Raw genomic sequence first — 215905 nt, forward strand, 5'->3', positions numbered from 1 at the left:
GTGACTGAGCTGCTTTCTTGGCTTTGACTCTGGCAATAGCGGCGGCTACTGCGGCCTGACGAGGATCAACAACGTCGGTTGTTTCTTCAGTTGATAGTGCCTGCTGCTTCTCTGCCTGCCGTGCTCTGGCCTGTGCTTTTCGGGCTTCACGGGCGGCAATAACTGCACTGTTATCCGGCAGTTGTCCTGCGGGAATATTGATAACAGAATCTGTGCCATCAGATTGACGGGCCAAACGACTGATAGCACCGTTAACCGTTTGTTGTTCAGCATCGGTCAATTTGACAGCGGCTTGTTTGTGCCGCAATTCTCTGGCCAGCTTCTCTCGCGCCAGGCGGGCTTGTTTCGCTTCAAATCGTGCCTTAGCTTCGGCTGCACGAGCACTCTCCTGATCGAGGGCGCGTATTTCTGCTTTTTCTTGCCGGTAATATTGCACCAGAGGAATATTACTGGGGCAAACATAGGCGCAGGCACCGCATTCTATACAATCGAACAAATTATGATTGCGGGCCTTTTCGTGTTCTTCGCCACGGCTAAACCAGTAGAGTTGTTGAGGCAATAACCCGGCAGGGCAGGCGTCAACACATAAACCGCAACGGATACAGGATTGCTCTGGTTCAGATAGGCCCATTTCCGTTTCAGCGGGCGCTAAAATGCAGTTACTGATTTTAACGATGGGGACATCCAAACTGGGCAAAGTAAAGCCCATCAACGGCCCCCCCATAATCACCATTGGCGGGTTCTGAGGCCGGAAACCGGCCAATTTAAGTAAATACAGTACCGGTGTACCGATTCTGGCCCAAAAGTTTCCAGGCGATGATAGGGCATCACCGGTTAATGTCACCACCCGCTCAATCAGTGGCTCGTCGTCGATAACTGCCCGTTTGATAGCCACGACAGTACCGACGTTTTGCATTAATACACCAATGGACGACGAATGCTTGCCAAAGGGGACTTCTTTGCCCGTCAGAATCTTGGTTAATTGCTTAGCTCCCCCTGATGGGTACTTGGTGGGTACAACACGTAAGTGAATGTCATCTTGCCCACGTAATGCCCGTTGCAGTGCCGCAATCGCTTCTGGCTTATTATCTTCTATCCCAATCAACACCTGCTGAGGTTGCAGCAAATGCCGTAAAATATGGATGCCCGTTATGACTTCGTCAGCATGCTCTTGCATCAAACGGTCATCAGCCGTGATATAGGGTTCGCATTCCGCAGCGTTGATGATTAACGTGATAATCCCATTCCCCCCCCCTTGCAGCTTACTGGCCGTTGGGAAACCAGCGCCCCCTAAACCGGCAATACCCGCTTGATGAATGCGGTCAAGTATGGCCATTTTATCGCGCTGCTGATAGTCATCCCATGGCTGCTGTTCACGCCAGCGGTCCTCACCATCAGGAGTAATATAGACGCAAAGTTCAGCTAAGCCAGATGGATGGGCGGTGGTATGTGGAGCAATCGCTGTGATCGTGCCTGAGGTAGGGGCATGAACTGGAACTGTACGTCCACGGCCGACAGTCAGTGATTGCCCCCTCAATACTTGCTCACCCGCCCGTACCCGCAGTTCGCCCTCCGGCCCCAAGTGCTGTTGCAAAGGGATAATTAATTGATCTGGCAAAGGCGCGATACGCATGGGTACCGTGCTTGATTGCAATTTCATTTCTGGAGGGTGGATACCGCCATCGAAATCCCAGATTTTGTCATGTTGGCGGGCAGTAAACAGCTTAAACATGTTGCTCCACGTCTATCATTTTTACCGGAATCATTTGTGAGGCGATCAACTGATTGGGCAGATTTTTGACCGGAATGGTGTTCAAATCCCATTTCCAGTTGGTGGTGGTGGTAGCAACCGGGATCATTTCAATACAATCTGTTGGGCAGGGGGCGACACACAGGTCGCAACCGGTGCAGAGATCAGATAATACGGTATGCATAGCCCGTGTCGCCCCGATAATGGCATCAACCGGACAGGCCTGAATACATTTAGTACAACCGATGCAGTTTGCTTCATCGATAAACGCCACTTTACGTTGTGGATGAGCAGCGCTTTCATCACCATCCAACGGCTGTGGCTCGACCGCCAATAGTTCGGCCAGTTTCAACATCACCTGCTCGCCACCCGGCGCGCACTTGTTGATTTTTTCACCGCCAGTAGAAACTGCCTCGGCATAGGGCCGGCAACCAGGGTAGCCGCATTGCCCACATTGGCTCTGTGGCAAAATGGCATCCACTTGCTCGACGACAGGGTCTTCATCAACTTGGAAGCGACGAGCAGCGAAGCCGAGCACCACGCCGGAGACTAGCGCCAGTGTACTGAGTGCACCGATGGCGATCCATAAAGACATCATTAGAACTTCACCAAACCGGTAAAGCCCATAAAGGCCAGAGACATCAGCCCTGCAGTGATCAACGCGATAGAGGACCCACGGAAGGGCGCAGGGACATCCGCCACGGCCAGGCGCTCGCGAATAGCGGCAAATAACACCATTACCAAAGAGAAACCCGCAGCAGCACTAAAACCATAGACTGCGGATTGCATGAAATTATGTGACTGATTCACATTGAGTAGAGCAACCCCTAAAACAGCACAGTTAGTGGTGATCAATGGGAGAAAGATGCCCAGCAAGCGATAAAGCGTCGGGCTGGTTTTGCGAACCACCAATTCGGTGAATTGCACCACGACAGCGATAACTAAAATAAAGGCCAGTGTTCGCAAATAAACCAGACCAAGTGGTAGCAAAATAAAGCTATTGACCATCCAGGCGCAAACCGATGCCAACGTCAGCACGAAAGTGGTCGCCAGACCCATACCAATGGCGGTTTCCAGTTTTTTAGAGACGCCCATAAACGGGCACAGGCCAAGAAACTTGACCAGAACAAAGTTATTTACCAAAACTGTGCCGACAAAGAGGAGCAGGTATTCAGTCATTGCATTGTGGGACCTAAAAAATAAAAGCCGCCTATTATCCAAAATTGACGGCCCGACGACAACAGATGAAATGCAGGGTTATTGCGATTTTCCCCTTATTTGGGGGGGAAATCGTGCGCAATCACTTCAGCGTTCGGTAAAAGTGTATTTTACGCGCTGTGAACGTTTGATGTAAGGAACAAAAATAGCCGCGGCTAACAGCGGCCACCCCAGCGTTTTTAACGCAATTTCATCAGGGATTGGTGAGAAAGCAAATGCCTTCAACGCCAGTAACACCGTAAGCAGTAACCACAGAATGAACAACTTAGGAAAACGGCGCGAACGGCTACAAAATAGCCAAACAATCCACAGCGTGTAAAGCCACATGACCAGCGTTGTTACTACGGAAAAGTACCATTGCAGCGTAAAAGCTTGCGTGTTAGTCACCAAATATTCTCTGGATGCCGGTGTCGTAATCGCCATGGCGTACAGGACCAGCATCAGGCTGGCGCTGAGCAGTGTCACGATCAAATAGGCCAGTGGGGCTAACAACCAGCCGCCAATGCGTTGATATTCTTGCGGTTGAGACATAATAAACCTTTTAATCTGCTAATCAGAGGTATTCAGTAATAAGATATTATAACCTCTTTATATTCTCCTGGCTTAGTGCTCTTCGTCATTTATATCGACATAGCCATAGGTAAAACGTTGGCACGACCATGGTGTTGCCAGTGCCAATACGGACAAATCGAGTAAAGCAGAGAGGGTAGCGCTAGAGAATAAACTCAAGCGGTTGACAGCCCGATGACTCGCTCTTAAACGGTAATCTTTAAATATTTCTTTTTTATTAAGGTGTTTTTAAATTTAATGAAAGGAGGGCAGAATAATAAATATTACAAATCCTTAGTGATTAAACAATATTTATATTTTATACGGTAATATACGCATTAAATTGCTCTGATTAATATTCGGAAAATTACTTTCACAGTAACCGGATACCTCAATAACAGAGTGCCCCAATAATAAAACGTCCCAATAGCAGGTAGTCTATTTCATGGAAAATCATGTTTATTCAGCGTTGATATGTGCGTCCAGATTGATTCGTCTGGCCGGATTAAATCCAATGGATATTGAAAAATTTAGTCAGAAGGCCGCCATCGATATCTCAGTAAAAACAACGTTAGTGTCTCTACGGTATTATATCGTTCAATTTTCACAAACGGCTTCTGTCCGTTTTAAAATACGTAAGCAAGCATTGGAGAAAATAAGGCCGGAGCAGTTACCGTTGGCATTTCGTGACCGTCAGGGGAATTTCATCTTGCTGGCACGGATGAATGAACAACAAGTGTTATTACAATATGCAGATAGTGAAAAGCCACAAGTTGTAAGTTATCAATTTCTTAGTGAGGTGTGGGGTGGGTTGGTCTTATGCTGTAGCCATTCACGCTTTGATATTCGCTGGTTTATCCCGCCACTACGTCGCCATCGTAAGCCGTTAATGCAAGTCCTACTGTTATCATTGTTGCTTCAATTCCTGGCCTTGATCTCCCCTCTCTTTTTTCAAGTTATCATGGACAAAGTCCTCGTTCATCATGCATTAACCACACTGGAAGTGTTAATCATCATCTTAGTTATTGTTGGGGTGTATGAAGTTATATTAAAAGGCTTGCGAGAATATATCTTCATGCATACGACAACGCGAGTAGATATATTATTAGGCGGGAAGTTATTTCAACATTTAATCAGGTTGCCGTTAAGTTACTTTAAACAACGCCATGTCGGTAATATTGTTGCCAGAGTCCGTGAATTAGATAATGTCCGTGATTTCATCACGGGGTCAGCCTTGACATTATGTGTTGATGTGGTTTTTACCCTCGTGTTGTTTATTGTTATGTGGTGTATATCCCCGTTATTAACCTTAATAATACTGAGTACGTTGCCTTTTTATTTATTATTAGCCGGGATGACAACTCGGCCGCTACAAAAAAAAGTGGAGGCTCTCTGTAGTTTTGCCGCACAAAACGGCGCGTTTTTGACTGAAACGGTATCTGGGGTGGAAACCGTAAAAAGTTTGGCGCTAGAGCCACGGATGCGCCAGCGTTGGGAAAGACAAACCCGTGATTTTGCTCAGGCTAATTTTCAGGTGCAAAATTTACAAAATCTCAGTAGCCAAGCGTCTCAACTCTTGCAGAAGGTGGCTGGTGCATTAGTGATCGTGATGGGCGCGTATCAAGTTATGTCTGTACAGCTCAGTATTGGTCAGTTGATTGCATTTAATATGTTGGCACTACAGGCATTAATGCCGATGAGTAAACTGGTTGATTTATGGCAGCAGAGTATCCGTGCTCAGGTTGGGCTGAAATTAATATCAGACATTCTAAGCTTACCGGTTGAACCCGCGGCAGATCCGGCGGCCTCGTATCCTGCGATTAACGGCAATATACGGCTAAAAAATGTGGTATTCCGTTATCGTCCTGATCTTGAGCCTGTCTTACATGATTTAACCTTATCTATCCACGCGGGTGAACATATCGGGTTGGTGGGGCCGTCTGGCTCGGGGAAAAGTACCGTAGCCCGGTTATTACAACGGCTCTATAACACCGAACAAGGGACCATTACGATAGATGGTTGCCCGATCAACCATTTATCACCAGCATATTTACGTCAGCAAGTGGGAGTGGTGATGCAGGAAAGCTACCTGTTTAACTGCACCGTGCGAGAAAATATTGCCCATTCACGACCAACAGCCACATTGGCTGAGGTGGTCAATGCCGCCAGTTTAGCTGGCGCTAATGCCTTTATTTTGGCGTTGCCTTTAGGGTATGACACGGTCTTGTCTGAAGGGGGGGCCTCTTTGTCTGGCGGGCAACGTCAACGTATTGCCATTGCTCGTACTTTGCTCGCCAACCCCCGTATCTTAATTTTTGATGAAGCGACCAGCGCACTGGATGATGAGTCTCAGACGGAGATTCAGAAAAACATGGCCCGCATTATCGCCAATCGCACGGTCATTACGATTGCCCACCGCCTATCGACCGTTCGCCACTGCCACCGTATTGCTGTGATAACACAAGGCCGCGTCACCGAACTTGCCAGCCATGATGAATTACTGCAATTAAACGGCAGTTACGCTCGGCTTTGGCAACAACAAGTTCACTTTCACCAAAACAAGCCCACTTTAACCACGGGGAAATAAAATAAATATTATGTCTGCGTTTATTCAGTATATAAAAAACCGCTGGCAGCGTTGTTTTACCACTGCGCGTACCCGTGATGAATATGATTTTCTACCTGCTTATCTGGAGATTGTCGAGCGCCCGATCGCCCCATTAGCTCGTCGTACAGCGTGGTTACTCATACTGACATTATTGCTGGTATTGCTATGGGCGATTATTGGAAAGCTTGATATCCATGCCTCAGCCAGCGGCAAAGTGATTGTCGCGGAGCACTCCAAAATTATCCAACCAGCGGAGCCTGGTGTGGTGACGGAAATTAATGTTCGAGAAGGGGATATGGTTGATGCAGGGCAGGCGCTTATTGCGTTAAACCCTATTGGCATTGATGCCGAAGTACGCAATATCAATCAACAACTACAATATCGTCAGTTGGAGGCCGCCCGGTTAGCTGCTCTCCTGACTGATGATCCGCTAAAAAATTTCAAACCGCCTTATGACAGCCCAGAATCTCTGGTGGTGGCATCCAGTGCATTATTGGCAAAAGAATATGCCGAGGTAACAGCTGAATTATCACGTCAGGATAGCGAACTGGCGGTGAATCAGGCACATCTTCAGGCCGGAATTGAGCACAACTCTCATCAAAAAGCATTACTGAAAAATATTCATCAGCGGTTACACGCGTCGCGGACGTTGGCTAAATCTAAGTCAATTGCCGAGGTCGAACTTCTGGTACAGGAGCGGGAATGGTTAACCGCAACGGCTGAAGCCAACCGTTTGCAGAGTGAACAAGTTATTTTACGGGCTAAGGCATACAGTTTGGCGCAAACCCGTATGCATTATCTGGCAAAGACAGACCGTGATAATCGGGAACGATTGAATAAAACCCACGAAGTTATTCATCAGCTTCAGCAAGAGCAAATCAAAATGATGGATAAACAACGCCAGCAAACCCTAAGAGCACCGGTGGCTGGTGTTATTCAGCAATTAGCCGTTCATACATTAGGGGGGGTGGTCACCACCGCGCAGCCTTTGATGGTACTGGTTCCAGAAGATTATCAGTTGGAGCTTGATGTCATGATCCTCAATAAAGATGTGGGGTTCGTCCTGCCAGGTCAGGCGGTGGAAATCAAAGTTGACAGCTTCCCTTATACCCGCTTCGGCACGTTATCCGGGGAAGTAAAACATATTTCCCGTGATGCGATGGAAGATCAACAGCGGGGGCTGGTATTTCCAGCGCGTATCCGCTTACTCAGCGATACCCTGACGGTGGAGGGTAAACCGGTACGGTTGTCTGCGGGGATGGCCATCAATGCGGAAATTAAAACAGGTCGCCGTCGGGTCATTGATTATCTGCTGAGTCCATTGCAGCAATATCAATCTGAAGCTATGAGGGAGCGCTAACATGATGGAGTCTTATTCAACTCTGACCGCCGAGGCCGCCAAGATTATTCAGCCGTTGGCGGCGTTGGCGTGTGCTGCTACCTGCTTTGATTTAACCATCGAAGCTTCGCAATTGACGCACCAATTAGGCTTAGCTCCCGATGAGATAGATAGCATTGCCTTGTGCCGCTGTGCTGCTTGGATCGGGCTGCGAGCGAGGCAAGTTAATCAGCCTTTTGAACGTGTGGGAAAGCTGGCATTACCCGTTTTATTCAGTGATGGTGCTCAGTGGTATGTTTTGCTGTCTCTGACCGCACTGGAGGCTACGGTCTATTTTGCTGGCAGCGACCAGACACAGAAAATAAGTCCAGAAGCACTTGCTAAATTGTGGCGCAATGAGGTGATTTTGCTGGCGAAGGCTGAATCGATAACGGCCAAAAAGCAGTTTTTCGGTTTTAGCTGGTTTATTCCGGTGGTGATGAAGTACCGGCATCAGCTACGTAACATTATTCTTGTCTCATTACTGCTACAAGCCATTTTGCTCGTCACACCAATGCTGTTTGAAACCGTTATCGATAAAGTGTTGGTGAGCCGCGGGGTAGATAGTTTGGTGGTTCTAGGCGGGGCCATGATAGCACTGGCGATTGCTGAACCGGGGTATACCTTATTACGTGGCTGGCTGTTTGCACACTTGTCCAGCAGGGTGGGGGCTGAACTCAATACGCAGTTATATCGGCATCTTCTGGGGCTGCCACTGGGGTATTTTACCGGTCAACAGACAGGGCAGACTATCGCCAAGATGCGAGAAATGGAGCAAATTCGCAGCTTCCTTACTGGCTCAGCCCTGACTATGGTGTTAGATCTGTTTTTTGTCATCACCTTTATTGCCGTGATGTTTCGCTACAGTGGCCAATTGACAGGGATTGTATTGATTTCTCTGCTCTGTTATCTGCTCTTTTGGTCAGCGGTTGGGGGGCTGTTACGTAAGCGGGTGGGGCAGCAATATGAAACCAGTGCGCAGGCAACCTCGTTCCTGACTGAGGCGATAAGCGGCGTAGAAACCATCAAAACTTCGGCAACCGAAAGTCAGTTTAATCGGCGTTGGCGTCAAGTATTGGCACGCTATGTACGGGCTTCTTTTGGTTGTTCGCAGGCAGGAAACTTGGCTGGCCAAGGGATTTCGCTTATTAATAAAATAACGTCAGCCATTCTGTTGTGGTTTGGTGTAACTCTCGTATTGGCTGGAAAGCTCAGCCCTGGTGAATTGGTGGCGTTTAATATGTTTGCCGGCTACGTTACCCAACCGATCTTGCGATTGGCTCAGGCATGGCAAGACTTCCAACATACACAGATTGCGCTGGAACGGATTGGTACCATTCTGGATACCCCCCTTGAACCCGGTAGTGCCGGGCTGGTTTCAAACTGTAAACGGGGAGGGAGCTTAAGTTTTAAGCAGGTACGCTTCCGTTATCGGCCTGATACCGCAGAGGTTTTTCAAAATCTGAATCTGGAGATCGCGGGTGGGGAGTTTATTGGTATTACAGGGCCATCAGGGTGCGGGAAATCGACACTGACCAAGCTAGTGCAGCGCTTATATACACCACAACATGGGCAGATTATGGTTGATGGACAGGATTTAGCGATTACCGACCCTACCATGCTACGTCGTCGAATGAGTGTGGTATTGCAGGAAAGCGTACTGTTTTCGGGCAGCATTCGGGACAATATTTGTCAGTGTCGGCCCAATGCTGATGAGGCGCATGTGATACATATCGCACGGTTGGCTGGAGCGCATGATTTTATTATCGCGTTGCAGCAAGGTTATCAAACTCAGGTGGGCGAAAAGGGGGGGCTGCTTTCTGGCGGGCAACGTCAGCGCATTGCACTGGCAAGGGCGCTGATGGCTGATCCCAAAATTCTTATCCTTGATGAAGCAACCAGTGCGTTGGATTATGAATCGGAGGCGGCGATCATGCGCCAATTACCTGAAATTACCCGTAACCGCACGGTTATCTGCATTGCACACCGTTTGAATACACTACGTCAGTGCCACCGCATTTTGTTACTAAAAGATGGGCAAGTCGCGGAGCAAGGTAGTCATGAGGTCTTGATCGCGAGTGGTGGGAATTACGCGCGCCTGTGGCAACAGCAGACAGAGTAGTAAGGGTAAAGAGTAGTAAGACTCACCGGTATTGAAGGGGGTAACATAGTTATTAAAGTATTGTTATTAACGTATTGTCATCAACCTCAGGGGCCAACAGGCCTCTGAGGGGGTCTCTATAATACTGAAATTTTTTAATACTAAGAATTGTGCCCAGCGACATTAGCGATTGAGCTGGTAGTACACTTCGTTCCAGCGGATTTCATTTTTAAACATCGGTAACGTCGTGTCATTGTCGATCAACAAGAATTCAATACCGTGCATTTCAGCATATAAACGCAGTTCATCCACGCTCACCGCTTGTGAGAACACGGTATGATGTGCGCCGCCTGCAATGATCCAAGCTTCGGCTGCGGTTGCCAGTGAAGGCTGTGCCTGCCAGATGGCCCGGGCAACCGGTAATTTTGGTAATGGGTGAGGTTGTTCAACGGTATCAACCACATTAACCAGCAAGCGGAAACGGTTCCCCATATCGATCAAACTGGCATTCAGGGCCGGGCCTGCGGGGGTAGAGAAAATCAAACGGGCAGGGTCAGCTTTCCCTCCAATGCCAAGGTGTTGCACATCCAGCAGGGGCTTCTCTTCTTTGGCGATCGACGGGCAAACTTCCAGCATGTGGGAGCCAACAACTAAGTCATTGCCTGGCTGGAAGTTATAAGTGTAATCCTCCATAAAGGAAGTACCGCCTTTCAGGCCGGTTCCCATCACTTTTAAGATGCGCAGTAATGCGGCGGTTTTCCAGTCGCCTTCGCCGCCAAAACCGTAACCCTGTTGCATGAGTCGCTGGACTGCCAGGCCAGGTAACTGCTTCAAACCATAAAGGTTTTCAAAGTTAGTGGTGAAAGCTTTAAAGCCACCTTGCTCCAGAAAACGCTTCATACCTAGCTCAATACGTGCTGCATCCAGTAAGTTTTCGCGCTTATCACCATTGAGTTTCACCGCATCGGTAAAGCGATAGGTGGCCTCATACTCTTCAACCAGCGTATTGATATCACCTTTACTGACGGCGTCGACCACGGCGACTAAATCCCCAATGCCATAAGCATTAACGGAATAGCCAAATTGGATCTGGGCAGCGATTTTATCCCCTTCAGTTACAGCGACTTCACGCATGTTATCGCCAAAGCGCGCCACTTTCAGTTGCTGGCTTTCTTGTTTTGCGGCAGCGACTCGCATCCACTGGCCAATGCGCTGGTGGGCTTCTTTATCCTGCCAGTGGCCAGTTATCACGCTGTGTTGCTGGCGCATACGCGCACCAATGAAACCAAATTCGCGGCCGCCGTGTGCAGTCTGGTTTAGGTTCATAAAGTCCATATCCATCGTTTCCCACGGGATTTGGGCATTAAACTGGGTATGGAACTGTAACAGCGGTTTATTCAGAATACTCAGACCGCCAATCCACATTTTGGCCGGAGAGAAGGTGTGCAGCCAGGTCATGATACCGATACAGGCAGTGTCGTAGTTAGCTTCACGACATAATGCGGTGATTTCATCCGGTGTTGTAACCAACGGTTTTAATACCAGTTTTACGGGTAAACCGGCTTCGCTGTTCAGGCTATTGACCACCTGATGCGCATTGTCCATGACTTGTTGCAGGGTTTTAGGGCCATACAGATTCTGGCTACCAATGACAAACCACACTTCTGATTGCTTGAATACGTCCATCTGCCACTCCATTTAATAAACGATTATTCTATATAAAACATTCAGTTATCGTGAATGTTGTTAAGGTAGACTGCTTGTCAATATCAGTGAATTGCCTTGGTAACTGGCGCATAATGCGGCTCTGCCGTATGACACCACTGTTGATAGCGTTGATAAAGTTGTTGGTAACGCACGACCTGGACGGGATCCGGAATCAGAGTGCGCTCAATATTGCATGCCATGTGGCGTTGGGCGGTGGGAACATCATTGTGTGCCCCTGCGGCAACGGCTGCAAAAATTGCCGCCCCCAGCGCACAACATTGGTCAGATGCCACAATCTGCAGTGGACGATTCATGACATCAGCACAAACCTGCATGATCACCGGTGACTTACGTGCAATCCCTCCCAATGCCAGCACGTTCTCAACCGGGATATCTTGCTGTTCAAAACATTCCATAATGGCGCGGGCACCAAAGGCGGTCGCAGCGATAAAGCCACCAAACAGGGTTGGTGCATCGGTACCCAGATTTAGATCGGTAATCACCCCTTTTAAGCGCTGATTAGCATTCGGGGTTCGGCGGCCGTTAAACCAATCCAATACCACGGGCAGATGATCGAGAGACGGATTTTGTGCCCATGCGCTGGTCAATGAGGCGAGTAGGTTGGATTCGATCTGTTTTAGCTGCGGCTGCCATTCGGGTTGGATCAATGCCGCTTGATGCAATGGCCAACTCAATAAGTTGCTGAACCATGCATACATATCACCGAATGCAGATTGGCCCGCTTCCATTCCAATCCAACCCGGCAATACACTGCCCTCGACCTGACCACAGATACCCGCGATAGCCCGATCACCCACCCGTTGGTCATCGGCAATCAAGATATCGCAAGTGGACGTGCCAATGACTTTGACCAATGTATAAGGTTGAGCACCAGCTCCCACCGCACCCATATGACAATCAAATGCTCCGCCAGAAAGGATCACCGTCGCTGGCAAGCCCAGACGCTCAGCCCACTCGGCGGTGATCTGGCCTACCGGGCGTTCGGCGGTGTAGGTATCAGTAAACATTGGGTAATTGAGATCATTAACCAGGCTGGTATCCAATGCCGCGAGGAACGCTCGTGGGGGTAATCCGCCCCATGATGGGTGCCATAAACTTTTATGTCCGGCGCTGCAACGGCCACGCTGGATATCCTGTGGTGCGGTGGTACCAGACAAGAGGGCCGGTATCCAGTCACACAGTTCAATCCATGACACTGCCGCCTCACGAACAGCAACATCAGCACGGGTGATATGTAGAATTTTTGCCCAGAACCACTCAGAGGAGTAAACCCCACCGATATAGCGTGAATAGTCCACAAATTCACCGCTACGGCATAAACGGTTAATTTCTTCGGCTTCCTCAATTGCAGTGTGGTCTTTCCACAATACAAACATGGCATTGGGGTTATCTGCAAAATCCGGGCGCAGAGCTAATACCTGACCTTGCTCATCAATCGGCGCTGGCGTCGATCCAGTAGAGTCGACACCAATACCCACAATATGTTGACGTTGTTCTTCTGACAGGCGATTGACCATCTGCCGGATGGCCTGTTCCATCGCTTCAATATAATCGAGAGGATGGTGGCGGAACTGGTTTTGTGCGGCCTGACAATAAAGGCCTTTCTCCCAACGTGGGTAGTAAACCACTTCAGTATCGATCTCAGTGCCATGTTGACAATCTACCGCCAATACACGGACGGAATCGCTGCCGAAATCCAACCCGAGAGCTATAGCACCGTCTGCCGATATCACGTTGCCTGTCATGGTGGTTGCTCCTAATCATGCAAAAAAAACAGGAATTCATTGGCAATAACCATAAGAGTGAGCCGAGGGGAAACGTGAGGAGCCAATAGCTGGAAGTATGCACTTTTCTGCTTGTTGGTATGTTTTTGTGATGTCAGTCAAAAGTTAGAGCGAGGTTAAATTTGCTGAATATATGGATAAACAAACTGTAATCTCTGGATGTGATAGCGCTCTACATTCTGAAGTCTAATTAACGCTAAAACTGTCTTCGTCTTACACGATGTGGTGTGGTGATACGGCTTTAAATAAAGCACCCGGCCACACTGAACTGAAAAAACTCTACTGATAACGTTTCCACTCATTTATTTCAATATGAGTGACTAGCGATTAAATAAACAAGAATCATAAAAACAGTCTGGAGAATACTATGCATAAATTAACTAAGGCGCTGGCAGTAGTCGGGTTAGCGGCGGTTATGTCACATTCAGCTATTGCCGAAAGTATGAAACTGGGGTTTCTGGTTAAGCAACCTGAAGAACCTTGGTTCCAGACTGAATGGAAGTTCGCTGATAAAGCGGGTAAGGATTTAGGTTTTGAAGTGATCAAAATTGCCGTACCCGATGGAGAGAAAACCCTGAACGCCATCGACAGCCTGGCGGCCAGTGGCGCCCAAGGTTTCGTTATTTGTACACCAGATCCAAAGCTGGGGCCTGCCATTGAAGCAAAGGCGCGCAGTTATAACCTGAAAGTGATTGCCGTTGATGACCAATTTGTGAATGCCAAAGGCAAACCGATGGAGAGTGTTCCACTGGTGATGATGGCAGCCACTAAAATTGGCGAACGTCAGGGGCAGGAGTTGTGGAAAGAGATGAACAAACGGGGTTGGCAACCCGCTGAAACAGCAGTAATGGCAATCACTTCTGATGAATTGGATACCGCACGTCGTCGTACCGGCGGCTCAATGGCGGCGTTGCAAGCTTCCGGCTTCCCGGAAAAACAAATCTATAAAGTTCCGACTAAATCTAATGATATCCCCGGCGCATTTGATGCCGCTAACTCCATGCTAGTACAGCACCCAGAAGTGAAAAATTGGCTGATTGTCGGCATGAACGATAACACCGTATTGGGTGGCGTGCGTGCAACCGAAGGCCAAGGTTTTAAAGCACCGAATGTTATTGGCATTGGTATCAACGGTGTTGATGCAGTGAGTGAGTTGTCCAAAGGCCAGGCGACGGGTTTCTATGGTTCTTTATTACCTAGCCCAGATATCCATGGTTATAAAAGTATTCAGATGCTGCATGACTGGGTCACTAAAGATGTAGAACCCGCAAAATTTACTGAAGTCACTGATGTGGTGTTGATCACTCGGGATAACTTCAAAGCCGAGTTAGAGAAGAAAGGCTTATTGTAATCCCGATACACGCTATGGCGCACTGGGGGCAGGCTACGGCTTGCCCCAATACCCTACGGGTGGTTCGGTGCAACCCAAACTTTATAAGGAAGCCATCATGTCAGCACCCCATTCTGCGTTACAAGCCGAGTTGGAAGCCGCACAGTCACCTTATCTGGCTTTTCGTGGCATAGGAAAAAGTTTCCCCGGTGTTCTGGCGCTGGATGATATCAGTTTCACCTGTCAGGCGGGCCAGATCCATGCGCTGATGGGCGAGAATGGCGCGGGGAAATCAACCCTGTTAAAGATCCTCAGTGGTAACTACATCCCGACACAGGGTGAAATCCATATTAGAGGGAAAGCCGTTAACTTTACCAATACTACGGATGCGTTGGATGCTGGCGTGGCGATCATTTATCAGGAACTGCATTTGGTGCCTGAAATGACAGTGGCAGAAAACATCTATCTGGGCCAATTACCCACCAAGATGGGTATGGTTGATCGAAAATTACTGCGCTATGAATCTCGCATACAGCTATCACATCTGGGGTTGAACATTGATCCCGATACCCCACTGAAATATCTCTCCATCGGCCAATGGCAGATGGTAGAGATTGCCAAAGCATTAGCCCGCAATGCAAAAATAATTGCCTTTGATGAACCCACCAGTTCGCTCTCTGCCCGAGAAATTGAGCAACTGTTCCGCGTGATCCGCGAGTTGCGGGCCGAAGGGCGGGTCATCTTGTATGTCTCCCACCGTATGGAAGAAATCTTTGCCCTGAGTGATGCTATTACGGTGTTTAAAGATGGCCGCTATGTTCGTACGTTTGATGATATGACCCAAGTGAATAATGCGTCACTGGTGCAAGCTATGGTAGGGCGTAATTTAGGGGATATCTATGGCTATCAGCCCCGTGAGATAGGTTCTGAACGCTTAACGCTACAAGCGGTGAAGGCCATCGGTGTGGCCTCGCCGATCAGCTTGACTGTACACCAAGGGGAAATTGTGGGGCTGTTTGGGTTAGTGGGGGCCGGGCGTAGTGAACTGCTCAAGGGGCTGTTTGGTGACACCAAACTGACCAGTGGGAAACTCTTGCTTGATGGCCAACCGCTGACTATCCGTTCACCGATTGACGCTATTTCTGCTGGGATCATGTTGTGTCCAGAAGATCGAAAAGCGGATGGCATCATTCCTGTTCACTCGGTACAGGACAATATCAATATCAGTGCCCGCCGCAAAACATTAACCGCAGGCTGTCTGATTAACAACCGCTGGGAAGCGGAGAATGCGTTGCTGCGTATTCAGTCTCTGAATATTAAAACGCCAGGCCCCCAACAACTCATTATGAATCTATCCGGGGGGAATCAGCAGAAAGCCATTTTAGGACGCTGGTTGTCCGAGGACATGAAAGTGATCCTGTTGGATGAACCGACCCGTGGTATTGACGTCGGGGCTAAACATGAAATCTATAACGTGATTTATCAACTGGCGAAACAGGGCATTGCGGTGCTGTTTGCTTCCAGTGATTTGCCGGAAGTGCTTGGGCTGGCAGATCGTATTGTGGTGATGCGTGAGGGCGCTATCTCTGGTGAGCTAGACCATGGATATGCCACTGAAGAGCAAGCCTTAAGTCTGGCAATGTTACGCACCCCGAATATTGCCATCAATACCGCGTCTGCGGTTGCCTGACTGTGAAGGAGTTAACCATGTCTAGCGTTACTTTGAGTTCTGATAAAAAGAACCCGGCATCAACTGAATTAAAAGGTGGGAGCCCACAACCTCAGCAACCACAGAATGCGCCGACTAAAAGTGGCTTAGGATTATCCCGTATCTGGGACAGTTACGGCATGCTGGTGGTTTTCGCCGTGGTCTTTATTGGTTGCGTGATTTTTGTGCCTAATTTTGGCTCCTTTATCAATATGAAAGGGTTGGGGCTGGCTATCTCAATGTCTGGGATGGTGGCGTGCGGTATGCTTTTTTGTTTGGCATCCGGCGATTTTGACCTCTCCGTCGCCTCAGTAATTGCCTGTGCCGGTGTTACCACTGCGGTGGTGATCAATATGACAGAGAGCCTATGGATAGGGGTGGGCGCAGGTTTGTTATTAGGTGCGGCATGTGGGCTAATTAATGGTTTTGTGATTGCCCGGCTAAAAATCAATGCGCTGATCACCACATTAGCGACGATGCAAATTGTCCGTGGCCTGGCATATATCATCTCCGATGGTAAAGCTGTGGGTATCGAAGATGAGCGTTTCTTTGCTTTGGGTTATACCAACTGGTTTGGTCTGCCTGCACCTATTTGGATCACCGTTGCCTGCTTGGTGTTGTTTGGTTTCTTACTGAATAAAACCACGTTTGGTCGTAACACGTTGGCGATTGGGGGGAATGAAGATGCTGCGCGTCTGGCCGGTGTACCGGTAGTACGAACCAAAATCATTATTTTTGTGCTGTCAGGTTTGGTGTCTGCTGCCGCAGGGATTATTTTGGCCTCACGGATGACCAGTGGCCAGCCAATGACCTCGATTGGTTATGAACTCATTGTTATCTCTGCCTGCGTATTAGGCGGGGTATCACTAAAAGGTGGCATCGGTAAAATCTCTTACGTCATTGCGGGGATCTTGATTCTGGGAACAGTAGAAAATGCCATGAACCTGTTAAATATTTCCCCGTTTTCACAATATGTGGTTCGCGGTTTGATCCTGCTGGCGGCGGTTATCTTTGACCGTTACAAACAGTTGGCTAAACGGACGATATAAGATTACGGTGACTGAAACGTCCATAAAATCTATGTGGTTCACAATTTTGGCATCACGATCGGGCAGCATGACATCTGCCCGATAAACTGAAAGAGGTTAATGGATAACGCAGTGAGTGGCTTTTACTCACCCAAGCCCCTGACGTGAGCCTGATTATATAAAACTGACTGTATAAAACTGATTATATGAAACCGAGGAGCCAAGATGTACCAACGTATGGTTCAGGAACCGCAACCCAATCCTTTGCTGCCAGGCTACACGTTCAATGCCTATCTGGTAGCAGGATTAACCCCGATTCTGGCTGACGGCCCACTCGATTTCTTCATTGATCGGCCTGGCGGTATGAAAGGATATATTCTGAATTTGACCATTAAGGGGCAGGGGAAGATTTTCGATGGTGAAAATACCATCTACAGTAATCCTGGTGATTTACTGTTGTTTCCACCTAAGTCGCCTCACCATTATGGCCGTTCACCGAATAGTGATTGCTGGTATCACCGCTGGGTCTATTTCCGGCCACGGGCTTATTGGGCCGATTGGTTGGAATGGCACAGCAAAACCCATGAAGTAGGGCGTTTATCTTTACCTAACAATAATTTACTGCTGGAGTTTGACCGTTTGTTTGCCAATATTGAGCAGACACAAAAATCGGGGCGGCGCTTTGGTGAAGAGTTGGGTATGAATTTGCTCGAGCGGTTACTGCTACGGGCAATGGAAGAAGATCCACTCAGTCCACAACGTATTATGGACTCACGTATTATTGAGGCTTGTCAGTTTATTACCGGAAATCTGGCGGGGGAGTTACGTATTGATGAAGTTGCCCGCCATGTTTGCCTATCACCATCACGTTTAGCTCATTTATTCCGTGAACAGGTTGGCATTAATATATTACGTTGGCGCGAGGATCAGCGGGTGATCCGGGCGAAATTATTACTGCAAACGACCCAAGAGCCCATTGCGACCATTGGCCGGGTGGTAGGCTATGATGACCAACTCTATTTTTCCCGTGTTTTCCGCAAACGAGTGGGCGTCAGCCCCAGCGATTTCAGGCGGCGCAGTATCGAAACTAACTATCCACAACGTAGTTTTTGTCCAGCGGACTGGCAGGATAATCAGGGGGCATTGGTGCGGGTTTAATCCCGCCCGTTACGGTTAAGCAGAAATTACTCCTTGTCCCTGGATTCATCATAGTGTCAAATCGATTAATCGTGTGATATCTAATTGCGATATCAAATAGCGGGTATTCTGGGTAAGAGGAAAGGTAATGGCTGAAAAGATAAAAGTAGGTTTACTGGGCTACGGTTATGCCAGTAAAACGTTTCATGCGCCGTTAATTATGGGCACGCCGGGCTTAGAGCTGGCCGGGGTATCCAGCAGTGATGCCAGTAAAGTGCATGCCGATTGGCCTGCAATACCGGTAGTATCTGACCCACAGGTGTTATTCAATGATCCTTCTATCGATCTCATTGTTATTCCCACTCCCAATGATACCCACTTTCCATTAGCTCAAAGCGCCCTGGCTGCCGGTAAACATGTGGTGGTTGATAAACCCTTTACCGTGACGCTGTCACAAGCAAACGCGTTAAAAGAGCAAGCTGATGATGCAGATTTACTGTTATCGGTATTCCACAATCGCCGTTGGGACAGTGACTTTCTGACGTTAAAAACATTATTGGCCGAAGGCTCGCTGGGGAACGTTGTCTATTTCGAATCTCACTTTGATCGCTATCGCCCGGAAATCCGCCAACGCTGGCGCGAACAAGCCGGTGCAGGAGGAGGGATCTGGTATGATTTAGGGCCACATTTACTGGATCAGGCGTTGCAACTGTTTGGTTTGCCAGAAACGTTGAATGTCGATCTGGGCATGTTGCGCCCAGGGTCTCAATCTGTTGACTATTTCCACGCGGTTCTCAGCTATCCAGGGCAACGCGTTGTACTGCATAGCACGGTATTGGCTGCGGCAGAAACGGCGCGTTATATTGTTCACGGTACGCAGGGCAGCTATATCAAGTTTGGTGTGGATCCACAGGAAGACCGCTTGAAAGCAGGTGAGCGTTTACCACAGGCTGACTGGGGCTACGATATGCGTGATGGTATTGTGACACTGTCACATAATAATGTGCTTACCGAGAAACCGCTACTGACGCTACCAGGTAATTATCCTGCGTACTATGCTGGTATCCGTGATGCTATTTGGGGTACTGCGCCTAACCCGGTCCCTGCCACTGAAGCGATTAAAGTCATGGAGTTGATTGAGCTGGGTATTGCTTCAGATCAACAGAAAAAAGCACTGCCGATAATTGCTAAAAATTGATATTTATCCCGCTCTAATGGGGCGTAGCAAGGGTAAAGATATCTCTCTGGGAACAATTTACGTGGCCCAGAGTTTTCTATTAGTTTAAAGAAAAGCCATTGGTTTAAAGAAAAACCATTGGTTTAAAGTAGAGCTATTGGTCTAAATAAGTACTTTTGATTAAAAAATACTATTGATTGGGTAAATATATTGGGTTGAAGGAATACAGTGGATGTCATGGTTACAACGCTTACAGATAGATAAGTTTTTGTTAGTGCTGATACTGGTGGTGATTATCGCCTCTATCTTCCCTTGTGAAGGGGAAGCCAAAGTGTGGTTTGAAAGGCTGACGACCGCCGCCATTGCTTTGTTGTTCTTTATGCACGGTGCCAAGTTATCGCGTGCGGCGATAATGACAGGGATGGGGCATTGGAAGCTGCATTTGGTGGTTTTTCTCAGTACTTTTGCACTATTTCCCCTATTAGGATTGGGAATGAATGTACTGGTGCCCAATGTGTTAACACCTACGCTATATTTAGGGTTTCTCTATCTTTGTGCATTACCTGCAACGGTCCAGTCGGCGATTGCGTATACCTCGGTCGCCGGGGGGAATGTTGCGGCGGCTATCTGTAGCGCATCGGCATCCAGTATTCTTGGGGTTTTCCTGTCACCCATTTTAGTCGGCATGTTGATGCAGACACAGGGCGGTGATACCGATACCTTACATGCTATCGGCTCCATCATTATGCAATTGATGGTACCGTTTGTTGTGGGGCATCTATCGCGGCCACTGATTGCTAAATGGGTTGAACAGCACAAAAAACTGGTCAATATCACTGACCGGTCATCTATTTTGTTGGTGGTTTATGTAGCGTTCAGCGAAGCGGTCGTTCAGGGGATTTGGAGTCAAATAGACGGCTGGTCACTTTTGGCCATATCAGTCTGTTCAATGGTATTACTGACGGTGGTATTGGTGGTTAATACTCTGGCCGCCCGTTGGCTGGGCTTTAATACCGCTGATGAGATTACCATCGTGTTCTGTGGTTCGAAGAAAAGTTTGGCGAACGGTATTCCGATGGCTAACGTGTTGTTTCCTGCCTCGGTAGTAGGCGTAATGGTATTGCCACTAATGATATTCCATCAGATTCAATTGATGGTCTGTGCGGTACTGGCACAACACTACGCGAAGCGAATGGCGAAAGAAAAAGCTGAAAATGTACTGGAAGTGATGCCGACAGTAAATGACAGCAAAACTCAGTGAGTCGATGCTAGTGGTAGACTGCTGTTATTTTGATAAATAAAGTTTTTTGATAACAGTAGCCTGGTGGTAAAAAGGGCTTAGTGATGAAAATAGAAAGCGCCGATACTACTCTAGGGTATGGGCGCTTCTTTGTTTATCGTACCTCAGGAAATAGGGAATACTTTATCCCGCAGTGCCTGCTTTTCTTGTTCGCTGATAAACGCCATTGCCAGGCCATTCGCTTGTACCTGACGGATTTCTTGCGGCGTTAGCCCAGCAGCCGGTGCAGCGACAAGGTATTCATTGGCAATTTCAATGCCCTGAACCGCCGGGTCATCAGTGTTAATTGATGCCACGATGCCATGGCGTAGGAAGGTTGCTAATGGATGGGTTGCCAGAGAGGCTACAGTGCTGGTTTGGATATTGGAGGTCAGGCAGGATTCAATACCGATTTTGTGTTCTGCCAGATAGTCCATCAACTTACGGTCTTCGACGGCTTTAACGCCATGGCCAATACGTTCAGCCCCCAGTTCACGAATAGCTTGCCAGATACTCTCCGGACCGGCCGCTTCACCCGCATGGACGGTGATTCGTAAGCCCGCATCCCGTGCACGATTAAAATGGCGGCGGAACAGAGCACCGGGGAAACCTAACTCGTCACCGGCCAAATCCAGCGCGGTTATCCCCTCACGATGGGCCAGCAAGCCATCAAGTTCTTGCAAGCACGCTTGTTCACCGAAGGTACGGCTGAGAATACCTATCAAACGGATATCAATGTTAAAATCGCGACAACCAGACGCAATGCCATCAATAACCGCCTCGACAACACCAGCAACCGGTAGTTGGTGTTTCATCGCCATATAAAACGGGGAGAAGCGTAATTCAGCATAATGTAAACCGGCATGTACTGCGTCTTCGACATTCTCATAAGCCACTCGGCGACAGGCATCCAGTGATCCGAGAACCGCAACCCCCCAATCCAACTTTTGCAGGAAACTGACCAAATCTGGCTCAGTCTTGGTGATTTGTACGTGTGGTCTCAGCGTATCAAGCTCATTGGCCGGTAAATGAAAATTAAACTGTCGACCCAAGTCCAAAATGGTTTGCGCCCGAATATTGCCATCAAGGTGGCGATGAATGTCGGTCAGAGGAAGGCGAGGATCAATCATGCTGTGCGCTCACTTTTTATCAAAGATAGATTTCGGTAGGTAAAGTGCAGAACATTATAAAAACAAACGAATGAAAATATCCACAGCGTTACATAAAAAGTGATAAGAATTTTTGAAGTTTGAGTTATCAATATATAGCATATAGAGAACTGAATTTTTTTTAATATTACACGCTGTTTTTTAGTAGAATTAAGTATTAACATTCCACCGTATTTGATAAAAGACAAATCTCAAAGAAGTAATTTAGCCATTGAATCAATAAGAAGAGCTGACCTCGCCTTGAATTACTTGGAGCGAATGGAGAAAAAAAATGCTGTTCTTACGGAGATAGCACAGCATAAGTTTTCCTATTAAACCCAACTTGGGGTTCTACGCTGGAATCCCAGATTGCTAGATAATTTTCAATTACGGATTTATTTTCTTCGACTCTGTTTTATTGCTGCGCTGAAGCTATTTTGTCAGTATATTTATTAATCACTGTTATATTCCTTATTCAATGCGAAATTTATTACCGATTAATTGACCGTGCAATCCGAGCATAGGTATGTCTCACACCGCGAATCACTATGCTATAAGCAAGAATATTCTCCGGTAATGCTATCCCCATGTAACCAGTATCACCAATATGATGTAGATCTGCTCCTGCCATTTTACTCATCAGTGCTATCTGGCGAATTGTATGGGTGTCTGCACCTTCCTGAGAGGTACCTATGGCCGTCATTGCCAGTACGCCATGACCATGAGCGGTATCAATAAGCGATGCTACGCGCTGCTGGCTCATTCCGGGGACCGTTCCCGGTGCCGGAAGTAAAACAATATCGGCCCCCTGTGAGGCGAACCAGATAATATCCTCTTCGCTGACAATGCTACTACCGCTTTCTTGTACGACTCCCGCTCCGTGCATTTTCCCGGCGATGATGACAGCTTTGTCTTTAACTGCATCACGAATGTCCCTGACAGCCATTCCCAAAGCGTGATTACTGACGCCATTATTGGGATTGCCGGTAAGCACCAGGATTTTCGCTCCCATAGCAACCAGCTTACGGGCGTTTTCTGCGGTTGCTGCGCGCCCTGGTTTCATTCTCCAGACATCGTCATGAGCGACAGTAAACTCAGGATCAACTGCCTCCAGATTCACACCAATAACGCGTCCTGTCAGGCGTTGTAGCTCATGCAGTATGTGCTGCGGCGCAATATCTGCTGGCAGTCCCTGAATCTGAGGGTTTTCGCAATCAAACATATTAATCAGTAAGATATCAGCCCCGTGTGATGCGGCAAGTTCTGCATTGGTAACATTGTTCAGTAATGGTTGAGTAATCGCGATGGTTTCACTCACCATTACCCGACCTTCACTGGCGCGGATGGCATACAGAAGTTCTGTATTATTCATCGAAACAAAATCGGAAGCACAGCAATCTAGTAAACGTTTTTTTGTCATAACAGCATTACCTTATTGATTAACTAATTCACGAATTTCACCCGCGATAATTTTCAGCCTGCGTACCTAAATTTACCTCAAAAGTAGCAGGACAGGATAAGAAACAACGGATAACAAACCAATGATGTACCTTTAGTGAACCTTACATGAATAACCTCTGTTATCTGTAGTCTCATCTGTTTATTTTGTGATCTGAGTTACTTTAAAGGTTTTGCCCTGTCATTTTGATGATGACAATCACTGTTCCCTGGATAACAATTGGTTCACTCACTCTGAACCAGACAGGACAATCACGAAGCCTGATGAATACATCTCCAGCAAATGAATTTCACCTTGATAAATCCAGCAGACTGCCGCTCTATTTGCAACTGGTTAATTCCATAAAATCTGCAATTACTGAGGGCCGTTTACATGCAGGCGATGTTCTGCCACCAGAGCGGGAACTGGCAGAGATACTGGATATTGCGCGGGGAACGGTTCGTAAAGCCTTACTACAGCTACTTGAAGGAGGCGTTCTTGTACGTAATCAGGGAGTTGGTACATTTATTGCGCCGCATGTACGCCAGTCGTTGCCGCTACTGGAGAGTTTTAGTGAAATGGCTACGGCCAGCGGAGGTACGGCGCAAAGTGAACTGTTGGGGTATCTGCGGCGCCCATCCGTGCCGGAAGAACGTAGTGTCTTGCAAATGACACAGGATAATGGCGAAGTCGTGGAACTGACTAGACTCAGAAAGGTTAATGGTATTACTGTTTCCCTCCAGATTGCGATTTTACCGGCGCATTTTCTGGATAACATCAGTGAACTCGATGAGTCTTTGTATTGGCATCTGGAAAAAAAGGGAGCACAGGTATTGCGGGCAACCCAGCACTTCAGCGCAGCAGTTACGGACAGTAAACTGGCACATCACTTGGGTACCGATGAGTATGAGCCCGTTTTACTGGTGACCCGAACAGGCTTTACTCATAACGATCGGCCTGTTGAATATACCCGAACCTGGTATCTTAACGATTACTGTGATTTTACGATTGAGCTACACCGTAAAAATCTATAAATACAAAAAGCAGATTTGAACGCTATTTGCAGCGGCCTCGAAGATGCGAAGCCCATAGATGGGCGGAGTAACGAACATAGCCAACAACGCACATGCAGTGCGAAGCATCACGGGTATATAGGCATGAAGAAGGAGGGGAGTACCTTATATTTGCGGTCATTGGTAATGAATAGAGACATTTTCTATTTTAAATAAAGAAGGTGGTTCGCATTAAAAACGGAGCCAATCGGCCCCGTTTTTATCAAACAAACATAATTAATAGTTTATTGTGCAGGAGCAGGCTCTGCGGGTACGACTAAGTCAAATTCTGGTGCTTCTTGTGACTCAGCGCCGCTATCAATATCTTCTTCCTCTTCTCCCTGTGCACCAAACAGGTTAAACAGGCCAGCAAATTCTTCTGGTGACATTTTCTGACCATTCAGTTCGATTTGGTTATCAGCAAACTGGAGTTTACTGCTGATTACATCATCTTTAGTGGTGGTCAGCCTAAACATCTGGCCCATGGTGGCGAGACTCTGGACTTGTTGCTGTGCTGAGCTTTTCGCTTCTTCCTCGCTGTAACCTTGCAAGCGGGCGGCCTGAGTGACCAACTCTGTAGCCATCGCCATTGGAATACTCAGGTTTGCGTCCACTTTTTTCACAGCGGGTGCTACCAGCGGTTTTTCTGTTGATTTAGTTTGTGTTGGATCGGTCAGTTCAACATTCAGGGCAAAAGTACTTTCCCCTTTAGTATTTTTCCAACTCAGTGGGGCAATGCTCACCGCTGGGTTACCTTTCAGCAGGGCCGGGAGGTTTGCCATCACAACCTCTCTCATTTGCTGCTGAGAGGCAAGTTGGTCAACACTTTCGGCTAGCTGTACTCGCTGATTATAAGCGCTAATGAACTGCTTCAGGCCCTCACCGTTGAAACGATCAAAAGCAATAGTCAATTGCCCTGAACCAAAGTTATTATCCTGAATTTTTAAGGCATCAAGGGTATAGGTCAGCTTGCCATTTAAATCTGTATTAGTTTCACTTAATTGGGTTTTCAGATTAAAGCCAAGCAATGTCGCCATATTTTTGTCTTCATGGCTGATATCTATTTGCTTAATACCAATCTGTTGGTCGCCAATGCTGATATCAAATTTACCTGCTTTACTGTCACTTTTTAGCGTTAGCCCTTGCACACTGATTTGTTCTGTTTGATCCAAATAATTTTTGTTGGAATAAATAAGGCTATCGCTGCTGCCGCTCATACTTACATTGTGCATATCACGAGAGACATCTGCATTTATAGTGGCACCTGAGAACTTCACATTAGTGCTATTTTGTTTATAGTTGATCGGAATAAAAGTAATAGCCGAAGATGTATCGCCACCGTAAGAAATGCGTGAATCAGCGATAAAAGGTGACTGGCCGTTGGTCACATCAAACAGTTTTTTCAACACTGGCGTGTTAGCCAACTCAGTACGCACTGACGCCATACTAGGGATCAGGTTTAATTTCTTCAACTGAGCTAATGGGAACGGGCCATGATCGATGACTTCAATAAAGGCGATTTCATCACCATCGGTTAATACTTTTTCGCCAGGAACAGTGTTATCTGATTGTAAAATATAACGGACTTTACTGGAGAACAGACCGCGTTGGTAATCTTTATAAGCAAATTTAACACCCACGTTTGGAAACGATGTCTTGATCTGTCCGTTGGCATTATCAACCAGTTCGCCCATGCGTTGTTCAATCAGTTTACCGGTATACCAAGAGGCTCCAGTCCATGCTGCGCCGAGTACGACAATGACGCTGACAGCCACTAACGATTTTTTCATTGTTTTGTTCATCCTTTTCCAATGTACCAAATTCACTATATTGAACGCGGTAATAATGTGTGATTTAAGAAGCCCCACCTATAGAAGGAAATCCCCAAAAAAAGAAGATATATCTCCCAAATAATATAGGCCTAAAGTACCTATACACAAATATTATTGCGACCGTAACAATGACTTAATCGCTACGGAGCTTTCAATTCATGGTGAGAAGCTATTTATTGACAACAAATTCATTAAGTTAGTTCACTACGCGTTATAAACACGAGCAATAGCCCCCACTCCTTGCACCGTTACAGGTGATTCCTTAGCCGAGATGAAGCAAGACTCACCGGGTTGCAGCGTAATTTCCTGTTCTTGCTTTTTCAGCACCGCACAGCCTTCAACACAAAAAATAATTGCCGCACTGTGTTGCGCCAGAACTTGTGGCTTAGCCACCAATGTATGCAGTGAGAAAGCGAAGTCCTCGACGGGTATAGGGAATATCAGTTCGTTACCCTGTTGCTGTGGTGTTGTAAGCAGGGTATTAGCCGGTTTAGGGATAAACTGCAGATTGGATATTAACTCTGGAATATCAATAAACTTCGGCGTTAGCCCGGCCCGTAACACATTATCCGAGTTTGCCATGACCTCTAATGCAACCCCATTGAGGTAAGCGTGTGGTGTTTCGGCATAAAGGAACATGGCCTCACCCGGTTGCAATGTCACGACATTAAGCAGTAGCGGAGAGAACAACCCGCTGTCATCGGGATAAAAACACGAAATACTGCGGATAGTGTCCCAAGGCTCCCCAAGTTGGCTATTCAATGCAGCTTTCAGAATACCGAGTGCCCGTATTTTTGTCTCACCGCTCATACTGAGTAAGCTGGCAAATAAGCTGGCTAAATGCTCAGTATCTGGTTGGCGTAAAAATGCGGCAATATCCGGATGTGCCGCTGATAGCGGTTGCAACAGCGTCTGGATATCTTCTAGTGTGCGAAAACCATTCATTGCCTGAAAAGGGGTGAGGGCATAAACCAGTTCAGGCTTATGGTTCGCATCTTTATAATTGCGTTCAGCTGCATCCAGTGGGATACCTGCCTGATTTTCTTTAGCAAAACCGACCTCTGCTGCCGCTTTGCTCGGGTGAACCTGAATCGATAGAGGTTGAGCTGCACAAAGTACTTTGAACAGGAATGGCAGTTCACCAAAGCGTTTGAAAATATCACTCCCCAGCGTGTTATTTGGATCTTGATCAATCACATCACGTAATGAATGCCACTGGCCGTTTGCGTCAAGAACCTGGGAACTGCTTTTCGGGTGTGCCCCCATCCACAGCTCAGCCATTGGCACCCCTTGTGGGTTAGGTATGCCATAAAGCTGGGTCAGGGCATCAGTACTGCCCCAAGCATAGTTTTGAACTGCATTATTCATTTTTAGCATGTTTATGATCTGCCGTTTGCAAAAGACTAAAATAAGGCTGCACGTTGGCCAGCGGTTTTCTATGGCTCATGGTCAGTGATTAACCAGTTTTGGAGAGCAAGCCCTGAAAAATAAGCCATTAGTAGACAATGAGGCTAAACGTGTTGCAAGTGGTAATGCGATTACCAACAAAGTAGCCATCACGAAATTCCAGAAATGCGAATCAATCGCATAAACGCAATAATATCTGTGTCATTATAACCGCTATGTCGTAAGCCTATGCTAGCTCAACATCAACCTTTTGTTCTAAATGCTAAGGAGGCAGTAATGGCAACTACCCGCAGTGAAAAGGATTCTATGGGGCCTATTGATGTACCTGCAAACCAATTATGGGGGGCGCAAACTCAACGTTCATTGGTGCACTTTCGAATTTCACAAGAAAAAATGCCAACAGAGCTAATTCATGCATTGGCTCTGACCAAACGGGCGGCGGCTCAAGTGAATATGGATCTGGGCTTGCTACCTGCCGAATGTGCAAAAGCTATTATGCGGGCCGCAGATGAAGTTCTGGATGACGCTCATTCAACCGAGTTCCCTCTCTCCATCTGGCAAACCGGGTCGGGTACTCAGACTAATATGAATATGAATGAGGTACTGGCAAACCGTGCGAGTGAGTTGCTAGGGGGGGCGCGAGGGAATAACCGTTTGGTTCATCCCAACGATGATGTTAATAAAAGCCAAAGTTCAAATGATGTCTTCCCAACGGCGATGCATGTCGCTGCAGTGATGGGGGTGTGTGAACATCTTCTTCCTGAACTGAAGGTGTTGCAGAAAACCTTGGCCGACAAAGCAGAAGCTTATCACGATATTGTAAAAATTGGTCGTACACATTTACAAGATGCAACTCCTTTAACTTTGGGGCAGGAAATTTCCGGGTGGGCGGCAATGTTATCTCACAGCATGCAGCATATTGAGGCGACCCTTCCGCACCTTTGTGAATTGGCTCTTGGGGGAACGGCGGTAGGTACTGGTCTTAATACGCATCCTGAATATGCTGTACGGGTAGCTAATGAAATAGCAGCACTGACTCGCCAACCTTTTATCACTGCCCTGAATAAATTTGAATCATTGGGGACCTGCGATGCATTGGTTCATGGCCATGGTGCGCTAAAAGGTTTAGCGGCATCTCTGATGAAAATTGCCAATGATGTCCGTTGGTTATCATCAGGCCCACGCTGTGGTATTGGCGAAATATCTATTCCGGAAAATGAGCCAGGTAGTTCTATCATGCCGGGCAAAGTGAATCCAACACAGTGTGAAGCGATGACCATGCTATGTGCTCAAGTTATGGGCAATGATGTGGCTGTCAATATCGGTGGGGCGTCCGGTAACTTTGAATTAAACGTATTCCGCCCATTGGTCATCCATAATTTCCTGCAATCTGTTCGTTTGTTGGCTGATGGTATGCGTGGCTTTAATGAGCACTGTGCTTTGGGGATTGAGCCTAATCGCGACCGTATTACGCAATTGCTCAATAAATCGCTAATGTTAGTCACTGCGCTCAATACCCATATTGGCTACGATAAAGCGGCTGAAATCGCCAAAAAGGCACATAAAGAGGGGCTAACACTGAAAGCAGCAGCTATGGCATTGGGGTATCTTACCGATGCTGAATTTGATGAATGGGTGCGACCAGAAGATATGGTCGGCAATATGAAGAAATAGCGGATAGGTATCGGAATATTGACGCCGGGTTGGATTACCGGCGTTTACGGAGGCTAAGCCGCAATAAATGGCATTTTTTACTGCTCCAGTTCGACATAAAGATGCAGACGCGGGACTAACAAACGTAGCGGTTTCGCATCAGGCTTATATTTATGCTTGATATGTTTCACATCATAATCGGTTAACTTGCCTAATTTCGGTAGTTCAACCCCTGACTGAGGCTGACAGAACGCAATCAGGGGCATAGGGCAGGGGTGTTGTACCTGCTTTTGTTGTTCTTGATACCATACTCTTGCGATAGGCTGCACTTTTACTGGCCTTTTAATTTTAAGCCGTGTCTTTTCGGGTAAACGCTGCACATCATTTATTTCCAAGCTAATGAGTTCCATCCATTGCTCACGCGTAAATGGAGGAACGGCTCGGCCAGCATTCAGGCTTTTTTCTAGCTGTAGCAATATATCTTCGCGAGTCACATTTTTAATAATGTGTTTATTGGCCCACCCAAAGCGCACTGAACTGGGGTTGATTAATGGGGTGATGGTGCGATAGGTATTTAGGGTTATCAGTCCATGTAAGTGAGTATGAACAAATTCAAAGCGTTGTTCACTGGGTAAACCTGATTCTACGGTAATGATATGTTCTAGCTCTGCTTTTAACTGATTGATTTTTTGTATTACATCTTGGCATTCAATTAGTTCTGTACCCGTCACGGAGAAGCAGATCACGCCAGGTAAGCGTAGTGCTGCTTTGCTGCTAACATGCTGTCCTTGGTGATGAAGAAATAATCGTTGGAAATGTTGTAACCCCAACTTTTTGGCTTGTTCCCCCTCGGTTGTATTGACGGTAATTTGCTCAATGGGTTGATGCTCAGTACCTTTTTCTATTTCAGGGAGAGAAAATACCCTGGCCGCAAGTAGAGGTAAATCGTCCAATTGCTGGTGGAGTTGATGAAGTGTTATTTCTAACTCAGCAAAGCGAGCATTCATTCGTTCTATCAAATCATACTTGTTCATATTATTTTCTAAAGAAGGCAATATTAGTTACAACATACATTATCTTGTTATCCTAAAAATAGCTACATGCGGCTACATTTATACCATTGAATTCAGAAATACATATAGAATCGAAAAGAACGCCTTATATGTGAGAATTAGTTATTATACCCACATACTTACCAATCTCATTTTTCTATCGAAAAATGAGATTGGTATTTCAACTCTTGGCTGTTTCTACCAACTTTCGTAATCGTTGAGCGATAAACGACGCGATAACTAAAAGGGCGGCAATAAACACAACAACGCCAGTCCAGCCTAAATGTAACCAAAAAACTCCACCTAGCGTACCGGCTACGCTGGAACCAGCATAGTAACAAAACAGATAAAGTGACGAAGCCTGCGCCTTGGCACGACGAGCTCTGCAACCAATCCAACTACTGGCAACAGAGTGAGCGGCAAAGAATCCTGCTGCAACCAGCATCATACCAATAAAAATTATGATCACTGACGGAAAACAGGTGATAATAATACCAACCAACATCATACCGATAGATCCCAATAAAATTGAGCCCCGCCCGTAGCGATTGCTGAGTGAACCCGCTTTTGGTGAACTATAAGAACCGGTCAAATAAACAATGGACAATAGCCCTACGATGGCAGGGCTGAGATAATAAGGCCCGTCCAGTAAACGATAGCCGATGTAATTAAATAAGGTGACAAACCCCCCCATAATGAGAAAACCTTCAGCAAATAGTAGGGGTAAGCCGGGGTCACGCCAGTGTAATTTAAAATTGATTAACAATGTCTTGGGGCGCAATGAACTTGCACGAAAGTGTTTAGAGGCTGGGAGGACAAACCAAAACAAGCAAGCCGCCGCTAGAGCAAATAATCCGAGTACTATCAGTGATACGCGCCAGGAAAAGAAATCACTTAATACCCCAGCCACCAAACGGCCACTCATACCACCAATAGAACTACCACTAATATATAGCCCCATTGATAGCGCAATAAAATTGGGATGGATCTCTTCACTCAGATAGGTCATTGCCACCGCGGCAACTCCGCTTAAGGATAAACCTGTCAACGCACGCATCAGCAAGATCCCATGCCAACTGGTCATAAAAGAGCAGATTATTGTGCAAGTCGCGGCCAGTAGCAACGCCACGACCATGACCGATTTGCGGCCTATCGCATCAGAAAGTGGGCCGGTAAACATCAAACCCAAAGCCAGCATCCCGGTGGCTATCGAAAGTGACAAACTACTGGACGCAGGAGATATACTAAAGTCCTGCGACAACATGGGCAAAATAGGTTGTACGCAGTAAAGCAGGGCGAAAGTTGCTAGCCCCGCCGAAAATAAAGCCAGCGCGACACGGATGAACTCTGGCGTACCTTGTTGTATATAAGGGCGCCTATTTAGGCGGGTTAGTTTAGGGTTCGTAGTGAGAACAGTGCCGTCATCATTTTTTGTAGATGCCGGCGCTACGGTTTTTGCAATGCGCGATGAAGTGGTCACGGTATTTCCTTATTAATACATATACCCTTCATACTTCAAGTTGCATGTGCTTGGCTGCGTTCAATCACCCAAATCACTTACTATACATAGCTCATCAGGATTATCTCGCTTGCCGCCTTCCTGCAACTCGAATTATTTTGGGTATAGCCTTATTAATACATAGCCAAATTAGTTCACGGTTAAATTAATACACAAGCAAGTAAACTCACAGACAAATTAATACACAATAAATTATTGTCTACTGAACGTTAATATCATAGAAATAGTTTGTTTTTTTGTCTAATATATTAATCATTGCAAATAAGACGTTTAAAATATCAATGAGTATTGAACTAAGACATTTGCGTTATTTTATTGCTGTCGCGGAAGAGCTGCACTTTGGTCGGGCAGCTGAACGCTTGCATATTTCTCAGCCGCCACTGAGCCAGCAAATCCAAATCCTTGAAGAGCAAATAGGGGCCCGCTTATTGGCACGAAATAAGCGAAATATCAGTCTCACTCAAGCTGGAAAGCTATTTTTAAAAGAGTCCTACCAAATTTTGGCACAGGTTAACTCTGCGGCTGAGAAAGCAGCCTGTCTACATCGCGGGGAATCAGGAGTACTGACGATCGGCTTCATTTCATCGGCACCGTTTATCAGTGTCGTTTCTAAGAACTTACGTACTTTTCGGCAAATATACCCACAAGTACATATAAGAATGCAGGAGGTGAGTACCAAACAGCAGATTGAAGCGTTACTTAATGGGCGGTTAGATCTAGGTATCATGCGTAATACTCCTCTGCCTGATGCATTACAATATCGATTGCTGTTACGTGAACCTCTGGTCGCAGTCGTCCATGAAGATCATCCATTAGCCTCCCTACCAAATGGCAGTGTCAAATTCAGCTCACTGAACGAACAACCTTTTGTATTCTTTTCTCGCGAAGTGGGGACCGCGCTTTACGACGAATTCTTTACCTTATTAACCCGCGCGGGGATCACACCTTACATTACGCAGGAGGTCGGAGAGGCGATGACCATAATAGGCTTGGTGTCATCCGGTCTTGGAGTTTCAATCCTGCCAGCCTCATTTAGGCGAGTAAAAGTTGATGGTGTCAAATACTTATCACTAGACGAAGCAGATGCGACGACAGAAATGTGGTTGGTTAATCATAAGCATCGTCCGGTGCCCCCCCCAGCAGACGCATTGCTCCGTTTGATGATGGCTGATATCCAAGCGGCTCCGTATAAATAGTCACTATATTAAGGAAAAAAGAAAACACATGATTATGTGCAGCAAATCACATAACTAATCAAATAGTTGACGTCATATGCTAAAAGCCCCAACATAACGATAATCTTTATTTAGAAGCGCGAAAAATACTCTTTTACATAAGAGCTAAAACGTCATTTAGGCAAAAAAGGAGCTGGTTTAGTGATAATGGATGGACAGCCTGGGCATATTGATCAGATCAAACAAACCAATGCAGGGGCCGTTTATCGGCTAATTGATCTTTTTGGGCCGATATCCCGTATTGAACTCTCCAAGCGGGCCCAATTAGCGCCCGCCAGCATCACTAAAATTGTGCGAGAATTGGTCGAAGTTCATCTGGTAAAAGAGACTGAATATCAAGATGTAGGAAGCCGCGGTAGACCTGCTATTGGGTTAGTCTTGGATACCGAGGCTTGGCACTATGTTTCTGGGCGTATCAGCCGTGGAACGATAACACTGGCACTGCGCGACCTTAGCAGCAAACTGGTAGTTGAAGAACAAATTCCGCTGCCAGACAGCCACCCTGAGCCACTGCTTAATCGTATTCTTAACGAAGTTGACCAATTTTTCATTCGCCATCAGAAAAAGCTCGAACGGCTCACCGCAATTGCTATTACGATGCCAGGCATCATTGATGCACCTGCTGGAATTGTGCATAAAATGCCATTTTATGCTATTAACGAAATGTCACTTGGCCCAGCGTTAGAGCAACGTACCGGTTTACCTGTCTATCTACAACATGATATTTGCGCATGGACCATGGCTGAATCGCTATATGGCGCTTCACGCGGTTGCCAAAATATCATTCAAGTCGTTATTGACCATAATGTCGGGGCCGGTGTTATCACCTCTGGGCGGGTATTACATGCAGGGAGCCGCAGTGTCGTTAATATTGGCCATACTCAAGTTGACCCCTATGGTAAACGCTGCTATTGCGGCAATCATGGCTGTTTGGAAACTGTTGCCAGTATCGATAATATGTTGGCAATTGCTCAACAACGATTAAACAGTTCAATGAGTTCGCTGTTGCACCATACACCTCTCAGTGTAGAGTCGCTTTGTGATGCAGCGTTAGCCGGTGACCAATTAGCCAAAGATATTATTCTGGGTGTAGGTCATAGTGTCGGGCGAATTATTGCCGTTATGGTCAATTTATTTAATCCAGAGAAAATTCTCGTCGGGTCTCCATTGAATAAAGCTTCATCTATTCTGCACCCGGCAATTGCCTCTTGTATTCGTCAACAAGCATTACCCGCTTATAGCGAAAATATTCTTGTTGAATCAACCGATTTTTTTAATCAAGGTACAATGCCTGGCGCAGCATTAGTCAAAGAAGCATTATACAACGGTTCATTATTAGTGAAGTTACTGCAAGGGTAGTGTATTAAATCTAATAATTAAGAGTTAATTATTCGTGGGTACCTCCGGTCTATTCCGCCTATTATTTGCTATTCTCTGTTAAAAGCCTCTCTCAGTTCGGCAAAACATTGCGCTAACGCAAGCTGTCTGTTGCTGTCATCGCCTAGACTTTTATTCATGTTGCCAATTCCGCCAACTTCGGTGGAAAAACTTGAATTAAAGTGGCCAGATTGCGGAGAGTTGTTATGTTAACGCGTTTATTTGTGACAGGTACCGACACTGCTGTTGGTAAAACCATCGTGTCACGGGCTTTACTTCAAGCCTTAAGCCAAAATGGCAGAACAGCAGCAGGCTATAAACCTGTTGCAACAGAAAGCAAAGAGACCCCTGAAGGGTTGCGTAATCAAGATGCGTTGATCTTGCAGGCGTCATCATCCATTGAGTTAAATTATCAGGAGATAAATCCATATCCATTACAAGGTGATGTTATCCATGCCTGTACAGATACCCTGATTAATTATGAAAAAATGACCGAAGGATTGCAGTGTTTATCGGCTAAAGCAGATACCGTAATCGTTGAAGGCTGCGGTGGGTGGAAGGTGATGATGAATGACCAACGCTTTTACTCTGACTGGGTGGTACAAGAGCAATTACCCGTTATTTTAGTCGTCGGAATTAAATTAGGCTGTATCAATCATGCCTTATTAACAGCGCAGGCAATTATCAATGATGGGTTACCCTTATTAGGTTGGATAGCCAATCGCATTAACCCTGGCTTAGCCCATTATGCTGAAACAATCACAATGCTACGGGAGCGGTTACCCGCTCCACAATTAGGGCAATTGCCTTATCTGCCTCGCCCGGAAGAAAAGCCATTAGCGAAATATTTAGATCTTACAGCCATTTCAGGATAAACCTATTATACCTGCCATACTTCAAGCTACATGTGTATTGGCTACTTTCGTTAGCCCCGCGGGGATGACGATATTAACCGTACTATTTAGTGCGAACGATATACCGATATCGGGTGTAACCAGCGGGCTATTGTTGTTGCAATAACACAAGATAATAATAGCCCGGGCAATAAGGTGTACTCGCCGGTCATTTCACAAACCATTAAAGCAGCCATAATGGGCGCATGAGTCGTTGCTGCCAGTAATGTTGCCATGCCGGTCAGTGCCATTAATAACCCAATGTTGTCTCCCAGCACGGGCCACAAAGCAAATATCTGTCCGCATAACATGCCGAGTGCAGCACCGACAAACAATGTGGGCGTAAATACCCCTCCTGGAGCACCGGATCCACTACTGGCAAGCACGGCCAATAACTTACAGACCAATATGCCACCTATCAGTAACACCCCAGGCGGCGTGGTGAGTAGAGATTGCACTACGCTGTAGCCATTGCCCCAGACCTCTGGAAATATCAGTGATAGTAAACCAACAATTACCCCCCCCAGCGCCAGTTGCAGAGGTGGCGATAAATTCAGGGAGCGGAAAGCATGACTGCTAGCCGCCATAGATTTTAAAAATAAAGGTCCGCTGAAGCCCGCCATTAATCCTAGAAGAGCCATCAGGAAATATTGTACTGGCCAGGGAGAAGGGAGTGCCTGCACTTGATAAAGGGGTTCCTGACCCCCTTGTAACAAGTTGGTCGTCAATAGCGCACTGACCGCAGCGATCACTACCGGGCCGAGCGAGGCCAACATCAGTGTTCCAAACAGAATTTCTGCAATAAACAGGCTGCCTGCCAACGGAGCATGATAAGCACTTGCCATTCCCGCAGCGGCCCCACAAGCGACCCACAACTTCCACTCTTTGGGATTTGCATAGCGTTGAGCGAAAATCGAAGCGAACAGGGCGGCCAACAACACCATCGCCCCTTCACGACCAATAGCACTACCGCTGGATACGACTAATAAAGAGGCGAGGGACTTCACCAGACTGGCTGAAACATCTAATCGGCCATCACCGATTTCAATGGCTTCCATATAATCAGTGGGCGCACTGGGCTTACGGTGTTGATAACGTTGGTATGCCCATAACAGAGAACCCGCGGCCAATCCCCCCAGAGCCGGGGTTAATGCGCGCCGCCACCCAGTGATAGAGGCAGCAGCAGCGACCAGGCTACCATCTGTTCGTGAGAAGAGCAGCCACTCCAAGCCCAGCATCGCCTGATGAAACAGCCAAACAATGAGCGCAGATACCATGCCAAGCATGATAGAGATCAACAATCGGCGCAGCATCACGCGGTAGTAATAGAGATGGATTGGCCGTTTCATGCAAGACAACTGACTGACATGTTGAAGTAAACTCTGTTCTTTTATATAAGGACATTGTTACTTGCTATCAAATGAATGGCTAGTAAATATTGTTCAATATAAAAGGCGTACCACGATGTTACGCCTTAGCAAGGAGAGGAATGGGTTACTCGCTATCGGTGATGCGGGTATAAACAATTTTCTGTGAATCATTCTCACAATGCCCAACCACTTGACCACCGACTTGTTGGACCTGATCGTTAGGAACGATTTCCAGCTTAAAACTGGATTCCGGCACGCCATTGCTAATAATCTTTTGTGCAATTTCTGCCTTTACACTTTCGCAAGAAGCCAGCGCAGCTAGAGGTGCCAGAGAGAATAATAACGTACTAATAATAAGTATTTTTTTCATCATAAATCCTTGTGGGGATGAACAGTTTACCCGATCTATTCTTTCCTAAATAGTTTTTAAATAATAGCCAAGGCTCACTGAACTTCAAGTAAACCTTAACCATATTAAGTCATTTACAGATTAATCTGACAGCCAGATATCCTGCTTTTTATTCACGGGATGATGTGGTGAACGTTAAAAAGTTAAAGTTTTTTATAAATTATATAGACTCACTAGTTCCGATGAGCTTACTTATTTTAAGATCAAGACCAGTATTACGGATTAATTTTACGGCCAGATAAACGATCCAAACAACGCTGAGTATTAGGTTCCCAATAGGCGTTTAGATTATCGCTACGCTCGCAGTTATCTTTTGCATCGACTGCCCGATCATTTTTATCAAAGTCTTTTTCGACCCGATTATTCATCTTGTTACGCAAGCGATTTGTTTCATCCCACTGTTGCTGGCTTTGGCGCGCTTGCTCTTTTGACATGGGATCATTGTTGCCACCGACAGAAACACAAGTACTGCCCTGGGTACAACTTGCAGATTGTGCCAAAGCGGGTGTTTGCCATACTAATGGCAATATCAGCAGGGTTGCTGGCAAAAAAGCACGCATCAGGCGAGGCAGGTTGTTAATTTTCATCATTTAAGTCCTTTTTACTGGTCGGTAGTAATCATCATGTAATTTATTGGCACGCTATCAGCGAATAAAAATCATATCATTTCACCCGATATATACACTATGCCAGCAGCAACCTTGTTTAAAGTATGTAAAGTAACTCGATGTTACGGCTAAATCAGTGCAGGGCGACGAGTGCCACCCAATAAGCCTGTGTTAGGAACCGCGATGAATATTCAGCCCAGCAAAAGACTGACTTACCGGCATCATTTCCAGTGAGTTAATATTGACGCGAGCAGGGAGCATTGCAACCCAATAAACAGCTTCAGCGATATCTTCTGGCATCAGGGGATCTGCACCATCGTAGGTTTTATTGACCTTTTCTCCATCACCCTTAAAACGAACCGCTGAAAACTCAGTACCGCCGACCAAGCCGGGCTCAATATCGGTAACCCGGATATGAGTGCCATGTAGGTCGGCACGTAAACCCAAACTAAATTGTTTAACAAAAGCTTTCGTCGCGCCGTACACATTACCACCGGCGTATGGCCAATTAGCAGCAGTAGAACCAATATTAATAATGTGCCCCATATTACGTTCAACCATCGCAGGTAATAGGGCACGAGTCATATTTACCAACCCTTTAGTATTGGTATCAATCATTGTGTCCCAATCATCAACGTTGGCTTTATATGCAGGCTCTAACCCTAATGCTAGCCCGGCGTTGTTTACCAATAAATCGATATTCTTCAGTTCAGCGGGCAATTCATCAATGACTTGTTGAATAGCTACGCGGTTGCGCACGTCCAGACGTACGATGTGCAGTTGTGCACCCAGTTCGGCTTTTAGCGCTTCCAGACGTTCCTGACGGCGACCGGTAGCAATGACCTGATGACCGTGGCTAATAAACTTACGGGCAATAGCCTCACCAAAACCTGATGTCGCACCAGTGACGAATATGATCATATAGATTCCTTAATTTGTTGTTACCAATAATCTAATTGATATCATTAACATATTCTGAGTCAGAGTGGAATCCATCACTTAGGTATCTGATTGCTGTCAGGGTATCTACTATCTTACTGGCGCTTTTCGCGCGCGGCACGGCGGTAGAGAGTACTACGTGCTATGCCCAAAGCCTTGGCAGTTTTACTGATGTTACCGTTAAAATATTGCAGTGTTTTTTCAATCAACTGCTTGTCATGCTGTTGCAACGCAGGGTACGGCTCACTATTACCATATCGGTAGTTATTGGGCAGTGTGTTGCAATCAAGTACCTCATCATCATCCGCTAGTGCGAGCAAAACCTTCAACAAGCTTCGCAGTTGGCGCACATTACCCGGCCAAGGATGCTTCGCCAACGTATCAAGCAGTGCTGGCGTAAAGCAAATACCTCGTTGTTCACCGCCCAACTCCCGCCATAGCTGTAAAATAAAGGCGGGCAGTGCTGGCCACTCACGCAGTGGAGGGATGGTTAGAGAGAACTCTTGTAAACGATAGAGGAGGTCTTCACGAAATCCTCCTTCCGCGACCAACTGGGGAAGATTCCGATGTGTAGCGCAGATCACCGCAAAATTGACAGGCCAACTACGACTAGAACCCAACGGTGTCACCTCTTTTTCTTGCAATACCCGGAGTAAACGGGTTTGTAGCGATAGTGGCATATCACCTATTTCATCCAGAAACAGTACGCCACCGTCTGCCTCCCGAATTTTACCGATATAGCCGTTTTTGCTGGCTCCCGTAAATGCACCAGGTTGATATCCGAAAAGTTCTGACTCAATCAGAGACTCTGGAATGGCCGCGCAGTTGATAACGACAAATTTGCCTTGCCGCCACCGGCTCTGCTGATATAAAGCCCGGCTAACATACTCTTTACCACTGCCAGTCTCACCATTTATACATAGCGAGACGCCAGCATTGAGCAATCGCACCATTTTCTTATCGTCACCACACAGTGAGAAAGATAAGTCAGGCGAGGTTACCGATGTTGTGGGAAAGTGTATTACTGGGAAGTGGCTTCGTGCTGGCGCCCGTAGGCGAAAGAAATAACGTTGTTGGTTGTAAGCCATTAAAGGGTGCGGTACATGGTTGGCAACCTGCTTACTTTGCGGAAAAAGTTGCTGGAAGGTTAGGGTGCCAAACTGGTCGGCAGCCAGCTCCAACTCATGCATCGCCCGACGGTTAGCTGCCATTAGAACGTTATCAGAGAATACCAGCAGTAGCTCTTCAATATTATCAATACCTTGTATTTCCGGATGCAGGCTCATCAGCCACTGATCTGGATGCAGACTCTGTTTCACCCACAAATGTTCAATTTGTTTCGCCGCGTCTTTTATCCATGCCAGGGTGTAGGGATGAGGGTAATATGTCGGACCCGATATATCCAGCACACCGGCAATCTGTCCGTTAGGCGCTTGTAGTGGCATAGCCGCGCAGTAAAGTCCCTGATTGCTGATGAGGTAATGCTGATGCCCGTAGATTTCGCAGCTATCATCAATTGCCAGAGCAGTACCGATGGCATTCGTTCCTCGGCTACATTCACTCCATAGATTACCGGGCGTCAGGGCAAACCGTTGTGCTTTGTGCAGAGCCTGTATATCGCCGAAGGTATTTAATACCAACCCACTAGCATCAGCGAGGACCACTACCGATTGCTTATCGGCAATTTTCTTCACCAGCGCTTTCACTGTTGGTTGGGCAAATTGCTGTAATAAGGCGTTACTGACCAGCAAGTCGGCCAGTTCTCCCTGCCGAATACGGGGAAAATCGTCGGATATGCGATCTAAACCGTAGAGTTGGCTGCGCAGCCAAGAGTCACGGAGTCGTTGGTTGCACGCGATAGTGGGCGTGCTGACGGTTGATAAATTTTCCTGCATTGATAATCTCACACCAGAGCCATGCATGTTGCATTATTGTGTCTTTTTGGTGTTTTTAATGTTGCGATTTGCAACACAAATATCAAAATTTCCTTTTTCCCTCCTAATAAACAAAACTCAAACCTCATAATCAATTGATAATTAATGTCATTAATATACCAATTGCAAAATAATAAGTTGGCACGATAGCTGCTTTAAATGGAAAGAGAAAAAGTAACACCGATACATATCGATAACAAAATAGTAGCGGTGGTGCCAACTTCTGATAATAAACACCCTACATAAGGAGCTTGCAATGCGTTATGCACATCCAGGAACACCAGAGGCTTTAGTCTCTTTCAAAGCAATCTATGGCAACTATATTGGTGGTGAATTTATTGAACCGCTCGGTGGTCAGTACTTTATGAATACTTCACCAGTGAATGGCAGTGATATTGCGCAGTTCCCACGTTCCGACGCCCGAGACATTGACGCAGCGCTGGATGCTGCCCATCAAGCCGCTGACGCTTGGGGGAAAACCAGTGTTCAACATCGTTCCAACCTCCTGCTACAGATGGCCGATCGTATCGAAGCCAATCTTGAATACCTTGCCGTGGCAGAGAGTTGGGATAACGGAAAGCCGATTCGCGAAACACTGAACGCCGATCTACCACTTGCGGTGGATCATTTCCGTTATTTTGCCGGGTGCCTGCGGGCACAGGAAGGCGGTGTGGCCGAAATTGATGAGAAGACCGTTGCCTACCATTTTCATGAACCGCTAGGTGTGGTCGGGCAAATTATCCCATGGAACTTCCCGCTGCTAATGGCCGCGTGGAAACTTGCACCCGCACTGGCTGCGGGTAACTGTGTGGTGCTGAAACCGGCAGAACAGACACCACTGGGAATAACACTGTTACTGGAACTAGTCGGTGATATTTTCCCAGCAGGTGTGATCAATGTGGTTCAGGGCTACGGGCGTGAAGCAGGAGAAGCGTTGGCACGTAGTAAACGTATTGCCAAAATTGCTTTTACTGGATCCACGCCAGTTGGTCGCCACATCATGGCTTGTGCTGCGGAGAACATCATTCCCTGTACAGTCGAACTGGGTGGCAAGTCACCGAACATCTATTTCGCCGATGTGATGGAAGCAGAACCAGAGTTTATTGATAAAGCGGTTGAAGGACTAGTATTGGGCTTCTTCAATCAAGGAGAAGTGTGTACCTGTCCTTCTCGTGCGCTGATCCATGAATCCATTTACGCGCCATTTATGGCGCGAGTAATGACAAAAGTCGCCAATATTCGCCGTGGCGACCCACTAGACACCGAAACCATGATTGGTGCTCAAGCTTCTCGTCAACAGTTTGACAAAATCCTTTCCTATATTGACATCGCTCGTAAAGAAGGGGGGGAAATCCTCACAGGAGGCGCGCGAGCAACCATCACACCTGCTTTGGATTCTGGTTTCTACATCCAGCCAACGTTGATTAAAGGTGATAATCTGATGCGCTGCTTCCAAGAGGAAATTTTTGGGCCAGTAATCGGTGTAACCACGTTTAAAGACGAAGCTGAAGCACTGGCTATTGCGAATCAGACGCAATTTGGCCTTGGTGCAGGTATCTGGACGCGTGATGCCCATCTGGCTTATCGCATGGGCCGAGGTATTAAAGCGGGTCGCGTCTGGACGAACTGCTACCATGTCTATCCTGCACATGCTGCGTTTGGCGGCTATAAACAGTCGGGCGTAGGACGTGAAACACATAAAATGGCATTAAACCAGTATCAACAAACAAAGAACCTGTTGGTCAGCTATGACACTGCGCCTTTAGGGTTGTTTTGAGTCTATTAATGAGCGTCTCAGCCTACAGGGTACCAATACTCCAGCGTCATACCGTAGCTAATGAAGAGTAACGCTTCAAAGACCGGTTATTAGTGACCGGTCTTTGAAGGAGAAAAGGGAAGGGTAATGGCGGCATACTCATCCTTTATTTGTAAAAATGGTTTATCCAAAAAACTTCCCAATCAATGATCTATACTAGCTACTCCCCCATGATCGTAATAACTCTTTTCAGCCTCAGTTAGTTAAAAATATCAAACTACGCTCTCTGATGAGAGAGACGTAAAATCATTCGCATGATTAGAAATAAAAATCATATATCCGTCTTAATATTACCACGTCACAATTCCACACATATTAAGCGGGATTATTCGTAATTCCATACCAAATGAATTATATGTAAATTAAATTAAGTGAAATTAATAAAAACACAACATTTGGCAATAAAAGACCAATTAGCACTCCCATTCTAAAGGAGAAAAATTTCCTCCTAAACCATAAAAAGAACATATATAAGAAAATATTTTTCTCACATTAAAGATATATATTGGTTTCGTTTGTAGGGGAGGGTCTATGCGTAATGTGATAATATCAATGCTATTTATATTGGTTTCTTTAACCTGGGGAACAACATGGTTAGCAATGAGGATTGCTGTTGAAACAATTCCACCTATATTTGCCACGGGGATGCGTTTTATATTTGCATCGCCTTTTTTAATCTGCATTGCATTGCTAACCAAAACACCACTTTTATTTCCAACTGGGCAACGATTTTTTCAATTTATAATCTGTATATTTTATTTCTCCATCCCTTTTACGTTAATGATTTATGGTGAGACTTATGTTAGTTCAGGTCTTGCCTCAATTATTTTTTCCAATATGCCAGTGGCCGTATTAATCGCATCGGTTATCATTTTAAATGAAAAGACTAATTTAATGCAAATCACGGGGTTAACTATTGCAATGGTTTCTCTGGCAAGTATTCTCCTTGAGGAGTCAAAAACAGGTGTTGGGAGTCATTGGCAAGGGATTCTAGCTCTTGTTTCCGCCGTGATTATACATGCGATTGTATATACGCAATGCAAGAAAAGGTGCTGCACAGTCTCTGTTATCACATTTAATGCACTTCCTTGTTTTTTGGCGGGTTTAATTCTTGCATTTGCAGGGTATTTTTTTGAGAAGCCACAACTTGCGAATTTCTCAATTAACTCAATATTATCAACTTTTTACCTTGGCGCTTTTGCTGGAGTATTTGGCATTTTGTGCTATTTCTTGCTCCAACAAAAGGCTAATGCTTTTCAGGCCTCTCTTGTATTTTTAATATTCCCTCTGATTGCCGTAAGTTTGGAGAGCTATATCTATGGATATGCAATTTCATTTTACTCAATGCTGTTGATAATACCTTTAGCTTTTGGAATACTCATTATTCTTATCTCTAAGAACTATTATGCAGTAAAGAATCAGGGTAGCGTTACACCGGTAGATGTAGAAAGGTAACAAAATAAAGGGGCGATTTATACGACATATAACTTGCCCCCTCGGCCAGCATTTAGGGGGCAAGTTATATAAGTAAAGGAGCCATTAAATATTTTTTAAGGGCACTTCATCAATACGTCACTATCTTCTTTGTCATCATGTACAGTAGCACTTAATGAATAGTCAGATGCTTCAGAACTATTATTTTTAATTTCCCAAATCCAACTAAGCGCTCCTGGAGTATAATAATCCTCATACCTAAGAGGTCTATCAATATCGCTTCTCTTTACCTCTTTCCATCCATCTCTTATACTGCATAGTAAAATTAACGTCATATCTGCATTTGCATTGGTAGAACGTAATACAGCATATAATTCCCCTCCTCTCGACTTACCCTCTTTATTTCCTCTAATACATACTTCTCCTTTTCCTTGGATAGTACCAGTATATGTTTCGATATTAGGTATACGAAGAGAAGGTATTGAATTTAGTGTATTATCATAATCAGCCGCCAACGCTAATCCAGAGAAAAATGTTAATGTCAGTAATGACAGAAATTTTTTTTTCATAAAACTCTACCTATATAAATACCATCATTCTCATTTTTATTATCTACACTATCTTTATTGTTTTTTTTGTGATTAATATCAAGTTTTATAAAACTTATCATCGGGGGATTAGTTGTGGAAATCATGGCGCTATCGCATTAACGTAGGTGAGTCAGCAAAAGTTGAAGCGCAGTCAACAGAGAAAACAGGATCAGTTGTGGGCAGAGGTGGGCCAGTGTTTATAGGGCATAGTGAAGATGATGTGCAGCCATTCACAGTCGGGGAGAATATGCTATTGCTCGGAGACCTTCATTTTGGGCGGAAGTATTTAGTGTGAGAACAGCGGGCACAGAAGTAAACGGTGAAGTATTCATCCAGCCTGTGTCATCGCAGGTGTTTTTGCCACGTCTGAGGTACCAACATGGCCATCCGCTCAGCATAATCACTTACAGACTGCGATTGGGATGATAGAACAAAACACCGGCGTTGTCGCATCAGCCCAATAGCCCAATCATGACCACAAAACCCCAGATTCTGCCTATTCTTATCTTGGTGCGCATAATGTATATTATGTTAAATAGAATTTGGGGTCTGTTGCTTCCACTTGCAGTATGGATCTCCTTCCCTCATTTGAGCCCGGTGACGCTGCTATGTGAAATCGATAGGAGTATCAATCGTCATTTCCATGCAATTAGAACTACAGATAATGAAAGTTAGGAATGAAGCAATATCGGAGCCCAAGTTTGGGCTCCTTCCTTACATAAATCATGATATTTGGATATTGGCGACTGTAAACGAAATTGTGTAATTTCCCTGGTGTGGCATTTAATATAACGTAAGGTTCCGATTTATATTGGTCTTTGCCATTACCGGATACCTTTTGACTTCAAACATTCATTTCATGGGTGCAACTGAGACAGCCCTTCAATCGCACTTTCTAGATAACGACGCGGGCATCCTAAATTTATTCGAATAAAGCCAGCCCCCATCTGCCCGAAACTTTCGCCCATGGACGCGGCGATCTTCGCCTTGTCGAGTAAAACTTGCTTCAGCGTTGTATCATCCAGCCCCAAGTCACGGCAATCCAGCCAGGCGAGATAAGTGCCCTCTGCCTTAACCATGTGACACCAAGGAGCTGCATAAGCTAGTGCCTGTTCGAGCCAGCGCCGGTTCTCGGCTAAATAGGCCTGTAAGGCATCCATCCAAGGGGCACCATATTTATATGCTGCCGTGGCTGCAGTCATAGATAAGGCATTGAAAACATCTAAGCCATGTGCATTAAGCCGATTGATAAATGCATGACGAATATCTGAGTTAGGAATGAGAAAGTTTGAAATTCTCAATGAAGATAACCCAAATGTCTTACTTGCCGACGTTGCCGCGATAACATGCTCATGCCACTCAGGGCCTAAATGTAATACCGATGTGAATGTCTCTCCTGGTAACGTTAAGTCAGCCCAAATCTCATCTGAAATCACGATGACATTGTACTTTTTGCACAGTGCCAATAGCTGGGTAAGCTCTTCTGACCTCCAGCATCTACCTGTAGGATTGTGCGGGTTACACAGCAGTAATAACCGGGGTTTCTCACGTTGAAGCAGTTGTTCTAAATGGTTATAGTCAATTTTATAACCCTCTACCCTCTCCAATAGCGGGTTCTCTAAAACCACCCTATTATTCATCGTGATAATCTTGGCAAATGAACCATAATACGGTCCCTGAATAACAACCCCATCACCGGGTTCACTCAACATTTGAATCAGTAAAGCCAGACCGGGGACGACGCCCTCAACGGAGGTAAACCAGTCTCGATTGAGTGCTAACTGATGCCGGTTGGCAAACCAATTAATCGCGGCTTGATAGTAATCATCATTTCTTTCGCTATAGCCGAATACACCATGATCGACACGGGTGTGTAGCGCTTGCAGCACTTCATCGGGGCACCTAAAATCAAAATCAGATACCCACATAGGCAATAAATCTGATTGGTCTAATTGCAGATATTGATTTAAAAAGTCCCACTTAACCGAACTGGTATTATGACGATCAATCACCTCGCTAAAATTAGGCTGTTTCATGTTGCACCTCCTGACGCTTGCCTGCATTCTCAGGCTTTACTTTTGCTATACCGAAACCGGTAAAACCATAAAGAAGGGCAAAGAATACAGCGGCATAACACTGAACAGCCCACGGTAACAGATCCAGAGTACTGACTCCCAGCGTTGTGGCCATGTAAATTCCTGCGGCGGTCCATGGAATTAAAGGCTCAATAACAGTACCGGCATCTTCTACCGTCCTTGATAGATTTTTATTATCCAAACCCATTCGGCCATAAGCGTCTTTGAACAACTCAGCAGGGATCAGCAGCGCTAACTTTCCGTCACTGGTGGCACCCGTCACCAAAATTGTTGTTGCGACCGTTGCAGCAATAAGTTGCCCGACAGTCCGTACAACTTTCAGTAAGCGGTTGATAATGATCGTAAGAGCGCCCGTCAGAGTCAATGCACCCGCAAATGAGAATGCACAGAAGACTAAGAGGATAGTACTCATCATTGAGAACATGCCGCCACGGTTCAACAGACGAGGAACGTCACTGACAATGCCGGATACGTTATGCCCCTGATCTGCAAACATCGATAGATTAAAACCATCCATCAAGGACTCTAATCCTTGCTGTAAGGTAAATCCTTGTAGGACAACTGCAATCACAATCGCCAGTGCACAGCCCGCCAGCATCACCGGAATGACTGGCCACTTTATTATTGCGCCCCACAAGACCAAGACCGGAGGCAAAATCAGTAACACGTTAAAGTGATATAACCCCTCAAGCGCCTGAATAATTTCCGTTACTTTTTCAGGTGTCGCAGCACTGCCGATTGAGCTGGAATGACCGGCAATCAGATAGACGATGGCAGCCAAAACAAAACTTGGGAGCGTGGTATACATCAAATGCTTGATATGAACATAAAGGTCGGTATCCGCAACAATTGCCGCGAAGTTTGTTGAGTCAGAAAGTGGTGAAATTTTATCGCCAAAATAGGCCCCAGAAACTACCGCACCCGCTGCTGCAGCTAACGGCACATCAAGACCTGCAGCGACGCCCATAAGAGCGACGCCAACAGTGCCGGCAGATCCCCAAGACGTACCGGTACAGACCGAAATGACACTGGTAATAAAGAAAGCAGAGATCAGGATGTATTGTGGACTAATCAGCTTTAGCCCCCAGTAAACCATATAAGGAATGGTCCCGCTGACCATCCAGGTACCAATAAGCCCTCCAACACAAACCAAAATCAAGATCACAGGCATCGCCTTGGCGAGCTTTGCCACAATGGAATCAATAATGTCATTCCAGCGATATCCCTGCCAATAAGCTAAGGCAGCGGTGATACAAGCGGATAAAAGTAGCAAGGGCTCAATACGTAACCCAAACTGACCATATCCAACCACTAACAGAGTTAGCATTGACACGATCGGCAATAACGCCAGTCCCAAGCTTAGCTCTTTTTTGTTGTCCATTTATAACTCCGGTTGCGAATGGGCTGTGACAACAGAATAATTAATATATTGAACCGAGGATGTGAGCGCGGATGGCTGTTCATGTAAGCGGTTTCATGAGAAATGAAAGTGTGACAAAAGTCACGTTTCAAACTATTGATTACCCTATTTATCCCCTATTCTTCCCTATCTGTGCAACTGAATCCCTGATAACCAGATCAGCGGAGAACATATTGATTTGGGGCGAGACTTCCCCCTCAGCATGTAACAGCAAGGCGATGTTTGCAGCCCTTCTGGCCATTCGCTCAATTGGGTAATGGACGGTGGTTAATGATGGATAGAGATAGCGGGCCAAAACGACATCATCAAAACCAACAATTGAAAGTTGTTCCGGCAGGCTGATGTTTCTTTGATGTAATGACCGCATCATCCCGGCAGCCATCACATCGTTAAATGTTACCACTGCGGTAAAATTCTGATCGCTGGCTAATAGCTTTTCCGCTGCTAACTCGCCCCCCTCCTCATCAAACGGAACGCTAATAATCCAATCAGCAGGCACCGTGATCCCCGCGCTCGCCATAGCAGCTAGGTATCCTTCCAAACGCTGTTTTTTGTCATCAATCAATAAATTTGCGGTGACACATGCAATTCTAGTATGACCATTCTGAAGCAGATAATGGGTGGAGGCTTCTGCGGCACGGGTATTGTCTAACCAGACACACCGGTTAGCAATAGCGGGTAAATAACGATTAATGAGTACCAACCCAGGAGTGTGGGCAGCATAGCGTAAGATCTCAGCCTCACTCATTCGTGTGATATGAGCGACGATGGCTTCACATCCTTGATTGATCAAAAACTCTAGCCCGGCTTTTTCAAGTTCTTCCTGGTGGCCCCCACTACAGACCATCAACTTGGCTCCTTTTTTACGAGCAACCTCTTCAACCCCTCGGGCTAAACGAGAGAAGAATGGATCAGCCAGATTACCGGTCAGCAAGCCCAGCATGTTTCCACTTCTTTTAGCCAACGCAAGAGCTGCCGCATTTCGCTGGTAGTTGTACTCACGCATTGCCTTCTCTACACGTTCACGGGTACCGGGCTCTACATAGGCCGTATTATTAAGAACACGACTAACCGTTGCTACCGAAACCCCAGCCCTCAGCGCAACATCTTTCATTGTGGCCACGAGTCACTCCCCATTTAGGCACTCTCTTTAGCTGTTTTATAACCACCGAACATCGATAGCAACTCATGTCACCACAACACCATTGAATGTATGTGTACAGCACTGGCATGTAATCGGAATATCTTCTGCACTCAGTGATGGATTCACCTTTTGCAATATACCTGCGTCATCAACATATAAGCCATGATAAAAACGGGTATCGCCACAACGGACATAGTCGCGCTGTTCATGTGAGTGCAATGCGACCATCCAAAAAATCGGCTCAGGTTTATCAAGGCGTTTCACCGCATGACTGTATACCTCATCCCATTGCTGGCCCACTTTAGTCAGCAGAAACATAAACAGCGGGGAATAATCCAAGCCTCGTTTCTGCTTACCATGCATTGATGCACGCTGTGGCATGTTCTCATCTGTTGCTTTCTGTTTATACCGTTCCCAACGATATTCTGCGCCTGGGTTGTTTGAGCGGTGACGTGTGGTGGTGTTAACTCTTCGATATAGCTTTTTAGCGGTATTTTCCTGATGTATGCGCATCAATGGTAATCCATTACTTTTAGCTGATTAGACATAAAATAAAACCTTTGGCGCTGGTGATAACCCGCCTCCTCAGTCTCAATAATGATTAAATAACACCGCTGACTCACTGGTTTGGCTCATCAGCGGTGAGAGATAACAACTTACTCTGACATCACAAACGGTGATGTATATTTGTCGACATTCGCTTTTGTGATCAACATACAGTCAAAAAGTTGTTTTTCACCCCGAGCGCCCGTTTTACCGGTTTTGAGGAAATTATCCGCCTGTTCAATGGCTTTTGCTGAAAAAACAGCGACCGGTTGCAACACAGTATAAGCCAACGTACCGGCTTTCACGGCATCCACCGCATCTGGTGAACCATCAAACGCCCCTACTTTCACTTGGTCGATTTTGCCAGCTTCCTTCAACGCGGCAATGGCCCCGAGCGCCATTTCATCATTCCCGCTGATAACCCCTTTTATGTCCGGGTTTGCCTGAAGCATTGACTGCATTTTGTTGTATCCCTGAGTACGATCCCAGTTGGCCACTTCTTTACCGACCAGTTTAAGGTCTGGGTACTGAGACAGTACGCTACTGTAGCCATTAGCCCGGGTGGCGGCGTTGTTATCTGACGGCGCACCAACCAGTTCAACATATTTACCGGAGTCACCTACTGTTTTAACCCACTGTATGGCACCCAGCGCAGCACCCTGCGCATTATTTGAAACCAGTTGTGCTTTGGCAAGACCGCTTTGGTTAAGCTCAGCATTGATTATAAATACCGGTATATTGGCGGCGATGGCTTTTTTTACCGAACCTATTGAGCCGTCAGCATTGGCCGGGTCAAGAATAATCGCTTTTGATTTATTGGTTATCGCCGTATCAATGAGCTGGCTTTCGGTATTGGTATCACCTTTATGGGCACTCACGGTAGCGCTGTACCCCATTTTCTCTGCCGTGGCTTTCGCCACCTGCCCCTCGGTGAACCAATACGGGTTAGAGGGATCGTTGATGATGATCGTCATTAACCCATTATTGGCCCACGATGCGGTGGAGAAAACAGTGGCAAACGTCATGGCGACAAGGAGAAAGAAATGCTTGCTGTTAAACATAATAAATACTCCATTTATGCAGGATTTAGGGCTTGTAGATGGACGCTGATTGTTGATGACATCGACGTAGGTGGCATCGATAAGATCACACACCGACTGCAAATGACATCAATAGCAGGGACTGCCCACTCTCCCCACCTGCGCTTATAGGTTTACTTGTTTCATTTACCTCGTCGGCCGTACTGCAAGGTATTGAGCAATACCGCCATAACAATCACCGCGCCAGTAAACACGGTTTGCCAATAGGCGGATACGCCAATAATCACCAAGCCATCGGAAAGAAAACCAATAACAAAAGCCCCAAGCAGTGTGCCACGAACGTTGCCACGCCCTCCGGTCAGCGCCGCACCGCCAATCACCACCGCCGCAATGGCGGTCAGCTCATACGTGGTACCCGCAGTCGGGCCGGCGGAGGTTAACTGCGAAGAGAGCACCAATCCAGCCAGTGCAGCGCAAACCCCGGAAAGAACATAAACGCTGATTTTGACGAATTTAACCGGAACACCCGAGAGATCCGCGGCACGTTCATTGCCTCCCGAGGCATACAACCAGCGACCAAATGCGGTACGCATCAGTAAAAATCCACAGGCCAGTGCCACGACGCCCAGAGCCAGCACGCCAATCGGAATATTAAAGAGGCGATTAAATCCCAACCAGTCAAAACCGGTATTACCTAGCTCGGGGCTACCCGCGAGTTTGTTGTAGGTTAAGCCATTGGTCATCAGCAGTGCCGCGCCACGTGCTACATAGAGTGAACCGAGTGTTGCCACAAAAGCAGGTACCCGAAAAATGGCGATCAAGATGCCATTGATAAGCCCAACCAATGCGCCCAGCGCCAGAGTCATAATTACTACCGCCCAGACTGGCAAATAGAGCACCACGCCGAGTGACTCAATGCTTATGCCTTGCATTAAAAAACCCGCGAATACACCAGACAGACCCAACGTCGAACCAACAGAGAGATCAATTCCACCATTAAGAATAACCAGTAGCATTCCAATCGCCGGGAGGCCAAATATCGCCACATGTGAGGCCATCGTCAGGAAATTTGCGCCAGAAAAGTAGTTGGGTGAGAGGAATGAAAACACGGCAATAATGACCAATAATGCAAAGAAGGCGCGCCCTTCCAGTAATAAGCGCGACAGCTTCAGATGGCGCGGCTTACCCACGCTTTTGGCCGGTGTAGGGTTCGCCGCATGCAGCATTTGGGTTCTCTCGTTCATATTTTTCGGCTCCATGTAGGGTGATGTCAGGCAATCACGGACTCGCCAGAAGCGGCCATGATGCGTTCTTTAGAAACCGCAGAATCAAAGATGGCGGTAATATGCCCTTTACTCATCACCACAATGCGGTGCGCTATACTCAGGCACTCTCCTACTTCGGAGGTGGAGTAAATAACGGCCAGTCCTTTACGGGCGCTCTCAGCAAGTAAACGGAAAACCTCCGCTTTGGCACCAATATCAATGCCACGGCTGGGTTCATCCAATAAAATGACTGTTGGCCGGGTCGCCAGTATCTTGCCGATCACGACCTTTTGCTGATTCCCGCCAGATAGTGACCCAATAGTCGCCTCACCTCCTGTCGTTTTCACCGTCACATTGCGGATGGAATCGGCCACCAACTCCTGTTCACGGCGGGGAGAAAGCACCAAGCGACGAACAAAATCGCGAATACTGGCCAGGGTGAGGTTTTCACCCACTGACATCGTCTGCACCAAGCCGTCACGCTGACGATCTTCGGGTACCAACGCCAGACCGCTTTCAATACGGTCAGCAATGCTGAGGGGGGAAATATCTTGGTTGTTGAGCAGAATAGTGCCCTGTTCAGCGCTAAGCCGCCCGGCGATGCACTCCATCAGTTCGGTACGGCCCGCGCCCATCAACCCGTAAATGCAAATGATCTCCCCGGCCCGCACACTTAATGAAAGGTTATCCACGGCCATATAACCGCTCGGGCCGGGAACACTGAGCTGATCAACCGCCAGAGCGACGTCACCAAACTCGTAGCCCTGCGGCGGTGAGCCTAAGTCAAAATGATCGCCCACCATATTGTGAACAATCCACTCCAAATCGATATCACTACGCTGGCCACTGGCGGTCACCACCCCATCGCGCAATACCACAGCGTGATCGGTGATTTCCAGTGCTTCCTCCAAATGATGTGAGATATAGACAATCGAAACGCCACGGTGGGTAAGGTCACGGATAATGCTGAACAATACGCCGACTTCCGAGGCACTGAGTGCTGATGTCGGTTCATCCATAATCAAAATACGCGCCTTAACAGATAGTGCACGGGCAATCTCCACAATCTGCTGCTGACCTAAGCGCAAATCCTCTACCAGAGTCAATGGGTCTATATCTTCCTCCAGTTCACGCATTAGGTCCCGGGTAATGCGCTCTTCATTGGCAAAATCCACCCCTGACGCAGTCATCATTTCTCGGCCAATAAAGATGTTGTCGCGCACATTCATGTTAGGTGCGAGATTCAGCTCCTGATGAATAATGGCAATCCCATGCTGGCGCGCTTGGGCTGTTGAGGAGAAGTTTTTCACTTCACCACTGAGCAAAATATCACCTGAGGAGGGAGTGACTACCCCCGAGAGAATTTTCATTAACGTCGATTTTCCAGCGCCATTCTCCCCAAATAGCGTCGTCACCTTACCCCGACGAATATCGAAGTTCACACTTTGTAGCGCATGGGTCGAACCGTAGATTTTGCTGATATTCCGCGCCGCTAATACAACGTCTGGATCATCATGCTGTTCGTTATCTATTTCCTGGGTCATTGAATATCGATCCTTACCGGTGTGACCAACCAATTATCTGGATTGAGTAAGCTAAATACACCAACGACCTTCACGGTTTTACCGGTAAGCGCCACAGTATCCAGCGGTTCCAGCACCGATGATTTCATCGCATTATTAATTGCCGACCCTGCATTCTGGTACTCAATTTGATTCTTAAAGTCACCAAACTGTATTTTGCCTGTCGCATCACGCAAAGCGGTGCCCGTGATCGCAGGTCCAGTTTGTATGCGCACCTGAGAGCCACCTGGTAACCCATTGATTTTTAAATCATAAACCCCCATATTTCCATCGCCGACTACGCCGGTGAAATAGACAGCGAATACCGCCAACGGTGAACCAACACCATATTTTTCCACTGCTTGTTGTGAGTTGGTTCGCAGTAAATCAGCCAGCATGGGGGCATCTACCGCTTGGGCTACGATACTTTTTTGAATCTCAGGAAAGATATTCACACCATAGCTTTCTGCAGAAAAACCCTGCTCCCGAACATCCTCAGTGGAACCGATTTTCACCACTTTAGTATTCAGGGCAATACCACTCAGAATCACTAATACAGCCGCACAGGAGAACATAATGCGTTTTTTAGTACGGCTGGCGAACTGTGAAGAAAGTTCAGACACATTGCTCATACTCTTGCCTCATATGGCCTATCGCTACTCGACATCTAACCTCTCGTCTCCTCACTAAATGGTGAGGATCTCGCGACGACAGTAATCGCAGTCATCGTCTGGTTTATCAACCGCCAAATCACATATGTTCACGCACATATCATTTGAACGAATGGCAATGTTTGGAAAATAGATTTTAACGAACAAAAGTTCAATGTAATTTATTGTGAACATAGACTTGAAACCAATAAATGTTCCATAAATGCGAAAAATGTCACGTTTTTGTTAAAAAACACCTGTCAGGTATTTCCACACGTCTAATGCACTGTGTTACCCGAACTATCCGAATGACAATCATCAGTAACAAATGTTTTTTATTTGATCATATGGATGGATTTATTTAATAAAAGCAGATAGGTCGAGGTGTGGAAGGTTGATATATGTGATGGCGGTCAAGGAAGTGTGATTTTCATACATAATGTGTATGTTTTTATGCCAATTCAAGGTGAGAATAATGTTGGTTTAATGTTAATTTATATTCCTGTAGTAAACTCCAAGGTATCATAATGGACTCACTCGTCACACCTTGTTGAATTTCTAGTTATTTATATACCCGTCATACTTCAAGTTGCATGTGTGTTGGCTGCTTTCGTCCCCCCCAGTCACTTACTGATGTAAGCTCCTGGAGATTCGCTCAGTTGCCGCCTGCCTGTAATTCGAATTATTTTGGGTATATGTCTCTACAATAAGTAATTATTAATTACTAAATTAAACTTAAGAATAGCAAATGACATGGAGCGAACACTATCGCTTCACATATAAGGAAAAATATATGATTAAGTTTATATGGACACCTATAAAATTATTTGGTTTTTATACAACTTCATTAAAAAAATTATTTATAACAACATCTGCTTTACCATTACTTATGTCCAGCATGGCATTGGCACAACCGGATATAGTAAGACTTGCTAATCTAAAATTCGCGCATTATGGTGCCATTTCATACATGAAAGAAATAGCGCCAAAATATAACATAAAGATAGAAGAGCGAATGTTTGCAAAAGGGATAGATATTGCGCCCGCAATCGTCGCGGGACAAATTGATATAGCGGCCAGTGCAGTTGATGCGGCAATAGCTGCCCGTGCTCAAAGTATCCCCATCTATGTTATTGCAGGATTTGCCAAAGGCGGTGCACGAATTGTTATTGGAAATAATAGCAGTATTAAATCCATTGCTGATCTTAAAGGTAAAAAAGTGGGTGTTGCCCGTGGTGGTGCTCAAGAACTTCTTCTTCTGGCAGAACTGGATAAATATGGACTGACATGGTCTGATCGGCCAGGAAAAGATGTTCAGATTATTTATATGGCTTATGCTGACCTTAACCAGGCTCTCCAGTCTGGTAACCTTGATGCGATTAGCCAATCTGAACCTCATGCCAGTCAGGCAATTAATATGGGTTATGGTGTCGAGTTATTGAAGCCCTATGATACCCCCGTAGGAGTGCCAATTCGTGCATTGATAATGACGGCAGCCATGTATAAAGAGAAGCCAGAAGTGGCTGCTCGCGTACTTAAACTGTTTGTTGACGCGACCAATACCTTTATTCAACAGCCTGAAATAGCGGAACAATATGTCCGTAAAGAGATGTTCAAGAATCAAATCACCTCGCAAGATTATCAAGATGCTATTGGTAATTCCCCATTCAGTTACGACATCACAGTGGAACATGTTCAGGTGACGACTGATTTGATGCAGAAATATGGTATAGGCCGAATGAATACCCCCCCTATTGCCGCTGATTGGGTAAAGACTGATCTTCTTGAGGCCGCGAAGAAAAGTATTGGGGTTGATGAGTCATAACTGATGAAAAATATTAAGGTTTATCAAAATTTCAAGTGGGTCATTATGCCAGCCATTGTACTGTTAATGTGGCAAATGCTCGCAATGTCGGGCTGGATACAACCCACAATACTTCCATCACCGGTAGCCGTTGTGGCACGCTGGTTCGATTATTTTTTACCCTATGAAGCTTATAATCCAGAAACATCAAGCTGGCTGGTGTGGAGCCTTTCAGGGGAGTTATTACATGATGCTTGGGCGAGTATCTACCGAGTGATTATCGGTTTTCTGATAGGTGCCCTGCTTGCTCTACCATTAGGATTATGGGTGGGTTCTAGTCAGCTTGGCAATGACCTAATGAATCCGTTAATTCAGTTTCTTCGCCCTATTCCGCCGATTGCATATATTCCATTAGCGATGTTGTGGTTTGGCCTGGGTAATCCTCCGGCATTCTTTTTGATAAGTATCGGGGCTTTTTTCCCAATACTGATTAATACTATCGCAGGTGTCCGTAATGTAGATAGCATATATATTCTGGCTGCACGTAATCTAGGCGCGGGGCAAACTGCGATGTTTCGCCGAATTATTCTTCCTGCGGCCACCCCTTATATTCTTACAGGAATGCGAATTGGCATAGGAACCGCGTTTATTTGTGTAATTGTGGCAGAAATGATCGCCGTCAATAGCGGTGTTGGCTACCGAATTCTGGAAGCGCGCGAATATATGTGGTCCGATAAAGTAATAGCAGGCATGTTCACAATTGGTTTTCTTGGCCTGATCATTGATTTATGTATGGATCGCCTGAACCGGCGTCTTTTACGCTGGCACAGAGGAATAGGCAACTGAGATACCAATATGAAAACATCAGATAATATTATTGAACAAGCAGAGATGTGTGAAATTAGTATTATTAATGTTGATAAGACATTTGGCTCTGGGGAGAGTATTGTCATCGCACTGAAAGAAATAAATCTTCAGATTTCACATGGTGAATTCGTCTGTTTGCTCGGGCCATCAGGATGTGGGAAATCGACACTACTCAATGCTATCGCGGGGTTTTCCCTGCCGACTCATGGGGAGATTGTCGTTAAAGGTGACGTAGTTAAAGAACCCGGTACCGATAGAGGAATGGTTTTTCAAGAATATGCGCTGTTTCCATGGATGAACGTGGAGAAAAATATAGCTTTCGGCATGGATATTAAAGGAGAGTCAAAAGAAAAATGCCAATCCGTCGTTGAAGATTTACTGAATACGCTAGGTTTAAGTGAGTTTCGCACACGGTTCCCAAAAGATTTGTCGGGGGGGATGCGACAGCGTGTTGCAATAGCGCGCATTTTAGCTCTCGATCCCCCAATCATGCTGATGGACGAACCTTTTGGTGCGCTGGACGCATTAACACGACGTTCATTGCAAGATGAGCTGTTACGAATATGGGAGAAAAGCCGCAAAACCATCATCTTTGTCACTCACTCGATTGAAGAAGCGATCTATCTTGGTACAAGAGTCGTGGTACTCACCTACCGTCCTGGGACCTTGAAGCAAGATATCGCTATTGAAATACCTCGCCCGCGTGATACCAGCGGTGCTGAATTCAACAGAATAAAGCGTGAGTTAGGGGCATTAGTGATGGAGGAACAACAGCGATTCTCCGATGCAGAACGCAGAGGTGGTTAGCAAACCCACCGCGAAGTTTACATTTACCGCACGCAAGCAGCGTGCCGTTACATCTATTAATATCAATCTTTATTAAAAACAATCATAGTCGGCGGTTGTATGCGTCTCCTTTTTCATCGAAACTCACGCTGACGATAAGCACCCAAGAATATAATTTCAAGAATTGTGCCCCCGGAAGAGATATATTAGGCTGCATACTGTTCGAAAATAGACTCTTTAGCTGGAATGCGTTGAGATAATCACTGGGGCCAAATGAAAATATTCATTCTGATAGTCGTTACGTTATTTCTGGTAGCCTGCACCTCTACAGGGCATATCGGTGTCAGTGGCGGTTCAAGTGGCATATCTGGTGTCAGGATAGGCACTGGCATTCGCTGATTAAAATTCAGGGCATAGCGTCATGCCCCGTGATTTCATTTACTTTTTTAAGCTAAAAACGTTAACGAAACGGTGGCTCATTAAAGGTACGTAATTTACGGGAGTGTAATTGGTCACCTTCCGCCCGTAGCAAATCGATTGCCCGAATACCAATCTGCAAATGCTCAGAAATAGCCCCTTCATAAAAATGGTTGGCCTGCCCCGGCAGTTTAATTTCGCCATGTAATGGCTTGTCGGAAACACAAAGTAAGGTCCCGTATGGCACCCGGAAGCGATAGCCTTGAGCGGCGATAGTGGCGCTTTCCATATCAACGGCCACCGCGCGACTTAAGCTAAAACGTAGCGATGAGGCGGAGAAACGTAATTCCCAGTTACGATCATCAGAGGTGACGACAGTCCCGGTACGCAGACGTTGTTTTACCTCGACGCCTGGCATACCACTAACGGCTTTGGTCGCATCGTACAATGCGCGTTGTATCTCGGCAATGCTAGGGATCGGAATATCGGGCGGTAATACCGCATCCAGAACATGGTCATCACGCAAATACGCATGTGCCAGTACATAATCACCAATGGATTGGCTTTCTCGCAGGCCACCACAATGACCAATCATCAGCCAGACATGTGGCCTCAACACCGCCAAGTGGTCACAAATTGTTTTGGCATTGGAGGGGCCGACACCAATATTAACCAATGTGATGCCCTGCCCATTTTTGGCTATCAGGTGATATGCCGGCATCTGATGTTTTTTCCAAGCCAGGTCAGAAAGGGTTTTTTCCGGATCTGCATTCTCTGCCGTGATGTAACTACCACCTGCGCAGGAGAGTGCTTTATAGGGGCTGTTTGGATCCAAAATTTGCTCACCCGCCCAACGGACAAATTCATCAACATAACGGCTGTAATTGGTAAAAAGAATATACGGCTGAATGTCTTCGGCTGGCGTACCGGTATAGTGTTTTAACCGTGCGAGGGAAAAATCAGTGCGCAGCGCATCAAAGTGAGACAACGGTAGATCACTTACTGCGGTGCCAAGTGATGCCGTGCCAAACGCTATCGTTTCAATTCCGTCGGTGATGCCATCACCGATTTTAGCCAGATCGGTCGTTGGGAAATGCTGAGCAAGGCCTGCGGTCATTGACCGATCGAGGATCAAGTCTGAACCATCGATAACAAACGGATAAGGCATCTCTTGTTGTGACGCTGTCACTTCAAATACCGCACCATACTCATTCTCAAGCAGCGTCATTTGCTCGGTTAGATATTCCCTGAACAGCGCGGGTCGAGTAATTGTGGTGCTGTATTGCCCTGCCCGAGAAAAGCGCCCATATGCACGCGTGCGGTGGTGATCGCTAAATTTACCGTCCCATCTGACACTAAGCTGTGGATAGCTAAATAACCCCTTGCCTCTTTCCACTGTATTCGGCAAAGAACCATCACGAATAAATGCGCTGATCGCATTACGTAAAGCGGCCAACGCCGCATCATAGAGCATTTCCAGCTTATCAATGGCCTCAACAATTGCGATAGAGCCTGTATTTTGTAATTTATTCAAAGTGCCTCCTTAAATACAAGAGCAGCGATTATTGACCAATACAGTGCTATTTATTGCGCAGCAAATCTAGCCTTTTCCTGAAAACAGGAGGACCTTTTACCGCTTATTCAAACGTTTGATTCCTCTTCATCAACACTAAAATAGTCGCGGTCGCAGATAACACATTATTTTCTGCTTTGAGCATCACTAAAAGGTCTTTTTTGCGTGGCAAAATCATTTTTACGCAGTGGAAGTTTGGACGATATTCTGGCGTTAGGTGAGAACGGGCAACCGATTTATACCTCGGCACTTCAGATCAGAGAATCTTTTCGCCTTAAAAAACAGCAACATATTGTTGATTGCTTGGCGATCCCCCAGATCAACGAACAAGGTAATCGCATTGACTGGTACGCCCCCTTCGAAGGGAAAGTCACTTCATGGATTTCTGCCTCTAATACAGAGCGCAAAGCAGCGATTAAACAATTAGCCGTCTGTCTGGCAAGCGCCAACGATATCAGCTTGCGAGCCAAAAAATCAGAAAAAGCCGCACAGCGGTTATTTGGTACATTACTCGCGAAAGCACTGCAGTTCCCTGATAAAAACCATGTTTATCTGGTCTCTGGAAAGCCAGTCATTACGTTCTGGGGGTTTGTCAGCCAAGATAAAAAAATGCGTAGCGATCCTCTCGATTGCTTACGGCTATCCACTGATGCCGTTGAATCGGCTATCAAAGTTGAACCCACAGTCAAAGTTGAGTCTGATGTCATACAGTCTGACATAAGGGCCAAACCGGTTGTCACACCAGCAGCGATTGAGTTACCACCACAACCCGAAGTTATCCCCACGCCACAATCCGTGGCAGAACAGGAAGTCACAGTCGGATCTGAACCGATAAAAACGCAGGTTCGCTGGTTACGTATCGGTGGGATGCTCTCTGTCGCCGCATTGATTGGGGCACTCGTCGCACAGCTCAGTGGCAACCTACCCGGCAGTACTGCGCCTACGGCTGAGCACATCACGGAGAAACCCGAGCTACCAGCATCACATAAGACCCAAGCGACAGCGGATGCCCTCTCGCCAGTAGAGCCAATAACACCATCGGTTCCCCCGCCTATCATGCAGCCGCAATTACCGTTGGATCACGCCCCGGTCCCGCCCGACGCCAATGTAGCTGTTGCAGAGTCGATAGTTGCAGAGTCGATAGTTGCAAAGTCGATAGCGGCAGAGCCTGTGACTCTCCCAGTGACACGGTCTAACAATAATGCGCTGATTTTACCGGCGAATGCGGTGAAAATTGGCTCCACAGCCTTTCTCAACGGCAATTGGCGTGCCATCCCTGAGACTAAAATCTCACTCACGGGTAAACCACCGAGCCTTAGATATCAAATTAAACAAGGTAAGGGCAGCGTAAAAATTACCCATGGGGATAATGTAACTTGCCGTGCCAATGTCACCGCCGGGCTGATGAAATCAGGCAATTTGGTGATCAACAGCCGCTATCGAGCACAGTGCAATGATGGTTCAAAATATCAAATACCTGAAATTGTCTGTAAACAAGGCACCACAGATATTGCTGATTGCAAAGGCCGCTATGATGCCAATACGACCCTTTCAATGACGATGACGCGTGAGAGTAAATAATATTATGTTAGCGACGATCACTGATTATAAACAGAAAATTACGCTCATTCAGGATAGTGGGATCCAGTTCCTGGATTTTGCTTTAAAGCCAGAATCAGACACTGAGCTACCCAATAAATTTGTCCGTAAAAGTGCCAATGGCCCGTTGTTACGCCTGAATTACAATGAACACAATGGGAAATATTCACTGATGCTCCCAGGTGCAGCACCTGAGATTGTGAAACCCGAATTTAGTATTCCGCTAGAACAATCACTGAAGTTATTGAACAAGATTTGGCTGCCATTGCCTTTCTTGCGATTCAACCCACCCCGCACGTTTATTCGTGGGCCCGATAATTGGGCCAGAGTACAAATATTAACGCTGGATACCCCGGATCAAGACGGTAATACATTACGTGTCACACTGGCTTTTGATACCAAAGTGTATCCTGAGAGCCACGATAACGACTATTTGGCCCCCAATGAAAACGATATCAAAACCGGCCTGAGTTTCACACTGGCTTACCATAATGAAGATTTGGTCGAGTTTCTGGATTTGACGTGGGTCGATGGTTGGCTGCGGGAAGTGTTTACCCAACAAGCTGCCGAGCAAGAAGAACGGACCGCCAGGCATATTAGTGCCTCGCTCAGAGAGTTTGAGTATCAAGCACATTATCTGAATTTGCTGGCGTTACTTGGCAATCAGCTCTGTATACCGGAAATTAAAATCACCACGCATACGCTACAAGAACCTACGGTTAACGTGGATTTAATCCTTGATGTGGGTAACTCACATACCTGCGGCATTTTGGTTGAAGATCATGCCGATGAAAGTTATGGGCTAAGCCAGACTTATGAGCTGCAATTGCGCGACCTGAGTGAACCTCACTACCTGTATAACGAGTTATTTGAAAGCCGGGTGGAGTTCGCGCAAGCAAAATTTGGTAAACAGAGTTTTTCAGTTGAAAGTGGTCGTGAAGATGCATTTATCTGGCCTTCGATTACCCGTGTTGGTCGCGAAGCCTGCCGTATGGCATTACAGCGCTCGGGCATCGAAGGTTCGACCGGTATTTCCAGCCCACGACGTTATTTGTGGGATGAAGAGAGTTATGCTGCTGGCTGGCGATTTAGCGGCACACAGACCGCACCCCATGAAGAATTGGCAACCGCTCTCCCCTTGACCCTTTTATTGAATGATGATGGCGAGCCGCTGTATCGTTTACCTGCTGAAGAACGGCTACCGGTTTTTTCTCCCCACTATAGCCGCAGTTCATTAATGGCCTTTATGTTGTCTGAGCTATTAGCGCAAGCACTGATGCAAATCAACAGTGTGGCCCAGCGGTTGAAAATGACGCATGCAACAGCTCCCCGTCAATTGCGTTCGATTATCCTGACGCTGCCCTCCGCGATGCCCAAACCTGAACGTGAAATTTTTCGGCAAAGGATGAATGAGGCCATTGCCCTAGTTTGGAAATCTATGGGCTGGCATCCTGCTGATGACGATTTTGTAACGCCAGCCGATCACGTAAAAAGCAAAGTGCCCGTACCGGATGTCCAAATGGAATGGGATGAAGCCACCTGTGGGCAGATGGTTTATCTGTATAACGAAACACAAGTGAACTTTGGTGGCCGCACCGCCGCCTTCTTTGCCAGTATGGCGCGTCCTGATAAACAACTCGACGCTGGCGAAACGGCAGATAAAACCTTACGGATCGCCTCAATTGATATTGGAGGCGGCACCACTGATTTGGCCATCACTCAATACTGGCTGGATGACGGCATTGGCAATAATGTCAAAATCAGCCCGCGTTTATTGTTCCGTGAAGGGTTTAAAATCGCGGGTGACGATATCTTACTTGATATCATTCAACTCTATATTTTACCCGCGCTACAGGCAACGCTGAAAAAGATGGCGGTGGTTAACAGCGATAGCGTCATGGATAAACTGTTCGGTAACGATGGTCGCATGGATGGTCAATCCGTCCTGCGACAACAAACAACCTTACAAATTTTCATGCCAGTTGGTCGCGCCATACTCGAAGCATATGAAAATTTCGATCCCTTGGATACCCGGGCTGAGATTGAAGCCAGTTTTGGGGAATTACTGCTGCAGTCCTCACAACCACAACCATCATCACAACCATCATCACAACTACAGCAGCCGACACTGAAAGTACTGGAATATATCAACAGTGAAATTCAACGCGAGCTACCCACCGATGCTGGTGGGTTTGATATCTTGCAGGTGCCACTGGTCTTAAAATTAAGTCAATTACACGGTGAATTCTTATCTAACCGGATGAGCATCACGCAAAACCTGCGGTCATTATCGGAAGTGGTGTCTCTCTATGCTTGTGATGTCCTATTACTGACTGGGCGTCCTTCACGTTTCCCTGGGATTCAAGCGTTATTCCGCCATCTGCAACCGTTGCCGAATAATCGTATTTTGTCTCTGGATGGATACCATACCAATGATTGGTATCCTTTTAACAAACTGGGCCGGATTGATAACCCTAAATCGACTGCTGCAGTCGGCGCTATGCTCTGTCTGTTAGCACTGAATCTGCGACTGGCGGGCTTCTACTTTAAAGCGGGCGATTTCCAGCCTTACTCGACGATCCGCTATCTTGGCATGTTAAACAGTAGTAATACATTGACCACCGAAAATGTTTACTACCGTGATATCGATCTGGACAGTGCCGACTATAAACTACCCTCTGATATCCATTTCCAGCTCCGGGGTTCTCTCTCTCTTGGATTTCGTCAGTTGGATAATGACCGTTGGCCTGCCTCACCGCTCTACACGTTATCGATTGTCGAACAAGAACTGGCCCGCAAAATTGCCGGTAATAGCGTCTTGAGCGTCAAACTGAGACTGGCGAAAGGCGACAAACAATCAGGTTTGGAACGTTTTGAGCTCGCCGAGGCGAAGCTGCAAGACGGTAGCCGTGTGCCCTTACATCATCTGCGACTAAAATTGAACACATTAGCCAGCAATGGCTCAGGATCCCCCCATTATTGGATCGATAGCGGAAGCGTATTTAGAAAATGAAATCATTAACCCCGCAGCTATTTAATGGCCAACAGCTTCATGACCAGTTACGGCAGGTAACACAAGGTATCGACCAGGCCATTGATTGGGTTAAGAGTACCCGCCAACATGCTGTTCGTCTGGATAGAGAAGCCGAACAGCTAACCATTAAATTACGCCGTACTCGCAATAAAGCGCACAATTTATCTGAGGCAGCGCTAGCCGCGATGACTATTGGTTTTGTAGGGCAATCACATGCGGGGAAACGGCATCTTATTTCCGCACTGGTGGCCAATGAGCATGACCGATTGGAAGCCACTCTCGGGGGAAAAACGCTCGATTTTTGGCAACAAATTTGGCCGGAGTATCAAGCGACTGGCCTGGTTACCCGCTTTAGTTATCAGACCGTCGGTCATCAAACGATTGGTCATGAAAGCAGAACAGAAAATGAAGCTTATCCGGTTCGGATTTCCTTGCTCAGCGAAGTTGATATCGCCAAAATCATCGCCCGTGCTTTCTTGCTGGACTGCCCTCAGGAAAACCCAGCTTATTCCCTAGATGAGCAACAAATTACCGAACATCTGCGGCAATTGATGATGCATCGGCAGCCAATCATTAACGCTGGGCTCAATAGCGATGATGTGATTGCACTTTGGGACTCCCTTGCCCACCACGATACGCTACGCCAGAAAACATTGGCGACGCACTTTTGGCCTACCGCGATTGAACTGGCACCGTATCTGAGTATTGATGATCGGGCCAGGTTATTCTCGTTACTGTGGGGTGAACACGGCCCACTTACTGACGCTTACCGCCATTTTTCCTATACCTTGCAACACCTTATCGGTGCTCCTCAACTATTAGCACCATTAAGTGTATTGGTTGACGATACCCTGCTACCTGCCACCAATGGTGTTATGAATATTGCTACGCTTGGTGACTTGAATACACCCGCAGATAACTATGTCCAGGTGCTTCCCTTGATAAACGGCAATACCGCGGAACCGGTGACAGTGTCACAAGCAGAGCTGACGTTATTAGCGGTGGAACTGAGGATCCCGTTCGATAAACCCGCACATGAAAGTACATTTGAATCCATTGAATTGCTGAATTTCCCTGATGCTAATGGTCCGCTGACCATCTCGACATTAATGGAAACCGCGACTTATCCGCTGGCCTCGCTGCTGTCACAGGCTAAAAATGCCTATTTACTCGAACGTTATACCGACCAACAGCAAATCAATCTGTTATTGGTGTGCACCGCCACAGATCAGCGTTCAGAGGTAAAAAGTACCGGTAAGGCATTGGATTATTGGGTTAAACAGACTCAGGGAGTGTCTGTTAAGGTACGCTCACGCCGTAATCCGGGTTTAATCTGGGCCTTAACGCCCCATGATCAGCGCATCACCGCGAATCTACGTCTCACCACCACAACAGACGCCCAACCGCATGACTCGAATATCAAAAATTACGATGAAGCGGTGCAACGCTATGTTGGTAATCCCGGTGACAGTTGGGGAACCCTGCTGGCATTGGATGCACGAGGGGTTGAACGGATGGTCACGTACCTATCGAAAGAGGTCCTTCGGGATATCAAATCAGAACGTCTAACCGAACAACTTCACGAGTTACAACGGGAACTGACCAATAACCTGTTTGCGAGTTGGTATCAACCTTCTGCTACAGACGAACAGCAGCAAAAACAACGTATTGTAGAAATATTACTTAAAACGTTGCAAACCCGTACTGGGGTACATGGCGAATTGTTGGAGCAATTACTCCCTTCCCGCGATGAACTGCACCGCCTTTATTTACAACAGCACCTTTATCTATCACCGCGCCTTTATCAACAAGAGAAAAAAGGTGTTGCTGATCTTTCTACACCACTCGACAACACTGAACCTTTCAGTATTGGTATCGATATCGATCTGTTTAGCGACTTTCCCACTCCTACTGAGTCATCGCTGACACCACAGGCCAGACCTGATAACGATGAAGCAGAGTATGCCGCTCATGTGCAATATTATTGGATAAATCATCTACGCCGACTGCCTGATAATACTGCGCTGCTTGAGTTACTGGGGGTTACTAAACCCACGATAGAACTGCTGGTTGCGGAATTAATTACTGCCAGTATCCGGCTGGATATTACCGGGGATTTACTACAGGCACTGGCTGATAACGAACCGGTGGTTCTGCATCGTGTAGCCAAAGCGGACCGCCAGGTTTCTCGTGCGCTCACTGTACTCGGTGATTTCATTGCCTGGTTAGGGTTTTTGCAGATCAATGAAGATAAGCGCCCAGATAGCCGCATTAATCGAGGCTATAAAATTTTTGCTCAGCCACCTAGATCAGTATCAACTTTAGGGATCTCTCGCCGGTTAACGCAACTGGCATTAACCCCAACTAACAGTACCGCATTTTATATCTATGATTGGTTAGTGGGTTTGGGTGAAATGATTATTCAAAACGTGGGATATTCAGCCAGTAATGAGATAAGCCCGGCACAGCGCCAACAACTGGCGGCTATATTATCGGTGATAAAACCCGAAAATGATTAAACAGACGGTTGACAACGTTAAATAAAGGGAAACTCGCCACAAAAATGCGCGACTCCTCGGCGGAGAAGCGCATTTTTTAAACGGTAAAACTCAAGTGATATCAGTAATTAAAATTGTTTTGTTGGCTGTCGTTATACTGGCTCGCGTTGCGTTTGCCAATGGATAACCTCATAACGCCCGCAAAACAATAATCCCTGGAGTCTTCTTCACATACTCAATGAAAGATGAATCGACGACTTTTTCATTCACTTTCAGCGAAGATGCATTACGTAATACCGGCCCATTTTTTGTCATAATAAAAATACCCGTATGAGTGACGTCCAGCCCCGCAATATTGGTATAAATACCGATATAATCACCGGTCCTCAGTTTATCAATAACAGAATCATTGATAAATTCAGCCGGAATATAGCTAACATCGCGTTTGAACACACCCAGTGTTGGGATAAACTCCCCACCATCACTTTTCTGATTGAGATATTTTGTAACAGTTAACGTATGAGTACTGATTTCAGCGGTAATATCCTTGGCATTTAAAGGGGGACGAGATGACCAATCGGTAAAGAAATGTTTCCGATGTTGGTAACTAATATCACCATCAATATACCTAACCCCTACTAATTGTTTGATAAAGTCATTTTTACTTTTAGATTTACGTAGAGATTCCACATAATCCAGATAGGTAAAGCAGTCTAACCCTCTAAAATCTATTACTAATTTTTCTGGTTCCGTTGATGAGCCAATCAACATATTAGCTTTGTAAGGTGTGCCTAAAAATTCGGCTGAAACCTTCGCGATGATTTCACCTGTATTAGCTTGATCGGCTGTTTTTACTTGCGTTTCTATAATGCTATTGATTCGATTTGATGTGTAAACATCAATATCGACGGGGTCATGCGTATTTTTTTTAGCACCGCACCCAGCTAAAACAGCCATTAGAATTAAGGGTAAAGATTTATTCATAAAATCCCTCTATGCTTTGTTAACCTGTTATTTCCATATAATATTTCCATCGTTACTCTACTATTTAAATTTTAAACTAAGCATCAACGATAATACATTAAATGACTTGCCACTACGGACAAGTGGCCGCCTTTTTCTCCTATCCAGTCCCATAAAAAATCATAACGTAAGGTTTTGCTATCACCTATCACTGCAACGTAAGAGTAAGAGTAAGAGTAAGAGTAAGAGGTATGCCCTCTCAGACAACTCTGTGACCAATCTTGCGTTTTTTGCACTATGTTCGTTTTAGCCTCTTGTGCCTTTTTGAAAATCGTGTTTATCTCTTAAAGCTTATTACATTTTGATGAGAGTACACCGTGAACTATTCCACTGCCAATTTCGCCCTACTAAACACCGCACATGTTGCGGCAGTCGTCGTGCGCGTGGTGGTGGTCGGCAGCGCGCCGTAACGGGTACCGAATCCAGAAAGATTCTAAAACCCCGCCGGCGCCAGCCGAGCGGGGTTTCTTTTTATCGCCCCTCTCAGTTACCGCACCGGCCCTGATGAAGGATATAACTATGCGTTATACAGGCGCCCAATTGATAGTTCGGTTACTAGAACAGCAAGGCATTACTCTGGTATGCGGTATTCCCGGCGGTGCAGCCCTACCGTTGTATGATGCCCTAGGACAAAGCCGTATTATTCGTCATGTATTGGCACGACATGAGCAAGGTGCGGGTTTTATGGCTCAGGGAATGGCCCGAGCGACAGGAGAAACGGCGGTTTGTTTGGCATCCAGTGGGCCAGGCGCAACCAATTTAGTGACCGCGATTGCCGATGCCAAACTTGATTCAATCCCATTAGTTTGTATCACTGGCCAAGTCCCATCTTCTATGATCGGTACCGATGCGTTTCAAGAAGTTGATACTTACGGTATCTCAATACCCATTACCAAACACAACTACCTTGTCCGCGATATCAGCGAGTTGGCGCAAGTGATTCCACAAGCGTTTCGAATTGCTCAATCAGGGCGGCCCGGCCCGGTATGGATCGATATTCCCAAGGATGTACAAACTGCGGAAATTGACTTGGCTACCCTGCCACCACCGGGAATTGCCGATACTCCTGGCCCAGTAGACCTCTCTGCTATCGCGCAAGTCGCCAAGATGATTAACCAATCTGTACGGCCAGTGCTCTATTTAGGCGGGGGGATTGTCAGTTCAGGGGCGCATCAGCAAGCAATACAATTGGCGGAGCTGGCGGGTCTGCCGACGACAATGACATTAATGGCATTAGGCACAATGCCCGTCAATCACCCATTATCACTGGGCATGTTGGGTATGCATGCGGCTCGCTCGACCAACCTAATTATGCAACAATCGGATTTATTGATTGTTCTCGGCGCACGGTTTGATGACCGGGCCATCGGAAAGGCGGAACAATTCTGCCCCCATGCCAAGATTATTCATATTGATATTGACCCGGCAGAACTGGGGAAAATCCGTTGCCCACATCTGGCAATGAATGCCGATATTGGGCAAGTATTAACTCATTTATTGCCAATGATCGACGCCCAGCCACGCAGCGATTGGCGTTCAACCGTTACCGATATGCAGCACGAATTCCCATTCAATCAGCCCAATAGTGGAAATCCACTGTGCCATTATGGTTTGATTCGTGCCGCAGCCGAAGCACTGGATGACGATACCATTATTACCACCGATGTCGGTCAGCATCAGATGTGGGTGGCACAGGCTTATCCACTGCATCGGCCACGCCAATGGCTAACCTCCGGCGGGCTTGGAACCATGGGCTTTGGCTTACCCGCGGCTATCGGTGCCGCTCTGGCAAAACCAGAAAATAAAGTGGTCTGCTTCTCCGGTGACGGTAGCCTAATGATGAATATTCAGGAGATGGCGACAGCGGCTGAAGAACAACTGAATATAAAAATTATTTTGATGAATAACCAATCGCTGGGATTAGTCCATCAACAGCAGGATCTTTTCTTTGGCAAACGTATTTTTGCTGCTGATTACGCTTATCGCACTAACTTCATTCATATCGCCGAGGGGTTTGGTTTCTCTACCTGCGACCTCAATACTGCCAGCGATCCTCATACCGCACTGCATGAAGCCTTAAATCGCCCCGGCCCGGTGCTTATACACGCACTTATCAATGTGGATGAGAAAGTTTACCCAATGGTGCCCCCCGGCGCGGCAAATACCGATATGATTGGAGGTGAATAATATGATAAATCAACAAACATCTACTCAACAAGCATCCGCTCAACCAATCCCCATCCGGGTCATACTGTTACTAACGGTACGTAACCATCCGGGGGTGATGTCACATATCTGTGGCTTATTTGCCCGCCGGGCCTTTAACGTTGAAGGAATTCTGTGTATGCCGCTGCCGAGTGGTGAAGAGAGCCGTATTTGGCTACAGGTTTTGGATGATCAACGCCTGCTACAGATGATAAGCCAGCTAGAGAAGCTGGTGGATGTACTTCAAGTGCGCCGTTTCGGGCCGGAAATGCCGATTTTTGATCAAGTAGAAGACTTGGTTGCCAATCAAAAGTGACATTGTCACTCGTTAAACCCTATCGTTGCTGCCGACGGGGTTTAACGGGCTTATTCGAGTAAGGATTTATGCAAATAATAACGCCTGCAATTCGGCTAATGAACTCACTTGATAGCGCGGCGCAATATTGTCATCCCCGGCAGCACCCTGTGTATTTAACCAACACGTATCGATGCCCGCATTAATTCCACCCTGAATATCAGAGTGTAAATTATCGCCTACCATTAAAATATGTTCTTTCGGCGGGTTATCCATTAAATTAAACGCATACTCAAAAATGGCAACATCAGGCTTAGCGACACCCACTTGTTCAGAGATAATCAAGGGTGAAAAAATATCTTTAAAACCCGTCCGCTCTAAGCGGATGGTCTGCAACTCAGTGAAACCATTAGTAATAATGCCCATGTTCACTTTACCGCTTAAGGTATCAATCAGTTCGCGAGCGCCCGGTAATAATGAACAAATATCGGCCATCGCCAGTAAGAACTCACTGTTCAAGCGTGTTGCGGTGACGCCCAATTTTTCGGCCCACATTTCAAACCGTGTATTCTGCAACTGGGTAGCGGATATTTTACCGTCTTGATAATCGACCCACAGTGGTTTGTTAACTAATTGGTAATGGTCAAAATCTTGCGCAGAAAATTCAACATTAAAGCGCGAAAACATCAGCTTTAACCCTTGATAAGCGTCAAAGTGAAATAGTGTTTCATCCGCATCGAACAATATCCATTGGTATTTCATTACTATTATCTCTCTGACATCATTAAGCGCGTTATGGTAGCGATTATTGTGACTGAGCTCAAGTTACACTGCCTATGTTTATCCGGCCAATAATGCAGCCGAGATATCACGATTAATTGAAATAACCGCATCGCCAGTAATCAGCGGTACGTCAAAAACAGCCAATATTTTGCGATTAATCTCAATCAGTATATCGTCCAGTCTGATTTCCATATCCAGCGCGATATCGGTTAATTTATCGCGCTCCCATGCATTGCGTGAAATCAGTAATCGTAGGAGCGTCACGGTTCCTTCCTGCATATCAGCCGTTATTGCCGCCATTGATTGTGGATCAATCTCTTCGTTATCCTCTGTCGCCACCACTTTGGTTAGGAATAAATTCTCTAGCAGCGCCACCAATTCCTGACTTTCATTTTTCAGTAGCACAATACGATCAACACTATTTAGCACCACTGAACCTGGTGGAGGCAAACTTAAGGTCATCGGTGTGGCGCGGCTATCGAGATCGGTATAAACCAGTTTGCTGTCCAGTGCAAAACGCTTATATATCTGCTCAAGAAATTTCACATCTTGCGGGGTAATCATCCCGTCGATCTGAATAAGGTGCGCCAGGAAACGGGCGATAGCACGGCGATGTTCAACCGATAGCGGCTCAAGGTTATTTTTCAATTCCAACAGCGTATTATTCTTCCTGACTCCCGGTTTAAGATAGGCTTTCAGACGCATACGTTGGCCAGGGCTAAGGTAGCTCCAGGCATCAATATGCCGCGTCAAAATCATTGACTCCGGTTCCCCAACTCGACCATCAACCATCACCGCAGCACAAGCCAACTCGACAGCTAGCATAGTGATACGGTAGACGGCAAAGGTAGCCGACTCCGCCGCCACTGACTCAATAGGAAACAGGACAACCGTATCTTGCAAGGTCGGCGTACGATTGTCTGCTAGAACATCAGGTTCTATACCTACCTGCAAGGATGCCAACGCATGAGTCAACGCAATAACCACATTGCGGGATAAACGCTCTGGCGGGTTTGATAAGCAGGCATGACTGAGTTGGGCAAAAATTTCATCCAATGTTATCAACAGTAAACCATAGCCTACTCGGCTTTTAATACTTTCCAACTCTGCTTTCAATACGTCAGGCCACAACGGCATAGGGAGAAGTAACAGCCCTTCTAATGCTGTTTTTTTCTTAGGATTCAAGCTTACAAAGCGGTTATAAGCATCAAGATCGTTCTGACATGCCTCAATTAATGGCCGCAGTTTATCTCTATTGGCTTTACATACCGCCACATTCGGTAACTCGCCCATCTGCTGGATGAATTCTTGCCCCATTAATCCAGCGGAGGCAGGACGATAGAAAATATGTAGTTTGGTTTTATTGACGGGCAAGATAAAGCCATCACCGTATTTATCCCGATAGCGCTGTTGGAAAAGTTGGGAGAAGGCATCAGGACAATGCATCAAGGATCTGTTTTGGTTAATGGCTGGATCCGCCCCCCCCCACGCACAGGCCCACTCTGCAGGTAATGGCCGTTGGTCCACAGCCAATTGCCCTAAGCCAACCAACAAAGCAAGTGGCAGTTCGGTTGAGGCATTTCGGCTTAATGGCGGTGGCAATAAATAGAGCGTCTCCTCTATATCTACCCTGGCGATATAAACTAATAAATTCTGAGCATAATGATTAAAAGTGTTATTTTTCCCATAAATGTTTAGCAAGCGATTAATTTCCGCTTCAATAATGGGCAGCTCTCGTTTTGCGATTGGATCAATACTCGCATCAATCAGTACGCGGTGCTCTAATCCATAAAAAAATAAGAAAACATAACTAATATGAGCAATAGGAGATTTACGACCTTCCGATAGCCATTGTAAATACGCTTTTCTCGCCTCTGGGGAACATGTCGAGTAATCGGGGGCGTTATCGATCAGCGCTAATGAAATGTCTACCTCTTCTTCGGCGACCTGCATTGATGGATTGATAAAGGCCGGCTCTGCTCCGGTGCGATTGCTTTTATGCTTATTACCAATGTAGATCATGCCATCGGCTAAGGTTATCCCGGCAACCACGGCTAGTTCGCCGGGGCGAAGCCAGGACGCACGGGCCAGAGAGCCTCTTGATATTTCTGACTGTTTTGTACTAGCAGATTGTTTTGTACTAACGGGTTGATTAAGGTGTTCGGTAAGCTCATCATCAATGACCGTTTCAGGATGAAGGACCGAAGAGTCTAGCTGATAGCCGCCCATATCGGGTATCGCTGAGGCTTTCGGTATGTCTGAATTGATGGACTGTCCAGAACTAATCTTAGCCCAACTGATATTTTTCCAGACATAAAACAGACATAAAATAGCAACACTCAGTGCAACCCATGCTTCTCTTGGAATATCTGTCATCAGCCCTAAAGCGACTATCAGTAGGATAACCCAGCCGGTACCGGTAGATTTTCTCTTCGCCACGATGGTTTATATGCCCTTATCTTAAAATAGTAATTTTTACTCTGCCTTTACTGGCAATTTTTAATAAATACTTTTTTAAACAAAACTACTTTTTAAAACAGACTGTCGTAACACAACAGAAAAAACCATTAATTGCACTTAAGTGCATAAAATAGGTTAAATAATAAGTCAGTTTTACTTATCCAATGTAAAAATAATCCAATGTAAAAAGTGGATATATTTCTTTCGCATAACACCACGTCAGTAGCTGCGCTCAATATATCGATTATGCCAGTTGATTATGCATTCAGCTAGCAAAGACTCGGTATTCAGTTAGCTAAAATGATGCAGTCTACTGGATGTATTCTTCTATACCCAGAGTCATTGGAGTATGGGGGACAGATAAAGACAAAATGGATGGTATTGGCTTGGTGCAATGCGTCAAATATAAACAGGATTTGCCAGATATAAGCAGGATTACCGAGACGGGATATAAGCAAAAATCCCGGCCATTGCTGCGCCGGGATGTTCCAGTGAGATAACAGGCGGCTTATTTAAGTGCCATCGCATCCCGCATGGTGAAGAACAAATCAGTTTGGTCAGTTAAACCTACGACGTTAGCCGCGTGGGGACCATAAGCCGCTATCCGCAATTGTGACCCGGTATGGCCTTGAGAATCGTCTTCAGAGTTACCATAGCTGATCGCCATGATCGCGCCATCTTTGGTAGTTAATGCCTGAGTCAGACCCGGCGCCTTAGCTTCAGGCTCGATAATCTGGCTGGAGTGAGCATGATCAGCCGTCACAATCACCAAGGTATTGCCATCAGCACGGGCAAACTCCAGCGCTTTTTGTACCGCTTCATCCAGATCAACCGTTTCACCAAACTGACCACATGGGTTAGCGGAGTGATCCTGTTTATCAATCGAAGCCCCTTCAACTTGCAAGAAGAAGCCATTCTCATTAGTTTTCAGCAGGTCAATTGCTTTTTCCGTCATGACAGCCAATGTTGGAATATCGCGGGTCCGCTCAGCATTGTTTTCACACACCACTGGCGGTTTATCCAGATTGCCATGATAGGAGGCTTTCGGCCCCTGCCAACGCACGGGCATATTACCTGGCGAGAACAAGCCCAATAGAGGTTTCTGTTGATTAGCTTGTTTTATTGCATTCAGGTCATCAAGGTTCTCAACAATGACGTAGCCGCGGGCTAGCGCCTGATCACGTAACGACTGGTCTTTCCACTCACCGGCTTTAGCGACCTGGCTGAATGATGTCGCACCACCGCCAAGCGTGACATCAGCACGCCCATCAATCATCTGCTCAGTAATAGAGCCACGGCCCCCTTTTTCCAATGCGTTAGTACTGCATTTCTCACTGGTTTCTTCCGGACCATAGCACTTACGACCGGTAACGTGGGCAAACTGCGCGGCAGGAGTGGCATCTTGTAGTTCAGCGGTAGAGACATTACCGGTCGCTTTGCCTGCTTTTTTGGCCAGCTCCAGCAACGTGACATGGTCTTTACCAAAAACATCAACTCCCAACGCCCCATTATACGTTTTTACGCCAGATGACCAGGCCGTTGCAGATGCAGCAGAGTCAGTCACATAGTTTGGTTTTTGTGTTTTTTTATCAAGTGCATAGTGCGTGTATTGCCCAGTCAGCGGCAGCGCATCAATTCCTTTAAAGAAACCACCGGCCCCCATCGCATAGTTACGGGCAGACGTGATTTCGGAATCTCCCATCCCATCACCAATCAATAAAATGACATTTTTTACTGTTTTATTGGACAGCGAGTCACGCAGAGCCTGGGTTTGGTCCTCACTCAAACGACGTGCGCCGCCAAATTGAGTAACATCACCATGTGCTGCACGGTCATATAAGCCAGTAGCAGCCGCAATAGCATTAGGCGTCAATAGCGTGCTGGACAGTAACAGGGTCGATAATGCTATGCCGGATAAAGTAGGTACACGATTCATCGATATAATTCCTTGTTGTAAAAAAGTCATACAATTTGTATTTATTGGTTACAACGGATACTAGAACAGCCGGATGACGCTTTTATGACAGATATCACTAATTATCATTCAAACGTTTTCGTGCCCTATCCATGCGCCCGTCCAGAGAGCATTTAATTCTTCGCCCACCATCAAGTTCAGCTAAATTCTCTTGGTTATTTCATTCAGTGGAATAATGCTGCTGCTCCGGATAAGTGACCTAATGATGCTATATTTCATGCAATAATAATGTGGGAAAAATTTAACCAGTGAATAGCTACTATGGAGAGTTATGAAAACGTTCTTTATTGATCGGATGGCGACCCCACAGGGTGAATTATTGCTTATTGCAGACGAAGAAAACCAGTTACGTGCCATTGATTGGACTGACCATCATGACCGTCTGATGAAATTACTACGTAACCATTACGGTGCGGATACTTTCACTTTGGTTGAGAAACGCAACCCAGGTGGATTGAGCGAGAGTATGCAGCGCTATTTTGCAGGTGAATTAAGCATTATTGATACCCTTCCCGTCAAAACAGCGGGTACTGATTTTCAGCGTCAAGTTTGGCAAGAACTACGCAAAATACCTTGTGGGGAAACTATTTCTTATGGGGAACTGGCAAAACGCATTAATCGCCCCACGGCTTCTCGGGCAGTCGGCATGGCCAATGGGCTGAATCCCATTTCTATTGTTGTTCCCTGCCATCGGGTGATTGGATCACAAGGGGCATTGACTGGTTATGCGGGCGGGGTGGACCGAAAGCGTTGGTTATTAATACATGAGGGTTATCTTTTAGGTTGCTAATCATTGTTGCTCTTATCAGAAGCACTAAAAGATGTTAAAATTGACGCATATCAATATTAATGGGAATACCCTATGATCCCTGAAAAACGCGTTATCCGACGAATCCAGTCTGGTGGGTGTGCAATTCACTGTCAAGACTGCAGCATCAGTCAGCTCTGTATTCCGTTTACCTTAAATGAGCATGAGCTTGATCAGCTCGACAATATCATTGAAAGGAAAAAACCTATTCAAAAAGGACAGGCGCTGTTTAAAGCAGGTGATGAACTTAAGTCCCTGTATGCTATCCGTTCTGGGACCATTAAAAGCTACACAATTACCGAAGAAGGCGATGAACAAATTACCGGTTTCCATCTGGCGGGTGATTTAGTCGGTTTCGATGCGATCAGTAATCTGCAACACCCAAGTTTTGCCCAAGCGTTGGAAACATCAATGGTGTGTGAAATCCCATTTGATACCTTGGATGATCTCTCTGGTAAAATGCCTAATCTGCGCCAACAGATAATGCGTTTGATGAGCGGTGAAATCAAAGGCGATCAAGATATGATCCTGCTGCTCTCTAAAAAGAATGCGGAAGAGCGTCTGGCTGCATTTATCTACAATCTATCTTATCGTTTTGCTCAGCGCGGTTTCTCACCTCGTGAATTTCGCTTGACTATGACCCGTGGTGATATTGGTAACTATTTAGGCCTTACAGTGGAAACGATTAGCCGCTTACTGGGGCGTTTCCAGAAAAGTGATATTCTCAGCGTGAAAGGAAAATACATCACGATTGAAAATAACGAAGCACTGGCTCAGTTGGCAGGTAACCCAAAACCTCGTCTATAGTTAGATTGTTAGAGACCAGATCAATAAAATGCCTACTTATTGGTCTGGTTATCCCTCTCCCACCTATCCTGTTTCTCTATCATGGTTTACTCTTTAACTAACAGACTGTTAATTCACGGTTGTAAGGAGACGCTATGGGAAAGTATCAGAATATTCTGGTTGCTATAGACCCCAATCAGGATGATCAACCCGCATTGAGACGTGCGGTTTACCTTGTGCAACGTAATGGTGGCACAATCAAAGCATTTTTAGCTATTTATGATCTGTCATATGACATGACAACCTTGCTATCACCGGATGAACGCACAGCGATGCGTAAAGGGGTTATCAGCCAGCGTTCAGCTTGGATCAGCGAACAGTGCCGTTTTTATATCGACTCGGGTATCCCAATTGATATCAAAGTGGTGTGGCATAACCGGCCATACGAAGCCATTATTCAGGAAGTTCTGAATGCGAAGCACGATTTGCTGCTAAAAATGGCACATCAACACGATCGCCTAGAATCAATTATCTTTACGCCAACTGATTGGCATTTATTACGTAAATGTCCATGCCCGGTGTGGATGGTAAAAGATCAGCCATGGCCAGAGGTAGGTACCGCGCTGGTGGCGGTGAATCTCTCAAGTGAAGATCCACTACATGATCCGCTCAATTTACGCTTAGTCAAAGAAACCCTCGAGTTGGCAGAACATGTCAACCAAACGCCCGTTCATCTGATTAGCGCCTACCCAGTGACCCCAATAAATATCACCATTGAACTACCTGATTTTGACCCGAGTGTCTATAACGATGCTATTCGCGGTCAACATTTGGTGGCGATGAAAGCATTGCGCCAGCAGTTTAGTATTGATGAAAAATTCACTCATGTGGAAAAAGGCTTACCTGAAGAGGTGATCCCTGATTTAGCTGAACACCTGAATGCTGGGGTGGTGGTTTTGGGGACATTGGGCCGTACCGGTTTGTCTGCGGCCTTTATCGGTAATACGACCGAACATGTGATCGATAATTTGAAATGTGATTTGCTGGCAATTAAGCCAGAAGGATTTACCTGCCCGATAGAAGGCAATGAAGATCAGGAGGATGCTAAGTAATCCCCCTTTCAAAAGCCACCCTATGTTAAATCTCAAAATCAGGGCCACCAAAGTGGCCCTGAGCAATCCGATGGAGACTAATCAACACGCTTTAATTATTCAGCGCACGTAAAATAGCTTCTACGCTGTCTTTAGCATCACCGAACAGCATCTGAGTATTTTCCTTAAAGAACAATGGGTTCTGTACACCCGCATAACCAGTATTCATTGAACGTTTAAAGGCTATGACACTGTGTGCTTTCCACACTTCAAGTACTGGCATACCCGCAATCGGGCTACGTGGATCTTCGAGAGCCGCAGGGTTAACGGTATCGTTGGCACCAATCACCAGAACAACATCCGTACTTGAGAAATCATCGTTGATTTCATCCATTTCCAGTACCACGTCATAAGGCACTTTAGCTTCAGCCAATAATACGTTCATGTGACCAGGTAAACGCCCGGCAACCGGATGGATACCAAAACGTACTTTGATCCCACGAGCTTGCAGTTTTGCGGTAATTTCAGCAACTGGATACTGTGCCTGCGCTACCGCCATCCCATAACCTGGAGTAATAATAACTGAACTGGCATTTCTCAGTTGCTCCGCCACGTCTTCTGCTGTGGCTTCACGATATTCACCCATTTCTTCAGCATCACCGGTAGAAGAACCATCAGTACCGAAGCCACCGGCAATGACACTGATAAATGAACGGTTCATCGCTTTACACATGATGTAAGACAGAATCGCACCAGAAGAACCAACCAATGCACCCGTCACAATCAACAGGTCATTACTCAGCATAAAGCCTGCTGCTGCTGCTGCCCAACCAGAGTAAGAGTTCAGCATTGAAACAACAACGGGCATGTCTGCACCGCCAATTGAAGCCACCAGATGCCAGCCAAAGCCCAGCGCAATTATGGTCATCAATAGCAGCGCAACCACTTGCAGGCTAATGCTATCCGTTCTGACGAACGTAACCATCAAGAGGAAGGAAACAACCAGCGCTACTAAATTCAGCTTATGGCGTTGCGGTAACATCAATGGCTTGGATGAGATAACCCCACGTAATTTACCGAAGGCGACGATAGAACCGGTAAATGTCACCGCACCGATAAAGATGCCGAGGAAGACTTCGGTCAGATGAATGTTCTCCATCACCGCATCCATCATCGAACCATGACTCAGATAGCTGTTAAAACCAACCAGAACTGCGGCCAAACCAACGAAGCTATGCAGAATCGCTACCAACTCTGGCATTTCAGTCATTTCGACTTTCTTCGCCAGATAGATACCAATCGCACCACCGATGACCATAGCAATGATTATCCAGGCAACATTACCTGAATCAGGCCCCAGGATGGTTGCGATTAACGCGATGGCCATCCCGGCGACACCGAAAGAATTGCCTTGTCTGGATGTTTCATGGCGCGACAGCCCAGCCAAACTGAAGATAAATAAGATCGCAGCAACTATGTACGCAGCTGTAACGAGACCACTAGACATCAGTTACCCCTTTGTTTTTATATGACATTTTTATACCAGCTAATTTCTATATAGCTTAGTTTTTACGGAACATTTTCAGCATACGCTGGGTGACAGTGAAGCCACCAAAAATGTTGATGCTAGCAATCAGCACAGCAATAAAGGAGAAGAAAGTTACCCAGCCACCGTCACCAATCTGCAACAACGCACCAACCACAATAATGCCCGAAATCGCGTTAGTCACTGACATCAGCGGCGTATGCAGCGCATGGCTGACATTCCACACCACGTAGTAACCAACCACACACGCCAGTGCAAAGACCGTAAAGTGAGATAAAAATTCTGGTGGGGCCACATTCGCCAACCAACCAAACAACACAATAGCAACCGCCATAATGATGTATTTGGTCCACGGCGATGAGGGTTTAGTTTCTTCCTTCATTATTGGGGCCGCTTTGGCAGCCTGCGGCTGAGCTGAAACCTGAATAGGTGGTGCAGGCCAGGTTACTTCGCCGGTTTTAACCACGGTAACACCGCGAATCACAGTATCTTCGAAATCAATATCGATCTCGCCGTTTTTCTCTTTGCAAAGTAACTTCAATAAGTTAACGAGGTTAGTACCATAGAGCTGTGAAGACTGCGTTGGTAAGCGGCTTGGTAGATCTGTATAGCCAATGATTTTTACGCCATTTTCCGTGATGGTTACTTTATCAGCCACCGTCAACTCACAGTTACCGCCCGTCTGAGCCGCCAGATCGACAATCACACTACCCGATTTCATCGACGCAACCATCTCTTTGGTGATCAGGCGCGGTGCAGGTCTACCAGGGATCAGCGCGGTAGTGACAATAATGTCCACTTCTGCGGCTTGCGCGGCAAACAGTTCCATCTCTGCTTTGATAAAGGCCTCGGACATCACTTTGGCGTAACCATCGCCACTGCCCGCTTCCTCTTCAAAATCCAACTCAAGGAATTCAGCGCCCATACTCTGGACTTGTTCTTTTACTTCAGGACGGGTGTCAAAAGCACGCACGATAGCCCCGAGGCTCCCCGCCGCACCAATAGCAGCTAAACCAGCTACTCCGGCACCGATGATCATCACCTTCGCAGGTGGAACTTTACCCGCAGCGGTTATCTGCCCGGTGAAGAAACGGCCAAACTCATGAGCCGCCTCAACAATGGCACGGTAACCGGCAATATTTGCCATAGAGCTAAGGGCATCCATGGATTGCGCGCGGGAGATACGCGGCACTGAATCCATCGCTAATACAGTGACTTGACGCTCTGCCAGTTTTTGCAGCAACTCAGGGTTCTGAGCTGGCCAAATAAAACTGACCAACGTGCTCCCCTCACGCATCAGCGCAATTTCATCTTCGAAGGGAGCATTCACCTTCAGGATAAGATCGGATTGCCACACATTAGTGGTATCCGTAATGATGGCACCCGCTTCTTGGTACGCCGCATCGTCAAAGCTGGCTAAATGCCCCGCTCCACTTTCAATTGCCACCGTGAAGCCTAATTTCAGCAATTGTTCCACCGTTTTCGGCGTTGCTGCAACCCTGGCTTCATTGGCCAACCGCTCTCTTGGTACACCAATACGCATAATGTTCCCTTTTTACCTGTTTTTGATGATGAGTATTGTCATCCTGCCTATCGTTCGGTTCTGTTTGCTCACCAACAAAACCTGCTGAGTTACGCTCCCTATAACCTACTGAAAATATGACTTATGATCCATATCTGTGTGAGCTTCTGGTGCAGTTTTTGCAGTAAAACTGGCAGGCGGAAAGAACTCTGTATAATTAACTATAAAAATAATATTTACTAGCGGCTTGTCCTGCAACTTTGCACCAAAATAACCCGTTCTGTGAAAGTAAGACAATCCAGTGATAGCACGGCGTGGCGTTACAAAAATGTAAATAAACAGCACTTATGAGGTTAAAGCCACTAATCGTAAAGCTTATCCGTATTCTTCAGATAAAGAACAATCCGGCTAAACCTCTCGATTGATATGCCAGGCCGTATAAATTGCTGAGACACTTGCCATTATTACATGCAATAATCATCTGCTATTCTGTTACACATCAATTGTTCCGCACGTATCAACGTTAATGCGCAAGGCGAAAGGATTTTTTATGAAGCTGAAATACACGATCATCGCATCGGCATTGCTATCACTCACTGCGCTCTCTGCTGCACATGCGGCAAAAGAACTCGCACCAGAGCAAGCAGCAGCCATTAAGCCGTTTGATCGCATTACTATTACAGGCAGATTTAATGCAATCAATGAAGCAGCTGATGCGGTATCCCGCCGTGCTGATAAATTGGGTGCCAATTCCTTCTACATCCAGGATATTAACAGCAGCAATAATGGTGGTAATTGGCGTGTAACGGCCGATCTTTACCATAATGATGCCGAGGAAGTGAGCAAAGAAACTCAGTATCGCGTCTTTAATGGTGTTAGAGAATTACCAAAAACAGAAGCTTATACCCTTCAGCCTTATGATACCGTTTCTGTTAGTGGTTTCTTCCGTAGCCAACCTGACATTAACGATGCGATTTCTAAAGTGGCAAAAGAGAAAGGGGCATATTCCTTCTTTATTGTGCGCCAGGTTGATGCTAATCAGGGTGGAAACCAGTTTATTACTGCTTATGTCTATAAAGCCGATGCAGCAAAACGTGTGGTGCAAAGCCCAGATGTTATCCCTGCTGACTCAGATGCTGGCCGTGCAGCGCTGGCTGCGGGTGGTGCTGCAGCCGCAAATGTTGAAATTCCAGGTGTTGCCTCATCCGGTACACCAAGTAGTGATGTAGGCCGTTTCTTCGAGACTCAGTCATCAACAGGGAAACGTTACACCGTAACCTTACCTGATGGCACCCAAATTCAAGAGTTGAACAATACAACCGCAGCTCAGATGGTGCCGTTTGATTCTGTCAGCTTTACTGGTCACTTCAACAGTATGACTGATGTTTCGCATGAAGTCGCTAAACGTGCCGCGGCAAAAGGTGCGAAGTACTACCATGTGACTCGCCAATGGCAGAACAAAAGTGGTGGCAATCTGAGCGTCAGTGCCGATTTATTCAAATAATTATCTTAAGGGCAGCCGAGTGCTGCCCTTCTTTTATCCGTGTTGCATTCATTTTTTAACCACCTCCTTATACTGAATAATTTTTTGTTAAAATCGCATATCCAATCATTGCATCATCACCAATCACTCCGTAAAATCCCTCAAAAGTTCTGGGCTATTATCTGTTAGATATTGCTAAATTTGCCTCATATAATGCTATTTACAAGCCAGTAACCATTCATTAATACTTTAAAATCAGGATCCATAATTGGAAAAGAAACTCGGTCTGACTGCGCTAACAGCGCTGGTTCTTAGCTCAATGCTAGGCGCGGGTGTCTTTAGCCTGCCGCAAAACATGGCTGAAGTCGCTAGCCCTGCAGCACTGCTCATTGGTTGGAGTATTACTGGCATCGGGATCATTTTCCTGGCATTCGCCATGTTGCTACTAACTCGCTTACGCCCTGATCTCGATGGTGGGATATTTACCTATGCTAAAGAGGGTTTTGGTGACCTTATCGGCTTTTTCTCTGCGTGGGGTTATTGGCTATGTGCGGTGATCGCTAACGTATCTTACTTGGTGATTGTTTTTGCAGCACTGAGCTTTTTTACCGATAAATCCGGCAGCATCATTTTTGGTGAAGGTAACACCTGGCAGGCATTGTTAGGGGCATCATTTCTGTTATGGCTGGTTCACGCACTGGTACTGCGCGGTGTACAGACTGCAGCCAGTATCAATTTGGCTGCAACATTGGCCAAACTGTTACCTATTGGTGGCTTTATTATTCTGGCTGGTATCACATTTAGCCTCGATACCTTTAGTATCGACTTCACTGGCTTAGCGCTACACACGCCCGTTTGGCAGCAAGTAAAAGATACCATGCTGATCACCTTATGGGTCTTTATTGGTGTCGAAGGTGCGGTGGTTGTCTCTGCCCGAGCGCGCAATAAGAAAGATGTGGGCCGTGCCACGATGTTAGCCGTAATTTCAGCCCTTAGCGTCTACCTGCTGATTACCTTATTATCACTCGGCGTGGTGCCTCGGGCGGAATTAGCAGGTATGCGTAATCCCTCAATGGCGGGCATTATGGTCGAAATGATTGGCCCATGGGGAGAAGTAATTATCGCCACCGGGCTGATTATTTCTGTCTGTGGCGCTTATCTTAGCTGGACAATTATGGCAGCTGAAGTGCCGATGGTGGCAGCTAAACATGGCGCTTTCCCTAAAATATTCTGCCACCAAAATAAAAACAACGCGCCAGCTCAATCCTTATGGTTAACCAACAGTGCTGTACAAGTTGCGCTGGTTTTGATTTGGCTGACAGGCAGTAATTACAATACTTTGCTGACAATTGCCTCGGAAATGATTCTGGTGCCCTATTTTCTGGTCGGCGCATTCTTATTTAAAGTGGCATTGAAACGGCAGGATTGGCGTTTGATCGTTGCCGCCAGTGGGGCTTGTCTATACGGTTTATGGCTGATTTATGCTGCTGGTTTAGTGTATTTGCTGTTGTCTGTGCTTTTGTATGCTCCAGGATTATTGGTGTTTATTTATGCACGTAGAGGGCATGAAGGCCTGAAGTTGCTGAATACGGTTGAGCGGGCGGCGATTTTCCTCGTGTTACTCGCCACTATCCCAGCGACATGGTTAATGATGCACTAGGTTAGTGACCCGTTCTTCAAAAACTAATCATTTGGCATTTGGGATAAATTCACAGATAGACATTCATCTTTCTGACTCAATGCCATTTCAGCGGGGAATTTCTGCTTGATTGTTCCAAGTTGAGCAGCTTCCAATGGGTAAGGTAATTGGATATCCAATGCCGTGATACCAAGCTGTTTTGCTAATTTAATCAATCGAATAATATTGGTCTCATCACTGAGTTGTGTTGATAATACTTGCAGCGCCAATGCCGTAAGCTGAGCTTGCGGTGTTCTCTCTAATTCAGTTTGTGACTTCACCACCATACCAAAAATAGGCATCACGCCATAAATAGCATCAACAAAGCTCCAATGCTTTTTGCAAGAAGCCGCGAGAAATTCCGTGTAATCAAAGCAGACTTTTCTACTGCACTGTGGTGCACTGACGCGTTCGCCACTCATCCCTTCGTCCTCAGTTGATCATTACGGATATTGGTATATAAACGATAGACGAATCCAAATAAAGATGACGATATAATAACCATCGATAATATAATGAAATGATTTGCTGGTTGTCTAGTCGTCAATCGACGACATTAATAAACCGTTTAATAAGTAGTGGTATTATCTGGCATCTAACCTTGTTGCGACCTGTCTTGTTACTGCTAGTCTTGCTATTAACTAGTCTTGTTATTAACTGCACGCTATTCTGAGTCCAGCTATTTTTATAAGCAGGAAGACATGAACAAAATCGTTTTTGTGGAAGACGACCCGGAGGTCGGAAAGCTGATAGCGGCTTACCTTGGCAAGCATGACATTGATGTATTTGTTGAGCCACGTGGTGATACCGCACAAGCCGTCATTGAACAGCAACAGCCCGATCTGGTGTTGCTTGATATCATGTTACCTGGAAAAGATGGCATGACCCTGTGCCGTGACCTACGGCCCCACTATGATGGCCCGATAGTCTTGCTGACATCGCTGGACAGCGATATGAACCATATTCTCGCCCTAGAGATGGGCGCGAATGACTATATTCTAAAAACGACACCGCCAGCCGTGCTACTCGCCCGCTTACGGCTACATTTCCGCCAACAGAATCAACGATTACGCCAACAGACCCCCTTGCAAGCCAAAGATACAATAAGCTCCCCACCCACTGGTTACAATGCGATTCATTTTGGGCTGCTATGTATTGACCCGGTTAACCGGCAAGTCAATTTGGATGATGAAGAAATTCCCTTATCAACCTCCGACTTTGATCTTTTATGGGAATTGGCGACGCATGCTGGAGTCATTATGGCTCGCGAGGCGTTATTGAAAAATTTACGCGGGATCAGCTATGACGGTATGGACCGGAGTATAGATGTCGCTATCTCTCGCTTACGTCGCAAACTCTATGACAATGCACTGGAACCATTCCGGATCAAAACGGTGCGTAACAAAGGTTATTTGTTTGCACCCAATGCCTGGGAGTCCAAGCAGTAATGAGAAAGCTATTTATTCAGTTTTTCTTGTTGTTATTCGTTTGCTTCATGGTAATGGCGATGCTGGTTGGGCTGGTTTATAAGGTCACCGCTGAGCGCGCGGGTCGTCAGTCTTTAGATGACCTGATGAAAAGTTCACTATCACTGATGCGCAGCGAATTGCGGGAGATCCCGCTAAAAGACTGGAATAAAACTATCGCGACATTAGATTTAAATCTTTCTTTTCAACTTCATATCGAACCATTAGATAAACGTGATCTTGGCGCACAATTGAACAAACGTCTGCGTGCGGGGGAAATTGTTGCGTTGGATGATGAATATACCTTCCTGCAACGTATCCCTCGTAGCCACTATGTTCTGGCGGTTGGTCCGGTCCCTTATCTGTTTTATTTACACCAGATGCGCTTGCTCGATTTAGCACTATTAATCTTGATTGGCCTGTCATTAGCTCTCCCGGTATTTCTTTGGATGAGACCGCACTGGAAAGATCTTCTCAAATTAGAAAATGCCGCTCAGAGACTGGGCTCGGGCCACCTTGACGAACGGACTCATTTCGACCCCACCTCCAGTTTAAGCCGTTTAGGCGTGGCTTTTAACCAAATGGCTGACAACCTCAACACCCTGATTGTCAGCAAAAAATTGCTGATTGATGGCATAGCACACGAACTACGGACACCATTGGTACGTTTACGTTATCGATTAGCGATGAGTGATAACCTGACCGAAAGCGAACAGCAGGCGTTAAATCATGATATCGGTCAATTGGAAGCACTTATCGATGAACTACTGACCTATGCTCGTTTAGATCGCCCACAAGTTTCCCTCAATCTGGAACCTATCGACCTACCGGCCTGGCTAACAACCAAAATCATGGATATCCGCTTGATTCATCAAGAGCGTGAGATCGAACTTGATATTCCCCACCGTGGTGATTTTGGTGCCGTTGACCTGCGTCTGATGGAGCGAGTGCTGGATAACCTGGTCAATAATGCCCTACGCTATTCATATCAACGACTGCGCATAGGGCTGTGGTTCGATGGTGATAACACCTGCCTACAGGTTGAAGATGACGGCCCCGGTATCCCGCCAGAAGAACGGACACGAATTTTTGAACCCTTTGTTCGTTTAGATCCCAGCCGTGACCGTGCCACTGGTGGCTGTGGATTGGGGCTGGCCATTGTCCATTCTATTGCACTGGCCTACCAAGGCAGTATCTCTGTCAATACCAGTCCATTAGGTGGAGCCAGTTTCCGCTTCAGTTGGCCGGTAAGAATACACTTGCCTCTATCCGCTGGTCAGAATTAATGCGCGAACAGAACTAATTCTTCGCGAACTTACTACTTCGCGAACTACTATGGAGTGATTTATGATGACCGCTTATAACCACCTGCGTACAGCCTTTACACGCCTTTCCCGCTTTGAACATTTGTCAGCTATTGCAGGTTGGGATATGCAGACGATGATGCCCCCGAAAGGAAATCTTGCTCGCTCAGAAGCCATGGCTGAGCTTAATGTATTGCAGCATCAGATTCTGACCGCCCCACAAATAGGTGAATGGTTGAAACAAGCGGAACAAGAATTGCTTGATGAACAATCGATTGATGAACTACAGCTGGCTAATTTGCGTGAAATGCATCGTCACTATCACAATGCGGTTTTATTACCGGAAAGTTTGGTAGAAGCTAAATCATTGGCAGGTGCCCGCTGTGAACATGCCTGGCGTCAACAACGCATTGCGAACGATTGGGCTGGTTTTGCAGAAAATCTACGTGAAGTTGTTAAACTAAGCCGTGAAGAAGCCAAAATACGCGCTGAAGCAGCGGGTACATCGGGCTACGATGCATTATTGAATTTATACGAACCCGGTACTAACAGCGCTGATATTGATCGTATCTTTGGCGATCTTAAGCAATGGCTCCCCGCATTATTACAAGAGGTGACAACTAAACAACAAAGCAGTGACCCATGCCTGATACCACAGGGGCCATTCGATTTAGAAAAACAGCGGCAGTTAGGGCTTAGCGTGATGAAGGTCCTTGGTTTTGACTTCAATGGCGGACGGGTAGATGTCAGTGTGCACCCATTCTGCGGTGGCGTTCCTCAAGATGTCCGTATCACGACCCGCTATAATGATCAGGAATTTCTCAGTGCTTTAATGGGCATCGTACATGAAACAGGCCACGCCCGTTATGAACAGAATTTACCACGTGAATGGTTGGGGCAACCCATCTCACATGCCCGTTCAACGGCAATCCATGAATCTCAAAGTCTGCTGTTTGAAATGCAATTAGCCCGCAGTAATGAGTTCCTGCAAGTGATCCGCCCACTGGTCATACAACAATTTGGTGAGCAGCCTGCTTTTGCAGAACATAATTTCATCGCGCTTAATCAACGGGTTAAAACAGGCCTTATTCGCGTTGATGCAGATGAAGTCAGCTACCCTGCTCATGTCATTTTGCGCTATGAAATAGAGAAAGCACTCATTGGCGGTGAGATTGAAGTAGAGGATATACCCGCACTGTGGAATGAAAAAATGCAACAGTATCTGGGGGTCAATACAGAGGGAGATTATCGTAACGGTTGTATGCAAGATATCCATTGGACGGATGGGGCCTTTGGTTATTTCCCAACGTATACATTGGGTGCTATGTATGCGGCCCAGTTATTCCACGCTGCGCGAAGCGCAATTCCGGCGTTAGATACTCACATTGCTAGCGGCAATCTCACCCCGTTATTCAACTGGTTACAACAGCATATATGGCAGCACGGTAGCCGTTACCCGACAGCTGAACTGATCACAAAAGCGACGGGGGAACCCCTTAATCCCCGATATTTCCGCCAGCATTTAGAACGCCGTTATCTCTGATTTTTAATGCGAAATAAGCCTGACGCAATCAAATTTGTCAGGCTTTTATATCCACAGAACCTCTACCCATCTAACTTCACGTTTCATGTGTTGGCTGTCTTCTTTCACCCCAGTTACTTGCTTGTGTAACATCTTTGGAAGCAGATCAGGGATTCGCTTCCTTTGCCTTGCTGAAAATTAAATTTATCAATAATTACAATAGAATACGGAAATAAAGATCATTAAATCGGTGACATATCGCACGGTGTCTTATTTCAAAGGCTATTTGTATGTTGTAACTAAGTGTCGCCCAAGATACTCGGTTATTGAGTTGAGAATTAGAGCATCAGAACCCATTATTAGTGGAAAATGATAGAGCTAGCAGAAATAGAAGATGCTTAAACAGTAATGAAATTGGGCAATTAATCATCACCTCCCTTCCCGGAAATAAAAAAGCGCTCTAAGTAATTAAATGTAAATATCCCATTGAATACTTTACCTTGGAGTTAACACTAGGGTTTATGATGTTTTCGTACAGCCATAATAGAAGAACATAAGATAAGCATGGTAGAAAACCACTTCTGTTTTCCCTGTGGACAATCCATCAAAACGGAGTAAACCATGACGAAAAATAGTTGGGCCATTATCATTTTGTTGGTGGTTATGGTGTTGTGGACACTGCTTGCATGGGGCGTTTTCAGTTTGCTTAATTGGTTGCCTGCATTAGCTAATGCGACACAAGACGGCACAATGCCATTAATATCACAACTCCGTGAACAGATGTTCAATTTAGTGCCACAGTCGTGGGTTGATGCGTGGTTACCGCTGGTATTATCAGCATGGCGTGGGGTGGCCGATTCCTTCCCTATCATGATCAACTGGGCGGGTTATGCTCTTTGGTTCATCTGGGGACTGGGTATAGTGACATTACTGGTACTCACTGTACTGGTACGTTCGTATAAAGTATCTGCATGAGAAAAGGGAGGTATTTATTGCGGGTGAATTTCTTCTTCAGGACAGTTTGACCATTGCTGCCGACACCATGAAGCTGGAAAACATTTTTTGCCAAGTCGATACCAAGAGTAGATACTTTCATGTGGACGCTCCTTCTTCTGAGTTTTGACACTCACATTTAGGCACTTTGATGCCGTCAAAGTTGGAGCGTCCATTTCATTATCCGTGGCACGGACACTTTACTCTTCTGCCTACCTCACCGCTCAAGATCGAGTCATCGGAGTTTGTCAGCAGTCTGCTTTAAATAAGGTGACTGAATTCTATTATTTAACCTGAACACCTTCTACTGACAGGATCAATTCGACTTCTTGAGAAGCTGGCCCTAAATCTGTCGTAATATTGAAATCTTTCAACTTGATATTACCGTTGGCTTCAAAGCCAGCACGATACCCCCCCCATGGGTCGTTACCCTGCCCTGTCAGTTTACTTTCCAACGTCACCGGTTTAGTCACACCATTTAACGTCAGGTTACCGATAATAGAATAACCATCACCATTTTTCTTCACTTCAGTTGACTCAAATTTTGCCTGAGGGAATTTAGCAACATTTAAAAAATCTTTACTACGTAGGTGTTTATCACGTTCAGCATGATTGGTATCAACGCTATTGGTATTGATCACAACATTAACTTTATCAGCCGCCGGATTTTTATCATCAAATGTGAAAGAGCCGTCAAAATCGTTAAAGCTGCCATATAACCAGCTATAACCTAAATGTTTAATCCGGAATTCGATAAAAGCGTGTTGCCCTTCTTTATCGATTTTATAATCGGCAGCTACAGCGCTACCAGCAGTAAACATCAGTACGCCAAGACTCAGGCCCAACAGGGTCTTATTAAACATGCGAAATTCTCCATAATACAGTAAGTTAATTGGTGCTACGTCCTAGCATCCGTTTAAGGGTAATATCACCATCAATAAAGTGGTGTTTAAGTGCAGCTAAGCCATGTAATAGTGATAGCACTACCACGGCCCACGCCAAATAGAGATGTATATTGCCAGCGGCATCAGCCTGATTAGGTAACCCTGTCAACGTTGCGGATATAGTAAACCAGCCAAATACATTAATAGGTTGTCCGTCTGCAGTAGAGATTAAATAGCCACTAAGCATAATACAGAACAGAAGGCTATATAACATTAAATGGGCCAATACTGCACTGGCCCGAGTCAAGCGGTTATAGCTCGATAAAGGCTTAGGTGGCGGTGAAATAAAGCGCCAAATCACCCTAAAAAGCATCACAATAAAAAGGATGCATCCCACGCTTTTATGTATTTCTGGTGCCTGGTGATACCAACCATCGTAGTAGCCCAAAGTCACCATCCATAGCCCCAGAGCAAACAGTGCATATACCGTTAATGCAGCCAACCAGTGGATAGCAATAGTGATATATCCAAACTGTTCCCTCGTATTTTTTAAAAGCATAAAAATTCCCTTTTGCTTGATTCACAAAACAATATTCAAGCATTATCAAACATAAAATCAACATTTATTTGATATAAGATATATTTCTCTAATTGCTGTCAATTATTTTGCTGAACTCTACAATTAATCAGTCAGTTAAATTGTTGTTCTTTACTTAACATGACATAAGTACAGTAAACACACAGCCTGATAATTAGGTTGATATTTTTTCATCTCTATTTTCAATACGCAATCCAACAGGCCAGTGTTGATTCATTTTGAAACTCACTGACTCCAATTCTACTTAAATCTATATAAAAAGTAACTTACTGGTTAATATACACCCAGTCTAAATAAATAATATATATGACTGATTTATTACACGTAGCGTAGGCAAATAAATCACTCACCAGATTTGTGGCAATACGGCAAACGTCACAGTGATGAAATATAGAATGCCATGCCTTGATAACAAATAGGGAGCACGATGCTGTACAATCGGTTACAAGCCGAAACTAATGACTCACTGAAGCCTTGAGATGTTTTCTCTACTCTGATTATAACGACCCAGCGGGGCCGGTATATGAACAGAACACTGAGGAATGAATCATGAAAACAGTATTGGCTCTGATTGTTGCTGCAACCTTGAGTTTATCTTCTGTTGCCTTTGCAGCCGACACCGTAGCACCGCAAGCCACACCAATGGCTACAGCACCAGCAGTACATAGCGCATCAGCTAAAACCATGTACCACAAAAAAGTACAAAAACCGAACGCAATAAAAAACACGAATAAAACCGCCCCTGGACAAAAAGCCCAGGCAGCCAAAAAACACCATAAAGCGGCACATAGCCACAAAGCACCTACCGTAGCACCAGCCATTAAATAGCCACATTGATCTGGAGACAGGTGTAGCTAACCATTCTCGATTGACCTGTTAAAAATGATTCACTCAACACCCGGTTCTCCGGGTGTTTTTTATCAGGAGTGCTGACAATGCTGCGCCGCTATTTATTTGAAATAATTTTCTCTACTTTGGTTATTTTCGGGCTGGTCACGCTATTTTTTTATTTATAGTATGAACCTGCAGTTTCCCTGCAACTCGAATTATTTGGAGTATATCTCCGTCGTCTTTCAAGATGCAGGGGAGTTAGCTGCATCTTGAAGTAACTTGGGTATAATTAGCCATAGCAGGACCACAACGAGTTGCTTTATCAGCAAGGTTCAAGGTGTGTTATTGGATGACTCCTTAGTCAGTAAAAAAAGCAAGGTTAATTATTTATGCGTTTATTTTTATTACTACTTAGCTTGCTATTCATTTCCATTGCCACCGCTTTCGCTCTGGATAAACCGGGCGGAGGTAACAGCATTGAAGACCAAACAGCTCTGTTTTTTGGTAAAGATGATCGTACTGCGGTAACAAACAGCCTCCAATGGCCATGGGAAGCCATTGGGCAAGTTGAAACGGCCAGCGGTAACCTTTGCACTGCAACATTGATCTCCCCCCGATTGGCATTAACTGCAGGCCATTGTGTATTGGCTCCTCCTGGTAATATTGACCAAGCCGTCGCGTTGCGATTCATTTCCGATAAGGGCCATTGGAAATATCAAATTACTAATCTGAAAACCCGGGTTGATGCCAAATTAGGTCAGAAACTCAAAGCCGATGGTGATGGCTGGATTGTGCCACCTGCCGCCGCTGCATATGATTTTGCATTAATTCAATTAACAAATGCAGCGCCTATCCCCATCAAACCGTTGCCTTTATGGGAAGGTACTGCAAATGAACTGACAAAAGCGCTTAAATTGGTTAACCGTAAGGTAACGCAAGCCGGTTATCCACTCGACAACCTCAATACGCTTTATAAGCATGAAGATTGTTTAGTAACTGGTTGGGCGCAGCAAGGTGTTCTCGCTCACCAATGCGATACGCTGCCAGGTGACAGCGGCTCACCTCTGCTGCTAAAAAATGGCAATAGTTGGTCATTGATTGCCATTCAAAGTTCCGCGCCCGCAGCTAAAGACCGTTATTTAGCTGACAACCGAGCATTATCAGTCACTACGATTAATAACCGTTTGAAAAAATTGGTAAATAAGATAGCCGACACGACTCAGTAACTTTACCTTAGCCCGCTAAATATTATGTGCCATTGCACTTATTATATGCCCTTGTACTGCTGAGGTGAGTCCTTTACTCCTTAGTCGCATAAGGTGAGTTTGGGTTGAATTGAAAAACGAAGGTCCCTCCTAGCGCAGCAGCATAGCGGCTCAAGGTGGTGAGGTTAGGTGAAATAATGCCTTTCTCCATACGACTGATATTTTGTTTCTTCAGTCCCGCTCGCAGTGCGACCTCTTCTTGAGTCAAATTGCATTGTTGGCGGGCAGCTTTCAGTTCAGTCATCATCGCTTGCCGAATTTGTAAATCCGTATAGGCGTCATTCACCTGCGGATGACTTAACGCTGCTGCTTTAACCACCGCAAAAGGAATGATGTCAAAATCGTCTGTTTTTTTCATGACTGCAATCTCCGTTTGAGTTCTTTCATGCGCCGATAAGCCAATATCAGTGTCCGTCTTGGGGTTTTTTGTGTTTTCTTCTGTAGGATGTGAATGATATAAACCTGCCGATGGAGGTGGTAAAAGAAAAAGCCACGCCCGATACCTTCTTTAGCGCTTACGCGTAATTCTTTTAACCCCTGCCCCATATCCCGTACATGAGGCTCTCTCAGTTCATGACCACAAGCTTCAAGCTCCTCCATCGCCTTAATCAGTACCGCCTGTACGCCTACGGGCAATCTCACTAACTCCCTCTGTGCCAACCGTAACAAACTAATCTTATACATAAGCCGTCCCTGCTCCGTGAAAAACTGTATCAAACTCACCATGGGTAATCAAATATGGTGACCCATAATCAGACAAACTTTGAACAACCGTCTGATTCCTCAGCGCAGGTATACCGCCAGTCATTGAGTTGATGCAATAACATGGCGGTTACAGTTCAGGGTTAATTATCCATTCACGGGAGGTCTCGCATAAAAACCATCTTGTTTCATCGATTGCATACTGTTTTTTTGGCGAAACGATAAAGAGAAATAATATTAAGGGGAGAACTCACTAAGAAATAAAAAAATTCGACGCCTGAACGCAGGGTGGATCAGGCGTCGAATGAGGATAATCAATCAGACAGAAAGCTGTTCGATAGTTTGTAAAATACGTTTGTCAGACACCGGATAAGGGGTGCCCAGCTGTTGAGCAAATAAACTGACGCGCAGTTCTTCAATCATCCAACGGACTTCTTTAACCTCTTCATCTTGCTGACGTTTAGGCGGCAATTTATTTAACCACTGTTGCCATACTTGCTGAATGTGCTCAATTCGCAGCATTTGCGCCCTATCGCGATGCGGATCAACCGCCAGTTTTTCTAAACGGCGCTCAATAGCCTTTAAATAGCGCAAAGTATCAGGCAAACGCTTCCAGCCATTATTTGTGACAAACCCACGATAGATAAGGCCAGCAAGCTGAGCTTTAATATCAGAAAGCGCCAGTGCCAGCGAAATATCGATCCGGCCTTTCAACCGCTTATTAATACTGAACACCATGGTGAGGATCTGCTCAACCTGCCTGGCAATATCCACCACCGTGTCATTCAGTTCCGCACGGACTTTTTCTTGTAAACGAGCAAAACCAGCCTCCAGCCAGACCGGGCCACCATGCTGTGCCACCAGCTTATCGACACCACAGGCAATGCAATCATCAATCAGGTCCATCACTTTGCCATAAGTATTGAAATAGAGACCAAGCTTGGATTTATTCGGCAATTTCTCATGTAAGTACTTAATCGGCGAAGGAATATTGAGTAGCAATAAACGCCGGGTACCCTGCCACATAGCCTGTTGTTGTTGCGATTCCGTATCGAACAAACGGATGGCAACACTGTCTTTCTCATCCACCAACGCTGGATAAGCTTTCACTTCATAGCCACCGCGCCGTTGCTCGTAGCAGATGGGGAGATCGCCAAAGCTCCAGATATGTAAGTTATTTTGTTCAATACCATCATCCGCGACGGCAGAAAGTGTTTCCTGTACTTTCTCTTGTAACTGCAACTTTAGGGCTGCGAGATCTTTGCCTTCTCGCAGAATACAGTTTTTATCGTCCAGCACACGAAACGTCATTTTGAGGTGGTCCGGCACTTGATCCCACTGCCAGCTATCACGTGACACTGTCACGCCAGTCATGCGACGTAATTCGCGCTCCAAAGCCTCCAATAAGCCCGTCTCTAACGGTGTTACCCGTGCCAAAAAAGCGTCGGCATAATTGGGAGCTGGAACAAAATTACGCCGTACCGGTTTGGGCAATGATTTAATGAGTGCTACCACCAGTTCACGGCGAATCCCAGGGATCTGCCAATCAAACCCCTGCTCCTGGATCTGGTTCAAAATAGGTAATGGAATGTGTACTGTGACGCCATCGGCATCAGTACCGGGTTCAAACTGATAAGACAACCGGAGTTTTAGCTCCCCCTGATACCAAAAATTTGGGTAATCAAGCGGATTTACTTTGTTCGCCCCCTCTTTGATAAGCATGGTTTTTTCAAAGTTCAGCAACTCTGGTTTCGTCTGGCTCGCTTGCTTCCACCAGCTATCAAAATGGCGGGCAGAGATAACATCACGACCAATTCTTTGATCATAAAAGTTAAAGAGTGTCTCGTCATCGACCAGAATATCCCGCCGACGGGATTTGTGTTCCAATTCTTCCACTTCCGCCAATAGCTTAAGATTCGTTCGGAAGAATGTGTGCCGCGTCTGCCAGTCACCTTCAACCAACCCGTGGCGGATAAACAACTCGCGGCATAGCAGTGGATCGATCGGACCGTAATTGATCTTACGTTCAGTAACAATCGGTAAGCCGAATAAGGTCACTTTCTCGCTGGCCATTACTGCGCCCTGGGCTTTCTCCCAATGTGGATCGCTATAATGGTGTTTCACCAGGTGCTGGGCTAAAGGCTCAATCCATTCAGGTTCAATACGTGCAGCAATGCGCCCCCATAGACGACTGGTCTCGACCAATTCAGCCACCATGACCCATTTTGGGGGCTTTTTGAATAAGCCGGAGCCGGGGAAAATAGCAAAGCGGGCGTTGCGAGCACCGGTAAACTCTTGCTTTTCAACATCTTTCTGCCCAACATGAGAAAGCAAACCTGTCAGTATCGCGGTATGTACACTGCGGTAATCTGCGGCAACACTGTTGACGGGTATCCCTAATTCTTTAACGACCTGACGCAACTGAGTGTAAATATCCTGCCATTCACGTACCCGCAGGTAATTCAGGTAATCGCTACGGCATAACTTACGAAATTGTGCTGATGACAACGCTTTTTGTTGTTCTTTGAGATAATCCCACAGATTAACAAAGGCGAGAAAATCGGAATCTTTATCTGCAAAACGGCGGTGTTTTTCATCCGAGGCCTGCTGTTTATCTACCGGACGCTCACGCGGATCTTGAATAGATAACGCCGAGGTGATAATCATCAATTCGCGCACGCAGCCACTTTTTTGTGCTTGCAATACCATTCTGGCCAAACGTGGATCGACAGGAAGTTGGGCTAACTGGCGGCCCAATGGCGTCAATTGCTGATGCCCGTTACTGGCGGTCTGAATGGCCCCTAGTTCCTCCAGCAACCGTACACCGTCTTGAATATTGCGTTTATCCGGTGCTTCAACAAAGGGAAATGCAGCGATATCCCCCAGCCCCAGAGAGGTCATTTGCAAGATCACCGAAGCCAGATTGGTCCGTAGGATTTCTGGATCCGTAAATTCAGGGCGAGAGAGAAAATCTTGCTCGGAATAAAGGCGAATACAAATACCGTCAGAAACACGGCCACAACGCCCTTTGCGCTGATTAGCCGATGCCTGAGAAACAGGCTCAATAGGTAGCCGCTGGACCTTGGTACGGAAACTGTAACGGCTAATACGTGCCGTGCCGGGATCGATAACATATTTGATACCCGGCACCGTGAGTGATGTTTCTGCCACGTTGGTTGCCAGCACAATTCGCCGCCCATGATGTGACTGAAACACCCTATTCTGCTCACTGTTCGATAAGCGGGCATATAACGGTAATACTTCGGTATGTGGCAAATTTTGCTTTATCAGCGCATCAGCTGTATCGCGGATTTCCCGCTCACCGCTCATAAAAATCAAAATATCCCCGGCGCTTTCACGGCCCAACTCATCAACTGCATCAAAAATTGCCTGCAATTGGTCCCGATCGACATCATCGGCATCATCCACAATCGGGCGATAACGCACCTCCACCGGGTAGGTACGGCCAGAGACCTCAATAATTGGTGCGTTATTGAAATGTTGTGAGAAGCGTTGCGGGTCAATAGTCGCGGACGTGATGATCACTTTCAGATCAGGACGTTTAGGTAATAACTCACGTAAATAGCCCAAGATAAAATCAATGTTAAGGCTACGTTCATGGGCCTCATCGATGATCAAAGTGTCGTATTGCATCAGCAGGCGATCTTGCTGAATCTCAGCCAGCAGAATGCCATCCGTCATTAATTTGACCAGTGTATTTTCACCGACCTGATCGTTAAAACGAACTTTGTAACCGACACAGCCGCCAAGCGAGGTGTCCAACTCATCTGCAATGCGGTTAGCTACCGTCCGTGCGGCCAAACGGCGTGGCTGAGTGTGGCCGATAACCCCTTTCACCCCCCGCCCCAGTTCAAGACAGATTTTCGGCAACTGTGTGGTTTTACCCGAGCCAGTCTCACCGGCGACAATAACCACCTGATGGTCACGGATAGCGTTATAAATATCCTGTTTCTTTTGGCTGACGGGCAGATTATCCGGATAGCTGATCGCCGGACAGACCGCCCGACGGCGGGTTACTCGCTGCATTGCAGTCGCGACTTCGGCTTCAATTTCGTGAGTAATCGCCTGTATGGCTTCAGGATTATTGATTTTTCGTGCGCCGTGTAGCCGACGCTGAATGCGCTGTTGGTCACGGAGCATCAATTCACCAAGTAGAGTGGATAATGCTGTGAGCGAAGATTTCACGTTCTGTATTCCTTATTACGTAGATCACCGCTAAATGCGGAGGCCCACAATTTTCATACTGTCACTTCAATTAACAGATATTGTTTCAATTAGCGGACATTTTTTTATTCATTGAGATATCATTTTTATCCGCCAATCCACTTTTGTTGATTCATGGTTTCTTTTATATAGGGTAACACAGCCTTTATTCCCGCCGTAACCCAGCCTGTATTCTCGCCATAACGTCTTCGTTCAATAAAATCGAACAAAGAGCGCAAAATATTGCGCTATCACTGGTAGCAAAATCTGCATAAAGTGTATCTCATTGAAAGGGCGTGTCGCCTGAATTTCTGTTCTCTGTTAAGGAATTACGATGAGTAAAGTACTGGTCCTGAAATCAAGCATCTTGGCAACCTCTTCACAATCTAACCAGTTAGCTGACTTCTTTGTTGAGCAATGGCAAGCCGCCCATGCAGGTGATCAAATCACTGTCCGTGACTTGGCCGCTCAGCCTATCCCCGTATTAGACGGCGAACTCGTCGGTGCTCTGCGCCCTTCAGACGCAGCATTGACACCGCGTCAACAAGAGGCTTTGGTTCTTTCTGATGAACTGATTGCTGAATTGCAGGCGAATGACGTCATCGTGATAGCGGCACCTATGTACAATTTCAACATCCCTACGCAGTTGAAAAACTATTTCGACATGATTGCCCGTGCAGGCGTTACCTTCCGTTATACCGAGAAAGGCCCTGAAGGCCTGGTAACAGGTAAACGCGCGATTATTCTAACCAGCCGTGGTGGCATCCATAAAGATACCCCAACCGATCTGGTCGTCCCTTATCTGCGTCTGTTCCTGGGCTTTATTGGTATCACCGATGTTGAGTTCGTGTTTGCCGAAGGTATTGCTTACGGCCCAGAAGTCGCGACCAAAGCACAGGCTGACGCCAAAGCATTATTGGCTGAGGTAGTGGCTGCTTAAGCAGAGTGACACTCGCTCATTAAGGGTATTGCCATAATGAGCGACTAAAAAGATGGCCTCGTATTACCCTCATTTCACCCGAGAATCATTTGATTATTGCGCGCCAACCAGCGCGCTTTTTTATTGCTTTTCTTCCACCAGCAGTACTATGGCACTCTCTTCATCGGTCACTAAACCATTCAGCCATTGACCATTCAACGCCGCCTTAATCGCCCGATGTTTTTCTTTCCCGCCAGCAATAGCGATCACGGGTTTTTCCGGCTGAATACGTAATTTCACACTGGTTAAGCATTGGTCTAACGCGTACGGAACGGGTTGCCCATCCGCATCAATAAAATTACCCAGCATCTCCGCAACCACATGCGATGCGATCAAGGCATCCACATCTTGTGCCGAAATAAAACCATCTTTATGTAACGGGCATTGATAGCCAATCGAACCGATACCGATAAAAGTGACATCGGCTTGCGCTGCTTTTTCGGTGACAGTGCGATAAATGCGATGGTTACACCACAGGTCACGATCGGCGGCGCTGTCGGCAAATAAAGGGGCTGGCAGGATAAAATAGCGGCCTTTGGTTTTCTCAGCCATCCACAACGGGACGTCGTAACGGGTGCAAGAGCCGTCAGCTGCAATGGCCCCTATCAATGATACACAGCTATGTTGTGGCCGTTCGACATCAGGCAACTCATCGATGGCAGCCTTTAAACTGCGCCCTGAACCGACGCCAATGACCAAGGGTTGCTCTTGTCGTAGAAACTGCGCCATCACCTCTGCCCCCGCCACGGCAATCGCACGTTGAACCCCCGCGCTATCCATTCCTTGGCTAGGGACAACCTGACAACGATGTAAACCATAACGTTGTTGTAATTGTTCGGCCAGCGCCATACAGCGAGCCACAGGGTGAGTGATATTGACACTGACCAATCCATTATCAATGGCGCAAGCCACCAATCGCTGTGCGACCTGCCGAGAGACCCCCAACGCATCGGCAATTTCATGCTGAGTTTGCCCAGCAACATAATACATCCAGGCGGCTCTGGCAGCCTGATCCAGTTTCTTATCACTCTTATGCATGGGTTATCTGCGCATTATTTTTTGAAGGAACAATATTAGTCATATTACGTCGCTATTTCGCAGATTTTTATCCCTGCACGCGTTTATGTGAACTAAAGCTCAATTTAAGGGCAGAAGTTACATTAATCTACGCGCAGGGCAAATGCTCAAATTAAGAGCTTATGCCCAAACGATAACCGTAGCACCTTCTGTGATTGTGGAGTTCATTATGAATACTGACCTGAAATCAACCCCTGCTGTGTGGCTGCATATTGGCGCTGGCTCCTTCCACCGAGCCCATCAGGCTTGGTATTTACACCGTTTGTTAGCCGTAGGCGATGACCGTTGGTCTATTGCCTTGGCCAATATTCGTGATGACGCGACCCCACTACTGGACACATTACGGGCGCAATATGGTGAATATGTATTGGAAACGGTCACGCCAACCGGTGAACGCCAGTATGAAAAAATAACATCACTGCGCAATATCATTGCCTGGGATAAAGAGTTAGATAATCTGGTAGCACAAGGGAGCAAACCCGAAACTCGCGTGATCGCTTTCACCGTAACGGAGGGAGGCTACTATCTGGATAGTCACTTTAATCTGCAACAGGACAATAGTGACATTCAGGCTGACCTTAAAGGAGGTTGCCGCACAATTTACGGGGCAATTAGCCGCATCTTGCAACAACGGCAACAGGATAAGAGTGGCCCGGTCACTTTACTGAACTGCGATAACTTGCGTCACAACGGTGAACGATTCCGTCATGGATTATTAGAGTTTCTTGTTCTACGGGGTCAACAAAGTCTATTGAACTGGGCAACAAGCCAGACCCGTAGCCCAAATACCATGGTTGATCGTATCACCCCTCGACCATCAGCCGATATCGCGCAGCGAGTGTTGGAAAAAACCGGTATCGTGGATAACGCCCCGGTGATGGCAGAATCATTTATTCAATGGGTTATTGAGGATGATTTTATTGCTGGCCGCCCAGCACTAGAGAATGTTGGTGTAGAAATGGTCACCTCGGTTTTGCCTTATGAAGAAGCCAAAATCCGTATTCTGAACGCCAGTCACAGTTGTATTGCCTGGGCGGGCACCTTGATTGGGCAACGTTATATTCATGAAAGCACCCAAACCGACGCTATCCGCCAGATGGCTGATGACTATGTCACGCAAGATGTCATTCCCTCCCTGACGCCCAGCCCACTTGATTTAGCCCATTACCGTGATGTGGTACTAGACCGCTTCAGTAATCCGTATATCCGCGATACTAACCAGCGCGTCGCCGCCGATGGGTTTTCCAAGATCCCCGGTTTTATCACCCCCACGCTGATCGAGTGCTACCAACGCGGCGGTGTACCTACCGCTACCGCCATGTTGCCTGCATTATTCTTCGTATTTATGGAAGGTTGGCACCAAGGCACCCTACCGTATGAATACCAGGATGGCATTCTGGACCCAGAAGCCGTCCATGCCATGTTTCAATCTTCTGATCCAGTGGGCTTATTTGCCCGTGATAACGCCCTTTTCGGGCCGCTGGCCAATGATAATCAGTTTGAACAGTTATTACGCCAGTCCATAGATCGGGTCTCTGCCTGGGTTAGCACTAACCGTTAATCCCTGATGAGGGCATTGGGGACGACGCGTCTAGGGAGGCTGGCGCTCGGCGATGATGAATGATCGGCAGTTGTGATAAATAACAGGTCTGCACAAAGCCCCCCATTGATCAACGTGTTATCCCTGAAATTAACCGGCAGGAGGCGTTATTTAGCGTTTCATCCACTGACCATTAATACCGCGCACATATTCGCCCTCCGCCGCGCGGTTTACTAATTTCTGCCCCGCCAATTTGGCGACATTCTCGGTTGAGATATGGTTTTTTTGCGCCACTTCCTGATACTTCTCCGCTCTGGCAAGATTGATTTGCTCCACCAGCGCCAATGTTTCTGCATCTTTTTTTACTGGCGCTAAATAACCACTCAAGGTCTCGCCCACCCGGCCTTGTTGTTTTGCCTGTTCCAAGGTCAAAGCGAACGAGTGCGGGCTGTACAGTAAACTGCTGGCCAACACCCCCCCCCCCAACGCGAGCCGGATCAAACTTTGCCGCCCATCAATCCAGCCTAAAGTATGCTTTTTCATGATGGTTCCTTAGAAGAGATTGGATTGATTTTTAAGCAATGCTTCCACATCTTTATCGACCCTTATCTGGATTTCATGCTCAATCTTGACGTTCATATTAATCGTGATAGGTTTCTCTGGTGTCGCGACCTCAAGACGGACACAACCGCTGAGCAGTAAAATACCCAGAGCCATCGCCACACGCTCCCCTGCCAAAATCTTCATTCCTTCGCCCTCGTCGGTATTGGTGCTGTTGGTTGTGATGAAATACTTTGCTGTAATGAATTAGCTGGTGGTAATGAACTAGTTGGTGGTAATGAAATAGTCTGTTGCAACCACTCTTGTAAATTGTCACCAAATCGTAGGCTGCGCCAAAGTTGGAATAGGTTCTCCTGGTGCTGATAATTTAGCTCTACCGCCCGTGTGCCATTTTTCTGCGAATTCACACCATGAACTTTGGACGTTAGCGTCAACTGACCCAGATTATCCAGATCCACTTTGGCATACGATTGAGAAATCTCCATGTAACGCAACCAGTCAATCGCCGCACCCGCGGCAGTATTGCTCTCACTGATAGAATCGGTCAGATCTTTATCGAGACGTAATGTCAGCATGCCGTCATTGGCAATCCAACCATTACGCACCAGCCAGTGTGGGTTATTAAGATAAAGCGGTAATTCGCCGTTCACTTTGCCCGACATCGCAAATTGCTTCGGTTGTAATACGGTGAACAACGCGCTCAGATCAATCTCACTTAATTTGAGGACGGCGGCATCATGTTGTGGCAAACGCAGCGCAGACAAGCTCAGGTGGCCGTTCAAAATATCCATGCCGACATTGCTTAATGTTAGTGGTGCTGTTTCTGAATAAGGATAAGTCCCCTGTAAGTCAGCAGTAATATTCTGCATATCAAAGAGGTTATTCAACGAAGCGATACGTAGCATTACCGGCTCTTTAGCCCCTAACTGCCAATGATGGTTTTGTAAACGATACGACATTACAAAATCTAGCCCGCTTAATTCACCGTCCTGCAGCCACATGCCGCCATTATTTACCACCCAATGCCCACCGGCAGTAAACCCTTGTTCACGCGCCGCAGAGAATGCGGCTTGCGCATAAAACGTGCCATCACGCAGTTTGATCCCCAGATCTTTTGAAATCAGTGGCTGGAAGACCATTAATGACTGCTTAGGCCACCAACCCTCACCACGCAAGCGCTCACCATCCCAGCGGCCACGTAACGGAATTGGCCCGATAGACTGAGCTTGCAATTGACCTTGCCAGAGGAAACTGTCGAGATCGCGGCCATTGAATTGCAGTGATAACACTGACGGGGGTAGATAACCGCCACCATCACTGAACTCCACTTTTTTAGCGCTCAGCTTCAAACCTGCAATAAACGCGGGGTGGTGGTTATCTCGTTGCCAGGTCAGCGGTTTCGTCAATATTAAACGTGGAGCTTCCACCTTGACCAGGCCATATTGTAAGCGATCAAACCCCGTCGACAGTTTATCCACCGTAATCAGCGTATCCCGCCAATGCCCGGTCCCACCGACATCCCAGCGTGCCGCTAATGGCGGCAAGTTTCCGCTCCCCCAATAACGCCATTGCCAACTGCCCTTATCTGGCCAAAACTCTTGCGCCTGACCATCCAGATGCAGATTGACACTCCCCCAGTAGCTATCCTGAGCATCAACGATTGCCTGTAAACGCCCGGTAACACCCGCCGCGGTCACCCGGATCCCCGCCAACGGCCAACGGGCATCTTTTATCCGCAATTCCGGGGTCAAATTACCATAAGTGCGCAGCAAGGCTCCGGGGGACAATATCCACGTCGGATTCAATACTGAACCACTGAGTAAACCGGGGATCGTGGCGTTAAACACCATGGTTTCCAGATTCACTTGCCCACTTAGTTGGAATTTTAAATCACTGTTAATTAAACCCAAATTGCCCGGCCCCAGCGTCAATACAGCGTTCCCTTTGCCGTTTTTCCCCGAGGTAATCACGTTAATCCGTGCATCAATCGAGGTCTGTTCCAATCCTTGATCCCAATCGTGTAGTGTCAGGCTCACGCCCCCCTTCAAGGGCTGTTGACCATATGGCCATTGCCACTGACCGTTAACGATCTGAATGAGATTCGCCGAGGCTTGCCACGGTAAACGCGCTAAAGGTTGGTCATCGCCACGCTCAGTTAAGGTCAATACGCCCTGCTGTTGCTGCCAACTCAAGTTCAGTAACAAAGGCTTCGACAAATAACTGGTGGTCAATAGCCCATCTAATGCACCTTGCTCTGGCCACTCATCCAATGACAACGGAGTTTTAATTTTACCGCTAAGCTGAAACGGTTGAGGCATTCCGGGGACGGCAAGAGAGAATTGATGCAAGCTAAGTTGCTGTTGCTCATCCAATGTCGCAGCAAAGCTGAGCTGCTGCCCCTGATAGCGTAACGCCTGAAGAGTTTGGTTGTTGTCAGGTGATGCCAGTGTCAGCTTGCCTGCATATTGCTGCCAAGGAGTGACCAGCAGATGATTGATAGTGAGGTCAAAACGGGACAGTTGCTGCTGCCACTGCGCCAAATCGGGTGGAGAACTATCACCGCCAGACGGTAACTGATTCAAACAGGCAGTATCCAGCACCACATCACCCGCCCCCAACTGCCAGCGGCCTTGGTGATAGCCTATACTCAGTTGGCTGATATTAACGAGCGTACAATCCTGAGCCAAATAACGCAGTTGCTCAACACGCAACGCGCCATTACGCCACACAGGAGAAGCGGTTAATTGCAGTTGGCTACCCGCAGGTAACCAATACCCGGCAACTCTCGGTAACCATGTCGGCAGGGTTTTCCATAACACGAGCAGCGACAGTGCGCTTATTAACAACAACCAGCCTACTCTTTTTGCGCATTTAGCCATGACTTGCCTTGTTTTATCACCGACTTGACACTCGGTGCTTTAATCACCGCCACCTAAAAATAACCGGCCCCTACATTGCGGCAAGATACCATAATAAATAGGTGACAGTTGCCATTGAAAATGGTGATAAACACCTTATCTCTTTAGTATTAGTAAGTTACATGAAATACAATGAACTTATCATTGCCATAAATTGTATGACTTATTGAAATATGTTAAATTTATCACAATATTTTGGCGGAGAAATACGATGAAATTAGCCGTTTACAGTACCAAACAGTATGACCGTAAATACCTTGAGCTGGTCAACAAAGATTTTGGCTTTGAATTGGAATTTTTCGATTTTCTGCTTACTCCCAAAACAGCCAAAATGGCTGAGGGCTGTCAGGCGGTATGTCTCTTCGTCAATGATGATGGTTGCCGCGAAGTATTAACTGAACTGGCGACTATCGGCGTTAAAATTCTGGCATTGCGTTGTGCTGGCTTTAATAACGTGGATCTGGAAGCGGCCAAAGAGTTGGGTATACAAGTGGTCCGAGTGCCCGCATATTCACCTGAAGCCGTCGCGGAACATACCGTTGGCATGATGTTGAGCCTTAACCGACGCATTCACCGTGCCTATCAGCGAACCCGTGATGCCAATTTCTCGCTGGAAGGCTTGATTGGTTTCAATATGCATAACCGCACCGCGGGGATTATTGGCACAGGTAAAATTGGTGTTGCCACAATGCGTATCTTGAAAGGTTTTGGTATGCGCCTACTGGCGTTTGACCCTTATCCAAGTGAGCAAGCCCTAGAGTTGGGTGCAGAATATGTTGATCTGAAGACCTTGTACGCCAAGTCTGATGTTATCTCACTGCATTGCCCTATGACACCGGAAAACCATCATTTGCTCAATAAACAGTCATTTGATCAAATGAAAGATGGCGTGATGATCATTAATACCAGCCGTGGCGGTTTAATTGATTCAACGGCGGCGATCGATGCGTTAAAACAACAGAAAATAGGCTCCCTCGGTATGGACGTTTATGAAAATGAACGTGATTTATTCTTTGAAGATAAATCCAATGACGTCATTCAGGATGATGTTTTCCGCCGTTTGTCCTCTTGCCATAACGTGTTATTTACCGGGCATCAGGCGTTCCTGACCGAGGAAGCACTGACCAGTATCTCTGTCACCACATTGCAGAATATTGCTCAGTTGGATAAAGGCGAATTCTGCCCAAATATCATCACCCTCTAATGTGTTAATACCTAATAGCGGATATCGAGTGTACATTCTCCCTATCCGTTGTTATGAGCAGGAGATAATATGAGAAAGATCGTTCCAGTGGCTATTATCGGTGTACTTCTGGCAGGATGCGGCGGTATGAATCAGTCTGGGAATAATACGATGAGTCCTGTGAAAAACAGTAGCAATGTGACCGAAAGTGACTTGCTACACCATAATTTTGTATTGGTCAGCATTGATGGTAAGCCGCCGGTTAAAACACCAGGACCAAATATTGAGTTTGGTGAAAATATGCATATTGCAGGTGCGATGTGTAATCGATTTATGGGCCAAGGTGAATTAAAAAACGGCATATTGACGGCTAAGGGGCTGGCGAGTACCCGTATGCTATGCGCTGATGAACAACTCAATCAATGGGACTCACTGATCGGCGATATATTACACAGTGGCGTGAAAGTGACCTTAAATAAAGGGCAATTGACGATGAGTAATAGTACGCACACCTTAGTTTACCAACAGAAAGATTGGGTTAACTGATGCTCATTGGCGCATAACATCTTAGGTGGCAGTTTTCTCATGGCTGCTGCCAGTTAACGCACCGGGCACGCACCGCGCAACAAAGCGCCCTCGTCGCAACGCTTACCATCCGGTAACTGGCACATGCCTACGCTACCACCATGAAGTTGCCTTGCGTTAGCCAATATCCCCCCCGCATTAATACAATTAGCTGCCGCCGAATTGGACATATTGACGTCATTGGACATATTAACATTACGATAAGCAATGGCGCTGGTAGCCTGCTGCTCGGGTTCGTAGGTTTCGCTATTATTTAACGTATTGCTATTTGAACCATTACTGCTACATGCGGCTAAAAATAGCGCCATACAGCACACTAATCCCTGAAATATTCTCATTCTTTTGCTCCGGCAGGATGGACTCATCAATCTACAATTTATAAACCTGGTTAGTATGTAGTACATAACGCTATTTAGTACATCACGCTATTGGGAATAGATGAAGCACTACATGATAAAAATAACCCCAGTATAATACACAACTCATCCAATATTCGGGTAAGTCAGTCATTCGGATATACCATTTCGGCTAACTTCGCGGTAGCGTCAAGGAAGAAAGGTGTAGTCATCGGTTAGAGGATCAGATATCTATAATCTGTACAAAAATAAAACGGGAACCACCATGATCACTGATTTATGGAAGTGACGTTGTCACCGAGAAAGACGGTAAACCAGGTTTATGAAAAATTATTAGCTATTGAGGGAATACAGCAGTTAGATATTAAGTAGCGCGTTAGCAGCTCCGCGTTATCGTTCAATCAACGATAACGCGGAAAATAGAGACTTATAGCTTATTTAATAAAAAACATGCCGTTTCGCACAGATTAATGCATTGGCGTCTTGGACAAGAGGTTAATCACCATGACACCCGAAACAATCAGTGCCATACCCACAATCGCCGCCCAATCCAACTTTTGTTGATACATAAAGGTGGCAGCGATTGAGACCAGTACAATCCCTAAACCTGACCAAATTGCATAAGCAATACCCAGCGGCATGGTTTTAACTACCTGCGAAAGCCCCCAGAAGGCAATACCATAGCCAATCACCACAACCACTGACGGGACTAATCGAGAAAAACCATCGGACGCTTTCAGCATCGTCGTCGCAACCACTTCGGCAATAATCGCCATAAATAAATAGACAAAACTGCTCATTATCATTCTCTCATTTCAACATAAGGGCGACATTATGCCCCCACAAAGTTAAATCTTCATTAAATTGACGTCTGCTTCACAAGCCGCTTTACAAATCAGCTAGTTGGTAAACTAATTACCTTGTAAACAAATCACCTTACAACCCTCTTTTATTGGCGGGGCCATAATCATTATGTTAAACGAAAATACGATATCGCTGTGAAGCCACCAATAGTTTACAAATTGTAATAAAGATTATCTGAAAAGATCTATATCACTGCCCTTCCCACAAATAGGCTCACCTTGCATTTTGTTGAACCGTATTTGGTGAATTCAGCCACACAAACGCGATAACTGGCAAAGAATATCCTCTGCTAAAATTTTACCATTAGCTCAAATAATAAATTAGTTCAAAGAATGTGTTAGCAATCAGAGACACCCATTACGACGTTTTCTCTGCGTGAAAAGCAATGTGAAGGTACAAATTAATGATTACGACTGACGGCAACAGCGCAGTGGCCTCTGTGGCCTACCGTGCCAGCGAAGTTATTGCTATCTACCCCATTACCCCCAGCTCTACGATGGCAGAGCAAGCCGATGCCTGGTCTGGTGATGGCAAAGTGAACATCTGGGGCGATGTACCGAGGGTGGTTGAAATGCAGTCCGAAGGGGGGGCTATCGCCACGGTTCATGGGGCATTGCAAACCGGCGCATTATCAACCTCTTTTACCTCCTCGCAGGGATTGCTATTAATGATCCCAACACTGTACAAACTGGCCGGCGAACTGACACCCTTTGTGCTTCATGTTGCCGCCCGGACAATTGCGACCCACGCATTATCCATCTTTGGTGATCATTCCGATGTGATGGCGGTACGCCAGACAGGTTGTGCCATGTTATGCGCCAGTAGCGTACAGGAGGCTCAGGATTTTGCCCTGATTTCGCAGATTTCCACCCTGAATAGCCGGATCCCGTTTATCCATTTCTTTGATGGTTTTCGCACCTCACATGAAATCAATAAAATAGATCCACTCAGTGATGAGACGTTGCGCCAGTTATTGCCTCAAGCAGGGATTAATGCGCACCGGAGCCGGGCTCTTTCGCCAGATCACCCGGTGGTACGCGGCACCTCGGCCAATCCAGATACCTATTTCCAGTCACGGGAAGCCACTAACCCTTGGTATAACAGCACCTATCAGCATGTTGCGGATGCCATGCAGGCATTTGCTGAAGCCACAGGGCGTGAATATAAACCGTTTGAATATTACGGCCATCCACAAGCTGACCGTATCATTATTTTAATGGGCTCCGCTATCGGTACCTGCGAAGAGGTTATTGACACCTTGCTCACCCGAGGGGAGAAAGTAGGCGTGCTGAAAGTACGCTTATTTCGCCCCTTCTCCGCGCAGCATCTGCTTGCGCTCTTGCCCGTGTCGGTCAGCAAAATTGCGGTTTTGGATCGCACCAAAGAGCCTGGCGCATTGGCTGAACCCCTGTATTTGGATGTAATGACGGCATTAGCTGAAGCTTATAGCCGTGGTGATCGTGATAGATTGCCAAAAGTCATTGGGGGACGCTATGGCTTATCCTCCAAAGAATTTGGTCCCCATTGCGTATTGGCCATTTTCAGAGAACTGTCATTAGACTTACCTCGCCCCCGGTTTACGGTTGGAATTTTTGATGATGTGACCGGCCTGTCGTTGCCCCTAAGCGACGAAAAAATTGAATCGCGCGCTACACTGGAAGCCCTATTTTATGGTCTGGGAAGTGATGGTTCAGTCTCTGCCACCAAGAATAACATCAAGATTATCGGCAACAGCACCGCACTCTACGCTCAAGGTTATTTTGTTTACGATTCGAAGAAGGCTGGCGGCCTGACTGTCTCTCATCTACGCGTAAGCCAGACGCCGATTAACTCAGCGTATTTGGTTAGCCACGCCGATTTTGTCGGCTGCCACCAGCTACAGTTTATCGATATCTATCAAATGGCTGAACGCCTTAAACCCGGTGGGGTCTTCTTACTCAACACTCCCTTCAGTGTGGATGAGATGTGGCAACGTCTGCCACAAGACGTTCAGGCAGTATTGCATCAGCGCCATGCCCGCTTGTTTGTAATCAATGCTGCGAAAATTGCCCGTGAGTGCAAACTCGGTGCCCGTATCAATACCGTCATGCAGATGGCCTTCTTCCATCTGACACAGATTCTGCCAACGGCCATGGCACAAGAGCAATTACGGGCTGCGATTGAACGTAGTTACAGCAATAAAGGGGCAGAAATTGTCACCCGCAACTGGCAGGCACTGGATGCAACTCTCGAAGCCTTGATTGAAATCCCACTACAACCTATTAATGAAAACAGCCCTGTACGCCCACCGATTGTTTCAGACCAAGCGCCCAATTTCGTTAAAACCGTTACGGCCACCATGCTGGCAGGCTTGGGTGATACGCTGCCAGTATCGGCCTTCCCGCCCGATGGCACCTGGCCTGTCGGTACTACTCAGTGGGAAAAACGCAATATTGCAGAAAACATTCCCATCTGGCAGCCAGACCTTTGTACACAATGCAATCACTGTGTCGCGGCCTGCCCACACTCGGCTATCCGTGCCAAAGTGGTACAACCCGAGGCCATGGCCGGTGCACCAGACAGCTTACAGTCACTGGATGTCAAAGCCCGTGATATGCGCGGGCAGAAATATGTCTTGCAAGTGGCACCCGAAGATTGTACTGGCTGCAACTTGTGTTATGAAGTCTGCCCTGCCAAGGATCGCCAACATCCAGAAATCAAAGCGATTAACATGTGGCCGCGTCTGGAACACCGGGCGGCAGAAAAAGCACATTATGACTTCTTCCTCAAACTGCCTGAAATCGATAAAACGCAAATGGAACGTATTGATATCCGGACTTCACAATTGATTTCACCGCTGTTTGAATATTCCGGGGCCTGTTCTGGTTGTGGTGAAACACCGTATATCAAATTGCTGACCCAGTTGTATGGCGATCGTCTGCTCATTGCCAATGCCACCGGTTGCTCTTCGATCTATGGCGGTAACCTGCCTACCACGCCGTACACCACCAATGCCGATGGTCGTGGGCCTGCATGGGCAAACTCATTGTTCGAAGATAATGCTGAGTTTGGTTTAGGCTTTCGCCTAACCGTCGATCAGCATCACAAGCGTGTTACTCGACTGATCCAACAGTTAGCACCTCAACTACCGAATGAGTTGGTAAATCAACTCATCAATCAGGAGCCCCCCCCGGAAGAGCGACGTCGGCAAGTCTCACAATTGCGCCAGTTGTTACGTGAGATACCAGGCAATGATGCGCAACAGTTGGCGACAGACGCCGACTATCTGGTGGATAAATCTATCTGGCTTATCGGCGGTGATGGCTGGGCATATGACATCGGTTTTGGCGGTTTGGACCATGTCCTGAGCCTGACAGAAAACGTCAATGTTCTGGTACTGGACACCCAGTGCTATTCCAATACCGGTGGCCAGCAATCCAAGGCCACTCCCCTTGGGGCGGTCACCAAATTTGGTGAGCACGGTAAACGCAAAGCGCGCAAAGATTTGGGTGTCAGTATGATGATGTATGGCCACGTCTATGTGGCACAGATCTCTATTGGGGCACAGCTAAATCAGACAGTGAAAGCCATTCAGGAAGCGGAAGCTTATCCCGGCCCGTCACTGATTATTGCTTACAGCCCTTGTGAGGAACACGGTTACGATTTGGCATACAGCCATGACCAAATGAAGCAATTGACGGCCACCGGTTTCTGGCCATTGTATCGCTTTGACCCGCGCCGCGCCGATGAAGGCAAAACCGCGTTAGCACTGGATTCACGCCCACCGGGCAGTGATTTGACCACCACACTGCTCAATGAGCAACGTTTCCGCCGGTTAAACACGCAAGAACCCGCCGTTGCTGCCCAGTTATATGCCGAGGCTGAAAAAGATCTAAAAAAACGCTATGACTTCTTGAGTTTACTCGCAGGCAAAACAGAAAAAATGCCTTCGGAATAAACCGTACTATCGTTTACCCCGTTCAATTCACTGAGCCAGTTAGCTAAACCGCTGACTGGCTTTTTCTATTATCTTGATTTTTCTATTATCTTGATTTTTTTATATTCTTGTTTTTAGCTTAAACGCTGTGTCGGCGCGTACAAAAGTGGTTTTTAGAGAAAGCAGGCTGCACAGATGTTGTCACAACAGTGGCCTTCTATCGGGCATTGCTTGAGTGCTATTATAAGGAACATAGGTCACAACCGCCCCCATTATGCCCCTAACTGAATATGAGTTACGAATAAATGCTAGAAAAACAATCGGTTAATCAAAAAGAACAGTACAGTTTTAACAAACTGCAAAAACGGTTGCGGCGCAATGTCGGCCAGGCTATCGCCGATTTCAATATGATCGAAGAAGGTGACCGTGTGATGGTTTGCCTGTCTGGCGGTAAAGACAGCTACACCATGCTAGATATTTTGCAAAGTCTGCAAAAAAGTGCCCCCATCAATTTCTCGTTGATCGCAGTTAATCTGGATCAGAAACAACCCGGTTTTCCGGAAGATATCCTGCCGGCCTATTTAGATAAACAGGGGGTGGAATACAAAATTGTAGAAGAGAATACCTACGGGATCGTAAAAAAGATTATTCCTGAAGGTAAAACAACCTGCTCTCTGTGTTCCCGGCTGCGCCGTGGTATTTTATACCGCACAGCCACTGAACTGGGAGCGACAAAAATAGCGCTTGGTCATCACCGCGATGATATTCTACAAACACTCTTTTTGAATATGTTCTATGGCGGCAAACTGAAAGGTATGCCACCTAAATTAATGAGTGATGATGGCAAACATATTGTCATCCGCCCTCTGGCCTACTGCCGTGAAAAAGATATTGAGCGTTTTGCCGTTGCCAGAGAGTACCCGATTATCCCATGTAACTTATGCGGCTCACAGCCAAACCTGCAACGTCAAGTCATAAAAGATATGCTACGTGACTGGGATAAACAGTATCCAGGCCGTATCGAGACCATGTTCAGTGCGATGCAAAATGTGGTGCCATCACATTTAAATGATCATAAGTTATTTGATTTCAAAAGTATTACTCATGACAGCGACATTATTGATGGCGGCGATTTAGCCTTTGATCGGGAAGAGTTGCCACTGAACCCGGTCGGTTGGCAGCCAGAAGATGACGAAGACACAGAAAAACGGCAACCAGTACGCCTTGAGGTGCTGGAAATTAAATAGGCGGCTAATCAGTCCAGCCTCGTTCCGTTTATGACATGGAATGAGGCGCATTATTTGCTCTTCCCTGCACGACTCTTTTTATGCATAAAAAAATGCCGATGTTATTTCAACATCGGCACCGTAACAATTAAATGCTATGCAGTAATTCAAAATAAAAGTATTACAAATATGGAGCGCAACGCCCATCGCTTGACGTTGCATTCACCTGCAAAATAATCATGCCTGAGCTACAATAACAAATTCTTGATGTGGCTCAATTTTTCGGTGATTAATTCCACCATGCACGCCCTATTTTCTTAGGTTACGTTCAGTCAACTAAAGCCATTTACTGCGTTTTAACCACCAGGCAACACTCAATACCAGAACCACCAACATCATACAAAATATGGCGAAACCGAAGGCATCGGTATTGCCGGGTATGCCTCCCAGGTTGACGCCAAATAACCCAGTCAGAAATGTTGTCGGTAAAAACACCATGGCCAAGAGTGACATGGTATAGGTACGTCGGTTCATGGCATCAGCCATTAATGAACTTATCTCATCAGATAAAACTGCTGTCCGGGCAATACTGCCATCCAGATCTTCTAAACCACGGCCTAAACGCTCCGAGATTTCCTGCATCCGCCGGCGGTCATCGTCATTCATCCAAGGTAAACGCTCGCTCGCCAGCCGGGAAAAGGCATCTCGCTGTGGGGCCATATATCTTCGTAATACAATCAGTTGTTTACGTAACAATGCCATTTGTCCACGCGGTGGAACTTTTTGCTCCATCAAATCATCTTCCAAATCAATGATTTTATCGTGCAAGTCTTCAATAAATTCGCTGGTGTGATCCGTCAGTCCATCAACAATATCAACCAACCAATGACCACTACCTGTTGGTCCTGTGCCACTTTGTAAATCGTTTAATACGTTATCGATGGAATACACTTTGCGATGACGGGTTGAGACAATTAATTTATCCGTCATATAAACCCGTATAGTGACCAACTGGTCTGGGCGGGCATCATTATTAAAGTTGATACCCCGTAGCGTTATCATCGTGCCATCGCCCAAACGGGTAATTTTAGGGCGCATACTCTCGCCTGCGAGTCCGTCGCGCACAACCTCAGGTAATAAAGGCGTATTTTGTAGCCATTCCGCACTCTCTGGATAGGTATAATCCAAATGTAACCAACAAGGCTGCGTAGCACTGGCTACCACATCGACACTGATGGCTGTCATCCCACCTTTGCCATCAAGCTGATAAGCATAGACTGCATCAGAGACTTGAAGCGCTTTCCCTTCGACTACATCCACAACAGCATCCTCTTGTTTAACATTCATCATGCAATTAGCTCAGTGTAGCGCTAGCAACCCGATCTTTAAAGGTAGTGAGCCAAGGATAACCCTGGGTGGCGTTATAAAATATTCGCTGATGTTGACGAAACAAGGGCAAGCCAAGGCGCGAAAATAATCATGAAGAAAGGATAAGAAAAAATGCAAAGGCGGATTGAAATCCGCCTCTGTTAATTATTTAAAAATAATAAATCTATAGCTATCAGTGCTTAATAATATATAAATTCTGACTGTAAGCAACATCTTCTGGATTGGTTATCGGATAACCTTTCACCCAGGGTTTAATTAAGCGGCCATTAGTAAATTGATATATTGGTGCGATAGGGACCTGTTCCGCAATAATTTGCTCTGCTTTATTATAATCAGCATTCAGTGCTTTAGCGTTCGTCTGCTTACCCGCATCGGCCAGTAAACGATCGTAATCAGCATTATTGAATTTGGCAATATTCCCGCTATGCCTCGATGTTAATAACGACAAGAAAGTTGACGGTTCATTATAATCACCTATCCATGATGCTCGTACGACATCAAAATTACCGGTATTACGGCTATCAATATAGGTTTTCCATTCTTGATTGACCATTTTCACATCAATACCCAGTGTCTTTTTCCACATCGATGCGATAGCAATAGCCAACTTTTGATTATTATCGGAGGTGTTATACAGCAAGGTTAATGTTAACGGTTTATCTGGGCCATAGCCCGCAGCATGCAGCAAAGCTTTGGCTTGAGCATTTAACTCATCTTGGCTCTGTTGCTGCAATAAACTCGCCGCCGGTTCATAGCCTGCAGTGACATCTGGGGTAAAGTGATAAGCGGGTTTTTCTCCGGTACCTAATACCTTCTCAGCAATAATTTTGCGATCTATCGCATAGGATAATGCTTTACGTACCCTAACATCATTGGTCGGCGCGCGTTGAGTATTAAAAGCATAATAATAAGTCCCTAACTGATCCGGGGTATAAACTTGATCAGAAATATCCTTTAACAGTTTTTGATACAAATTCTTCGGGAATGATTCCGTAATATCAACATCCCCTGCCAGATAGCGTTTGGTGGCATTCGCTTCTTGGCTAATAGGAACAAAGGTTACTTTGGTCAGAACAGTACGGCCATGATCCCAGTAATACTCATTGGGAACAAACACTAACTTTTCATTAACGACTCGATCTTGTAATTTAAATGCACCATTACCGACCAAATTACCGACCTTAGTCCAATTGTTACCATATTTTTCAATAACAGATTGTGGCACGGGGAATAAACTGAAATTTGCGGTCAGGCTTGGAAAATAAGGAACGGGTTTGCTGAGTTTAACTTTCAGGGTGTAATTATCAATAGCGCTCACACCCAACGCTTCCGGTGGAATTTTACCGGAAATAATCTGTTGTGCATTCTCCATCCCAGCCAGTTCTGCAAACCAGGCAAACGGAGACAAACTTTTAGGATCGACCAAGCGACGCCAGCTGTAGACAAAATCTTGCGCAGTGACAGGCTCGCCATTAGACCATTTCGCATCTTTACGTAAGGTGAAGATATAGGTTTGGTTATCTGCTGTTTTCCAGCTCAATGCGACACCGGGAATAGGCTGCCCATGGGCATCTTGATTAACCAGACCTTCAAACAGATCCCGTACCACCTGAGCCTCTATCAACCCAACGGCTTTCATTGGATCCAGCGATGCTGGCTCATCTTTAATATGCCGAACAATTTCTTGTTTTTCAGCCAATACCGTTCCAGGAGGTACCTCAGCCGCATTTGCCGCTCCCAGTACTGAACCGACTACTACGGCACATAATGCATAACGAAAATAGTGCATAATCGATAACCTTATCGTTGTTGTTCCATATCAGCGAAAGTAGATTCTCAATACCCAGCATGCTGGCCAACACACCACGTAGGCAATACTCAGGCCAGTCCTTAGGTCCATCATTCTCATAAATTTAACGCATCATTATTTTCAAATCTATTTATTTATGGCAAATCAAGTTACATATATTTAACATCAAAGCAGCCCAATGAGAAAGACATAAACCAGTAGATTAGATGCCGTCGTGACGACGATAAATTCGTACAATCTTCCTGCTTCAGCCTATTGGTTATCGAATTTTATCTGTCAGTTCTTCGAGCTAATCTGTCGGTTCTTCGAACCAATAAAATTATCGTGCCGTTCCCCATTCATGTTAACAATTTGAATGATGATAAACTAAGTGATAATTTCTTACTTACTGAATCTGAATAGTGGCACTATAAACACCATGAATGTTCTTCGCCCCCGCTCTGCACGCGGTAATGTTATCGTTTCAGGCCAACAATACGGTCAATCTCTGCTGGGCAGCCCGCTACTTTACTTCCCTGCTTCCACACCTTCGGTGAATACTGGCTTGATTATCGCAGGGACTCATGGTGATGAAACTGCCGCGGTTGTTGCGTTATCCTGTGCTTTACGCAGCCTCTCAGCGCAACAACAACGCCACCATGTGGTATTGGCGGTGAATCCTGATGGCTGCCAGTTAGGGCTACGGGCGAATGCCAATGGTGTCGACCTTAATCGTAATTTTCCAGCCCAAAACTGGCAATCGGGCGATACTGTCTATCGTTGGAATAGTGCGGCAAATGCTCGTGACGTGGTGTTATCAACAGGTGAACAGGCAGGTTCTGAGCCAGAAACTCAAGCTCTATGCGCATTAATCGCCCAGTTATCACCAAGTTGGGTGGTTTCGTTTCATGAGCCGTTAGCCTGCATTGAAGATCCCCAATGTTCAGCATTAGGTACCCGGCTGGCAGAGCAATTTGAACTCCCGTTGGTCACCAGTGTAGGTTATGCCACGCTTGGTTCTTTCGGCAGTTGGTGTGCAGACCGTGATTTGCCGTGTATTACTGCGGAATTACCGCCAATTTCATCTGATGCCGCCAGCGAATGTTATCTGGCGGCTTTCATTGATTTACTGACGTTGGCGGATTAAGCCGACAAATCTATCGCGCTAGTCTATCGTGCCAGTAGGTCTATGGTACCAGTAGAAAAATGCAGTCCCTCCTCTACGTCATTTACCAACCAGGTCGGGCCATCTAAATCAATAAAACGAGCCCCCGGAGCTAAGGGCAGTGCCGCGCGGATGGCACGAGAGGTACACAGCATACAGCCGAGCATAATGGCAAACCCCATCGATTTAGCCTGTTCAGCCAGCAACAGTGCCTCGGTCAGCCCACCACTTTTATCCAGTTTGATGTTTACCATATCATAGCGACCCACCAAACCCGCTAAATCAGCCCGCGTGTGACAGCTTTCATCCGCACAGATGGGTAATGGATGGATGAAGTTCTGTAAACTACTGTCTTCTCCTGCGGGTAATGGCTGTTCTAACATCACCACCCCCAAGTCAGCAAGTAATTGGCAACGCGCTGCCAGCCCTTCAGGCTGCCAAGCCTCATTAGCATCAACGATTAATGTTACCTCTGGCACCACACTGCGTATCGCAACCAAGCGTTCGGCGATCAGGTGCTCATCAAGTTTGACTTTCAACAAGTGGGCCCCAAGCTGCACCAATGCTTTGGCTCTGCATGCCATGGCTTCCGGGGTGCCAATACTGACAGTCTGAGCCATGGCAACTGTTTCAACTGCCGTTATCTGGCTTCGCTGCCATAAACTTTGCCGATGTTGCAAACACTCCAGTTGCCATAACGCAGAATCGACGGCATTCCTCGCCGCTCCAGCCGATAACAGTGGCTGTAAGGCTTCCCGCGAGATGCCATGCTCAATAGCATCAGCCACCAAAGCGAGCTGTGCCATCACCGAAGATTCACTTTCTCCATAATGCGGGTATGGAGTACATTCACCGAATGCATGAATACCGTTCTCCTCAATTTCAACAACGATAACTTTAGCTTCAGTGCGGCTGCCACGGGAAATGACAAACGTGGAGTGAAGAGGCCAGGCCTCTGGGTAAAAACGCACTGTTCTCATTATCGCTCCTTGGCAGAATGCAACTTTAGCTTTTAGGTATGAGACCCTCATACGTCTATCCGTTAAGTTTTTAAACGGGCTTTTTAGCGAATTTTCTATATCCAAGCCGCTGTTGTTATCTTAAACTGAAATTCGTGTTACACATCTGTAAAAGGGACCTAATAATGACACAGACCGTACATTTCCAAGGCAATCCAGTTTCTGTCGCAGGTAAACTGCCACAAACCGGTGATAAAGCGAAAGACTTCACTTTGGTAGCAAAAGATTTATCTGACGTTGCCCTGAGCAGCTTTGCTGGCAAACGCAAAGTCCTGAATATCTTCCCAAGTATTGATACCGGCGTTTGCGCCACCTCTGTACGTAAGTTCAATCAACTGGCTGGCGAACTTGAGAACACAGTCGTGCTTTGTATCTCCTCTGACCTGCCCTTTGCTCAATCACGTTTTTGCGGGGCTGAAGGTCTGAGTAACGTCATCACGCTGTCAACTCTGCGCGGCGCTGATTTTAAACAAGCTTACGGTGTGGCAATTACTGAAGGCCCTCTGGCAGGTTTGACCGCGCGCGCTGTTGTCGTACTGGATGGCCAAGACAACGTCATTTATAGCGAACTGGTTAACGAAATCACTACCGAACCAAACTACGATGCCGCGCTGGCTGCACTGAAATAAACAAGTATCACCACCCAGCATTAATCAATGCCATACAGTAATCAATGCTGGGTAATAATCAGTATTGTATAGTAATCAGTACTGTATAGTGACTCAAAACGGCTGCCCCACTCGGGTACAGCCGTTTTTTATTACTCTTTTTTATGTTTGATTACTGGTCGTTTTACGCCTTATTCTTCTTCATTTTCATCACTGGCTGGCCGTTTACTGCTTAAACCGTACTCCCGTAATTTATTGGCGATCGCGGTATGAGAAACACCTAGCCGTTTAGCCAGTTTACGGGTGCTGGGATAATTACGATAAAGCAGAGTCAGCACAGAACGTTCGAACCGCTTACTGATATCATCAAGTGAACCATCAAGGACTTCATCACCCAACGTAGCTTCAATTTCAAATTCCGGCAGGATGATATCCTGTGGCCTTAACTCGGCCCCCTCCAACTGAGTGAGCGCGCGATAAATAGCATTTTTAAGCTGACGCACATTACCCGGCCAGCCATAGTGGGTCAGGAAACTGGCCAATTCTGGTGACAATTTTGGCCGCGGCACACCTTGCTCATCAGAGAATCGCGCTACAAACAACTCGGTCAGTGGCATGATATCGGCCTGACGCTCACGCAATGGCGGTAATGTGATGGTCAGGACATTCAGCCGATAATATAAGTCTTCACGGAATTCCCCACGTTGCACCAACTCCACCAGATTTTTTTGGGTGGCGCAAATGACACGCACATCAACATGCACTTCATGTTCTTCGCCTACACGGCGGAATGTTCCGTCATTAAGGAAACGCAACAGTTTGATTTGCATACGGGGTGACATTTCACCAATTTCATCTAACAGGACCGAACCACCATTAGCCTGTTCAAAGAACCCCTTTTTGCCTTCAATAGCGTTTGGATACGCTCCAACCGCATAACCGAATAATTCACTCTCGACCACTTCATCAGGCAGTGAAGCACAATTCAGACCAAGAAATGGCATTTTACCCCGTGGACTACGCAAGTGACAGGCACGAGCCAGCAGATCTTTACCGGTACCCGTATCCCCTACCAGCAATAATGGCGCATCAAGCATGGCTAATTTTCGGGCTTGAGCCAAAACCTGGCGCATCTTCGTACTGGTCGCCACTATCTGTCTAAACTCGGTGTCATCATTGACCGATAAAGTTTGCAGTTGCTGCCCCATACGTGCGGTTGATTTCAACATCACAACCGCGCCAACGGTTTGTTTTTTCTGGTTTTCGTCTTCGAGATTAATCGGTGTAATCTCCATCAGGTAATCCTGATTATTGATCAATACCCTCTCAGTGTGCGGGGCCGTATCGCCGCCTTCAAACCAGCGTGAAAAATTATAGCCACCCAGCAGGCTACCCGCCGTTTTATGGCGAATCTTTTCTTCACTGAGGGAGAATAGCGCACGGGCAGCGGGGTTCGACAGCTCAAGATTACCTTTTAAATCAATGGAGAATACCGGTTCTGGCATGGATTCCAGCAGCGCTCGCAACGAACGATGTTCGCGCTCTGATGGCATAAAAGAAACGGTACGGACATCCGTTACTCCATCAATACGCCGAATCTCCACCATTAGTGCACTGAATATACTGAAATCCAGACTGGAAAAATTCAGGTAAATGCGACCGATAGGATCAATTTCGATCCCCCGTAAATCAATGCCGCGTAATACCAAGAGATCAAGCAACTCTCTGGTGAGACCGATTCGGTCTTCGCAAAAAACTTCCAAGCGCATCAGTATTGACCTTATATATGGCAGGTGCGAAATCACTGGCGATGATAATACCCTGTCCCCTCTTACTGATGAAGCAGTCTGTCAGCAAAAGTTGACAGGAATCGTCTTTTTTGTTGTTTTTTCCTCTTGTTGAATGATATCAGGCAATATCTTTAACGTTTATATCACTAATAAATAGCGTGTTGTTAGAAACAGAGTTAATAATTCAGCATAATATCATGTCAGTGAGTGTCAACTTTACCGTCAAGATTGGGTGACACTTTGCATTACCTCGGCCATTTGGCTATAGTAAACATAGCCAAGTGACCGAGGAGGTTATATGAGAGCGTACCGCCCAAACCCCGCGACTAAAATGGGAACGCTTTGGCGTGAAATTGGCTTACCTGCTAGCCGCGGCACAATATTGGTCGATAGTATCAAAATGGGGTTTTCTGTTGATGTTATCGACAGTATTCATTTGTGGGCATCAATGCCTAAAGCTGAAATATTACGTGCCACCGGTATCCCCAGCCGTAGCTTGACTCGCCGCCGCACACATGATGGCCGTTTTACGCCAGAAGAAAGCGAGAGAATTGCACGTTTTGTCCGCGTAATGGATGCCGCTGTCGATTTGTTCGGCGGAGATAAAGGTAAAGCCATTACCTGGATGTCCACGCCCATCAAAGGATTGGGGTATCGCAGCCCAGATTCCCTACTGGAAACCGAAACTGGCGCACTAGAAGTGTGTGATTTGATCGGTCGGTTGGAACACGGCGTCTTTACTTAACGGCTTAAACCGCCCGATGGAACGAAACTTATGATGCTATACCGCATTGTTATGCGCCGCTATCTCGCGTCAGCATGGACCGGTTACGGCGCTGAGATCTATGGTGGTCGTTGGAATCATAAAGGCCACGCTGCCATCTATTTAGCCAGTAGTATTTCATTGGCCATGCTCGAAACACTGGCTCATATTCAGGACAGTTCAACGCTCAGCGAGTTTGAATTATTCCAAATTGAAATCAGTGACAGCAGTATTATGTTGCTACAGCCGCAGGATTGGCCCACGGACTGGCGTAGCGATCCGGCACCGGTGACGACTATGGATGTCGGCACCGAGTGGCTAGAATCAGGATCCTCGGTAGGGTTACTGGTCCCATCCACCTTGGTGCCGTCAGAAAACAACTTACTGGTCAATCCTCATCACAAAGATTTTCCAGCTTGTTTAGCCAGCGTCAAACCGCTCTCTTTTGTCTTTGACCCACGGTTAAAATAGCCTTTATTAATGCGCTGTTTTATCTTTTTTCGGTAACGTATTTTTCAGTTGATTCATCAACTGGCGACGGAAATCTCCCAGTTTGGGTTTATCACCTTCTAACCACGGTAACGGGCGGCATAGCTCCATGGCTTTGATCCCCAAGCGCGCGGTCAATAAACCAGCGCCAATCCCTTGGGCGGCACGAGCCGACAAACGAGCAGCCAAATCTTGTGATAGCCAATCCATGCCCACCTCCCGTACCAACTCAGAGGCTCCGGCAAAGGCAATATTCAGCAATACCAGACGGAACAGACGGATACGGCTGAAATACCCTAACTCAATACCATACAGTGCAGCGATACGATTAATGAGGCGAATGTTACGCCAGGCAATAAAAGCCATATCCACTAGTGCGAGAGGGCTAACTGCAATCATCAACGCTGATTCAGCAGCATAGCGGCTGATTTCTGCCCGAGCCTGATTATCCAGCGCAGGTTGAACCAGTTTGGCATATAATTCAACCATTTCACGATCGTTATGCGTTTCATGCAGTGATGCCTGCCAGCGCTGCAATGCCGGGTGCCCTTGGTCCAGTCCTGCCTGACGGGCTAACTTCTCACAGAAAGCACGCCCTTGGCCGACACCGTGGCTAACCAATAACGCCCGAGCAATATCTCGTTCTTCAGCCCGTTGACGTAAATGGTATAAACGCCGCCACTCCGTTACCACCGAGCCGACACCCGCCAGAACAATTAACCCCCCTGCCGTAGTCGCGCCCAAAGCTATCCAATCTTGCTGCTGCCAGGCTTGATGGACCCATTGCACTGACTGGGCAATCACACTGGCCCCCAAGATAACCATCCCGGCAGTGACCATCTTACGCCATAGGCTACGCTTAGGTTTCAATGCGGCATTCACCAACCCTTCTACGCGCCCCTCTTCATCTTCTGCATCCAATTCTGGGGCGGCTGGGTAAAACTTCTCTGCCGCCTGTTCATCAAAAGACTGCGCCGCTTTTAATACCGGCTCATCCAACGATTGCAGAGGCTGCTCAAAATCAATCCTTGGTTTTAACGGTTCGCTCATCGCAATTTATCTCCCAATAAAAACTCCATCACCGCATCTAACCGGATATGAGGCAATGGGCTATCAATATGAACCGCTTGCGGACGAAACTGGTCAAAATGGAAACCTTGCTGTTGCCAGAATGCAGGACCAGGTAAACGGGCCGGGACATCACCAGGAAACACCGTTAATGGTGCGCCATCTTTTAAGCGATGACCCCGCAGTGCCGGTATTTTTTGCCCTTGGTGATCAACCATGCCACTTTCGGTAGCCTGTACCGAAGCCAACCCGACACAATCCATACTGATCCCTTCAAAAGCCGCATTCTGCCAGGCTTCCTGCACCAGTTGTTGTAATAAGGAGACCAAATTAGCGTGCTGGTCGGCAGTCACATGGTCTGCTTTGGTTGCCGCAAACATCAGCTTATCGATACATGGAGAAAATAAGCGGCGAAATAACGTGCGTTTCCCATAATGGAAACTCTGCATTAATTGTGTCAACGCCAAACGCATATCATTAAACGCCTGAGGCCCACTATTAAGCGGCTGAAGGCAATCTACCAGTACAATTTGCCGATCAAAACGAACAAAATGCTCTTTATAAAAACCTTTAACGATCGTATTGCAATAATAGTTAAAACGGGCGCGCAACATGCCCAGATTAGAGTGTTTATCAGCCTGGGCCAGACGTGACTCCCCAATGCCATTGACGTCCAGCCAAGGAAAGAACTGTAATGCGGGGGCTCCCGCCATATCACCAGGCAGCACAAAACGCCCCGGTTGAATAAAATGCAGGCCTTCATTTTTACAGTGGATAAGATAGTCGGTATACGCCTGTGCGATAGCCGCCAGTTGATTTTCATTGGCCGGGGCCAATGGATCACATTGTTGGCATAACGCTAGCCAAGGCTTGGCCCACTCAGCGCGATCCCCTTGCAACAACCCTTCCATCTGGCGGGACCAACTCAAATAGTCCTGCTCCAACATGGGTAAATCCAGTAACCACTCCCCTGGATAATCGACAATCTCCAGATACAGCGTTGATGTCTCTTTAAAATGACGCAACAGCGAATCACTGGAGCGAAAACGCAATGCCAGGCGGATTTCACTGACACCACGGGTCGGCGTTGGCCAGTTTGGCGGCGTACCATACAGAGAGGCCAGCCCTTCATCATACGTAAAACGTTGAATACCCAGATCACGCTGCGGAACCCGCTTAACACCCAGTAACCTTTCGTCACGCACCGCAGAAAACAGCGGCAGACGTGCACCACTGTGAACATGCAGTAATTGATTCACTAAAGAAGTGATAAAGGCGGTTTTTCCACTGCGGCTCAGGCCGGTTACCGCTAGACGCAAATGGCGATCCATCCCGCGGTTAACCAATGACGTAAGCTCATTTTGCAGTCGTTTCATGCTTCTCCTTGGCAAATTGACTCACTACTGCCGCCATCGCACGTTTTAGCACTGGCTCCAGGATGATCAGCAACAACCAACGTAGCGGTTTATAGCTCACACTTTTCATTATCAAGCTGGCAGCCCCCGTCGGGCCGTACATTAATGCAGCAGTAAAAATAATTTTAATCAGCTTCATAAATATTACACCTGCGCGTGCATGGGCAGGGTTATTGTTCATCATTTTGCCCTCTGGCAGGGATTAAACAGGGAGCACCCCAACATCAGATGATGGCAGGCCCGACTAACGGTTGAACTTTCGACAAAACTACAACTGACGGAACCGGCTTCGTACACCAAAAGTATCTGAGGTCACATAGCGCTCCACCTGACGTAGCCGTTGTTCTCCCCGTTCCAGCTCGTGTTGCAATTGATCCAGTAGCTGGCGCGGTGTGACGTCATTATCGTTAGTCACACTGGCTGCGGATACCGGCTCCAGCATAAACGCCAGTATGACGTAGGCCGCAACAGTGAACACGAATAGGCCAAAAAACAGTGATAACACCATTATCACGCGAACCAACCGTACTGGAATATCAAAATAATGGGCCAGACCGGCACATACCCCTTTAATCATGCCCTCTTCCGGTACCCGGTACAGTTTTTTACTGCCTAACACATTCGCCATTATGATTGTCTCCAGTTAGGGTGTTCTGTATCCAGAATTTCTTCTAGTGTCTGAATACGCTCACGCATCCGGCGAGCATCCTCGGTTAACAATGATAGGCGCTGCATATCTTGATGACTTAATTGAGCTCCATTTTGCTGACGACCGTTGTAATGTAGCCATAACCAAATGGGTGCAACAAAAAGCACGAAAATGGTTAAGGGTATGGCAAGAAACAGAATACTCATTGATTCCCCTTATTTATTTTTGACTGCGGGTACATCGATTATAGCCATGGCAGCGCCCTACTGAGGCACTGCCGGTCCCGTATATACCCTTTGAATTTGAAGCTGTAGCGATGCTTCAATGACATTAAGTACCTTGTTTGCTAATAAATACGGGAAATTAACTATTCAACTGATTTCAGTTTCGCTTTTAATGCCGCTAATTGGCTACTGATTTCATCATCCGCTCTCAACTCGGCAAACTGTTGGTCCAAAGACTTTTGTTTGCCAACTCCAACGGTTTCCGCTTCAGCTTCCATATGGTCAATACGGCGTTCAAACTGCTCAAAGCGCGCCATCGCTTCATCAAGCTTACCGCTGTCCAATTGGCGGCGTACATCACGAGATGACGATGCTGCCTGATGGCGCAGTGTCAATGCCTGTTGTCTGGCTCGGGTCTCGGTCAGTTTATTTTCCAACTCCGTAATTTCATGCTTCATGCGGCTCAGGGTTTCTTCCACTGTCGCCACTTCACGTTTTAGCGTCTCAACTAACGTCATGACCTTCTGTTTTTCAATTAGTGCAGCACGCGCCAAGTCTTCTTTATCTTTGCGCAGTGCCAGCTCAGCTTTTTCCTGCCACTCCTGTTGCTGGCTTTCGCTGTGGTCAATACGGCGTAGCAGTTGCTTTTTCTCTGCCAATGCACGGGCTGATGTCGAGCGGATCTCCACCAGCGTATCTTCCATTTCCTGAATCATAAGACGCACTAATTTCTGTGGATCTTCAGCTTTATCCAGTAATGTGTTGATGTTCGCGTTCACGATATCGGCAAAGCGAGAAAAAATACCCATAATTTACGTCCCCTTTGACTTATTGGTTCTCTGAAATAGTGGCGTCTGATTGCGCCGTTAGCTTGATGGGCAAGATCCGTTATTCATGATGCTGCCATTCAATACGCTTCACATAGAGTTAATCAAGAGTCGTGCCAACTTTTCATGATAATTAATAGCATGAAAATTAAAGAAAAAATAATTTTTACTCAAATGATATAAAATATGAAGTGATTATTTTAACTAACTATTGGCGAATTTCATCATGAATGAGCAACTGGATAATCTGCTCGGCGAAGCAAATGCATTTATTGAAGTGCTGGAGCAAGTCTCGGGACTGGCAAAATTGAACAAACCCGTGTTAGTCATTGGAGAGCGTGGTACCGGTAAGGAATTGATTGCCCATCGCCTGCACTACTTATCAGAACGTTGGCAAGGGCCATTTATCTCCCTTAACTGCGCCGCGCTCAATGAGAACTTACTCGATTCAGAGTTATTCGGCCATGAAGCCGGGGCCTTTACTGGCGCGCAAAAACGTCATCTTGGCCGTTTTGAACGCGCGGATGGTGGCACTTTATTTCTGGATGAATTAGCGACAGCACCTATGCTGGTTCAGGAAAAATTATTACGCGTGATTGAGTACGGCCACCTGGAGCGTGTTGGCGGTAGCCAGCCATTACAGGTTGATGTCCGTTTAGTGTGTGCCACCAATGATAATCTGCCCGCATTGGCGGCTGCCGGAAAATTCCGTGCCGACCTGCTAGACCGCCTCGCCTTTGATGTCGTGCAATTGCCCCCACTGCGTGAGCGGCAGCAAGATATCATGTTATTAGCCGAGCATTTCGCCATCCTGATGTGCCGTGAGCTGGGGCTTTCCCTCTTTCCTGGTTTTACTGCTACGGCGCAAAAAAAATTACTCGAATACCGTTGGCCGGGGAACGTGCGTGAGCTAAAAAATGTAGTAGAGCGCTCTGTTTATCGCCACAGCGACAGCAGTAAACCACTCAATAATATTATTATTAATCCTTTTGCTACCGACCAGAAGATTATTGAGATTGAGAGGGTGGATACGCCCAACGAAGGGGGGGCTATATTACCCACTCTGCCCGTAGACTTGAAACATTGGCTGCACACCAGCGAACATCAGATGCTAACTCGGGCTTTAAAGCAGGCGCGGTTTAATCAGCGTAAGGCGGCGAATTTATTGGGGTTAACCTATCACCAGCTGCGTGGCTTGTTAAAAAAACACACCATTTTGAGTGAAGAACTGACGCAAGCCAGTGATTCGGGTGAGTAAGTGCCGCTAACTCTCGTTGATGCAAATAGCGCAGCAGCATCAAGGACTAAGGGTAAAAAAAAAGCCAGCACCCGAGCTGGCTTAAATACTGGAAGCAATGTCGTGCTTTTCTGACCAAAACCAAAGACTGCCAGCTTTGTTCTGAATCGCGATCAAATGATAATGCTTATCAATATCTATTGTAAATGGTTTTGTTGAGAATTTTTCTCATTCCCGTACTACCTAAGGTGTCATTAGCTCCTATATTGGGGGAAACACGCCTTTTATAGATGAATAATCAGGCGGTGCCTTCGATGACTCAATATCCCGCAGGTAGGTTGCCATTAGCTTCGTCATGCATTCCCCCACACGATAAACTTTTTCCCACGCACTAACCTTTTCCCCACACACTAAACAATGCGTTACCGTTTATCAGCCTAAATTGCGGCAATCCCCTCAGATGAAACAGTTGTTTTATGCAATGGATTGGGGGGATCGTCAGATTACGGTACACTAAGCGTATTGCTTACTCACTGCGAAAGCGTTTATGCGTGGTTTACTGATTTTGCTGTTGTCGCTGACTTGCCTTGCAACTCCTGCGGCGGAACAACCGCTACCGGATATCCGTCAGCGCGGATTTGTCTATTGTGTCAGTGGGATACTCAACACATTTAACCCCCAAATGGCCAGTAGCGGCTTAACCGTCGATACCCTGGCCGCACAACTCTATGACCGCCTACTGGATGTTGACCCCTATACCTACCGGTTAATCCCAGAACTGGCAGAGAGCTGGCAAGTTCTGGATAACGGCGCAACCTATCGTTTTCATTTACGTAAAGATGTGCCGTTCCAGACCACTGACTGGTTTACCCCAACGCGGATGATGAACGCCGATGATGTGATCTTCAGTTTTCAACGGGTATTTGACTCAAAGCATCCGTACCACAAGGTTAATGGTGGGGAATACCCATACTTTGATAGTTTGCAGTTTGCAAGCGCCGTAAAAAGCGTAAAAAAACTGGATAATTACACCGTTGAATTTAAGCTAAAAGCCCCTGATGCGTCGTTTCTTTGGCATTTAGCAACCCATTACGCCCCAGTATTGTCTTCAGAATACGCCGATGTTCTGACCCAGAAAGGGAAGGAAGAACAGATTGACCGTGAACCCGTAGGGACCGGGCCTTTTTTATTGGATGAATATCGCTCTGGGCAATATATCCGCTTATTCCGCAACAGCCATTATTGGAAAGGTGTGCCACGTATGCCACAGGTGGTTATCGATCTGGGCGTCGGTGGAACGGGCCGCTTATCAAAACTGTTGACCGGAGAGTGTGATGTGTTGGCCTATCCCGCTGCCAGCCAATTATCTATTTTACGTGATGATCCACGGCTACGCCTGACACTGCGGCCAGGGATGAACGTCGCCTACCTCGCCTTCAATACCCGCAAACCACCGTTGAGTGATCAGCGGGTTCGTCAGGCGATTGCCTTGTCAATTAATAACCAGCGATTGATGCAATCAATCTATTACGGCACAGCTGAAACGGCAGCCTCTATTTTACCCAGAGCATCATGGGCTTATGATAATCAGGCTCAGGTGACCGAATACAATCCGGAAAAAGCCAAAGAGATCCTCAAAGATTTGGGGATAACCCAACTGCAACTCAACTTATGGGTCCCTACCGCATCGCAATCTTATAACCCTAGCCCATTGAAAACCGCTGAATTGATCCAAGCGGATTTGGCACAAGTGGGGATTTCCGTCAAAATTGTTCCCGTCGAAGGCCGTTTCCAAGAGGCCCGCCTGATGGATATGAGCCACGATCTGACACTTTCCGGTTGGTCTACTGACAGTAATGACCCCGACAGTTTCTTCCGGCCCTTATTGAGCTGCGCAGCAATTCGTTCGCAAACAAACTATGCTCATTGGTGTGATCCGGCCTTTGATGAATTACTGCAAAAGGCATTACGCTCCCAGCAATTATCGGATCGTATTGAATATTATCAGCAGGCTCAGCGTATTCTGGAGCAACAATTGCCGTTACTGCCACTGGCATCGTCCCTACGGCTTCAGGCATACCGTTATGACATTAAAGGCTTGGTATTAAGCCCATTCGGTAACTCTTCTTTTGCCGGTGTATTCCGCGAAAGTGATGAGGGCAAGAAGCCATGATTATTTTTACATTACGGCGATTATTACTGCTTATGATAACCCTGTTTATGTTGTCATTAGTCAGCTTTAGCCTGAGCTATTTCACCCCCTATGCTCCATTACATGGGGCCGGGTTGCTGGATGCCTACCACTTCTATTTCAGTAGTTTGTTGCAATGGGATTTTGGCGTTTCCAGTATTAATGGCCAACCAATCAGCGAGCAACTGCGAGAAGCCTTTCCCGCAACCATGGAGTTATGTGTACTGGCCTTTGGCCTCGCGCTGTTTATCGGTATTCCACTGGGAATTATTGCCGGGGTAATGCGGGGTAAATGGGCCGATATCGCCATCAGTTCCGTGGCATTAATCGGCTTCTCGATCCCCGTATTTTGGCTGGCCCTGTTACTGATGTTGTTCTTTTCTCTGCATTTGGGGTGGTTACCGGTTTCTGGCCGTTTTGACCTGCTTTATCAAGTAAAACCAGTGACTGGGCTGGCCTTGGTCGATGCCTGGCTATCGCCCTCACCTTACCGCAACGAAATGATGCTCAGTGCACTTCAACATATGATCTTACCGATTACCGCACTGGCAGTGGCACCGACAACTGAGGTCATCCGCTTAATGCGTACCAGCACCGACGACGTTATCGGGCAGAACTACATTAAAGCCGCTGCAACCCGTGGGCTATCACGCCTCACTATTATTCGCCGCCATGTCTTACACAATGCCTTACCGCCAATTATTCCGAAGTTAGGGTTACAGTTCTCCACTATGCTGACACTGGCCATGATCACCGAAGTGGTCTTTAATTGGCCGGGGTTAGGGCGCTGGCTGATTAATGCGATCCGCCAACAGGACTATGCCGCAATCTCTGCGGGGGTGATGGTCGTGGGTTCGTTAGTGATCGTTATTAATGTGCTATCGGATATTCTGGGTGCCATGATGACCCCGTTAAAGCATAAGGAATGGTATGCCCTTCGATAATGTCTACCGCGAAAAGAAAATGCCCAGTCCGCTGCTGTATACTTGGCGTCTTTTCTCTTCTGATGGCCTGGCGATGGTGGGTTTCTACGGCGTCTTGGGTTTGTTATTGCTCTGTCTCCTGGGGAGCATGCTTGCACCTTATACTCTCGATCAACAGTTTTTAGGCTATCAGTTATTGCCACCCTCGTGGTCACGTTATGGCAATGTCTCCTTCTTCCTCGGGACCGATGATCTCGGCCGTGATGTCTTGAGCCGCTTACTGACAGGTACTGCATCTACTTATGGTTCAGCGCTAGTGGTCACAGTAGCTGCGGCGTTGTGTGCCATTGTTCTCGGTGTGTTTGCCGGTATCACCCGTGGTTTTCGGTCAGCGATTCTTAATCATGTGTTGGATACACTGCTCTCAATACCTTCACTGCTGTTAGCCATCATCGTGGTCGCCTTTGTTGGGCCGAGTTTGGAACATGCGATGTTTGCCGTTTGGCTGGCTCTGTTACCACGAATGGTGCGGACTATTTATAGCGCAGTGCATGATGAGCTTGATAAAGAATATGTGATTGCAGCCCGTCTGGACGGCGCATCAACACCGCACATTCTGGCCTATGCCATCTTGCCGAATATCGCCTCAGTCCTGGTCACTGAGTTTACCCGAGCGTTATCAATGGCGATCCTGGATATTGCCGCATTAGGTTTCCTTGACCTCGGCGCACAATTACCCTCTCCCGAATGGGGAGCAATGCTCGGTGATTCGCTGGATTTGGTTTATGTCGCACCATGGACCGTGATGCTGCCAGGCGGCGCAATTTTGGTTAGTGTACTGTTGGTTAATCTGCTGGGTGATGGTATGCGCCGTGCCATTAATGCGGGGGTGGAATAATGCCATTACTTGATATTCGCAACCTTACTATCGAATTTATGACGTCAGAAGGGCCAGTAAAAGCCGTTGACCGCATCAGCATGACCCTAACCGAGGGGGAAGTTCGTGGCTTAGTCGGTGAGTCTGGGTCCGGTAAAAGTTTGATAGCCAAAGCTATCTGCGGTGTCAGCAAGGATAACTGGCGCATTACTGCTGACCGCTTTCGCTTTAACGACATTGATTTACTCCAACTGACTCCCCGTCAGCGGCGTAAGGTGATCGGCCATAATATTTCTATGATTTTTCAGGAGCCGCAATCTTGCCTCGATCCATCAGAAAGTATTGGCCTGCAACTGATACAAGCGATCCCTGGCTGGACATATAAAGGCCGCTGGTGGCAGCGTTTTCATTGGCGTAAACGGCGGGCAATCGAGTTATTGCATCGGGTTGGCATTAAAGACCATAAAGATATTATGCGTAGTTACCCCTATGAGCTAACCGAAGGTGAGTGTCAAAAGGTGATGATTGCTATCGCGCTGGCAAATCAGCCACGGTTGCTAATAGCCGATGAACCCACCAATGCGATGGAGCCCACGACACAAGCGCAGATTTTTCGCCTGTTGGCCCGGTTAAATCAGAATAACAACACCACGATTTTGTTGATCAGTCACGATTTACAGATGATGAGTAAATGGGCAACCCGGGTTAACGTACTCTATTGTGGTCAGACGGTAGAAAGTGCCGTCTGTGAAGACTTGCTGTCTACCCCACATCACCCTTATACCCAAGCACTGATTCGTGCAATGCCTGATTTTGGCCGATCCCTGCCCCATAAAAGTCGTCTGAATACGTTGCCGGGTGCTATTCCATCGCTGGAACATTTACCGGTCGGTTGCCGTCTTGGCCCTCGTTGCCCTTACGCTCAGAAAACCTGTATTGAAACACCGCGCTTGCGGCTGGTGAAAAACCACGCCTTTGCCTGTCACTTCCCCTTAAATCTGGAGGAGCAATAATGGTCGAGACGTTGCTCGAAGTCCGTAATCTAAGCAAAACTTTCCGCTATCGTACCGGGCTGTTTCGCCGTCAACATGTTGAAGCGGTAAAATCGGTGAGTTTTACCTTACGCGAAGGCCAAACACTGGCGGTGATTGGTGAAAATGGTTCGGGCAAATCCACGTTGGCAAAAATGTTGTCGGGCATGATTGAACCCACCGCGGGTGAATTGCTGATTGATGATCATCATCTAGCTTATGGTGACTATGCTTACCGTAGCCAACGTATTCGCATGATTTTTCAAGACCCAAGCACCTCACTAAATCCCCGTCAGCGCATTGGTCAGTTGCTGGATGCTCCGCTGAAACTGAATACTGAACTCGATGCTCCGGCACGTGAACAGCGGATCTACCAAACACTGCGTCAGGTAGGGTTATTACCCGATCACGCTAATTACTATCCTCACATGTTAGCATCTGGTCAGAAGCAGCGAGTGGCACTGGCACGGGCATTAATTCTGCAACCCAAAGTGATTGTCGCGGATGAAGCACTCGCCGCATTAGATATGTCCATGCGCTCGCAAATTATTAATCTGATGCTGGAGTTGCAGGAAAAACACGGCATATCCTATATTTATGTGACTCAACACTTGGGGATGATGAAACACATCAGCGACCAGGTGATTGTGATGCATGAAGGAGAAGTTGTAGAACGTGGGAGTACCGCGGAAGTCTTGGCAGCACCGCTGCACGACCTGACTAAGCGTTTAATCTCCAGTCATTTTGGTGAAGCATTGACTGCGGATGCCTGGCGTCGGGATGCCAGCAATTTTTAGCGTCACCCCCTCCTGCTGAGTGCGACGGTTATTGACAAAGTGTCCACGACGGAGAGAACAGGCAGCAAGTAAAAACACCGGCTTCCCTGCATAAAAATAGCTTCCCTGGGGACTCGATCCGCACCATCTCTGGCGCGGACGCTTTACTCTTCTAACTATCCTCACCGTTCAAGATCGAATCATCGGGGTTTGTCAGCAGTCTGACCCACTATCTTTTGATAGCATTTCTCTTATTTTGACACCAAGAATCTTTCGATAAAGAATCAACCAATTTAATAGCATTTTATGCTGCATATAACGACATGTTATTACTTTTTGTTATGGATTATGGTTTAACATTATTTTATCTCACAAACTTAATCGGCAATGATGATATCCACTGTGCTCATTTGAGCAAATGATAGGATATCTTACCGATGATGCTCTCCCTTGCTTCTCACTCCATGACAAGTCCCTGTCCACTAGCTGGGCCACCCGAGGCTACTGGACTCCCTGTTATTACCCCGCACTTATCCTTAATACGAGCAAATCGCTTCCCTGACGGAGGTCATCATTATGGTGCAATTTCGCGGGAGAAATAATGCCCATTGGTATCATGAAACTCAGTGTAGCGGCAGTCTGGAGAATTGTAGCGGCAGCCCAGAGAATGTTTCCACGACAGTGAATGATGAAAACTACCCTGTTGATATTCGCCCACGAGATCCCAGCGAGAGTGGCAACATGAGCACAGGCAATAATATAACTGAACAGAGCATCATAACTGAACAGGGCATCTTTCTACTTGGCTTGACAAAAAACATCTCTAATACATTACGAGACACCCTCGGCTATGAGCAGCCTATTCTTACTGCCTCCGACGCCATGTATCAGGTACTGTTCCCAACCATTGTCGAGATAAACCACACCAATAGCTTCTCACTGTATGATCGGTTAAGTACTGCGCTAACAGTCGCTCAGGTTACCGGGATCCAGCGATTATGCAGCCACTATGCTCTCCGTCTGGCCCCACTCCCCAGCCCTAACGCCTCAAGAGAAAGCAATATTCGGCTAACGCAAATTACGCAATATGCCCGCCAATTGGCCAGCCAACCGACGTTGATCGATAGGCATGCTTTAGAGCAATTGCATGACGTGGGTTTAAATGACAGCGATATCATTATCTTATCGCAAATTATTGGATATGTAGGATATCAAGCCCGAGTGGTCGCTGGCATCTCTGCACTGGCTGGTTACCCTACAGTGATGCTCCCCGGTTTCCCCCGCATGGAAGATGCCGCCCCTAGCCCATTACCGGATGTCATGCCTAATTGGCAGGGTTGGCTACCGTCTCAAGCGGCAAACGACTATCAATCCGATAAAGAGCCTGACAAAACGGCCAGCACACTGACTGAACTGTTGGGTCATCACCAGCAAAGTTTGCTGGCTTATCATGCTATTACCGCTCACCAGCACTACTCACCTCAGTTGCAAAGCGACTGGCTGGAACTGGTGGCATTGGTCAGCGCACGAATCAATGGAAGCCTCTACTGCCAAGCCCGCCACAGGCAACATTTACAGCAACTGACGGAGCAGCCTCTGTTGGTCACTGAACTATTAAAAGGGATTGATCACGCGTTATTCTTGTTACCCGATCAACAAATACCCCATCAGCTAATCGGTGTAACCGCCGAGCTAACTCGTGCCCCGGAACGCTTTAATCATCAGCATCTTAAACGTCTACAGACCCTTGGCGTCAGTGATACTCAAATAATGCGAATTATTTTCAGTATCGCCATTACTGGTTGGACAAACCGTCTACGACACACTCTGGGAAAGTAGCAGGTCAGGGGTGGCACACCCCTTCAATCAATGTTGTGCATCGGTTGCTATTAGATAGCTGCAAGCGATCAGATAGGTGAAAACAGTCTGGTAGGTGAAAACCATCAAATAAGTGGAAGCGACCAGTTTGAGGGAACGCTCAGATCAAAGAGAACAAGCAAAAGATTTACACAACTATTTTTTGTGGGTACACATTTTGCCTATTCTGCCTCCCCCCGACACCGATTAATATTTAAGCAACTTTGGATAGTCATGCATAACTCACCATAAACACAATATTGATTCATTAATTTACATGTAACTAACGATATAAACTAAAAAAATAGATTTAAGCAGAATATATACCTAATTAAAATTGCTTCCATCTCAATCAAAATAAAAAATCGATAAATAGCCAAAACATAAACGTTAATACCGCATAACATTTGTAACATAGTGATATCGCACCACGAGAGATATATGTAACAGAATATAACAAAAGCCTTGTCTCATTGACAAAGATAGTGAACATTAACCGCCGCTAATCATCTTATAACAACACAAAAGGATGCGATCCCCGCATTCACTTTTGTCTTTCCTGTCATTTATGACCGGTAGTGAAAAATTAGAGGTCCCAGTGTCAACTGCAAACAACAACCAACCAGAAAGCATCAGTATGAATGCTTTCAAACAACCAAAAGCGTTTTACCTCATTTTCTCTATAGAACTTTGGGAGCGCTTTGGTTACTACGGCCTACAAGGGATCATGGCTGTCTATCTGGTAAAAATGCTCGGGATGAGCGAAGCCGATTCAATCACCTTGTTCTCCTCATTCAGCGCCTTGGTCTATGGTTTTGTCGCCATTGGCGGCTGGTTAGGCGATAAAGTCCTCGGGGCGAAGCGGGTTATTGTACTAGGTGCACTCACGCTAGCGGTCGGTTATTCCATGATAGCCTACTCCGGCCACGAGATTTTTTGGGTTTATCTGGGCATGGCAACCATTGCCGTTGGTAATGGCTTATTTAAAGCCAACCCCTCATCTCTGCTTTCAACCTGCTACAGCAAGGACGATCCGCGTTTGGACGGTGCATTTACCATGTACTATATGTCCATCAATATCGGTTCGTTCTTTTCTATGTTGGCAACCCCATGGCTGGCGGCTAAATATGGCTGGAGCGTTGCGTTTTCCCTAAGCGTTGTGGGGATGTTGATTACACTGGTCAATTTCTGGTTCTGCCGTAAATGGGTAAAAAATCAAGGTTCAAAACCAGACTTTCTCCCTCTACAATTTAAAAAATTACTGATGGTCTTAGTGGGTATTATCGCGTTGATAGCCCTTTCCAGCTGGTTACTCCACAACCAGATTATTGCACGCTGGGCGCTGGCGCTGGTCTCACTAGGGATTATCTTTATCTTTGTCAAAGAAACGCTCTTCCTACAGGGCATTGCGCGCCGCAGAATGATTGTAGCCTTCTTGTTGATGCTGGAAGCGGTAATTTTCTTTGTGCTATATAGCCAAATGCCAACCTCACTGAACTTCTTTGCTATCCACAATGTTGAACACTCAATCTTTGGCATTACTTTTGAACCAGAACAATATCAGGCACTGAATCCCTTCTGGATCATGCTTGCCAGCCCTATTCTGGCGGCTATCTATAATAAGATGGGCGACCGCCTGCCAATGCCGCATAAGTTTGCCTTTGGTATGATGCTCTGCTCCGCTGCATTCTTGGTGCTGCCATGGGGAGCAAGCTTTGCTAACGAACACGGTATTGTGTCTGTTAACTGGCTTATCTTAAGTTATGCACTGCAAAGTATTGGTGAGTTGATGATCTCCGGCTTAGGTCTGGCCATGGTTGCTCAATTGGTACCGCAGCGTTTAATGGGCTTCATCATGGGGTCATGGTTCCTGACCACTGCCGCCGCTGCATTGATCGCGGGTAAAGTGGCCGCATTGACTGCGGTCCCAAGCGATGCCATCACTGACGCACATGCATCCCTGGTGATTTATAGCCGTGTATTTATGCACATTGGTATTGTGACCGCCATCATCGCCGTACTGATGATGCTGACCGCACCGAAGCTGTATCGTATGACACTGGCCCCTAGTGATCACAACGATGTCAAACCCGTGACAACCGCATAGCCAATATGCTAGCTAAAGGCGCTCTTGCAGGAGCGCTATTTGGCTCCGCCCAGCCAGCACAGCACAGCACAGCACAGCACAGCACAGCAACAGATTGCTCAAAAAACAGATCCCTTAAAAGATATATTGTTCAAAAAATAAACTATACTAATATCAGTACCACTCCATAGGAAACGGTACTAATATGATATAGGCAATAAAATCAGTCAGTTATTTGCGGTGATAGTGGGCAAGGAGGTGTTTTATGGTCAACCATGTTTGGGGACTTCTGACGCATCCCCGTCAGGAATTACAACAGATCAAACGTGAAGGTGAGAGTATTCCGCATCTATATACTCACCATGTCCTGCTTCTTGCGGCCATTCCGGTTATTTGTGCATTTATTGGTACCACTCAAGTGGGTTGGCGTTTTGGCAACGGTCAGGCCATCAAGCTGGACACACTTACTGCGCTCTACTCCGCAATTATTTTCTATATATTGATACTGGCAGCGGTCGCCCTTATGGGGCAGGTTATTTATTGGCTGGCTCGCCGTTATGCAAACCGCCCCAGTTGGCAACGTTGTACTCTGTTCGCGGGTTATGCTGCAACGCCGATGTTCCTTAGCGGGATTGTCGCCCTTTACCCTATTGTTTGGTTATGCTTATTAGCCGGGATTATCGCCCTTTGTTATTCCGCCTATCTGATGTATCTGGGGATCCCAACATTTCTGGATATTGATCGACAAGAAGGATTTATCTTTTCCAGTTCAACACTGGCTATCGGGGTATTGGTACTGGAACTGCTTCTTGGGTTGACCGTGTTGCTGTGGGGCTATGGCTCGCGATTAATTTGAGATATGCGCTTAATACAGTTGCACTTAATACAATGTCCTGTCCTTGCTAGCGGTAAATGTGCTGTTCGTGCAGTTATAAATCAGTATCGAGACCTATAACAGGCTTTTATTGTCATTAATATCGTTTGGATCGCAATATCTTACATCCCCATACAAGATAAGGCTGTACACTGAGTAGGACTGATGCAAACAAGGCGAAAAAAATGAAAAAGCTAACATTAAAAGAGATGACCGAAAGTGAGCAACGCGACGTCAAAACGCAACTAGACAGAGCCAGAATTAACTTAGGGCGCGCGTTAACAAACTCAGAACAAAATAAAGTTAAAGATGAAGCTATCGAAAAGATCATGCACGCTCGGGAACAAATCGCCAAGTTAACCCGCGTAGAGAGAAAAACAAAAAAAACAGCACCAAGCACCACCACTTTTAGCTGGTCAGCTTCCATCAGCACTCGTCCACCACGGTAATCACACAATTTAAGTTACAGGCTCGTTTCTGGCAGATAATCACTGCCATCAAAGCACTATCAATACCACTATCAATACACTACAGCGGGGGAAATCATCGCCGCTGTAGGACTTATATAGTCCCCTCATAATTATATAACTTCACTGGCTGCATTTTTCTCTATCCTGCATTAGGATTAAAATGGTTTTTCCTTTCAGTACTCTTTCAGGAGGTTGTGATGAAACTGTTCTATAAATCGGGGGCTTGTTCTCTGTCCCCCCATATTGTGTTACGGGAAGCAGGATTAGACTTCAGCATTGAACGTGTTGATTTAGTGACAAAAAAGACGGAGACGGGTGCGGACTATTTAAGCATCAACCCAAAAGGACAAGTGCCTGCCTTAGTACTAGATGACGGCAGCCTGCTTACGGAAGGGGTGGCTATTGTGCAATATTTGGCAGATAAAGTCCCTGACCGCCACTTAATTGCCCCATCAGGGACGCTCTCGCGTTATCATGCCATTGAGTGGCTGAATTTTATCGCGACTGAATTACATAAAGGTTTTAGCCCACTATTTAATCCAAATACACCGGATGAGTATAAGACGATTGTCCGCGAGCGGCTGGATAAGCAATTCAGCTATGTTGATAGCGTATTAGCAAAGCATGACTATCTGCCAGGTAAAAAATTCAGTGTGGCAGATGCCTACTTATTTACCGTTAGCCGTTGGGCTAATGCGCTAAATATTCACATCACAGAACGCAGCCATTTGGATCAATATATGGCGCGGGTCGCTGAACGCCCTGCGGTAAAAGCAGCTTTAGCTGCCGAAGATATCAAGCAATAAATAATGAGAATCAATCAGTTGCCCCCAAATCACCAGGGGGCAATTTAAAATGGACAGATTACAACCTAACCGCTGTAAACTGGCTGACAGGCGTCACAATAGCATCTTGGGCAGCGACAACCTGTAGCTCATACTCCCTCATTTCCTGTGTTTTTAGCATCACTTCATACACTGCGGCGGTTACATGCTCCAGTGCTTTATCTAACGGCTCACCTTTCAGCAAATTCACCAGCAATAAACCACTGGTTAGATCACCGACACCAACCGGTTGACGTTTGCCAAAATCCACCAATGGGCGGCTGATATGCCAAGCATCATCTGCGGTAACCAATAACATTTCGAAGCAGTCAGCATGGTAACCTGCACGGCTCAGGTGCTTGACTAACACCACTTTTGGCCCTCTAGCGCAGAGATAACGGGCAACCTGTACCGCTTGTTCAACATTCTCTACTCGCTCACCACTGAGTTGCTCAAGTTCAAGCAGGTTCGGCGCAATCATATCACTGGCAGGCAGAGCTTCGTTGCAGAAAAACTCGGCCACCCCAGGTGCCACAATACACCCTTTTTCGGGGTGTCCCATGACCGGATCACAAAAATACCAAGCATCTGGATTGGCCTGTTTAACCTGGGCGACAGCGGCCAAAATATGGCTGCCCTGTTCTGGCGACCCAATATAGCCACTCAGAACCGCATCACAATCTTTCAGTCGATCGATCTCGGCAATGCCCTGCACAATGTCAGTCAAATGGCTGGCGGGCATGACACAACCTGTCCAGTGACCATATTGCGTATGATTCGAAAACTGAACGGTATTCAGCGGCCAGACATTCACCCCCATACGACGCATAGGAAATTCTGCAGCGCTATTCCCTGCGTGGCCAAAAACGACGTGTGACTGAATAGAAAGTATATTTTTCATTGGTACGACCTAAAGTTAAGGGCGTTTGGTATACCCTTCTTACATAAAATTGCAACGGTGTATGCAGTTTGTCACTCACACGAATCACTGACTTAAAAGAATCAAGTCTCAGCAAAAAAATAAGGGACATTTCTGCCCCTTATCTTATTTTGCGCTTACAGCCAGCTGATCAGGCAATAATGTTTTTTGCCACGGCGCAGCAAAGTATAACGGCCAAACAGACGATCCGCATCAGTAAAGACATATTCTGGATCAGCCTGTTTCTCACCATTGATGGCCACGGCATTAGAACCAATCATCGTACGCGCCTGACCACGGGAAGGAACCAGTTCAGCATTGACCAAGGCTTGTTGTAAATCAGCATCACGGTTCAGCTCAACCGTAGGCATACCATCTTGTGCCAACTGAGCAAAGTCTGCTTCGGTCATATCATGCAAATCACCCGAGAAAAGGCTGTCAGTGATACGTTTCGCCGCCGCCAAGCCTTCTGGGCCATGCACCATACCCGTGACATTTTCCGCCAGAACATATTGCGCGCGTGGTGCTTTCCCGCTGTTTTTATCTTCCTCTTCCAGAGCATTGATCTCTTCCAAGCTAATGAAAGTAAAGAATTTCAGGAAGCGATACACATCAGCATCGGCAGTATTAATCCAGAATTGGTAGAATTTGTAAGGGCTGGTTTTCTTTGGATCCAGCCAGACTGCACCCCCTTCGGTTTTACCAAATTTAGTGCCATCGGCTTTGGTGATCAAAGGTACCGTCAGGCCATAAACCTGCTGTTGATGGAGACGACGGGTCAGATCAATACCAGAGGTAATATTACCCCACTGGTCAGAACCACCGATTTGCAGTACAACACCGTGATTTTTGTTTAAACAAGCGAAATCATACGCCTGCAATAAATTATATGAGAACTCAGTAAACGAGATACCGCTGTCATCACGGTTCAAGCGCTGCTTAACGGCTTCTTTATTAATCATCTGATTAACGGAGAAATGTTTACCAATATCACGTAGGAAAGTGAGTACATTCATGCCACCAAACCAATCATAGTTATTGGCTGCAATAGCGCTGTTTTCACCGCAATCAAAATCCAGGAATGGGGAGACCTGGTGGCGGATTTTCTCTACCCACTCATTCACCGTATCTTCAGTATTCAGTTTACGCTCACTGGCTTTGAAGCTTGGGTCGCCAATCATACCGGTAGCGCCCCCGACCAACGCCACCGGGCGGTGACCCGCCAACTGAAAACGCTTCAGACATAACAAGGGAACCAGATGACCCAAATGCAAGCTGTCTGCGGTAGGATCGAAACCGCAATACAGTGAAATTGGCCCTTGCGCCAGTCTCTCTGCTAACGCGTCTTCATCCGTAACCTGGGCAACGAGGCCCCGCTCTTGCAATTGTTTAATCAGGTTGCTGCTAGTCATCAATGACTCCATTGTCTTTTACAAAAATTGGCTTTTACAAAGTATGTGTTAGCTAAACGGAAACACCACACAAGCGGCGTACTAAACGCTTAAACGGCTCAAAGTATATACGTTTTATATCACGCTATTAGCAAAATAACGCATCATGACCACGCAAAGCATCATGACCGAGAGAATAGTCTGCACGAAATAAATAGCCGTTACCCTCGGGGCATTCACTGCACGTATATTTACTGGGCGTATTCTCAATGCGCATATGTTTTCATATCGGCATATAGGATAAAGCGCCCGTTACCGTTTAACCACAATATTTCATCGTCCTAAGGGGCTAAACGGTCAATTTCCCACGCATCGGCTTCCCGTTGATAGATAAAACGGTCATGGAGGCGGTGTTCCCCTCCCTGCCAAAACTCAACGGAATCGAATTTGACACGAAACCCGCCCCAAAAGCTAGGCAGGGGTACGTCACCCTGCTGAAATTTTTGTTTCAGTTCGAGGAATTTACTTTCCAGTACACCACGGGCAGAAATACGTGAGGATTGTTGAGAAACCCAGGCACCAATTTGGCTGTCTTTCGGACGGGAATGGAAATATTTCAGTACTTCCAATGTGGAGAGGCGTTCTACCTTACCGAGGAAAATCACTTGCCGATCCAACATATGCCAGGGAAATAGTAGACTAATATGCGGATTCTCAGCCAGTTGTTGCGCTTTGCGGCTACCTAAATTGGTGTAAAACACCATGCCCTGTTCATCATAATGTTTCAGGAGCACGATACGCTGGTAGGGCTGGCCATTGGCATCAACGGTTGCCACACACATTGCGGTCGGATCGGGCAAGCGAGCGTCACATGCCTGTTTTAACCAGCGCTCGAATAATTCTAAAGGGTTTTCAGTTAAATCACTGCGGCGCAGACCACCCCGAATATACTCACGACGCAAGTCTGCAACATCAAACTCATTATTCTCAGTCATATAAACTCTGTAACGCGCAGGAAAGCTGTGGCTATCATTCTGCCCTCGCAGCCACAGAATCACAATCATCCAGAGCCTACGACGACGAGATTACTTGATCAAAACACAATCATTAATGATGGTTCTCTCCTCGCGCTCAATAAATGCGCTATCGCCTTTCGACCAGAAAGTATAATGACCATCACTGTATTTGGCCCCTGATGCAGCACGGACTTGTGGTAGCGTTAATTGTTTGCCATCCATGATCAAACTAACGTTATCTTGCTTATTGTTCTGAGTCACCGTCAGTTTTGTGGTACCACACTGATAATGTAGCGTTTCATTTACCGGCGTTCCATTCATCGATTGAAGCAAACTGCATCCTGCCAACAGCAACGGCACTGTTGCTGCAAATAGATATTTCATCATATCGTCCTTTGTGATTAGGTAAACTACCATAAGATCTAAGGTAGCTTATCACCGTCACCATGCTGATACAGGATGGACTGCTCCTAAAATGGTCTCGCAGCTGGCCCCCGTGACAGAAGGCAAATTACCCGGTTTACCAGACAACGTGCGAAACGCCAGCCAGGCAAACGCCAGTGCTTCCATATCGTCACCACTGATACCGAGGTCATCCGTAGTACATACTTCCGTTCCCGACAGTAACGCGGAGATGCGCGCCATCACTAATAGGTTACGAGCCCCCCCGCCACACACCAGTAAGCGATCACATCCCCCCGCTAACCTAACCTGTTCCGTGATCGATACCGCCGTTAACTCAGCTAATGTTGCCTGTATATCTTCAGCAGGCAAGCCTGGGATTTTAGCCAGTTGCTTATCCAGCCACGCGGCATTGAAGTATTCACGCCCGGTACTTTTCGGCGCAGGTAACCTAAAGTAAGGATCGTTGAACATTTGCTCAAGTAATGGCTGATTAACATGCCCTGACAACGCCCAGTGGGCATCTTTATCATAAGGCAATGAGCAGTTGCGCCAGATCCATGCATCCATCAGCATATTACCGGGACCAGTATCAAAGCCACGGATAGGCGAATCAGGTAGCAGGACGGATAAATTAGCAATCCCACCTATATTCAAAACCATACGTTTTTCCGTCGCATGCGCTAATAATGCATGATGGAAAGCCGGCACCAAGGGGGCACCTTGCCCGCCATAGGCCATATCACGACGGCGGAAATCACCCACAGTGGCAATCTGGGTCATCGCGGCAATACGATTATTGTCGCCGAGTTGCATAGTAAAGGCGGGTTCGCCTAATGGTTCATGCCAGACAGTCTGCCCATGGCAACCAATGGCGGTAATATCCTGCGCAGACAACCCTTCTTTGGCGAGTAAAGCCAACACCGCTTCGGCAAACAGAATACCCAGTTGGGCATCAAGTTTCCCCACTGCCGATAAGGTCGTGGATTGCCCCTGACACATACCAAGAATGTCTTTTTTCAGTTGTAGTGGGATTGGATGGGTATATGAGGCTTGTTGCGCCACCATACGCTCATCAATGGCTGCCAGAACAACATCCACACCATCCAGGCTGGTTCCTGACATCACTCCAATAAAACGGCCTGATTTCATCACAATGACCTTATTCTCCATTGAGGAATAAAATAACCATAAAACTTTCCGCTAACTTAATCAGAATTATACCGCTATTAGTTGCCGTTGCAGCGATGTGAGCGGCGCTCACTGGCAGGCATCAGCTCATCGAAAGCCCCTTTTCTACCGCCTGACTGCAATGCCAACAGCGTTAGGTATATAAAATTAACACTATGAAAAGATATACTTTTTTAAGTGTATATCGCCACTGGAACAATCTTGAAAGAATGCTTTTTATTTGTCGTCATGGTCACATAAAAGTCACTGTTACGGATGTTTGTCCCTTGCACTCCCTCAATTCTTACTGTTAGAAAGTCAATCCACCGTTTAATATTGGTTAAAGCACAAAGCGCTAAGCTGCGGCCTGTCAATCATAGATAACAGATAAAGCAAGCATTCAAATTAAGTAAGTAGTGAAATAAACACCTGGGTAAGCCATACTTTGTGCAAGTACTGAGCTTTTGACAGTGCCGGATTTGGATATCCCAAGCATATTGAACCGTAATGCGGTTATGCAATTTTAATAGGAGTTTTTATGATTAAGCCATTCGTCGCCGTTGCTATCGTTGTTGTTACTTTGACCGGTTGCTCCAACAACAACACCTTATCAGGTGATGTGTTTACCGCATCCCAGGCTAAGCAAGTACAGACGGTGAGTTACGGCACATTGCTTTCTGTTCGCCCGGTAACTATTCAGAGCGGTGATGATAACAACGTAGTCGGTGCCATTGGTGGTGCTGTATTAGGTGGTTTCCTTGGTAATGTTGTTGGTGGTGGTACAGGCCGTAGCTTGGCAACCGCAGCAGGCGCAGTTGCCGGTGGTATTGCAGGGCAAGGCGTTCAGGGGGCACTGAACCGTACTGACGGTGTACAACTGGAGATCCGTAAAGACGACGGGCAAACTATTCTAGTCGTTCAGAAGCAAGGCCCAACTCAGTTCAGCGTCGGTCAACGTGTCATGCTCGCCAATAGCGGCAGCACAATAACCGTCAGCCCGCGTTGATAGGTTACCCGGTAATTGGTATATCAACTCGATAGCTAAAATCAGAACAGTAAAAACCGGGGTTCATTGCGAACCCCGGTTTGTTTTTTGTACTGTAGATCTTGTTTCGTTCTGCTGTGAATAAAGTCTTTGAACTTTAAATTATTACTTAGTTTGTAATTGAATAATATTTTTCTCAAGCTTATCGATTAGGCCTGATAACAATGCAATTTCATCCGATGAAATCCCTCCAAGTATTTCTTTACGGGTGGAACGAATCACGCCATCAACCTGTTCGATTATCGGTGAAGACTGTTCCGTTAATTTTATCCTCTTAGCACGACGATCATTTGCACAAGTATGCCGTGTGATTAAACCTTTTTCCTCCAGTTGATCCAAGGTTCTAACCAATGATGGTTGTTCTATACCAATCGCTTTCGCCAGTTGAATCTGTGATTGCTCAGGTGGTAAACGATTAATGTTATACAAAGTAACCCAATGTGTTTGGGTCAGTTCCAACGGTTTCAGCCGATGGTCAATTAATGCGCGCAAAACGCGAACTAATCGTGCTAGATCAGATCCTAATGTCGATTCCAATTGCCCCTCCTTTTAATTAGCGTGCTAGCATAACTCCCAGAGTCCAGTCTATTTTGGGTAATTAACATTAAAAACACAAATGTATATATACCGTCGATGCTAGGATAATAGCAATAAATACGAGCAATTCTTTAGAAAAAATGATGTATCAACGATACATTACCTCTTAAGGATTAACCTAATACGAGTATCCTCATTACCCAGCATCGCCTCACTTTCAGGTTTGGCTTTGGGTGTATCAATCTATTTTTTACCAATATTTAAGATCGTTTGACTCAGGCAGATGACATAGATATTGCACCACTATCTACTGCGAAATCGGATCTCCTTTGGCGAACTCAACGTCTTATGTTAATAGATTTGTCAATTTTTGTCATTGTCGTTAGCACGCCTTTATAGATATAAGCCGTGGGTAAATTGATATGAATCATCAATATTTCAAATACTTCTCTTTTGTTAGAGGATTCGTTTCCCTTTCGATATAGATAGATGAATGTGGAGCGGTTATATATTCCCCTTTCGGCCAGCGAGAGTAAAGTTTGTATAGGTCTAGCCAGAATAAACAGAGTCCTGCTCCGATACGCATAATATAATTGATACAGATGATATAATTAATGCAGATAACATAATTAATACAAATAATATAATTACTGCAGATAACATAATCACTGTAGAAATAAGAGAAACGCTTGAGGGCTTTATTGAATAGAATAGAAACGTTTCAGCTGACAGTACCCACCCAAAAAAGTAAAACTGCGCCAGCCTGAGAGTGACTGGCGCAGAGAAAGATTAAGGGACATCGTAACCCAGCGCGGCCCGACGAATGCGGAACCACTGCTGGCGGGTCATTGTCAGAGAAAGTGATTCCCACGCGGCTTTAACACGTTCAATTTTGCCGGAACCGATAATCGGTAACGGTGCCGAAGGTAAGCGCAGCACCCAGGCATAAACCACTTGTTCGATGCTTTCAGCACCGATTTCGTCAGCAATAGTCTGCAATTCGTCACGTAGCACTTGGAATGTTGGATCGCTAAATAAACGCCCCCCACCCAGGCAAGACCACGCCATCGGCTTAATTCGTAGCTGTTGGCAGGCATCCAATGTGCCATCCGTAATCGCAGGTTGGTGCAACGGTGAAATTTCCACCTGATTCGTGACCAGTGAGAATGGCAAACGCGATTGCAACAGGCTGAATTGGGTCGGCGTAAAATTAGATACACCGAAATATTTCACTTTGCCGCTTTTGTGTAACTGGGTGAAGGCTTCTGCCACTTCGTCGGCGTCCATTAGAGGGTCTGGCCGGTGGATCAACAGTAAATCCAGATAGTCGGTATGCAGATGGGCCAACGATTGCTCGGCGCTATGTACAATATGTGAACTGTCTGTAATGTAATGACCCAGCGCATGCTCTGGCTTCGCCGTCGTTGCAATACCACACTTACTCACCAGCTCCATTTGGTCGCGCAGCGAAGGCTTAAGACGCAGCGCCTGACCAAATGCCTGTTCACATTGATAGCCACCATAAATATCAGCGTGATCGACGGTCGTTATGCCTAGCTCAATATGTTGTTCCATAAAAACCAACAATTGCTCTGGCGTCATGCCCCATTCCATCAGACGCCAATAGCCACAAATTATGCGCGAGAATTCAGGCCCAAGCGGAGCCAGTTGGCTACGTGTATCCATTATTAGCTACCTCATTTGTTAATCTACCAACAAGCATACACAACCGGCAGCCAGGATCACCCCCTGTATCAATGAATTGAGGGTTTATCGGATGGTTGAGAGCCCAAAATTACCTGAAAAGCACAAAACGATTAAAACAACGAGGGTTGTTCCGGCAATGGCTCATCCGGCTGTTTGTTCGCTCGTTTCAGGCGCAGTAAACGATGGTGGCATAAGCGTAGTACTTCCCGTTTTTGCCCATCATCCATTTTTATCCAATTAAAACGCTCATCACGGCTACGAAAACAGCCACGACAAAAGCCACGGTCATCTGTTTGACAGATACCGCGGCAAGGGCTGGGAATATCAAAAAACTCAAGTTGCTGAGCCACGCTGCCTCCTACGACTAATACCTTAATTGAAGACTGATTCTCCGCTGCTGGCAAGTCGCTATTTTCGCCAATATCAGCGTAAGCTCGGTGACGCCCTGCTACCGCTAAGGTTATCTTAAGTTTCACTCGATATTCTTTAGGTAATGAATGAACGGTAAGGTTAAATTTTTACAATGAACGCTCGATATAAATTACAGTGTAACGGATTAACATTTATTCTGGCCTGTACACTGTTTTTTACCTTCTTCCAAAATGCACTGTTTATTTATAAAGCCTGGTCGTTGATCCGTTTCGACAATAGCGACAGCTATTTTTTTGCGGCAACCATTCCAGTCGTTATTTTCTGTGCACTAAATATTATTTTTAGCTTATTAACACTCCCACTATTACGTAAGCCCATTATTATTTTATTCCTGTTGGGCAGTGCTGTGGCTAACTACTTTATGTTCAGCTATGGTGCCGTTATCGACGCGAATATGATGCAAAATGCTTTTGAGACTAACTCACAGGAAGCAACCGCCCTTTTCACTCCTCGCATGGCATTATGGTTAATAACATTAGGTATTTTACCTGCCATGATTGTCTGTTTTGTGCGAATTCGAGCGACTCGCCCTTGGTGGTATATGCTGGGATTACGGGTGGCAAATATTTTGATGTCAATGGTAATAATTTTTCTTATCGCAGCATTGTTCTATAAAGATTATGCGTCACTGATCCGCAATAATAAAAGTATCGTTAAAATGCTGACACCATCAAATTTTGTCAGCGGCAGTTTTCAATTTGCCAAACACAAGTATTTTATCAGTAACATGCCATTGGTAAAAATAGGTGAAGACGCCCATAAAGGCCCAGTGATTAATGCACAACAAAAGAAAACGCTGGTGATTTTGGTGGTTGGTGAAACCGCGCGGTCAGAAAACTTTTCATTGGGCGGATATGCTCGAGAAACGAACCCTCGCCTGCAACAACAAGATATCACTTATTTCAAACATGCCTCATCCTGTGGCACTGAAACGGCGGTATCTGTCCCCTGTATGTTCTCTAATATGCCACGCAAAAGTTATGACGCCTCCCTGGCGAGTCATCAGGAAGGGTTAATGGATATTATTGCGCACGCTGGGTTGAGTGTATTGTGGCGTGAAAATGATGGTGGCTGTAAAGGTGCCTGTGACCGTATTCCACACCAGGATGTGACGCAATTGCAACTGAACGCAAATTGTCAGGATGGGGTGTGTTTAGATAATGCACTTTTATATCAACTGGATAACTATATTAATGGATTACAGAATGATGGTGTAATCGTCTTACACCAAATGGGAAGCCACGGGCCCGCATACTATCGCCGTACCAGCCCGGAGTTGACTAAATTCACCCCAACTTGTGATAGCAACCAGATTCAGGGCTGCACCGCCCAAGAACTGGTCAATACATACGATAATTCTATTCTTTATACTGATGCTATGCTGGATGATACCATTGCCTTGTTGCAACAGCACAGTGACCGATTTAATACAGCGTTGGTCTATCTTTCAGACCATGGTGAATCACTCGGTGAAAATGGCATCTATTTACATGGCACACCTTATGTATTTGCCCCAAGCCAGCAAACGCATATCCCTTTTCTGATGTGGTTATCATCAGAATATACAAAAAACTATGGTATTGACCGTCAATGCTTATTGCATAGCGCACAGCAGGATGAAGTGTCTCAGGATAATCTCTTCCATACCCTATTAGGGATGGTAAATATTCAGACCAACGAATACTTATCAGGCATGGATTTACTGCAAAAATGCCGGAGTCTGCAATAGCGATTGGTGTATCAACGAAAAGCCAGCCGTGGCCTTGGATAGGATATTTCCCTCAACAAAAATATTAGTCATGTAAAACAGTTCGTTAAAAATATAAAACTGTATATTAACGGTAGAAAACAGAGAGACTATAGACTTAATGCCAACACCCTTGCTGGCATTTTTTTCTTGACCTAGACCAATCGGTCTATTAGGCTCTCCGTATGAACATAATACAGCATACACATGTAGACACCCGAGAGCATCTGCTCGCCACAGGTGAAAGGCTCAGTTTACGTCTCGGTTTTAATGGCATGGGGCTGAGTCTGCTGCTGACCACCGCGGGTATCCCAAAAGGCTCGTTTTATCACTATTTTCGTTCAAAAGAGGTGTTTGGCGAGGCCATGCTCCAGCGCTATTTTGACCGTTATGATGCGGAGATGGAAAGCCTGTTAGCCGGTTCACAGGGCGATAAACGCCATCATCTATTACACTATTTTGCTCAATCTATTGCTAACTATTGTGGGAGTGAATGCCACAACGCGTGTCTGGCGGTTAAACTCTCCGCTGAGGTGAGTGATTTATCCGAACCTATGCGCCATGCGTTGGATATCGGCACTGCTCGAGTGATTGGCCGCTTGCAAGATGCCATTGAAGCCGGAATTGACGAAGGCTCTTTGCGAACGGTGCTCTCTCCGGCGGCAACTGCAGAAACGCTCTACGCCTTGTGGCTAGGCGCGTCACTGCGGGCAAAAGTGAAACACTCTGTCGCCCCACTGACTTGTGCACTGGAAAGCATTGAACTCATATTACAACCAGCCTAGTAATCTACCGATCCTGACACTGACTTTTTATGTTTTTCAGGATTTACCCAGTCACTAGTTGACTGGTCTATTAATACAGGACGATCCATGAAAACTGCTAAATTATTCTCCCCATTAAAGGTTGGCGCGCTCACTTTGCCAAACCGCGTCTTTATGGCCCCTCTCACCCGCTTGCGTAGTATTGAACCTGGTGATATCCCAACACCGTTAATGGCTGAATATTATCGTCAACGGGCCAGTGCGGGCTTGATTATCACGGAAGCCACTCAGATTTCTTTTCAGGCGAAAGGCTATGCTGGCGCTCCGGGGCTACATACACAAGAACAGTTGAACGCATGGAAAAAAGTGACTCAGGATGTACATAATGAGGGTGGCCATATTGCCGTACAACTTTGGCACGTAGGCCGTATTTCCCACAACAGTCTACAACCAGACCAGCAGGCTCCTGTCGCACCATCGGCTATTGCCGCAGATACCCGTACCACCGTGCGCGATGAAACAGGATCTTGGGTACGTGTCCCTTGCTCTACTCCGCGAGCGTTGGAGACAGAAGAGATTCCGGGCATCATTAATGATTTCCGTCAGGCAACCGCCAATGCCCGTGAGGCAGGATTTGACTACATTGAATTGCACGCAGCTCATGGTTATCTGCTGCATCAATTCATGTCCCCAGCCTCCAATCAGCGTACTGACCAATATGGTGGCAGTATTGAAAACCGTACCCGTCTGACGTTGGAAGTGGTTGATGCCACCGCCGCTGAATGGGGTGCTGACCGGATTGGCATCCGTATTTCGCCATTAGGCCCATTTAATGGCCTCGATAATGGTGAAGACCAAGAAGAAGCCGCACTGTATCTGATTGATGAATTGAATAAGCGTAACATTGCTTATTTACATATTTCCGAGCCAGACTGGGCAGGCGGTAAGCCTTATTCTGATACGTTCCGTGCTGCTGTCCGTGCTCATTTTAACGGTGTTATTGTTGGTGCTGGCGCTTACAGCGTAGAGAAAGCTGAATGCTTGATTCAAAAAGGGTTCATTGATGCGGTGGCCTTTGGTCGCAGTTATATTTCCAACCCAGACTTGGTGACGCGCCTGCAACAACACGCGCCACTGAATGAGCCTGACGGCGATACTTTCTATGGCGGCGGTGCGAAGGGCTATACCGATTACCCAACGTTGTAATTTGTCTGTAAATTAAATCTTTCAATAACAGTCAGTTAGACTAATAGCCTAACTGGCTGTTTTATTTTTGGCGATAAAGTGTCCGCAACACTTAGAAGTTTTTTATTTAAGTGCTTGTATTTTCTGTCTGGTCACTTAATATTTAACCACTTTAATTTTATGGGTATTTAAATGTTTACATACAAGATGGTACAGATTCCGCCTAATATTTCTGTCAATGCCAAAGCTAACAAAAACGGTATTGCGGCCCAGTATCTTGAAGAAGTTGTGAACTCTTGGGCCTCTGAGGGTTGGGAATTCCAGCGTATTGATACCATTGGTATTGATGAGAAACCAGGCTGCTTTGGTGGAAACAAATCCACACTGACACATTACTACGTGATTACGTTCAGGAAAGAAGTGTAACGTGCTCAAATGGCTAAGTATTAGATTCGTTCTCTTATATCGTGCCTATGCACCGATGCGCATCCGTGATCGATGTCGCCATACGCCATCGTGTTCTAAATACACTTTAATTTCACTAAAACGTTTTGGGTTTGTTACTGGTTGGAAACTGGGCCTATCTAGAATATACAGATGCAGACCGCCAAATTGTGGCGCTGATTACCCTCCCAAAAAGTAAGACAGTATACTAATGCAGAGAATCAATGAGTGGCAAGAATGCAGGCTATTGCCGTCATCTACATCAGCAAAATGGTCAGCAACAGAGTATCTGGCTTATTTTCAAACCCCAAAATGTAAAGTGGCCTATTCATTCTCTGTAACCCATTGAACTAATTTAATTACCAGGGCTATACTTGAACCTGATTTTATTCACTCTTGCCAGACCGTCGGGCAAAATGTAAACAGAGGGAAATTATGCGCTTACTCCATACCATGCTCCGCGTCGGTGACCTGCAACGTTCTATCGATTTCTACACCAAGGTATTAGGGATGCGTTTACTGCGAACCAGCGAAAATACTGAATATAAATACTCGTTGGCATTCGTAGGCTATAGCGATGAGAGTAAAGGTTCGGTGATTGAACTGACGTATAACTGGGGCGTTGACCAGTACGATATGGGCACCGCATTCGGTCATCTGGCTCTGGGTGTTGATGACGTCGCCGCAACATGTGATCAAATTCGCCAGGCAGGCGGTAATGTCACCCGTGAAGCTGGCCCAGTAAAAGGCGGAAATACCATTATTGCTTTTGTTGAAGATCCGGATGGCTACAAAATAGAGTTAATTGAGAATAAGAGCGCGGGTGACGGCCTCGGAAACTGATTAACTTAAAGGCGCCGTCGAGGTGCCTTTTACTTATCACAATTAACCCCCTGCATCCCTCGCAAAAATTTGACATAATGCGCGCTGAATTCGATAAAGATAAGAAACTGATGGCAGACAAAAGTGACCTTAACGCCCTGAGTGGCCGTTTTCGTGGGTATTACCCAGTAGTAATTGATGTAGAAACCGCAGGTTTTAATGCCCAGAGCGATGCATTACTCGAGATTGCCGCGGTAACCTTGCAGATGAATAAAGAGGGCTGGCTGTTACCTGATGAAACATTGCATTTTCATGTGGAACCTTTCGAAGGCGCCAACCTGCAGCCAGAGGCTCTGGCCTTTAATGGGATCGATCCAACAAATCCTCTGCGCGGTGCCGTCAGCGAACATGATGCCTTGCATGCCATTTTTAAATCCGTGCGTAAGGGAATCAAAGATAAAGGCTGCAACCGGGCCATTATCGTGGCACACAATGCCAATTTTGATCACAGCTTTGTTATGGCCGCCGCTGAACGTGCCAGCTTGAAGCGGAACCCGTTCCATCCGTTTGCCACTTTCGACACCGCCGCTCTCAGTGGGTTGGTCTTGGGGCAAACCGTGCTGGCAAAAGCCTGCCTGACCGCAGGCATCCCGTTTGACAGCAGTCAGGCGCACTCTGCATTGTACGACACCATGCAAACGGCGAAGCTATTTTGTGAGTTGGTTAATCGCTGGAAAAAATTGGGTGGCTGGCCGTTGCCAGCGGCAGAATCTGAGTAACACAGGTCTTGTAATTAAAAAAGGTGGCCTTTACGCCACCTTTTTATTTATCACATCTTGGTTTGTCATATCGATCAACCATTCATACAGACTTAGCTCATCGTATTGGCCGACTCACACAAATTACTCTGCGGCAGGCTGATCTTCTTGTGAGCGATATTTATCAGCAGTTTCTTTCAATAACGTTTGTAACTCGCCACGTTGATACATTTCCATCAAAATATCGCAACCGCCAACCAGCTCACCGTCAACCCACAGTTGCGGAAACGTCGGCCAGTTTGCATATTTTGGCAACTCAGCACGGATATCTGGGTTTTGCAAAATATCAACATAGGCAAAGCGCTCACCACAAGCAGACAGCGCCTGTACAGCCTGAGCAGAGAAACCGCAGTTTGGCAGCTTAGGTGAACCCTTCATATAAAGCAGGATCGGGTTTTCTGTTATCTGGCGCTGAATTTTATCAATCGTCGTCATTCTTGCTTCCTCAAGCCATATTATGGCTACAACGTGTATTATCTTTTGCTCAAAGTAATCGCATTTTATTTATCGTATCCGGACTATTGTAGCGACTGTCACGGCAGGAATAAAACGCCATCTTTTGCATGGACTTTATTCGTCGAGATAATGGGTATCGCGTCAGCTACAAATATGTACCTTAATAATAACATTTTTGATCCTATCCCCTCACTATTATCTTATCTATGAGGTAGCGTCCCTACTCGTCGATTAACCCGTTGACGGATGGTCGATTTAAGTTCACTCTCAGAATAAAAAAACGACAATGGCAGCGCCATTAACGTTTTCTCACAATATCGACTAAAATCCTACAGCTCTCTGCTTTGTTATATCGTGAGTTTCGGCAATACTGTCACTCTTCATATTCGTTTCAGGGCCAAGGTTGGTAGCGTTATTATGCGTTTAATGCTTACGCTGTTTGTGCTGCTGTTTACCCAGCTATTTTTAAATTTGGCGCATGCGTCACCGCAAACTCATTCGTCTGTTGAACAGAAAAAGGGACATGTTAGCCAAGCCAGTCCTGATGATCGTAAAAAGCGTAAAGCAGATAAGAGTACAAAGAGAAGTAAAATCGCCACCACGAAAGACGCTACCAGCAAGAATGCACTGAAGAAGGCAAATGAGCCTCGTAAAGCAGGCAACAATAAGACAAGTACCAACAAAGTCGTTCGCAATAAAACAGCATCTAACAAAACAATATCTAATAAAACACCCCGCGATAAAACAAACAGTAGTCAGACAACTGAGAGTAAAACTGCGGCCAATAAGAAAGGGACATCGGTCAGAAGAACAGCCAAAACGCCGTATGGGCGGCATCGAAATAAATCTCAAGGCAAGGCTAGTACCGAGTTGGCAGCAAATAACAAACTTAATCTCAGCCCAGCACACAAAAAGCGTTACCAAAAAGCGAAACAAACTGCGATGAGCAAACTGATGAAACAAGTTGGTAAGCCCTACCGCTGGGGTGGCAGCTCCCCTAATACCGGTTTCGATTGCAGCGGGCTTATTTATTACGCTTACAAAGATGTCGTCAAAATAAAAATGCCACGAACGGCTAATGAAATGTATCACTTACGTGATGCCGCCCCCGTTAAGCGCACTGAATTGGAAAGTGGTGATTTAGTCTTCTTCAATATCGCCAATCGCGGTGTCGCAGACCATGTTGGTGTCTATTTAGGTAACGGCAAATTTATTCAGTCTCCTCGTACCGGTGAGGAGATTCGTATCAGTATGTTGAATAATGATTACTGGCAAGATCACTATGTCGGCGCACGCCGTGTCGTCACACCTAAAACTATTCGTTAGTAACAACTCTTCATTAGTAAAAACTATTTGTTAGTAAAAATATTCGCGAGTAAAAGCATCTGTCAGTAAAACCTTCTGGCCTTGACTGAGCACCCGGTTTAACGACCGGGTCTCTCTTTTTGCAAAAACGTATCAATGGCATCGATGCCGTGGATACTCCCCCTTTCGATTAACAACCCATTTAACCGTATGGTTATACCTGTTATCTCTGGCAGAAATTGTTAAGATGAGCACTCACAACAAAAACATAAAAATATCGTTTTTAACCGCTCTTCACCCCACTCCAGTTAACGATGGTGGATAGGATTTGAAGAGCGAACACCCTGAGCAACCCCGAAAGGAGAGAGCTATGTCTTTTGAATTACCTGCGTTACCTTACGCGCAAAATGCGCTGGAACCCCACATCTCTGCCGAAACGCTGGAATACCATTATGGTAAACACCACAACACCTATGTGGTCAATCTCAATAATCTGATTAAAGATACTGAGTTTGCAGGAAAATCACTGGAAGAGATCGTGAAAACCGCCAACGGTGGCGTGTTTAATAATGCGGCCCAAGTTTGGAACCATACCTTTTACTGGCATTGCCTGTCTCCAAATGGAGGCGGTGAACCTACCGGAAAAATCGCCGATGCCATTAATAAATCTTTTGGCTCATTCGCTGAATTTAAAGCGCAATTTACTGATGCTGCCGTGAAAAATTTCGGCGCAGGTTGGACGTGGCTAGTCAAAAAAGCGGATGGCACATTGGCGATTGTCAGTACCTCTAATGCCGGAACACCGCTGACAACGACAGATAAACCCCTGTTGACCGTAGATGTGTGGGAACATGCTTACTATATTGATTACCGTAATGCGCGGCCAAAATATCTGGATAATTTCTGGGTATTAGTTAACTGGTCTTTCGCTGAGAAAAATTTAGACTGAGAGCGTGAAGAGTAAGCGGTAGCCGTATACAAGCGACATCGATAAGACAATTAAGGGCGGTTTAACCGCCCTTATTATTACCATTCACCGGCAACAGTTGACTTAATTCATCACCGCCACGAAGCTAAATATAATGATCATCGCCAGCGCACCAACGGTCGTAATCAACGACATTTTCAAATTGGTATCCATAAAAGCTCCTTAGCCGGTTAATTTTTAGTAAGAAAAAGGCACATAGTTAGTGTGTGGAATGATTTTCCCACAGATAAGAAAAAAAATCTTGTGCTCATTACGCACTTTATAACTTTGATTACCCCTTTCACTTTTCCTCCAGATCAGCCAAAATTCGCAGTTCATAACTGCGTACCGACTAATAACATCCAATAAATACTCTAGGACAACCCGCTGACACGACTATCCAGCCGACTATCTTGTTGCTGTCTGAGTGATTTGCGGGTAACGCAGGCAAACGATCAACATGATACTGACCTGTTTCAACCGGCCAGTTTAGGAGTCATTCTTTTTATGGCAACGATTAAAGATGTGGCCAAACACGCGGGTGTGTCCACGACCACCGTTTCGCACGTTATCAACAAGACTCGTTTCGTCGCCGAAAATACTAAGGCTGCCGTGTGGGCCGCCATTAAAGAACTGCATTATTCACCCAGTGCTGTCGCCCGCAGTTTGAAAGTGAATCACACCAAGTCGATTGGTTTGCTGGCAACGTCCAGCGAAGCGCCCTATTTTGCTGAGGTGATCGAAGCGGTAGAAAATAGCTGCTATAGCAAAGGTTACACGCTGATTTTATGTAATTCTCATAATAATCTGGATAAACAGAAAGCCTACCTGGCGATGTTGGCACAAAAGCGTGTCGATGGTTTATTGGTGATGTGCTCAGAATATCCAGATCAACTGCTGGGGATGCTAGAGGATTATCGCAATATTCCTATGGTCGTGATGGACTGGGGGACTGCCCGTGGCGATTTTACTGACTCTATCATTGATAACGCATTTGAAGGTGGCTATTTAGCGGGCCGTTATCTGATTGAACGCGGGCATCGTGATATTGGTGCGATACCTGGCCAATTGGTGCGCAATACCGGTGGTGGCCGTCATCAAGGCTTCCTTAAAGCCTTAGAAGAAGCCAATATCCCCGTACGTGAAGAGTGGATTGTTCAGGGCGATTTTGAGCCAGAATCCGGTTATAAAGCCATGCATCAAATTCTGACACAAAAACATCGCCCAACGGCGGTGTTCTGTGGCGGTGATATCATGGCGATGGGCGCAATCTGTGCCGCCGACGAACTGGGCCTGCGGGTACCACAAGATATTTCGGTGATCGGGTATGATAATGTGCGTAATGCGCGCTACTTCTCACCGGCACTGACCACTATCCATCAACCCAAAGAGAGATTAGGCGAAACCGCCTTTGCCATGTTGCTGGACCGTATTGTCAGTAAGCGTGAAGATCCGCAGACCATAGAGGTGCATCCTAAACTGGTGGAGCGTCGTTCCGTTGCTGATGGCCCCTTCCGTGATTATCGCCGCTGATTCTTGCTTTGGCTGATCGTATTCAGCACTACCAGCCCGATTCGAATAACCGCATTCCCTGCGGTTATTGGCTATCATCCCTTAGCCACTCAGTATTTAGCGTGACACTGTCACCTAGATAATCGAGTAACCAAGCCAGTGCAGGAGAGTGATTATTCTGCTCCCATGTCAGACAGCATGGGCTATCGGGCAACGGCTCTGCCAACGTAATCACCGCTAATTCCCCCTGTTTAATCAAGGGCGATGCCATATGGGCGGGCACCATGCCCATACACAGCCCCGCACACAGACAATCGATCCCTGTTGACCAATCCGGGGCGACCAATCGTTGCTGGTTATCCAGCGTCCATGTATCCCGCTTGGGTAAGTTGAGTGCCGTGTCCTCCAGACAAAGTGAGGGATAAGGCCGCAATTGTTCATCGCTTAACGGCCCTGATAGTAACGCTAATGGGTGATCGACACTCACAACGCACAGCCAACTAAGAAATCCCATATCACGAAAGACAAAACGCCCACCCACCGGGATGGCACGGGTTGCACCTATGGCAATATCCGCACGGCCATCGCTCAGTGCATCCCAGACCCCATTAAAAACCTCATAGCGCACACGTAATTCAACATCAGGAAAATGACGGTAAAAATCCAACACTAAACGACGACTACGCTGAGGTTTGACGATTTTATCTACCACAATGTTTAACTGCCCGCGCCAGCCATTCGCAACTTGCTGGCACTGACGGCGTGTGTCATTCATTTTTTTGATAACATCGCGGGCTTCTTTAAGAAAAACGACACCAGCCTCCGTCAGTTCCACATCACGATGACGTCGTTCAAACAGGGGTACCGCAAGCCAATCTTCTAATTGCCGAACGGTATAACTCACCGCTGAAGGCACACGGTGCAATTCTTGTGCTGCTGCACTAAAGCTGCCAGTTCGTGCGACCGCATCGACCACATCCAGAGAGTATTCTGACCACATTATTGCCTACCTTTTAGCCTGATCATCTTGCCATCAAATTTTTTAACAGCATCTTGCAAATATTACCGTTTCACAACAGAAGATCCCATTGGATAGAATGCGCCCCGCAACGATTTCCCTACGATCATTTTTGATGACAATAATTTTTATAAAAACCATTTTTTATAGCTAAAACTTGTGATGATAGCCATTTTTGACAAAAACTTTTGTAACAATAACCAGTGACGACAATAACCGTATTCTGTAGCAATCTTTTCCTACACAAATAATTTACCTGCACAATTATGATAAAAGAGAAATAAAGAATGAAAACGTCATCCAGTTTCATGTTCTATCTGGCCGGCCTGAGTATGCTGGGCTATTTGGCCACAGACATGTATCTACCTGCCTTCGGTGCAATGCAGCGTGAGCTGCAAACCACCGCCGGTGCCATCAGCGCCAGTTTAAGTATTTTTTTGGCCGGTTTTGCCATAGCACAGCTTATCTGGGGTCCTCTTTCAGACAAGTTGGGCCGCAAGCCTGTGCTGTTAGCGGGTTTAGGGTTATTTTCCATCGGTTGCTTAGGGATGTTATGGGTTGAAAATGCCACTCAGTTGTTGGTTCTACGCTTCATACAAGCCGTGGGTGTCTGTTCAGCGGCAGTGAGTTGGCAAGCTTTAGTGGTAGACCGCTATCGCGACGGGAAGGCTAACCGCGTATTTGCCACCATAATGCCGTTGGTTGCCTTATCACCCGCATTGGCTCCGTTATTAGGTGCTTGGTTACTAAACTACTTCAGTTGGCGATCAATTTTTGTGGTTCTGTTAGCCATTACGCTGCTATTGCTGATCCCAACGACGGTGCTGCAAGAAAGGAAAAAAACACGCACCGACAACAGCGACCAACCTAAAAATACGGTGAGTTTCTGGCAACTACTCCAATCACCTACATTCAGTGGCAACGTCATGATCTTTGCTGCCTGTAGTGCCGGCTTCTTTGCCTGGCTAACTGGCTCACCTTTCATTCTGGAAAATATGGGATACAGCCCAAATGTTATTGGCCTGAGTTATGTCCCACAGACACTGGCTTTCCTGCTTGGTGGATTTGGTTGCCGCAGTGCACTTGCCCACGTAAAAGGGAACACCCTGCTCCCCTGGCTGTTAGTGGGCTATGCTGGCAGCATGATTGCCCTGTACTTGCTCGCCACCTTAACAACGCCATCATTGCTCACGTTGCTTATCCCTTTCTGCTTAATGGCGCTTGTGAATGGTGCCTGCTACCCTATTATCGTAGCGAATGCATTAATGCCGTTTCCAGACAATACCGGCAAAGCGGCGGCCTTGCAGAACACCCTACAACTCGGTTTGTGCTTTGTGGCCAGTATGTTGGTATCGGCATATATCAGCCAGCCGCTCTTGGCGACAGTGACAGTTATGCTATTGACGGTAGTTTTGGCGGCTTTGGGTTACGGCATCCATTGTTATGCGTTATGTAAAGACAAAACCAGATTGATGACTCGGACACTATAGCCAAAATGATTTGAGTTGCAGGAAGGCGGCAGCTGAGTCAGTCCCCAGGAGCTTATTTATTTTAAGGTCAACAACAAGTCAGTGACTGGGGGTGACAACGGTTATTGACACTTAGCGCGGGAGCAGATTTGAACGCTGCTTGCAGCGGCCTCGCAGAGGCGAGGCTCATGGATGGGCCGAGTAACGAAAGCAGCCAACACACATGCAGCTTGAAGAATGACGGGTATATAACCCAACGCATAATTCCCTTGGGAAATAGTCACTAAGATACACACTGGCCGGAAACGATTTATTATTGAGAAAGCGCCACGGCCAGCCTATACTCACTTTAACTAACTATAATATCACTTAAAAAAATATTATTTGAGGTTTCTTCTGTGCGCGTGGATTGTGTCACATTTACGCTTAAGGATGAGCCACCCTAAACTAAAGCGTAATTAGGGTTTCTTCTTAATCTTCCTCTTATTACCCAAAGTCATAGATGTTGCAGGTAGTCAGCGAGTTTACTCATCCGCAACGTCAAATATGTAGGGTATATCCGTAACGGATATCAGACGCCAAGGTAACAAAACCTTATTGGTATGTATCTGCGTAGCTAACACTGAACCGCGGATCATAAGTCAGAAGAAAGTGATGGAGAAGCTATGAGTTCATCCTGTATAGAAGATCAGAGTGTTCAAGAAAGCCCATGGTTCCGCATTGTGCAAGACATGCTGAACCAAGCTGATATTGAAATCAATGGTTCACGCCCTTTCGACATTCGGGTCAACAACCCAGACTTTTTTAAACGGGTGTTACAAGAAGGATCTTTGGCATTAGGTGAGAGTTATATGGATGGCTGGTGGGAGTGCGATCGTCTGGATATATTCTTCCAGCGCGTTCTTCAGGCTGGTCTGGAACATCAACTCCCACACCATTTCAAAGATACTTTGCGTATCGTTGCCGCCCGTGTCATCAATTTGCAATCGAAAAGAAGAGCTTGGATTGTCGGCAAAGAGCATTACGACTTAGGTAATGATCTCTTTACTAAAATGCTTGACTCGAATATGCAATATTCTTGTGCCTACTGGAAAGAGGCCTCCTGCCTTGAACAGGCGCAGGAACATAAACTGCAAATGATTTGCGAGAAATTGCAATTAGCGCCAGGCATGAAGTTGTTGGATATCGGTTGTGGCTGGGGGGGGCTTGCTGCTTACGCCGCCAGACATTTCGGGGTATCAGTCTCGGGGGTGACTATTTCTATTGAACAACAAAAACTGGCACAACAGCTGTGTGAAGGCCTCGATGTCAGCATTTTATTGCAGGATTACCGTGACTTGAACGAGCAATTCGACCGTATTGTTTCTGTCGGCATGTTCGAACATGTTGGCCCCAAGAACTACGCCACTTATTTTAAGGTGGTAAACCGTAATTTAAAACCGGATGGATTGTTCTTGCTACACACCATCGGCGCTAACCGCACCAATATGAACGTCGATCCATGGATCAATAAATATATCTTCCCCAATGGTTGCCTGCCGTCAGTGCAACATATTGCTCAGGCTAGTGAACCGTATTTTGTCATGGAAGACTGGCATAATTTTGGCGCGGATTATGACCGTACATTGATGGCATGGTATGAGCGTTTCCAAGCAGCGTGGCCAAGTCTGTCGGCGAATTACTCACAACGGTTTGAACGGATGTTTAGCTATTACCTTAATGCCTGCGCGGGAGCATTTCGCGCCAGAGACATTCAGTTGTGGCAAGTACTATTCAGTCCAAATGGTGTGAATGGGGGTATTCGCGTCCCCCGCTAACCCCAAATAGGAGGCAGGGGCATAAAAACCCCTGTCTTATTTTTTGTAGGTTATGACACCCGTGCTACTTTTTCAGCCACTAAAGCCGCATTGGCAATATCGCGCTGTGCCAATACCCGTTCAACAGTATCAACCACCGCTTGGATCTGCGGATCTATCTCGATATTAACCCGATGCCCTAGTCGTTTTTTACCTAGAGTGGTACGAGACAGCGTTTCTGGAATGAGATGAACACAGAAACGATTACCCACAACCTCGCCGATTGTCAGGCTGATGCCATCAATGCCAATAAAACCTTTATGTAACACATATTTCATCAGATCTTCGCTGGGCATACGAAACCAAATCTGACGGTTATTTTCTGATGTGTATATTTTAGCAATCTCTGCAGTACAGATAATATGACCGGACATAAGATGACCACCAATTTCATCGCTGAATTTAGCCGCCCTCTCCAAGTTAACCTTGTCACCGACGTTTATATCCCCCAAATTAGTGAGGCGTAATGTTTCCTTCATCAAATCAAAACTGACACGATTACCCTCAATATGCGTCACAGTGAGGCAGCATCCATTATGAGCAACCGACGCCCCCAATGCCAACTCAGGCAGCATATCAATAGGCAGTTCTACAACATGTGTACGGAAATTAGATTTTTCTTCGATGGCCACCACAGGCCCGGTGCCTTGAACAATACCGGTAAACATACGCCATGCCTCTTATAAGTTATCTGTAAAAAGAAATATTATCTGTGTTAATTTTGCCTCAGAAAATCAGGAAAACCAAACCACTTAGAGCAAAAAAGACTATTCAGGATATTTGGTTGATATTTAATTACAAGGATTGCTTAACCTCGGTGAGAAGGTACAATATTTTATTGCTTTCCCACTATTTTATTTATCATCGCCTGATGATAAATCGTCATGATTTAAAACATAATTAGAAAGGTGCATACGTGCAGAAGTATATAGTTGAAGCGCGTAGCTTGTTAGCTCTCGCTATTCCCGTTGTCATCGCGCAACTGTCTCAAACCGCTATGGGTGTTGTTGACACGATCATGGCCGGCTCTGTCAGTGCAACTGACATGGCGGCGGTGGCGGTAGGCACGTCTATCTGGCTACCCGCTATTTTATTCGGACACGGCTTGTTACTCGCACTGACGCCGACTGTTGCCCAGCTTAATGGTTCAGGGCGCCGTAACCAAATTGCCCACCAAGTCAGGCAAGGGTTTTGGCTGGCACTCTGTGTTTCCGTGTTAATTATGCTTGTGCTCTATAATAGCGACCACGTTATTAAACAAATGGATAATATTGACCCCATACTGGCGCAAAAAGCCGTGGATTTTCTGCATGCCATCATGTGGGGTGTGCCAGGTTATCTATTCTTCCAGGTTCTGAGAAATCAGTGTGAAGGGCTATCTAAGACTAAACCGGGGATGGTTATCGGGTTTGTTGGCCTGCTGGTTAATATCCCGATTAACTACATCTTTATCTATGGCAAGTTTGGCGCGCCGGCTTTAGGTGGCGTAGGCTGCGGAGTGGCAACAGCCTCTGTTTATTGGGTGATGTTCCTGATGATGAGATGGTACGTGACGCGCGCCCGTTCTCAACAGGATATCAAACTGGAAAAAGGATTTGCCGCGCCCGACTGGCAGGTAATGAAACGTTTAAGTGGCCTTGGCCTGCCCGTCGCCTTGGCCCTCTTTTTCGAGGTCACCCTGTTCGCCGTCGTCGCCCTGTTGGTCTCGCCACTGGGTATTGTTGCCGTTGCCGGGCACCAGATTGCACTCAACTTCAGCTCATTAATGTTTATGTTACCCATGTCGCTGAGTGTGGCTGCAACAATTCGTGTCGGGTTTCGTCTCGGACAAGGGGCGGTGGAACAGGCTCAGGTTGCAGCCTATACCAGCATGGCTGTCGGTTTATTGCTGGCCAGCTTTACCGCTGTATTTACCATTGTTTTCCGTGAACATATTGCGTTGTTGTATAACAAGACACCTGAAGTGGTTACCATGGCGTCCCATCTGATGTTGCTGGCGGCACTTTATCAGTTGTCTGATGCCGTTCAGGTTATTGGGAGTGGTGTCTTGCGGGGCTATAAAGATACGCGTTCCATTTTCTTTATTACGTTTACCGCTTATTGGCTTCTCGGGTTACCTAGCGGCTATCTTCTGGGCTTGACCGATTATATCCTCCCTGCGATGGGGCCTGCTGGTTTCTGGATAGGTTTCATTATCGGTCTAACAGCTGCGGCTATTCTGATGGTGCTGCGCATCCGTTGGCTGCAAAAACAACCTACTGCGTTTATTCTGCAACGGGCAGCCCATTAGCTTATGGTTGGAGTGGGGCTCCCCCCCGCTCCGCCATAAAACACGTGTAGGGGCTTCGCGCGGTTAGTCTCAAAAAAAGGGAGTATCCCCAACGACATGTGGATGAAAAAACAGCGCAATGGATAAAAGCACAGCGATTACGTGAGCTTACAATAAATATTGCGTTTTTCCTCTTGCCAGCAGACGGGCAGCCCGTTAGTATTCGTCCCCGCTGTCACCGTTGATAGTAGACAATAATAGATGCGTCCGTAGCTCAGTTGGTTAGAGCACCACCTTGACATGGTGGGGGTCGATGGTTCGAGTCCATTCGGACGCACCACTTTTATTGCATGGTAGTCAGTCTGATTTGATAGCTGTTTTACCAGAAAGAATTATGTGCGTCCGTAGCTCAGTTGGTTAGAGCACCACCTTGACATGGTGGGGGTCGATGGTTCGAGTCCATTTGGACGCACCATTCTGGCATTGTTGTTGGTCTGTGTTTTTTATCCAGCACGCCTTTCAAACAGCATGTTTTTTACTCAAGTTTTTTATCCGGATTGGTTTTTACCCAGTATCGTTATTACCCTGCGTTCTTAGCTCAGTTGGTTAGAGCACCACCTTGACATGGTGGGGGTCGATGGTTCGAGTCCATTAGAACGCACCATTTCTCTTCTCCTGCAGTACTCATCTATTTCTCCCTTGTCAGTTCCTGATTGCTGGTTGATTTTTGCTACTGATTCGATTTGTCTATTGAGCCAATTTTTCTATTGATAATGTTCACAGTCTGCCACAATGAAGCGCCATAAGTGAGCTGGAATTTTTAAATACTCCCCTATTTACTGTCAAAAAAATCAACAAACAAATAACTTGCGCAACAAATTAAGATTTAATCTACGTGTTTGCGTCATTAATCCCTACTTTTTACAAAAAACGGCAATGAGTTCCTGTTTTCTATTTCATTTCCCGCCACTTACCGCTTATAATACGGACCGTCGTTTCAGTTGAATGGTTTCAGCATTTTGATTATCCGATACGCTAAAAAAATACAACTCTCATTTATGCCATCGTGCTCTGATCATGCGCTTAGTCTCGCGCTAAAATTTTCCGCTCAACTTCCACCACTGTCATCTATCCTTAGTAATGTTTTATTTCTTGGTCACGTTTCGCTACACCCAACACCAATCAGATACCACTCCGTTGTTGTAAATAACGGAACTTACACTTTTTATCCATCACAACTTGTAGAAAAAATCCGTCATGAAAAAGACTAAAATTGTTTGTACTATCGGTCCAAAAACCGAATCCGAAGAAATGCTGACAAACCTGCTGAATGCTGGCATGAACGTTATGCGTTTAAATTTCTCTCACGGTGACTATGCAGAGCACGGTCAACGTATCAAAAACCTCCGGGCTGTAATGGCAAAAACAGGCAAAAAAGCCGCTATTTTGCTGGATACTAAAGGCCCGGAAATCCGGACCATGAAACTAGAAGGCGGCAAAGATGCTGCGCTGGTTGCAGGTCAGACCTTCACATTCACAACTGATCAAAGCGTTGTCGGTAACGACAAAATTGTTGCGGTAACCTACCCAGGCTTCGCCTCTGACCTGAAAATTGGTAACACTGTTCTGGTTGACGATGGTCTGATCGGCATGGAAGTCACAGAAGTCACTGAACACACCGTTGTATGTAAAGTATTGAACAGTGGCGATTTGGGTGAAAATAAAGGCGTTAACCTGCCAGGCGTATCTATCCAACTGCCTGCATTAGCAGAAAAAGATAAAAGCGACCTGATCTTCGGTTGCGAACAAGGCGTTGATTTCGTTGCAGCCTCCTTTATCCGTAAACGTTCTGATGTGCTGGAAATTCGTGAACACCTGAAAGCACACGGTGGCGAACATATCCAGATCATCTCTAAAATCGAAAATCAGGAAGGTCTGAATAACTTCGACGAAATCCTGGAAGCATCTGACGGTATCATGGTTGCCCGTGGTGACCTAGGTGTTGAGATCCCTGTTGAAGAAGTCATCTTCGCGCAGAAGATGATGATCGAGAAATGTAACCGTGCACGTAAAGTTGTTATTACTGCAACTCAAATGCTCGATTCCATGATCAAAAACCCACGCCCTACCCGTGCAGAAGCTGGTGACGTTGCAAACGCCATCCTTGACGGTACCGACGCGGTCATGCTGTCCGGTGAAAGTGCTAAGGGTAAGTACCCATTAGAGTCTGTCACCATCATGGCGACCATCTGTGAGCGTACAGACCGTGTTATGCCTAGTCGCATTGAGTCACTGAACGACAACCGTAAAATGCGTATCACTGAAGCCGTTTGCCGTGGTGCTGTTGAAACCGCAGAAAAACTGGAAGCCAAAGTGATTGTGGTAGCAACCGGTGGGGGTAAATCTGCAAAATCCGTACGTAAATACTTCCCTACTGCGACCATTCTGGCACTGACTACCAATGAAATGACGGCTCATCAGTTAATTCTGACTAAAGGCGTAATCACTCAGTTGGTAGACGAAATTGCCTCAACTGATGATTTCTACCGCATCGGTAAAGAAGCGGCTCTAGCGAGCGGCCTGGCACAAAAAGGCGACGTGGTCATCATGGTTTCTGGTGCTTTGGTACCAAGCGGTACAACCAATACCTCTTCAGTACACGTGTTATAATTCCAACGCGTTATTGTTCAATAATTAAAACGCCGCTCTCTATAGCGGCGTTTTCTTTTTTAAAGCTTGCCTAATAAACTTTCTGAAAAAATTTTACTTTATCCTAACCCCGCAACAGTGCACCTTAGAAATAAGACTTGTCCCATGGAACCCAGCTGTTTTGCCTCGTTTTTTTAACTTTTTTTTAAAGCAAGATGATTCTTTGAGCTAACGAGCAAAATAAACCCCTCTAATACTAAAATTTTATTCTCTTTCGAAAAAACTTTGTGTAATACTTGTAAGGCTACATGGAGATTAACTTAATCTAGAGGGTGTTAATAATGAATCGTACTAAACTTGTACTGGGCGCGGTAATTCTGGCTTCTACTATGCTGGCTGGTTGTTCAAGCAATGCTAAAATTGATCAACTGTCTTCTGACGTTCAGACTCTGAACGCTAAAGTTGACCAACTGAGCAACGACGTGAACGCAGTGCGTTCTGACGTTCAAGCAGCTAAAGACGATGCAGCACGTGCTAACCAACGTCTTGACAACCAAGCTCAAGCTTACAAGAAGTAATATTACTTCCTGAATGAAAAATGGCGCACATTGTGCGCCATTTTTTTTGCCCTACGGAAATGTTTGTCGTACAGAAATAAACGTCTGACAATCGCTCTCCTTGATGTCATTACCTCTTCCATACTAATACTGACCGACGACTCAATACTGACAAACGACTCCCCAGTTTGGCGTGGTACCGCATGCTTGCTTATATTTCGATGATCACTTCTCGCACTGGCTTTAATATTCTGACTTTCACAACGACAAAACTCTAAAGCCCGGAGTGCAATTCTGGCTTTACCACGATGGAGAGCCACCATGATAAAGCACAGACCAGTGATTAGTTATTTGCTGAATAAACCGGGCCGGGCTGAACCAGCTTAGGCGTTACTGGCTCTTCTGTTGGTTGTTGCTCTTCAGGTTGTGCCTGTTGCTCCCCCTGAGGCGCTACAGCAGCGGGTGCTTGCTGAGTAGAGGTTTCACCCACAGTAACAATGATTGGCATACCAGAACGGCGTGCAATCGCATCCTGAACCGCTTTAGCATCAGTCTGGTTATCGTTAATGAACTTCTGCAAGCCACTGCCGATCGCGATTGGCATCGTTTGTGGATCATCACTGTCTGCGCGAGACAATGGTTGATGAACTTCAACGTAACGTTTGCCATCAGGTTCAATGGCATATTTAACAGGTTCGTTGATGATCTGTACGCGAGTGCCTTTAGGTACTGAATTGAACAGCGTTTCAATGTCATCTGGACGTAAACGGATACAGCCAGAGCTGACACGTAGGCCGATACCAAAGTTGGCGTTAGTACCATGGATCAGGTACTCCCCCCTTCCTGCGGACAGACGCATAGCAAACTGCCCCATAGGATTGTCAGGACCGGCCGGAACCACTGATGGCAAGGTGATACCTTCTGCCAAATAGTTTTTACGGATGTTCGCGGTTGGCGTCCAAGTTGGGTTAGGGATCTTCTGGCTAACAGAGGTAACCATGGTTGGTGTATTACGCCCTAACTGGCCAATGCCGATTGGGTAAACAATAACTTTGTTCTGACCTTTAGGGTAATAATAAAGGCGCAGTTCAGCCAGGTTGATAACGATACCTTCACGCGGGGTGTCAGGCAGCAACATCTGGTTCGGGATAGTCAGTACTGACCCCGGTAATGGCAAGTAGGGATCAGTCCCTGGGTTTGCTTCCAGCATACCCAGCAGGCCAATCTTGTAGTCGGCTGCAATAGCCTCCAATGGGCGACCATCATTTGGAACAGTAAAGGTTGTATTTTCGCCAATTAAGCGACTATTAGCGGGCGGCAGAGGATACTCGTTCGCATTGGCAGCAGTGATACTACCTGCCAGACAAGTTGCGAATAACATACCAATCAAAGTTAATGCACGTTTCATGCTTAGTTCCTACATCACTTCTTCAAATTCGGTTTACACGGCTATCTACGTTAATTTTAGCAGCCAATAATAAGGCAAATGTATAGTAACAGTCCTTATTATAAAGGCAATTTATTTCTCTAAAAATCAATGTGTTACAAAGTAATGTATTGTGGTTTTTTTAGCATAAGCGCCGATTTAAGCTGCTGAAATCTCACCATTTTAATACTGTGACTCGCAACGCAAAAATGGTCAGAGCCCAATAAATAAAGAGCAAAATATTAGCCTGCATCAATACGCTGATAAATCGACAACTTTAGTGCGAATGGCGCGGATCATCGCCTCCAGGCCTTGTGAGCGTGAAGGTGTCAAATGCTGGCTAAGTGCTAAATCAGCAAAGAATGGACGCACATCCAGAGAGACTATCTGTTGAGGTGTTAAATTGTGATAAAGGATGAATACCACGGCGACCAGACCTTTAACGATAGCCGCATCGCTATCACCGGCAAATATCACATGGCCTTCAGCAGATAATGTCATCGCGATCCAGACCTGACTCTGGCAACCGGAGACCAGATTCTCTGGGTGGCGCTGCTGTTCGGTCAACGGGGCTAACTGCCCGCCTAGTTCAATGATATACAGGTATTTTTCTTCCCAATTTAAACAACGGGAAAAGTTGCGAATTAATTTATCTCTATCTGGCAAACCAGCCATAGCATGTTTCCTGAATACGTAAAAAATAAAAGCCGACTGCTGAAAGAATAGTCGGCTTTGGTGTTGCCTGTCGTGGGTGGTTAGACACTCACCCCAGCAATTTTTCGATACGCTGTAATCCTGCCACCAACCGATCAACATCCTCGCGGGTATTATACAGCGCCAGTGAGGCACGACACATACTCGGCACCTGATAGAACGCCATCAGCGGCATCGCACAGTGATGACCCGTACGAATAGCAATACCGTATTGATCAAGAAAGCTACCCACATCATAGGCATGGTGCTGGCCCAGATTGAAGGCTATAACCCCGGCACGTTCTGTTGGGCCATACAGTGTTAGGCTCTTAATCTGCTTTAGTTGCTCCAATGCATAATGCATCAGCGATTGTTCATACTGTTGGATCTGCAAAAGCCCCAACTCAGTGACATAGCCAATGGCCGCACCAAGCCCCATGATCCCCGCAGTATTAGGTGAACCGGCCTCAAAGCGCCAAGGGGCGTCAGCAAACGTAGTGCCTTGCGTCAAACTGACTGTTTTGATCATCGCCCCGCCCCCTTCCCATGGCGGCATCTGTTGTAACAACGCACTTTTGCCGTACAGAATCCCAATACCCGATGGACCGTACAGTTTGTGCCCTGAGAAAACATAAAAATCACAGCCCAGCGCCTGAACATCGACTGGCTGATGCATAACCGCTTGCGCACCATCCACCAGCACCAGCAAACCGGCGGCTTTTGCCTGAGCCACAATATCCTTAATCGGGTTTACCGTCCCAAGCACGTTGGAGACCTGGGTCAGCGCCAGTAAACGTGTAGTGTCATCAATCAACGCTGTGAGGGCGGTTATCTCCAACTCACCGGCAGCCGTCAGTGGCCAAACACGGATTTCAACACCGAGATCTTGCGCCAACATCTGCCAAGGCACAATATTGGCATGGTGTTCCATTTCGGTAATGATAATGCTATCACCCGCAGTAAGGAAATGGCGGCCGTAACTGTTAGCAACCAAATTGATTGCTTCAGTGGTGCCTCTGACAAAGATAATTTCTTCTGCGGATGCGGCGTGGATAAAATCAGCCACTTGAGTGCGTACCGCTTCCATTTGCTGAGTCGCTTCAGCACTTAAGGTGTGAATGCCACGATGAACGGCCGCATAACCATCACGGTAAAAATGAAGCTCTTTGTCAATGACTACCTGAGGCTTTTGCGCACTGGCGGCGCTGTCCAGATAAACCAATGGCTGCCCATTGACCTGCCGGCTCAACAGAGGAAAATCAGCTCTTACACGCTCAATAGGAAAACTCATAAGGACTCCCACGCCAAACGCTCGGCAATACGTGCTAATACTTGTTTACGAATGGCTTCATTGTGGATAGCTTCAGTCACTTCAGCAGCAAACGCAAAAATGATCATCTGCTGCGCATCAGCCTGATTGATACCACGCGATTGCAGATAAAATAGTTGCTCCGCATCAATACGCCCGACGGTAGCGCCATGGCTGCATTTCACATCATCGGCATAAATTTCCAACTGAGGTTTGGTATCGACTTCTGCTAAATTGCTCAACAGCAGATTGTTGTTAGTCATCTGCCCGTCAGTTTTCAACGCATGCTGAGCGACTTTAATCATGCCGTTAAAAATAGCCTTACCCCGCTCACGCACCATGACTTTATGTAACTGGCGGCTTTCGCAGTGGCCTTTATTATGTTCTAAATAAGTTCGGGTATCGCAAATCTCGCGCCCAACAGGTAGCAGCAGGCTATTAATCGATAACGACGAACCTTCACCATTTAACTGGCTGCTGGTGTTATGACGCATTAGCCCCGCTCCCAGCAGGAAACTGTGGCTACGCGCCCGAGCATCACGCCCCAAGATCAGATCGTTATGGGCAAAGTGATAACTCTTAGGGGTTTCAAACGCCAACTTACAATGATTCAATTCAGCATTATCACCCACCGCGATTGTCAGCCGCGCTCCGGTAAAATGGGGCTGCTCATTGAGGCTGACAAAGTGCTCTATAACTTCAGCCTGTGCGTTCGCCTCAACCACCAGATGATGGCGAGAATGACTCGTATTCACAATATTCGAGCTGTTACCTGCACTGATATGCAGAAGATATAAGGGTTTGTCACTGTGTTTGCCTACGGGTAACCGAATATGCAGACGTTCCTGCGCCAAACTTTCTGTCAGGTGTAAAAACACCTCTGATTGTATGGCTGTGGGGAACAGCATATTTTCAGCCGCATGCGTTAACTGATAAGGGCCGTACTCATGGTCACTCAACGTCGGCGAAAACTGGCCATTAATGAAGACCAAACGGTGAGCATTGGGTACCAGAGACAGTGCATCACACTGCGCTGTTGTCACCTCTGGCGCATGGGAAAAACTGAACTCATGCGCCAATAAACGCTCCAGCGGCGTGTATTTCCAGTCTTCATGTTTAACGCCGGGGAACCCCAGTTGCAGCACCTTCTGCCAATGGCCGCGGGCATCTATGGAGGGTTCAATCTGACGCTGTTTAAACAACTGACCGAAATGCTTTAATGCATCAATCCGCTGTTGTTCGAGTCGCTGCAGTTCTAACCGCTGTCTTTCCAGAACGTTACTGTTGGTCGGTAAGCCAGCCATAGCCTTGCTCCTCCAACTGTTTCACCAACGTGAAATCACCCGATTTAATGATCCGCCCCTGATACAACACATGGACAAAATCAGGTTTAACGTAATCTAAAATACGTTGGTAGTGGGTAACGATAATAAATGAGCGGTTCTCATTGCGCAGAGAGTTAACGCCATTTGCCACTATTTTCAGGGCGTCAATATCCAGCCCAGAATCTGTCTCGTCCAGAATACACAACGAAGGCTCTAATGCTGCCATCTGCAGAATATCATTACGTTTCTTCTCACCACCAGAGAACCCCACATTGACCGAGCGGGTTAGCAAATCAGCTGGCATTTTCAGCAAGGCAATTTTTTCTTCAATAAAATCAGAGAAATCAAAGCGGTCTAATAGCTCTTGCTGACGATATTTACGCACGGCATTAACCGAGGTTTGCAGGAAGAAATGGTTACTGACACCTGGGATTTCTACCGGGTATTGGAAAGCTAAAAACACACCTTCCCCTGCACGATCTTCTGGAGCGAGTTCGAGTAAGTCTTTGCCTTTAAAAGTGACTTCACCTTCGGTGACTTCATACTCTTCGCGCCCTGCCAATGCGGCTGACAACGTACTTTTCCCTGAGCCGTTCGGCCCCATGATAGCGTGTACTTCACCCGGTTTGATCTCCAAGTCTAAACCTTTGAGGATTTCATTACCTTCAACGCTAACTTTCAAATTCTTAATACTTAACATAGAGTTCCTTGGTGCGCCGTGACGCAAAACTTTATTTATACCCTCGTTTTTAAGACGGCAGGGGGTTGGCGCTCTCGTTACTCGTCCCATCCACGAGCCCCAGCCCTACAAGGCCGCTGTAAGCCGTGTTCCTGCCTCTTGAAATCTATTAGGTATATGCCGCAAATATTTATTCGGTTAACAATCAGCCAACACTGTGCTCCAAACTGATGGCTAACAACTTTTGTGCTTCGACGGCAAATTCCAGTGGTAACTCGGAAAATACGTCCTTACAAAAACCGTTGACGATCATTGAAATAGCATCATCTTCGCTGATACCGCGCTGCAAGCAATAGAACAGTTGATCATCACCAATTTTTGATGTTGTGGCTTCATGTTCCAACTGCGCAGTGTTATTTCTGACCTCCACATACGGGAACGTATGGGCACCAGAGTCTGGACCAATTAGCATAGAGTCACATTGTGTGAAATTGCGGGCATTATCAGCCCCGGGCAGGATCTTCACTAAACCACGGTAGGTATTCTGGCTATGCCCGGCGGAGATACCTTTGGCAATAATTGTTGATTTGGTGTTTTTGCCAATATGAATCATTTTAGTGCCGGTATCTGCTTGCTGATAACCGTTGGTTAGTGCCACCGAGAAGAATTCCCCCACAGAGTTATCCCCTTGTAGGATCACACTTGGGTATTTCCAAGTAATCGCTGAACCGGTTTCTGATTGTGTCCATGACATTTTCGATCCTTCGCCTTCACACAATGCACGCTTGGTCACGAAGTTCAGAATACCGCCCGTACTGTCAGAGCCTGCAAACCAGTTCTGCACGGTGGAATACTTCACCTCTGCATTTTTGTGCAGAATGACTTCGACTACTGCCGCATGTAACTGATAGGTATCGCGCACCGGTGCCGAGCAACCTTCGATGTAGCTGACATAACTGCCTTCGTCGGCAATAAGGATAGTTCGCTCAAATTGCCCGGTTTTAGCCGCATTGATACGAAAATAAGTGGATAGCTCCATCGGGCAGCGAACACCTTTTGGGACATATACAAAGGTGCCATCAGAGGCAACCGCAGCATTCAGCGCGGCAAAAAAGTTATCTTTAGCCGGAACCACCGACCCCAGATATTTCTGTACTAAATCAGGGTATTCCTGAATAGCCTCGCCGAATGAGCAGAAAATGATCCCCTGACCCGCCAGTTTTTCCCGATAGGTGGTTGCTACCGAAACCGAGTCAAAAATAGCATCAACGGCGACTTCAGCCCCTTCCCGTACCGGGATCCCCAATTGGGCAAAGGCAGACTCTACCTCAGCGGTCAGGTATTCGTTAGCATTGCTTGGCGCACTACCGTCAGCAGAGGATTGCTGCACGGCTCCGGGCTGCGAATCACAGTTATCATCACAACTGCCACAAGATGGCGCAGAATAATAGCTGTAATCTTGGTAATCCAAGCCTTGGTAATGGGCCTTCAGCCAGTGAGGTTCTTCCATCTCGAGCCAACTTCGGTAAGCTCCAAGGCGAAACTCAAGCATCCACTCAGGTTCATTACGCTTCGCTGAGATAGCACGGACGACCTCTTCGTTGATGCCCTTTGCCAGCTCATCAGTGGCCAAGTGTGTAAAAAAGCCCTCTTTATAACGACCATCACTGACCCAAGCCTGCACATCATCTGGAATTTCTACATTGCTTCGTGTCATTTAGTTTGCATCACTCAAACGCCAAAACTCTCGCCACACCCGCAGGAATGCTGAGCTTTAGGATTATTAAATTTAAAAATCTGGTTTAGCCCTTCGCGGACATAATCCACCTCGGTCCCGTCGATAAACGGCATCGCTTTTAATGGCACGTAAAGCCTGGCGCTACCCTGTTCAAAAACCAGATCATCGCTGGCAGGCTCTTTAGCCATATCCATGACATAGGCAAAACCGGCACAACCGGACTGTTTGACGCCGAGCTGTAGCCCTTTTATTTGTGGGTCTTGTTGCATAAGCCGTGTAATTTGCGCGGCAGCACTGTCAGTAATCGTCACGCCTTGCCAGTCATTATCGTCGAGAGAAAATGTCCCAACTGATTCTTGTTGCATATGCTCTACCTTATGTTTCTCTATCGCCCGATGAGTTATTACTTTTCCGGCTAAAAGTTATTAGGTTAAACGTTTTCAGGTTGAAAATTTGCTGGCTGATTATTGGTGGCTCAACACAGATTATTCACAATGGTAGTGATAATAATTATCACTTCAACCGTTTGTTTTGCAGGGATATTAGGAAAAGTGCCGTTTTGACCTCGAATGAGGTGGCAACGAGCGAAGCATGCTGCGATACCCAAGGAGGTCCAAAAGAAAAAACACTCTTTTATCACCATGAAATAAATCGATAAATTTCGCGGCAATACTAAAAACCCTTGCTATGTCAGAGGCCAATCACCATCAGCATCTGCGGTTTTAAAACATTCATAGAAAATACCTATTTCTACATTAACTTTAGCTGAAAACCGCCATGGAGGAAACCTCACGCCGGTATTCTCAGTATTGAGCTGGGGAGTGAGGCTAAATCAGGAATAAGTTTCGAAGATAAGTGCCCGTGATAGAGGGGGAGCGCAAAACGAGAATTGAACCTGCCAGGGACAATGAAAAACCCTGACAGGGGAACGGAGGATATTGGCAAAAAATGACTACGTTAGCGCGTCAAGACGGCGATTGTTAAGCGGGAAGTACAACACAGATGTTCCTGCTCATCAAAAATCTCAATCTGCCAGACCTGATGACTACGCCCCACATGAATAGCACGGCAACAGCCCCTGACTTTGCCTGAGCGAACTGATTTTAGGTGGTTGGCATTGATCTCCAACCCCACCACTTGTTGCCCCTCCACGGTACACAGATAACCTGCCATTGAGCCAAGAGATTCCGCCAATACAACCGAGGCTCCCCCATGAAGTAGACCAAAAGGCTGAGTCGTGCGGCTATCTACTGGCATTGTTGCCTCCAGTTCATCATCAGACAAGCGGGTAAATTCAATCCCCAGATGCCCAACCATGCATCCCTGGCTTTGCTGATTTAGCTGTTCCAATGTCGCTGCGCGCTTCCAAAGCATTTATTCTCTCCTGTTATCAGTTCACCAGTAAGGGCCTTATCATTATTCAGCCATATAACTATTCAGCCATATAACTACTCAGCCCCGTATCACACCAGCTCGAGTAAGGCTTGCAACGGATGCCGTAGGCCATTACCTTCAATACGTTTAACTTGGCTACGGCAGGAATAACCGGTCGCTAAGCAGCGCTTACCTGGCAATTTTTGCAATGCTTGCTGCCATGATAGCGCATAGATACCCAAAGAATTATCAACGTTCTTCGCCTCATGACCGTATGTACCGGCCATGCCGCAGCATCCAACGCTGACATTTTCAAGCCTTGCACCATAACGTGAAAAAATGGCGGCCCAATGCTGACTGCTGGCAGGTAGTGCCGTTGTTTCAGTGCAATGCCCAAACAAATACCAAGACTCACCACTGATTTGCTGCTCTGGTTGATCAGCCAGAGTCGTTTGTAACCACTCATGAACCAGTTGCACCGTGAAATCACCCCGTGCATCACCCAAAATTTCTTTATATTCGTCGCGATAACAGAGCACCAGCGCGGGATCAACACCCACCATCGGCATACCTAATAACGCAATACGATTGAGGAAATCCGCTGTTTTACGTGCTGTTTTCGCAAACCGCTGTAGGAACCCTTTGATATGTTGCGCTTTGCCATTGGGTGAAAAAGGCAGCAGGACAGGATTAAAGCCCAGCTTTTCCACCAGCAAGACAAAGTCCGCCACCACTTGTGCATCGTAATAGCTGGTAAATGGATCCTGCACGATCAACACATGCTGGCGGCGTTCTTGCTCGCTCAGTTTCTCCAATTGTTCCAGTGTCATGGTACTGGCGTAATGGCCGGATAACGCCTGCTTCAACGTTGGGCTGGAGAGCATAGGTAAATCAACCATACCAATGCTTTTATGGCTTAACGCCCGTACCCACGATTGTTTCAAAAAGAAATTAAAGACCTTGGGGGCCTTGGCCATCAATGGGGCATAACTTTCCACCCCTGCCACCACGTAGTCACGTAATGGGCGGTGATAACGGGTGTGATACAGTTGGAGGAAACGGGAGCGGAACCCCGGTACATCAATTTTTATCGGGCACTGTGTCGAACAGGCTTTACACGCCAGACAACCAGACATGGATTCTTTCACTTCATGTGAGAAATCATAGACCCCCTGACTGGCCTGCCAACTGTTGCGGGTCTTTTCAATCAGGCCGCGCAAACTTGGTCGCTTGCTCGCTAACCCTTTCTCCAGAGCTACGGGGTCAACACCTTGCTCTGAGAGTAATCGTAGCCACTCGCGCACCAGCGTTGCTCGCCCTTTCGGGGAGTGAATGCGGTCACCGGTGATTTTCATCGATGGACACATTGGGCTATGCACATCAAAGTTAAAGCATAAACCGTTGCCGTTACACTCCATCGCACCACGGAACGAGGTTCTCACCTCTAGCGGAATACGCCGATCCAGCGTACCGCGTTTGTCTACGCTATCGACCTTCATCATCGGGGCATCACTACCTAACGGTGAGCAGATTTTCCCTGGATTCAGTCGGTTGTCAGGATCGAATGCCGACTTAATGCGGCGCAGTTCGCTGTATAACACGTCACCGAAAAAGTCGGGGCTGTATTCTGCCCGAAAGCCTTTACCATGCTCCCCCCACAACAAGCCACCATAGCGGGCAGTGAGTTCTACGACCTGATCGGAGAGCTGTTTCATTAATATTTCTTGCTGTGGATCGCACATGTCCAATGCGGGACGAACATGTAATACCCCCGCATCAACATGGCCAAACATGCCATACGTAAGGTTGTGGCTATCTAACAATTGACGGAATTCAACAATATAATCAGCCAAGTGGTGAGGAGGTACGCAAGTATCTTCAGCAAATGGAATAGGCTTTGCCCGCCCTTTGCTGTTACCAAGCAAGCCCACCGCCTTCTTGCGCATGCCATAGATACGCTCAATACCGGCTAACTCGCTGCAAATCTGATAACCAATCACCCCACCTTGTCTGGCGGACATCAACTCATCTAAGCGTTGGCACAGCGCGGCCATCTGGGTGTCGATTAACGCGGTATCATCACCGGCAAACTCAACAATATTCAGCCCCAGCATCTCTTTATCTGGAACGTCAGTGATCAGTTCTTTGACCGAGTGCCAAACAATATCTTCTTTGGCTAAATTAAGAACTTTAGAATCAACCGTTTCCACCGATAACGCTTTCGCCTCCACCATGAAAGGCGCATTGCGCAAGGCTGAATCAAAGGAGTCATACTTCACATTCACCAAACGGCGAACTTTGGGCAACGGTGTAATATCCAACGTAGCTTCGGTAATAAAGGCTAATGTCCCTTCAGCGCCGGTTAAGATCCGCGTTAAATCAAAAGTTTGTAGGTCATCACTAAACACGTGACGTAAATCATAACCGGTCAAAAAACGGTTTAATTTGGGGAATTTCTCTAAAATCAATGCGCGCTGTTCACGGCAACGGTTAAGGACGGTGTGGTAAATGCGCCCCACCACCGAGTCTTCCTGCGCGATCGTTTCCGCTAATGACGTCGGTATTGCCTGGGTGTCTAACATCTCGCCACCCAGCAAAATAGCACGCAAACCCAAGACGTGGTCTGAAGTTTTGCCATACACCAATGACCCCTGACCAGAGGCATCGGTGTTAATCATTCCCCCCAGAGTGGCGCGGTTACTGGTAGAAAGTTCCGGCGAGAAGAAAAAGCCAAATGGCTGCAAGTACTGATTAAGCTGGTCTTTTATCACTCCAGCCTCAACCCGCACCCAGCCTTGTTCTGGGTTAATCTCCAGAATGCGGTTCATATGGCGCGACATATCAACCACAATCCCGCGATTCAACGCCTGACCATTGGTTCCTGTTCCTCCACCACGTGGCGTGAATACCAATGATTTAAAACTCTCCAACCCTGCCAGGCGGCCAATTAGCGCCACATCCGCCGTTGAACGAGGGAAAACCACTGCATCAGGGAGTAGTTGATAAATACTGTTGTCCGTAGCCATGGTCAGGCGATCGGCGTAATTAGTAACAGTATCGCCGGTAAAACCGTTTTGCTTCAAAGCGTCCAAAAAATCCAGTACCGACTGAATGACACCCGGTGCCTGAGAAATTTGTGGGATCATTAGTGTGACCCTATCTATATATGAGTTTATTTTTAATGTATGCGCGGTCACTTTACGTGATTTATAAGTATCAAACCGCCTTTGCGCTTCTGTTTTTAAACGTTATCGCACATACCGTTACCGCTAAGAGATTATCCGTTAGCAATAACCTTTGTCGAATAATTTATGTCAATTCAGAACGATGGGAAAGTGATGGGTATCGACTGAGGGCAAATAGGGTAAAAATATATTAAATATCAAAATATTATATTGTACAAATTGCAGACACAATATATTAAAATGGTGCTATCCAGCCATGCTTAGTTGATTAACTCTAATTTTTACTACGCGATAGCGTTACAGATTTTTCTCATTAGAGCATGACGGGTATAACTGTTAAAAACACAATAAATACATCATGATTATACCCAATAGATTTCAAAATACAGGACGGCGGCAAGCAAGAGACAAGTGGGTCTGGCCCCCATTTGAACAGTATTTATGCTGCCCACAGGGTGATTCGGGTGACAACCTGCCGGGAGCAGAGTTGAACGCTGTTTGCAGCGGCCTCGTAGAGGCAAGGCCCGAGGATAGGCCAGGTAACCTGTAGCCCACCACCTGCAACTTAATAGGTGGCGGGGATAACGCAATAGCAGTGCAATGGCCACTTTGCCATGATTATCGAAATGAGAGTTCACTAATGAATGATCCGCAACAACGTCGTCTCGATTTACCTAAACTGATGTTTGGGGTGATATTCATTATGGTAATGATTATCGCCAGTTTTTGGGTAATACAACCTTTTGTCATGGGATTAGCTTGGGCGGGTATGGTGGTCATTGCGACCTGGCCGCTGTTAATCCGATTGGAGAAACTTCTTTGGGGCAGGCGTTCACTGGCCGTTGTTGTCATGACGATATTGCTCATTTTACTGTTTGTTATTCCTATCGCGCTGTTGGTCAGTAGTCTGGTTGAAAACAGCGCCCCACTGATCCAATGGGCTTCCAGCCCATCAAATCTGCGTATGCCTAATGTGGATTGGATGAAATCGATTCCATTGGTAGGCGATAAACTTTATAGCAGTTGGCATACCTTAATTTCTGGCGGCGCTAACGCTTTAATGGCTAAAGTGCAGCCTTACGTCGGTGCCACTGCTACCTGGTTTGTGGCACAAGCGGCTCATGTTGGCTATTTTCTGATTCATCTGGCATTGATGGTGCTATTTAGCGTTTTGCTCTATATCCATGGTGAGCAAGTCGCCTTAGGTATCCGTCATTTTGCCATGCGTGCTGCCGATAAACGTGGCGATGCGGTGGTAGTGATGGCGGCGAAAGCGATTCGTGCTGTTGCGTTGGGCGTGGTAGTCACCGCGCTGGTACAAGCCATACTCGGAGGAATAGGCCTTGCTGTCGCGGGTATTCAATATGCCACCATATTGACGGTATTAATGTTCATCTGCTGTGTTGCGCAACTCGGTCCATTACTGGTGCTGATACCTGCGATCATATGGGTGTATTGGACCGGTGATACCACGTGGGGAACGGTACTCTTGGTCTGGAGTTGTATCGTTGGGACATTAGATAACTTTTTGCGCCCATATCTGATCCGTATGGAAGCCGATATGCCAATGATTTTGATCCTCTCTGGGGTGATCGGGGGCTTGTTATCCTTTGGTATGATTGGACTATTTATCGGGCCAGTGGTGCTGGCTATCTCATATCGCCTGATCTCGGCCTGGGTTCACGAAACTCCAGAACCCGAAGAGAGTGTTAACGATGCCGTTAAGCATTTAGAAGAGCTTTAATCCTAAGGGGTTTGGTGGTTATCCTGCCGAACCCCTTATATTCAGCATATATTCACGATTATTAATAAACCTCGATTTTTTACACCCTATTAATTTATAATAAACCGCTTATCTGATTAGCTATTACGCCATCTCATTAGTGATAACCATCTGAAACTATCTCATTCTACTTCTTATTTAATATTTTTTATTCAGAGGATTCTTAATGACTAAGCCACGGAATTTGCTTAAGATTATTATTAGTTAGATTGCATCTCTCTTAAGACGCTTAAATAATCCATTTAATGATAGCTTATTTAAGCGTCTGTGATCTAGTACACGTATTGCTGTGTGTAGTCTTTGCCTGTCACCTAAGACAGGCTTTTTTTTTGCTATTACATCTCACGCGTCATTATTTGTATATTGGCTACCTTTCCTTAATTTTGATTTCATTGTTATGAACCAATTAATTGCAAAAAAAATCCGCAACCTAAGCTACGGATGATTAATACATATGAATACTCGTCTCAATGAACATTCACACTCACTCACAAACACTCATCCCTAACCCTGAGTTATCAATGTTTGGTGTGTTGCGCCAGGCTCAGCCAGGTTTTCACTACGGTATCTGGATTAAGAGACAAGCTGTCGATCCCCTGCTCCATTAGCCACAGGGCAAAATCTTCATGGTCTGACGGACCTTGGCCACAAATCCCGACATATTTACCGTGGCGTTTAGCCGCTTGGATTGCCATTGATAACAACGCTTTTACTGCCTCATTACGCTCATCAAACAACGCCGATACCACGCCAGAGTCACGATCCAACCCCAGTGTCAGTTGAGTCATATCGTTGGAACCAATGGAGAAACCATCAAAATGCTCAAGGAATTGCTCTGCCAGTAACGCATTAGAAGGAATTTCACACATCATGATGATCTTCAGACCATTCTCGCCGCGCTTCAATCCTTGCCTTGCCAGCTCGGCCACCACAGCCTCCGCTTGAGCTACCGTCCGCACAAAAGGCACCATCACTTCGACGTTAGTCAGCCCCATCACATTGCGCACTCGCTTCATCGCCTCACATTCCAGAGCGAAGCAATCACGGAAGTGATCAGAAACATAGCGGCCTGCGCCACGGAAACCTAGCATTGGGTTCTCTTCGTGCGGTTCATAACCCGCTCCCCCCACCAGATTGGCATACTCATTAGACTTAAAGTCAGACAACCGCACGATCACCGGTTTTGGCCAAAATGCTGCCCCCAATGTAGCGATCCCCTCAGTCAGGCGACCGATATAGAACTCAACCGGGTCATCATAGCCATGCATCAGCGCTTTGATCTCAGCCTGTAGCGCAGGCTCCTGCTGATCGAACTCCAGAAGAGCTTTAGGGTGCACACCAATCATCCGATTGATAATAAACTCCAGCCGCGCCAGACCTACCCCTTCATTAGGCAAACGAGCGAAATCAAAAGCCCGGTCCGGGTTGCCAACATTCATCATGATTTTCAACGGTAAATCAGGCAGTTCAGTGACTTGCGAACTTTGAACCGAGAAGTCCAGTAGCTCGTGATAAACGTAACCCGTATCCCCCTCAGCACAGGAAACGGTAACATTTTGGCCCTCTTTCAATAGGTCGGTTGCATTACCACAACCGACCACCGCAGGTATCCCCAGTTCACGAGCAATAATCGCGGCATGGCAGGTACGCCCACCACGGTTGGTAACAATGGCAGAGGCCTTTTTCATGATTGGTTCCCAATCAGGATCAGTCATATCTGTCACCAGTACATCACCCGCCTGAATTCGATCCATCTCACTAATATCATGAATAACTTTGACCAGACCCGCGCCAATGCGATGACCGATAGCACGGCCTTCCACCAGCACATTACTTTGATTATTCAACTGGTAGCGTTCCATCACCTGCTCATTGGAACGCACCGTTTCCGGGCGAGCCTGCACGATAAACAACTGACCCGTATGACCATCTTTGGCCCACTCGATATCCATTGGACGGCCATAATGTTCTTCAATCAACAACGCCTGATGTGCCAATGCTTCTACTTCATCATCACTGAGAGCGAAACGATTGCGTTGTATTTCTGGCACATCTTCAATACACACCTGCTTGCCATGCTCTTGATTCTCGGCATATACCATCCGAATCTTTTTGGACCCCATATTGCGCCGCACGATGGCCGGTTTACCGTTACGCAATGTGGGTTTGTGTACATAAAACTCATCAGGGTTAACCGCCCCCTGTACCACCATTTCTCCCAGACCATGCGCTGCGGTGATAAAGACCACTTGATCAAAACCAGACTCGGTATCAATCGTGAACATCACGCCCGAAGACGCAAGGTCAGAACGCACCATCCGTTGTACACCGGCAGACAATGCTACACCGCGGTGGTCGTACCCCTGATGCACACGATAAGAAATAGCCCGGTCATTAAACAGTGAAGCGAACACATGCTTAATTGCGACCATTATCGCATCAATACCCTGCACATTAAGAAATGTCTCTTGTTGCCCAGCAAAGGACGCATCCGGCATATCTTCTGCTGTCGCAGAAGAGCGAACAGCAAACGATGCCTCAGGTTCGCCGTCAGCTAATTGCTTATAAGCGTCATAAATTGATTGTTCGAACTCTGGGTGGAACGGCGTCTCAATAACCCATTGACGGATCTGAGCGCCCGCTTTGGATAATTCTGCGATATCGTCAATATTGGTATTATCCAATAATTGATAAATCCGTTGGTTGACACCACTTTGCTCCAGGAAGTCGTTAAACGCCTGAGCTGTGGTAGCAAAGCCATTGGGCACAGAAACGCCCAGTTCAGAAAGATGAGTTATCATTTCACCCAGGGAGGCATTTTTACCCCCTACGCGGTCAACATCGTGCATGCCAAGCTGGTTGTACCAAAGCACATTACAGCGGGTGTGGCCATTGTTGGACATCGAAACAATCCTTTTACATTGTCGATTAGTTACGAACAGTTTGTAGGGTACGAACAGCAGTTATCGTCGCTGAAAAATCAGCTATTTCAGACTAGCACAATGATCCATAACCTATGGACAGGTGAATCGATCAACCCAACAAGAAAAATTTTTTGTTGGCTATTCTTGTGACAAAGGCTTTACCCGCGGGGCGAATGAGGCACACTGATTCCACTTAACTTACAGCCTATATCAACGTCATTGGCGTTGTGGCTTGGCAGCAAGGAGTCAGCGTGGAAAGATGTGTATTTTATATTTCGGATGGTACCGCTATCACCGCAGAAGTACTCGGCCATGCCGTTCTATCTCAATTCCCGATCAACGTGACAACCTTTACGTTACCTTTTGTCGAGAATGCCGCCCGCGCACAGTCAGTATGTAAACAAATCAATGAAATATATCAGGATACAGGTATCAGGCCGCTCGTTTTCTATTCGATAATCAGTCTCGAAGTCCGGGAAATAATTCAACGAAGTGAAGGATTTTGTCAGGATATCGTGCAAGCACTGGTCGCACCATTACAAGGTGAGTTGGGCGTACCACCTCAACCAGTGCTAAACCGTACCCACGGCTTAACCGAAAGTAATCTGGATAAGTACGATGCTCGCATCGCAGCCATTGATTATGCCCTTGCCCATGATGACGGTATTTCTCTACGTAATCTGGACCAGGCTCAGGTTATCCTGCTAGGCGTTTCTCGTTGTGGTAAAACCCCCACCAGCCTCTATTTAGCCATGCAATTTGGTATCCGGGCCGCAAACTACCCGTTTATCGCTGATGATATGGACAATTTGCAACTTCCCGCCGCACTGAAGCCTTTTCAGCACAAACTCTTTGGTTTGACAATCAACCCTGAGCGGCTTGCGGCCATCCGTGAGGAGCGGCGTGAGAATAGCCGTTATGCCTCACTACGCCAATGCAGGATGGAAGTGGGTGAAGTAGAAGCCTTATTCCGCAAAAATCAGATTCGCTACCTAAACTCGACGAACTACTCAGTCGAAGAGATTTCAACAAAAATCCTGGATATCTTAGGTATGAGTCGGCGGATGTTCTAACTAAATATTTTTATGAGTGATTATTTGCGGTTTATTCTCTCTAAATTTGCATAAATCACAGTGATGACGGTTGAATTCATGTGATTTTGGTTTATTGTGATCGCCATCACTTCCCGGTATTTCTGCCGTAGAGAAGAACAAATTTAGAGAGTTTTCATGTACAAGACAGATGAACTGCGGACCGCACGCATCGATAGCTTGATTACACCGCAGCAACTGGCTGAAAAGTTACCGATTTCTGAGGTTATTGCAGATAACGTGACAGCGTCACGTAAGCGAATTGAGAAAATACTTATTGGTGAGGACCCACGCCTACTCGTGGTGATTGGCCCCTGCTCTATTCATGACCTTGATGCAGCAATTGATTATGCCACCCGGCTCAATGTGTTACGAGAACGCTATCAAGACCGGCTGGAAATTGTGATGCGTACTTATTTCGAGAAACCACGGACTGTAGTGGGTTGGAAGGGGTTGATTTCTGATCCAGCGCTTGATGGCTCATGCCAGGTGAACTTGGGTATTGAACTGGCACGTAAGCTACTATTAGCCGTGAATGAACTTGGGTTGCCGACCGCTACCGAGTTCCTTGATATGGTAACAGGCCAATATATTGCCGACCTCATCAGTTGGGGGGCAATAGGCGCACGTACCACCGAGAGCCAGATCCACCGAGAAATGGCCTCGGCACTCTCCTGCCCTGTGGGTTTCAAAAATGGTACAGATGGCAATGTGCGTATTGCTATTGATGCCATTCGCGCCGCACAAGCCAGCCATATGTTCCTCTCACCGGACAAAACCGGCCAAATGACGATTTACCAAACCAGTGGTAACCCCTATGGGCATATTATTATGCGGGGTGGAAAGAAACCTAACTATGATGCATCTGATATCGCAGCCACCTGTGACAGCTTGCGGGAATTTGATTTGCCAGAACATCTGGTGGTGGATTTTAGCCACGGTAATTGCCAGAAGATGCATCGCCGTCAGTTGGATGTTGCCGAAAATATCGGGCTGCAGATCCGTGCAGGTTCAACAGCGATTGTCGGTGTTATGGCTGAGAGTTTCCTGATTGAGGGCACACAGAAGATTGTTGCCGGACAGCCCTTAACTTATGGGCAATCCATCACTGACCCTTGCCTGAATTGGGATGATACTGAACAACTATTAAGCCTATTGGCAGATGCAGTAAACAGCCGATTTTAATTAATACGCACAGGTTTTAATGAGTAAACCGTGCATTAAATGCATACATCATGGATAGGGAAAAGTTAACGCTGTCGGGTTAACTTTTTCTATCCCTATTTTCTGTGAAAAAACAGGGTCTATTACCTGTGGTGGCACAGATTACAAGTGCCAAATGGAATAAAAAGTCAGCTGGAACAAGAAATTTCGAGATGTTTTCCCCAATCTGGGGGTAACGCAGCTAAATCATCAAATTCAGGTTGATCAGTAAACGGTTGCTGTAATGCTTGGTGCAACCGTTGAAGTGGCTGAATATCATCTTTTTCTGCTTGAGCAATCGCCTGCTGAGCCAAATAATTACGTAATATGTATTTAGGATTAGCTGCTTTCATCGATTGCTGGCGCTGATCATCATCGATGGATTCTTGCTGTAACCGTGAGCGATAACGGCTGTACCAGCCGTCAAAAGCGGCTCTATCGATAAAGTCATCCCGCAATGGCGATTGTGCAGAGTGTACTTCAACTTCGCTCAATAAGCGGAAAGTCCGGGTATAATCCCGGCCTTCTTTGATCATCAGACTCAACAAACCTGTCAGCAAATCGTTATCTTGGCTGTCACGCTCAAGAAAACCTAACTTGGCTCGCATCTGTTCACCATAAGCAACCATAAGTGCCGGTTCATAAGCCTCTAGCGCCAACTGCAGTTGGTCAGCAGACATTAAACCTGACAACGCGTGCCCCAATCGATGCAAATTCCATAACGCTACGGCAGGCTGATTATCATAAGCATAACGCCCTTGATGGTCGGAGTGGTTACAGATATATCCAGGCACATAGTCATCGAGAAAACCAAATGGGCCATAATCCATAGTAATGCCAAGAATTGACATATTATCGGTATTCATCACACCATGAGCAAACCCAACGGTTTGCCAGTGGGCCATTAAACGCGCGGTTCGCTCTACCACATCCGTAAACCACAGTCGGTAGCATTCTTGGTGCCCCACCCACTGCGGCCAGTGGCGGGCAATAACATAATCCGCTAATTGTTGAACTTGCTCAGGTTGCTGCCGATAATAGAAATGCTCGAAATGACCGAAGCGAATATGACTTTCAGCCACCCTCAGCAGCATCGCGCCTCGTTCAGTTTGCTCACGGTAGATTGGGTGATCGCTAGTCACAATCGTCAGGGCGCGGCTGGTCGGAATACCTAAATGATGTAATGCTTCGGAGGCCAAAAACTCACGTACCACAGAACGCAATACCGCCCGGCCATCCCCCATACGGGAATAAGGTGTTAATCCAGCGCCTTTTAAATGCCAATCCATATAGCGCCCATCATTAAGCCGCTGTTCCCCTAACAAAATCCCACGGCCATCCCCAAGCTGCCCTGCCCACATGCCAAATTGGTGGCCGCTATACACCTGTGCTAGCGGTTCCATTCCGGGTAACAGTGCTTCCCCGGCCCATACTGCAGCCTTTGGTGCAGTGAACCAACTGGCATCCAGCCCTAATTCATGCGCCAGAGGTTTACTGTGATACAACAAGCGGGCACCTTTCAATGGCATAGGTTGCAGGCGTGTGTAAAAACCGCTCAACTGCCGCGCATAGCTGTTATCGAACTCAGGAGCATGTTCCATATTTTTTTTCATCGTTTTATACTTGGTTTCATATCTATGTCCACGGGCTCTGTGCGCGGCCAATAACCACGGTAGTTGAAAGATTAGCGTAATACTTCCACCAGCCAGTGGCGGGCTTGCTGTAACTCGGTTTGTAACTCAGGGAAATCATCAATCCAGCGTTGACAGATGTCATCGATAGCATCAGGGCGGTAAGTGGCCCCCTGTAGCCGTTGCGCTAACTCTTCCAATGGTGTTGGATTCAAGCTGTCAGTATATATTTGACAGCGATCTATCGCGCCGTGCAAAACATCAAAATGTAACTCAATACCGCCCCAGGTAAAGCGGGTATCAACGACATGGCTAAATGCAGGGGCTTGGCCAAAATTCCATTCCCAACTACTCTGTTTGGCGAATTGCTCAGTAAAGCTGGGGAGGTTTGGTAACGACTGCGGAGAGATGACTTCTGCGGATACCTGCTCATCGTAATAATCAAAAAAAGCCTGTTCGATGGCAGTACATATTTTTTCGTGATCAACACCCGGTAACAGTTCGACCAGATTAGTGACTCTGGAGCGGACCGAGGTAATTCCTTTTGCCTGTAATTTTTTAGGATCTGGATTGAGATAATCAGCCAAACGACTGAGATCTGCGTTCAATAATAGTGTTCCATGATGAAAACCACGATCTTTGGTTTCTTTATAAGCAGAACCTGAAACTTTACGTTCATCTTCACCATTAATAACCACTAAATCATTGCGACCTGAGGCCGTTGCCTGGATCCCTAATGATGCCAATGCATTCAAAATAATTTGGGTTGAAATAGTTTTATCATATCCCGGTTTACCGGCCATAAATGTAAAACAGGTATTACCTAAATCATGGAATACCGCCCCGCCACCACTGCTACGGCGCGCTAGTTTTACGCCATCTTGTTCCATACGTCGTGTATTACACTCTTTCCACGGGTTCTGTGCGCGGCCAATAACCACGGTATCAGCATTACGCCACAGGAATAATACCCGTTGATCCGGCGACATTTGGCGAAAAATACACTCTTCTACGGCCAGATTAAACCAAGGATCATAAGAATCAGAAATGAGTAAACGAAGGGATGACATAGAAGGCTCCGACCCAAAAATAAACAGTCACTAAGATAACATATTCACTGATGATATCCTTAGGCTGAGAAGAGAGGGACTGTAGTGATCAACTAAAAATTGCCCATCACCCTATCGAGAGCAAATCAAATACGCCGTGCCTGCCAGTAAACTCGTTTCCAGTACACATTCTCCAACGACGAACGGATGACCCCTTTACTGGTTGAAGCATGAATGAATTCATCATTGGTATCATAGATACCAACATGTAATCCATTCTGACCACTGCCCGTTTTGAAGAAGACTAAATCACCAGGCATCAGTTCATCACGAGAGACTTTAGTACCTAAGGCTGTCTGCGCAAGGGTTGTTCGGGGGAGTTGCATATCAAAACGATCACGGAATGTGCGATAAACAAAACCAGAGCAATCAACACCACGTTGATCTAACCCTCCGTTACGGTACGGCGTTCCCTCCCATTGACGTAACTGCTCATTCAATTTAGCGACCACCACGATGGAATCAGATAAATATCCACTGGGTGTTGGTGTATGGCTGCTACAACCAGCAAGAACCACACTGATCAGAAAGATCCAAAAGCGCGTCCGCATCGATATTTCACCAGAGATAAAGCTCAACTAATTTGCCTAAAGTCGGTTATTCAAGCCTCACTTCTGACTTGAAGTTGCAGCAGTATTAGCAGCTCTTACTCACCCGAATCACGGTGTCTTGATAAGTTCAGCCGGACTCGTATGTTTACTGCTTTACTGCACATCTAACGACTTTAGATATATATTTAGCTGGCGTGGTACATCGTTACGGCTAATTTAACTATCCGGCTCAAAAAAAACAAGTTATATGAATAGGCTAATAGGATTAGCTAACTTTTATAGGTTTTATATTAATCAGCCATATTCCTAATAAAATAAAACCCGCTCCTAGCGTTTTCAGTAAGGTCGCTGGCTCGTTAAACCAAGGTAATAAAACAGCAGCCAGATAAACCAAGGCGTAACTGAGACTCAGCAGTGGGTAAGCGCGATTTAGCGGCAAGTATCTAAGGGCAAAAAACCAACATAACATGGATAAGGCATAACCCATCAGACCACACATTACTGATGCTAATTGCACCAAGTACATCGTCAAGAATTGAACATTGATATCGGCTAGTGATAATAATGGAATATTCATCATACCCCACTTCAACACCAGTTGTGCCACCGTGACCAATACGACGCTTGCCCCCCCCCACAGATAACCTTTCATAGATGCCAACTCATTAGCAAGATACCGAACATAATAGCAGCGATCCCCAACCAGTGCCGAAGAGTGGCCTTTTCACCGTAAAACAGTTGTGCCGCCAATGTAACTAACACAAAATTAAAGCTTAGCATAGGATAGGCCACGCTCAGCGGTAGTTGCTGCAATAACCGTAGCCACAGCAGCATTCCCAAGCCAAGTGACACTACCGCTATCGCGAACCAACGCAATGTCAGTTTCAACCGCCGGGCCTGCGGTTGCTCCCAACATTGTGCAGCCTGTTTTTGGCATAGCTGCCCAATACAGGTTAATAGGCTAACCATCAGCAATAGCAGGTAGCTGTTCATGGTGTTTTCTGGTACCACAACAGGGCGAGTCGATTCATTAGATTCACCTTATCCGCTGGCGGTAGATGGGCCGGAAGCGCTTCATTTCTGGCTAATTGCACGACCAATGAGACATCACCTTTTTTTCTCGCCTGTGCAAGCCACGTGGGGAAATCGTCATTACTAATATAGTTATCCTGACTGTCTGGGTAGGCCAAACCATAGGTTAGTTCACCTTTTTCACTGAACATCAGTATATCACTGCGTTTTAGCTCCCATGCCAGCCCAGCGGCAACACCAACGCTGTCGGTCAGCACATAACGGCTGGCTCTGAGTTCACTAAAATTATTTTTGATAAAGTTTTGCGGTTGCTTCGAGTCCACCACTTGTTGTGGAATTAGGTAACCCACTAACAAAATGAATAACAGTGGGCAAGCTGCTGCCCAGCGCCAGTTTCGGGCATTATTGCGTAAGGTAATAAACCCAGTGACTCCCCAACCAGCAAATGCCAACACACCTAACCAAACTTTCTGATTCTCTTGCGGCCCATAAGCCACTATATCCTTCACTAACCCCAAGCCAATAACGACTATGACTAACGCACAGGCAACCCCGAAGAGTAGATTTATTACACCGTTTATTTTCAATGCCCGCATGCGAATATTGTTAGCGCATTCCGTCGCATATGCCGCCATTAGCAAGGATAGAGGTGCCATGCAGGGCAAAATATAAGTCGGTAACTTCCCTTTTGCTACGCTGAAAAATAGGAATGGCATGACCACCCAACTGAGTAAAAAGAATAATTCTGGTTTTGTTGCCCGCTCACGCCAACCTTTAAATAAGGCGCCAGGTAATAGCCCTAGCCACGGCAGGACACCAATACATAAAATGGGGAGGTAATACCACATTGGAGATTTATGTTGAGCACCCGTTTCCGCAAAACGCTGAATATGTTCAACCCAAAAGAAGTAGTTCCAGAAATCAGGTTCTCGTTGGGCAATCGCCAAAGCCCACGGCAAACTTAATAATACCGCGCACACTATCGCTATCGGGCCAAAAATAATAAGGTCTTTTATCCGTTTTTGCTGGATGACAACGGGTAATACCGCGATAACCGGTACAGCTAATGCCAGAAAGCCTTTGGTCATAAACCCCATGCCACAAGCAATCCCAAGTAATATATATGCACCGACTTTTTGTCGCCAATTTTCGGCTCTTAGCGTGAGATAAAAACTCACCATCGCCGCTGTCAACCACAGAGAAATCATCGGGTCCAGCACCGCATAGGTACCAATGCCAAACACCAATAAGAAGGAAAGATAGATTAATGCAGCCAGTACCGAGGTTGAACGATTACGCCATAATAAGGTTGCCAGCCAATAAACTAATACAGCACTCAATGCAGTACTAAAAATAGAACCGAATCTCACCGCAAAATTACTGTCACCAAATATCCATTGGCTAATGTTATTAAACCAATACCCAGCTACCGGCTTTTCAAAATAACGTACATCCATGAAGTACGGTACGATCCAGTCGCCACGCTGCAACATTTCACGACTAATTTCAGCATAACGAGTTTCATCGGGTTGCCATAACAAACGGCTATTCACCGGTAATAAATAAACCAATGCAAAAAATAGCGCCAGCAATGCTGCACCACTGTTTTTTAATAATTTCATTCAGCATCCTTTATGTCTGACTGACAACCCAACCAACCTTCCCGGCCAGGGAATGCAGCACGTATTACTTTGCCCACAGGCAGTAATTGTAAGTCTGACGGTAACAGCTTACTGAGCGGACAAAACTCAATATCTTGTTGCTTTGCTCTAATCAATAGCTGCTCAAATATCGCTGCCTGAGACATCCCCTCAACTTCGGCATGAATGGTGTATACCGATACACCGCTGTCACGTAGGATGGCGTCAATAATAAAATCATTGAAGTTTTCGGCTTGCACCTGACTGCCGACAACTTCATCGTAAGTTGGCAGCGTCACGGGAATTTGTACACTCCCTAAGCTGCCATTAGGCAACAAAGGCCAGAAAGGATGGGTCCCCCGGCAATCGCTGTTATAACTAAAATCGAATTGCTGTTTTACCGCAAGAACCCGTTCATCGGCGCGCCACCCCGCAGCAGCAGAACAGCTAATGGGTTGACCAATACTCTGCTGTAAAGCATCAACTCCTCTCTGTACTTGCTCAGTCAGTTGTTGCTGTGACCATGAAGCAACGTTGGCCTGCCAGCCTTGATGATCCCAAGCATGCAACCCCACTTCATGCCCCGCCATGGCCGCTGCTTTCATTAACGGACCAAAATCTTTAGCTATTTTCTTACCTGGCCAAGCCGTGCCCGCCAGTAAAATATCCCAACCGTAAAGCGAGGCAGCATTAGAACGTAGCATCTTCCATAAAAAGCGCGGACGAAAAAGGCGCCATAAATGGCGCCCCATATTATCCGGCCCGACACTGAAGAAAAAACTGGCACTAATGTCATGTTTTTTTAAAACAGTAAGTAATGATGGCACCCCGTACTGCGTTCCTCGGTAGGTATCGACATCAATCCTCAGACCGACTTGCTTCATGCGTTCAACTCATCTTTAGGGGCTGCAGTTTTCTCAATTACGGCAGCACGCAAGAAAAAGTCCAGCGTCTCAGTGACCGTTTGTTGCATAGCAATTTCTGGCTGCCAGTGCAGTATTCGGCGCGCATTCTTAATACTTGGCGTGCGGTACTCAACATCCTGATAACCTTTCCCATAATATGCACTGCTCTCAATATCTTTAAAACCTGCAAATGGCGGGAAGTGATCACGTAATTCATGATTTTCGAAGCTCGTTAACAGCATTTCGGCTAATTCACGAATACTGGCTTCGTTAGTTGGATTACCAATATTAATAATCTGACCATCACAGCAACCATCCCGGTTTTCAATAATACGGAATAACGCTTCAATACCATCGTGGATATCAGTAAAACAACGTTTTTGGGCACCACCGTCGACCAGCTTGATTGGTGAGCCTTCGACCAAATTCAGAATAAGCTGTGTAATAGCACGTGAACTGCCTATACGCGCAGCATCAAGGTTATCTAAACGTGGCCCCATCCAGTTAAATGGACGGAACAGCGTAAACTTCAAGCCTTCTTTCACTCCGTAAGCCCAGATAACCCGGTCTAATAACTGTTTTGATACAGAGTAAATCCAGCGTTGCTTATTAATCGGGCCAACAATCAGCCGTGAGGTATCTTCGTCAAATTCTTTGTCATCACACATGCCATACACTTCAGAGGTCGATGGGAAGACAATACGCTTATTGTACTTAACGCAATCTCGCACAATTTTCAGGTTTTCTTCAAAATCCAGCTCAAAGACACGCAGCGGATTACGGGTGTATTCAATGGGTGTCGCAATAGCCACTAATGGCAAGATGACGTCGCATTTTTTAATATGGTATTCAATCCATTCCGAATGAATACTGATATCCCCTTCCACAAAGTGGAAAGAAGGGTTACCTAAGAAGCGACTTATCGCGTCAGAGCCAATATCCAAGCCATATACTTCGTAACGATCATCTTGTAATAAGCGTTCAGTCAAATGATTACCAATAAAACCATTTACCCCCAGAATTAACACACGAGTACGTCTTTTCAACGCATTGCTTGGCTTATTACCCAAACGCACATCCGTTACAATGCCCATCTCTTGTGCTAAACGATTCCCTTGGACATACAGACCGGCCTCACCTTGACCCGTAATAATCTCCAACGCCCCCTCGCCACATGCCACAGTGAGTGGGGCCGTCGATAACACGGTGCCTGGCAATTTGTTATGTACTAAATCTACTGGACGTGAGCGCCAAATCGTAAGTTTACGCTGCCCCAGATAACTGAATGCTCCAGGGTAAGGCTCAGTCACTGCGCGAACTAAATTGTTGATGGTAAATGCAGATTTCTGCCAATGAATCTCACCATCCGCCGCCGTGCGCCGACCAAAATAACTGGCATCTGCCTCTTTCTGCGGTGTCAGCGGCAGTGGGCCCTCTTTCATTCTAGGTAATAAGTTACGCAACAATTCTTGGGCAGCATCACGCATTTTGGCATGCAACGTCAATGCCGTATCAATATCACTGATGGCAACTTTATACTGACCTGCAATCGGACCTGCATCCGCTTTTTTTACCATCTGATGAAGCGTCACACCCGTCTCTGTTTCCCCATTGACCAATACCCAGTTAATTGGGGCTCGGCCACGATACTGAGGCAATAACGAACCGTGTAAGTTAAATCCGCCTTGTGGGGCCAATGACAAAATTTCATCACTAAGCATGTTGCGATAATAGAAGGAGAAAATGATATCCGGCTGTAACTCACGAATACGTTCAATCCACAAAGGGTGGTTGACATCTTCCGGTGCAAATACTGGCAGTGCCAGATCGGCGGCCACTCTAGCGACTGAAGAGAAAAAGCGATTCTCGCCAGGATTATCAGTATGGGTAAATACCGCCTGAATATCGTAACCCGCCTCTGCTAATGCGTTTAGACCCACGCAACCAATATCATGATAGGCAAATACAATCGCTTTCATTTTTCTACATCCTGATTATTTTCGGTCTGCTCCGCGCCGACCACTTTCTGAACAAAGTAACGTGGGCGAGCGCGCACATCGTTATAAATACGACCGATATATTCACCAAGTAACCCCATACCAACAAACTGGGCACCGATGAACATGAACAATACGGCGAAGAGCGTAAAAACACCGCCGCCAGCCCACTCAGGACCAAAGATCAAGCGTAAGGCCACCAGCAGCACTGAGAAAGTGAAGCCCAAAAGAGCAATGGCACTCCCCACCAGACTTAACAAACGTAACGGCGTCGTTGTCAGGCAGGTGATCAGGTCATACATCAGATTGATAAGCCTCATCAGGCTATATTTGGAATTGCCAAATTCACGCTCGGCGTGATGGACCGTAATTTCTGTCGTCCGCCGGGCGAATGTATTAGCGAGGATTGGGATAAATGTACTGCGCTCGTGACAGTGTAACATTGCTTCAACAATGTGACGTCGATAAGCTCGTAGCATGCAGCCGTAGTCACCCATTGATTTCCCTGTAGCACGTTGGATCATCATATTGATCATACGAGACGCGGTTTTACGGAACAGGGAATCTTGGCGATTAGCACGCACGGTACCGACCACGTCATAGCCCTCTTCTGCCACATGAACTAAACGTGGGATTTCTTCAGGCGGATTTTGTAAATCAGCATCAAGTGTAATAATTAAATCACCGCTAACCTGATTAAACCCCGCCATAATGGCGGAATGTTGACCATAATTACGGTTTAGCAAAACCGCAATTATCTGGCTATCAGGATCATTTGCCGCAGTAGTCAAAAGCTCAGCAGAATTGTCGCTACTACCGTCATCAACCAAAATTATTTCATAAGCTTGCGTAAGTAATTTACAGGCAGCTGTCGTTCTGTCTATTAATGCTGGCAAGCTCTCTTGCTCGTTATAGACAGGAATAACAATGGAGACCTTCTTAATTGGTTCATTTAGCGACACGGTGTGACCCTATAATGGTTGTTAATGCATTAGCCACCCGTTCAATATCACTGTCTAGCATATCGGGGAAAAGCGGTAACGTGCACAATCTGGCTGAGTTCCATTCCGTGTTGGGTAAATACAAATGCGGATAACGTTCGCGATAATATTTTTGGGTATGCACCGCACGAAAATGCAGCCCACTCCCAATACCCATATCTTTCAAACACGCCATCAGTTGATCCCGGCTAATACCACAGCGTTCTTCATCAACACGCACTATAAAAAGGTGCCAGGCATGTTGATGAGCATAGTGAGGTACGGTCAACGGCTGCAAAGGCAAATGCGCTAATGCCTTATGATAGGAAGCAACCAGCGCCTGCCGACGGGCATTAATTTCGGGCAAACGTCTAAGCTGTACAACCGCGATAGCTGCGTGGATATCAGATAAATTATATTTATACCCCGGCTCCACAACTTCAGCCTGTGGACTACGCCCCTGTATTTGTCGGTCAAAGGCATCCACACCCAGGCCATGGAACTTAAGCCGACGTACTTTGTCCGCCAATTCATCATCATCAGTGGCGACTAAGCCACCCTCGGCGCAAGTGATGTTCTTGATGGCATGGAAAGAGAAAATAGCGGTACCCTGCTCACCAATCCATTGATCACCATAACGAGTTCCCGCGGCATGTGCAGCATCTTCAATCAGTGGGATACCATGCCGTTGGGAGATCTGACGCAATCCGCCAAGGTCGCAAGGCGCACCAGCGTAGTGGACGGGAATAATAGCTTTGGTGTTGGATGTAATAGCCGCTTCAATATCAGCTGTATTTACCATCAATGTATCGCGATCGACATCGACCATTACGGGTTCTGCACCCAACAACACGATCATGTTAATCGTAGAAACCCACGTCTGTGATGGCGTAATAACTTCATCACCAGGGCCAATGCCCAACGCCATCAATGTAATGTGCATTCCTGCTGTTGCAGAACATACGGCGATCGCATGTTTACAACCAAAAATCTGGCAGAAATCAGTTTCTAATTGCTGATTCTGGGGACCGGTAGTAATCCAACCAGAGCCTAATACTTTAGCAACGGCATTAATTTCTTCACTACCTATTGCTGGCCTAGAAAAAGGCAAAAAACTCTGCATTGATAAATCCCTTAGGACACCGTCATTGACTATTAACTATATGCCCAGATAAGTTAACGAAAACTAAACGCCAATCAGATAAGAGCGTTGCCTGCTATTGTTAACTTTAGTTTGCTAACCTTAAATAAACCTTAGGAAGACACTATTTTATTGGGGGGAAAAAGAATTATTAGCTCAATAATAGTAGTGATATATTGACCGTATCAATCAATGAGTTGAATGTAATGCTATAACTACGTTCATTATTTATACTGATAACGGCCACGATAAAATAACATCGTAAGCAGAATGGTCTGGTGAGAATAGGAGAAGTAAATAATATTTTATTGCTAATAAATATATCTAAGCGTTATACGCTTCTTGTGATAATCCACTGCTGTTCATTAAAATTGTGTATTTGAAAATCAACTTCAAATACTTGGGAGAGCACATCCGCTCGCATGACTTGCTGAGTTTCTCCTTGCACTAATACTTGCCCTTGAGCCAGCAACCATACTTCGTCAGCTTGCTGTAACGTATGATTGAGGTCATGGCCACTGATGATAACACTGCGCCCTGACCGACAAAATTCCACTAACAAAGCATCCAAAGCCACTTTTTGAGCAACATCCAGGCCACTATAGGGTTCATCCAGCAACAACAATTTACTGTCAGGGTTTATATCCGGCCAAACTTGCAAAAAAACCGCAGCTAACCGCACTCGTTGCCATTCACCACCGGAAAGATGTGACAGCATTCGCGGTAATTTGTCGCTTAAACGTAGCTTATTACAGATATAGCTAATCGCTGTTGCCACAGCCTGTGAATTAGCACCGGCGGGTTGATAAAGAGCAAGATATTGGAAAACGGGCATCAGAGACAATGCGGACTGCTGCTGAGATAAATAGGCCCGTTGACGGGCTAATTCATGCCCTTCATAGTGTTGCAATGATTTACCCGCTAACACAATTTCACCGCTAGTAGGCAATAACCCCGCCAATGAGGCCAACAAAGTGCTTTTCCCTGCCCCATTAGGGCCAATCAAATGAATTTGCAACCCCGTGGTCACCTGCGAAGAAAAAGAATCCAGGCGGGTTCCTACGCTGACATTGTTGAGTTGCAATAGCATCAAAATAAACTCGTTACCCGTAATTTAGTGGCTAGCCAGTGCCTGATTGATGGAATTGATTAAAATAGGTGCTTCTGGTGCCATATCTGGAGCAAAACGCGCCAATACAGTGCCATCACGGCTAATCAGGAATTTCTCAAAATTCCATAGGATATCACCCGGCTGTTTTGGCTCACGGCCTTTACTCGCCAGGCGTTGATAAAATTCACTTCCTTCCGGTTTCACTGCAACAGGCTTAGCAGCAACCAGGTGCTGATATAGAGGATGCCGATGTGGACCATTGACTTCAATTTTACTGAACATGGGGAAGTCGACACCAAAAGTACCACGGCAGAAAGCATGAATTTCCTCATCACTGCCAGGCTCTTGTCCTGCAAACTCATTACTCGGGAAACCTAAAACCTCAACACCTTGCTTCTGATAGGTTTTATAGAGGTTTTCTAATCCTTCATATTGCTTAGTCAAACCACATTGCGAAGCCACATTCACCACTAATAAAACGGAACCTTTATACTTCGCCAACTGAACCAACTGGTGATCAATCGTTTGCACTGAAATGGCGTAAATTGGGTGACTCATCAGGTTGGATCCTTATTCAATAATGATAATAAACCGGTAAAATCACAGTGGCATTTATAAGAAGACAAATCACTTTACTCCTTTCACCCGTATCAGTAACCAGATAAATAATGGCGATCCTAACGTTGCAGTAACCACACCAATCGGTAGCTCTGCCGAAGATAATACCGTGCGAGCGACAACATCAGCTAATAATAATACCCCCCCGCCGGCGAATGCACAGCCCGATAATAGCCGGCGTTGATCGGTTAAACCGGTTAACCGTAAAATATGAGGGATAACCAAGCCAATAAAACTGATGACACCCGCGAGTGCAACACTAATGCCGACCAGTAATCCGATGGCCAGTACCAATAAATTCCGCCATAAATGAAGCGATACCCCCAACTGCCTGGCCTGCTGCTCACCGAGTGACATGAAGTTCAGGACACGGCCTTGGCAGCAAAGCCATATGACGATAGGCAGGAGAGCCAGCACTAAACTTTGCTGACGCCAGTCAACACCGCTGAACCCACCCATCATCCAATACATGAGCTGACGTAAATCCAAACTGGTGCTGAAATAGACAGCCCAAGTCATCATTGCACTGCAAATGATACTTAAGGCAACACCGACCAATAATAGCTGGGCATTAGTTAATAAACGGCGACGGGTGAAACTTAACAGAATAGATGTCATCAACAATGCGCCAATAATGGCACACATGCTCAGAACCCAAATTGGCAATAATCCATGACCTAATAATACGGCCGTCACCAATGCAACACCTGCGCCATTTGCCACGCCAAGTAGACCTGGTTCAGCTAACGGATTTTCAAACAATGCCTGCATCACAGCACCAGACACGGCCAGACTTGCACCAACCATAATTACAGCCATAGATCGGGGCAAGCGTAGTTGCCAAACAAATAATTTGCCACTTTCACTGAACCAGTGCTCTGGCCAAATCCAGACATCACCCGCAGATAAACTGATGAGTAGCGCGAACCAGAGCATAACAGCCAGCCCAGCAAGATAACGATGGTCACGCTGCCGCTGCCGTTGTTGAAGTGCGGTAAATAACTGACTTGTCTGCATTACACCCTCGGTCGGCCGTTACCCAAGATTTACCCGAATAGGTCGGGTGAACATACATGGGCCTACTGCCCATTCTCAGGCACTGATATTAGGGGGTTAGAGCGTGAAGGGGAAGTTGTGCTTGGCGAATAACGCTCTTTATTGCTAATAATTAGGAAGGATAGCCACAACCTGCGGTCAGCATGTGAACACCGTTAAAATAAAACAACTGTACTTCAATAAGTTACAACCAAGAAAAAGGCCGCTTACGCGGCCTTTTATGTCGAAAATTACTCACTCTTTTGGAGTGGCACTCTCTACCCGGCTTTTCAGTTTCTGCCCAGGACGGAAAGTCACCACACGGCGCGCCGTTATAGGAATGTCCTCACCCGTCTTAGGGTTACGCCCTGGACGTTGGTTCTTGTCTCGCAGATCAAAATTGCCAAAGCCAGACAGTTTGACCTGTTCGCCATTCTCCAGAGCACGACGTACTTCTTCGAAGAATAACTCAACCAGATCTTTAGCATCTCGTTTGCTAAGCCCTAGCTTTTCAAACAGATGTTCTGACATTTCAGCTTTAGTAAGCGCCATAGGTTCAATCCCTCAAGGATGCTTGGAATCGCTGTTTTAATGCCTCTACGCATTTTGCAACGGTAGCGGCGATCTCCTCTTCTTCCAGTGTACGGGCGGTATCCTGCAACACCAGACTAATAGCCAGGCTCTTATAGCCCTCTGCTACGCCCTTGCCACGGTACACATCAAACAAGTTTACGCCAACTACCTGATTTGCGCCAACTTTCTTACACTCGGCCAAAATATCTTCTGCGGGAACGTTTTCAGCCACTACAACAGCAATATCACGACGGTTCGCCGGGAAGCGGGAAATCTCTCTCGCCTGAGGCACAGCGCGGTCTGCAAGCTTATTCCACTGCACTTCAAACACGACAGTTCGACCATTCAGATCCAGCTTACGTTCCAATTCTGGGTGAACTACACCAATGAAACCAATGTGTTCACCCGCTAAATAAATTGCAGCACTCTGCCCAGGGTGCAGAGCAGAATGCGCTTCTGCCCGGAACTGAACATCAGATAATTTGCCGGTAAGCTCCAGAATTGCTTCCAAATCACCTTTCAAATCATAGAAGTCGATTGGCTGACGCGCCAGATCCCAATGCTCATCGTAACGAGGACCAGCAATAACACCTGCTAGCATTACATCCTGCCTAACGCCTAAATCTGCCGTATTATCAGGAACAAAGCGCAAGCCGCTTTCGAATAGTCGCAGCCGAGATTGTTGACGATTCTGATTATAAACGACTGCCGACAGCAAACCCGTTAACAGTGATAAACGCATTGCGGACATATCAACTGAAATAGGGCTTGGTAAAATGAGTGCTTCCTGTTGTGGATACAGTAATGCCTGTACTTTAGGATCAACAAAACTGTAAGTAATTGCTTCCTGATAACCACGATCCACTAAAGCTGTCTTTACCCGCTTCAACGACAAGCTTGCTTCACGGTGTTTAGTCATCACCAAATCAGCTCTAACGGGGACATCTGGAATATTGTTGTAGCCATAAATACGGGCGACTTCTTCCACCAGATCTTCTTCGATGACCATATCGAAACGCCAGCTCGGTGCTACAGCCTGCCAATCAAAACCACATTCAGTCACCTCACATCCTAAGCGACGCAAAATATCACTTACTTGTTCAGATGGAATATGATGACCGATCAAGCGATCCAGCTTTTCACGACGCAACTTGATAGTGGCTTGCTTTGGTAGTTCTGATGCTGTCGTCACATCAACAACCGGCCCGGCTTCCCCACCGCAGATATCAATCAATAGACGTGTCGCACGTTCGATAGCTTTATGTTGTAACGCTGGGTCAACACCACGCTCATAACGATGAGATGCATCAGTATGTAAGCCATGGCGGCGTGCTCGGCCAGTAATAGACAGTGGATTGAAGAACGCGGACTCCAGCAATACATTTCTGGTTTCTTCATTGACACCAGAATGCTTGCCACCAAAGATACCCGCCATCGCCAATGGTTTCTGATGATCGGCAATAACCAGTGTATCGGCGTTCAACTTGGCTTTTGTACCATCTAATAGCGTCAGTTCTTCGCCTTCAGTTGCCAGACGAACGATGATCCCACCACTGATACTCTCCAGATCAAAGGCATGCATTGGCTGCCCTAGCTCCAGCAACACAAAATTGGTCACATCGACAACAGGATCAATTGAACGAATGCCACAACGGCGCAATTTTTCACGCATCCATAGCGGTGTCTCAGCCTTAACGTTGATTCCCTTCACTACACGGCCCAGATAACGCGGGCAAGCTTGTGGGGCATCGACACGAATAGGGATTGTGTCATTAATTGATGCAACAACTTCAGCCATATCCGGTTCAGTTAATGGCAATTGATTAACGACGGCCACATCACGAGCCACACCAATAATCCCTAAACAATCGGCACGGTTTGGCGTTACGCTGATTTCAATCGTCTTGTCGTCCAAGTGTAGATATTCACGGACATCGACACCGATAGGAGCATCTGCGGGTAATTCGATAATGCCATCATGATCGTCTGAAATAGCCAACTCAGAAAAAGAGCACAGCATCCCTTCAGAAGGCTCACCGCGTAGTTTGGCTGCTTTAATTTTAAAGTCACCCGGTAATACCGCACCTACCGTTGCAACCGCAACTTTGAGGCCTTGACGACAATTAGGTGCACCACAAACGATGTCCAGAAGGCGATCACCACCAATATCAATTTTGGTCACTCGCAGCTTATCTGCATTTGGATGTTGCCCACACTCCACTACATGACCCACAACCACGCCATTAAACTCACCGGCAACAGCGTCTACACCATCAACCTCTAACCCGGCCATGGTAATCTGATGAGCTAAATCATCGCTGCTAATGGCTGGATTTACCCATTCGCGTAACCAAAGTTCACTGAATTTCATGAGATATCCTGCCTTACTTAAACTGTTTGAGGAAACGCAGATCGTTTTCGAAGAATGCACGCAAATCGGTGACGCCGTAACGTAGCATCGTTAAACGTTCCATGCCCATACCGAATGCAAAGCCTGAGTAAATCTCTGGATCGATACCGACATTACGTAATACATTCGGGTGCACCATGCCGCAGCCCAGTACCTCAAGCCACTTACCATTTTTGCCCATCACATCAACTTCAGCGGAAGGCTCAGTAAACGGGAAATAAGATGGGCGGAAACGAATCTGTAGATCTTCTTCGAAGAAGTTACGCAAGAAATCGTGCAGTGTGCCTTTCAAATTAGTGAAACTGATATCACGGTCAACGATTAACCCTTCCATCTGATGGAACATCGGTGTGTGTGTTTGGTCATAATCGTTACGATAAACCCGACCAGGCACGATAATACGGATTGGCGGCTGTTGCTCTTGCATGGTACGGATTTGCACGCCAGACGTTTGCGTCCGGAGCAACCGGGTTGCATCAAACCAGAAAGTATCATGGTCAGCTCGGGCCGGATGATGAGCCGGAATATTCAAGGCATCGAAATTATGGTAGTCATCTTCAATTTCTGGGCCAGACTCTACAGAAAAACCTAACTCACCAAAGAAGGTTTCGATACGGTCGATTGTACGAGTAACAGGATGTAGGCCACCATTCTCCATACGACGCCCTGGTAGCGAGACATCTATCGTTTCGGCGGCTAATCGTGCATTCAAGACCTCTGACTCTAACTTCTCTTTACGCGTATTAAGCGCTTCCTGTACTTCCTGCTTGGCCTGATTAATAACAGCACCAGCTGCTGGACGTTCTTCTGCTGGCAACTCACGCAACGATGTCATTTGAAGGGTCAAATGGCCTTTTTTGCCTAGATATTCGACGCGTACTAAATCCAACGCGGCAACATCCTGGGCATCTTCTACGGCTGCTTTAGCTTTGGCAACCAGCTCTACGAGATGTGGCATTGTTTTCTCTTCCTCTGGCCGGTATGGCCCGCTTGTAGTTATATCCTTTGCTCTTGAAGCTGCAGGGGGTTAGCTACGCTCACTCACCCGAATCACTTACTGGCCTTGGCCTTAAAAAAATAAGTAAGCTCATCGGGATTTACTCGCCTGCCTGCAACCCCAATAACTTTGGATATATAATGAATGAGTTAAAAACCGATGACCGAAATAAATTTTATACAAAATCAGCAAGGTATCCCATTCGCGCCCCACTCTAGTCACCATAAGTGCTGTAGAGCAAAAACAAAAAAGCCTCCACGATGGGAGGCTTCGGCGCTATTTTTCGTTTCTATTCTTACGCGCAAGCCTCCTGTAATCAGGCGCTAAAGTAAAAAAAGAAGCGAAAAAAAACTGTATGCATCATAACGATGACCTTATGGAATCTATATATCGCAATTCAGTCTATAACCAAGTGCAAAGATTAAAAGAGGGAGACAAGCTCCCTCTTCTATTCTGACTTACGCCAGAGCTGCTTTCGCTTTTTCGACCAGTGCAGAGAACGCCACTTTATCGAATACTGCGATGTCAGCCAAGATCTTACGGTCAATTTCAACAGAAGCCTTTTTCAGACCATTGATGAAACGGCTGTAAGACAGACCATTTTGACGAGCAGCTGCGTTGATACGTGCAATCCACAGTTGGCGGAATTGACGCTTCCGTTGACGGCGGTCACGGTAGGCGTATTGGCCTGCCTTGATTACTGCCTGGAAAGCAACACGATATACGCGCGAACGGGCACCATAGTAGCCTTTCGCCTGCTTTAAGATTTTTTTGTGACGTGCACGTGCAATCACACCACGTTTTACGCGAGCCATTTACTTCTCCTATCGTCTTAATTCAAACCAAAATTACTTATGCGTACGGCAGACATGCTACGACCAGACCCAGATCGTTCTTAGATACCAGGCCTTTTGGACGTAAATGACGTTTACGCTTAGTAGCTTTTTTGGTCAGAATATGACGCAGGTTAGCATGCTTACGCTTAAAACCACCATTAGCGGTTTTTTTGAAGCGCTTAGCGGCGCCGCGTACTGTCTTAATTTTTGGCATTGAATATATCCACTTCGCATTGTTAATTACAACGAGCTAGCTAGGCGAACAGGTTTCTTACTACGCAAACGCAGAGAAACCTGTTACTTGAATGCCTTACTGTCTCTTCTTAGGTGCGAGCACCATGATCATCTGACGACCTTCGATACGAGTCGGGAAGGACTCAACAACGGCCAAATCAGAATCTTCACACAGGTCTTTACGGACGCGGTTAAGCACTTCCATACCGATCTGTTGGTGCGCCATTTCACGCCCACGGAACCGCAGGGTGATTTTGGCTTTATCGCCATCTTCCAGAAAGCGAACCAGGTTGCGTAGTTTGACCTGATAGTCGCCATCATCGGTACCAGGACGGAATTTAATTTCCTTGACCTGAATGACTTTTTGCTTCTTCTTCTGTTCTTTTGTCGATTTGCTCTTCTCGTAGAGGAATTTGCCGTAATCCATAATACGACAAACTGGCGGCTCGGCATTCGGACTGATTTCTACTAAATCAACACCAGCTTCCTCGGCTTTTTCAAGAGCTTCATTCAGACTGACAATACCAATCTGTTCACCATCGACGCCTGTTAAGCGAACTTCTGTGGCGCGAATCTCTTTGTTGATGCGATTAGGACGCGCCGGTTGAACTCGTTTTCCGCCTTTAATACTTTATTCCTCCAGTTGATGAAGACTACGGCTGCGAATTTCTGCTAGCAGCTGGTCTACGACCACGTTGACGTCTAAGCTTCCTAAGTCTTTACCGCGGCGAGTACGAACAGCAATTCTGCCTGATTCGACCTCTTTATCGCCACAGACCAACATATATGGAACCCGACGCAACGTATGTTCACGAATTTTAAAGCCAATCTTCTCATTTCTCAAGTCTGCTTTTGCTCTAATACCCACATCTTGCAGTTTTTTGGTCACTTGCTGAACATAATCAGACTGGCTATCGGTGATATTCATCACCACGACTTGTACCGGAGCTAACCAAGTTGGGAAAAAGCCCGCATATTCTTCGGTTAAGATGCCGATGAAACGCTCCATTGAACCCAAGATAGCCCGGTGAATCATTACCGGCACCTGACGATCATTGTTTTCGCCGATGTAAGACGCACTTAAGCGGCCCGGTAATGAGAAATCGAGCTGTACGGTACCACACTGCCACGCACGATCCAAACAATCATGCAAGGTAAATTCAATTTTCGGGCCATAGAACGCCCCTTCGCCCGGCTGATAATCAAACGGAATACCATTTTCAGTCAGCGCTGCCGCCAAGTCGTCTTCAGCACGTGTCCATAACTCATCACTGCCAATACGCTTTTCAGGGCGGGTAGATAGCTTGACGACAATCTTCTCGAAGCCAAAAGTGCTGTACATGTCGTACACCATCTTGATGCAACTGTTTACTTCATCACGGACTTGCTCTTCGGTACAGAAGACATGGGCATCATCTTGAGTAAAACCACGCACACGCATTAAGCCATGCAGGGCGCCCGAAGGTTCATTACGGTGGCAGCTACCAAATTCAGCCATACGCAGCGGCAGGTCACGGTAAGATTTCAATCCTTGATTAAAAATTTGTACGTGTCCGGGGCAGTTCATTGGCTTAATGCAGTACTCACGGTTCTCCGAAGATGTCGTGAACATATGCTCGGCGTAGTTTTCCCAATGCCCGGTTTTTTCCCACAGTACGCGGTCCATCATAAATGGGCCTTTCACTTCCTGATATTGATACTCTTTGAGCTTCATACGCACAAAGGTTTCCAATTCCCGGAAGATTGTCCAGCCATCGTTGTGCCAGAACACCATGCCTGGTGCTTCTTCCTGCATATGGTAGAGGTCGAGTTGCTTACCAATCTTACGATGGTCGCGTTTCGCCGCCTCTTCCAAACGTTGCAGATAAGCATTCAGTTGCTTCTTATCACCCCAAGCTGTGCCGTAAATACGTTGCAGCATTTTATTTTTGCTGTCGCCACGCCAATAGGCACCGGAAGTTTTCTGCAATTTAAAGTGATGGCAGAAACGCATATTCGGTACGTGGGGACCACGGCACATATCAACGTATTCTTCATGGTGATACAAACCCGGGCGGTCATCGCGGCTGATATTCTCATCAAGAATAGCCACTTTATAATCTTCGCCACGAGCAGCAAAAGTATCACGGGCTTCTTGCCAACTGACCTTTTTCTTGATCACGTCGTAATCTTTATCGGCAAGCTCATGCATCCGCTTTTCCAGCAGTGCCAAGTCTTCCTGCGTCAGAGTACGATCGATATCAACATCGTAATAGAAACCGTTGTCAATAACTGGACCAATAGCCATTTTGGTATCTGGCCAGAGTTGCTTGATAGCATGTCCCAGCAAATGCGCGCAGGAATGGCGAAGAATCTCCAAGCCTTCAGCATCTTTGGTGGTGATAATAGCCAATTGGGCATCGGATTCAATCAGATCACTGGCATCGACCGGTTCACCATTCACCCGACCAGCAATGCAGGCTTTTGCTAAGCCAGGGCCGATATCAAGAGCAACATCAAGGACAGAAACGGCATGGTCATAGTGACGCTGACTACCGTCAGGAAGGGTAATAACAGGCATTCTAATTCCTTATCTGCAGTGGTGACCCTCACGACAGATCACATGCAAGACATAATTATTGTTTGATTTCAGTGGGTTGCGTTATCAATTTAACCCACGCTTGTTAAATTGGCACACAACTTGGTACACAATCTGAATTTGTGACCCAGATCGCGTCATAAAAAGTGGTAGCTATATTATCACTACTTAATACAATGAGAAACACTATCCCCTTTTATCCTGCATAACGGTTTATCGGTAACCTGACGCTAGTATAAAATTAAGATACAGTAAGCAATGAACGTGCCTCATTGATACATGCATCAATCAATGATAATGATCACCGACAAAGTTATCATTCTCCAATAGCTCTATAATCGCCTTAATATCAATACCGTACAACCGAGGGGCAACAATTGCAGCGACAACCTGTTTCATCCTCCAGAATTCTGTCGATTGGTTATGATCCTGATAATCGCATGCTGGAGATACAATTTCGTGAACAAGGGACTTATCAGTATCTTGGTGTCCCTGAACGTGCTCATCAAAACTTTATGTCTGCCGTTTCGAAAGGCCGTTTTTTTGATGGTGTAATAAAAGGCAAGTTTTTGTGCCGCAAAATTGGATAGTACACAACTAGGTATTCCGTAAGTAACTCAAACTGAAACGGTCGCTTCAATGATAAATATTGCAGAGAAGCCTACCGTTTCAGGTATTGGAAGAAGATTCCTCCTCTGAATAGCGCCAAGTAAGTATAGGTGTCATACACAACAATGCTGACAGAAAACTTATTGTCGCAAATACTTTAATTTTTGCGATAGACCATTCCTCTGCAATCATAATAATCCCACAGCAGGTAGAGTCTCGATAAATGCAGCATCAACTGTATCTGGCATTGTCAGCTTTACCTGCATTCTCAATTCTATTCCAATGGTCATTGGATAAGCATGATTGTTGACGTAAACCCCATGGTATTACAGCCCAAAGACGCTATGACATCGACCCAATTAAGGGCCATTATTTGGCGAAATTTATCCATGTGGCGATGAATAACGCAGGCCAAGCCATTGAGAGAAAAATCATGTCTACATCATACTCGTGACTCAGTACGCCGTGTTTGTATAAGTTTCGTAAATGTACATAATTCAGCCAAAAATGATTTACATTACCGCCTATTGCTTTTGAGTAGCGCTGGGTGTATTGCTATTTCTACAGGATGTGCCCATAATAAATTTCCGTTTCCGTGTAGCAATGGTTACTGAAACGTCGCCCTGATTGTTCATTCAATCGGGGCGTTTTATTTTCTGGCTAAATGAATATATTTTTGTCAGATCGATTGCCAAACGGACTTGAACCTTTTTATCTTGATAAGATCAATCTTGCACAGCATCAGAGTCTTTTTCTTGCTGCATTCTCCGCGCTGAAAAACCATAATTCAGGTAGCCGCTTAGGATAAAAGCGAATCTCATAACTATCTTTGAGCGGGGCTAAACGCCAACGGGGGCGAACTTCTCGTTTCGGTTTTAAAAAACGTAGACGGCCGCGAGCACGTGCGGCTTGCGTATCCAACACCCAAGCTACAGAAGCTGATAATGGTTGGCGAACATACTCATCTTCAACGCTAATATCACAAATGCACAAAATCCTACTCCTCATAAAAACTGATGCTGACATAATTATTCTGGATAGAGGGCGTTGAACCAACCACTGCCCGCCAGACATTTGATCTGTATCACATAACTATGTGCCTGTCTGATAATGTCGGCTACGATCACCAACACTCTCCGCAACCTAAACTACCGTGAATAAGGACAAAATAGCCTTTTACCCAGAGTATCGCGTAAAGTGGCTAGGTTCCGTGATAATACTCCACACACGTAAGTTGAGCTGGCGTATGAGCCATTGCCTGATATCGTTTTTTTCGGGTTTGATTGATGTTATTTGCGGAGTAGGATCCATGCTAAGTATTTTCGAATTATTTAAAGCGGTTGGCTTAGGATTAGTATTGCTGCTGCCATTGGCAAATCCACTAACGACGGTGGCCTTATTGCTGGGGCTATCCGGTAATATGACCCGAGAGGAGCGTAATAATCAGTCGTTAATGGCGGCAATTTATGTCTTCTTTATCATGACTATCGCGTTTTATGCTGGTCAGGTCGTCATGAGCACATTTGGTATCTCTATTCCCGGTCTGCGCATCGCTGGCGGCTTAATTGTCGCGTTTATCGGTTTTCGTATGCTCTTTCCGCAACAATCAGCTGAAGATACTCAATTGGAGGCAAAATCCCAGGATTTGAAAAAACGGAAATCCATCAATATTGCCTTTGTACCGCTGGCAATGCCGAGTACTGCGGGGCCTGGTACGATTGCGATGATCATCAGCTCCGCCGCTACCATGAAAGACCAGACAATGTTTGCTCCATGGGTATTGGCCATCGCACCGGTAATCACATTCTTATGCGTCTCATTGATTCTGTGGGGATCTTTACTCAGCTCAGGAGCAATTATGCGCTGGGTTGGTAAAAGCGGCATTGAAGCAATTTCACGTTTGATGGGATTCTTACTGGTATGTATGGGTGTGCAATTTATTATTAATGGCGTATTAGAGTTGATCTCAACTTATCAACCTGTCATAGCTTAAATATCAAGACTCAGTAAATATAATTTCAAAGCAAAATAAAAAAGTAACTTACCGTAAAATTTAAAGTAAACGCTAGCCGATGTTACACCATCCATAAGCTACATCGGTTAGCGTTTTAGCATTACTCTGACATCGCCCGGTAAGCTGTATCCACTTTCCACAAGTAACGTGGAGCCTGTGCCGCCGGATGCTTCTTTTGTATATGCTGATAAAATTCGTTTGGGCTAAGACTATTAATTTTATTGACTGCCAGACGTTTATCTGATGAGAAAGTCCGCAGCATAGCACCCGCGCCATTCGCATAAGAAACGATTGTGGCATAACGTAATGTCTGCGGGTCGTTGATCCCCGCTAACTGCTGATTTTGTAGAATGTTGATATAAGCAGCACCAATATCAATATTCTTCACTGGATCTTTTAGCTCGCGCGAACTCGGTTGACCATTGCGCCCTTTCATCCGGTACGCATCACGCCCGGCGGTAGAGGCTTTAATCTGCATCAAGCCTACTGCATTGGATGTACTCACAACATCCGGGTTGTAACCAGATTCCACCTGGATAATCGCTTTAATCAGTGTTTCATCAACGCCGTAATGGCTCGCGGCTTGTTTAATGACGTCGCTATAAGCAACGGTAGTTGAACCGGTACTGCTTTTCGGTACGTTAAGAGAATTGCCCTGTGGCGTTTTTTTCAGCCACCCGTTATTCGCTTGTGGTGGTGGGGTTTGTTTAGCACACCCCGCCAACAATAAAATTGCCATTAGGCAACCGACTTTTGAATTCACAGTATTCCCCGTGCTGATAAGCCGTTTTGTAGCATATACAAGTTGTCACTCCGCCCAAATAGATTTTTTGGCCTAGTTTGTCCATATTCAACATAATGATCAGGCTATATTAAGTAACTATTGGTAAGTTTTAGTTTATTGTATAGGAAGGCTTGACTTCACCATTAATGATATTGATAATCATTTTCATTTAGAAAAAGAGAACATCGTGATGTTAATTAAGAAAAAAAGTCCTTATCTCAAAATGATAGAACGACTAAACTCCCCTTTTCTACGGGCTGCAGCCCTGTTTACAATTGTCGCATTCTCATCGCTGATCAGCACCGCTGTACTAGCAGAAAATAATCCCAACGATACCGCCAAGAAATTCAAAGTTGTGACTACATTCACAATTATTCAGGACATTGCACAAAATATCGCCGGTGATGCTGCCGTGGTGGAATCAATAACCAAACCGGGCGCAGAGATTCATGACTATCAACCTACCCCGCGAGATATTGTAAAAGCGCAGTCAGCAGACCTTATCTTATGGAATGGCATGAATCTGGAGCGTTGGTTTGAGAAGTTCTTCGAAAATATTAAAGATGTCCCTTCTACCGTCGTGACCGCAGGTATTACACCACTGCCTATCCGTGAAGGTCCCTATAGCGGTATTCCAAACCCGCATGCCTGGATGTCGCCATCAAATGCACTGATTTATATTGAGAATATCCGTAAAGCGTTAGTTGAACACGATCCCGCTCATGCAGAAACTTATAACCGTAACGCACAAGCCTATGCTGAAAAAATTAAGGCGCTAGATGCTCCACTACGTGAGCGCTTAGCCCGTATTCCTGCGGAACAGCGTTGGTTAGTGACCAGTGAAGGGGCATTTAGTTATCTTGCCAAAGACTATGGTTTTAAAGAGGTTTACTTATGGCCAATCAATGCAGAGCAACAAGGCACGCCACAACAAGTTAGGCACGTGATTGATATTATTCGCGAAAATAAAATTCCAGTGGTATTTAGTGAAAGCACCATTTCCGATAAACCTGCCAAGCAAGTGAGTAAAGAAACCGGTGCACAATATGGCGGCGTGCTATATGTTGATTCTCTGTCGGGTGAAAAAGGCCCGGTCCCCACTTACATCAGTTTAATTAACATGACTGTAGATACTATCGCTAAAGGATTTGGTCAATGAGTCACCCTGTTTTTGTCCGCCCTGAGCTGGTAGTGGATAACGTCACTGTCACTTATAACAATGGTCATACTGCCATTTATGACGCCAGTTTTTCACTAACGGGTGGGACGATTTGTGCACTGGTAGGTGTTAATGGCAGCGGTAAATCGACCCTATTCAAAAGCATCATGGGGTTAGTCAAACCAAGTGTGGGCAAAGTGGAGCTAAGTCACAAACCTATTAGTCATGCATTAAAGCAAAATACGATTGCTTATGTACCACAGACAGAGGATGTAGATTGGAACTTCCCCGTGCTTGTGGAAGATGTCGTGATGATGGGCCGTTACGGTAAAATGAATTTCCTACGAATTCCCAGTCGTGAAGACAAAGCCATTGTAAATAAATCCATTGAGCGAGTTGGATTAACGGCATTGCGTTCACGGCAAATTGGTGAGCTGTCTGGTGGCCAGAAAAAACGTGTTTTCTTGGCCCGAGCCCTTGCCCAGCAAGGCACACTCTTACTACTGGATGAGCCATTTACCGGCGTTGACGTCAAAACTGAAAATGCCATTATTGAGTTACTACAAGCTCTACGTGACGAAGGCCATCTGATTCTGGTTTCAACTCATAACCTAGGCAGCGTGCCGGAATTTTGTGATCACGTCATCCTGATTAATCAGACGGTGCTGGCTGCTGGCCCGACTGAAACGACATTTACCCAGAAAAACCTCGAGATGACCTTTGGCGGAGTATTGCGCCATATCAATCTTTCGGGGACGGCACTGCATGATGATAATGACCCGCGCACCGTCACCGTGATAACTGATGATGAGCGCCCTGCGGTATTTTATGGTCATACTAAAAATGATCCACCTGCACAAAGCCAGTCAAAGGAGCAAAATTCCTGATGCTGGAACTTTTACTGCAACCGTTTAATTATAATTATATGGTCAAAGCCATTTGGGTGAGTGCGATTGTAGGGGCAGTTTGTGCTTTTCTATCCGCCTACCTGATGCTAAAAGGCTGGTCGCTGATGGGTGATGCATTATCACACTCAGTCGTCCCTGGGGTTGCTGGGGCTTATGCTCTTGGTTTTCCCTATGCCGCTGGCGCTTTCTTTACTGGTATGCTTGCCGCACTGTCAATGACGCTAGTGCGCCACATTACCCGCCTACGTGAAGATGCCATCATCGGTTTTATCTTTTCTACCTTTTTTGCTGTCGGGCTTTTGATCGTTTCACTCAACCCCACATCGGTGAATGTTCAATCGATCATCTTCGGTAATATTCTGGGTATTGCTGATGAAGATGTCTTGCAGGTGGAAATCATTATTTTGGTTTCTTTTGTGATTTTATGTTTGATCTGGAAAGATTTGTTAGCGGTGTTTTTCGATGAAAGCCACGCCATGTCAATTGGTTTATCCCCACTGCGCTTAAAAATTTTATTCTTTACGCTACTGAGTGCCTGTACTGTAGCCGCCTTACAAACCGTGGGGGCCATTTTGGTGATAGCCATGGTCGTCACTCCGGGGGCAACAGCCTATTTACTTACCGATCGTTTCGGCCGTTTGCTCATTATCGCCATTGCAATTGGGGCTATTACCAGTGCTTTTGGCGCTTATCTCAGTTTTTATCTGGATGGGGCAACCGGTGGCGTTATTGTCACCTTACAGACACTGGTATTCCTGCTGGCCTTCTTTTTTGCACCCAAACACGGATTACTGGCAACCCGATACCGCACACGTTTGAAACGTCGTCATCCGCCGGTTCATCTTCCGGAGGATAACCTATGAATATGCTGTTCAGCTTGATCAGTGAGCCATTCACCTACCCCTTTATGCAGCGGGCAATTGTCGCGGCAATCGTCACTGGCGTAGTCTGCGCTATACTCTCTTGCTATCTGGTACTCAAAGGGTGGTCACTAATGGGAGATGCTATTTCTCATGCTGTGCTGCCAGGGATTGTTCTGGCTTTTTGGCTTGGTATCCCTCTGGTAATCGGCGCTTTTGTCTCAGGGATATTTTGTGCGGTGGCAACTGGCTATTTAAAAGAAAACAGCCGGGTTAAAGAAGATACTGTCATGGGGATTGTTTTCTCTGGCATGTTCGCGTTTGGCTTAGTGCTGTTCTCCCGTATAGATACTGACCAGCATCTCAGCCACATTTTGTTCGGTAATATGCTGGGGATTTCGCTGATAGAACTGAAACAAACTCTGTGGATCGCGGGTTTCACGCTGTTGGTGGTGTTACTAAAGCGTAAAGACTTTATGTTGTACTGTTTCGATCCAAACCATGCTCGGGTTATCGGGCTACCCGTTAAATTTTTGCATTACGGTTTACTTTGCTTACTGGCATTGACTATCGTCGCGTCATTGCAGGCAGTTGGCGTTATTCTCGTCATCGCCATGTTGATAGCGCCGGGTATTATCGCCTTTATGATTTGTCGTAGTTTTGATCAAATGCTGGTTGTCGCGACACTGGTTTCAGTGGTCGCCTGTGTTTTAGGTACGTTAATCAGTTTTCATATTGATGGTGCAACAGGCCCATGCATCGTGATTATTCAAGCTTTATTCTTTGTTGTCGCCCTCATTTACAACCATATAAAACCGATTAAAGACCGAAAAATGGCACCACTCACCAAGGCAGTAAATCCAGAAAATACAGCCCCGAGTAACCTGCCATAGCAGTGACGTTTCTATTTATATGCGGTGCTGTATGTCTATTATATAGCCCGCCTATTACCATCAACGAATGGCTGTCAGCATTAATGCCTGCGTGTTTTCTACAGTGATATTTTGTCGTGATACCGATATAACGTATCAACAACGTTAGCCTATTTTTATCTGATGCCATTTTATGCTTACGTCGTTTTATTCAAGTGGAGTTTTCTCTGGCGCGGTTATCCCTGTGCGCCAGCTCCTATTTTTCGCATCATAAAGACGTTAACCTAACGATGTGACTGATAGCGGATAAGGGGTGAATCTGTAAGTATCCCACCAAAACGACCCATTCATTTTTAGAGATC

Annotated in this window: 184 protein-coding genes, 3 tRNA genes, 1 other RNA gene, 3 pseudogenes and 1 other annotated feature; of the genes and pseudogenes, 88 read left to right on the forward strand and 103 right to left on the reverse strand. The window is 46.4% G+C overall.

All coding sequences use genetic code 11. The annotated features are described in order from the left end of the window. The 5 genes from rsxC to AC971_RS25485 all read right to left on the reverse strand — a co-directional run. Positions 1 to 1732 (reverse strand): electron transport complex subunit RsxC (rsxC, locus tag AC971_RS05435; RefSeq protein WP_053084909.1); only part of this gene is annotated, 1732 nt, incomplete at its 3' end. Further along, positions 1725 to 2348: an electron transport complex subunit RsxB gene (rsxB, locus tag AC971_RS05440; protein ID WP_025383904.1), complete on the reverse strand. Its 624-nt coding sequence runs from the start codon at positions 2346 to 2348 to the stop codon at positions 1725 to 1727. The genes rsxC and rsxB, both read right to left, overlap by 8 nt. Further along, positions 2348 to 2929, reverse strand: coding sequence for an electron transport complex subunit RsxA (gene rsxA, locus AC971_RS05445; protein WP_025383905.1), 582 nt, complete (start codon positions 2927 to 2929; stop codon positions 2348 to 2350). Before rsxA ends, rsxB begins: the two co-directional genes overlap by 1 nt. Positions 2930 to 3055: 126 nt before the next feature. Further along, on the reverse strand, positions 3056 to 3499 hold the full coding sequence (locus AC971_RS05450; RefSeq protein WP_025383906.1) for a DUF2569 domain-containing protein: 444 nt from the start codon (positions 3497 to 3499) through the stop codon (positions 3056 to 3058). 72 nt (positions 3500 to 3571) lie between these two features. Continuing rightward, positions 3572 to 3697, reverse strand: coding sequence for a hypothetical protein (locus tag AC971_RS25485; RefSeq protein ID WP_258953818.1), 126 nt, complete (start codon positions 3695 to 3697; stop codon positions 3572 to 3574). Between the two features lie 265 nt (positions 3698 to 3962). On the opposite strand from AC971_RS25485, the gene AC971_RS05455 reads away from it, so the two are divergent. From AC971_RS05455 to AC971_RS05465, 3 genes are read left to right on the forward strand one after another with little or no spacing between them, the layout of a single operon-like run. Then, a complete protein-coding gene (locus AC971_RS05455) occupies positions 3963 to 6104 on the forward strand; it encodes a peptidase domain-containing ABC transporter (protein WP_025383907.1) in 2142 nt (713 codons plus the stop codon). A 10-nt stretch (positions 6105 to 6114) separates the two neighbouring features. Further along, entirely contained in the window at positions 6115 to 7485 is a 1371-nt protein-coding gene (locus AC971_RS05460) for an HlyD family type I secretion periplasmic adaptor subunit (RefSeq protein WP_025383908.1), read from the forward strand. 1 nt (position 7486) lies between these two features. Next, a complete protein-coding gene (locus AC971_RS05465; RefSeq protein WP_025383909.1) occupies positions 7487 to 9625 on the forward strand; it encodes a type I secretion system permease/ATPase in 2139 nt (712 codons plus the stop codon). Between the two features lie 162 nt (positions 9626 to 9787). On the opposite strand, the gene araA is transcribed toward AC971_RS05465, so the two are convergent. After that, complete coding sequence (gene araA, locus AC971_RS05470; protein WP_025383910.1) at positions 9788 to 11290, reverse strand: L-arabinose isomerase; 1503 nt, start codon at positions 11288 to 11290, stop codon at positions 9788 to 9790. Positions 11291 to 11373: 83 nt separating this feature from the next. Beyond that, complete coding sequence (locus AC971_RS05475) at positions 11374 to 13077, reverse strand: ribulokinase (RefSeq protein ID WP_025383911.1); 1704 nt, start codon at positions 13075 to 13077, stop codon at positions 11374 to 11376. A 406-nt stretch (positions 13078 to 13483) separates the two neighbouring features. Here AC971_RS05475 and AC971_RS05480 point away from each other — a divergent pair, with 406 nt between their 5' ends. The 6 genes from AC971_RS05480 (at position 13484) to AC971_RS05505 (ending at position 20757) form a co-directional block, all read left to right on the forward strand. Beyond that, positions 13484 to 14467, forward strand: a complete 984-nt coding sequence (locus tag AC971_RS05480) for an arabinose ABC transporter substrate-binding protein (RefSeq protein ID WP_002210589.1) — start codon at positions 13484 to 13486, stop codon at positions 14465 to 14467. A gap of 97 nt (positions 14468 to 14564) precedes the next feature. Next, entirely contained in the window at positions 14565 to 16136 is a 1572-nt protein-coding gene (araG, locus tag AC971_RS05485) for an L-arabinose ABC transporter ATP-binding protein AraG (protein ID WP_025383912.1), read from the forward strand. A gap of 17 nt (positions 16137 to 16153) precedes the next feature. Next, positions 16154 to 17203 (forward strand): L-arabinose ABC transporter permease AraH, encoded by a 1050-nt coding sequence (gene araH / locus AC971_RS05490; protein WP_025383913.1) that lies wholly within the window; start codon positions 16154 to 16156, stop codon positions 17201 to 17203. 204 nt (positions 17204 to 17407) lie between these two features. Further along, the gene (gene araC / locus AC971_RS05495) at positions 17408 to 18340 is read left to right on the forward strand and encodes an arabinose operon transcriptional regulator AraC (protein WP_025383914.1); all 933 of its coding nucleotides are present in this window, start codon (positions 17408 to 17410) and stop codon (positions 18338 to 18340) included. Positions 18341 to 18467: 127 nt separating this feature from the next. Further along, positions 18468 to 19517: an oxidoreductase gene (locus AC971_RS05500; RefSeq protein WP_025383915.1), complete on the forward strand. Its 1050-nt coding sequence runs from the start codon at positions 18468 to 18470 to the stop codon at positions 19515 to 19517. A 211-nt stretch (positions 19518 to 19728) separates the two neighbouring features. Continuing rightward, positions 19729 to 20757 (forward strand): bile acid:sodium symporter family protein, encoded by a 1029-nt coding sequence (locus AC971_RS05505; protein ID WP_025383916.1) that lies wholly within the window; start codon positions 19729 to 19731, stop codon positions 20755 to 20757. 143 nt (positions 20758 to 20900) lie between these two features. Here the strand turns inward: AC971_RS05505 and add are convergent, their stop codons facing one another. Both add and AC971_RS05515 read right to left on the reverse strand, forming a co-directional pair. Continuing rightward, a complete protein-coding gene (add, locus tag AC971_RS05510; protein ID WP_025383917.1) occupies positions 20901 to 21905 on the reverse strand; it encodes an adenosine deaminase in 1005 nt (334 codons plus the stop codon). A gap of 508 nt (positions 21906 to 22413) precedes the next feature. Further along, positions 22414 to 23343 (reverse strand): DUF7916 family protein, encoded by a 930-nt coding sequence (locus tag AC971_RS05515; RefSeq protein ID WP_025383918.1) that lies wholly within the window; start codon positions 23341 to 23343, stop codon positions 22414 to 22416. Between the two features lie 302 nt (positions 23344 to 23645). On the opposite strand from AC971_RS05515, the gene AC971_RS05520 reads away from it, so the two are divergent. Then, a complete protein-coding gene (locus tag AC971_RS05520; protein WP_025383919.1) occupies positions 23646 to 24395 on the forward strand; it encodes a GntR family transcriptional regulator in 750 nt (249 codons plus the stop codon). A 263-nt stretch (positions 24396 to 24658) separates the two neighbouring features. Here AC971_RS05520 and AC971_RS05525 read toward each other — a convergent pair whose 3' ends face one another. Beyond that, positions 24659 to 26203: a YdgA family protein gene (locus AC971_RS05525; RefSeq protein WP_025383920.1), complete on the reverse strand. Its 1545-nt coding sequence runs from the start codon at positions 26201 to 26203 to the stop codon at positions 24659 to 24661. A 246-nt stretch (positions 26204 to 26449) separates the two neighbouring features. Next, on the reverse strand, positions 26450 to 27622 hold the full coding sequence (gene manA / locus AC971_RS05530) for a mannose-6-phosphate isomerase (RefSeq protein WP_025383921.1): 1173 nt from the start codon (positions 27620 to 27622) through the stop codon (positions 26450 to 26452). A gap of 306 nt (positions 27623 to 27928) precedes the next feature. Between manA and fumC the strand changes: the two genes are divergently transcribed. Beyond that, positions 27929 to 29326 (forward strand): class II fumarate hydratase, encoded by a 1398-nt coding sequence (fumC, locus tag AC971_RS05535; RefSeq protein ID WP_025383922.1) that lies wholly within the window; start codon positions 27929 to 27931, stop codon positions 29324 to 29326. Between the two features lie 77 nt (positions 29327 to 29403). On the opposite strand, the gene tus is transcribed toward fumC, so the two are convergent. Together tus and AC971_RS05545 are read right to left on the reverse strand one after the other, a co-directional pair. Then, positions 29404 to 30339, reverse strand: a complete 936-nt coding sequence (tus, locus tag AC971_RS05540) for a DNA replication terminus site-binding protein (RefSeq protein ID WP_038402260.1) — start codon at positions 30337 to 30339, stop codon at positions 29404 to 29406. Positions 30340 to 30538: 199 nt separating this feature from the next. After that, the gene (locus tag AC971_RS05545; RefSeq protein ID WP_025383923.1) at positions 30539 to 31837 is read right to left on the reverse strand and encodes an MFS transporter; all 1299 of its coding nucleotides are present in this window, start codon (positions 31835 to 31837) and stop codon (positions 30539 to 30541) included. 320 nt (positions 31838 to 32157) lie between these two features. On the opposite strand from AC971_RS05545, the gene AC971_RS05550 reads away from it, so the two are divergent. The 3 genes from AC971_RS05550 to bioD all read left to right on the forward strand — a co-directional run bounded on the left by AC971_RS05550 (position 32158) and on the right by bioD (position 35363). After that, positions 32158 to 33072, forward strand: a complete 915-nt coding sequence (locus tag AC971_RS05550) for a LysR family transcriptional regulator (RefSeq protein WP_025383924.1) — start codon at positions 32158 to 32160, stop codon at positions 33070 to 33072. Positions 33073 to 33252: 180 nt separating this feature from the next. Then, positions 33253 to 34470: a sugar metabolism global transcriptional regulator Mlc gene (gene mlc / locus AC971_RS05555; protein ID WP_025383925.1), complete on the forward strand. Its 1218-nt coding sequence runs from the start codon at positions 33253 to 33255 to the stop codon at positions 34468 to 34470. A gap of 224 nt (positions 34471 to 34694) precedes the next feature. Beyond that, a complete protein-coding gene (gene bioD, locus AC971_RS05560) occupies positions 34695 to 35363 on the forward strand; it encodes a dethiobiotin synthase (protein ID WP_025383926.1) in 669 nt (222 codons plus the stop codon). A gap of 86 nt (positions 35364 to 35449) precedes the next feature. Here bioD and clcB read toward each other — a convergent pair whose 3' ends face one another. From clcB to AC971_RS05585, 5 genes are all read right to left on the reverse strand, one after another. Beyond that, positions 35450 to 36730 carry a voltage-gated ClC-type chloride channel ClcB gene (gene clcB, locus AC971_RS05565; protein WP_038402261.1) on the reverse strand — a complete coding sequence of 427 codons (1281 nt, stop codon included), beginning with the start codon at positions 36728 to 36730 and terminating at the stop codon, positions 35450 to 35452. 145 nt (positions 36731 to 36875) lie between these two features. Then, a complete protein-coding gene (locus AC971_RS05570) occupies positions 36876 to 37121 on the reverse strand; it encodes a DUF1161 domain-containing protein (RefSeq protein WP_025383928.1) in 246 nt (81 codons plus the stop codon). Between the two features lie 254 nt (positions 37122 to 37375). Continuing rightward, entirely contained in the window at positions 37376 to 37747 is a 372-nt protein-coding gene (locus tag AC971_RS05575; protein ID WP_025383929.1) for a DUF1283 family protein, read from the reverse strand. Positions 37748 to 37939: 192 nt separating this feature from the next. Further along, entirely contained in the window at positions 37940 to 38689 is a 750-nt protein-coding gene (gene ydfG / locus AC971_RS05580) for a bifunctional NADP-dependent 3-hydroxy acid dehydrogenase/3-hydroxypropionate dehydrogenase YdfG (protein ID WP_025383930.1), read from the reverse strand. A gap of 113 nt (positions 38690 to 38802) precedes the next feature. Then, positions 38803 to 40602 carry a sigma-54-dependent Fis family transcriptional regulator gene (locus tag AC971_RS05585; RefSeq protein ID WP_025383931.1) on the reverse strand — a complete coding sequence of 600 codons (1800 nt, stop codon included), beginning with the start codon at positions 40600 to 40602 and terminating at the stop codon, positions 38803 to 38805. A gap of 295 nt (positions 40603 to 40897) precedes the next feature. Between AC971_RS05585 and exaC the strand changes: the two genes are divergently transcribed. Together exaC and AC971_RS05595 are read left to right on the forward strand one after the other, a co-directional pair. Next, the gene (gene exaC, locus AC971_RS05590; RefSeq protein WP_025383932.1) at positions 40898 to 42418 is read left to right on the forward strand and encodes an acetaldehyde dehydrogenase ExaC; all 1521 of its coding nucleotides are present in this window, start codon (positions 40898 to 40900) and stop codon (positions 42416 to 42418) included. A gap of 570 nt (positions 42419 to 42988) precedes the next feature. Beyond that, positions 42989 to 43912: a DMT family transporter gene (locus tag AC971_RS05595; RefSeq protein WP_025383933.1), complete on the forward strand. Its 924-nt coding sequence runs from the start codon at positions 42989 to 42991 to the stop codon at positions 43910 to 43912. A gap of 95 nt (positions 43913 to 44007) precedes the next feature. Here the strand turns inward: AC971_RS05595 and AC971_RS05600 are convergent, their stop codons facing one another. From AC971_RS05600 to AC971_RS05640, 9 genes are all read right to left on the reverse strand, one after another. Then, positions 44008 to 44460, reverse strand: coding sequence for a superantigen YpM (locus tag AC971_RS05600; RefSeq protein ID WP_025383934.1), 453 nt, complete (start codon positions 44458 to 44460; stop codon positions 44008 to 44010). Positions 44461 to 45338: 878 nt separating this feature from the next. Next, the gene (locus tag AC971_RS05605; protein WP_025383935.1) at positions 45339 to 46517 is read right to left on the reverse strand and encodes a MalY/PatB family protein; all 1179 of its coding nucleotides are present in this window, start codon (positions 46515 to 46517) and stop codon (positions 45339 to 45341) included. Then, positions 46504 to 47958, reverse strand: a complete 1455-nt coding sequence (gene nhaC, locus AC971_RS05610; RefSeq protein ID WP_025383936.1) for a Na+/H+ antiporter NhaC — start codon at positions 47956 to 47958, stop codon at positions 46504 to 46506. Before nhaC ends, AC971_RS05605 begins: the two co-directional genes overlap by 14 nt. Before the next feature lie 148 nt (positions 47959 to 48106). Next, positions 48107 to 49120 (reverse strand): LacI family DNA-binding transcriptional regulator, encoded by a 1014-nt coding sequence (locus tag AC971_RS05615; protein ID WP_025383937.1) that lies wholly within the window; start codon positions 49118 to 49120, stop codon positions 48107 to 48109. Between the two features lie 63 nt (positions 49121 to 49183). Beyond that, positions 49184 to 49654: a hypothetical protein gene (locus AC971_RS05620; RefSeq protein WP_025383938.1), complete on the reverse strand. Its 471-nt coding sequence runs from the start codon at positions 49652 to 49654 to the stop codon at positions 49184 to 49186. A 143-nt stretch (positions 49655 to 49797) separates the two neighbouring features. Then, complete coding sequence (locus AC971_RS05625; protein WP_025383939.1) at positions 49798 to 50748, reverse strand: D-ribose ABC transporter substrate-binding protein; 951 nt, start codon at positions 50746 to 50748, stop codon at positions 49798 to 49800. A gap of 161 nt (positions 50749 to 50909) precedes the next feature. Then, a complete protein-coding gene (locus AC971_RS05630) occupies positions 50910 to 51971 on the reverse strand; it encodes an ABC transporter permease (RefSeq protein ID WP_025383940.1) in 1062 nt (353 codons plus the stop codon). Between the two features lie 26 nt (positions 51972 to 51997). Continuing rightward, positions 51998 to 53536 carry a sugar ABC transporter ATP-binding protein gene (locus AC971_RS05635; protein ID WP_025383941.1) on the reverse strand — a complete coding sequence of 513 codons (1539 nt, stop codon included), beginning with the start codon at positions 53534 to 53536 and terminating at the stop codon, positions 51998 to 52000. Continuing rightward, positions 53533 to 54186 carry a DUF2291 family protein gene (locus AC971_RS05640; RefSeq protein WP_025383942.1) on the reverse strand — a complete coding sequence of 218 codons (654 nt, stop codon included), beginning with the start codon at positions 54184 to 54186 and terminating at the stop codon, positions 53533 to 53535. Before AC971_RS05640 ends, AC971_RS05635 begins: the two co-directional genes overlap by 4 nt. Before the next feature lie 811 nt (positions 54187 to 54997). Between AC971_RS05640 and AC971_RS05645 the strand changes: the two genes are divergently transcribed. From AC971_RS05645 to AC971_RS25490, 4 genes are all read left to right on the forward strand, one after another. After that, positions 54998 to 56029 carry an ABC transporter substrate-binding protein gene (locus AC971_RS05645; RefSeq protein WP_025383943.1) on the forward strand — a complete coding sequence of 344 codons (1032 nt, stop codon included), beginning with the start codon at positions 54998 to 55000 and terminating at the stop codon, positions 56027 to 56029. 3 nt (positions 56030 to 56032) lie between these two features. Beyond that, complete coding sequence (locus tag AC971_RS05650; protein ID WP_025383944.1) at positions 56033 to 56854, forward strand: ABC transporter permease; 822 nt, start codon at positions 56033 to 56035, stop codon at positions 56852 to 56854. A gap of 9 nt (positions 56855 to 56863) precedes the next feature. Further along, a complete protein-coding gene (locus AC971_RS05655; protein WP_025383945.1) occupies positions 56864 to 57682 on the forward strand; it encodes an ABC transporter ATP-binding protein in 819 nt (272 codons plus the stop codon). A gap of 252 nt (positions 57683 to 57934) precedes the next feature. After that, a complete protein-coding gene (locus AC971_RS25490) occupies positions 57935 to 58060 on the forward strand; it encodes a hypothetical protein (protein WP_258953817.1) in 126 nt (41 codons plus the stop codon). A 61-nt stretch (positions 58061 to 58121) separates the two neighbouring features. On the opposite strand, the gene AC971_RS05660 is transcribed toward AC971_RS25490, so the two are convergent. Beyond that, positions 58122 to 59612, reverse strand: a complete 1491-nt coding sequence (locus tag AC971_RS05660; RefSeq protein WP_025383946.1) for an AMP nucleosidase — start codon at positions 59610 to 59612, stop codon at positions 58122 to 58124. Between the two features lie 204 nt (positions 59613 to 59816). On the opposite strand from AC971_RS05660, the gene AC971_RS05665 reads away from it, so the two are divergent. From AC971_RS05665 to AC971_RS05675, 3 genes are read left to right on the forward strand one after another with little or no spacing between them, the layout of a single operon-like run. Next, positions 59817 to 61232, forward strand: coding sequence for an SrfA family protein (locus tag AC971_RS05665; protein WP_025383947.1), 1416 nt, complete (start codon positions 59817 to 59819; stop codon positions 61230 to 61232). Between the two features lie 4 nt (positions 61233 to 61236). Then, a complete protein-coding gene (locus AC971_RS05670) occupies positions 61237 to 64263 on the forward strand; it encodes a virulence factor SrfB (RefSeq protein WP_025383948.1) in 3027 nt (1008 codons plus the stop codon). After that, positions 64260 to 66803, forward strand: coding sequence for a putative virulence factor (locus AC971_RS05675; RefSeq protein ID WP_025383949.1), 2544 nt, complete (start codon positions 64260 to 64262; stop codon positions 66801 to 66803). Before AC971_RS05670 ends, AC971_RS05675 begins: the two co-directional genes overlap by 4 nt. A 168-nt stretch (positions 66804 to 66971) precedes the next feature. On the opposite strand, the gene AC971_RS05680 is transcribed toward AC971_RS05675, so the two are convergent. Next, positions 66972 to 67766, reverse strand: a complete 795-nt coding sequence (locus AC971_RS05680) for a DUF1460 domain-containing protein (RefSeq protein ID WP_025383950.1) — start codon at positions 67764 to 67766, stop codon at positions 66972 to 66974. 558 nt (positions 67767 to 68324) lie between these two features. On the opposite strand from AC971_RS05680, the gene ilvB reads away from it, so the two are divergent. Together ilvB and ilvN are read left to right on the forward strand one after the other, a co-directional pair. Beyond that, positions 68325 to 69992 (forward strand): acetolactate synthase large subunit, encoded by a 1668-nt coding sequence (ilvB, locus tag AC971_RS05685; RefSeq protein ID WP_025383951.1) that lies wholly within the window; start codon positions 68325 to 68327, stop codon positions 69990 to 69992. Between the two features lies 1 nt (position 69993). Further along, positions 69994 to 70326, forward strand: a complete 333-nt coding sequence (ilvN, locus tag AC971_RS05690) for an acetolactate synthase small subunit (protein WP_048677429.1) — start codon at positions 69994 to 69996, stop codon at positions 70324 to 70326. 66 nt (positions 70327 to 70392) lie between these two features. On the opposite strand, the gene yjjG is transcribed toward ilvN, so the two are convergent. The 3 genes from yjjG to phoA all read right to left on the reverse strand — a co-directional run bounded on the left by yjjG (position 70393) and on the right by phoA (position 75484). Next, the gene (yjjG, locus tag AC971_RS05695; RefSeq protein WP_025383953.1) at positions 70393 to 71067 is read right to left on the reverse strand and encodes a pyrimidine 5'-nucleotidase; all 675 of its coding nucleotides are present in this window, start codon (positions 71065 to 71067) and stop codon (positions 70393 to 70395) included. Between the two features lie 78 nt (positions 71068 to 71145). Further along, entirely contained in the window at positions 71146 to 73527 is a 2382-nt protein-coding gene (locus AC971_RS22750) for a tellurite resistance TerB family protein (RefSeq protein WP_025383954.1), read from the reverse strand. Between the two features lie 529 nt (positions 73528 to 74056). Next, entirely contained in the window at positions 74057 to 75484 is a 1428-nt protein-coding gene (phoA, locus tag AC971_RS05705) for an alkaline phosphatase (protein ID WP_025383955.1), read from the reverse strand. Positions 75485 to 75794: 310 nt separating this feature from the next. Between phoA and ogt the strand changes: the two genes are divergently transcribed. The 3 genes from ogt to uspE all read left to right on the forward strand — a co-directional run bounded on the left by ogt (position 75795) and on the right by uspE (position 78229). Then, positions 75795 to 76313, forward strand: a complete 519-nt coding sequence (gene ogt / locus AC971_RS05710) for a methylated-DNA--[protein]-cysteine S-methyltransferase (protein WP_025383956.1) — start codon at positions 75795 to 75797, stop codon at positions 76311 to 76313. A gap of 72 nt (positions 76314 to 76385) precedes the next feature. Beyond that, positions 76386 to 77138: an FNR family transcription factor gene (locus AC971_RS05715; RefSeq protein WP_025383957.1), complete on the forward strand. Its 753-nt coding sequence runs from the start codon at positions 76386 to 76388 to the stop codon at positions 77136 to 77138. 134 nt (positions 77139 to 77272) lie between these two features. Next, entirely contained in the window at positions 77273 to 78229 is a 957-nt protein-coding gene (gene uspE / locus AC971_RS05720; protein WP_025383958.1) for a universal stress protein UspE, read from the forward strand. A gap of 91 nt (positions 78230 to 78320) precedes the next feature. Here the strand turns inward: uspE and pntB are convergent, their stop codons facing one another. The 3 genes from pntB to AC971_RS25580 form a co-directional block, all read right to left on the reverse strand. Then, positions 78321 to 79715, reverse strand: coding sequence for a Re/Si-specific NAD(P)(+) transhydrogenase subunit beta (gene pntB / locus AC971_RS05725; protein WP_025383959.1), 1395 nt, complete (start codon positions 79713 to 79715; stop codon positions 78321 to 78323). Between the two features lie 55 nt (positions 79716 to 79770). Then, complete coding sequence (pntA, locus tag AC971_RS05730) at positions 79771 to 81297, reverse strand: Re/Si-specific NAD(P)(+) transhydrogenase subunit alpha (protein WP_025383960.1); 1527 nt, start codon at positions 81295 to 81297, stop codon at positions 79771 to 79773. A gap of 105 nt (positions 81298 to 81402) precedes the next feature. Beyond that, positions 81403 to 81621 (reverse strand): hypothetical protein, encoded by a 219-nt coding sequence (locus tag AC971_RS25580; RefSeq protein ID WP_038402264.1) that lies wholly within the window; start codon positions 81619 to 81621, stop codon positions 81403 to 81405. Positions 81622 to 81826: 205 nt separating this feature from the next. On the opposite strand from AC971_RS25580, the gene ydgH reads away from it, so the two are divergent. Together ydgH and AC971_RS05740 are read left to right on the forward strand one after the other, a co-directional pair. Next, positions 81827 to 82780, forward strand: a complete 954-nt coding sequence (gene ydgH / locus AC971_RS05735; protein WP_025383961.1) for a DUF1471 family protein YdgH — start codon at positions 81827 to 81829, stop codon at positions 82778 to 82780. Positions 82781 to 83027: 247 nt separating this feature from the next. Continuing rightward, entirely contained in the window at positions 83028 to 84419 is a 1392-nt protein-coding gene (locus AC971_RS05740) for an amino acid permease (RefSeq protein WP_025383962.1), read from the forward strand. A gap of 23 nt (positions 84420 to 84442) precedes the next feature. Here AC971_RS05740 and AC971_RS05745 read toward each other — a convergent pair whose 3' ends face one another. Further along, on the reverse strand, positions 84443 to 84859 hold the full coding sequence (locus AC971_RS05745) for a hypothetical protein (RefSeq protein WP_025383963.1): 417 nt from the start codon (positions 84857 to 84859) through the stop codon (positions 84443 to 84445). Positions 84860 to 85138: 279 nt separating this feature from the next. On the opposite strand from AC971_RS05745, the gene rstA reads away from it, so the two are divergent. The 4 genes from rstA to AC971_RS05765 all read left to right on the forward strand — a co-directional run bounded on the left by rstA (position 85139) and on the right by AC971_RS05765 (position 89704). Beyond that, the gene (rstA, locus tag AC971_RS05750) at positions 85139 to 85885 is read left to right on the forward strand and encodes a two-component system response regulator RstA (protein WP_025383964.1); all 747 of its coding nucleotides are present in this window, start codon (positions 85139 to 85141) and stop codon (positions 85883 to 85885) included. Then, entirely contained in the window at positions 85885 to 87189 is a 1305-nt protein-coding gene (rstB, locus tag AC971_RS05755) for a two-component system sensor histidine kinase RstB (protein WP_038402265.1), read from the forward strand. The genes rstA and rstB overlap by 1 nt, the downstream gene beginning before the upstream one ends. A 61-nt stretch (positions 87190 to 87250) precedes the next feature. Then, on the forward strand, positions 87251 to 88750 hold the full coding sequence (locus AC971_RS05760) for a carboxypeptidase M32 (protein WP_025383966.1): 1500 nt from the start codon (positions 87251 to 87253) through the stop codon (positions 88748 to 88750). Between the two features lie 600 nt (positions 88751 to 89350). Further along, a complete protein-coding gene (locus AC971_RS05765; protein WP_038402266.1) occupies positions 89351 to 89704 on the forward strand; it encodes a hypothetical protein in 354 nt (117 codons plus the stop codon). On the opposite strand, the pseudogene AC971_RS24185 reads toward AC971_RS05765, so the two are convergent. The 3 genes and pseudogenes from AC971_RS24185 to AC971_RS05775 form a co-directional block, all read right to left on the reverse strand. Then, positions 89694 to 89825, reverse strand: a pseudogene (locus tag AC971_RS24185) (IS110 family transposase); the annotation flags it as partial. The gene AC971_RS05765 and the pseudogene AC971_RS24185 overlap by 11 nt on opposite strands. 181 nt (positions 89826 to 90006) lie before the next feature. Then, the gene (locus AC971_RS05770) at positions 90007 to 90585 is read right to left on the reverse strand and encodes a YceI family protein (RefSeq protein ID WP_025383967.1); all 579 of its coding nucleotides are present in this window, start codon (positions 90583 to 90585) and stop codon (positions 90007 to 90009) included. A gap of 25 nt (positions 90586 to 90610) precedes the next feature. Further along, positions 90611 to 91165 (reverse strand): cytochrome b, encoded by a 555-nt coding sequence (locus AC971_RS05775; RefSeq protein ID WP_025383968.1) that lies wholly within the window; start codon positions 91163 to 91165, stop codon positions 90611 to 90613. Between the two features lie 588 nt (positions 91166 to 91753). Between AC971_RS05775 and asr the strand changes: the two genes are divergently transcribed. Together asr and AC971_RS05785 are read left to right on the forward strand one after the other, a co-directional pair. Further along, positions 91754 to 92032 carry an acid resistance repetitive basic protein Asr gene (gene asr / locus AC971_RS05780; protein WP_025383969.1) on the forward strand — a complete coding sequence of 93 codons (279 nt, stop codon included), beginning with the start codon at positions 91754 to 91756 and terminating at the stop codon, positions 92030 to 92032. Between the two features lie 392 nt (positions 92033 to 92424). After that, positions 92425 to 93261, forward strand: a complete 837-nt coding sequence (locus AC971_RS05785) for a trypsin-like serine peptidase (RefSeq protein ID WP_025383970.1) — start codon at positions 92425 to 92427, stop codon at positions 93259 to 93261. A 73-nt stretch (positions 93262 to 93334) separates the two neighbouring features. Here the strand turns inward: AC971_RS05785 and AC971_RS05790 are convergent, their stop codons facing one another. The 3 genes from AC971_RS05790 to hrpA form a co-directional block, all read right to left on the reverse strand. Next, on the reverse strand, positions 93335 to 93658 hold the full coding sequence (locus AC971_RS05790; protein ID WP_025383971.1) for a helix-turn-helix domain-containing protein: 324 nt from the start codon (positions 93656 to 93658) through the stop codon (positions 93335 to 93337). Beyond that, positions 93655 to 93984, reverse strand: coding sequence for a type II toxin-antitoxin system RelE/ParE family toxin (locus tag AC971_RS05795; RefSeq protein ID WP_025383972.1), 330 nt, complete (start codon positions 93982 to 93984; stop codon positions 93655 to 93657). The genes AC971_RS05790 and AC971_RS05795 overlap by 4 nt, the downstream gene beginning before the upstream one ends. A gap of 336 nt (positions 93985 to 94320) precedes the next feature. Next, positions 94321 to 98208 carry an ATP-dependent RNA helicase HrpA gene (hrpA, locus tag AC971_RS05800; RefSeq protein ID WP_025383973.1) on the reverse strand — a complete coding sequence of 1296 codons (3888 nt, stop codon included), beginning with the start codon at positions 98206 to 98208 and terminating at the stop codon, positions 94321 to 94323. Positions 98209 to 98560: 352 nt separating this feature from the next. Here hrpA and azoR point away from each other — a divergent pair, with 352 nt between their 5' ends. Beyond that, positions 98561 to 99166: an FMN-dependent NADH-azoreductase gene (gene azoR / locus AC971_RS05805; protein WP_025383974.1), complete on the forward strand. Its 606-nt coding sequence runs from the start codon at positions 98561 to 98563 to the stop codon at positions 99164 to 99166. Between the two features lie 120 nt (positions 99167 to 99286). On the opposite strand, the gene AC971_RS05810 is transcribed toward azoR, so the two are convergent. Then, on the reverse strand, positions 99287 to 100243 hold the full coding sequence (locus tag AC971_RS05810) for a sugar-binding transcriptional regulator (protein WP_025383975.1): 957 nt from the start codon (positions 100241 to 100243) through the stop codon (positions 99287 to 99289). Between the two features lie 208 nt (positions 100244 to 100451). Between AC971_RS05810 and dalD the strand changes: the two genes are divergently transcribed. Next, positions 100452 to 101843: a D-arabinitol 4-dehydrogenase gene (gene dalD, locus AC971_RS05815; protein WP_025383976.1), complete on the forward strand. Its 1392-nt coding sequence runs from the start codon at positions 100452 to 100454 to the stop codon at positions 101841 to 101843. A gap of 150 nt (positions 101844 to 101993) precedes the next feature. Here dalD and AC971_RS05820 read toward each other — a convergent pair whose 3' ends face one another. The 3 genes from AC971_RS05820 to AC971_RS05830 are packed head-to-tail and all read right to left on the reverse strand — an operon-like array spanning position 101994 to position 105262. Further along, complete coding sequence (locus tag AC971_RS05820) at positions 101994 to 102365, reverse strand: YdbL family probable chaperone protein (RefSeq protein ID WP_025383977.1); 372 nt, start codon at positions 102363 to 102365, stop codon at positions 101994 to 101996. A gap of 9 nt (positions 102366 to 102374) precedes the next feature. After that, complete coding sequence (locus AC971_RS05825) at positions 102375 to 102569, reverse strand: YnbE family lipoprotein (RefSeq protein WP_025383978.1); 195 nt, start codon at positions 102567 to 102569, stop codon at positions 102375 to 102377. Continuing rightward, positions 102566 to 105262 (reverse strand): YdbH family protein, encoded by a 2697-nt coding sequence (locus tag AC971_RS05830; RefSeq protein WP_025383979.1) that lies wholly within the window; start codon positions 105260 to 105262, stop codon positions 102566 to 102568. Before AC971_RS05830 ends, AC971_RS05825 begins: the two co-directional genes overlap by 4 nt. Before the next feature lie 250 nt (positions 105263 to 105512). Here AC971_RS05830 and AC971_RS05835 point away from each other — a divergent pair, with 250 nt between their 5' ends. Beyond that, on the forward strand, positions 105513 to 106505 hold the full coding sequence (locus AC971_RS05835; RefSeq protein WP_025383980.1) for a 2-hydroxyacid dehydrogenase: 993 nt from the start codon (positions 105513 to 105515) through the stop codon (positions 106503 to 106505). Positions 106506 to 106574: 69 nt separating this feature from the next. Then, entirely contained in the window at positions 106575 to 107030 is a 456-nt protein-coding gene (gene hslJ / locus AC971_RS05840) for a heat shock protein HslJ (protein WP_025383981.1), read from the forward strand. A gap of 53 nt (positions 107031 to 107083) precedes the next feature. Here hslJ and AC971_RS05845 read toward each other — a convergent pair whose 3' ends face one another. After that, positions 107084 to 107407 (reverse strand): putative hemolysin, encoded by a 324-nt coding sequence (locus AC971_RS05845; protein WP_072081270.1) that lies wholly within the window; start codon positions 107405 to 107407, stop codon positions 107084 to 107086. Positions 107408 to 107704: 297 nt separating this feature from the next. Here AC971_RS05845 and AC971_RS24190 point away from each other — a divergent pair. Continuing rightward, positions 107705 to 107797 (forward strand): annotated as a pseudogene (locus tag AC971_RS24190) (MgtC/SapB family protein); the annotation flags it as partial. A 95-nt stretch (positions 107798 to 107892) separates the two neighbouring features. On the opposite strand, the gene AC971_RS05850 reads toward AC971_RS24190, so the two are convergent. Continuing rightward, on the reverse strand, positions 107893 to 108225 hold the full coding sequence (locus AC971_RS05850) for a DMT family transporter (RefSeq protein WP_025383983.1): 333 nt from the start codon (positions 108223 to 108225) through the stop codon (positions 107893 to 107895). Between the two features lie 467 nt (positions 108226 to 108692). On the opposite strand from AC971_RS05850, the gene nifJ reads away from it, so the two are divergent. Then, positions 108693 to 112226 (forward strand): pyruvate:ferredoxin (flavodoxin) oxidoreductase, encoded by a 3534-nt coding sequence (nifJ, locus tag AC971_RS05855; protein WP_025383984.1) that lies wholly within the window; start codon positions 108693 to 108695, stop codon positions 112224 to 112226. 284 nt (positions 112227 to 112510) lie between these two features. Then, positions 112511 to 113452 carry a tRNA 2-thiocytidine(32) synthetase TtcA gene (gene ttcA, locus AC971_RS05860; RefSeq protein WP_025383985.1) on the forward strand — a complete coding sequence of 314 codons (942 nt, stop codon included), beginning with the start codon at positions 112511 to 112513 and terminating at the stop codon, positions 113450 to 113452. A gap of 315 nt (positions 113453 to 113767) precedes the next feature. On the opposite strand, the gene zntB is transcribed toward ttcA, so the two are convergent. Further along, complete coding sequence (gene zntB / locus AC971_RS05865) at positions 113768 to 114751, reverse strand: zinc transporter ZntB (RefSeq protein WP_038402714.1); 984 nt, start codon at positions 114749 to 114751, stop codon at positions 113768 to 113770. Between the two features lie 241 nt (positions 114752 to 114992). Next, positions 114993 to 116609, reverse strand: coding sequence for a peptide ABC transporter substrate-binding protein (locus AC971_RS05870; protein ID WP_025383987.1), 1617 nt, complete (start codon positions 116607 to 116609; stop codon positions 114993 to 114995). A 439-nt stretch (positions 116610 to 117048) separates the two neighbouring features. On the opposite strand from AC971_RS05870, the gene mpaA reads away from it, so the two are divergent. Beyond that, entirely contained in the window at positions 117049 to 117756 is a 708-nt protein-coding gene (mpaA, locus tag AC971_RS05875; RefSeq protein WP_025383988.1) for a murein tripeptide amidase MpaA, read from the forward strand. Between the two features lie 23 nt (positions 117757 to 117779). Here the strand turns inward: mpaA and ycjG are convergent, their stop codons facing one another. Next, complete coding sequence (ycjG, locus tag AC971_RS05880) at positions 117780 to 118754, reverse strand: L-Ala-D/L-Glu epimerase (RefSeq protein ID WP_025383989.1); 975 nt, start codon at positions 118752 to 118754, stop codon at positions 117780 to 117782. Between the two features lie 164 nt (positions 118755 to 118918). On the opposite strand from ycjG, the gene tpx reads away from it, so the two are divergent. After that, positions 118919 to 119422, forward strand: a complete 504-nt coding sequence (gene tpx / locus AC971_RS05885; RefSeq protein ID WP_025383990.1) for a thiol peroxidase — start codon at positions 118919 to 118921, stop codon at positions 119420 to 119422. A gap of 170 nt (positions 119423 to 119592) precedes the next feature. Here the strand turns inward: tpx and tyrR are convergent, their stop codons facing one another. Then, a complete protein-coding gene (tyrR, locus tag AC971_RS05890; RefSeq protein ID WP_025383991.1) occupies positions 119593 to 121170 on the reverse strand; it encodes a transcriptional regulator TyrR in 1578 nt (525 codons plus the stop codon). Between the two features lie 319 nt (positions 121171 to 121489). Here tyrR and AC971_RS05895 point away from each other — a divergent pair, with 319 nt between their 5' ends. Together AC971_RS05895 and AC971_RS05900 are read left to right on the forward strand one after the other, a co-directional pair. Beyond that, the gene (locus AC971_RS05895; protein ID WP_002210982.1) at positions 121490 to 121936 is read left to right on the forward strand and encodes a DUF2384 domain-containing protein; all 447 of its coding nucleotides are present in this window, start codon (positions 121490 to 121492) and stop codon (positions 121934 to 121936) included. Positions 121937 to 121966: 30 nt separating this feature from the next. Continuing rightward, positions 121967 to 122425, forward strand: a complete 459-nt coding sequence (locus AC971_RS05900) for an RES family NAD+ phosphorylase (protein ID WP_025383992.1) — start codon at positions 121967 to 121969, stop codon at positions 122423 to 122425. A 6-nt stretch (positions 122426 to 122431) separates the two neighbouring features. On the opposite strand, the gene AC971_RS05905 is transcribed toward AC971_RS05900, so the two are convergent. The 6 genes from AC971_RS05905 to pspA all read right to left on the reverse strand — a co-directional run bounded on the left by AC971_RS05905 (position 122432) and on the right by pspA (position 126608). Further along, positions 122432 to 123493 (reverse strand): YcjF family protein, encoded by a 1062-nt coding sequence (locus AC971_RS05905; RefSeq protein WP_025383993.1) that lies wholly within the window; start codon positions 123491 to 123493, stop codon positions 122432 to 122434. Next, on the reverse strand, positions 123490 to 124887 hold the full coding sequence (locus AC971_RS05910; protein WP_025383994.1) for a YcjX family GTP-binding protein: 1398 nt from the start codon (positions 124885 to 124887) through the stop codon (positions 123490 to 123492). Before AC971_RS05910 ends, AC971_RS05905 begins: the two co-directional genes overlap by 4 nt. After that, positions 124868 to 125110, reverse strand: a complete 243-nt coding sequence (gene pspD / locus AC971_RS05915; RefSeq protein WP_025383995.1) for a phage shock protein PspD — start codon at positions 125108 to 125110, stop codon at positions 124868 to 124870. The genes AC971_RS05910 and pspD overlap by 20 nt, the downstream gene beginning before the upstream one ends. Before the next feature lie 84 nt (positions 125111 to 125194). Further along, entirely contained in the window at positions 125195 to 125554 is a 360-nt protein-coding gene (gene pspC, locus AC971_RS05920; protein WP_025383996.1) for an envelope stress response membrane protein PspC, read from the reverse strand. Continuing rightward, positions 125554 to 125781 (reverse strand): envelope stress response membrane protein PspB, encoded by a 228-nt coding sequence (gene pspB, locus AC971_RS05925; protein WP_025383997.1) that lies wholly within the window; start codon positions 125779 to 125781, stop codon positions 125554 to 125556. Before pspB ends, pspC begins: the two co-directional genes overlap by 1 nt. A 161-nt stretch (positions 125782 to 125942) precedes the next feature. Further along, the gene (gene pspA, locus AC971_RS05930; RefSeq protein ID WP_025383998.1) at positions 125943 to 126608 is read right to left on the reverse strand and encodes a phage shock protein PspA; all 666 of its coding nucleotides are present in this window, start codon (positions 126606 to 126608) and stop codon (positions 125943 to 125945) included. Positions 126609 to 126852: 244 nt separating this feature from the next. Between pspA and pspF the strand changes: the two genes are divergently transcribed. The 11 genes from pspF (at position 126853) to gstA (ending at position 139754) form a co-directional block, all read left to right on the forward strand. Continuing rightward, positions 126853 to 127884, forward strand: coding sequence for a phage shock protein operon transcriptional activator (gene pspF, locus AC971_RS05935; RefSeq protein WP_025383999.1), 1032 nt, complete (start codon positions 126853 to 126855; stop codon positions 127882 to 127884). A gap of 526 nt (positions 127885 to 128410) precedes the next feature. Next, positions 128411 to 130036: an ABC transporter substrate-binding protein SapA gene (sapA, locus tag AC971_RS05940; protein ID WP_025384000.1), complete on the forward strand. Its 1626-nt coding sequence runs from the start codon at positions 128411 to 128413 to the stop codon at positions 130034 to 130036. Next, positions 130033 to 130998: a putrescine export ABC transporter permease SapB gene (gene sapB / locus AC971_RS05945; protein WP_025384001.1), complete on the forward strand. Its 966-nt coding sequence runs from the start codon at positions 130033 to 130035 to the stop codon at positions 130996 to 130998. Before sapA ends, sapB begins: the two co-directional genes overlap by 4 nt. Continuing rightward, positions 130985 to 131875, forward strand: coding sequence for a putrescine export ABC transporter permease SapC (gene sapC / locus AC971_RS05950; protein ID WP_025384002.1), 891 nt, complete (start codon positions 130985 to 130987; stop codon positions 131873 to 131875). The genes sapB and sapC overlap by 14 nt, the downstream gene beginning before the upstream one ends. Then, positions 131875 to 132867: a putrescine export ABC transporter ATP-binding protein SapD gene (gene sapD, locus AC971_RS05955; protein WP_025384003.1), complete on the forward strand. Its 993-nt coding sequence runs from the start codon at positions 131875 to 131877 to the stop codon at positions 132865 to 132867. The genes sapC and sapD overlap by 1 nt, the downstream gene beginning before the upstream one ends. Then, positions 132867 to 133682 carry a putrescine export ABC transporter ATP-binding protein SapF gene (gene sapF, locus AC971_RS05960; RefSeq protein ID WP_025384004.1) on the forward strand — a complete coding sequence of 272 codons (816 nt, stop codon included), beginning with the start codon at positions 132867 to 132869 and terminating at the stop codon, positions 133680 to 133682. The genes sapD and sapF overlap by 1 nt, the downstream gene beginning before the upstream one ends. 555 nt (positions 133683 to 134237) lie before the next feature. Next, positions 134238 to 135500, forward strand: coding sequence for a CMD domain-containing protein (locus AC971_RS05965; protein ID WP_025384005.1), 1263 nt, complete (start codon positions 134238 to 134240; stop codon positions 135498 to 135500). A gap of 616 nt (positions 135501 to 136116) precedes the next feature. Beyond that, positions 136117 to 137625 carry a dipeptide/tripeptide permease DtpA gene (dtpA, locus tag AC971_RS05970; protein WP_025384006.1) on the forward strand — a complete coding sequence of 503 codons (1509 nt, stop codon included), beginning with the start codon at positions 136117 to 136119 and terminating at the stop codon, positions 137623 to 137625. Between the two features lie 244 nt (positions 137626 to 137869). Next, positions 137870 to 138460, forward strand: coding sequence for a Yip1 family protein (locus AC971_RS05975; protein WP_025384007.1), 591 nt, complete (start codon positions 137870 to 137872; stop codon positions 138458 to 138460). A 203-nt stretch (positions 138461 to 138663) separates the two neighbouring features. Beyond that, a complete protein-coding gene (locus AC971_RS05980) occupies positions 138664 to 138927 on the forward strand; it encodes a YjbD family protein (RefSeq protein WP_002210964.1) in 264 nt (87 codons plus the stop codon). A gap of 218 nt (positions 138928 to 139145) precedes the next feature. Further along, entirely contained in the window at positions 139146 to 139754 is a 609-nt protein-coding gene (gene gstA, locus AC971_RS05985; protein WP_025384008.1) for a glutathione transferase GstA, read from the forward strand. A 58-nt stretch (positions 139755 to 139812) separates the two neighbouring features. On the opposite strand, the gene pdxY is transcribed toward gstA, so the two are convergent. The 5 genes from pdxY to anmK form a co-directional block, all read right to left on the reverse strand. Then, entirely contained in the window at positions 139813 to 140673 is an 861-nt protein-coding gene (gene pdxY / locus AC971_RS05990; protein ID WP_025384009.1) for a pyridoxal kinase PdxY, read from the reverse strand. 155 nt (positions 140674 to 140828) lie between these two features. Next, a complete protein-coding gene (gene tyrS / locus AC971_RS05995) occupies positions 140829 to 142103 on the reverse strand; it encodes a tyrosine--tRNA ligase (protein ID WP_025384010.1) in 1275 nt (424 codons plus the stop codon). A gap of 320 nt (positions 142104 to 142423) precedes the next feature. Then, positions 142424 to 143077, reverse strand: a complete 654-nt coding sequence (gene pdxH / locus AC971_RS06000) for a pyridoxamine 5'-phosphate oxidase (RefSeq protein ID WP_025384011.1) — start codon at positions 143075 to 143077, stop codon at positions 142424 to 142426. A 90-nt stretch (positions 143078 to 143167) separates the two neighbouring features. Then, entirely contained in the window at positions 143168 to 143482 is a 315-nt protein-coding gene (locus tag AC971_RS06005; RefSeq protein ID WP_025384012.1) for an MliC family protein, read from the reverse strand. 57 nt (positions 143483 to 143539) lie between these two features. Further along, entirely contained in the window at positions 143540 to 144652 is a 1113-nt protein-coding gene (anmK, locus tag AC971_RS06010) for an anhydro-N-acetylmuramic acid kinase (RefSeq protein WP_025384013.1), read from the reverse strand. Between the two features lie 556 nt (positions 144653 to 145208). Here anmK and AC971_RS06015 point away from each other — a divergent pair. Then, positions 145209 to 145676 carry an outer membrane lipoprotein gene (locus AC971_RS06015; protein WP_025384014.1) on the forward strand — a complete coding sequence of 156 codons (468 nt, stop codon included), beginning with the start codon at positions 145209 to 145211 and terminating at the stop codon, positions 145674 to 145676. Between the two features lie 144 nt (positions 145677 to 145820). On the opposite strand, the gene rovA is transcribed toward AC971_RS06015, so the two are convergent. The 3 genes from rovA to AC971_RS06030 all read right to left on the reverse strand — a co-directional run bounded on the left by rovA (position 145821) and on the right by AC971_RS06030 (position 148309). After that, positions 145821 to 146252 (reverse strand): virulence master transcriptional regulator RovA, encoded by a 432-nt coding sequence (rovA, locus tag AC971_RS06020; protein ID WP_025384015.1) that lies wholly within the window; start codon positions 146250 to 146252, stop codon positions 145821 to 145823. Between the two features lie 789 nt (positions 146253 to 147041). Further along, positions 147042 to 147938, reverse strand: a complete 897-nt coding sequence (locus tag AC971_RS06025) for an aldo/keto reductase (protein ID WP_025384016.1) — start codon at positions 147936 to 147938, stop codon at positions 147042 to 147044. Positions 147939 to 148069: 131 nt separating this feature from the next. After that, complete coding sequence (locus tag AC971_RS06030) at positions 148070 to 148309, reverse strand: DUF1289 domain-containing protein (protein ID WP_025384017.1); 240 nt, start codon at positions 148307 to 148309, stop codon at positions 148070 to 148072. 173 nt (positions 148310 to 148482) lie between these two features. Between AC971_RS06030 and eptA the strand changes: the two genes are divergently transcribed. From eptA to rnt, 7 genes are all read left to right on the forward strand, one after another. Continuing rightward, a complete protein-coding gene (eptA, locus tag AC971_RS06035) occupies positions 148483 to 150120 on the forward strand; it encodes a phosphoethanolamine transferase EptA (RefSeq protein WP_025384018.1) in 1638 nt (545 codons plus the stop codon). Between the two features lie 203 nt (positions 150121 to 150323). Continuing rightward, complete coding sequence (locus tag AC971_RS06040) at positions 150324 to 150923, forward strand: TetR/AcrR family transcriptional regulator (protein WP_025384019.1); 600 nt, start codon at positions 150324 to 150326, stop codon at positions 150921 to 150923. An 87-nt stretch (positions 150924 to 151010) separates the two neighbouring features. Further along, positions 151011 to 152108, forward strand: a complete 1098-nt coding sequence (nemA, locus tag AC971_RS06045; RefSeq protein ID WP_025384020.1) for an alkene reductase — start codon at positions 151011 to 151013, stop codon at positions 152106 to 152108. A 171-nt stretch (positions 152109 to 152279) separates the two neighbouring features. Beyond that, complete coding sequence (locus tag AC971_RS06050) at positions 152280 to 152513, forward strand: hypothetical protein (RefSeq protein ID WP_025384021.1); 234 nt, start codon at positions 152280 to 152282, stop codon at positions 152511 to 152513. A 1-nt stretch (position 152514) separates the two neighbouring features. Continuing rightward, positions 152515 to 152730: a membrane protein insertion efficiency factor YidD gene (gene yidD / locus AC971_RS25725; RefSeq protein ID WP_071825512.1), complete on the forward strand. Its 216-nt coding sequence runs from the start codon at positions 152515 to 152517 to the stop codon at positions 152728 to 152730. 236 nt (positions 152731 to 152966) lie between these two features. Continuing rightward, entirely contained in the window at positions 152967 to 153374 is a 408-nt protein-coding gene (gene gloA / locus AC971_RS06055) for a lactoylglutathione lyase (RefSeq protein ID WP_025384022.1), read from the forward strand. 110 nt (positions 153375 to 153484) lie between these two features. After that, positions 153485 to 154132 (forward strand): ribonuclease T, encoded by a 648-nt coding sequence (gene rnt / locus AC971_RS06060; RefSeq protein WP_072081275.1) that lies wholly within the window; start codon positions 153485 to 153487, stop codon positions 154130 to 154132. Between the two features lie 123 nt (positions 154133 to 154255). Here the strand turns inward: rnt and AC971_RS06065 are convergent, their stop codons facing one another. Beyond that, positions 154256 to 154606, reverse strand: coding sequence for a Grx4 family monothiol glutaredoxin (locus AC971_RS06065; RefSeq protein ID WP_002210946.1), 351 nt, complete (start codon positions 154604 to 154606; stop codon positions 154256 to 154258). Positions 154607 to 155044: 438 nt separating this feature from the next. Here AC971_RS06065 and AC971_RS06070 point away from each other — a divergent pair, with 438 nt between their 5' ends. Both AC971_RS06070 and sodB read left to right on the forward strand, forming a co-directional pair. Further along, the gene (locus AC971_RS06070; protein ID WP_025384024.1) at positions 155045 to 155953 is read left to right on the forward strand and encodes a C40 family peptidase; all 909 of its coding nucleotides are present in this window, start codon (positions 155045 to 155047) and stop codon (positions 155951 to 155953) included. Positions 155954 to 156302: 349 nt separating this feature from the next. Next, entirely contained in the window at positions 156303 to 156881 is a 579-nt protein-coding gene (gene sodB / locus AC971_RS06075) for a superoxide dismutase [Fe] (RefSeq protein WP_025384025.1), read from the forward strand. Positions 156882 to 156983: 102 nt separating this feature from the next. Here sodB and cydH read toward each other — a convergent pair whose 3' ends face one another. Further along, positions 156984 to 157073, reverse strand: coding sequence for a cytochrome bd-I oxidase subunit CydH (gene cydH / locus AC971_RS24195; protein ID WP_002216285.1), 90 nt, complete (start codon positions 157071 to 157073; stop codon positions 156984 to 156986). 333 nt (positions 157074 to 157406) lie between these two features. On the opposite strand from cydH, the gene purR reads away from it, so the two are divergent. Continuing rightward, positions 157407 to 158432 (forward strand): HTH-type transcriptional repressor PurR, encoded by a 1026-nt coding sequence (purR, locus tag AC971_RS06080; RefSeq protein WP_025384026.1) that lies wholly within the window; start codon positions 157407 to 157409, stop codon positions 158430 to 158432. Positions 158433 to 158496: 64 nt separating this feature from the next. On the opposite strand, the gene punR is transcribed toward purR, so the two are convergent. Continuing rightward, a complete protein-coding gene (gene punR, locus AC971_RS06085) occupies positions 158497 to 159411 on the reverse strand; it encodes a DNA-binding transcriptional activator PunR (RefSeq protein ID WP_025384027.1) in 915 nt (304 codons plus the stop codon). A 305-nt stretch (positions 159412 to 159716) separates the two neighbouring features. Between punR and punC the strand changes: the two genes are divergently transcribed. Together punC and cfa are read left to right on the forward strand one after the other, a co-directional pair. Then, positions 159717 to 160919: a purine nucleoside transporter PunC gene (gene punC / locus AC971_RS06090; RefSeq protein ID WP_025384028.1), complete on the forward strand. Its 1203-nt coding sequence runs from the start codon at positions 159717 to 159719 to the stop codon at positions 160917 to 160919. A 644-nt stretch (positions 160920 to 161563) separates the two neighbouring features. Further along, positions 161564 to 162715 (forward strand): cyclopropane fatty acyl phospholipid synthase, encoded by a 1152-nt coding sequence (cfa, locus tag AC971_RS06095; RefSeq protein ID WP_025384029.1) that lies wholly within the window; start codon positions 161564 to 161566, stop codon positions 162713 to 162715. A gap of 50 nt (positions 162716 to 162765) precedes the next feature. On the opposite strand, the gene AC971_RS06100 is transcribed toward cfa, so the two are convergent. After that, positions 162766 to 163422: a riboflavin synthase gene (locus AC971_RS06100; protein WP_025384030.1), complete on the reverse strand. Its 657-nt coding sequence runs from the start codon at positions 163420 to 163422 to the stop codon at positions 162766 to 162768. A 248-nt stretch (positions 163423 to 163670) separates the two neighbouring features. Here AC971_RS06100 and AC971_RS06105 point away from each other — a divergent pair, with 248 nt between their 5' ends. From AC971_RS06105 to AC971_RS06130, 6 genes are all read left to right on the forward strand, one after another. Then, positions 163671 to 165044, forward strand: coding sequence for an MATE family efflux transporter (locus tag AC971_RS06105; RefSeq protein ID WP_025384031.1), 1374 nt, complete (start codon positions 163671 to 163673; stop codon positions 165042 to 165044). A gap of 242 nt (positions 165045 to 165286) precedes the next feature. Beyond that, a tRNA-Val gene (locus AC971_RS06110) sits at positions 165287 to 165363 on the forward strand. A gap of 58 nt (positions 165364 to 165421) precedes the next feature. Further along, positions 165422 to 165498 (forward strand) — tRNA-Val (locus AC971_RS06115). 112 nt (positions 165499 to 165610) lie between these two features. Continuing rightward, a tRNA-Val gene (locus tag AC971_RS06120) sits at positions 165611 to 165687 on the forward strand. A 593-nt stretch (positions 165688 to 166280) separates the two neighbouring features. Then, the gene (pykF, locus tag AC971_RS06125; protein ID WP_025384032.1) at positions 166281 to 167693 is read left to right on the forward strand and encodes a pyruvate kinase PykF; all 1413 of its coding nucleotides are present in this window, start codon (positions 166281 to 166283) and stop codon (positions 167691 to 167693) included. A gap of 320 nt (positions 167694 to 168013) precedes the next feature. Further along, positions 168014 to 168250, forward strand: a complete 237-nt coding sequence (locus AC971_RS06130; protein ID WP_025384033.1) for a major outer membrane lipoprotein — start codon at positions 168014 to 168016, stop codon at positions 168248 to 168250. A 322-nt stretch (positions 168251 to 168572) separates the two neighbouring features. Here AC971_RS06130 and AC971_RS06135 read toward each other — a convergent pair whose 3' ends face one another. The 9 genes from AC971_RS06135 to ydiJ all read right to left on the reverse strand — a co-directional run bounded on the left by AC971_RS06135 (position 168573) and on the right by ydiJ (position 179919). Further along, positions 168573 to 169637 (reverse strand): L,D-transpeptidase family protein, encoded by a 1065-nt coding sequence (locus tag AC971_RS06135; RefSeq protein WP_025384034.1) that lies wholly within the window; start codon positions 169635 to 169637, stop codon positions 168573 to 168575. A 270-nt stretch (positions 169638 to 169907) separates the two neighbouring features. Then, positions 169908 to 170330: a cysteine desulfuration protein SufE gene (gene sufE, locus AC971_RS06140; protein ID WP_025384035.1), complete on the reverse strand. Its 423-nt coding sequence runs from the start codon at positions 170328 to 170330 to the stop codon at positions 169908 to 169910. 88 nt (positions 170331 to 170418) lie between these two features. Continuing rightward, entirely contained in the window at positions 170419 to 171639 is a 1221-nt protein-coding gene (gene sufS / locus AC971_RS06145) for a cysteine desulfurase SufS (protein ID WP_025384036.1), read from the reverse strand. Then, positions 171636 to 172961 (reverse strand): Fe-S cluster assembly protein SufD, encoded by a 1326-nt coding sequence (gene sufD / locus AC971_RS06150; protein WP_025384037.1) that lies wholly within the window; start codon positions 172959 to 172961, stop codon positions 171636 to 171638. The genes sufS and sufD overlap by 4 nt, the downstream gene beginning before the upstream one ends. Continuing rightward, positions 172936 to 173682, reverse strand: a complete 747-nt coding sequence (gene sufC, locus AC971_RS06155; RefSeq protein WP_025384038.1) for a Fe-S cluster assembly ATPase SufC — start codon at positions 173680 to 173682, stop codon at positions 172936 to 172938. Before sufC ends, sufD begins: the two co-directional genes overlap by 26 nt. Positions 173683 to 173866: 184 nt before the next feature. After that, positions 173867 to 175378: a Fe-S cluster assembly protein SufB gene (gene sufB, locus AC971_RS06160; RefSeq protein WP_025384039.1), complete on the reverse strand. Its 1512-nt coding sequence runs from the start codon at positions 175376 to 175378 to the stop codon at positions 173867 to 173869. Between the two features lie 14 nt (positions 175379 to 175392). Continuing rightward, a complete protein-coding gene (gene sufA, locus AC971_RS06165) occupies positions 175393 to 175764 on the reverse strand; it encodes a Fe-S cluster assembly scaffold SufA (RefSeq protein ID WP_002211809.1) in 372 nt (123 codons plus the stop codon). A 592-nt stretch (positions 175765 to 176356) separates the two neighbouring features. Beyond that, on the reverse strand, positions 176357 to 176773 hold the full coding sequence (locus tag AC971_RS06170; protein ID WP_025384040.1) for a hotdog fold thioesterase: 417 nt from the start codon (positions 176771 to 176773) through the stop codon (positions 176357 to 176359). An 89-nt stretch (positions 176774 to 176862) separates the two neighbouring features. Continuing rightward, positions 176863 to 179919: a D-2-hydroxyglutarate dehydrogenase YdiJ gene (ydiJ, locus tag AC971_RS06175; protein ID WP_025384041.1), complete on the reverse strand. Its 3057-nt coding sequence runs from the start codon at positions 179917 to 179919 to the stop codon at positions 176863 to 176865. Between the two features lie 679 nt (positions 179920 to 180598). Here ydiJ and ydiK point away from each other — a divergent pair. Together ydiK and rprA are read left to right on the forward strand one after the other, a co-directional pair. After that, positions 180599 to 181702 (forward strand): AI-2E family transporter YdiK, encoded by a 1104-nt coding sequence (ydiK, locus tag AC971_RS06180; protein WP_025384042.1) that lies wholly within the window; start codon positions 180599 to 180601, stop codon positions 181700 to 181702. A 261-nt stretch (positions 181703 to 181963) separates the two neighbouring features. Beyond that, positions 181964 to 182073, forward strand: an RNA gene (gene rprA, locus AC971_RS22775) — antisense sRNA RprA. Between the two features lie 186 nt (positions 182074 to 182259). On the opposite strand, the gene ppsA is transcribed toward rprA, so the two are convergent. Next, positions 182260 to 184644: a phosphoenolpyruvate synthase gene (gene ppsA, locus AC971_RS06185; protein ID WP_025384043.1), complete on the reverse strand. Its 2385-nt coding sequence runs from the start codon at positions 184642 to 184644 to the stop codon at positions 182260 to 182262. Positions 184645 to 184916: 272 nt separating this feature from the next. Between ppsA and ppsR the strand changes: the two genes are divergently transcribed. Together ppsR and AC971_RS06195 are read left to right on the forward strand one after the other, a co-directional pair. Then, the gene (gene ppsR / locus AC971_RS06190; RefSeq protein ID WP_025384044.1) at positions 184917 to 185738 is read left to right on the forward strand and encodes a posphoenolpyruvate synthetase regulatory kinase/phosphorylase PpsR; all 822 of its coding nucleotides are present in this window, start codon (positions 184917 to 184919) and stop codon (positions 185736 to 185738) included. 156 nt (positions 185739 to 185894) lie between these two features. Beyond that, entirely contained in the window at positions 185895 to 186941 is a 1047-nt protein-coding gene (locus AC971_RS06195; protein ID WP_025384045.1) for a 3-deoxy-7-phosphoheptulonate synthase, read from the forward strand. Between the two features lie 167 nt (positions 186942 to 187108). Here the strand turns inward: AC971_RS06195 and AC971_RS06200 are convergent, their stop codons facing one another. The 21 genes from AC971_RS06200 to thrS all read right to left on the reverse strand — a co-directional run bounded on the left by AC971_RS06200 (position 187109) and on the right by thrS (position 208319). Next, on the reverse strand, positions 187109 to 188572 hold the full coding sequence (locus AC971_RS06200) for a protein adenylyltransferase SelO (protein ID WP_025384046.1): 1464 nt from the start codon (positions 188570 to 188572) through the stop codon (positions 187109 to 187111). A 71-nt stretch (positions 188573 to 188643) separates the two neighbouring features. Next, positions 188644 to 189660, reverse strand: coding sequence for a lipoate--protein ligase (locus AC971_RS06205; protein ID WP_025384047.1), 1017 nt, complete (start codon positions 189658 to 189660; stop codon positions 188644 to 188646). 125 nt (positions 189661 to 189785) lie between these two features. Further along, the gene (locus tag AC971_RS06210) at positions 189786 to 190250 is read right to left on the reverse strand and encodes an NlpC/P60 family protein (RefSeq protein WP_025384048.1); all 465 of its coding nucleotides are present in this window, start codon (positions 190248 to 190250) and stop codon (positions 189786 to 189788) included. A gap of 265 nt (positions 190251 to 190515) precedes the next feature. Continuing rightward, positions 190516 to 190902 carry a 4-amino-4-deoxy-L-arabinose-phosphoundecaprenol flippase subunit ArnF gene (gene arnF / locus AC971_RS06215; RefSeq protein WP_025384049.1) on the reverse strand — a complete coding sequence of 129 codons (387 nt, stop codon included), beginning with the start codon at positions 190900 to 190902 and terminating at the stop codon, positions 190516 to 190518. Further along, complete coding sequence (arnE, locus tag AC971_RS06220; RefSeq protein ID WP_025384050.1) at positions 190899 to 191243, reverse strand: 4-amino-4-deoxy-L-arabinose-phosphoundecaprenol flippase subunit ArnE; 345 nt, start codon at positions 191241 to 191243, stop codon at positions 190899 to 190901. The genes arnF and arnE overlap by 4 nt, the downstream gene beginning before the upstream one ends. After that, positions 191240 to 192904: a lipid IV(A) 4-amino-4-deoxy-L-arabinosyltransferase gene (arnT, locus tag AC971_RS06225; RefSeq protein WP_025384051.1), complete on the reverse strand. Its 1665-nt coding sequence runs from the start codon at positions 192902 to 192904 to the stop codon at positions 191240 to 191242. Before arnT ends, arnE begins: the two co-directional genes overlap by 4 nt. Beyond that, the gene (arnD, locus tag AC971_RS06230; RefSeq protein WP_025384052.1) at positions 192901 to 193806 is read right to left on the reverse strand and encodes a 4-deoxy-4-formamido-L-arabinose-phosphoundecaprenol deformylase; all 906 of its coding nucleotides are present in this window, start codon (positions 193804 to 193806) and stop codon (positions 192901 to 192903) included. The genes arnT and arnD overlap by 4 nt, the downstream gene beginning before the upstream one ends. After that, on the reverse strand, positions 193803 to 195806 hold the full coding sequence (gene arnA / locus AC971_RS06235) for a bifunctional UDP-4-amino-4-deoxy-L-arabinose formyltransferase/UDP-glucuronic acid oxidase ArnA (RefSeq protein WP_025384053.1): 2004 nt from the start codon (positions 195804 to 195806) through the stop codon (positions 193803 to 193805). The genes arnD and arnA overlap by 4 nt, the downstream gene beginning before the upstream one ends. Continuing rightward, entirely contained in the window at positions 195803 to 196786 is a 984-nt protein-coding gene (gene arnC, locus AC971_RS06240) for an undecaprenyl-phosphate 4-deoxy-4-formamido-L-arabinose transferase (protein WP_025384054.1), read from the reverse strand. Before arnC ends, arnA begins: the two co-directional genes overlap by 4 nt. Beyond that, positions 196773 to 197927: a UDP-4-amino-4-deoxy-L-arabinose aminotransferase gene (gene arnB / locus AC971_RS06245; RefSeq protein ID WP_025384055.1), complete on the reverse strand. Its 1155-nt coding sequence runs from the start codon at positions 197925 to 197927 to the stop codon at positions 196773 to 196775. Before arnB ends, arnC begins: the two co-directional genes overlap by 14 nt. A 349-nt stretch (positions 197928 to 198276) precedes the next feature. Beyond that, positions 198277 to 199035, reverse strand: a complete 759-nt coding sequence (gene btuD, locus AC971_RS06250; RefSeq protein ID WP_025384056.1) for a vitamin B12 ABC transporter ATP-binding protein BtuD — start codon at positions 199033 to 199035, stop codon at positions 198277 to 198279. A gap of 24 nt (positions 199036 to 199059) precedes the next feature. Then, positions 199060 to 199614: a glutathione peroxidase gene (locus tag AC971_RS06255; RefSeq protein WP_025384057.1), complete on the reverse strand. Its 555-nt coding sequence runs from the start codon at positions 199612 to 199614 to the stop codon at positions 199060 to 199062. A 69-nt stretch (positions 199615 to 199683) separates the two neighbouring features. Then, positions 199684 to 200691 carry a vitamin B12 ABC transporter permease BtuC gene (gene btuC, locus AC971_RS06260; protein WP_025384058.1) on the reverse strand — a complete coding sequence of 336 codons (1008 nt, stop codon included), beginning with the start codon at positions 200689 to 200691 and terminating at the stop codon, positions 199684 to 199686. A 273-nt stretch (positions 200692 to 200964) separates the two neighbouring features. Further along, entirely contained in the window at positions 200965 to 201261 is a 297-nt protein-coding gene (ihfA, locus tag AC971_RS06265) for an integration host factor subunit alpha (RefSeq protein ID WP_002211830.1), read from the reverse strand. A 4-nt stretch (positions 201262 to 201265) separates the two neighbouring features. Beyond that, on the reverse strand, positions 201266 to 203653 hold the full coding sequence (gene pheT / locus AC971_RS06270) for a phenylalanine--tRNA ligase subunit beta (protein WP_025384059.1): 2388 nt from the start codon (positions 203651 to 203653) through the stop codon (positions 201266 to 201268). A gap of 13 nt (positions 203654 to 203666) precedes the next feature. Then, positions 203667 to 204650, reverse strand: a complete 984-nt coding sequence (gene pheS, locus AC971_RS06275) for a phenylalanine--tRNA ligase subunit alpha (RefSeq protein ID WP_025384060.1) — start codon at positions 204648 to 204650, stop codon at positions 203667 to 203669. 281 nt (positions 204651 to 204931) lie between these two features. Then, positions 204932 to 205054 (reverse strand) — a sequence feature (Phe leader region). Continuing rightward, positions 205006 to 205053: a pheST operon leader peptide PheM gene (pheM, locus tag AC971_RS25730; RefSeq protein WP_155408922.1), complete on the reverse strand. Its 48-nt coding sequence runs from the start codon at positions 205051 to 205053 to the stop codon at positions 205006 to 205008. It overlaps the preceding feature by 48 nt. A gap of 93 nt (positions 205055 to 205147) precedes the next feature. Further along, entirely contained in the window at positions 205148 to 205504 is a 357-nt protein-coding gene (gene rplT, locus AC971_RS06280) for a 50S ribosomal protein L20 (RefSeq protein WP_002211833.1), read from the reverse strand. 37 nt (positions 205505 to 205541) lie between these two features. After that, positions 205542 to 205739 (reverse strand): 50S ribosomal protein L35, encoded by a 198-nt coding sequence (gene rpmI / locus AC971_RS06285; RefSeq protein WP_002211834.1) that lies wholly within the window; start codon positions 205737 to 205739, stop codon positions 205542 to 205544. Between the two features lie 96 nt (positions 205740 to 205835). Continuing rightward, positions 205836 to 206387 (reverse strand): translation initiation factor IF-3, encoded by a 552-nt coding sequence (infC, locus tag AC971_RS22785; protein ID WP_071825515.1) that lies wholly within the window; start codon positions 206385 to 206387, stop codon positions 205836 to 205838. Between the two features lie 3 nt (positions 206388 to 206390). Then, a complete protein-coding gene (gene thrS, locus AC971_RS06295) occupies positions 206391 to 208319 on the reverse strand; it encodes a threonine--tRNA ligase (protein WP_025384062.1) in 1929 nt (642 codons plus the stop codon). A gap of 395 nt (positions 208320 to 208714) precedes the next feature. Between thrS and AC971_RS21825 the strand changes: the two genes are divergently transcribed. Continuing rightward, a complete protein-coding gene (locus AC971_RS21825) occupies positions 208715 to 208927 on the forward strand; it encodes a KTSC domain-containing protein (protein ID WP_002216696.1) in 213 nt (70 codons plus the stop codon). Between the two features lie 760 nt (positions 208928 to 209687). Here AC971_RS21825 and AC971_RS06300 read toward each other — a convergent pair. Beyond that, entirely contained in the window at positions 209688 to 209939 is a 252-nt protein-coding gene (locus AC971_RS06300; RefSeq protein ID WP_025384063.1) for a hypothetical protein, read from the reverse strand. A gap of 316 nt (positions 209940 to 210255) precedes the next feature. On the opposite strand from AC971_RS06300, the gene AC971_RS06305 reads away from it, so the two are divergent. Further along, the gene (locus AC971_RS06305; protein ID WP_025384064.1) at positions 210256 to 210939 is read left to right on the forward strand and encodes a MarC family NAAT transporter; all 684 of its coding nucleotides are present in this window, start codon (positions 210256 to 210258) and stop codon (positions 210937 to 210939) included. Positions 210940 to 211060: 121 nt separating this feature from the next. Here AC971_RS06305 and AC971_RS06310 read toward each other — a convergent pair whose 3' ends face one another. Further along, complete coding sequence (locus AC971_RS06310) at positions 211061 to 211723, reverse strand: transglycosylase SLT domain-containing protein (RefSeq protein WP_025384065.1); 663 nt, start codon at positions 211721 to 211723, stop codon at positions 211061 to 211063. Positions 211724 to 211934: 211 nt separating this feature from the next. Here AC971_RS06310 and yfeA point away from each other — a divergent pair, with 211 nt between their 5' ends. The 5 genes and pseudogenes from yfeA (at position 211935) to AC971_RS21835 (ending at position 215839) form a co-directional block, all read left to right on the forward strand. Further along, the gene (yfeA, locus tag AC971_RS06315; protein WP_025384066.1) at positions 211935 to 212903 is read left to right on the forward strand and encodes an iron/manganese ABC transporter substrate-binding protein YfeA; all 969 of its coding nucleotides are present in this window, start codon (positions 211935 to 211937) and stop codon (positions 212901 to 212903) included. After that, positions 212900 to 213790, forward strand: coding sequence for an iron/manganese ABC transporter ATP-binding protein YfeB (gene yfeB / locus AC971_RS06320; protein WP_025384067.1), 891 nt, complete (start codon positions 212900 to 212902; stop codon positions 213788 to 213790). Before yfeA ends, yfeB begins: the two co-directional genes overlap by 4 nt. Next, on the forward strand, positions 213790 to 214674 hold the full coding sequence (gene yfeC, locus AC971_RS06325) for an iron/manganese ABC transporter permease subunit YfeC (RefSeq protein ID WP_025384068.1): 885 nt from the start codon (positions 213790 to 213792) through the stop codon (positions 214672 to 214674). The genes yfeB and yfeC overlap by 1 nt, the downstream gene beginning before the upstream one ends. After that, positions 214671 to 215564 carry an iron/manganese ABC transporter permease subunit YfeD gene (yfeD, locus tag AC971_RS06330; protein WP_025384069.1) on the forward strand — a complete coding sequence of 298 codons (894 nt, stop codon included), beginning with the start codon at positions 214671 to 214673 and terminating at the stop codon, positions 215562 to 215564. Before yfeC ends, yfeD begins: the two co-directional genes overlap by 4 nt. Positions 215565 to 215631: 67 nt before the next feature. After that, a pseudogene (locus tag AC971_RS21835) lies at positions 215632 to 215839 on the forward strand (hypothetical protein). Positions 215840 to 215905 lie beyond the last annotated feature (66 nt).

Source organism: Yersinia similis (assembly GCF_001053095.1).
GTDB classification, from domain to species: Bacteria; Pseudomonadota; Gammaproteobacteria; order Enterobacterales; family Enterobacteriaceae; genus Yersinia; species Yersinia similis.

Coding starts and splice junctions, on each gene's coding strand:
- rsxB (WP_025383904.1), bottom strand. CDS start 2,348: ATGATGTCTTTATGGATCGCCATCGGTGCACTCAGTACACTGGCGCTA.
- rsxA (WP_025383905.1), bottom strand. CDS start 2,929: ATGACTGAATACCTGCTCCTCTTTGTCGGCACAGTTTTGGTAAATAAC.
- AC971_RS05450 (WP_025383906.1), bottom strand. CDS start 3,499: ATGTCTCAACCGCAAGAATATCAACGCATTGGCGGCTGGTTGTTAGCC.
- AC971_RS05455 (WP_025383907.1), top strand. CDS start 3,963: ATGGAAAATCATGTTTATTCAGCGTTGATATGTGCGTCCAGATTGATT.
- AC971_RS05460 (WP_025383908.1), top strand. CDS start 6,115: ATGTCTGCGTTTATTCAGTATATAAAAAACCGCTGGCAGCGTTGTTTT.
- AC971_RS05465 (WP_025383909.1), top strand. CDS start 7,487: ATGATGGAGTCTTATTCAACTCTGACCGCCGAGGCCGCCAAGATTATT.
- araA (WP_025383910.1), bottom strand. CDS start 11,290: ATGGACGTATTCAAGCAATCAGAAGTGTGGTTTGTCATTGGTAGCCAG.
- AC971_RS05475 (WP_025383911.1), bottom strand. CDS start 13,077: ATGACAGGCAACGTGATATCGGCAGACGGTGCTATAGCTCTCGGGTTG.
- AC971_RS05480 (WP_002210589.1), top strand. CDS start 13,484: ATGCATAAATTAACTAAGGCGCTGGCAGTAGTCGGGTTAGCGGCGGTT.
- araG (WP_025383912.1), top strand. CDS start 14,565: ATGTCAGCACCCCATTCTGCGTTACAAGCCGAGTTGGAAGCCGCACAG.
- araH (WP_025383913.1), top strand. CDS start 16,154: ATGTCTAGCGTTACTTTGAGTTCTGATAAAAAGAACCCGGCATCAACT.
- araC (WP_025383914.1), top strand. CDS start 17,408: ATGTACCAACGTATGGTTCAGGAACCGCAACCCAATCCTTTGCTGCCA.
- AC971_RS05500 (WP_025383915.1), top strand. CDS start 18,468: ATGGCTGAAAAGATAAAAGTAGGTTTACTGGGCTACGGTTATGCCAGT.
- AC971_RS05505 (WP_025383916.1), top strand. CDS start 19,729: ATGTCATGGTTACAACGCTTACAGATAGATAAGTTTTTGTTAGTGCTG.
- add (WP_025383917.1), bottom strand. CDS start 21,905: ATGATTGATCCTCGCCTTCCTCTGACCGACATTCATCGCCACCTTGAT.
- AC971_RS05515 (WP_025383918.1), bottom strand. CDS start 23,343: ATGACAAAAAAACGTTTACTAGATTGCTGTGCTTCCGATTTTGTTTCG.
- AC971_RS05520 (WP_025383919.1), top strand. CDS start 23,646: ATGAATACATCTCCAGCAAATGAATTTCACCTTGATAAATCCAGCAGA.
- AC971_RS05525 (WP_025383920.1), bottom strand. CDS start 26,203: ATGAAAAAATCGTTAGTGGCTGTCAGCGTCATTGTCGTACTCGGCGCA.
- manA (WP_025383921.1), bottom strand. CDS start 27,622: ATGCTAAAAATGAATAATGCAGTTCAAAACTATGCTTGGGGCAGTACT.
- fumC (WP_025383922.1), top strand. CDS start 27,929: ATGGCAACTACCCGCAGTGAAAAGGATTCTATGGGGCCTATTGATGTA.
- tus (WP_038402260.1), bottom strand. CDS start 30,339: ATGAACAAGTATGATTTGATAGAACGAATGAATGCTCGCTTTGCTGAG.
- AC971_RS05550 (WP_025383924.1), top strand. CDS start 32,158: ATGAGTATTGAACTAAGACATTTGCGTTATTTTATTGCTGTCGCGGAA.
- bioD (WP_025383926.1), top strand. CDS start 34,695: ATGTTAACGCGTTTATTTGTGACAGGTACCGACACTGCTGTTGGTAAA.
- clcB (WP_038402261.1), bottom strand. CDS start 36,730: ATGAAACGGCCAATCCATCTCTATTACTACCGCGTGATGCTGCGCCGA.
- AC971_RS05570 (WP_025383928.1), bottom strand. CDS start 37,121: ATGAAAAAAATACTTATTATTAGTACGTTATTATTCTCTCTGGCACCT.
- AC971_RS05575 (WP_025383929.1), bottom strand. CDS start 37,747: ATGAAAATTAACAACCTGCCTCGCCTGATGCGTGCTTTTTTGCCAGCA.
- ydfG (WP_025383930.1), bottom strand. CDS start 38,689: ATGATCATATTCGTCACTGGTGCGACATCAGGTTTTGGTGAGGCTATT.
- AC971_RS05585 (WP_025383931.1), bottom strand. CDS start 40,602: ATGCAGGAAAATTTATCAACCGTCAGCACGCCCACTATCGCGTGCAAC.
- exaC (WP_025383932.1), top strand. CDS start 40,898: ATGCGTTATGCACATCCAGGAACACCAGAGGCTTTAGTCTCTTTCAAA.
- AC971_RS05595 (WP_025383933.1), top strand. CDS start 42,989: ATGCGTAATGTGATAATATCAATGCTATTTATATTGGTTTCTTTAACC.
- AC971_RS05600 (WP_025383934.1), bottom strand. CDS start 44,460: ATGAAAAAAAAATTTCTGTCATTACTGACATTAACATTTTTCTCTGGA.
- AC971_RS05605 (WP_025383935.1), bottom strand. CDS start 46,517: ATGAAACAGCCTAATTTTAGCGAGGTGATTGATCGTCATAATACCAGT.
- nhaC (WP_025383936.1), bottom strand. CDS start 47,958: ATGGACAACAAAAAAGAGCTAAGCTTGGGACTGGCGTTATTGCCGATC.
- AC971_RS05620 (WP_025383938.1), bottom strand. CDS start 49,654: ATGCGCATACATCAGGAAAATACCGCTAAAAAGCTATATCGAAGAGTT.
- AC971_RS05625 (WP_025383939.1), bottom strand. CDS start 50,748: ATGTTTAACAGCAAGCATTTCTTTCTCCTTGTCGCCATGACGTTTGCC.
- AC971_RS05630 (WP_025383940.1), bottom strand. CDS start 51,971: ATGAACGAGAGAACCCAAATGCTGCATGCGGCGAACCCTACACCGGCC.
- AC971_RS05635 (WP_025383941.1), bottom strand. CDS start 53,536: ATGACCCAGGAAATAGATAACGAACAGCATGATGATCCAGACGTTGTA.
- AC971_RS05640 (WP_025383942.1), bottom strand. CDS start 54,186: ATGAGCAATGTGTCTGAACTTTCTTCACAGTTCGCCAGCCGTACTAAA.
- AC971_RS05645 (WP_025383943.1), top strand. CDS start 54,998: ATGATTAAGTTTATATGGACACCTATAAAATTATTTGGTTTTTATACA.
- AC971_RS05650 (WP_025383944.1), top strand. CDS start 56,033: ATGAAAAATATTAAGGTTTATCAAAATTTCAAGTGGGTCATTATGCCA.
- AC971_RS05655 (WP_025383945.1), top strand. CDS start 56,864: ATGAAAACATCAGATAATATTATTGAACAAGCAGAGATGTGTGAAATT.
- AC971_RS25490 (WP_258953817.1), top strand. CDS start 57,935: ATGAAAATATTCATTCTGATAGTCGTTACGTTATTTCTGGTAGCCTGC.
- AC971_RS05670 (WP_025383948.1), top strand. CDS start 61,237: ATGTTAGCGACGATCACTGATTATAAACAGAAAATTACGCTCATTCAG.
- AC971_RS05675 (WP_025383949.1), top strand. CDS start 64,260: ATGAAATCATTAACCCCGCAGCTATTTAATGGCCAACAGCTTCATGAC.
- AC971_RS05680 (WP_025383950.1), bottom strand. CDS start 67,766: ATGAATAAATCTTTACCCTTAATTCTAATGGCTGTTTTAGCTGGGTGC.
- ilvB (WP_025383951.1), top strand. CDS start 68,325: ATGCGTTATACAGGCGCCCAATTGATAGTTCGGTTACTAGAACAGCAA.
- ilvN (WP_048677429.1), top strand. CDS start 69,994: ATGATAAATCAACAAACATCTACTCAACAAGCATCCGCTCAACCAATC.
- yjjG (WP_025383953.1), bottom strand. CDS start 71,067: ATGAAATACCAATGGATATTGTTCGATGCGGATGAAACACTATTTCAC.
- phoA (WP_025383955.1), bottom strand. CDS start 75,484: ATGAATCGTGTACCTACTTTATCCGGCATAGCATTATCGACCCTGTTA.
- ogt (WP_025383956.1), top strand. CDS start 75,795: ATGAAAACGTTCTTTATTGATCGGATGGCGACCCCACAGGGTGAATTA.
- AC971_RS05715 (WP_025383957.1), top strand. CDS start 76,386: ATGATCCCTGAAAAACGCGTTATCCGACGAATCCAGTCTGGTGGGTGT.
- uspE (WP_025383958.1), top strand. CDS start 77,273: ATGGGAAAGTATCAGAATATTCTGGTTGCTATAGACCCCAATCAGGAT.
- pntB (WP_025383959.1), bottom strand. CDS start 79,715: ATGTCTAGTGGTCTCGTTACAGCTGCGTACATAGTTGCTGCGATCTTA.
- pntA (WP_025383960.1), bottom strand. CDS start 81,297: ATGCGTATTGGTGTACCAAGAGAGCGGTTGGCCAATGAAGCCAGGGTT.
- ydgH (WP_025383961.1), top strand. CDS start 81,827: ATGAAGCTGAAATACACGATCATCGCATCGGCATTGCTATCACTCACT.
- AC971_RS05745 (WP_025383963.1), bottom strand. CDS start 84,859: ATGAGTGGCGAACGCGTCAGTGCACCACAGTGCAGTAGAAAAGTCTGC.
- rstA (WP_025383964.1), top strand. CDS start 85,139: ATGAACAAAATCGTTTTTGTGGAAGACGACCCGGAGGTCGGAAAGCTG.
- rstB (WP_038402265.1), top strand. CDS start 85,885: ATGAGAAAGCTATTTATTCAGTTTTTCTTGTTGTTATTCGTTTGCTTC.
- AC971_RS05760 (WP_025383966.1), top strand. CDS start 87,251: ATGATGACCGCTTATAACCACCTGCGTACAGCCTTTACACGCCTTTCC.
- AC971_RS05765 (WP_038402266.1), top strand. CDS start 89,351: ATGACGAAAAATAGTTGGGCCATTATCATTTTGTTGGTGGTTATGGTG.
- AC971_RS05770 (WP_025383967.1), bottom strand. CDS start 90,585: ATGTTTAATAAGACCCTGTTGGGCCTGAGTCTTGGCGTACTGATGTTT.
- AC971_RS05775 (WP_025383968.1), bottom strand. CDS start 91,165: ATGCTTTTAAAAAATACGAGGGAACAGTTTGGATATATCACTATTGCT.
- asr (WP_025383969.1), top strand. CDS start 91,754: ATGAAAACAGTATTGGCTCTGATTGTTGCTGCAACCTTGAGTTTATCT.
- AC971_RS05785 (WP_025383970.1), top strand. CDS start 92,425: ATGCGTTTATTTTTATTACTACTTAGCTTGCTATTCATTTCCATTGCC.
- AC971_RS05790 (WP_025383971.1), bottom strand. CDS start 93,658: ATGAAAAAAACAGACGATTTTGACATCATTCCTTTTGCGGTGGTTAAA.
- AC971_RS05795 (WP_025383972.1), bottom strand. CDS start 93,984: ATGTATAAGATTAGTTTGTTACGGTTGGCACAGAGGGAGTTAGTGAGA.
- azoR (WP_025383974.1), top strand. CDS start 98,561: ATGAGTAAAGTACTGGTCCTGAAATCAAGCATCTTGGCAACCTCTTCA.
- AC971_RS05810 (WP_025383975.1), bottom strand. CDS start 100,243: ATGCATAAGAGTGATAAGAAACTGGATCAGGCTGCCAGAGCCGCCTGG.
- dalD (WP_025383976.1), top strand. CDS start 100,452: ATGAATACTGACCTGAAATCAACCCCTGCTGTGTGGCTGCATATTGGC.
- AC971_RS05820 (WP_025383977.1), bottom strand. CDS start 102,365: ATGAAAAAGCATACTTTAGGCTGGATTGATGGGCGGCAAAGTTTGATC.
- AC971_RS05825 (WP_025383978.1), bottom strand. CDS start 102,569: ATGAAGATTTTGGCAGGGGAGCGTGTGGCGATGGCTCTGGGTATTTTA.
- AC971_RS05830 (WP_025383979.1), bottom strand. CDS start 105,262: ATGGCTAAATGCGCAAAAAGAGTAGGCTGGTTGTTGTTAATAAGCGCA.
- AC971_RS05835 (WP_025383980.1), top strand. CDS start 105,513: ATGAAATTAGCCGTTTACAGTACCAAACAGTATGACCGTAAATACCTT.
- hslJ (WP_025383981.1), top strand. CDS start 106,575: ATGAGAAAGATCGTTCCAGTGGCTATTATCGGTGTACTTCTGGCAGGA.
- AC971_RS05845 (WP_072081270.1), bottom strand. CDS start 107,407: ATGAGAATATTTCAGGGATTAGTGTGCTGTATGGCGCTATTTTTAGCC.
- AC971_RS05850 (WP_025383983.1), bottom strand. CDS start 108,225: ATGAGCAGTTTTGTCTATTTATTTATGGCGATTATTGCCGAAGTGGTT.
- nifJ (WP_025383984.1), top strand. CDS start 108,693: ATGATTACGACTGACGGCAACAGCGCAGTGGCCTCTGTGGCCTACCGT.
- ttcA (WP_025383985.1), top strand. CDS start 112,511: ATGCTAGAAAAACAATCGGTTAATCAAAAAGAACAGTACAGTTTTAAC.
- AC971_RS05870 (WP_025383987.1), bottom strand. CDS start 116,609: ATGCACTATTTTCGTTATGCATTATGTGCCGTAGTAGTCGGTTCAGTA.
- mpaA (WP_025383988.1), top strand. CDS start 117,049: ATGAATGTTCTTCGCCCCCGCTCTGCACGCGGTAATGTTATCGTTTCA.
- ycjG (WP_025383989.1), bottom strand. CDS start 118,754: ATGAGAACAGTGCGTTTTTACCCAGAGGCCTGGCCTCTTCACTCCACG.
- tpx (WP_025383990.1), top strand. CDS start 118,919: ATGACACAGACCGTACATTTCCAAGGCAATCCAGTTTCTGTCGCAGGT.
- tyrR (WP_025383991.1), bottom strand. CDS start 121,170: ATGCGCTTGGAAGTTTTTTGCGAAGACCGAATCGGTCTCACCAGAGAG.
- AC971_RS05895 (WP_002210982.1), top strand. CDS start 121,490: ATGAGAGCGTACCGCCCAAACCCCGCGACTAAAATGGGAACGCTTTGG.
- AC971_RS05900 (WP_025383992.1), top strand. CDS start 121,967: ATGATGCTATACCGCATTGTTATGCGCCGCTATCTCGCGTCAGCATGG.
- AC971_RS05905 (WP_025383993.1), bottom strand. CDS start 123,493: ATGAGCGAACCGTTAAAACCAAGGATTGATTTTGAGCAGCCTCTGCAA.
- AC971_RS05910 (WP_025383994.1), bottom strand. CDS start 124,887: ATGAAACGACTGCAAAATGAGCTTACGTCATTGGTTAACCGCGGGATG.
- pspD (WP_025383995.1), bottom strand. CDS start 125,110: ATGATGAACAATAACCCTGCCCATGCACGCGCAGGTGTAATATTTATG.
- pspC (WP_025383996.1), bottom strand. CDS start 125,554: ATGGCGAATGTGTTAGGCAGTAAAAAACTGTACCGGGTACCGGAAGAG.
- pspB (WP_025383997.1), bottom strand. CDS start 125,781: ATGAGTATTCTGTTTCTTGCCATACCCTTAACCATTTTCGTGCTTTTT.
- pspA (WP_025383998.1), bottom strand. CDS start 126,608: ATGGGTATTTTTTCTCGCTTTGCCGATATCGTGAACGCGAACATCAAC.
- pspF (WP_025383999.1), top strand. CDS start 126,853: ATGAATGAGCAACTGGATAATCTGCTCGGCGAAGCAAATGCATTTATT.
- sapA (WP_025384000.1), top strand. CDS start 128,411: ATGCGTGGTTTACTGATTTTGCTGTTGTCGCTGACTTGCCTTGCAACT.
- sapB (WP_025384001.1), top strand. CDS start 130,033: ATGATTATTTTTACATTACGGCGATTATTACTGCTTATGATAACCCTG.
- sapC (WP_025384002.1), top strand. CDS start 130,985: ATGCCCTTCGATAATGTCTACCGCGAAAAGAAAATGCCCAGTCCGCTG.
- sapD (WP_025384003.1), top strand. CDS start 131,875: ATGCCATTACTTGATATTCGCAACCTTACTATCGAATTTATGACGTCA.
- sapF (WP_025384004.1), top strand. CDS start 132,867: ATGGTCGAGACGTTGCTCGAAGTCCGTAATCTAAGCAAAACTTTCCGC.
- AC971_RS05965 (WP_025384005.1), top strand. CDS start 134,238: ATGGTGCAATTTCGCGGGAGAAATAATGCCCATTGGTATCATGAAACT.
- AC971_RS05975 (WP_025384007.1), top strand. CDS start 137,870: ATGGTCAACCATGTTTGGGGACTTCTGACGCATCCCCGTCAGGAATTA.
- AC971_RS05980 (WP_002210964.1), top strand. CDS start 138,664: ATGAAAAAGCTAACATTAAAAGAGATGACCGAAAGTGAGCAACGCGAC.
- gstA (WP_025384008.1), top strand. CDS start 139,146: ATGAAACTGTTCTATAAATCGGGGGCTTGTTCTCTGTCCCCCCATATT.
- pdxY (WP_025384009.1), bottom strand. CDS start 140,673: ATGAAAAATATACTTTCTATTCAGTCACACGTCGTTTTTGGCCACGCA.
- tyrS (WP_025384010.1), bottom strand. CDS start 142,103: ATGACTAGCAGCAACCTGATTAAACAATTGCAAGAGCGGGGCCTCGTT.
- pdxH (WP_025384011.1), bottom strand. CDS start 143,077: ATGACTGAGAATAATGAGTTTGATGTTGCAGACTTGCGTCGTGAGTAT.
- AC971_RS06005 (WP_025384012.1), bottom strand. CDS start 143,482: ATGAAATATCTATTTGCAGCAACAGTGCCGTTGCTGTTGGCAGGATGC.
- anmK (WP_025384013.1), bottom strand. CDS start 144,652: ATGAAATCAGGCCGTTTTATTGGAGTGATGTCAGGAACCAGCCTGGAT.
- AC971_RS06015 (WP_025384014.1), top strand. CDS start 145,209: ATGATTAAGCCATTCGTCGCCGTTGCTATCGTTGTTGTTACTTTGACC.
- AC971_RS06025 (WP_025384016.1), bottom strand. CDS start 147,938: ATGGATACACGTAGCCAACTGGCTCCGCTTGGGCCTGAATTCTCGCGC.
- eptA (WP_025384018.1), top strand. CDS start 148,483: ATGAACGCTCGATATAAATTACAGTGTAACGGATTAACATTTATTCTG.
- AC971_RS06040 (WP_025384019.1), top strand. CDS start 150,324: ATGAACATAATACAGCATACACATGTAGACACCCGAGAGCATCTGCTC.
- nemA (WP_025384020.1), top strand. CDS start 151,011: ATGAAAACTGCTAAATTATTCTCCCCATTAAAGGTTGGCGCGCTCACT.
- AC971_RS06050 (WP_025384021.1), top strand. CDS start 152,280: ATGTTTACATACAAGATGGTACAGATTCCGCCTAATATTTCTGTCAAT.
- gloA (WP_025384022.1), top strand. CDS start 152,967: ATGCGCTTACTCCATACCATGCTCCGCGTCGGTGACCTGCAACGTTCT.
- rnt (WP_072081275.1), top strand. CDS start 153,485: ATGGCAGACAAAAGTGACCTTAACGCCCTGAGTGGCCGTTTTCGTGGG.
- AC971_RS06065 (WP_002210946.1), bottom strand. CDS start 154,606: ATGACGACGATTGATAAAATTCAGCGCCAGATAACAGAAAACCCGATC.
- AC971_RS06070 (WP_025384024.1), top strand. CDS start 155,045: ATGCGTTTAATGCTTACGCTGTTTGTGCTGCTGTTTACCCAGCTATTT.
- sodB (WP_025384025.1), top strand. CDS start 156,303: ATGTCTTTTGAATTACCTGCGTTACCTTACGCGCAAAATGCGCTGGAA.
- cydH (WP_002216285.1), bottom strand. CDS start 157,073: ATGGATACCAATTTGAAAATGTCGTTGATTACGACCGTTGGTGCGCTG.
- purR (WP_025384026.1), top strand. CDS start 157,407: ATGGCAACGATTAAAGATGTGGCCAAACACGCGGGTGTGTCCACGACC.
- punR (WP_025384027.1), bottom strand. CDS start 159,411: ATGTGGTCAGAATACTCTCTGGATGTGGTCGATGCGGTCGCACGAACT.
- punC (WP_025384028.1), top strand. CDS start 159,717: ATGAAAACGTCATCCAGTTTCATGTTCTATCTGGCCGGCCTGAGTATG.
- cfa (WP_025384029.1), top strand. CDS start 161,564: ATGAGTTCATCCTGTATAGAAGATCAGAGTGTTCAAGAAAGCCCATGG.
- AC971_RS06100 (WP_025384030.1), bottom strand. CDS start 163,422: ATGTTTACCGGTATTGTTCAAGGCACCGGGCCTGTGGTGGCCATCGAA.
- pykF (WP_025384032.1), top strand. CDS start 166,281: ATGAAAAAGACTAAAATTGTTTGTACTATCGGTCCAAAAACCGAATCC.
- AC971_RS06130 (WP_025384033.1), top strand. CDS start 168,014: ATGAATCGTACTAAACTTGTACTGGGCGCGGTAATTCTGGCTTCTACT.
- AC971_RS06135 (WP_025384034.1), bottom strand. CDS start 169,637: ATGAAACGTGCATTAACTTTGATTGGTATGTTATTCGCAACTTGTCTG.
- sufE (WP_025384035.1), bottom strand. CDS start 170,330: ATGGCTGGTTTGCCAGATAGAGATAAATTAATTCGCAACTTTTCCCGT.
- sufS (WP_025384036.1), bottom strand. CDS start 171,639: ATGAGTTTTCCTATTGAGCGTGTAAGAGCTGATTTTCCTCTGTTGAGC.
- sufD (WP_025384037.1), bottom strand. CDS start 172,961: ATGGCTGGCTTACCGACCAACAGTAACGTTCTGGAAAGACAGCGGTTA.
- sufC (WP_025384038.1), bottom strand. CDS start 173,682: ATGTTAAGTATTAAGAATTTGAAAGTTAGCGTTGAAGGTAATGAAATC.
- sufB (WP_025384039.1), bottom strand. CDS start 175,378: ATGACACGAAGCAATGTAGAAATTCCAGATGATGTGCAGGCTTGGGTC.
- sufA (WP_002211809.1), bottom strand. CDS start 175,764: ATGCAACAAGAATCAGTTGGGACATTTTCTCTCGACGATAATGACTGG.
- AC971_RS06170 (WP_025384040.1), bottom strand. CDS start 176,773: ATGCTTTGGAAGCGCGCAGCGACATTGGAACAGCTAAATCAGCAAAGC.
- ydiJ (WP_025384041.1), bottom strand. CDS start 179,919: ATGATCCCACAAATTTCTCAGGCACCGGGTGTCATTCAGTCGGTACTG.
- ydiK (WP_025384042.1), top strand. CDS start 180,599: ATGAATGATCCGCAACAACGTCGTCTCGATTTACCTAAACTGATGTTT.
- ppsA (WP_025384043.1), bottom strand. CDS start 184,644: ATGTCCAACAATGGCCACACCCGCTGTAATGTGCTTTGGTACAACCAG.
- AC971_RS06195 (WP_025384045.1), top strand. CDS start 185,895: ATGTACAAGACAGATGAACTGCGGACCGCACGCATCGATAGCTTGATT.
- AC971_RS06200 (WP_025384046.1), bottom strand. CDS start 188,572: ATGAAAAAAAATATGGAACATGCTCCTGAGTTCGATAACAGCTATGCG.
- AC971_RS06205 (WP_025384047.1), bottom strand. CDS start 189,660: ATGTCATCCCTTCGTTTACTCATTTCTGATTCTTATGATCCTTGGTTT.
- AC971_RS06210 (WP_025384048.1), bottom strand. CDS start 190,250: ATGCGGACGCGCTTTTGGATCTTTCTGATCAGTGTGGTTCTTGCTGGT.
- arnF (WP_025384049.1), bottom strand. CDS start 190,902: ATGAAAGGTTATCTGTGGGGGGGGGCAAGCGTCGTATTGGTCACGGTG.
- arnE (WP_025384050.1), bottom strand. CDS start 191,243: ATGAACAGCTACCTGCTATTGCTGATGGTTAGCCTATTAACCTGTATT.
- arnT (WP_025384051.1), bottom strand. CDS start 192,904: ATGAAATTATTAAAAAACAGTGGTGCAGCATTGCTGGCGCTATTTTTT.
- arnD (WP_025384052.1), bottom strand. CDS start 193,806: ATGAAGCAAGTCGGTCTGAGGATTGATGTCGATACCTACCGAGGAACG.
- arnA (WP_025384053.1), bottom strand. CDS start 195,806: ATGAAAGCGATTGTATTTGCCTATCATGATATTGGTTGCGTGGGTCTA.
- arnB (WP_025384055.1), bottom strand. CDS start 197,927: ATGCAGAGTTTTTTGCCTTTTTCTAGGCCAGCAATAGGTAGTGAAGAA.
- btuD (WP_025384056.1), bottom strand. CDS start 199,035: ATGCTATTGCAACTCAACAATGTCAGCGTAGGAACCCGCCTGGATTCT.
- AC971_RS06255 (WP_025384057.1), bottom strand. CDS start 199,614: ATGAGTCACCCAATTTACGCCATTTCAGTGCAAACGATTGATCACCAG.
- btuC (WP_025384058.1), bottom strand. CDS start 200,691: ATGCAGACAAGTCAGTTATTTACCGCACTTCAACAACGGCAGCGGCAG.
- ihfA (WP_002211830.1), bottom strand. CDS start 201,261: ATGGCGCTTACTAAAGCTGAAATGTCAGAACATCTGTTTGAAAAGCTA.
- pheT (WP_025384059.1), bottom strand. CDS start 203,653: ATGAAATTCAGTGAACTTTGGTTACGCGAATGGGTAAATCCAGCCATT.
- pheS (WP_025384060.1), bottom strand. CDS start 204,650: ATGCCACATCTCGTAGAGCTGGTTGCCAAAGCTAAAGCAGCCGTAGAA.
- rplT (WP_002211833.1), bottom strand. CDS start 205,504: ATGGCTCGCGTAAAACGTGGTGTGATTGCACGTGCACGTCACAAAAAA.
- rpmI (WP_002211834.1), bottom strand. CDS start 205,739: ATGCCAAAAATTAAGACAGTACGCGGCGCCGCTAAGCGCTTCAAAAAA.
- thrS (WP_025384062.1), bottom strand. CDS start 208,319: ATGCCTGTTATTACCCTTCCTGACGGTAGTCAGCGTCACTATGACCAT.
- AC971_RS06305 (WP_025384064.1), top strand. CDS start 210,256: ATGCTAAGTATTTTCGAATTATTTAAAGCGGTTGGCTTAGGATTAGTA.
- yfeA (WP_025384066.1), top strand. CDS start 211,935: ATGTTAATTAAGAAAAAAAGTCCTTATCTCAAAATGATAGAACGACTA.
- yfeB (WP_025384067.1), top strand. CDS start 212,900: ATGAGTCACCCTGTTTTTGTCCGCCCTGAGCTGGTAGTGGATAACGTC.
- yfeC (WP_025384068.1), top strand. CDS start 213,790: ATGCTGGAACTTTTACTGCAACCGTTTAATTATAATTATATGGTCAAA.
- yfeD (WP_025384069.1), top strand. CDS start 214,671: ATGAATATGCTGTTCAGCTTGATCAGTGAGCCATTCACCTACCCCTTT.